Source organism: Streptomyces sp. WAC 01529, from assembly GCF_003945545.1.
GTDB lineage: Bacteria > Actinomycetota > Actinomycetes > Streptomycetales > Streptomycetaceae > Streptomyces > Streptomyces anatolicus.
Window position 1 is genome coordinate 1,685,001 of sequence record NZ_CP029617.1, and the last position, 222,532, is coordinate 1,907,532.

Sequence of the window (222,532 nt, forward strand, 5' to 3'; positions counted from 1 at the left end):
ACTACGTTAGCGGATTCCCTCCGCAACTCATAATCGAGTTCCGCGGGTTCGAATTCCGGCATGCGAGCATGCGGAACAAGCCCCCGCCGAGGGGAAGTCGTAGGTAGTGGTTGGCCGCTTCCAGCTCCCGGCAGATTGCCGTGACCGGTTCAAGCGGCTCGGACTACATTACGGAGGTCCCCAGGCCGCGTCAAGTTCGGCGGCGACGGGGCACATGGGCCCGATAGGGGCTGACCGTAGGGTCGTTGGCCGTCCAGAAGCGCCAGGGGTGGACGGAGCCCTCCCCTCCTACTCCAGTGCGGGGACCCTCGCTGACCTGGTCGGCTTCGACGGGGGTTCCCGCAAGGAGCCTGAAGGGGCTGGCCGGGTCTCCGCAGAGGTCCGCGCCGTCGAGGGTGCGGTCCACGGCAAGGGCCGTGGCGAGACGGGCCGGGCCTTTGGCCAGTTCCTTGTCATTACGGGCCGAGAGTCGACGCGTGCGGGCCAGCTCGGCGCCCACCGTGATCTCGCCCGCCCGCAGCAGGACGGCGCTCGCCTCGCCCTCGGGGCCGGTCACCAGGTTCATGCAGTGCCACATGCCGTAGGTGAAGTAGACGTACATGTGTCCGGGCGGGCCGAACATCACGTCGTTCCGGGGCGTGCGGCCCCGGTACGCGTGTGAGCCGGGGTCGGCTTCGCCCGCGTACGCCTCCACCTCCGTCAGGCGGACTTCGATCGGCCCGTCGTCCGAGTCGCGCACCAGGACGCGGCCGAGGAGGTCGGGTGCGACCTCCAGGACGGGGCGGTCGAAGAAGTCTCGGGTCAGGGGCGTACGGTCAGGGGCCAAGATCATGCCTTACGAGCGTAGTACACGCGCTCCGTTTATACGGATGGCCTTTGGGGTGCTCGGTTGCCAGGGTGGGACGCGGAACCGGGTGGAGTGCCCTCGCGTATGTACCGATCAAGGATTCAAGTCGAGACGAGCCACAGGCGGCGGCCTGGGGAGGAGTGTCATGGGGTTCAAGAAGCTGCTCGCGAGTCTGGGGGCCGGCGGTGCCTCGGTCGAGACCGTGCTGACCGAGGTCAACGTGGTCCCGGGCGGTGTGGTCCAGGGTGAGGTGCGGATCCAGGGCGGGTCGGTGGACCAGCAGATCGAGGGGCTCTCCGTCGGTCTCCAGGCCCGCGTCGAGGTCGAAGGTGCCGACCAGGAGACCAAGCAGGACATCGAGTTCACCAAGGTGCGGCTCGGCGGTGCCTTCACGCTGCTCGCCAACGAGGTGCACGCGGTGCCGTTCGGTCTTGAGATCCCCTGGGAGACGCCGGTCACGAGCATCGACGGGCAGCAGCTGCGCGGCATGAACATCGGGGTGACCACCGAGCTGGAGATCGCGCGCGCCGTGGACTCCGGTGACCTCGACCCGATCAACGTGCACCCGCTTCCGGCGCAACAGGCCATCCTGGACGCCTTCATCCAGCTGGGCTTCCGCTTCAAGAGCGCCGACATGGAGCGCGGCCACATCCGCGGTACGCGGCAGAAGCTGCCGTTCTACCAGGAGATCGAGTTCTACCCGCCGCAGCAGTACCGCGGGCTCAACCAGGTCGAGTTGAGCTTCGTCGCGGACGACCACGAGATGGACGTCGTCCTGGAGATGGACAAGAAGCCGGGGATGTTCAGCGAGGGCAGTGACTCGTTCCGGTCCTTCAAGGTGGGTCTGAACGACTTCCAGGGCACGGACTGGGCCGCGTACCTGAACGAGTGGCTGTCCCAGGTCGGCAGCAAGCGCAACTGGTTCTAGGCTCGGACGCACAGCAATCAACCAGGAGGTGCTCGCGTGACCGAGCCGAAGAGGCCGCCGCTTCCCCATGACTTCCACCCGCCCGTGCCGTCGTTCACGATCGTGAGTGAGGACGTCGAGCCGGGTGCGGTCCTCAAGGACGCTCAGGTCCAGTCGGGCGGGAACACCTCGCCGCAGCTGCGGTGGGAGGGCTTTCCGCCCGAGACCAAGAGCTTCGCCGTGACGTGCTTCGACCCGGACGCCCCTACGGGGAGCGGGTTCTGGCACTGGACCGTCTTCGACATCCCGGCCTCGGTCACCGAGCTGCCGGCCGGTGCGGGCAGCGGCAAGTTCGAGGGGCTTCCCGAGGGCGCGGTGCAGGTGCGCAACGACTACGGGGCGAAGGAGTTCGGCGGGGCCGCGCCGCCGCCCGGTGATCCGGCGCACCGCTATGTGTTCACCGTGTACGCGGTGGACCAGGAGCGGCTGGGGCCGGACTCGGACGCCTCGCCGGCGGTCGTGGGCTTCAATCTGCGGTTCCACACGCTCGCGCGTGCGCAGGTCATCGCCGAGTACGGCGCTCCCGCGGAGAACTGAGCGTTCATCGATTGTTTGCCCGTCTCTGGTCATGGAAGTGATCAGAGACGGGCATTTTTTATTGCGTTGTCCATCTCGGCGTGCCCGGCCAAAGTTGATCCCAGCCCGCCAGGCGGTGGGCCGGTGCATACGGGAGGTGGGCAGGTTGATGCGGGACACGCTGGTGCTGAACGCGAGCTTCGAGCCGCTCTCGACGGTGACGCTCAACCGGGCCGTCGTTCTGGTGCTCCAGGACAAGGCCGTGGTCGAGCAGGCCCACCCCGGACTCCGTGTGCGCGCGGCGGCGGTCGAGATGCCGGTGCCGCGGGTGATCAGGCTCTGCAGATACGTACGGGTGCCGTTCCGAAGACAGGCTCCGTGGTCGAGGCGGGGGGTGCTCGTCCGGGACCAGCACCGGTGCGCGTACTGCGGCAGGCGTGCGACGACGGTGGACCATGTGGTGCCGCGGTCGCAGGGCGGGGCCGACTCCTGGCTGAACACGGTGGCTTCGTGTGCGCTGGACAATCACCGGAAGGCGAATCGGACGCCGGAGGAGGCGGGAATGCCGTTGTTGCGGCAGCCCTTTGAGCCGACTCCTGCGGGGGCGATGCTCTTGTCGCTTGGGCGGGACGAGCTGGCCTCGCTGCCTGATTGGCTGGCTCAGCCCGCGGCCTAGCGCCGAGTCGGCACCGGTTGGTCTCTGGCCGCGGGTCGCGAGTGGCTGGGCGCGCAGTTCCCCGCGCCCCTTCGGGGCGCTCTAGTCGATCGGGGGCTGTTCGCGGCGGGTGGGGGCGGCGCCGCCTGAACCGCCGCCCAGGGGGCCGAAGTTGCCGAGGGCGCCGCCGAGGCCCTTGAGGGCGTCGCCGATCTCGCTGGGGACGATCCAGAGCTTGTTCGCGTCGCCTTCGGCGATCTTGGGGAGCATCTGGAGGTACTGGTAGGAGAGGAGCTTCTGGTCCGGGTCGCCGGCGTGGATGGACTCGAAGACCGTACGGATCGCCTGGGCCTCGCCCTCCGCGCGCAGGGCCGCGGCCTTGGCCTCACCTTCGGCGCGCAGGATCGCGGACTGCTTCTCACCCTCGGCGCGCAGGATCTCCGACTGCCGTACACCTTCGGCCTGGAGGATCGCGGCGCGCTTGTCGCGGTCGGCGCGCATCTGCTTCTCCATCGAGTCCTGGATGGAGGTCGGCGGCTCGATCGCCTTCAGCTCGACGCGGTTGACGCGGATGCCCCACTTGCCGGTGGCCTCGTCGAGGACGCCGCGCAGGGCCGCGTTGATCTCCTCGCGGGAGGTCAGGGTCCGCTCCAGGTCCATGCCACCGATGATGTTGCGCAGGGTGGTGACGGTGAGCTGCTCGATCGCCTGGATGTAGCTGGCCACCTCGTAGGTCGCGGCCCTGGCGTCGGTCACCTGGTAGTAGATGACCGTGTCGATGTTGACCACCAGGTTGTCCTGGGTGATCACCGGCTGAGGCGGGAAGGGGACGACCTGTTCACGGAGGTCGATGCGGTTGCGGATCGAGTCGATGAACGGGACGACGATGTTCAGGCCTGCGTTGAGCGTGCGGGTGTAGCGGCCGAAGCGCTCGACGATGGCGGCGCTGGCCTGTGGGATGACCTGGATGGTCTTGATCAGGGCGATGAATACCAGCACCACCAGAATGATCAGGACGATGATGATTGGTTGCATCGTGGCTCCCCGTACCCTTCATGCCTCGGCGTCTGTCCGCGGGATCTCGAAAATCCGCGAGACCTCAAAGATCTTGCTGGTCGAGTCTGTCAGACCGCCGCACGGCCCGTGGGGCATTCACAGGACGATGGCCGTCGCTCCGTCGATCTCGACCACGTCCACCTCCTGGCCCGCCTCGTAGGCGCGGTCCGGGTCGAGTGCGCGCGCCGACCAGATCTCCCCCGCCAGCTTGATGCGGCCGCCGGAGGCGTCGACCCGTTCGAGGACCAGTGCCGACCTGCCCTTCAACGCGTCGACTCCGGTGGCCAGTTCGGGCCGCTGTGCCCGGTGCCGGCTCGCGATGGGGCGTACGACCGCGATGAGCGCGACCGAGACCGCGGCGAAGACGACGACCTGAAGGACCGTGTCACCGCCGAGGCCCGCGGTCACGGCGGCCGCGACGGCGCCCACGGCGAGCATGCCCAGCTCCGGCATCGCGGTCAGTACGAGCGGGATTCCGAGCGCGGCGGCGCCGATCAGCCACCACACCCATGCGTCGATGTCCACGTGGTCATCGTAGGACCGGGGGTCCCTTCCGGGACAGGGCGCGATCAGTCGGGCCGGGGCGCGCCCCTCAGGAGAGGGGAAGGCCGGTGGCGGTCCAGCGGTCGTTCCGCTGCTCGACGACGAGCGGGAGGCCGAAGCAGAGGGAGAGGTTGCGGGAGGTGAGTTCGAGCTCCAGCGGGCCCGCGGCGAGGATCTTGCCCTGACGGATCATCAGGACGTGTGTGAAGCCGGGGGCGATCTCCTCGACGTGGTGCGTGACCATGATCATCGACGGGGCGATGGGGTCGCGGGCGAGGCGGCCGAGGCGGCGTACGAGGTCTTCGCGGCCGCCGAGGTCGAGGCCCGCGGCCGGCTCGTCGAGGAGCAGCAGCTCGGGGTCGGTCATCAGGGCGCGGGCGATCAGGGTGCGCTTGCGCTCGCCCTCGGAGAGGGTGCCGAATCTGCGGTCCAGGTAGTCGCTCATGCCGAGGCGGTCGAGGAAGGCGCGGGCGCGCAGCTCGTCGACGTCCTCGTAGTTCTCGTGCCAGCCCGCGGTCATGCCGTACGCGGCGGTGAGCACCGTCTGGAGGACGGTCTGGCGCTTGGGCAGCTTGTCCGCCATGGCGATGCCCGCGACGCCGATGCGGGGGCGCAGCTCGAAGACGTCGGTGCCCGGCTTGCCGAGGGTCTCGCCGAGGATGGTGGCGGTGCCGGTGCTCGGGAAGAGGTAGCTGGACGCGACGTTGAGGAGGGTGGTCTTGCCCGCGCCGTTCGGTCCGAGGATGACCCAGCGCTCCCCCTCCTTGACCGACCAGGAGACCTGGTCCACCAGAGCCCGGCCCTCGCGGACCACAGATACGTCCTCAAGCTCCAGTACATCGCTCATGAGCGCGCTGTCTCCCATTGCAGTCTCGGTCGTCGCTCGCGTCGGTGGACGCGGCCCCCGGATAAAACCTACGCCACCGGCCGGGCGTTCCTGTCGTGAGGCCGGTCCTTAGGCTGTGCGCATGCTCTCGGAACCACGCTCAGGACGTCTGGCCGCATGGGGAAACGCCCTATTGGCCGGACTTGTTTCTCCGGATGACGCGGTGCTCGCGATGGTCGGCGACGACGCGGTGCACCGGGTCGAAGGCCTGCCCGGCGAGTCGGGCCCGGTCGGTCTGACGCTCGCGATGGGGCGCCTGCGGGCGCTCGGGGTGCGGGGTCTGCGGGTGGCGTTGCCTGCGCCCGGGCATCCGCTCGGGCTGAGCGGGCCGCCCGAGTTCAACGCGCGCGCCCTGGAGGCGGAGGAGGCGGTCGTCGCGTTCGGGGCGCCGTACGGTCTCGTGCCCGAGGTGTACGAGGCGGGGCCCGAGGGCGACGTACACGTGGAGGTCCTCTGGCACTGTCTGGCGGTCCGTGAGGCGCCGCCCGCCGATGTGCCCTCGCTGGGCGAGGCGGAGCGCGAGCTCGCGGAGGCGCTGCGGGAGGCGACGCAGGTGCTGTCCCGGCTGGACGTCGCGGGGTCGGGGCCGGTCGCGGAGGCCGCGCTCGAGGCGTACCGGGCGCGTGCGGAGGCGGGGCGCGAGGTGCTCGCTCCCGGGTATCCGCCGCGTGCGGTACGGGTGTTGGAGCTGGCGCAGCGGGTGGGTCTGCTGATCTCCCTGGCGTACGAGAACGGCCACGGCGGCGCGGTGAGTGCCTCGGAGATGGCCGCGCGGGGTCTGGCGCTGCGGCCGGTGGAGCGGACGGCCAGGCGGGCGCAGGTGGCCGCCTACAACGCGTACGTGGAGGAGCGGGAGAGGAGCTGAGGGGTGCGGCGCCCGGCACGGGAAGGCCCCGCGGGCCGGTTGGTCCGCGGGGCCTGCTGTGCCCTGGGGGCGGTGTGTCAGCGGTTCACCGAGGCGTTGCCGAAGACGGGGTTGAGCACGCCGACCACGTTGACGCTGTTGCCCGTGGCGTTGACGGGGACGTGGACCGGCGCCTCGACGAGGTTGCCCGAGCCGACGCCCGGGGAGTTCGCCGCGGTGCCCTGGGCCTGGGCGTCCGAGGTGGCGGACGCGACTCCGGCGGAGGCACCCGCGGCGAGTCCGGCGGTGACGACGGCCAGGGCGGCCTTCTTGGCGATGCTGTTCATGGGGAGTGCTCCTCCTGCTGACGTGGGCGACCCCGGCTGCGGGGTCAGGGGGCGTGCGGCGCGGCGGGGATCGCGGAGAACGGGGGCCGGCCCTTGCGACGGATGCGTCGCGGGCCGGCCGCCGCGGGACCGGCCGCTCGGGTGCGGCCGGTGGATCGCGTGGGTGCGATCAGACGTTCTTGCAGACATTCCCGAACGTCGGGTTCAGGGCGCCGATGACGGTGACGCTGTTGCCGCAGGCGTTCACCGGGATGTGGACCGGGGCCTGAACCAGGTTGCCGGAGACGACGCCCGGGGAGTTCTTGGCGACGCCCTGGGCGGCCGCGCCGCCGTGGGCGGAGGCCATGCCGGCGCCGGCCGCGACCAGACCACCGGCCATCATCGTGACGGCAGCGGTCTTCTTCAGGTTCTTCACTTCTGGACCCTCCTAGCGGTCGCCGCGACCAGCCGTCGCAGCGTGCCCTGGAGAACGCCGCGGCGGCGCCCAGGATGCGCCATCCGGGTGACACTCACACGACGGTATGAATCTCATCCCGGAACGAGACGGTCCGCTATCAGCCGGCCATGCCGTGGCGTACGGCCCAGAGCGCGGCCTGGGTGCGGTCGGCCAGGTCCAGTTTCATCAGGATGTTCGAGACGTGTGTCTTGACGGTCTTCTCGGAGAGGACGAGGGCGCGGGCGATCTCGCGGTTGGAACGGCCGTCGGCGATGAGGCCGAGGACCTCCCGCTCGCGCTCGGTCAGCGAGCCGCCTCTGCCCTGGCCGCCGTGGGCCTCCTCCTGGGAGAGGAGCGCGCCCGCCACCTCGGGCTGGAGCAGGACGTGTCCCGCGTGCACCGAGCGGATGGCACCGGCGAGGGCGTCCGGGTCGATGTCCTTGTAGACGTACCCCGCGGCGCCCGCGCGCAGGGCCGGGACGACCGTGCGCTGCTCGGTGAAGCTGGTGACGATGAGCACGCGCGCGGGGTTGGCCAGCTCGCGGAGCTTGCGCAGCGCCTCGACGCCGTCCATGCCGGGCATCTTGACGTCCATCAGGACGACGTCCGGCCGCAGCTCCTCGGCGAGCGCGACTCCTTCGGCGCCGTCGGAGGCCTCGCCGACGACCTCGATGTCGTCCTGTACCTCCAGGAACGTCCGCAGGCCGCGGCGGACCACCTGGTGGTCGTCGACCAGCAGCACCCGGATCCCGGTCTTCGCGTTGAGCACGGCGTCAGCCACCGGGGACCTCCATCTCGATCGTCGTGCCCTTGCCGGGCTCCGATTCCACGGTCAGCTGTCCGCCGACCCCGCTCGCCCGGTCCCGCATGGAGACCAGACCCAGGTGCCGTCCGGCGCGGCGTATCGCCTTCGGGTCGAAGCCCACGCCGTCGTCGATGACACGCAGGACGGCTCCGGCGCCCCGCTTGTCCAGGAGCACGGTGACCCGCTCGGCCCCGGAGTGGCGCAGGGCGTTGTGCAGGGCCTCCTGGGCGACCCGGAGCATGGCCTCCTCCTGGGAGGCGGGCAGCGCGCGTACGCCGTTGCTCTCGAAGGTGACCTGGGCGGAGTGCGCGCGGTGCAGCACCTGGGTGTGCGTGCGCAGGGTGGCGACCAGGCCGTCCTCGTCCAGGGCCGCGGGGCGCAGCTCGACGACGGCGGCGCGCAGCTCGTCCGCCGCCTCGGCCGCGAGGGCGGCGACCTGGTGCAGTTCGCCCTTGGCGCGGGAGGGGTCACGGTCCACCAGGGCGGCGGCGGCCTGGGCCGTCAGGCGCAGCGAGAAGAGCTTCTGGCTGACGGCGTCGTGCAGTTCGTGGGCGAGGCGCGAGCGCTCCTCGGCGATGGTCAGCTCGCGGCTCCGCTCGTACAGGCGGGCGTTGGTGAGGGCGATCGCGGCGTGCTGGGCGAGGAGGGCGAGCAGCTCCTCGTCGTCCGCGGTGAAACCGCAGCCGCCCTCGGGCTTGGGGCACTTCTTGTTGGCGAGGAAGAGCGCGCCGAGGGTCTCGTCGCCGTAGCGGATCGGGAGGCCCAGGAAGTCGGACATGTCGGGGTGGGCGGCGGGCCAGCCTTCGAAGCGGGGGTCCTCGCGCACGTCCCCCAGGCGCTCGGGCTCGGCCTTCTGGAGCATCGAGGCGAGGATGCCGTGCTGGCGGGGCAGGGGGCCGATGGCCTTCCACTGCTCCTCGCTGACGCCGTCGACGACGAACTGGGCGAAGCCGCCGTGGTCGTCGGGGACCCCGAGCGCGGCGTACTCGGCGTCGAGCAGCTCGCGGGCGGAGGCGACGATCGTCTTGAGGACGTCGCGCACCTCCAGGTGCCTGCTCATGGCGAGGAGCGCGGCGCTCACCGCGTCCAGGCCTGATCGGGGTCCTTGGCTCATGGGCGTCACCGTACCGGCGGGGTGTGACAGTACGTATCCGCCCTGTGGAGGCCCCTGTCTGGGCCCCGAGGCCTAGGTCCAGCGCCCGACTCTCACCCAGCGCATTGCTGGGGCAACTGTTGGTGAGTCTGTTACCTGACCGATGTGAGCCCGCGCATAGGACGCACATCACGTACGAAGGTCCCTAGTGGATAAGTAAACCCTTATGGGGACGGGGATGCGGGGCCATATGGATCCGGTGCGTACCCCCTGATCCACTATGCCGGGTCGTACGTCACTGCTTTGCCACAGATTTTTGCGCCCGCTAAGAATTGCTCCCGTCGCTCGGCACCGCGGTTATCCCACCGCGGCGCTTGTGCCGGAGCAGCTACTGTCCCCCACCGGACGAGAGCGACCTTTCCGCTTATTCGAAGAGGTCCGTTTCGCATGTCCAAGCACAGCACCCCTGGCCATAGTCGCGCCGAGCTGACCAAGACCCAGAAGTTCTCGATCGCCGGAGTCGCCACGCTCGGCGCCGCCGCCCTCGCCTTCTCCCTCGTGCCGGGCAGCTCCGAGGCCACGGCCCAGGCCACCGACGTCTCCCCCGTCGCCTTCGCCGTCTCCGCCGGTGCGCAGCAGGCGGTCCACGCCGGTGTCTCCAAGCAGCACTCGAACGCCGACAAGCAGGCCAAGGACGCCGCCGCGAAGGCCGCCGCCGACAAGAGGGCCGCCGACGAGGCCGCCGCGAAGAAGAAGGCCGAGGACGAGCGCAAGGCGAAGGAGACGGCGAGCCGCGCCGCCGCCCGCAAGCCCGTCTACGCCAACAACCTCGACGGCTGGATCCGCCAGTCCCTGGACATCATGAAGGCCAAGGGCATCCCCGGTTCCTACGAGGGCCTGCACCGCAACATCATCCGTGAGTCCTCGGGCAACCCGAACGCCGTCAACGGCTGGGACATCAACGCGATCAACGGCACCCCGTCGATCGGCCTGCTCCAGGTCATCAAGCCGACGTTCGACGCGTACCACGTGGAGGGCACCTCCACGAACATCTACGACCCCGTCGCCAACATCACGGCCGCCGCCAACTACGCGGCCGACCGGTACGGCTCGATGGACAACGTGAACGGCGCCTACTGAGCCTTGATCGCCTGATCACTGGACCTCTTCAGCCGAAGACGAGGTTCGCAGACGCCGAAGGGCGGCACCCCGCGCGGGGTGCCGCCCTTCTCGTACGTCATGGCGCGCTTACTTGCGCATGACCTCCGGCTCGTGCCGGCGCAGCAGGCGCGCGACCGCGAAGCCGCAGATGACGCCGAGCGCGAGCAGAACCGTGATGTTGATGCCCCACTGTCCGGCCGAGTGCTCCCAGAGCGGGTCCAGGTCGGTGGGGTTCTTCGCGTCCCACGGCGGCATGAGGTGCGCGAGGTCGAGCGTGGAGCCCGCGCCCGCGATGGCCCAGCGGGACGGCATGAGCCAGGCGAACTGCTCCAGGCCGGGCGAGCCGTAGACCTGGAAGAGGACGCCGGTGAAGACGACCTGGACGATGGCGAACATGACCAGGAGCGGCATGGTCTTCTCGGCGGTCTTCACCAGCGAGGAGATGACCAGGCCGAACATCATCGAGGTGAAGCCGAGCGCGATGATCGTCAGGCAGATCTCCACGGCCGGGGGCATGATCAGGCCCTCTTCCGGCAGCTCGCGCGGGGCGAAGCCGATGGCGCAGATGATGACGCCCTGGAAGGCCGTGATGACGCCGAGGACGATGACCTTCGACATCAGGTACGCCGAGCGGGAGAGGCCGGTGGCGCGCTCCCGTTCGTAGATGACCCGTTCCTTGATCAGCTCACGTACGGAGTTGGCCGCGCCGGAGAAGCACATGCCGACCGCGAGGATCAGCATGATCGTGCCGGCGTCGCCGTTGAACTTGGACGGCGGCTTGGGCGGGGCGAGCCCGAAGTCGGCGGGGATGACGACGCTGACGATGCCGAGCACCGCGGGCAGGATCACCATCAGGCCCAGGAAGCCCTTGTCGGAGGCGATCACCGAGGTGTAGCGGCGGATCAGGGTCCACAGCTGCGAGCCCCAGCCCTGCGGCTTGGGCGGCTTGACCGCCTGCGGGGGCGGCATCGGTACGGACTGCGCGGCGACGGCGTCGATGTCCGCGGCGTACATCTGGTAGTGCTGCGAGCCCTTCCAGCGGCCGGCCCAGTCGTAGTCGCGGTAGTTCTCGAAGGCGGAGAAGACGTCGGCCCAGGTGCTGTAGCCGAAGAAGTTGAGGGCTTCCTCCGGCGGGCCGAAGTACGCCACCGAACCGCCCGGCGCCATGACGAGGAGCTTGTCGCAGATCGCCAGCTCGGCGACCGAGTGCGTGACGACGAGGACCGTACGGCCGTCGTCGGCGAGGCCGCGCAGCAGCTGCATGACGTCGCGGTCCATGCCCGGGTCGAGGCCGGAGGTCGGCTCGTCCAGGAAGATCAGCGACGGCTTGGTCAGCAGCTCAAGGGCGACCGACACGCGCTTGCGCTGGCCACCGGAGAGGGAGGTGACCTTCTTCTCCTTGTGGATGTCCAGCTTCAGCTCGCGCAGCACCTCGCCTATGCGGGCGTCGCGCTCGGCCTCCGTGGTGTCGGCCGGGAAGCGCAGCTTGGCCGCGTACTTCAGGGCCTTCTTGACGGTCAGCTCCTTGTGCAGGATGTCGTCCTGCGGGACCAGACCGATGCGCTGGCGCAGCTCGGCGAACTGCTTGTAGAGGTTGCGGTTGTCGTAGAGGACGTCGCCCTGGTTGGCGGGCCGGTAGCCGGTGAGCGCCTTGAGCAGGGTGGACTTTCCGGAACCGGAGGGGCCGATGACCGCGATGAGCGACTTCTCCGGGACGCCGAAGGAGACGTCCTTGAGGATCTGCTTGCCGCCGTCGACGGTGACCGTGAGGTGGCGGGCCGAGAAGGAGACGTCACCGGTGTCGACGAACTCCTCGAGCTGCCCGCCGACCAGGCGGAACGTCGAGTGGCCGACGCCGACGATGTCGTTCGGGCCGATCAGGACGGTCGAGGACTTCGCGATCGGCTGGCCGTTGACGTACGTGCCGTTGTGCGAGCCGAGGTCGTGGATCTCGAAGCGGCCGTCGGGCGTCGCCGTGAACTCGGCGTGGTGGCGCGAGACCTGGAGGTCGGAGACGACCAGCTCGTTCTCCAGGGCGCGGCCGATGCGCATCTTGCGGCCGAGCGCGAGCTGGTGGAACGTCGTCGGGCTGCGGTCGCCGTAGACCGGCGGGGCCCCCGCGGCGCCGCCGGTACCGGGCGTCTTCTGTACGTACTGCTCGGCGGGGCCGCCCTGCTGCTGCGGCACGTGGGGCTGCTGGTGGTGCTGTTGCTGGGGCGGCACGTGCGGTTGCTGCTGCTGGGGCGGCTGCTGTTGCTGCCAGCCCTGCTGCTGCGGCTGCGGCTGCTGGTACGGGGCCTGCTGCTGGGCCCAGCCCGGAGCCTCCTGCCGCGGCGTGTGCTGGGGCGCGGCGGCCTGCTGCTGCGGTGCGGCGGCCTGCTGCGGCGCCGATACGGCCGCGGCGGCCGCACCGCTCAGATTCAGCCGCGGGCCGTCGGTCGCGTTGCCGAGATGGACGGCCGAGCCCGGGCCGATCTCCATCTGGTGGATCCGCTGGCCCTGCACGAAAGTGCCATTGGTACTGCCGTGGTCCTCAATGACCCAACTGCGCCCGCTCCAGCTGATCGTGGCGTGCCGCCAGGAGACCCTGGCGTCGTCGAGCGCGATATCTCCCTGCGGATCACGTCCGAGGGTGTATGGCCTGGAGGCATCGAGCGTCCAGGTCCTTCCATTCAATTCCAGTACGAGTTCCGGCACTCCATGCCCCACTGAGTTGTCCCCCGAGCTAGCCCCCATGTGGGGAGTCTAGGGATGTCGAACATCGGGAGGAACTATTTCAGGCGGAGGCCTCTGACCGAAAGTCGGGCCTTGTGAAGACTGCGTTCGGGCCCTGATGGTTGCCCCGTTGACGGGGCAGAAATCGCCCCGGAGAGTAGTAAGCACCCATCACGGCCATTACGCGCATGAGATGTGTGAATGGATATGTATCGCGTGAAACGTGAGCACCGTGGTGAGAGGGCGACGCACCGCGGTTCGGGGGTCCTGATGCAGGCCTGCGCAGACGTACGTGAAGGCCGGGGCGTGGGGTGGGGTGACGTGCGGTGGGGTGACGTACTGCTCTGCGCCGTCGCCGCCGTGAGCTGGTCGCTGGTCGGCATGGCGGGGACGGCCGCGCTCGGGCTGCATCTGCTCGGCGCGGACGCGGTGGGCTCGCTGGGGCCGATGGCGGCCGCGACGGTGGCGCTCGGCGCGGGGGGTTCGGTCACGCCGTCCGGTGACGTCTCGGCGTTCGGTCTCGACGAGGCCGAGGCGACCACGGCCATCGATATCGCGCCACTCGGTGTGGGGCTGGTGGGGGCGCTGCTGCTCGCCCACTTCTTTCTGCGTTCCCTGCGCGGGGCCGGGGTCGTCCTCGCGCCCGCCGACCTTGTCGCGCGCGCGGGCTCGGTGCTCGCTCTCTTTGCGGCGATGCTCGCGGGGCTCGCCTGGGTGGGTCACGACGTCGTCACGATCGACGGGGAGCAGCTCGGCATCGACGAAGAAATCGACAAGGGGGTCGAGGAAGGGCTCGATGGGCTGCCGGGTGATCTCGGGGACCTCGGCGATATCGGTGACATCGAGGGGCTGCTGCCCGACCGGCTCGGGGACCTCGCGCAGGCGAAGGCCTCGGTCGGCTTCACCGTCGACACCGTGCCGACGCTGCTCGGCGGGACGCTCTGGGCGGCCGGCGTCCTGCTGATCGCGCTGCTCGCGTCGCGCCGCACGCCGCTGCCGCGCGGCCTCTCCGTTCTGCACCGGGTGGTGCGGCCCGCGGCTTCCGCGCTGGTCACGGTGGTCCTGGTCGCGGTCGCCGCGGGGTTCGCCGCGGCGGCGTACGCGATGGTCGGCGACGCCCATCCGAGGCGTATCGCCGGTGCCGCGCTGCTCGGGGCGCCGAACGGTGTCTGGCTCGGCATTCCCGTGGGGCTCCTCGTCCCGTGGGACGGCAGGGCGACGGGCGTGCTCACCCGCTTTCTGCCGGATCCGGTGGACGATCTCCTGTCCGGGCCCTCCGACAAGGCGCTCACGCTGGGGCGGCTCGCCGAACTCGACGGCAGGGTCTGGCTGTTGGGGGTCGCGGCGGTGCTGATGATGCTGTTCGCGGGGGTGCTCACGGCGGTACGGACCCCTCGGGCGGGGGGCGCTGTGGGGTTCGCGGGCCGGTGCGGGGTGCGGCTCGGGTGCGTGACCGCGGCGGGGCTTCCGCTGCTGGTGTGGCTGACCGGGGTCTCCGCGGATGCCTCGCTGTCGGTGTTCGGCTTCGACGCGTTCGGGGCGGGGGTCGAGCTGCGTGGCCGGCTGGGGGCGGCGGGGTTGCTCGGGGCGGGGTGGGGGTTCGCGGCGGGGGTGGTGGGGGCGCTGATGGCGTGTGCGACGGGGGTGGCGGCCGGCGCTTCGGCGGGGGTGGAGCCGGACGGGCCTGGCGGCGCTTCGGCGGGGGTGGAGCCGTACGCGCCCGGCGGCGCTTCCACGGCGGTGGGGCCGCACCGGCCCGGGGCTCCGCATCGGCCGCCGAACCCTGATACGAACCCCTATCTGCGGCCGCCGGAGGATGTCTCCAGCGCGCCGACCGTGGCGGGACCGATCGTGCCGCCGCCCCGGCACCGCCCCCATCCCAACCGGCCCCGCCCGCGCTCGGACGGCTGGCCCCCTCCGCCACCGCCTCCTCCACCACCCCCGAAGCCTCCGCCCCGCGAACCCCACTGACCTGCGCCTCTTCCCTCGAAACCCGGCACCGTGGGTTGTGCCCACCCGTCCCGCCGTGCGGAACGCCTGCCCACAACGGGAACGGCCTCCCGCATGGCTCGGGCGGTGACGGCTCCGGCCCGCGCCCCCATTTCGGGAGGCGGGGTCTGCTCCTGGCTAGCTGGGTGGTGCGGGGTGAACGGGTGGGTGGGAGGGAGGGATCCGCCGCGAAGCGGGCGGAATAGGGACCGGCGACGCACCCGCGGCAAGCGGCAAGCGGCACGCGGCAAACAGGACCGGCCCGGAACGGGTACACGAACGTTCCGTGTCCGGGAAGCGGACCACCAGGCACCCCCAAGAGGCGGACGGATACCGTAGGGATCACCATGAGTGCTCCGCAGCCCCCTCAGCCCGCCGACATCCCGACACTCCTCGTCAAGATCTTCGGCAAGGACCGCCCCGGCCTCACCGCCGGCCTCTTCGACACCCTCGCCGCCTACTCCGTCGACGTCGTCGACATCGAGCAGGTCGTCACCCGCGGCCGTATGGTGCTGTGCGCGCTCGTGACCGCGCCGCCCGCCGGTCTCGAGGGTGACCTGCGCGCCACCGTCCACAGCTGGGCGGAGTCCGTGCGAATGCAGGCCGAGATCATCTCCGGCATCGGCGACAACCGGCCGCGCGGCCTCGGGCGTTCCCACGTGACCGTCCTCGGCCACCCCCTGACCTCGGAGTCGACGGCGGCGATCGCCGCCAGCATCACCGCGACCGGCGGCAACATCGACCGTATCTTCCGGCTCGCCAAGTACCCCGTCACCGCCGTCGAGTTCGCGGTGTCCGGCACCGAGACCGAGCCGCTGCGCACCGCCCTCGCCATAGAGGCCGCGAAGCTCGGCGTGGACGTGGCGGTCGTCGCGGCGGGGCTGCACCGCCGGGCGCAGCGCCTGGTCGTGATGGACGTCGACTCGACGCTCATCCAGGACGAGGTCATCGAGCTGTTCGCCGCGCACGCCGGGTGCGAGGAGAAGGTCGCCGAGGTGACGTCCGCCGCGATGCGCGGTGAGCTGGACTTCGAGCAGTCGCTGCACGCGCGCGTGGCGCTGCTCGCGGGGCTCGACGCGTCGGTCGTCGACAAGGTCCGCTCCGAGGTCCGGCTGACCCCCGGCGCCCGCACCCTCATCCGCACCCTCAAGCGCCTGGGCTATCAAGTGGGCGTCGTCTCGGGCGGTTTCACCCAGGTCACCGATGATCTGAAGGAGCGCCTCGGTCTCGACTTCGCCCAGGCCAACACCCTGGAGATCGTCGACGGAAAGCTCACCGGCAAGGTGACCGGCGAGATCGTCGACCGGGCGGGCAAGGCGCGGCTGCTGCGCCGTTTCGCCAAGGAGGCCGGGGTCCCGCTGGAGCAGACCGTCGCGATCGGCGACGGCGCGAACGATCTCGACATGCTGAACGCGGCGGGGCTCGGTGTCGCCTTCAACGCAAAGCCGCTCGTCCGCGAGGCCGCGCACACCGCGGTGAACGTGCCGTTCCTGGACACGGTCCTCTACCTCCTCGGCATCACCCGTGAAGAGGTCGAGGCGGCGGAGACGCACACCGATTCCGACTGACGGCCGCGCAGGCCGCCGGCCCACGTCGACGGGCCCCGCACCTCGGTGGTGCGGGGCCCGTCGTCGTAGCGATCGGAGGGTCGTGGCGGCGGGAAGTGGGGCCTGGCGGCGGGGCGGCTTACGGGTTACGGGTTACGGGTTACTCGGACGGCGCCCAGTAGTCGACGAGGGTGGCCACGCCCGGTTCGAGTGCCTTCCACGAACCGGAGTACGTCAGGACGGAGTACGTCGCGGTCGGGAAGCCCCGGCGGGCCAGCCGCTCGCGGGCATCACCCTCGCTGTCCCCGGCGAGGATGTCGGTCAGGCCCTGCACTCCGGGGTTGTGACCGATCAGGACGACGTTCCGCACGTCGTCCGGGGTTTCGTTGAGCACGGCGATCAGCTCGCCGGGAGAGGCTTCGTACAGCCGCTCCTCGTAGACGGTCTTCGGCCGCTGCGGCAGCTCCTGGACCGCGAGCTTCCAGGTCTCGCGGGTCCGGACCGCCGTGGAGCAGAGGGCCAGGTCGAAGGGGATGCCGCTGTCGGCCAGCTTGCGTCCGGCGACGGGGGCGTCCCTGCGGCCTCGATCGGCGAGCGGCCGCTCGTGGTCGGACACCTGCGGCCAGTCGGCCTTCGCATGCCGGAAGAGGACAATCCTGCGGGGTTCTGCGACGCTCATGCGTCCCAGCTTCGCATGAAACGCGCCACAGGGCGCGGGTAGTTGACGCGGTCGCCCGAGGCGGGTGACGGGCCCGGCGGGGCGGGGCTCACGGGGTCATGCGCGAGATCAGGGCCTGTATGTGCTCCAGCAGGCCGGTGGCGGCGGGGGCGCCGCTCGCGGCGTGGGCGTCCGCCGGGTTCAGGATCAGCAGGAGCAGGGCGGCGAAGGCGAGGGCGGGCAGGGCGATCGCCCACCAGGGGAGCTGGATCTCGACGCCGCCCGACTCCGCGGGGTCGCGCCGGGGGTGCGTACGGACCGACATGCCGCCTCCGTGATCTTCGAGTGCTCCGTGCCGCGTCGTCGCGGCCACATCTCGAAATTAGGCGATCGCGGGTCCTTGGCCCATCCGGAGATCCACCCACTTGACCCTGATACTCACCCCCTAGGGGATGGGGGTGCTAACCCCACCATCCGCCGTGCCGGGGCCGTCCGTTCACGGTCGGGCGTGCCTTCTGTTCACGGTGAGGCGAGGGAGGCGACGATGCCGATGATCACGGTGATGGCCAGCATCGCGCCGAGCACGACGAGCAGTTTCTTCTGGCCGTTCTGGGGGTTCGGGTCGAGGACGGGCATGCGGTCAGTCTCGCACCCTTTGCCCGTCCCCTCTCCGCCGGGGTCAGGCCGCCTTGGCCCTGGCCGCCACCTCGTCCTCGACCGTGCGGTCGCGGCCCGCGAGGGTGCCGACGACGATCTGGGGCACCATCAGGCCCGCCATCAGCGCGATCGGCAGGCCCCAGCCGCCGCTGTGCTGGTAGAGGACGCCGACAAGGAGCGGTCCGGGGATCGAGATGAGGTAGCCGGTGCTCTGCGCGAAGGCGGACAGCTTGGCGACGCCCACACTGCTCTTGGCCCGCATGCCGACCATCGTGAGGGCGAGCGGGAAGGCGCAGTTGGAGACGCCGAGCAGCAGCGCCCAGGCCCAGGCGCCGTCCGCCGGGGCGAGGTACAGGCCCGCGTACCCGGCGAGGCCGCAGGCGCCGAGGACGGCCACGACGGGGCCCTGGTGGGGCAGGCGCGTGGCGACCCTGGGGATGACGAACGCGAGCGGCACGCCCATGGCCATCGTGACGGCGAGCAGCACGCCTGCCTGACCGGCGGGAACGCCCGCGTCACGGAAGATCTGCGGCATCCAGCCCATCGTGATGTAGGCGGCGGTGGCCTGGAGGCCGAAGAAGACGGCGAGGGCCCAGGCGGTGCGGCTGTGGGTGATGCGCAGCCCCGAGTCCTCCTGGCGCACGGTGGGGCTGATGTGCTCCGGGGCCGCGGAGGCCGCGCTCCGGTCGCGGACGAGCGGGATCCACGGCACCACGGCGACGACGGCGAGAGCGGCCCAGACGGCGAGCCCGGTCTGCCAGCGGCCGCCGAGCGCGTCGGTCATCGGCACGGTGAGGGCGGCGGCGAGGGCCGTGCCGAGCGCGAGTGCCATCGAGTACAGACCGGTCATGGAGCCGACCCGGTCGGGGAACCAGCGCTTGACGATGACGGGCATCAGGACGTTGCTGACCGCGATGCCCATGAGGGCGAGCGCGGTGCCGGCGAGGAAACCGGCCGTGCCGCCGATGAAGGGGCGTATCACCAGGCCCGCGGCGATGGCGGCCATGCCGACGCAGACCACCGCGCTGGGGCCGAAGCGCCGGGCGAACCGCGGCGCCATGACTCCGAAGAAGGCGAAGCAGAGCGGGGGCACGGAGGTGAGCAGTCCGGCGAGGGTGCCGCTCATGCCGAGGCCGTCGCGCACCTCTTCGAGGAGGGCGCCGAGGCTGGTGATGGCCGGGCGGAGGTTGAGGGCCGCGAGGACGATGCCGACGATGACCAGACGCGTCGCCCACGCGCGCGTGGGGGCCTGTTTCTCCGCCCCTCCGGTACGCGTGGAGGGTGTCGCCGCAGGGGTCATCGTCGTGGTTTCCTCACTAGCCATGAGTCCATCATAGAATCATGGGATGATTGACTGTCCACTCGAATAGATCCCATAGACCGCATAGATCGCATAGATCGATTCCGGTACCGCACGAAGGAACGTCATGCCGCTGACCACTCCTCGCCGTTCGGCCCTCTCCGAACAGGTCATCTCCGAGCTGCGCAATCAGATCTCCTCGGGCGAGTGGCCGGTCGGCTCCCGCATCCCCACCGAGCCCGAGCTGGTCGAACAGCTCGGCGTGGCCAGGAACACCGTCAGGGAGGCCGTGCGCGCCCTCGCGCACAACGGCCTGCTCGACATCCGCCAGGGCTCGGGCACCTTCGTGATCGCCACCAGCGAGCTGGCGGGCGTGATGCACCGCAGGTTCGCCGACGCGGACCCGCGGCACATCGCCGAGCTGCGCAGCACGCTGGAGTCGAGCGCCGCGAAGCTCGCCGCCGAGCGCCGCACCGAACGCGACCTCAAGCAGCTGGACGCCCTCCTGGCACGCCGCGAGGAGGTGTGGGCCTCGGGGGACGCGGAGGCCTTCGTCACGGCGGACGCGACCTTCCACATGGCCGTCGTCGCCGCCTCGCACAACGACGTCATGACCGCGCTCTACGCGGACCTCGGCGAGGTCCTGCGCGACTGGCTGCGCGAGGACATCGGCACGGAGCTGACCCCGGAGACGCACATGGACCACGGCCGGCTCGTCGACGCGATCCGCGCGCGGGACGCGGAGGCCGCCGCGACCGAGGCGGCGAGCTACCCCTTCATGTGCCGCCCGGTCACTTCTGGTGGCTGACCCAGGCCGAGCGGACCTCTTCCCAGCACCGCCCGGTCAACCGCACGGTCTGGGCGGGCCCCGCCTCGACCGGCGCGCTGTCGACGTCGATGTCCCACCACCGGTCGCACTCCACGTGCAGGCGGACCCGGTCGGTCTCGGGGTAGGGGTTGTGGCAGTACGCGACGACGGCGGAGCCGACGACGCCGGTGCGGCACGCCGCCCCGAAGGGCCGCGGCTTCGGCGCGGCCTCGCCGAGGGACGCGGCACCGGGCTGCGGCACAGCGACCAACAGGGCGAGAGCGGCGAGCACCGCACCGGAGAGACGCACACTCCAGGGTGCGCGGCACTCCCCCGCCGCCGCCCGGCACGGGGGCCGAACGGGTGACGCCCCGCCTCCCGCGCGCTGCGGGGGACGGGGCGTCATTCACGTACGGAATACCTGATCAGGCACGTTCCGACACTGTCAGGCACCCATCATGTGGACGCCGCCGTCGACGTGGATGATCTCGCCGGTGGTCTTCGGGAAGAAGTCGGAGAGCAGGGCGACGATGCCGCGGCCCGCGGGCTCGGGGTCGGCCATGTCCCAGTTCAGCGGGGAGCGGGTGTTCCAGATGTCCGCGAGGTCGGCGAAGCCCGGGATGGACTTGGCCGCCATGGAGCCGAGCGGGCCCGCGGAGATGAGGTTGCAGCGGATGTTCTCCTTGCCCAGGTCGCGGGCGAGGTAGCGGCTCGTGGCCTCCAGGGCGGCCTTGGCCGGGCCCATCCAGTCGTACTTCGGCCACGCGTACTGCGCGTCGAAGGTGAGGCCGACCACCGAGGCGCTGTCGCCGAACAGCGGGCGGCAGGCCATCGTGAGCGACTTCAGGGAGTACGCCGAGACGTGCATCGCCGTGGAGACGTCCTCGAAGGTGGCCTCGAGGAAGTTGAAGGCACCCGGCGGGGCGAAGCCGATGGAGTGGACGACGCCGTCCAGACCGCCCAGCTCCTCGCGGACGACGCCCTCGAGGCGGTCCAGGTGCTCCTGGTCGGTCACGTCCAGCTCGATGACCTTGGCGGGCTTGGGGAGCTTCTTGGCGATGCGCTCGGTGAGCGTGGGCCGCGGGAAGGCGGTCAGGATGACCTCGGCGCCCTGCTCCTGGGCGACCTTGGCCGCGTGGAAGGCGATGGAGGACTCCAGCAGCACACCCGTGATGAGGATGCGCTTGCCGTCGAGAATTCCGCTCATGTGATCAGTGACCCATGCCCAATCCGCCGTCAACGGGGATGACGGCTCCAGTGATGTACGAAGCGTCGTCGGACGCGAGGAACTTGACCGCGGCCGCGATCTCCTCGGGCTGCGCGTAACGGCCGAGCGGCACCTGGGCGACGATGCCCGCGCGCTGCTCGTCCGTCAGTACCTTGGTCATGTCGGTGTCGACAAAACCGGGCGCGACGACGTTGAAGGTGAGGTTGCGCGACCCGAGTTCGCGGGCGAGCGAGCGCGCGAAGCCGACGAGGCCCGCCTTGGAGGCGGCGTAGTTGGCCTGCCCCGGGCCGCCGTACAGACCCACGACGGAGGAGATCAGGACGACGCGGCCCTTCCTGGCGCGCAGCATGCCGCGGTTGGCGCGCTTGACGACGCGGAAGGTGCCCGTGAGGTTGGTGTCGAGGACGGACGTGAAGTCCTCCTCGGTCATGCGCATCAGGAGCTGGTCCTTGGTGATGCCGGCGTTGGCGACCAGGACCTCGACGTTCCCGTGCTTGTCCTCGATCTCCTTGTAGGCCTGCTCCACCTGTTCGGCGTCGGTGATGTCGCACTTGACGGCGAGGACCCCGGCGTCGGTGAGGGCCTGCGGCGGCTCGCCCGAGCGGTAGGTGATCGCGACCTTGTCGCCGGCGTCGGCGAAGGCGCGGGCGATGGCGAGGCCGATGCCCCGGTTTCCTCCGGTGACGAGAACCGAGCGGCTCAACGGATCACCCTTTCGATAGCGGTCTGGTACGTCGAAAACCTATCGGTACCTTCCGCGATACGGAGAATCGGCGATCGACAGTGGCGCGGAGTACTCCCTGTCGGGTCCCTACAGAAGGGACTGGCCGCGGGGCCGTCGCGCGCGACATGATCGGAGCTGACCGGTGCCGACAGCAGGGAGACATCCGTGCCTCATTCCATCGATGAAGCCTTCACGGCGCTGCCGCTGCGGGCTCTCGCCGACGCCGCGCTCGCCCGCGCGCGGGCGCTCGGCGCCGACCACGCGGACTTCCGCCTGGAGCGGGTGCGCAGCGCGTCCTGGCGGCTGCGCGACGCCAAACCGTCGGGCTCCTCGGACACCACGGACCTGGGGTACGCGGTCCGGGTGGTGCACGGCGGGAGCTGGGGGTTCGCCTCCGGGGTCGATCTGACGATGGACGCGGCGGCGAAGGTCGCCTCGCGGGCCGTGGCGATGGCGAAGCTGTCCGCCCAGGTGATCAAGGCGGCCGGGTCCGACGAGCGCGTCGAACTGGCGGACGAGCCGGTACACGCGGACCGGACGTGGGTCTCCGCGTACGAGATCGATCCGTTCTCCGTGCCGGACGAGGAGAAGGCGGGGCTGCTCGCCGAGTGGAGCGCGCGTCTGCTCGCCGCCGACGGGGTCGCGCACGTCGACGCCTCGCTGCTCACCGTGCACGAGAACAAGTTCTACGCGGACACGGCGGGCACGGTGACCACGCAGCAGCGGGTCAGGCTGCACCCGCAGCTCACCGCGGTCGCCGTCGACGAGTCGAGCGGTGAGTTCGACTCGATGCGCACGCTGGCGCCGCCGGCCGGGCGGGGCTGGGAGTACCTCACCGGGACCGGCTGGGACTGGGAGGGCGAGCTGGAGCGCATCCCCGGGCAATTGGCGGAGAAGATGCGGGCGCCGAGCGTGCGGGCGGGTTCGTACGACCTCGTCGTCGATCCGTCGAACCTCTGGCTGACCATTCACGAGTCCATCGGCCACGCCACCGAGCTGGACCGCGCGCTCGGCTACGAGGCGGCGTACGCGGGCACGTCGTTCGCCACCTTCGACCAGCTGGGCAAGCTCGCCTACGGCTCCTCGCTGATGAACGTGACGGGTGACAGGACCGCCGAGCACGGTCTCGCCACCATCGGATACGACGACGAGGGCGTGGCCGCGCAGTCCTGGGACCTGGTCAAGGACGGCACCCTCGTCGGCTACCAGCTGGACCGGCGCATCGCCAGGCTCACCGGCTTCGCGCGCTCGAACGGCTGCGCGTACGCGGACTCCCCCGGCCATGTGCCGGTGCAGCGCATGGCGAACGTCTCGCTCCAGCCGGACCCCGGCGGGCTCTCCACCGAGGATCTGATCGCGGGCGTCGACCGCGGGATCTATGTGGTCGGGGACCGGTCGTGGTCGATCGACATGCAGCGGTACAACTTCCAGTTCACGGGGCAGCGCTTCTACAGGATCGAGAACGGGCGGCTCGCCGGGCAGCTGCGCGATGTCGCCTACCAGGCGACGACCACCGACTTCTGGGGCTCCATGGCCGCGGTCGGCGGCCCGCAGACGTACGTACTCGGGGGCGCCTTCAACTGCGGGAAGGCCCAGCCGGGCCAGGTCGCCGCGGTCTCGCACGGCTGCCCGTCCGCCCTGTTCCGGGGCGTGAACATTCTGAACACCACGCAGGAGGCCGGTCGATGAGCCGCAGCGCCACCAAGCCGCACGAGATCGTCGAGCGCGCCCTCGCACTCTCCCGAGCCGACGGCTGCGTCGTGATCGCCGACGAGGAGTCCTCGGCCAACCTGCGCTGGGCGGGCAACGCCCTGACCACCAACGGCGTCACCCGGGGCCGCACCCTCACCGTGATCGCCACCGTCGACGGCAAGGAAGGCACCGCCTCCGGTGTCGTCTCCCGCTCGGCGGTCACCGCCGCCGACCTGGAGCCGCTGGTGCGGGCCGCCGAGGAGGCCGCGCGCGGGGCGGCCCCCGCCGAGGACGCGCAGCCGCTGGTGACCGGCACCGCCGCCTCCGCCGATTTCACGGAGGCCCCGGTCGAGACCTCCTCCGCCGTCTTCGCGGACTTCGCCCCCGCCCTCGGCGAGGCCTTCGCACGGGCCCGCGCGGGCGGGCGGGAGCTGTACGGCTTCGCGAACCACGAGTTCGTGTCGAGTTACCTCGGTACGTCGACGGGGCTGCGCCTGCGGCACGACCAGCCCAACGGCACCCTCGAACTGAACGCCAAGTCGCCGGACCGCACGAAGTCGGCGTGGGCGGGGCGGGCCACCCGTGACTTCAAGGACGTCGACCCCCAGGCACTCGACGCCGAGCTGGCGCAGCGCCTCGGATGGGCCCGGCGGCGGATCGACCTGCCGGCCGGGCGGTACGAGACGCTGCTGCCGCCGACCGCGGTGGCGGATCTGCTGATCTACCAGATGTGGTCGTCATCGGCACGGGACGCCGCCGAGGGCCGTACGGTCTTCTCCAAGCCGGGCGGCGCCACGCGCCTCGGCGAACGGCTGGCCGAGCTGCCGCTGACGCTGCGCAGCGATCCGCACGAGCCCGGCCTGGAGTCGGCGGCGTTCGTCCTCGCGCACGCCTCGGGCGGTGACATGTCGGTCTTCGACAACGGTCTGCCGCTGGCCGCCACCGAGTGGATCCGCGGGGGTGAGCTGGCCCACCTCGCCACCAGCAGGCACAGCGCGGGCCTGACCGGGCTCCCGGTGACGCCCGCCATCGACAACCTCGTCCTCGACGGCGGCGGCGACCGCACCCTGGACGAGATGGTCGCCGCCACCGAGCGCGGGCTGCTGCTCACCTGCCTCTGGTACATCCGCGAGGTCGACCCGGCGACGCTGCTGCTCACGGGCCTGACCAGGGACGGCGTCTACCTCGTCGAGAACGGCGAGGTCGTGGGCGAGGCGAACAACTTCCGGTTCAACGAGTCGCCGGTCGACCTGCTCGGCCGGGCCTCGGAGGCGGGCCGTACGGAGAGGACGCTGCCGCGCGAGTGGGGCGACTACTTCACCCGGGCCGCCATGCCCGCGCTGCGCGTCCCCGATTTCAATATGAGTTCGGTCAGCCAGGGCGTATAACCTCGGTCCTTGCACATCCGTGCACCCTGTAAGCACTCCCGAGGAGACGCGAGACCCGTGACGGACATCGTCGACGAGCTGAAGTGGCGGGGGCTTTTCTCCCTGTCCACCGATGAGGACGCACTGCGCAAGGCGCTCGCGGACGGTCCCGTCACGTTCTATTGCGGCTTCGACCCCACCGCGGCGAGCCTGCACGTCGGGCACCTCGTGCAGGTCCTCACCGTGCGCAGGCTCCAGCAGGCGGGGCACCGCCCGCTGGCGCTCGTCGGTGGCGCCACGGGCCAGATCGGCGACCCGCGGCCGACCGCCGAGCGCACCCTGAACGACCCGGAGACGGTCGCGAACTGGGTGGCGCGGCTGCGCTCGCAGATCGAGCCGTTCCTGTCCTTCGAGGGCGAGAACGCCGCGACGATGGTCAACAACCTCGACTGGACCGCGGGCATGTCCGCGATCGAGTTCCTGCGCGACATCGGCAAGCACTTCCGGGTGAACAAGATGCTCACCAAGGACTCCGTGGCCCGCCGTCTGGAGTCGCAGGAGGGCATCTCCTACACGGAGTTCAGCTACCAGCTCCTCCAGGGCATGGACTTCCTGGAGCTGTACCGGCGGTACGGCTGCACGCTCCAGACCGGCGGCAGCGACCAGTGGGGCAACCTCACGGCGGGCATCGACCTCATCCACCGCCTGGAGCCGGACGCCGCGGTCCACGCGATGGGCACGCCGCTGATGCTCAAGTCGGACGGCACCAAGTTCGGCAAGTCCGAGGGCGGCGCCGTCTGGCTCGACCCGACGATGACGACGCCGTACGCGTTCTACCAGTTCTGGCTGAACACGGACGACCGGGACATCTCCACGTACATGCGGATCCTCTCCTTCAAGTCCCGCGAGGAGCTGGAGGAGATCGAGAAGCAGACCGAGGAGCGTCCGCAGGCGCGCGCCGCGCAGCGCGCCCTCGCCGAGGAGCTGACGACGCTGGTGCACGGCGCCGACCAGTGCGCCGCGGTCATCGCCGCGTCCAAGGCGCTCTTCGGTCAGGGCGATCTTGCCGACCTGGACGAGGCGACGCTGGCCGCCGCCCTCTCCGAGCTGCCGCGTGTCGAGGTCGCCGAGCTGGGACCGGTCGTGGACCTGCTCGCCGAGGTGGGTCTGGTGGCGAGCAAGTCGGCCGCGCGGCGCACGGTGAAGGAGGGCGGTGCCTACGTGAACAACGTGAAGGTCGCCGCCGAGGACGCCGTGCCCGCCCGCGAGGATCTGCTGCACGGGCGCTGGCTGGTGCTGCGGCGCGGCAAGAAGAACCTGGCGGCGGTCGAGGTCACGGCGGGCTGATCCGCCTACGGTCGCACACGCGTACGCCTCACGCCCGGCTCCCGGCGCGGCGAAGGCCCGGCCCCCTGGGTGGGGGCCGGGCCTTCGTCATGGGGCGTGCGTACGGCTAGGCCGTCCGTCTGTTGCCCTTGATCATCTTGTAGGCCGCGTCGCCCAGGCCGACGACGACGACCGCCGCGGCCAGTTGCAGGGCGTGGCGGCCCCAGTCGATGCCCTTGGTCTCGTTGATGCCGAACTGCGTCGCGAGCCAGTTGCCCAGGACGGCTCCGATGATGCCGAACACCGTGGTGAGCCAGATCGGACTGTGCTGCTTACCGGGCAGGATCGCCTTGGCAATCAGCCCCAGCACGAATCCCACGATGATCGCCCACAACCAGCCCATAGCTGCCTCCTTGTACGGCTCTACGTGAGCATTACCGCCAGTGTCGGCCCGTGCGCCGTACGGCGCATGTCGGGCGCCCCCATACGTGGCCGGACGCAGCGACCGCACCGGGGTGAGGCCTGACCCGGTCTCGTGGACTGCGCAGACCAGGCGTAACGTGGAAGCGCCGGACCGGGGTGGATTCCGAGGAGAGTCCGGCACAGCGGACAGGGTGGTGGAACGTGATGCGGAAGCAGAGCGGTGGCCAGGTCTTCCGGATCACGGGGGCCCGGCAGGGACTCGCGGAGGACGTGCGCGGCCGGCAGCGCCGGTACGTGATCTCGATGTCGGTCCGGACCGTCTCCGTCGTCGCGGCGGCCGTGCTGTGGAACGTCGAACGGCACGTGGCCATCGTCGCCCTGGTGCTCGGCGTCCTCCTTCCGTACATCTCCGTGGTCATCGCCAACGCGGGCCGCGAGAGCAACCCTTCGCTCCCGTCGACGTTCGTACCCACCCCTTCTCGGCCAATGCTCGCGCCGCCCGCCGCGGCCGGATCCGCGGAATCCGTCCCGGAAGATCCGGTGGGCGCCGCGCACGACCAGCGGCGCGGCCATTCACGCGCTCAGAACTGACCGTCGACGTTCCGCCAAGCTCAGGAAAAGCTCAGATCAATCATGTAGTTCCGGTGCCAGTCACCGGGTCCCCCGTGACATACTTCGTACGCGCTCCGCATCCCCCGTCGGAGCGACAGACCGACGCCGGGCAGCTCCCCCCGTGGCTGCTCGGCGTCGCCTTGTTCGGAACGTTTTTGGACGCGACTGTGAGTGACGAAACGCCGATTTGTTCCGCCAAGGGCTGCCGCGTGGCCGCGGTCTGGGTGCTCGCCTGGAACAACCCGAAGATCCACACGCCGGAGCGGCGCAAGACGTGGCTCGCGTGCGAGGAGCACCGCGAACACCTCTCCCAATTCCTCGGCGTACGCGGGATGTTGAAGGACGTCGTGCCGCTGACGGAGTGGGAAGCCCCGGAGGGCCAGGGCTAGCCGCCGATCGCCGACATCGGGCGGTCCGGCTGGAGGAACGAGGGGTCGTCCAGGCCGGAACCGGCCTTCTTGCCCCACATGGCGCGCTTCCATATGCGGGCGATCGCCTCGTCCGAGCCGTCCGCCGTGCCCGTGCCGTCCTCGGGTGCCGCGCGCAGCGCCCCGCGCAGGTCGGTCTCCTCGGTGGCGAACAGGCAGGTGCGCACCTGGCCGTCGGCGGTCAGCCTCGTACGGTCGCAGGCCGAGCAGAAGGGGCGGGTCACCGAGGCGATGACGCCGACGCGGTGCGGGCCGCCGTCGACGATCCAGCGCTCGGCGGGCGCGGAGCCGCGCTCCCCGGTGCCCTCTTCCGTCAGCTCGAAGCGGGTGCGCAGGGAGTGCAGGATGTCACCCGCGGTGATCATGCCGTCGCGCTTCCAGCCGTGCTGGGCGTCGAGGGGCATCTGCTCGATGAAGCGCAGCTCGTAGTCGTTCTCGACGGCCCAGGCGAGGAGGTCGGGGGCCTCGTCGTCGTTGAGCCCCGGCATCAGGACGGTGTTGACCTTGACCGGGGTGAGGCCCGCGTCGCGGGCCGCTTCGAGGCCTTCGAGGACGTCCTTGTGGCGGTCGCGGCGGGTGAGCGTCTTGAAGACGTCGGGGCGCAGGGTGTCCAGCGAGACGTTGACCCGGTCGAGGCCGGCGGCCTTGAGGGCCTGCGCGGTGCGCTTGAGGCCGATGCCGTTCGTCGTCAGGGACATCTTGGGGCGGGGTTCCAGCTGGGCGCAGCGCTCGACGATCCCGACGAGGCCGGGGCGCAGCAGGGGCTCGCCGCCGGTGAAGCGGACCTCGGTGATCCCGAGCTGGGTGACGGCGATGCGCACGAGGCGCACGATCTCGTCGTCGGTGAGCAGGTCGGGCTTGGCGAGCCACTGCAGGCCTTCTTCGGGCATGCAGTAGGTACAGCGGAGATTGCAGCGATCGGTCAGTGATACGCGCAGGTCAGTGGCTACGCGGCCATATGTGTCGATGAGCACTGCGGCCCCCTCCCCGGCGGTCGGATGCTGCTGGGTCCCCTCGGTAGGGGTCCCACTGCTTTCGACCTTACGCGACACCTCTGACAACACCATGGGCCATTTGCCACGAGGAACGGTGCGGCCGCGTCGTAGGACTCTACGACGCGGCCGCTACGGGCGTGTGAACAACTCCTGTCAGTGGGCGCCGACGCCGGTGAGGGACTTGACCTCCAGCTCGGCGTACTTGCCCTTGTCCGGCTCCTCCTTGGAGAGGATCGAGCCGAGCCAGCCGAGCAGGAAGCCCAGCGGGATGGAGATCAGGCCCGGGTTCTCCAGCGGGAAGAGGTCGAAGTTCGCGTCGGGGAACATCGAGGTGGGCTTGCCGGAGACGACCGGCGAGAACAGCACCAGACCGACGGCCGCGGCCAGGCCGCCGTAGATGGACCAGAGCGCGCCCTGGGTGGTGAACCTCTTCCAGAACAGGCTGTAGAGGATCGTCGGGAGGTTGGCGGAGGCGGCGACCGCGAAGGCGAGGGCGACGAGGCCGGCCACGTTCAGGTCGCGGGCCAGGGCGCCGAGGGCGATGGAGACGACACCGATGAGGACGGTCGCCCAGCGGGCGGCCCTCATCTCCTCCTTCTCGGTGGCCTTGCCCTTGCGGATGACGTTGGCGTAGATGTCGTGCGCGAAGGACGACGACGAGGCGAGCGTCAGTCCCGCGACGACCGCGAGGATCGTGGCGAAGGCGACCGCGGAGATCACCGCGAGCAGGATCGCGCCGCCGGTGGAGTCGCCACCGCCGCCGATCTCCAGGGCGGCGAGCGGCGCGGCCGTGTTGCCCGCCTTGTTGGAGGCGATGATGTCGCCGGGCTTGAGCAGGGCCGCGGCGCCGAAGCCGAGCACGATGGTCATCAGGTAGAAGGCGCCGATGATGCCGATCGCCCAGTTCACGGACTTACGGGCGGCCTTGGCCGTGGGCACGGTGTAGAAGCGGATCAGGATGTGCGGCAGGCCGGCGGTGCCGAGGACCAGGGCGATGCCGAGCGAGAGGAAGTCCAGCTTGGAGGTGGCGCTCGCGCCGTACTTGAGACCGGGCTCCAGGAACGCCGAGCCCTTGCCGCTGTTGGAGGCGGCGGAGCCGAGCAGGTCCGAGACGTTGAAGTTGAACTTCAGCAGGATCAGGAAGGTGATGAGCACGGTGCCCGTGATGAGCAGGACGGCCTTGACCATCTGCACCCAGGTGGTGCCCTTCATGCCGCCGATGGTGACGTAGACGATCATCAGAACGCCGACGAGGGCGACGATGAGGATCTTGCCCGCGTCGGAGGTGATGCCGAGCAGCAGGGAGACCAGGACGCCCGCGCCCGCCATCTGCGCCAGCAGGTAGAAGATCGAGACGACGATGGTGGAGGTGCCCGCGGCCGTACGCACCGGGCGCTGGCGCATGCGGTAGGCGAGGACGTCGCCCATGGTGTAGCGCCCGGAGTTGCGCAGCGGCTCGGCGACCAGGAGCAGCGCCACCAGCCAGGCGACCAGGAAGCCGATGGAGTACAGGAATCCGTCGTAGCCGAAGAGGGCGATGGCGCCCGCGATGCCGAGGAAGGACGCGGCGGACATGTAGTCGCCGGAGATCGCCAGACCGTTCTGGAAGCCGGTGAACTGGCGGCCGCCCGCGTAGAAGTCGGCGGCGCTCTTGGTCTGCCGGCCCGCCCAGACGGTGATGCAGAGGGTGGCGACGACGAAGGCGGCGAAGAGGCTGATGATCAGCGGCCGGTGCTGGGAGGCGTCGGACGCGGCCGCGAGGTCGATGACGGCGGGGTGCGCGGGGCTCATGCGTCGCCCTCCATGCGGGACTCCATGCGGGACTTGATCGCCTCGGACTTGGGGTCGAGCTTCGCCGCGGCGTGCCGCGAGTAGAACCAGGCGATGAGGAAGGTGGTCAGGAACTGCCCGAGGCCGAGCACCAGGGCGACGTTGATGTTGCCGAACAGCTTGGTGCCCATGAGGTCGCCCGCGTAGTTGGAGAGCAGGACGTACACGAGGTACCAGGTGATGAAGGCGACGGTGAGCGGGAAGGCGAACGAGCGGTGGGCGCGGCGCAGTTCACCGAATTCCGCGCTCTCCTGCACCTCGGTGAACTCCTCCGTGGAGGGCGCGTGGGGAGCGGGTTCGTTTCCTGCGCCACCCTTCGAAGGGGGCGGTGCGGCGGTGGCCACGGAGTCTCCTCGTGGTGCGGGTGGGGTGGGGACGGACAGTTGTTCCATGGGAGGGTGCGCTCTCACATTCCGGCGTGACGCGGATCACGTGAGCCACGGATGGCGATGCTAAGGCCACAGGACGTGATCCGACAGGGGTTGATGTTGCTTCCGTTGTCTGCTCAACGTCATGGCGGCGCGCACGACGCGCCCCAACTCCCCGTTTTCTTCCGGAAGGCATTGCTGGCCTCGGAGTCCGGGGGATAGCTTCACCCTGCACCCCGTCATGTACCTGCCCGAGCACCAGCTGTGTTCGGGCAGTTCCGTATCCGGATGATGTGGAGATCCCATGGCTCATCTGCCTTCCAGACGCCGTACGGCGCTGACCGTGCCGCTCGGTATCGCGCTCGCCGCCTCGGTCGGCTTCGCGCCCGGCGCCGCCACCGCGGCCCCGGACGAGTCACCGGCCCCGGCCTCGGTGGCGTCGGCCGCGAAGGACGCCCCCGTCTTCGCGTACGTCGTCAACACCCGCGCGGACCACAGGACGATCGCGTACGTGAAGAAGGCGATAGCCAAGGCAGGCGGGTCCGTCGTCGTCGCGCACGACAAGATAGGCGTCATCGTCGTGCACTCGTCGAACCCCCTGTTCGCCGAGCGAATACGCGACGTGCGCGGCGTGCGGTCCGCGGGCGCGACCCACACCGCCCCGCTGCGGGCGGCGGGCACCACGGACGACGGCAAGGCGAAGTTGCTCTCCGAGGCCGACGCCAAGTCCCTGAAGCGGAGCGCCGCCCCGGGCGCCGAGCCGATGGAGGCGGACCAGTGGGATCTGCGGGCGATCGGCGCCGACAAGGCGGCGAAGATCAACCCCGGCAGCAAGAAGGTCACCGTCGCCGTGATCGACACCGGCGTCGACGACACCCACCCGGACCTGGCCCCGAACTTCTCGGCGTCGCAGTCCGCGAGCTGTGTCGGCGGCAAGGCGGACACCTCGCCCGGCGCCTGGCGCCCGGCGAACAAGGACCACTACCACGGCACGCACGTGGCGGGTGAGATAGGCGCGGCCCGCAACGGCGTCGGCGTCGCGGGCGTGGCGCCCGGCGTGAAGATAGCGGGCATCAAGGTCGCCGACCCGGTCGACGAGCTGTTCTACCCGGAGAACGTGGTCTGTGCCTTCGTGTTCGCCGCCGAGCACAGCGTCGAGATCACCAACAACAGCTACTACGTGGACCCGTGGCTGTACAACTGCAAGGACGACCCGGACCAGAGGGCCATCCTCGACGCGGTCAACCGCGCCCAGCTGTACGCCCAGCGCAAGGGCATCCTCAACGTCGCCTCGGCGGGCAACTCCAACCACGACCTGGACTCCGACGCGATCGTCGACAAGACGAGCCCGGACGACTCCACTCCGGTGACCCGCACCATCGACCCGCACGAGTGCCTGGACGTGCCCACCCAGCTGCCGGGCGTCGTCACCACCAGCGCGACGGGCGTGAAGAACCTCAAGTCGTCGTACTCCACCTACGGCAAGGGCGTCATCGACGTCACGGCGCCGGGCGGCGACAGGTACCAACTGCCGACCGACACCCCGTCGAAGAACGGCAACATCCTCTCCACCATGCCGAACGGCGAGTACGGCTGGCTGCGCGGTACGTCGATGGCCGCGCCGCACGCCGCGGGCGTCGCCGCGCTGCTGAAGTCCACGCACCCCAAGGCAGGCCCCGCCGAGTTGCAGCGCCTGCTGAAGGCGCAGGCCGACCGCATGGAGTGCCCGACCGCACCGTACGACCCGGACGGCGACGGTGATGTCGACGCGGTCTGCGAGAGCGGCGGCAAGGGCGAGAACGGTTTCTACGGCAGCGGGCTCGTCGACGCGCTCGACGCCGTGAAGAAGAAGTGACGGGGGTTCGGACATGACCAGGTTCCACAGCAGCAGGACCACCGGCCTCTCTCGCTCGCGCCGTGCGTCGGTCTCGCGCCGCGCGCTGGCCCTTCCGCTCGGGGTGGCGGTGGTGTCCGCCGTCGCCTTCCTGCCGGGCTCGGCGTCGGCGCGGCCCGCCTCGATGCCGGACGCGCCGGCGTCGGCGTCCGTCTCCTCGGCGTCCGCCTCTTCCGCGGACGCCGCCTCGATGAGTTACGTGGTGAACGTCCGCCCCGGGAAGGGGAGTTCGGCCCGCGTCAAGAAGGCCATCGTCAAGGCCGGCGGTGACGTCGTCATCGCGTACGACAAGATCGGCGTCATCGTCGTCCACTCGGCGAACCCGGACTTCGCCAAGGTGATCCGTCAGGTGAAGGGCGTCGACTCCGCGGGCGCGACCCGGACGGCCCCGCTGTCCGCGCAGTCCGACAACGCCCTCGGCTCCGAGCGCACGCTCACCGCCGAGGAGGTGAAGGCCGCCGCGGGGAAGGCCGTGGCGGGCCAGGACGAGCTGGAGCCGCTCCAGTGGGACCTGCCCGCCATGAAGGCGGACAAGGCGCACGAGATCTCGCTCGGCAGCCGCAAGGTCACGGTCGGCGTGCTCGACTCCGGGGTCGACGACACGCACCCCGACATAGCGCCGAACTTCGACCGCCGGGCGTCCGCGAGCTGCCTGAACGGCGTGCCCGTGCAGAAGGACAACGCGTGGCGTCCGGTGGCCAAGGAGAGCGACCACGGCATGCACGTGGCGGGCTCGATAGCCGCCGCGAAGAACGGCACCGGCGTCACGGGCGTCGCGCCCGGCGTGAAGGTGGCGAGCCTGAAGGTGGCGGAGCCCGCGACCGGCCTGTACTACACGGAGGCCGTGGTCTGCGGCTTCGTATGGGCGGCCGACCATGGCGTCGATGTCACCAACAACAGCTATTACACGGACCCCTGGCTGTTCAACTGCACGACGGACGACGACCAGAAGGCGCTGGTCGACGCGGTGAGCCGGGCCGCGAGGTACGCGGAGCGCAAGGGCGCGGTGAACGTCGCGGCCGCGGGCAACGCGAAGACCGACCTCGCCCAGGAGGAGATCGTCGACAAGACGAGCCCCAACGACACCACTCCGGTGACCCGCACCATCAAGACCAAGGAGTGCTTCGACCTGCCGTCGCAGCTTCCGGGTGTCGTGACGGTGTCGGCCACCGGCGCCAAGAACATCAAGGCGTCGTACTCGAACTACGGCAAGGGCGTCATCGACATCACCGCCCCGGGCGGCGACGCCACGCGCTACCAGGCGCCGAACCCGCCGGCGGTCGACGGCAGGATCCTCTCCACGCTGCCGGGCGGCAAGTTCGGCTACAAGGGCGGTACGTCGATGGCGTCCCCGCACGCGGCGGGCGTGGCCGCGCTCCTGAAGTCCACGCACCCGCACGCGTCACCGGAGCGGATCAAGGCGCTCCTGTACCGCCAGGCGGACGCGATGGCGTGCACCGATCCGTACGACTACGACGGTGACGGCAAGGTCGACGCGGTCTGCGAGGGCGGCAAGAACAAGAACGGCTTCTACGGCGTGGGCATGGCCGACGCGTTGGACGCCGTGCGGAAGTAGCGTGACCGTGTGACGAGTGGGGCCGGGCGGCTCGGGGCCGCCCGGCCCTTTCGCGTCGGTCCGCGAGAGGATCCCAGGCGGCGGCGAAGCCCGGGCCGGGGGCGGGCACGGGGGTGTGAACGCGGGGCCTTCGGGGTGAGGGCGGTCGGAAGGGGATTGCCCCACTTGTCCCTCAGGAGTTGCCCGGCGCGGTCGCACCCGGTGACGATTTTGCGGTGAGTTCCATACGACCGTCCGTCGAGCCCGCGGGCGACGCGACGAACGGCATACCGCGCACCACCGCGGCCGCCTCCGCCGCCTCCATCGCCCCGAGCGCGCCGCGCCGCCGCCCCTCCGCGGGGCCTGCCGTGGCCGTGCTCGTCCTGGTGGCCGTCGCCGCGCTGATCCCGCTGCTCGGCCCCTCGGTCGCCCTGCGCGGCACCGGCGAGGCGCGGGCGCCCGGCACGGGCGGCGTCACGCTCCTGCGGGCGGTCGTCTTCGGCGCCCTGTGCGTGCAGTTGGGCGAGGTCTTCGTGGCGCGGCTCGCCCGCCGTGTCCCGGGGGCGCCGCTGGACCGGGCGCCGCGCGGCTGGGGCGCGTACGCGGCGTGGGCGGGGTGTGCCGCGGCCCTCGGGCTCGCCGCGGTCGTGGCGAACGGCAACGTCGTCCCGCAGCAGCTCGCGGACCTGGACATCGGGCGCCTCCACGACTCCCGGGACGGCTGGCTCGCCCTCGTGGAGGTCAACGCCTTCCTCGCGGCGGCGGTGTGCGCCCGCTCGCGGCGCCCTTCGGCGGCGGCGCTCCCCCTGGCGGCGGTGATCGTCGCCGAGGCGCTGCGGGCCCACCCCCCGACGGAGGACTTTCCGCTGGCCGGCAGCGGTCTCACCCTCGTGCACCTGACGTGCGGGGCGCTCTGGGCGGGCGGGCTGCTGTACGTCCTGCGGATACTGCGCCGGTGGCGGATAACCGCTCCGGAGGAGAGCGTCGCCGTTCTCGGGCTCTACGCGCGCGGGGCGGCCGTTCTCTTCGCGGCGATCACCGTGACCGGCGTCTTCAGCACGCTGCGCCGGATGCCGCCGGGCACGGTCATGGAGCAGCTCACCGAGACGGCGTACGGCCGTACGCTGCTCGCCAAGCTGCTGCTCGTGGCCGTCGTCGCCGTGCTCGCGCTGCTGGCCCGCCGACGATTGCGCGGTACGGCCGGGCGCCTCGGCGCCTACGCGCCCGCGCGCGGGGAGGTGGCCGCGCTGGGCGTCGTCGTGGTCCTGTCGGCGCTGCTGACCGCGGTGCCGGTACCGATCCGCTGGTGACTCGCCCGCAGGAGGGCGCCGGCCAGCAGGTACTGGGCCGCGAGGTAGGTGAGCATGATCGCGAAGTCGGGCCGGGGCGGCTGCGGCCACTCGGCGACACCGGTGGCGATGAGCGTGTCCGAAAGCAGGAAGAGCGCCCCTCCGGCGGCCGCCGTGAACCCCAGCGCGGTGGCGCGGAACGCCATGGCGGTGAGCAGCACGCTGTAGCCCGCGACGGGACCCCGCATGCCGGCCGGCAGGTCGGGCCAGAGCAGCGCCACGGTGACGACGAGCGCGAGGGCGTACGCGGCCACGAGCGCCGCGCCCCGCGCGCGGTACCGCGTGCCCTCGCCGTACCGCTTGAAGAGCACGAGGTAGCAGACGTGCCCGGCCGCGAAGGAGCCCATTCCGGCGAGGAAGGCGGGCTCGGCGTCGAAGAGCAGGAGCGTGTCGCCGCCCCAGCCGAAGAGGAGGGCGACGATCAGCAGTCGCGGACCCCGCCGTACGGCGACGTACGCCGCGAGCAGCGGCATGAGCAGCGGCTTGCAGACGGCGTGGCCGGGGTCGGAGTCCGCGAGGAGCGCCACGAGGTCCCCTAGCGCGGCGAGGGCGAAGGCGCCGAGGAGCAGCCGGGGCGCCGGGCGTCCCGTCACGCCGCCGGCTCCGCGACCGTCGGCTCTGGCGCGGTTGCGGCGGGCCGCCCGGTGGGCGTGGCGGGCCCGGTGGGCGTGGGCACGTCGGGCGTTCCGGGGGCCTCGGGCGTCCCGGAGGCCTTCGGCTGCCATCCGGGCCCGCCGAAGACCCGTCCGGCCCGCTCGCGCCAACTGGTGGCCGCCCGCAGGTCCTTGGCGATGGCGGCGTACTCGTGCGTGGCGACGCGCAGGGGGTTGTACGTGTTGATGTTCTTCGTCAGGCCGTACACGGGACGCTCGGTCTCGGCGACCCAGGAGCCGAACATACGGTCCCAGATGATGAGGATGCCGCCGAAGTTGCGGTCCAGGTAGCCGCCCTGGGAGGCGTGGTGGACGCGGTGGTGCGAGGGCGTGTTCAGGACGTACTCGAAGGGGCGGGGGAGCTTCCCGACGCGTTCTGTGTGGATCCAGAACTGGTAGACCAGGTTGGCCGACGAGCAGAAGGCGAGCGCCGCGGGGTGGACGCCGCAGGCGATGAGCGGCAGGTAGAACGGCCACACCGTCAGGCTCGTCCAGGGCTGGCGCAGGGCCGTGGTGAGGTTGAACTTGCGGCTGGAGTGGTGCACGACGTGGCAGGCCCACAGGATGCGGATGACGTGGTGGCCCCGGTGCGACCAGTAGTAGAAGAAGTCCTGCGCGAGGAGCATCAGCGGGATCGTCCACCACAGGACGGGCACGCGCAGGGGCGTGAGCGCGTAGACGCCCGAGTAGATCGCGACGATCGGGATCTTCCACAGGAAGTCGAAGGCGAGGCTGCCGAGGCCCATGGTGACGCTGGTGGCGGCGTCCTTGGTCTCGTACCCCGCGGCGTCGTCATCGGGATGGATCCGGTGGCTCACGATCTCGACGACGGTGAGCAGCACGAAGGCCGGTATGGACCACAGCACGACATCGGGCAGGTTCGGGGACATGCGTGCACGGTAGAACGGCTCTTCGCCCACGACTAGGGGTTGTTACCGACAAGTATTACCGACGGTACGGGAGGAGTTGTTGGTGATCCTCACCAAAGCCGGGGTGGTGGGCCACCGGTCCTGTCTCACACCCCGACCGCCCCGAGCAGCGCCCCCGCTCCATACGTCACCGCCATCGCGAGGGCCCCGCCCGCCACGTTGCGCAGGATCGCCGGGCGCGCGGCCGCCGCGCCGAGACGCGCGCTGCTCCAGCCCGTCAGCGCGAGGGCGCCGAGGACCGATACGACGGTGACGCCGAGGCGCCAGTCGGCCGGCGGCAGCACGATCGCGAGGAGCGGCAGCAGCGCGCCCACGGTGAACGCGATGAAGCTGGCCCAGGCCGCGTGCCACGGGTTGGTGAGGTCGTCGGGGTCGATACCCAACTCCACGCGCGCGTGGGCGCGCAGCGCGTCCCGCTCGGTCAGTTGCTCGGCGGCCTCGCGTGCCACGTCACGGCTGAGCCCGCGCTCCGCCAGCAGGTCGGTCAGCTCGGCCAGTTCCGCCTCGGGCTGCTCGCGCAGTTCCCGCTTCTCCATGGCGAGGGCGGCCTTCTCCGAGTCGCGCTGCGTGGAGACGGAGACGTACTCGCCCGCGGCCATGGACATGGATCCGGCGAGCAGCCCGGCCAGGCCCGCCGTGAGCAGGGTGCCGCGCTCGTCCGTGGCGCCCGCGACGCCGACGACGAGGCCCGCGGTGGACACGATGCCGTCGTTGGCGCCCAGCACGGCGGCCCGCAGCCAGTTGAGCCGGGAGCCGAGGGCGCCGCCGTGCGCTTCCTCGTGCGTTGCTTCAGTCACGCAGGGAGCATCGCACCACCCGCGTCACCAGACCCGTACCGACCCTCCCGGCGCGAAGACCGGGCTCGTGGCGCCGGCGGGGGCCTCCTTGAGGGGTTCGTCCAGTTCCTGGACCGTGGGTCCCACGCGCGCGGCGATGCGTCCGAGCCGCTCCAGGTCGAAGCCGTAGACGCGGGCGGCGTTGCCGCCGGCCATGGCCGCGATCTCCTCCCTCGGCAGGCCCGCGTAGGCGCGACGGAGGCCTTCGCGCGAGTGCGGGTAAGTGCCCTCGTCGTGGGGGTAGTCGCTGCCCCACATGATCTTGTCGAGGCCGATGCGGTCGCGCAGGGCCGCCTCGTGCGGGCGCATGAAGCTGGCGCCGACGAAGCAGTTCTCGCGCCACACCTCGGAGGGGCCCTTGCCCATCGCCTCGGCGAGACCCGCGCCGAACTTCGACTCGGCCGTGTCGGCCGCGCCTGTCCTGGTCGCCGCCGCGACCAGGCGCGCGTGGTAGTAGTCCAGCATGTCCAGGACGCCCGGGATCCAGCCGGAGCCCTGCTCGGTGAGGACGAGCCGCAGCCCCGGGTGGCGGCGGAAGGCGCCGCCGAAGACGAGGTGCCACAGCGCCCGGTGCGAGAACCACGTCGTCTCGACCATGAACACCGCGCGCGCCGCGGGCTCCTCCCCCAGCGGCGGCGACGCCGAGCCCGCGTGGTGGTTGACCGGCACGCCCAGTTCGGCACAGGCCGCCCAGATCGGGTCGTACGCCGAGGAGTACAGCTCCGGCAGGCCCGAGCCCGGCGGGGTGCCGGGCAGCATGAGCCCGCCCGTCAGGCCCGCCTTCACCGACCGGTGGATCTCCTCGACGGCGCGGTCGACGTCGTTCAGGAGGATCTGGAAGACGCCCGCCCTGCGGCCGGGCGCCGCGGCGCAGAAGTCCGCGAGCCAGCGGTTGTGGGCGCGCAGGCCCGCCCAGCGCAGCTCGAACTCCTCGCGGGTCGGGGCCGGGGCCATCAGCGAGGCCGAGGGGAAGAACGGCGGGATGGTGTTCGGGAAGACGACCTCGGCGACGATGCCGTCCTCTTCGAGTTCGGCGAGGCGGCGGGCGGAGTTCCAGTTGCGGTCGGCGGTGTCCGCGAGCAGGTCCTCGTACGGATTGACGTACGTGGCCGCCCAGGCGTCGAACGCCTCGTGGTGGCGGGAGTCCAAGTAGGGCCTGTAGTCCAGGAGATCGGCGCCCGCGTGGCAGTCGGCGGAGATGACGGTGTAGCGGTCCTCCGTCACGAGGTCACCCCCAGTACCGGGAAGTCGTGGTCGGTCAGCCAGTGGCGGCCCACCTCGCGCGAGCGCGCCCAGGAGGCCTCCACCGCCGACTGGTCGCTGTCCTGGCCCAGTTCGGCCGGGGTGGGGCCGATGCGGCGGGCCAGCGGCGCGAGTGCGGCGGTGTCGAAGCCGAAGACCTCGGCGGCGGCGAGACCCAGCATGCGCCGGGTCTCCGCCACGGGGATGTCGTGGAACGTTCTCGTCAGCCACGCGCGCGTGTCGGGCCAAGTGCCCTCGGGGTGCGGGAAGTCGCTGCCCCAGAGGATGTTGTCGACGCCGATCTCGTAGCGCTGGGCCAGTTCGCGACGCTTGGTGTTGGTGGCGCAGACGAAGATCTGCCGGTCGAGGTACTCGTGCGGCGGGCGCTTCAGCTCCGCGAACGGGGAGAGCTTCTTGCCGCCGTGCGCGCCCAGGTAGAGGCGGTCCATGAACCACAGGAGGTTCGGCAGCCACCAGCAGCCGGACTCCGCGACGCCGAACCTCAAGTGCGGGTGGCGCTCGAAGACGCCGGACCAGAGCAGGAACCACAGCGGCCGCGCCGGCCACCACGTCACTTCGGAGACGTAGATCCCGAGGTGATCGCCGTACTCGTGGCGGGGAGCGGCCCCCGAGTGCGTGACGACGGGCATGGCGCACTCGGCGGCCGCCGCCCACACGGGGTCGTAACGCCGGTCGTGGTAGGGCGCCTTGTCGACCCACATGGAGGGGATCATCAGCGCGCCGAGCCCCGACTCCTTGGCGCGGTGGATCTCGGCGACGACCCGGTCCACCTCTCCGGTGACGGGCAGCAGGGCGACGCCGCAGTGCCGTTCGGGGTGCTCGGAGACGAAGTCGGCGAGCCAGCGGTTGTGCGCCTGCGCGCCGGCCATGCCCAGCTCCGGGTCCTGGTCGCCGGAGAGGCCGAGGCCCACTCCGAAGGGCGCGGCGGTCCGGCTGTCCACGGCGTCCGCGTCGGGGAAGACGACCTCCGCGGCCACGCCGTCACCGTCCAGTTCCTTGAGGCGCTGTGCGGTGTCCCAGCCCCCGCGCAGGCCTTCCTCGTGGTCGTGGAACCACTTGGCGGCGAACGCGTCGTTGCGGATGCCGAGCCGGGTCGCCTCCTCGCGGCGGGCTTCGCGCTCGCCGAGGAAGCCGTCGAAGGCGCGGTGGAAGCGGCTGTCCAGGTAGGGGCGGTACTCCTCGGTGGGGAGCCCGGCGTGGCAGTCGGAGGAGATGATCAGGTATGGGTCCTGCGGATTGCGGTGCTCCTGGTCGCTCATCGGTGGCACTCCCGTCAGTCCAGGATGAAGTGTTCGAGGTACGCCGGGTCGGAGCGGTCGAGCATCGACCGCGCCCTCGCCCTGATCTGCCGGTCGCTGTGCTCGCTCTCCGGAAGCAGCCAGAAGCGGCCCGCCGCGATGCCGTCCGCCACGAAGTCCGCGACCTGTTCGACGGGACTGAACTCCACCTCCCGCCCCGCCTCTTTCATCGCGGCCTCCCACTGGCCGAGGCTGCGGTAAGGGGTCCTGCGGGGGCGGGACTTGGCGTACCGCTCGGGGCGGTTGCGGTGCGACTCCCACAGACCGGTGCGCAGCATGTGGGGGCCGGGGAAGAGCACGGAGGCGCCCACGCGCGCGTGCTCCGCCTTCAGATGGGCGTACAGGGACTCGGTCATCGTGACCACGGCCGCCTTGGTGACGGCGTAGACGGACGCGGTGGGCAGCGGCGCGATGCCGCCGTCGCCCGAGGAGGTGTTGACGACGTGGCCGGGCTCGCCGCCTGCGATCATCCGGGGCACGAAGGCCTGGATGCCGTGGAAGACGCCCCATACGTTGACCTCGAAGGCCCACTTCCAGTCGTTCGGCTCGTGCTCCCACATGCGGCCCTCGGCGCCCGATCCGACGCCCGCGTTGTTGCACAGCACATGGACGGCGCCGAACCTGTCGTACGCCTCGTCGGCGAGGGCGAAGACCTGCTCGCGGTCGCCGACGTCGACCACGCGCGCGTGCACGGTGGCCCCCTCCGCGCGCAGGCCCTCGGCGGCCTTCTCCAGGGCGCCCTCCTCGACGTCCGCGAGGACCACCCGCAGGCCGTCCGCCGCGAACCGCCGCGCCAGGGCGAGCCCGATGCCGCTCGCCGCGCCGGTGACCACGGCGACCTGCCCTTCGCGCAGTTCCATCTCAGACGCTCCCGTCGGGCGGGCCGTCGAGGATCTGCGCGGGGTCGTCGTAGCGCTGGTGGATGTAGGGCAGCAGCGCCTGCGCGCTGACGCGCTCCACTACGCGGCCCTGCTGGTCGGTGGTCTTCTCACCGATGGTGATCTCCACGACCGCGCGCACCGGCAGGTCGGCCACGGGGTCGTACATCGACTCCCGCAGGACGACGTCGCCGGTGACGCTCTCCAGCTTGCGGACCTTCTCGTTGCGTACGCAGTGCACGAGCACCGGGTCCGCGTCGAAGCCCGAACCGTCCACGGCGGGCAGAAACTTGAAGTAGAAGTCCGTCCTGCGGGCCGGCTCCGGAAGCGGCAGGGCGCCGCCGACCGCGCCGCGCACCTCCACGAACGCGATGCCGTGCCGGGCCAGCGAGGCGCGGATGACCAGGCCGTCGCGGTCCACCTCGACCTCGCCGAGCTTCTTCGGTTCGCCGAACACCTCGCGCCCGCCGATCAGGGCCCGCTCATGGGTCATCGGCATCACCAGCGGATACCAGCCGGCCACTCCCCCGTGCTCGGCGGCGACGGCCACCGAGCCCGCGCCCAGCGGATAGCCGGGCAGGTCGACCTTGCTGATGTTGGCCCGCACCAGGGGGCGGCCGGTGGGCTTCAGCGGCGGCGGCAGGACCGCCGCGACCGCGTCGGGATCGCTCTCCCAGACGGCGGCCACGCCCGTGGACCAGATTTCGGGAAGCCGGGAACTCGCGGTGCGCGCGGCGGCGATCTCCGCCTCGGTGCGCGCCCCGTACCGTACGCGTGCCATGTCGTACCACCCTTCGTCAGCGCGGACTCGGGCCCGCGACCGGGACTTGCGGGGGTCAGGCTTGCGAGGGGCAGGCCTGCCCCCGGGAGGGGTCAGGCTTGCGGGGGTCAGGCTTGCGGGAGTTCTGTAACACAGTTACAACAGGAGCCGTGAAGGGTAAAGAGACGCGTGGGCATCTCGTCCGGGAGGACGTCCTGGCCGCCGCCGAGCGCCTCGTGAAGCGGCACGGCCCCGAGACCCTGACGATGCGCGGGCTCGCCGCCGAGCTGGGCACCGCTGTCACCTCGATCTACTGGCACGTCGGCAACCGCGAGTCGCTCCTGGACGCCCTCGTCGAGCGCACCCTCGCCGACCTCGGCGAGATCCACCCGGCCGGCCGCACCCCCGCCCGGCGCGTCGTCTCCGTGGCCCGCGCCCTGCGCCGCCAACTGCTCGACCACCCGCACCTCGTCGCGATGGTCCACGAACGCGGCCTCACCGAACGGATGTTCCTGCCCGCCCAGCGCTCCCTCGTCCACGAGGTGCACGAGGCGGGCCTGCGCGGCGCCCGCGCCGCCGACGCCGTGCGTGCCGTCCAGGTCCACGTCGTCGGCCACGTCCTGGTCGAGCGCAACCGTGAACGCGCCCCCGCGCAGCGCCCCGCCGAACAGGAGCCGTGGACGCGGGAGACGGCGGAGCAGGACGGCGCCCTCGCCCGCGCGCTGGCCGGACCCCTCGATCCGGAGGCCCTGTTCACCACCTCCGTCAAGGCTCTGGTGACGGGGCTTCTCGGACCGGGGACCTGACTGTCGGTGGCGGCCCGTATCCTCATGGACCATGCTCGAAGACCGCACGACCGCAGCGTCCGCCGCCACCTGGCCGGCCGCGTATCCAACGGGGTACGCGGTCGTCGACGTGGAGACCACCGGCCTGGCCCGCGACGACCGCATAGTGTCGGCCGCGGTCTACCGCGTGGGCGCCCAGGGCGAGATCGAGGACCACTGGTACACGCTGGTGAACCCCCAGCGCGACCCGGGCCCCGTCTGGATCCACGGCCTCACCAGCGAGATGCTCGCGGACGCGCCGCTCTTCAAGGACGTCGCCGAGGAGTTCGCGAGCCGCCTCGACGGCCGCGTCCTCGTCGCGCACAACGCGGTCTTCGACTGGTCGATGATCGCCAGGGAGTACGCGCGCGCGGAGCGCACCGCCCCCGTGCGCCAGCGGCTGTGCACCATCGCGCTCTCCAAGGAGCTGGCGCTCCCGCTGCCCAACCACAAGCTGGAGTCCCTGGCCGCCCACTTCGGCGTCGAGCAGCGCCACGCGCACAACGCGCTGGACGACGCGCGCGTGCTCGCCGAGGCGTTCCGCCCGAGTCTGCACGCGGCGGCCGGCGGCAATGTGCGCCTGCCGCTCCTGGAGTGCCGCCCGCTCACCGAGTGGTCCGACGGCGCGCCCCGCATCGTCCGGCAGTCGACGGGCCCCGCGCCCTCCTCGTCCTACCGGCCCGTCAGTTGGCGGCCCTCGCGCAAGCGGCCGCCGTGCCCGTACCCGAACCCGGGACGTTACGAATCGGGCAAACCGCTCAAGCAGGGCATGCGGGTGGCGTTCTCCGGAGACACCTCCGTGGAGCGCGACCTCCTTGAGGACCGGGCGGTCGAGGCGGGCCTGCACATCGCGACGAGCGTGTCGCGCCTCACCAGCCTGCTCGTCACGAACGACCCGGACTCGGGCACCTCCAAGACCGTCAAGGCGCGCCAGTTCGGCACGCCGGTGATCGACGAGGCCGCCTTCGGCCAGCTCCTCCAGGATGTGGCGCCCGCGGCGGAGTCCTAACCGCACAGACGTTCAACGCCTTCCCCGACCAGCCGCGCGCCCGGCGTCAGACGGGTGATTGCGGGCGACTCGCCCGCCGACCGCTCGCCCCGCGCCGCCGCGGCGCCGCACCCTGTGGCGCATGGCACGTTGCGAGGTCTGCGGAAACGACTACGGCATGTCCTTTGAAGTGCACGCGCAAGGCTCGGTGCACGTCTTCGACTGCTTCTCCTGCGCCATCCACCGCATGGCGCCCATCTGCGAGCACTGCCGGTGCCGCATCATCGGCCAGGGCGTCGAGGTGGAAGGCCACTGGTACTGCGGCGCCCACTGCTCACGCGCGGAGGGGCGGGTGGGCATCGTCGACAAGGTCTGAGCGACCCCACGTCCCGGCACCCCACGACCGAGTTGTACCGTCGTGGGGTGTACCGCTTCCTCCTGACCCGGCAGTGGGTGATCCTCACCCTCATCGGCCTCGTTCTCATCCCCGTGATGGTCGAGCTGGGTTTCTGGCAGCTGCACCGGCACGAGCACCGCGTCGCGCAGAACGAGCGGATCTCCAAGGCGCTGGCCGCCGACCCGGTCCCGGCCGAGCGGCTGACCTCCCCCGGCCACGAGGTGCCGAGGACGGATCTGTACCGCCGGGTGAGCGCCAAGGGGACGTTCGACACGGAGCACGAGGTCGTCGTGCGGCGCCGCACCAACTCCGACGACGAGGTCGGCTTCCACGTCCTGACCCCGTTCGTCCTGGACGACGGCAAGGTCCTGCTCGTCAACCGCGGCTGGATCCCCGCCGACGGCCCGCAGACCGCCTTCCCTAAGATCCCCGGCGCCCCCAAGGGCGAGGTCACCGTCACCGGCCGTCTGATGGCCGACGAGACCTCCGCGGCCAGCGGCATCAAGGACGTCCGCGGCCTGCCGGACCGTCAGATCATGCTGATCAGCAGCGGGCAGCAGGCCGACAGCCTCGGCAAGCAGGTCCTCGGCGGCTACATCGAGCAGACCTCGCCCGAGCCCCGCGACGGCTCCCCCGAGCTGATCGGCGAGCCCGACCACAGCGGCATCGGCGCGCACATGGCGTACGCGGTCCAGTGGTGGCTGTTCGCCGCGGGCGTCCCGGTCGGCTGGGTGGTCCTGGTCCGCAGGGAGCGCCGCGACCGCGCCGCCGCCGCACAGGCGCCCGCTGCCGAAGCGGAAACGGCACCCGCGAGCGCCTAGGGCCCCTCCGGCGGTGCGCCCTCGCCGCCCTTCCGATTGACAAGGGCCTTGCCCGGGAACCCGTTCTGCGTGTCCCGTCCAATCGAAGATTACGCGCTCATCGGCGACCACCAGACCGCCGCCCTCATCGCCAGGGACGGCTCCCTGGACTGGCTCTGCCTGCCCCGATTCGACTCCGCCGCCTGTTTCGCCGCGCTGCTCGGCGACGAGGAGAACGGCCACTGGCGCATCGCCCCCAAGGGCGCGGACTCCTGCTCCCGCCGCGCCTACCGCCGTGACTCCCTCGTTCTCGACACCGAGTGGGAGACCGAGGAAGGCTCCGTCCGCGTCACCGACTTCATGCCGCAGCGTGACCGCTCCCCCGATGTCGTACGCATCGTCGAAGGTCTCAAGGGCAGCGTCACCCTTCAGAGCACGCTGCGGCTCCGCTTCGACTACGGCTCGGTCGTGCCGTGGATGCGCAAGGTGGACGGCCACCGCGTCGCCGTCGCCGGGCCCGACTCCGTCTGGCTGCGCAGCGAACCGCCCGTGCGCACCTGGGGCCGCGACTTCGGCACCCACTCCGAGTTCACCGTCGAGGAGGGGGAGAAGGTGGCGTTCGTCCTCACCTGGCACCCCTCGCACGAGCCGCGCCCGCCCCTCGTCGACCCGCACGAGTCGCTGCGCGAGAGCCTTCACGACTGGCGCGCCTGGGCCTCCCGCTGTCAGTACGACGGCCCGCACCGCGACGCGGTCATACGCTCCCTGATCACCCTCAAGGCGCTCACCTACGCCCCGACCGGCGGTGTCGTGGCCGCCCCCACCACCTCCCTGCCCGAGGAGCTCGGCGGTGTACGCAACTGGGACTACCGCTTCTGCTGGCTGCGCGACTCCACCCTCACCCTCGGCGCCCTGCTCCTCGCCGGCTATCTGGAGGAGGCCGAGGCGTGGCGCGACTGGCTGCTGCGGGCGGTCGCGGGCAACGCCGCCGACCTCCAGATCGTGTACGGCCTCGCGGGTGAACGGCGCCTTCCGGAGTACGAGATCCCGTGGCTGCCGGGCTATGAGGGCTCGGCCCCCGTGCGCATCGGCAACGAAGCCGTGGAGCAGCTTCAGCTCGATGTGTACGGCGAGGTCGTCGACTCCCTCGCCCTCGCGCACCGCTCGGGCCTCGCCCGCCGCCCGCAGGCCTGGAACCTCCAGCTGTGCCTCCTGGAGTTCCTGCGCGACAAGTGGCGCGAGCCCGACCAGGGGCTGTGGGAGGTGCGCGGCCCGCGCCGCCACTTCGTGTACTCGAAGGTCATGGTGTGGGTCGCCGCCGACCGCGCGGTGCGCGCCCTGGAGGAGGACCCGGAGCTGCCCGGCGACGCGGACCGCTGGCGCGAGCTGCGCGACGAGGTCCACCGCGAGGTGTGCGAGAAGGGCTACGACCCGGAGCGCAACACCTTCACGCAGTCCTACGGCTCCACCGAACTGGACGCCTCACTGCTGCTCATCCCGCACACCGGCTTCCTGCCGCCCGACGACCCGCGCGTCATCGGCACGATCGACGCGGTCCGCGCGGACCTCACCCACCACGGTCTGCTGCGCCGCTACACCTCCGACCAGGAGGAGATCGACGGTCTGCCGGGGACGGAGGGCACCTTCATCGTCTGCTCGTTCTGGCTGGTGGACGCCCTGCACATGACGGGGCGCAAGAAGGAGGCGCACGAACTGTTCGAGCACCTGGTGTCACTCACCAACGACGTGGGGCTGCTCGCGGAGGAGTACGACCCGGTCTCCGGCCGCCAGCTGGGCAACTTCCCGCAGGCGTTCAGCCACATCGGCCTGGTGAACACCGCTCTCGCGCTCTTCTCCGAGGACACGGAAGGATAGGGGCCATGGATCTTGGACTGAAAGACCGTGTCTACGTGGTCACCGGCGCCACCCGCGGCCTCGGCAACGCCACCGCGCGCGAGCTGGTCGCCGACGGCGCGAAGGTCGTCGTCACCGGCCGCGACGAGAAGACCGTCGCCGAGGCGGCCGCCGAACTCGGCCCGAACGCGGTGGGCGTCGCCGCCGACAACGCCGACCCGGCCGTCGCGGAGCAACTGATCGCGGCGGCCCGCGAACACTTCGGCGGCTTCGACGGCGTACTGATCAGCGTCGGCGGGCCCGCGCCCGGCTTCGCCGCGGACAACACCGACGAGCAGTGGCAGGCCGCCTTCGACTCGGTCTTCCTCGGCGCGGTGCGGCTCGCCCGCACCGCCGCCGCGGAGCTGCGCGAGGGCGGCGTCATCGCGTTCGTGCTGTCCGGTTCGGTGTACGAGCCGATCGCGGGCCTGACGATCTCGAACGGCCTGCGCCCGGGGCTCGCCGGGTTCGCCAAGTCCCTCGCGAGTGAGGTCGGCCCGCGCGGCATCCGCGTCCTCGGGGTGCTGCCCGGCCGCATCGCCACCGACCGCATGCGCCAGCTCGACGGGCTCTCCCCCGACCCGGAGGGGACCCGCGCCGCCAACGAGGCGGGCATCCCGCTGCGCCGCTACGGCACGCCGGAGGAGTTCGGCCGCACGGCGGCGTTCCTGCTCTCGCCCGCCGCCTCGTATCTGACGGGGATCATGGTGCCGGTGGACGGCGGCGCGCGCAGGGGCTTCTGACAGCGGAGGCGCGCAGGCCCGCGGGGCCGGCGGGGGTTCGTGCGAGGGTCAACTCACGCGCTCGGCGCGGTGCTTGACCCCGCGCAGCCGCACCGTGGCGGGCAGGCTCGCCAGGCCCGCCGAATCGCGGGCGGGCGCGAGGACCTCCGCGGAGAACCGGTGCAGCGCCTCGGACGGCGTGGCGTCCGGGGCGAGCACGAGGTCCACGCGCGCCCGCGGTGTGCCGCGCCGTCCGGTCAGGGCGGTGCGGGCCCGCTCGACGCCGTCCAGCGCCTCGGCCTCCCCGGCCAGTACGTCCTCCATGGCACGCCCGCGCACCAGCGCGCCCTCGCCGTCCCCGGTCGCCACCAGGACCTCCGCGAGGCGGCGCCTGCGCAGCTGCGCCGAGAGCCACCACAGGGCGAGCAGGACGATCACGGCGAGAGCGGCGATGACCGCGGGCCAGAACCATCCCTCGTCCCGCCAGCGCGTCCGCTCGGCGGTGCTGAGCAGGACGTCGTGCCGCCCGTCGTGGAGCCACCACGAGGGCGGCGAGGCGCCGAGTCCGATGGCGAGGACCGAGCCGCCGAGGACGAGCAGGACGAGTCCGGCCAGGGCCAGGAGCACGCGGTTGACCGTGCGCGGCATCGCGCTCACCCCTTCCTTCCCGGCCGGGCGACATGGACCGAGAGCCTGGGGGCGCGCTCCAGGCCGAGGTCACGGATGCCCTCGGCCAGCGTGGCGTCCAGGTCGCCGCGTACGTCGTCGAGTTCACGGAAGTGCGAGACCGCCCGCACGTCCACCTTGGAGCGCGTCATGCGGACCCGCGCGGACTGCACGCCGGACACGTCAGCGGCGCGGTCGCGCAGCACGGTGGCGGCGGCGTCGCGGTACAGCCCGGCGCGTACGCCGGAGTCGGTGCGCCGCATCGGCAGCAGCGCGCGCTGGCCCGGGGTCGCGGCGAGCACGAGGAGCCAGAGTCCGGCGAGGGCGGCGACGGCGGCCCCGGCGAGCACCGCCGTGTCGTCGAGGGGCCGGTCGGCGAGGCGGTGGGCGAGTTCGCGCCGCCACCACATCGCGGGGTGGTCGGCCCGCACGGCGACGACGTCGTACAGGAGGAGCCCCGCGCCGCCCAGGACCAGCAGGGCGAGGAGGGCTGCGGGGCCCCGGCGCGGCGACCAGAACCGGGAGGCCTTGGTGGCGGACTCGTCGCCCGAGAGCGTGGGCAGCGGGTGGGGGGTGGCGCCGCTCCGCGGAGGTTCGGTCATCGTGTCCTCCCCTGTGCCGCGGCGCGGACCCGCGCCGAGTGCAGCCGCTCCACCTGGACCACCACCTCGGGCACGTCCATTCCCGCCAACGTCCTCACCCGCTCGGTGACTTGATGGCGCACGGCACCGCACTGGCGGCCGATGTCGCACGGGTAGTCCAGTTCGAGGCTGACGCGGACGCGGGCGCTGTCGTGGCGTACCGAGACCGTGGCGTGCGGCGGGGAGCCGTCGGCGGGCACGGTCCCCACCGCCTCGCGCGCCGCCCGTGCGGCGATCTTCGCGACGACCCGGTCCGCGATCCGGGTGGCGCCGCGTTCCCCGGGCGCGACCTGTGGCGCCACCGCTCACCGCCGCCGGTCGCCGCGGCCGCGGAAGAACTCGCCGGGCTCCAGGTCCCCCTCCAGGAACCGGCCGGCCACGAAACCGATGGCGCCCAGGGCGGCCACCAGCAGGAACGCCCCGAATCCGCCGAAGTATCCGGCGAAGCCGAGCGCCATTCCCGCCACCATGCCGATCACGGCCATGTTCATCGTGCGCTCCTTAGCGAGAATCGTGCGCTCCTCAACGAGGCGCGACTGGGGGTGGAGGTCTACTGGAGGCGGCCCTGGGATTCTTCGTCGTCGTCCTCGTCGGGCAGCTTCACATCGCTCACCGCGATGTTGACCTCGACGACTTCGAGCCCGGTCATGCGCTCGACGGCCGCGATCACGTTCTCCCGTACGTCCTGCGTGACATCGGCGATCGGCACGCCGTACTCGACGACGATCTCCAGGTCGAGGGCGGTCTGCACCTCGCCGACCTCGGCCTTCACCCCGCGCGACACGGATTTCGAGCCGCCGGGCACCCGGTCACGCACGGCACCGAAGGTCCGCGCGAGGCCGCCGCCCATCGCGTGCACGCCCTCGACGTCGCGCGCGGCGAGCCCGGCGATCTTCTCCACGACTCCGTCCGCGATGGTGGTGCGGCCCCGGCTCCCGGGGTCACCGCCGCCGCGCCTGGCCGCGCCGCCGGTCAGGCCTTGGTTCGGGGAGTCCTTCTCCAGCGTCTGAGCCGTCTTCCGCTCTCCGGTGTCGGTCATCGCCGTGCCGTCCGTTCCGCGAGGGGATCTGCTTTCTTTGCCCACATTAAGACGGGTTGCGCTGCGGCGCTCCGGGGATGCGGCAGGGTGGAGTCATGACGGGTGACGGTTGGACCGAGGCGGTACGCCGACAGCTGGGCCTCGGGCGGGTGCTGCCGCTGGGTGGCGCGCGGGACGGCACATGGGTGACGGAATCGGCGTCGGGCGGCGCACTGCGCCATACGGCGCAACGGGTCGCCGGAGTACGCCTCGGCTCGGTCCGGATCGCCCCGGCCGATCCGCACGGCTCGTACGTCGCGGCCGTGCCGCCACCGCCGAGCGCGCTGCCGCCGGGGCCGCTGCGGATCACGGCGGAGTTCGCGGCCGCCACCGGCGAGCCGCTGCCCGCCGCGGCGGACCGGCTGCGCGCCGCGCTCTCCGAGGCGGCGGACCGGCTCGGCCTCGTGGTCGCCGAGGTGGATCTGCGGGTGACGGCCCTCCTCGACGAGGGCGACGACCCCGGTGGCGTACGCCCTGAAGAACCCCGGACCGGCGAGGCCCGGGCGCCCGAGGGCGACGGCGACGAGGCGCGTGCCGGACGGGCCGCCCTGGCGGTGCCCGGGGTGACCCGGCTGACCGGCGCGCTCGGCCCGGCCGTGCACATCGAGGAGCGCCCGGCGACGGACGCGCTGCCGCGTCGCCACGCGCGCGTGGAACTCGCGACGGCCCGGGAGCACCGCGCCCTGGACGTGGCGCTCGCGGTCCGCGCGACGGTCGCCGACGTCCTGCCGGACCAGCCTTCGGTGGCCGTACTGGTCACCGCGGTGGAGTAGGCCGTACGGAAACGCTCGACGAGCGCGGCCCCTCGTGGTGCGGCGGTTCTCCGCCGCTGTCGGCTGCCGGACCGTGACGCCGGCAGCCGACTGTGTCTTGTTATGGCTCGCGGTCTCCGGGCGGGAATTGGCCGAGTGGGGCGGGCGGTGCCCGTGGTGAGTGTGTGGTCGGGCCGTGATGCGGATCGGGACTGTCCTGTTCGGCGGCCAACCGGATGCGGCGCCCTGGGGTGAGGGACCGGAGCGCTGGTAGACCGTCGGTGCGCGTTCTCGGTTCACAGCTTTTCCCTCGCGACCAAGGGAGACATCGTGCACAAACACACAAGGATGCTGTCCGCGCTCGCGGCGAGCGTGCTGGCGGCGGGCCTCTCCGTCGGCGCCACCGCCCAGGCCGCTCCCGCGCCCTCCACGGCGAAAGCGACCGGCACCGCCACCTCCGACGGCGGCGAACTGGCCGCGAAGCGCGCCCTGACAGCGACCGGCTCGGCGCCGGACTCCGTCTCCGTCGTCACGCTCGGCGGGGTGGGCGCGGCCGACTGGCGCGCGACCCGGTACGGCTACACCGGCACCTTCCGCGACGGTTCGAGCATTCTGGACGTCGCCTGGACCTCTTCGCGCCTGGAGAGTTTCGGGATCGCGCCGGGCCGCACCATCTGGCACGCCTGGCCGGGGTCGGGCGGATGGAAGCAGATGCCGCACAACGGCCGGGCCGATGACGTCGGCGCGGCGGCGAAGGACGGCGCCCGGCGTGCCGTCTCGGTGTGGGTCAACAACAGCGGTTACTGGTGCAGCGTCGACCCGGGCAACGGCCGCTGGGGCGCCTGGAGCCGCTGCTGAGCCCACGTGAGCGGTCGCGGCCAGGACCCCGCGCCCGGCGGCGGGTCCTGGCCGGGACGTGGGACCGGCGTCAGTCGCCGAGGCCCGCGAGGTCGCGCAGGCGGCGGCCCTGTGCGGCGCGCTCGGCGACGCGCTGGTCCTCGTAGGAACGGCCCGTGGCGCCCTGGAGCAGTGCCTTGGTCTCGATGACGGCGTCACGGGGCGCGGAGATCAGCGCCGCCGCCAAGTCCTTGGCGGCGGCGTCGAGTTGGTCCGCGGGGACGACGAGGTTGGCGAGGCCCACGCGCTCGGCCTCGTCCGCGTGGACGAAGCGTCCGGTGGCGCAGATCTCCAGGGCGCGGGCATAGCCGACGAGCCCCACGAGCGGGTGCGTGCCGGTGAGGTCGGGAACCAGGCCCAGGCTGGTCTCGCGCATGGCGAACTGCACGTCGTCCGCGGCGATCCGCAGATCGCAGGCGAGCGCGAGCTGGAAGCCGGCGCCGATGGCGTGGCCCTGGACGGCGGCGATGGACACGATGTCGCTCCGTCGCCACCAGGTGAACGCTTCCTGGTACTCGGCGATCGTGGCGTCGAGCACACCGTCCTCGCCGCGTGCCAGATCGAGGAAGGACGGCTCGCCGTCGAAGCCCTCGGGCGTGAACGCCTGCCGGTCGAGGCCCGCGGAGAAGGACTTGCCCTCGCCGCGGAGCACCACGACGCGGACGCTGCCCGGCAGCAGCTGACCAGCCTCGGCCAACGCCCTCCACAGCGCGGGAGATTGGGCGTTTCGTTTGGCCGGATTGGTCAGCGTCACCGTGGCGACGGCCTCGTCGATGGTGAGGCGTACGCCGTCCTTGTCGAGAACCGGTGCGAGCTCGCTTTCGGACGAAGCCATGGGTGCCTCCGATGGGGTGCGGTCGGGCCGGGTGCTCGGGAGCGCCCGTAAGTGACTGCACAGTAACCACCCGGCCGCTCACACGATCGACCGGGTGGCCACCATCGGACCATGGGTACAGCGGGTCGCCTGCCGTCAGCCGGCGGCGGCCTTCTTGCCTCGCGTCGCCCCGCCGCGTCCCCGCAGCGTGACGCCGGACTCACTGAGCATCCGGTGCACGAACCCGTAGCTACGGCCGGTCTCTTCGGCCAACGCCCGGATGCTCGCACCACCGTCGTACTTCTTCTTCAGGTCTGCCGCGAGCTTGTCGCGCGCGGCGCCGGTAACCCGGCTGCCCTTCTTCAGAGTCTCGGCCACCCGTGCCTCCTCATGGGAAGTGCGCTCTGGACTTCTCATGATCACCCCTCGCGGGCTTCCTGGCCACCCATTCGGCAAGGTCGGTACGACGAGGTTTGCCGCGAAGGCGGGCCCCACCACGAGTGGAATCCGTCATTCCGCGTCCGAGATTCCGTACGCCGGACCGAACCACGCGACGAATTGCCAGGTCAGCGGGGTGCCGGGCGGGATGCCCGGCATCATGCCCCGACGGCCGCGACATCCGTGTATGACACACCTCGGTACGAGGACGGCTCACACAGATGAGGGATCACCGCTCGGCCGAATGATCCATACTCAGTGGATCAGTGGTTCGATCACGCTGAGTGGACGGCTCAGGCGAGCGCCACCAGGTCCGCGTAGTCCTGGCCCCACAGGTCCTCGACGCCGTCCGGCAGCAGGATGATCCGCTCCGGCTGAAGCGCCTCGACCGCGCCCTCGTCGTGCGTGACGAGGACGACCGCGCCCTTGTAGGTGCGCAGGGCGCCGAGGATCTCCTCGCGGCTCGCCGGGTCGAGGTTGTTGGTGGGCTCGTCGAGGAGCAGGACGTTGGCCGAGGAGACGACGAGGGTCGCGAGCGCGAGCCGGGTCTTCTCACCACCGGAGAGCACTCCGGCGGGCTTGTCGACGTCGTCCCCGGAGAAGAGGAACGAGCCGAGCGTCTTGCGCACCTCCACCAGGTCGAGGTCGGGGGCGGCCGAGCGCATGTTCTCCAGGACCGTGCGCTCGGGGTCCAGGGTCTCGTGCTCCTGGGCGTAGTACCCGAGCTTGAGGCCGTGGCCCTCGATGACCTGGCCGGTGTCGGGCTTCTCGGCGCCGCCGAGCAGTCGCAGGAGCGTGGTCTTGCCCGCGCCGTTGAGGCCGAGGATGACGACGCGCGAACCCTTGTCGATGGCGAGGTCGACGTCGGTGAAGATCTCCAGCGAGCCGTACGACTTCGACAGGCCCTCGGCCATCAGCGGCGTCTTGCCGCACGGCGAGGGCTCGGGGAAGCGCAGCTTGGCGACCTTGTCGGACCTCCGCTCGGCCTCCAGACCGGCGAGCAGCTTGTCCGCGCGGCGTGCCATGTTCTGGGCGGCGACGGTCTTGGTGGCCTTCGCGCGCATCTTGTCGGCCTGCGAGTGCAGGGCGGACGCCTTCTTCTCGGCGTTCTGGCGCTCGCGCTTGCGGCGCTTCTCGTCGGACTCGCGCTGCTGCTGGTAGAGCTTCCAGCCCATGTTGTAGACGTCGATCGCGGAGCGGTTGGCGTCCAGGTAGAAGACCTTGTTGACGACCGTCTCGACGAGGTCGACGTCGTGGGAGATCACGATGAAGCCGCCGCGGTACGTCTTCAGGTAGTCCCGCAGCCAGACGATGGAGTCGGCGTCGAGGTGGTTGGTCGGCTCGTCCAGGAGGAGCGTGTCGGCGTCCGAGAAGAGGATGCGGGCCAGCTCGATGCGGCGGCGCTGACCACCGGAGAGCGTGTGCAGGGGCTGGCCGAGCACGCGGTCGGGGAGGTTCAGCGCGGCGGCGATGGTGGCGGCCTCGGCCTCGGCGGCGTACCCGCCCTTGGTGAGGAACTCCGTCTCCTGGCGCTCGTACTGCTTCATGGCCTTGTCGCGCGTCGAGCCCTGGCCGTTGGCGATGCGCTGTTCGTTCTCGCGCATCTTGCGGATCAGGGTGTCGAGGCCGCGCGCGGAGAGGATGCGGTCGCGGGCGAGCACGTCAAGGTCGCCGGTGCGGGGGTCCTGGGGGAGGTAGCCGACCTCTCCGGAACGGGAGATCGTGCCGCCCGCGGGGATGCCCTCGCCCGCCAGGCACTTGGTGAGGGTGGTCTTGCCCGCTCCGTTGCGGCCGACGAGGCCGATGCGGTCGCCCTTCGCGATACGGAAGGAGGCGTTCTCGATGAGGATGCGGGCGCCGGCGCGCAGCTCGATGCCGGAAGCGGTGATCACGGGGGTACTCCTGAACAAGGTGGACGGCGAGAAGGACGACTGGTTGCTCGGGGCCGGTGTCTACGCCGTCCAACTGAGGAGAGGAGCTGCCATGGCAGCCATTCTAACGGGCGAACGCAACTAGTTTTCTGGGCTCCGGCCGCCGCTGCCGCCCCGCTCCAGGTCTCCGTTGCCCAGCGGGGTGCGGCCGGGAACGATCCTTCCGTAGTCGTCCACCGCGATGACCTGCGAGGTCCAGGCCGCGGTGGTACCCGCGCAGGGCTGGGCGACCAGGAGGGCGCCGTCGCGGCGCAGCGAGCGGGCCGGTTCGAAGGCGCAGCCGCGGCGGGCGGGCAGGATCCAGCGCAGGTCGCCGTCCGCGGTGCGGTAGGCGGCGATGCGGTGCGGGGTGACGACCGCGAGCATCCGGGTGTCCGCGGTGAGGGGCTGGAGGACTCCGGCGCCGTCGCGTGCGGCCGGGGTGCGCAGCCAGGGGGCGCTCTCGGGGATGGCGCGGTGCCAGCGCACGGAGCGGCCCCCTGCGCGCTCGGTGTCGGTCACCAGGCCGTCGCTCCAGAGCGCGAAGGCGTGCCCGGGCGCGGCCAGGACCGTGACGGGGCGGCGCCCTTCCCGGGTGTACGTCCAGCGGTGCTCGCCGCTCCTCGTGTCGTACGCCTCGACGGCCCGCCCCCTGACCTTCAGCCCGGGATCGACGCGGGGGTTCTCGCCGTCCACGCGCGCGTGGACGGTGAGGTGGTCTCCGTAGGGGGCGGGCCGCGAGTGGTGGGCGGCGGTGACGAGCGGCAGGGCGAGCAGCGCGAGGGCGACGGGGAGGGCGATGCGGGTGCCGGTGTGGGTGGGGGGCGCTTCGACGCCGGGCGGTGCGGTGTCGGGGGCGGCCGACGGCGCGGGCGATGCGGGCGGTGCCGACGGTGCCCTCTGGGGGGTGGGTCGGTCGGTGGTCGGTGCGAGTGGCGTGGCCGGCATGACGCCCCCCTTCGGTACCACGGGCCCACGGATCAGGCGCAGAGCGTAGCGGCGGGGGCGCGGGCTGCCGCGGTGGTGTCGGTGCGACACGGCGCGGGAAGTGGTGCGCGTCCCCCGTTCGGACCTCCGTCCGGCGCCCGGCGGGGGCGGGCGTACCAGGATGAGGTGGCCGGAGCTCTCGGTGCGGGGCGGCGCGTGCCGCCCCCGGTGCGACGCAGAGGGGTGCGCCCATGCAGTTCGACGACGACGCCAATCTGGACACCTCCGAGGTGCGGGACGTGCGCGGGAGTCGGATCCCCGGCGGCCGGGCGACCGTGGGCGGCGGCATCGCCGGTCTCATCGCGCTGGTGCTCGGCCTCGTCTTCGGAGTCGGCCCCGACCAGCTGGGCCTCTCCTCCGGCGACGAGGAGCCCGAGGCCTCGTCCTCGTCCCTCGCACAGGTGCAGCAGAACTGCCGCACGGGCCGGGACGCGAACACCAAGGACGACTGCCGCATCGTGGCGGTGGTCAACAGCGTCCAGGACTTCTGGCGCCCGGAGTTCCAGCGCAGGCAGGCCTCGTACTCCCCCGCGCAGACCGTCCTGTTCACCGGCCGCGTGGGCACCGCCTGCGGCGCGGCGACCTCGGCGGTCGGCCCCTTCTACTGCCCGGGGGACCGGAAGGTCTATCTGGACCTGGGCTTCTTCGACGAGCTGCGCACGAAGTTCGGCTCCACCGGCGGCCCCTTCGCGCAGGCGTACGTCGTGGCCCATGAGTACGGACACCACGTGCAGAACCTGACGGGGATCCTGCGGCGCGCCCAGGACGGGCGCACGGGCCGCGAGAGCAACGCGGTCAAGGTCGAGCTGCAGGCCGACTGCTACGCCGGTGTCTGGGCGCGGCACGCGACCCGCAGCCCGGACGAGCGCACGGGCAAGCCGCTGATCAGCAGCCTCGACGAGGCGGACATCCGGGACGGCCTGGACGCGGCGGCCGCGGTGGGCGACGACCGGATCCAGGAGAGGTTCCAGGGCCGGGTCACCCCCGAGTCCTGGACCCACGGCTCGGCCGAGCAGCGCCAGCGGTGGTTCTACCAGGGGTATCGCACCGGTGACATGGGGCAGTGCGACACCTTCCGGTGAGCGCGGGTCGCGTTCCCGTGCGTACGGATCCCACCAGTGAGTACGGATCTCATCTGATCGGAGTGATCGGCATGGCAGGCGGCGACAGTGGACGGCCGAGCGTCTTTCCCACGCTGCTGTACGCGGACGCGAGGGCCGCGATCCGGCAGCTGACGGAGGCCTTCGGCTTCACCGAGGTGAACGTGTACGAGGGCGAGGGCGGCCGGATCGCGCACGCAGAGCTGGCCCAGGGGAACGGCATGGTGATGCTCGGCTCCAAGGGCACGGGCGGCGTCTTCGACCAGGTGATGAAGGACGCGGGGCCCAGCGGCGTGTACATCGTCGTGGACGACGTCGACGCCCACCACCAGCGGGCCAAGGAGCACGGCGCGGAGATCCTGATGCCCCCGACCGACCAGGACTACGGCTCGCGGGACTACATGGCCAGGGACGCCGAGGGCAACGTATGGAGTTTTGGGACCTACGCCCCCCGGCCGAAGCCCTGAGGGTCACTCGCCGCCGGTGTGCACCTGGAAGGCGGCGCGGCGCACGGCCTTGGCGAGCGCCGGGTCGGGGTGGGCCGCGGCGAGGGCGACAAGGACCTGGACGGTGCGGGGGTGCCCGGCGCGGCGGACCTCGTCGATGAGGGCGGGGACGGTGGGCTGGACCGCCGACTCCAGGTGCCGGACGAGGAGTTGGGCCTCGCCGTGGTCGGCGACGGCCGCCGCGGTGTCGATCCACAGCCAGGTGGCCTCCTCGCGGGTCAGCACGAGGTGGACGTCCTCGGGGTCGGCGCCCTCCTGCTCGGCGAGCCAGAGCAGGGCGTAGGGGCGCAGGGACGCCTCGTCGACGACGGCCCTGACCTCCGCCTCGGCCGGGGCGCCGACCACCCGCAGCGCCTCGAAGGCGAGTCCGCGCAGCAGGGCGTCCTCGCCGCGGGCGGCGGTGAGCAGGTCGGTGACGGCGCTGCCGACGGGGCGGGCGGCGAGCCAGGCGCGGTACTCGGCGCGGGCCGCGTTGGGGCGCAGGCGGGCGCAGCCGCGCAGCATCTCCTCGGCGGACTGCTCGATGTGACCCGCGGGGCTCTGCGCGGCGACGCAGATCTGCTCCAGCTTGACCCAGACCGCCCAGCTGCCGAGCGGGGTGAGCGTGGCCTGGCCGTCGGCGTAGGTGAGCGCGCCGACGGCGGCGAGGCCGTGCAGCGCCCAGTCGAGGAGGGCCGGGAGCGGTACCGCCTCCTCCGGGCGGTCGGCCGGGGCGGCGTCGGGCTCGGGCCGGGCCTCGATCCGGGTGTCGGGCTGGGTGTCGAGCTGGGGGCCGTACGCGATCTCGCAGCGCTCGGTGCGCAGTTCCGTGACGCGCTGGTCGAGCAGGTCGAGCAGTTGCGGCACGGGGACGGGGCCTGCCGAGAGCTGGAGGAAGGACAGGAGCTGCGGCATGGCCTCGACGACCTCGGCGACCGCGGCGGGGGCGAGGTCGTCCGGCGCCGGATGGGCCAGTGACCAGGCGTCGAAGAGGGCGACCCAGCCGCGCAGCACGGCGGTGTCGTCGCGGTCCCAGGCGCGCAGGCGCCAGCCGGGGCGGGCGCTGTCGCCGTGTACCTCGACGAGGCCCGCGAGGCGCGCGGTGTCCCAGTCGGCGCGGACCTGAGCGGGGGTCAGCCCCAGCTCGGCGGCGGCCCGTTCGGCGGTGGCGTCGGAGAGGGTGCCGTTCCCGTCGGGCTTGGCGCCGGTGCGGCCGGGGCCGGGGCGCAGGGCGGCGTCGGCCCAGCGGGCGACCCGCACGGCGTCGGCGAGGCCGGCGCGCGCCCTCCTGGCCAGCTCGGGGCGCGCGGGCGTGCCCTCCGGCGGGCGGGGCGCGGGACGGCGCGTGCGGCGGTTGCTCACCGCGCCGGGGGCGGCGGAGAGGGGTCGCGCTGGGTCGCGCCGGTCCTCTCCTCGCTTCTCGGCCCTCGGGTAGGGGGCGCGGACAAGTCGGAGCCTGGAGTCGCGCGGGGTACGGGACGTCACGGGAGCAGTCTTCCTGTTGACGGTCCGAAAACCCAAACGGAAGGGCGGCGGTGGCCTTCGGGAGGCCGCGCCGGCCGCATGGGAGAGAGCGGGCGAACCGTCACATCAGGGGGGTGAGAAAGCGGCGCAGCGCCTCTTCGTAGCCCCCCGGGTCGGCGTTCCACATGGCGCCGTGGGGGGCGCCGGGGACGACGCGGAGTGTGACCAGTTCCGGGCGCCGCCTGGCCAGTTGGCGGGAGAGGGCCCAGGGGGCGATGGCGTCGTCGGGGCCGTGCAGGAGGAGGGTCGGCACCTTCAGCGCGCCGGGGTCCGCGGCGGCGAGGACGCGGTCGCCGCGCAGGCCAGTGCGGCCCTGGGCGGCGCGGACCGCGAGCGGAAGGAGCGGTCCGGGGGTGCGGCGGGCCGCGGCGAGGGCGCGCAGGGTGGTCTCCCAGTCGAGGACCGGGGAGTCGAGGACGAGGCCGCTGACGCGGTCGCGCAGCGCGGAGTGGGCGGCGGCGTGCAGGCACATGGTGGCGCCGGTGGACCAGCCGTGCAGGATGACGTTGCGGGCGCCGTACCGCACGGCGTAGCGGATCGCGGCGTCCAGGTCGCGCCACTCCGTCTCGCCGAGATGGCCGAGGCCGTCCGCGGAGCGGGGCGCGCCCGGGTCGCCCCGGTAGGCGATGTCGAGCACGGGGAGCCGCATGCCGCGCAGGAAGTCCATGACGACCATGGGGTGTTCGCGGGTGGTGCCGAGGCCGTGCACGGTGATGACCCAGGTGTCGCGGACGCCGGGTACGAACCAGGCGGGCAGCCCGCCGAGTTCGCCGGGGATGTCGATGTCGGCGTGGTCGATGCCGAGCGCGGCGTGCGGGTCGCCGATGTGGACCTGCGGGGTGAGCCAGACCCTCGCGCCCGGTTCCAGGGTGCCGTGGGTGACGGCTTCGAGGCGGCGTACGACCGTGTCGGCCTCGTGCGGGGCCGACTCCAGGACGGGGCCGACGACGGCGTGGGTGCCGTTGCCGCTCAGGCCGTAGGTGCCGGGGCGCAGGCTCGCGAGGGCGCGGGTCAGGGAGACCTGGCCGGCGGCCGTGGCGTGCACGGTCAGGCGGGGCTCCGTCGGCAGCGGGCGGCCCGCCGGGGCCTTGAGGGCGGCGTCGCTGGCGAACCGCCCCGCCGCGATGGCGGCCGCGGCTGTCCCCAGGGCTGCTGTGACTGCGGTGACGGCCGCTGCCGTCGCTTTGGCTGGGCGCACGGTCCCAGTGTCCGGGGCGGGGGGCCCTGGGGCCAGTGGGCGGCACTCCCCGAGTGACGCCGAGTCCCCCCTGAGTGCCCCCGAGTGCCCCCGCGCGTCTCAAGGGGACGGCTTCTGGCCGTAGCCCCTCAGCTTCTCCTCCGCCTCCCTCAGCCGCTCGGGAGAGAGCAGCGTGGGTGTGTGGCCCGGTACCGATGAGGCCGTGAGCCAGAGGCGGGACATCCATTCCAGTTGCGCCGTGCGGTCGTACGCCTGGGACACGGAGTCTCCGTAGGTGACCGTGCCGTGGTTCTGGAGGAGGCAGCCCGTGCGGTCGCGCAGGGCCCGGAGCATGTTCTCGGCCAGCTCCCGCGTGCCGTAGAGCGCGTAGGGGGCCACGCGGACCGGGCCGCCGAGGACGCCCGTCATGTAGTGGACCCCCGGCAGCTCGGGGACCAGCATCGAGACGGCCGTGGCGTGCACGGCGTGGGTGTGGACGACGGCCCTCGCGTCGGTGGCACGGTAGATCGCGAGGTGCATGGGCAGCTCACTGGTGGGCGCGAGGTCGCCGAGGACCCGCCGCCCCGCGAGGTCGACGCCGAGCGCGTCCTCGGGCCGCAGCCGGTCGTAGGGCACCCCGCTCGGCGTGACGAGAACCGTGTCGCCGACGCGTACGGAGACATTGCCCGAGGTGCCGACCACCAGGCCGTCCGCCACCGTCCTGCGGGCCGTCTCCACCAGCTCGCCCCACGCCCGCCCGACGGCGTCCCGCTCCGCGCCCTGCCGCTGCTCAGTCATGGGGCGATCCTGCCAGCCGCTCCCGCGGCCCTCTCGCGGGGTGACAAGGATCTCTTCGAGGGCGCGGCGAACCGGCCGGAGCGGGGCGCGGCAAGGGCGCCCACGAGGGTGGTGGAAGGCGACACTCCGCCTGAATTGGCGGCCTCGGCGCACCTCTCCGTACGATCGTGATCAGTTACCTGATGGAGACGGAGCGGCGGCGCTCCACTTTGGGTCACCGCGCCGCCCGACCCAGTTCACTTTCCGTTCACCCAGGTTGCCTACGTTCCTCGTGCCACTGACGTCCAACAGAAGCCTGGGTAAATGGAACACATCACGCTTCTCCTCGGGATCGTGATCGTCACCGCTCTCGTGTTCGATTTCACGAACGGTTTCCACGACACTGCCAACGCGATGGCGACGACCATCTCGACCGGCGCTCTCAAGCCCAAGACGGCGGTGGCCATGTCCGCCGTGCTGAACCTCGTCGGAGCCTTCCTCTCCGTCGAAGTCGCCAAGACGATCTCAGGCGGCATCGTCAACGAGGACGGCCTCAAGACAGAGGTCATCTTCGCCGCGCTCGTCGGCGCGATCCTCTGGAACCTGCTGACCTGGCTGGTGGGCCTGCCCTCCAGCTCCTCCCACGCGCTCTTCGGCGGCCTCATCGGCGCCGCGGTCATGTCGATGGGCTGGTCGTCGATCAACGGCGGCACCGTCGTCACCAAGGTCCTGATCCCGGCACTCGCCGCGCCGCTCGTGGCGGGTCTCGCCGCGACGCTGGCGACGCGTCTGACGTACCGCATCGGCCGCAACACCGACACCAAGGCGACCGCCAAGGGCTACCGCTCCGGCCAGATCGCCTCCGCGGGCCTCGTCTCGCTGGCCCACGGCACGAACGACGCGCAGAAGACCATGGGCATCATCACGCTCGCCCTGGTCACCGGCGGTGTCCTCAACCCCGGCGCGAACCCCCCGATGTGGGTCATCGTCTCGGCCGGTGTCGCCATCGCCCTCGGCACCTACCTCGGCGGCTGGCGCATCATCCGCACGATGGGCAAGGGCCTCACCGACCTCCAGCCGCAGCAGGGCTTCGCCGCCCAGACCAGCGCCGCGACGGTCATCCTGGCCTCCTCGCACCTGGGCTTCTCGCTCTCCACCACCCAGTCCTGCTCCGGCGCCGTGATGGGCGCGGGCCTCGGCCGCAAGGGCGGCGTGGTCCGCTGGTCCACGGCGACCCGCATGTTCGTCGCCTGGGGCCTGACCCTGCCGGCCGCCGGCCTCGTCGGCGCGGGCGCCGAGTTCCTCACCCAGCAGGGCCCCTGGGGCATCGCGGCCACCGCCACGCTCCTGGTCGCCGGCTCGGCCGTCATCTGGACGCTCTCCCGGCGCAACGCCGTCGACCACACCAACGTCACCGACGACGACGTCCGCCACGACGACGACACCACGGGCGCCGAGCCCGTGGGCGTCGTGACCACCGCGATCGCCGCCGTCCAGCCGCCTCCGGCGGGCCCGCTGGCCTCCGTCGGCGCCTCCGCCGACGAGCCGGTCAGGGCCACCATCGCCGCCCCGACCTCGACCACGACCGGCGCCATGGCGGACCCCGCCCGGCCCGCGACGGTATAAGGACACATCAGCATGAACATCGACTGGGCAGCTCTCGGCTCCGTCTTCGGAGTCAGCCTCGCCGTGACGGTGGGTCTCGTGGGCCTCTTCACCCTCGGCATCATCGGTCTCTCCAAGCAGGAGACGGCGTCCGCGTCGGGCGCCGGAACCGGCTCCGTGGCGCTGGCGCGCACCGGCGCGTACGCCTGCTTCGCGCTGTGCGCGGCGGCCGTGACGTACGGGATCTATCTGATCGTCGCCTGACGGCACGACATCGTCGCCTGACGGCAGCGGTTTCCGGTGGGGTGCGGGACGTGGTTTCACGTCCCGCACCCCGCTGTCGTCTGTGGGGCTCCGCACACTCTCCCGCCGCAGGTCAACGGCGAGTTGACGGGCGTTCGCGGGGCGTGGTGGACTGCCGGGGCCAACTACGGCGGCAGAAGAGGAAGCCGGTGCGAATCCGGCGCGGTCCCGCCACTGTCACCGGGAAGCCACGACGCTCCCCGGAAGCCAGGAACTCTCGCCGCCGATCACGTCGAACCAGGGCGCGGACACCCTGAGTGAGGACAGATCGCCATGCGCGGCCGCCCGTTGCCGGACCAGTTCCCGAGCCTCAGCGCTCCTCTCCGCACAACGACGGGCTGAGCCCATGAGTGCCGATCGCGACTTCGCGTACGGCGCCGCCGCCGGACTCCTCGGTGACCTGCTGCTCGGCGATCCCCGCCGGGGCCACCCGGTCGCCGCGTTCGGGCGTGCGGCGGGTGCCGTCGAACGGAAGCTGTGGCGGGACCACCGCGGGTGGGGCGCCCTGCACGCCGTCGTCTGCGCCGGGGGCGCCGCGGGCGCCGCCGCGCTCGCCGCCCGGCTGGCACGCCGCTCCCCCGCCGCGTCCGTCGCGCTGACCGCCGCCGCGACCTGGGCCGTGGTCGGCGGGACCTCGCTCGGCCGGGAGGCGCGGGCCATCGGCGGCGCGCTTGCCGCCGGTGACATCGAGGTGGCCCGTGAGCGGCTGCCGCACCTGTGCGGACGCGATCCGCAGGCGCTGGACGCCGACGGCATCGCGCGCGCCGTCGTCGAGTCCGTCGCCGAGAACACCTCCGACGCGGTGGTCGGGGCGCTGGTGTGGGGCGCCGTCGGCGGGGTGCCGGGGCTCGTCGCGTTCCGTGCCGTGAACACCCTCGACGCCATGGTCGGCCACAAGTCACCCAGGTACCGCCGCTACGGCTGGGCCTCCGCCCGGCTCGACGACGTCCTCGGGTGGCCGGGGGCGCGGCTCACCGCCGGGCTCGCGGCGCTGGCCGGGGACTCCCCCTCAGGGGCGGTACGGGCATGGCGCGCGGACGCCGCACAGCACCCCAGCCCCAACGCCGGTCCCGTCGAGGCCTCCTTCGCGGGAGCGCTCGGCGTGCGGCTCGGCGGGACCCTCTCGTACGGCGGACGGGTCGAGCACCGGCCGGTCCTGAACGGGGACGGGCGGGACGTGCGCGTGGCCGACATCGAGCGGGCGGTGCGGCTCTCCCGACGGGTGAGCTGGCTGGCGCTGGGAGCCGCGGTGGCGGCCCGCCAGGTGCTGCGCTCGGCGAAGACCTCACGGTCGGCGAAGTCAGGGAGAGACTCATGAGTGGCGGACTGCTGGTCGCCGGGACCACCTCGGACGCCGGGAAGAGTGTCGTCACCGCCGGGATCTGCCGGTGGCTGACCCGCAAGGGCGTGGCCGTCGCGCCGTTCAAGGCGCAGAACATGTCCCTCAACTCGTTCGTCACCCGCGAGGGGGCCGAGATCGGACGGGCGCAGGCCATGCAGGCGCAGGCCGCCCGTGTCGAGCCGAGCGCCCTGATGAACCCCGTACTGCTCAAGCCGGGCAGCGACCGCTCCAGTCAGGTCGTGCTCATGGGCAAGCCGGTGGGCGAGATGAGTGCGCGCGGCTACCACGGGGGGCGTCAGGCCGCGCTGCTCGACACCGTCGTGGGATGCCTTGAGGAGTTGCGGGGCAGCTATGACGCCGTGATCTGTGAAGGGGCGGGCAGTCCCGCCGAGATCAATCTGCGGCGCACCGACATCGTGAACATGGGGATCGCGCGCGCCGCCCGCTTCCCCGTCCTGGTGGTCGGTGACATCGACCGGGGCGGGGTCTTCGCGTCCTTCTTCGGGACGACGGCGCTGCTGAGCGCGGCCGACCAGGAGCTGGTCGCCGGGTATCTCGTCAACAAGTTCCGGGGCGATGTCTCGCTCCTCGAACCCGGCCTCGACATGCTGCACGGACTCACCGGGCGGCGCACGTTCGGTGTGCTGCCGTTCCGGCACGGGCTCGGCATCGACGAGGAGGACGGTCTGCGGGTCTCCCTGCGGGGTGCCGTGCGGGAGTCCGTGGTGGCGCCGCCGGTCGGCGAGGACGTGCTGCGGGTCGCGGTCTGCGCGGTGCCGCTGATGTCCAACTTCACGGACGTGGACGCGCTCGCCGCCGAGCCGGGGGTCGTCGTGCGGTTCGTGGACCGCGCCGAGGAACTCGTCGACGCCGACCTCGTGGTCGTACCGGGCACGCGCGGGACCGTGCGGGCCCTTGAGTGGCTGCGCGAGCGCGGCCTCGCGGACGCCCTGGCGCGCCGCGCCGCCGAGGGGCGGCCGGTGCTCGGGATCTGCGGTGGCTTCCAGCTCCTCGGCGAGCACATCGAGGACGAGGTCGAGTCGCGCGCGGGCTCGGTGGACGGGCTCGGGCTGCTGCCGGTGCGGGTGCGGTTCGCCCGCGAGAAGACCCTGGCGAGACCGGTGGGCGAGGCCCTCGGCGAGCGGGTCGAGGGGTACGAGATCCATCATGGCGTCGCCGACGTCAGGGGCGGGGAGCCCTTCCTCGACGGCTGCCGGGTCGGCGAGGTGTGGGGCACGCACTGGCACGGGTCGCTGGAGAGCGACGCGTTCCGGCGCCGGTTCCTCACCGAGGTGGCGCGTGCGGCGGGGCGCCGTTTCGTGCCCGCGCCCGACACCTGCTTCGGCGCGCTGCGCGAGGAACAGCTCGACCTGCTCGGCGACCTGATCGAAGAACACGCGGACACGGACGCGCTGCTTGGCCTGATCGAGAACGGGGCGCCGGCCGGGCTGCCGTTCATCGCGCCCGGAGCGCCGTCGTGAGCGCCCTCGTGGGCGCCGTACTCGCGGGCGCTCTCGTGAGCGCCGCACCGCACCACCGCTTCAAGGAGGCTCTGTGAGTACCCCGTACCCGTTCACCGCTCTCGTCGGGCAGGACGACCTGCGGCTCGCGCTCTTGCTGAACGCCGTCTCGCCCGCCGTCGGCGGCGTACTCGTACGGGGTGAGAAGGGCACCGCCAAGTCCACCGCCGTACGCGCCCTCTCGGCGCTGCTGCCCGAGGTGCCTGTCGTCGCCGGGTGCCGCTTCTCGTGCGACCCCGCCGCGCCTGACCCGAAGTGCCCCGACGGTCCGCACGAGGCGGGCGGCGGCACGGCGCGGCCCGCGCGGATGGTGGAGCTGCCGGTCGGCGCGTCCGAGGACCGCCTCGTCGGCGCCCTCGACATCGAGCGGGCGCTCGCGGAGGGCGTCAAGGCCTTCGAGCCCGGACTGCTCGCCGACGCGCACCGGGGCATCCTCTACGTCGACGAGGTCAACCTCCTCCACGACCACCTGGTCGACCTCCTCCTGGACGCCGCCGCGATGGGCGCCTCGTACGTCGAGCGCGAGGGCGTGTCCGTGCGGCACGCCGCCCGCTTCCTGCTCGTCGGCACGATGAACCCCGAAGAGGGCGAGCTGCGGCCGCAGTTGCTCGACCGGTTCGGCCTCACCGTCGAGGTGGCGGCGTCCCGCGAGACGGACCAGCGCGTCGAGGTCGTGCGGCGGCGGCTGGCGTACGACGACGACCCCGAGGGGTTCGCCGAGCGCTGGGCCGAGGACGAGACCGCGCTGCGGGAGCGGGTCGTGGCGGCCCGCGCGCTCCTGCCCCAAGTCACCCTCGGCGACGGGGCGTTGCGGCAGATCGCGGCGACCTGCGCGGCCTTCGAGGTCGACGGGATGCGCGCGGACATCGTGATGGCGCGCACGGCGACGGCGCTGGCCGCCTGGGCGGGGCGTACGGACGTGGAGAGCGAGGACGTGCGGCAGGCCGCGCTGCTCGCGCTGCCGCACCGCAGGCGCCGCAACCCCTTCGACGCGCCGGGACTCGACGAGGACAAGCTCGACGAGACGCTGGAGGAGGCACGGGAAAACGAGGCGCCCGAGCCGCCTGAGGACGATCCCGACGGGGGCGGCCCCGACGGGAGTGGTCCCGGTGACGGTGGCGGGCAGCCCCCGGAGGGCGGCGGCCCCGACGCCCCGGAACTCCCCTCCCAGCAGCAGGGCCCCGACTCCGACGAGGCACCGGCGGCCCCTCAGGAACCGGCCCCGACCGCCGGCCCCGGAGCCGGCGAGCAGCAGCCCGTACGCGCCGCCGAGCCCTTCCGCACGAAGATGCTGAGCGTGCCCGGCATCGGCGAGGGCGCGGCGGGGCGGCGCTCCCGCGCCCGTACCGAGCACGGCCGTACGACGGGTTCGCGGCGGCCGAAGGGCACGCTGACCAAGCTGCACCTGGCGGCGACGGTGCAGGCGGCCGCGCCGCACCAGAAGGCCAGGGGCCGTTCCGGTACCGGCCTTGTCGTACGCCGTGACGATCTGCGGCAGGCGACGCGGGAGGGCCGCGAGGGCAACCTCGTGCTCTTCGTCGTGGACGCCTCCGGGTCGATGGCGGCGCGGCAGCGGATGAGCGCCGTCAAGGGCGCCGTGCTCTCCCTCCTCCTCGACGCCTACCAGCGGCGCGACAAGGTGGGGCTCGTGACGTTCCGGGGCAAGGACGCCGAGGTCGCGCTGCCGCCGACGTCGTCGGTGGACGCGGCGGCGGCCCGGCTGGAATCGCTGCCGACGGGCGGGCGCACCCCGCTGGCGGCGGGCCTGCTGAAGGCGCACGACGTGCTGCGCGTCGAGCGGCTGCGGGACGCGGCGCGGCGGCCGCTGGTGGTCGTGGTGACGGACGGGCGCGCCACGGGCGGCGTGGAGCCGGTGGCGCAGGCGGGGCGCGCGGCGCGGCTGTTCGCCGCCGAGGGTGTCGCCTCGGTGGTCGTGGACTGCGAGTCGGGTTACGTACGGCTGGGTCTGGCCGGGCAGTTGGCGGGCGAGCTCGGCGGGACGGCCGTGACGCTGGACGAGCTGCGGGCGGATTCGATCGCCGGTCTCGTCAAGAACGTACAGGGAATGAACTCGCCTTCCAGGAGGGCCGCTTAATGCCGCAGGGACAGCCGAGCGTCGTGCCGGACGACGGACTCACGACGCGCCAGCGCCGCAACCGCCCGCTCGTCTTCGTCCACACGGGCGTCGGCAAGGGCAAGTCGACCGCCGCGTTCGGACTCGCGCTGCGGGCCTGGAATCAGGGGTGGCCGATCGGTGTCTTCCAGTTCGTGAAGTCGGCGAAGTGGAAGGTCGGCGAGGAGAACGCGCTGAAGGTGCTCGGCGCCTCCGGTGAGGGCGGGAGCGTCGCCTGGCACAAGATGGGCGAGGGCTGGTCGTGGATCCAGCGCGCCCCCGCCGAGGGCGAGCTGACCAACGAGGACAAGGCCCGCGAGGGCTGGGAGCAGGTCAAGCGGGACCTCGCCGAGGAGACGTACAAGCTGTACGTCCTCGATGAGTTCGCCTATCCGATGCACTGGGGCTGGATCGACACGGACGAGGTCGTGGAGGTGCTGCGCGACCGGCCCGGCACGCAGCATGTCGTCATCACCGGGCGCAACGCCCCGCAGAAGCTGATCGACTTCGCGGATCTCGTCACCGACATGTCGAAGGTCAAGCACCCGATGGACGCCGGGCAGAAGGGGCAGAGGGGCATCGAGTGGTAGCTCGTCTCGTCATCGCGGCGCCGTCGTCGGGCAGCGGCAAGACGACCGTCGCGACGGGCCTGATGGCCGCCTTCGCGGCGGCCGGGCTCGCCGTCTCCCCGCACAAGGTCGGGCCGGACTACATCGACCCCGGCTACCACGCGCTGGCGACCGGCCGCCCCGGCCGCAACCTCGACGCGTATCTGTGCGGCCCCGAGCTGATAGAGCCGCTGTTCGCGCACGGCTCCGCCGGGTGCGATCTCGCCGTGATCGAGGGCGTGATGGGGATGTACGACGGGGCCGCGGGCCAGGGCGAACTAGCATCCACGGCGCATGTCGCCAAGTTGTTGCGGGCGCCGGTGGTGCTGGTCGTCGACGCGTCGTCGCAGTCGCGTTCGGTGGCGGCGCTGGTGCACGGCTTCGCCTCGTGGGACCCGGAGGTGCGGGTCGCGGGCGTCATCCTCAACAAGGTCGGCTCGGATCGGCACGAGGCGCTTCTGCGGGAGGCGTTGGAGGAGTCCGGGGTGCCGGTGCTCGGGGCGTTGCGCCGCGCGCCTCAAGTGCGGGCTCCCTCGCGGCATTTGGGGCTGGTGCCGGTCGCCGAGCGGCGGGCGGAGGCGGTGGAGTCCGTGGCGGCGCTCGCCTCGCAGGTGCGGGAGGGGTGTGACCTGGGCGCCCTGCTGGCACTGGCACGCAGCGCGCCGTCCCTGCGGGGGGCGGCGTGGGACCCCGCGTCGGGGCTCGGGTCATCACCGGCTTCGCCGGGTTCGTCCTCAAACGCCGGACGGGCTGGATTCTCCCCGGCCGGGCCCGGGAGGCGGCGACCCGTTGTCGCCGTCGCCGGTGGGGCCGCCTTCACGTTCTCGTATGCCGAGCACGCCGAACTGCTGGCCGCCGCCGGGGCCGAGGTCGTACCGTTCGACCCGCTCCACGACGAGGAGCTGCCGGAGGGGACCGCCGGGCTGGTCATCGGGGGCGGGTTCCCCGAGGTGTACGCGCCCGAGCTGTCCGCCAACGAGCCGCTGCGCAAGGCCGTGGCGCAGCTCGCGGAGTCCGGGGCGCCCGTCGCCGCCGAGTGCGCGGGGCTGCTGTATCTGGCCCGGGAGCTGGACGGGAAGCCGATGTGCGGGGTCCTCGACGCGCAGGCGCGCATGTCGCAGCGGCTGACGCTGGGCTACCGCGAGGCGGTCGCCGTCTCGGACAGTGTGCTCGCGGCGGCGGGGACGCGGATGCGGGGCCACGAGTTCCACCGCACGGTCGTCGAGCCCGGCGCCGGGGCGGCCGCCGCGTGGGGCCTGCACGCCCCCGAGCGGCGCGTCGAAGGCTTCGTGCAGGGGAACGTCCACGCCAGCTATCTGCACACGCACTGGGCCGCGCGGCCGGACGTGGCACGCCGCTTCGTCGACCGGTGTACGCCGTGACCGCCCGGGGCGGCTCGCGCCGCCGCTCATTCGGCGACGCCCACCACCGCCCAGATGAACGCCACGCCCGCCACCGTGCACAGCAGCGTCGAGCGGGCGGGGTGGTCGTGGTGTGCCTCGGGCAGGATCTCGGCGGCCGCGAGGTACAGCAGCGCGCCGCCGAAGAAGCCGAGGTAGCCGCCGAGCAGGCCCTCCGGGATGGTGAGGAGCAGCGTCGACGCGGCGCCCACCACCGGGGCGACCGCGTCCGCGAAGAGCATCGCGAGGGCCTTGCGGCGGGCGTTCCCGTACAGACTGGTGAGCGTGTACGTGTTGAAGCCGTCCGCGAAGTCATGGGCGATGACCGCGAGCGCCACGGCCACGCCCATGCCGCCGCCCACCTGGAAGGCGGCGCCGATCGCGACGCCGTCCATGACGCTGTGCCCGACCATCGCCGCGGCCGCCGTGAGGCCCACCTGGGGGACCCGGCCGTTCCCGTGCCCGGCGGCGCCGTGCGCGGCCTGCCGGACCGCGAGGAGGCGTTCCACCAGATGGGCGACGAGGAAACCGGCGACGAACAGGAGCAGCGCCGCCGGTACCCCGAAGACCGGCTCACCGGCGGCGTCCAGCGCCTCGGGCAGCAGGTCGAGGCCGACCACGCCGAGCATCAGGCCGCCCGCGAGCCCCAGCACGAGGTGGCGCCGGTCGGTGACCCGCTGGGCCGTCCAGCCGCCCACCAGGGTCATGAGGAAGGCGCCGAGCGCCACGAACACCGCCATGGGCCCTTGCTAGCCGATTGACCCCGCTTCGCGCACATCCCTCACCCCGTGTCCCCTCACCTCCTAGGAAAGGACCCCTCCATGGCTGACGCCCAGGTTCTCGTCGTGGGCGTCGGCGCCTGCGAGGGCGCCTCCCTGGAGGAGGTGCTCGGGCTCGTACGGGACGCGGTCGGCGAGGCCGGCTTCCCCGAAGGGGCGGTCGCCGAGCTGGCGACGGTCGACGTGAAGGCCGAGGAGCCGGGGATCGTCGGGACGGCGGCGCGGCTCGGGGTGCCGCTCGTGGCGTACTCGGCGGCCGAGCTGGCGGAGGTGACGGTTCCGAACCCCTCGGCGCGGTCCAGTGCGGCCGTGGGGACGCCGTCGGTGGCGGAGGCGGCGGCGCTGCGGGGCGGCGGCGAACTCCTCGTCCCCAAGCGCAAGTCGGCGCCGGTGGGGCGCCCGCCGATGGCGACGTGCGCGGTGGCGCGCCGCGACGGCGCCTCCGGGGGGCCCGGCACCGGCCACGACCTGCGCCACCACGGCGACGCGGAGGTACGTGACGACGGCGCGGACCTCACCGACCTGGCGGTGAACGTACGGGCCGACACTCCCCCGGCGTGGCTGAAGGAGGTCATCGCCGCGTCACTGGACGGCTTGGCGGCGTATCCGGACGGGCGCGCGGCACGGGAGGCGGTGGCGGCGCGGCACGGCCTGACCCCGGACCGGGTGCTGCTCACCTCGGGCGCGGCGGAGGCGTTCGTCCTCCTCGCGCGGGCCCTGAAGGTCCGTCACCCCGTCGTCGTGCACCCGCAGTTCACCGAGCCCGAGGCGGCTTTGCGGGACGCGGGGCACGAGGTGGGGCGGGTGCTGCTGCGGGAGGAGAACGGGTTCCGTCTGGAGGGACCGGCGGTGATCCCCGAGGAGGCCGACCTCGTGGTCATCGGCAACCCGACGAACCCGACGTCCGTCCTCCACCCGGCGGCGTCGATCGCCGCGCTGGCCCGGCCCGGACGGATCCTGGTGGTGGACGAGGCGTTCATGGACGCGGTGCCCGGTGAGCGGGAGGCGCTGGCGGGCCGTACGGACGTGCCCGGTCTCGTCGTGCTGCGCAGTCTGACGAAGACGTGGGGCCTGGCCGGGCTCCGGATCGGTTACGTCCTCGCCTCCCCCGACGTGATCTCCGCGCTCGCGCAGGCGCAGCCGCTGTGGCCGGTCTCCACTCCGGCGCTGGTGGCGGCGCGGGCGTGTGTGGCCCCGCGGGCGCTGGCGGAGGCCGGCCACGCCGCGCACCGCGTCGCGGCGGACCGGGCGCATCTCCTCGCGGGCCTCGCGGAGTTGGCCCCCTTCGGGGTCTGTGCGGTGGGGCCCGCGGAGGGTCCTTTCGTACTCGTCCGCGTGCCCGGCGCGCTGGGAGTACGGGCGCGGCTGCGGGGCCGGGGCTTCGCCGTGCGGCGGGGCGATACGTTCCCCGGCCTGGGGCCCGACTGGATCCGCCTCGCGGTCAGGGACCGCGCCACGTCGGACCGCTTCCTCGCGACGCTGGCGGCGGCGCTGGGCGGGGCGCCGGGCGCGCCGTCGGGCGCGGCGCCGGTCTCTTAGCGGCCGTCTCCTCCGGTGTGGATCTCCAGGGCCGTCCGCACGGCGGACTCCACGGCTCCTTCGATCCACGCGGGTTTGACGGACGTGTGGTCCCCGGCGAAGTGCAGGGGACCTTCGGCCTCGGGGATGGCGGGCAGTAGCTCGGTGTGCTGGCCGGGCAGGAGCACGGACGCCTCCCCGTAGGCGTAGGGGTCGCGCAGCCAGCTCTGTGTGCGGCCCGCGCCCGTGTAGAAGACCTCGACGCGCTGGCCGTAGACCTGCTGGAGGCCGCAGAGAGCGTGCGGGTAGCGCGCCTCGTCGTCCAGTGAGTCCCAGCGCAGCGCGTCGTCCGCCCAGCTGTAGGAGGCCAGGACCACGCCTCCGGCGCTGCCCGGGATCCGGTGGGAGGGGTGGAACATGAACCGGTTGGCGTTGTCCGACACCGAGCCGCCCCCCGTGACGTCGACCGCCTCCGGCTGTTCGCGTGCGAGCGCGCGGTTGGCGGCGTAGTGGGTGCGCTGGCCCGCCGTGATGTGTCCGGTGGGCACGGAGGGGTGGGCGCCGAGGAGGCTGCCGTCCGCCGCCGCCCGGCCGGTGCGGTAGGCGTCGTACAGACCGGGGTCGATGGCGCGCAGCTCCCGCTTCCAGTCGGCCTCGTCCCACTCCCACCAGCGTCGGCTGAACTCCAGCAGCACCTTGGTCGCGCTGTCGTAGTGCAGTTCGGCGACCGCCCGGCGCTTGCCGTACGACAGGGGCGGGGTCAGCTGCACATGGCGCAGCCCGGAGAACGGCACGGTGACCAGGGCGACGTCCGCGGTGAACTGCTCGCGTACGACGGGGCGGCCGCGCCCCTCCGACACGGTGTCCACCCATACGTGCGGGCCCTTGCCGCGGACGTGCTCGGCGTCCGGCGAAGGGCGATCGGGGTGGTGGTACTGGATGCGCGTGACCCGTCGGTCGAAGCGCACGTTCTCGCGGACGCGTGCCAGCAGGGCGTCCGGCAGTACGGCGGTGCCGCCCTCCAGCTCGTAGAAGGGCGTGCTGGGGCTGATGAGGGAGGAGCCGGTGAAGCTGTGGATGAAGGACAGCGGGAGGCGGGAGGTGAGGTTCTCCAAGGTGCCGATCAGGTCGATGGTCCGTTCGTCGAGCCCGGCGTGCTCGGTGAGGAAGCGGAACATCGACCAGTCACCGAACCGCCGCACCACCCGGGTCCAGCCCCGCAGCCGCTCCGGCAGCGGCTTGTCGACCCGTTGGCCGTGGTGGTCGAGGTAGCTGAACTCGTCGCGCACCGGGTCGAGTACGGAGCGCAGGATGGCGGCGGCGGGGGTGTCCCAGCGGGCGCGGGGGACGCCGAAGGAGCGGTTCACGCGCCGGGGCGCGCGTGCGTAGTCGGCACGCCGTACACGGATGCCGTTGACGTGGATCCAGGTGCGGTGGGCGGGGCGTCCCTCGCTGTCGACGTCGACGTAGTGGAAACGCCGCTTCTTCAGGGCGAACTGGTCGATCAGTTCCATCACCAAGGGATGGCTGCCGGGGATGCGCATCGCGCCCGCTTCGGCGTACTGGCGGGGGTCGGCGAAGGGCTGCTCGGCGTTCTCGTGGCCGCCGCGCCGGAAGGTCTTGATCCGTCCGCCCGCCCGGTTGCCGTTGGCCTCCAGGACCGTCACGCGGTGACCGGCCTCCTTCAGCAGCCAGGCGGCCACGAGACCGGCCGGGCCTGCGCCGATGACCAGGACGTTCTTCGGCCGTGCCCCTCGCCGGGCCGGCAGTCCCTTCTGGAGGACGCTCTGATAGCGCGGGACGAGGGGGCGGTCGTCGGAGTCCAGTACGAGGAGTGCGCGGGCGACGGCCAGGCACCGGTCGTAGTCGGCGCCACGGCTGTCCTCCCTGACGGCCGGTGCGGGGCGGGCCGCGGCGGGGCCGACGGACAGGGCGGTGGCCACGGAGGCCGTGCCGGCCGCCGCCGCGAAGCTCCGCCGGGAGAGGCCGCCGTCTGGACGCACCACCAGGTGATCTTCAGTCATGGCGGTCTTTGTACAGGTTCGCCGACGTGAAGAGCTCGGTGAAGGGCCGGGGGAACCCGAAGGGATGAACGCCGCGTGATCTCCGTCTGCCGCGCCGATCAAGCCGCCGACAGTGCGATAGGAGAGGCGGGAGGGAAGGGGAAACATGGTCCAGCGGCGCACACTGTTCGGTGGCAGGATCCGGTACTGGTTCGACAGCACGCTGGCCCGTGGCGCCGCCGTGCTCGTCGTCTGGATGGCGCTGCTGTGCCTGGCCGTCGTCCTGCCGGCCAGCGCGGTGCTCGCCTGGACCGACCCCGACGTGCCGGCGTCCCTGGGGGACCGGCTGGTGCAGGTGTGGCGCCACACCGGGAAGACGCTGCGACTGGGCGGCGCGACGGGCCCTCCGCTGCGGGTGGCGTTGTCGGTGCTGCTCGCGCTGGTCACCCTGCTGTACGTCTCGGCCCTGGTCGGCCTGATCACGGCGGCGCTGACGGAGCGGCTCACCGCGTTGCGCCGGGGCCGTTCCACCGTGCTCGAAGAAGGGCACGCCGTGGTCCTCGGCTGGTCGGAGCAGGTGTTCACCGTGGTGAGCGAGCTGGTGGCCGCCAACGCCAACCAGCGGCGGGCGGCGGTGGTCGTGCTGGCCGACCGGGACAAGACCGTGATGGAGGAGGCGCTGAGCACGAAGGTGGGCCACTTCGGCCGTACGCGGCTGATCTGCCGGAGCGGTCCCACCACCGACCCCGCCGTGTTACCCCTGGCGAACCCGGGCGAGGCCGGTGTCGTACTGGTCATGCCCCGCGACGAGCCCGCCGCCGACGCCGAGGTGGTCAAGACACTCCTTGCCCTCAGGGCGGCCCTGCCCGAGGCGGCCACCCGCCCGGCCGTGGTCGCCGCCGTCCGGGACGACGGCTACCACCTGGCCGCCCAACTCGCCGCCGGGCCGGACAGCGTCATCCTGGAGAGCGACACCGTCACCGCCCGGTTGATCGTCCAGGCCGCGCGCCATCCCGGGCTCTCCCTCGTCCACCAGGAGCTCCTCGACTTCGCGGGCGACGAGTTCTACCTGGTCACCGAGCAGGACCTGGTCGGCCGCCCGTTCGGTGACGCGCTGCTGTCCTACGCCACGTCAAGCGCCGTCGGGCTGATGCGGGGCGACACGCCCCTGCTCAACCCGCCGCCGGAGACGCTCATCGCTCCGGACGACCTGCTCATCGTCATCTCCCGTGACGACGACACGGTCTGGCTGGACGACTGCGCGGAGCTGGCCGAGGAGGCGGCGATGGCAGCCGGCCCTCCGACGCCCGTACGAGCGGAGCGGGTGCTTCTGCTGGGCTGGAACCGCCGGGCGCCGCTCATGGTCGACCAGTTGCGACGCCGCTCCCGGCCGGGATCCGTCGTCGACGTGGTGACGGACCACGGTGAGGCGACGGTCCGGGAGGTGGCCGAGGCCGAGGCGGGCAGCGGTGCCGAGCTGAGCCTGACACTGCACCACGGTGACGTGACCCGCCCCGAGACCCTGCGACGTCTGGACGTCCACTCCTACGACAGCGTGATCGTGCTCGGCCGGGACCCCGTTCCCGGGCAGTCGCCGGACGACCCCGACAACCGCACGCTCGTCACCCTCCTGCTGCTGCGCCGGCTGGAGGAGACGACCGGGCGCGAACTGCCGGTCGTCACCGAGCTGATCGACGACCGCAACCGGGCGCTGGCCCCCCTCGGTCCCGGGGCCGATGTGATCATCAGCGGCAAGTTCATCGGCCTGCTCATGGCGCAGATCTCCCAGAACCGGCACCTGGCAGCGGTGTTCGAGGAACTGTTCTCCGCCGACGGCACCGGGGTCCGCCTGCGGCCGGCCACGGACTACGTACTGCCCGGGAGCGAGACGTCCTTCGCCACGGTCGTCGCCGCGGCGCGTCGGCGCCACGAATGCGCCATCGGTTACCGGATGCACGACGACACGTCGACGAGTCCCGGCTACGGCGTGCGGATCAACCCGCCCAAGGCCGAGCGGCGATGCTGGAGGGCCGGGGACGAAGTCGTGGTGATCGGCAGGGACTGGACGAGCGGGTCAGCCGAATGAGATGACTTCCAGGTACCCGGCCGGTCGTCCGGGCGCGCCCCGCTTCGACCAGTCCCTGCGAAGGAGTCCCATGTCCGACGTCGTGCGCCTCGCGAGCGCTGCCGACCATCTCATATTGGAGCGGCTGTGGCTGATGTTCCGTCATGACATGTCCGAGGTCGACGGCAGGCTGCCCAACCCGGACGGGAGCTTTCGCGACGAATGGCTTCGGGCGGCCCTGGCCGACGCCGACTGGGCGCCGTACCTGCTGATGAGCGGCGACCGCCCCGCGGGGCTCGCGCTGGTCCGCGGCGTGAGCGGTCCGACGCGCGTCCTGAACAGCTTCTTCGTCGTCCGCGGGGCGCGCAGGAGAGGCATCGGGCTACAGGCGGCCCAGGAGGTCCTGGCCAAGCACCCGGGGCGGTGGGAGATCGCGTTCCAGGACGCCAACACGGCCGCGGCCCGCTTCTGGCGCCGCGTCGCCGCGAAGGCCGCGTGCGGGGAGTGGACCGAGGAGCACAGGCCGGTGCCGCAGCGGCCGGATCTGCCGCCGGACGCCTGGATCTCTTTCAGCACGCTCGCTTGAACAGGTATCGGAGAGCGTGATCCCGGGGGTGTGACCGGCCCCGCCTACTGGATGCAGGCGGGGCACAGCCCTCCCCCTCCCCCGCCGAAGGCGGTCAGCCCCGGCTACGGCGGGCCATCGCCACCGCGCCACCGCCCGCGATCAGCAGCACCACCGCCCCGCCCGTGACATACGGCGTCATCGAACTCCCCCCGGTCTCCGCGAGGTTCGCCTCCGTGCCCTTGGAGCCGACCGGCTTCGCCGGTTTCCCCTGGGGCTTCGTGCCGCCACCCTCCCGCTCACGCTCGCGCTCCGCCCTCGGCGACTGGCAGCCGGCCCCCGCCAACGTCACCGTCCCCTCCACCTCGGCGACGTTCAGCTTCAAGGGGTTCACCGAGACCTTCAGCTCCAGCGCCGTCGCCGCAGCCGTACGCGAGGTCGTACTCCTCTTCGACAGGTCGAGCCGCACCTCCCCGACGCCCGGCACCTTCACCTCGGACGTCCCCCCGGCCGTCAGCGTCACCTTCTTGCCTAGGACGGTCACCGTGCCCAGCACGTTCGCCTCGGCGACAGGCCGCTTCCCGGCCTCGCAGACCGCCCTCGACGTGACCTTCTCGACCTCGACGAGGGAGAGCAACGGCAGCCCGGGGACGTGCATCTTGGCCCGCGCCACGTTGCTGTACCCCTCCGCCCTGCCGCCCTTCACCGTCGCCCTGGCGCTCGCCACGTCCGCGCGCAGCACGCTGAACGGCTGCCCGCCGTTGACCCCGTCCAGCCGGGCGGTCAGCGCGGTCTTCTCGGCGCTCGCGGGCGCCTGCACCTCGTTGAGGGAGACCTTGAGCGGGACGTTCACGGTCTTGTTGAGCAGGGAGACGTCGAGCCCGGTCCGCAGTACGACGGCGTCCGCGCGGCCGCCGCGGTCGTTCTCGCCGCCCGTGGCCTGCGCGGACCCCGCACCCGCGAGCGCCGTGGGACCTGCGGCGAGGGCGGTGGCGGTCGCCACGACGGCGAGACGGCGGCGGCGGGCGGGCATGCGGAAGGTGTTGCTGTTCAAGGTGGTGGAACCCCCACAGGAGAAACGGGCCGTCGGCAGGCGCACGCCACATGGGGACATCGCGTACGCGCCGAGGGCGTCGCCCTCCATCGGCGGAGGACGACGCGGGAATCTTTACGCACTTAGAGTGAACAGTCAGCAGCGAGGCGTGAGTTCACTCGTAAGGGAGGTTTTCGACCTTGCTTTCGAATCTCCTGGCACGCGCGTTCCCTCACTTCACCCGAACAACTGCCGTCTCCGGCACAGTGGTTGACCCCGAAGCGCTACCCCACCACCCTCCCCGCCAGCACCACCCGCCGCGGCGCGGCAAGTACCCGTACGTCCTGGCGGGGGTCCGCCTCGTACACCACGAGGTCCGCCGGGGCGCCCTCCGTCAGGCCGGGGCGGCCGAGCCACTCGCGCGCTCCCCAGGTCGTCGCGGAGAGCGCGGCCACCGGCGGGATGCCCGCGCGGGTCAGCTCGGCGACCTCGGCGGCGACCAGGCCGTGCGGCAGGGAGCCGCCCGCGTCGGTGCCCGCGAAGACCGGGACGCCCGCGTCGTAGGCGGCCCGCACCGTGTCGTAGCGGCGGTCGTAGAGCCTGCGCATATGCGCCGACCAGCGGGGGAACTTCTTCTCGCCGCCCGCCGCGAGGTCCGGGAACGTGGCGATGTTGACCAGCGTCGGGACGATGGCGACCCCCCGCTCGGCGAAGAGCGGGATGGTGTCCTCGGTGAGGCCCGTGGCGTGTTCGATGCAGTCGATGCCCGCCTCGACCAGGTCCCGCAGGGAGTCCTCGGCGAAGCAGTGGGCGGTGACGCGGGCGCCCAGGCGGTGCGCCTCGGCGATCGCCGCCTCCACCGCGTCCCGTGGCCAGCAGGCGGTCAGGTCACCGGCCTCGCGGTCGATCCAGTCGCCGACGAGCTTGACCCAGCCGTCGCCGCGCCGGGCCTCCTGTGCCACGTACGCGACGAGGTCCTCGGGTTCGATCTCATGGGCGTAGTTGCGGATGTAGCGGCGCGTGCGCGCGATGTGGCGGCCCGCCCGGATGATCTTCGGCAAGTCCTCGCGGTCGTCGATCCAGCGGGTGTCGGACGGCGAGCCCGCGTCACGGATGAGGAGGGCGCCGATCTCACGGTCGGTCAGGGCCTGCTTCTCGGCCGTGTCGGCGTCCACGGGCCCGTGGGCGTCGAGACCGACGTGACAGTGCGCGTCGACCAGGCCGGGCAGCGCCCAGCCCGCGACGGCGACGGTCTCCGTCGCGGGCGTCACCGGGCGGTCGTACGTCACCCTCCCCCCGACGACCCACAGTTCGTCCCGTACGTCATCGGGCCCGACGAGCACCCGCCCCTTCACGTGCAGCACCGCGTGATCGCTCATGGCAGCAGCTTAGGAGGCGCTCCGGGCGGGCGGTACGGGGCGCCGGGAACGGCCCGTGAAGGCGCGGGAGACGGCCGGTGAGGGCACTGGGCAGGCCCGTCACCGGGTGCTCGGTACGCTCGTACCCGCAGCCCGGACGAACTCGTGAGCGAAGTGAGCAGTGACGTGAGCAGTACTGTGACGCACCCCTTTCTGGACCTGGCGCCGCTGAGCGCCCAGCACTTCGCCGCCATTGAGGCGCGGGTGGCCCGTCTGCTCGACACCGAGCAGGACGTCGTGATCATGCAGGGTGAGGCCCTGCTGCCCCTGGAGGGGTGCATCCGGGGCGCCGCGCGGCCCGGTACGACCGCGCTGAACGTGATCACCGGGCCGTACGGGCAGACCTTCGGCGACTGGCTGCGGGACTGCGGCGCCGACGTCGTCGACCTCGCCGTGCCCTTCCACACGGCCGTCACCGCCGACCAGGTGCGCCAGGCCTTCGCCGAGCACCCGGAGATCGACTTCGTCTCGCTTGTGCACGCCGAGGCCGCCACCGGCAACACCAATCCGGTCGCGGAGATCGGCGAGGTCGTGCGGGAGCACGGCGCCCTGTTCATGCTGGACGCGGTCGCCTCGGTGGGCGCCGAGCCGCTGCTGCCCGACGCGTGGGGCGTGGACCTGTGCGTGATCGGCGCGCAGAAGGCGATGGGCGGTCCGGCGGGCGTCTCCGCGGTGTCGGTGAGCGAGCGGGCGTGGCAGCGGATCGCCGCCAACCCGCAGGCGCCCCGCCGCTCCTATCTCTCCCTCCTCGACTGGAAGGAGCGCTGGATCGACGGCGGCCGCAAGGCCCTGCTGCACGCGCCTGCCCAGCTGGAGATGCTGGCCCTGGAGGCGTGCGTGGAGCGCATCGAGACGGAGGGCCTGGACGCCCTGATGGCCCGCCACGCCACGGCCGCCGCCGCCACGCGCGCGGGGGCGCTCGCGCTCGGCGGGGGCCTGGAGCCGTACGTGTACGAGGCCCGGGACGCGGCCCCCGTCGCCACCACCCTGCGCGTGCCCTCGGGCGCGGACGCCTCGGAGCTCGTCGCCAGGGCGCTCGCCGCGGACCCGGTGCTTCCGCTGGTCGCCGGGGGCGGGGCGCTGGCCAAGGAGATGATCCGGGTCAACCACTACGGCCCGGACGCCACCCGGGGTGTCGTCCACGCCTGCCTCGCGGCCCTCGGCGCCGCGCTGACCGAGTCGGGCCTGACGGTCGACCTGGAGGCGGCCCGCCGCGCGGTGACGGCCACCTGGAGCTAGCGGCCGCTCGGACGCCCGGAGCTAGCGGCCGCTCGGACGCCTGGAGTCGGCGGACAATCGGCGCCCGGAGTCGGCGGGCGATCGGGGCGGGGCGGCCCGGGGCCGAAAGTCCACCCTTTCGCCGAGGCGCCCCGCCATGGCAACGTGCCCCTCATGAGCACTCTCCCCGACGGCCGCCGCATCCCGCCCCTGACCGCCGACGAGCCCACCATGCTGGCCAGTTGGCTGGACATGCACCGGGCCACGCTCGCCCTCAAGTGCTCGGGGCTCGACGACGAGCAGGCGCTGCGCACGTCCGTGGAGCCGTCCTCGCTCTCCCTGTTCGGTCTTGTGCAGCACCTCGCCGAGGTGGAACGGAACTGGATCCAGCGGATCTTCGACCAGCGGGACGTGCCCCCGATCTTCGAGAAGTCGCCGGACGGCGGGTTCACTCCGGACCGCGACCGGACGTTCGCCGAGGTGCGCGGTGTGGGAGGGCGAGGTCGCCGTCAACCGGAAGATATGCGAGGGGCGCGCGCCGGACGAGACGGGCCGGCTCGGGTCCGGGGAGGCGGCCGTCGTGGGCGGCGAGGCCGAGGTCAGCCTCCGCTGGGTCCTGATCCACCTCATCGAGGAGTACGCACGCCACAACGGCCACGCGGATCTCCTGCGCGAACGCATCGACGGCGTGACGGGAAAGTGAGAGGAACATGAATCGGGCGCGCCTTTCCGGCACCGGTCACGCATCTTCCGTCTATCCGTCCGCCTATTCATCCGCGCATTCTCACGAATTCTTTATCAGCACAGCTTCCCGTATTCTTCTGCCCGCTTTCCGGCATCCTAAACACTAAGGTTTCGTCAGCGCCAATCGGCGTAATTCGGACGCGTCTCATGCAGGTTACATCGGTGTGACACACTCCACATCGCGCCCTTTTCGCGGGCATATGACCCGGTCAAATCGCCACAAATCGCGGAGATCTCACGCGTGCGCACACCCACGCGCGATAACACATGAAGCGCACTTGCGGAACCCCTTCCCTCGATGCAATTCCAGAAATTGCTCGGTAAATTCAATCCGCATGACCGCTGCACAAGCCGATCTACCGACCGACCTGCAAGCGAAATTCCCGAAAATGCCCGAGGGACTGCGACTCGACAGTCCCGCTGTCGCCGACGGCGCCGCCATCTGGCGGATCGCCCGCGACTCCAAGGTGCTGGACCTCAACTCCTCCTACAGCTACCTGCTGTGGTGCCGCGACTTCGCGGCCACGTCCGTCGTGGCCCGGGACGCCGCCGGCGAGGCGGTCGGGTTCATCACCGGCTACATCCGGCCCGAGCGCCCCGACACCCTGATGGTCTGGCAGGTCGCCGTCGACCACGATCAGCGCGGCCGCGGTCTGGCCGGCGCCCTGCTCGACGGGCTGACCGCGAAGGTCGCCGCGGGCCGCGCGCTGAGCACGATCGAGACGACGATCGCGCCCTCGAACACGGCGTCCGAGCGGCTCTTCCTCTCCTACGCGCGTCGACACGGCGCGTCGGTGGAGCGCAGGGTCCTGTTCGACGCCGGGCTCTTCCCCGACGACGGCCACGAGCCCGAGGTGCTGTACCGCATCGGTCCACTCGGCCCCTGAGCCGCCCTCGCTTCCCCCAGCCACACCCGTAACTCCCCTACACCTCCCACGACTTTCCATCTCCCAGGAGATCCGCTGTGACCATCACCCAGCCCGACCTGAGCGTCTTCGAGACCCTGGAGTCGGAGGTGCGCAGCTACTGCCGCGGTTGGCCTACGGTCTTCGACCGCGCGCAGGGCAGCCGCATGTTCGACGAGGACGGCCACGAGTACCTCGACTTCTTCGCCGGGGCCGGCTCACTCAACTACGGCCACAACAACCCGGTCCTCAAACGCGCGCTCATCGACTACCTGGAGCGCGACGGCGTCGTGCACGGTCTCGACATGTCGACGACCGCCAAGCGCGCCTTCCTGGAGTCGTTCCAGAACATCATCCTGCGCCCGCGCGACCTGCCGTACAAGGTCATGTTCCCGGGCCCGACGGGCACCAACGCCGTGGAGTCGGCGCTGAAGCTGGCCCGCAAGGTCAAGGGCCGCGAGTCGATCGTGTCGTTCACCAACGCCTTCCACGGCATGTCGCTCGGCTCGCTCGCCGTGACCGGCAACGCCTTCAAGCGGGCGGGCGCCGGTATACCGCTGGTGCACGGCACGCCGATGCCGTTCGACAACTACCTGGACGGTCAGACGCCCGACTTCATCTGGTTCGAGCGGCTCCTGGAGGACCAGGGCTCCGGCCTCAACCAGCCCGCCGCCGTGATCGTCGAGACGGTGCAGGGCGAGGGCGGCATCAACGTCGCCCGCACCGAGTGGCTGCGCAAGCTCGCCGACGTGTGCGAGCGCTGGGACATGCTCCTGATCGTCGACGACATCCAGATGGGCTGCGGCCGCACCGGCGCCTTCTTCTCCTTCGAGGAGGCGGGCATCACGCCGGACATCGTGACGGTGTCGAAGTCCATCAGCGGCTACGGCATGCCCATGTCGCTCTGCCTGTTCAAGCCGGAGCTGGACGTGTGGGAGCCGGGCGAGCACAACGGCACCTTCCGCGGCAACAACCCGGCGTTCGTCACGGCCGCCGCCGCCCTGGAGACGTACTGGACCGACGGTTCGGCGATGGAGAAGCAGACCCGCGCCCGCGGCGAGCAGGTCGAGCAGGCGCTGAGCGCGATCGTCGACGAGAACCGCGCCGAGATCAAGGAGTTCCGCGGCCGCGGTCTGGTCTGGGGCATCGAGTTCCTCGACAAGGACCGCGCGAGCGCCGTGGCGAAGCGGGCCTTCGAACTGGGCCTGCTGATCGAGACCTCCGGCCCCGAGGGCGAGGTCGTCAAGCTCCTCCCGGCGCTGACGATCACCCCCGACGAGCTGGACGAGGGGCTGCGCACGCTGGCCCGCGCGGTACGCGAGACCGCCTGAGCGAGCGACTGTCCGAGCCCCGGCAACGTAAGAGAAAAGGAACCACCACACCGTGATCGTCCGTTCGTTCAAGGACATTGAAGGCACCGACCGGCATGTGAAGGCCGCTTCGGGTACCTGGGAGAGCAAGCGCATCGTCCTCGCCAAGGAGCGCGTGGGGTTCTCCCTGCACGAGACCATCCTGTACGCGGGGACGGAGACGTCGATGTGGTACGCGAACCACATCGAGGCCGTCGTCTGCACCAAGGGCGAGGCCGAGCTGACCGACGACACGACCGGCGAGAAGTACACGATCACCCCGGGCACCATGTACCTGCTCGACGGGCACGAGAAGCACACCATGCGGATCAAGGAGGACTTCCACTGCCTGTGTGTCTTCAACCCGCCCGTCACCGGTCGTGAGGACCACGACGAGAACGGCGTGTACCCGCTGCTCACGGAGCCGGACCCGGTCTGAACGGCTGACATCCCGCACAGGGCCGTACGAGAGGAGAGGCAGGCAACACCATGACCACCGCACCCGAACGCACCACTGACCTGTACCCGACCCGAGGCGCCGAGGAGGTGCTCATCGAACGCAAGGACCCGGTGGTGTGGTCCGAGCCGGGTGCCGAGGGGCCCATCGCGGCCGGGGATCTGGCGGGGTTCGAGCGGGACGGTTTCCTGGCCATCGACCAGTTGATCACCCCGGACGAAGTCAGCGTGTACCACGCCGAGTTGGAACGGCTCATGAACGACCCGGTGATGCGGGCCGACGAGCGTGCCATCGTCGAGCCGCGCTCACAGGAGATCCGCTCCCTCTTCGAGGTGCACAAGATCAGTGAGCTGTTCGGCAGGCTCGCCGCCGATCCGCGCGTGGTGGGCCGTGCCCGGCAGATCCTCGGCTCCGACGTGTACGTCCACCAGTCCCGGATCAACGTGAAGCCGGGCTTCGGGGCCTCGGGGTTCTACTGGCACTCGGACTTCGAGACCTGGCACGCGGAGGACGGCCTGCCGAACATGCGCACCGTCTCGGTGTCGATCGCGCTGACGAAGAACCACGACACCAACGGCGGCCTCATGATCATGCCGGGGTCGCACAAGACGTTCCTCGGGTGTGCGGGCGCCACTCCGAAGGACAACTACAAGCGGTCGCTGCAGATGCAGGACGCGGGCATCCCGTCGAACGAGACGCTGACCCATCTCGCGGCCGACCACGGGATCCGCCTCTTCACCGGCGAGGCGGGCTCGGCCACCTGGTTCGACTGCAACGCCATGCACGGCTCCGGGGACAACATCACCCCGTATCCGCGCTCTAACGTCTTCATCGTCTTCAACAGCGTGGAGAACAAGGCGGTCGAGCCGTTCGCGGCGCCGGTGCGCAGGCCCGAGTTCATCGGGGCGCGGGACTTCACCCCGGTGAGGTGACCTGACGTACACGGCGGTCGGCCCGGCACCCCCCGTGGGCGCCGGGCCGACCGCCGTTCTGCCGTGCTACAGCGCGGGGTAGTCCGTGTAGCCCTTCTCGGTGCCGCCGTAGAAGGTCGTCGGGTCGGGGGTGTTGTACGGGCCCCCGGCCTTCAGGCGGGCCGGCAGGTCGGGGTTGGCGAGGAAGAGCGCGCCGAACGCGATGATGTCCGCGGTGCCGTCCTCGACGAGGGCGAGCGCGTCCTGGCCGGTGGGGCCCTCGGTCTGCGGGTTCAGGATGAAGGTGCCGCCGAAGTCCTGGCGCAGCCGGGTGACCAGCTCGCGGATCTCGCCCACCTCCAGCACGTGCAGATACGCGAGGTCCAGCGCGGCCAGCTCCTTCACCAGGGCGGTGTAGGTGGGCTCCGGGTCGGGCTCGGCGATGTCGTTGAAGGGGTTGCCGGGCGAGAGGCGGAAGCCGGTGCGGGCGGCGCCGATCTCCGCGGCGACGGCCTTGGCCACCTCGACGGCGAAGCGGAGGCGGTTCTCGACCGAGCCGCCCCACTCGTCGGTGCGCCGGTTGGTGCCGGGCGCGAGGAACTGGTGGATCAGATAGCCGTTGGCGCCGTGCAGCTCGACGCCGTCGAAGCCCGCGTCGATCGCGTGCCGCGCGGCGGTGGCGAAGTCGGCGATGGTGGCGCGGACCTCGGCATCGGTCAGCTCATGCGGGGTGACGAAGTCCTTGGGGCCCTCGGCCGTGTAGACCTGCCCCTGGGCGGTGACCGCCGAGGGGGCGACGTTGACCAGGCCGTCGGGGAGCAGGACGGGGTGGCCGATGCGCCCGGCGTGCATGATCTGGGCGAAGATCTTGCCGCCCGCCGCGTGCACGGCGTCGGTGACCTTGCGCCAGGAGGCGACCTGCTCGGCGCTGTGCAGGCCCGGCGTGTCCGGGTATCCCTGGCCGACCACAGAAGGCTGGATGCCCTCGGTGATGATCAGGCCCGCGGAAGCGCGCTGGGCGTAGTACGCCACGGTCAGATCAGTGGCCACACCGCCCTGACCAGCGCGACTACGGGTCATGGGGGCCATGGCGATGCGGTTGGCGAGCGTGGTGCCGGACAGGTCGATCGGATCGAACGCGGTGGTCATCAGAACTCCTGGGCAAGTTTTATGTGGTCGGCCAAGTAACGCGCCGGGTCTTACTGTAACCCATTTCTTGGCCGACCAAGGTAATCTTTTCGGAAGACGTCCAGTGACCAGCAGGAGCACGCGATGAAGGCCGACCCCGCACCGACCGACCCGGCCGGCCCCGCCTGTCCTCCCGGGCTGCCCGCGGTGGCCATGGCGGGCCCCGCGAGCCACGCGGTCAGCCGGGTGGCGCGGTTGCACCGCATCGCCGCGGGAAAGGTCCTGAAGGGGGTCGGCCTCTACCCCGGCCAGGAGTTCGTGATGATGCACCTGTGGGAGGCGGGCCCGGTGCGGCAGTCCGAGCTGATCAAGGCGGTGGAGCTGGACCCCTCGACGGTCACGAAGATGCTCCAGCGGCTGGAGCAGGCGGGCCATGTGCGCCGCCGCCCCGACCCCGCCGACCGCCGGGCCGTCCTCGTCGAGGCCAGCGACGCGAGCTGCGGGCTGCTCGCCCAAGTGGAGCGCGCCTGGGGCGAGTTGGAGCGGCATACGCTCGCCGGGCTCGACGAGGACGAGCGTGCGGAACTGCTGCGGCTGCTCGCCAAGGTGGAGGAGAACCTCTGCACGGAGACGGCGGAGTGCCCGGAGCGGCGGGCCGCGCAAGGGTAGGCGTGCCGGCTCAGCCGGCCAGTACGTCGAGGAGGCGGTCCACGTCGGCCTCGGTGTTGTACAGGTGGAAGGTGGCGCGCAGATGGCCCGCCCGCGCCGCCGCGATGATGCCCGCGCGGGTCAGTTCCGGCTCGCGGTCGGCGAGCCCGGGGACCGAGACGATGGGCGAGGTTCCCGGCACCGGGGAGTGGCCGAGTGCGGCGAGCCCCGCGCGGTAGCGCTCGGCGAGCGCCACGTCGTGGGCGTGGATCGCGTCGACGCCCACCTCCTCGATCAGGGAGAGCGCCGCGGCCGCCCCGTGGTAGGCGAGGAAGGCGGGCGGCTCGTCGAACCTCCGCGCGCCCGGGGCGAGTTCACCGATCGGGCCGTACGTCGAATGCCAGGAGTCGGCCGCCGCGAGCCAGCCGCCGTGCAGTGGCAGCAGGGACTCCTGCGCCGCCTCGCCCACCGTCAGGAAAGACGTGCCGCGCGGGCAGAGCAGCCACTTGAAGGCGCCGGTGACGGAGTAGTCGTACGCCCCCGCGTCGAACGGCAGCCAGCCCGCCGACTGTGTGGCGTCGGCGAGGGTGCGTGCGCCGTGCGCGGCCGCGGCCCCGCGGATCGCGGCGCAGTCCGCCTCGCGGCCGTCGGCGGATTGAATGGTGGAGAACGCGACCAGCGCGGTCTCGGGCCGGACCGCCTCCGCGAGCCCCTCCAGCGGCGCGTACCGCGGCTTCAGGTCGCCCCGCAGCACGAAGGGGTTGATCAGGGACGAGAAGTCCCCTTCGGGGAAGAGCACTTCGGCGCCCGACGGGAGGGAGGCGGCGATCAGGCCGACGTGCACGGCGACCGAGCCGCCGGTCGCCACCCGCGAGGGCGCCACACCCGCCAGCCGCGCGAAGGACTCGCGGGCCGCTTCGACCTTGCCGAAGTCGCCCGAGCCGCCGCGCTCGCCCGCGCCGACCTCCGCCGCCAGGGCCTGGACGGCCGCGACGGCCCGGCGCGGCAGCAGACCGCAGCTCGCCGTGTTGAGGTAGGTCGTCGTCGGGGCGAACTCGCCCGCGTGGTCAGTGCCGTCGCCGATCCCCATGAGCGTCATGGGGATCAACCTATGCGGCCGCTCAGCCCCGCGGAACCGCGCATCCGTCGGGCCCGCACGCCTCGCCCCCGTCGGCGTCCGCGAGGGCGGTCAGCGGTGAACGGCTGCCCCACGCCTGCTCGAGCGCCTGCGTGAAGACCTCGGCGGGCTGGGCGCCGGAGATGCCGTACTTGCGGTCGAGGACGAAGAACGGCACGCCGTTCGCGCCCAGCTCGGCGGCCTCGCGCTCGTCGGCGCGGACCTCGTCGGCGTACTTCTCGGCGTCGGCGAGTACGGCACGCACCTCGTCGCCGTCCAGGCCCGCCTCGACGGCCAGCTCCACGACGCGCTCGTCGTCCTCGAAGACGGACCGCTCCTCGGCGAAGTTCGCGCGGTAGAGCAGGCCGATCAGCTCGTCCTGCCGGCCCCGCTCCTTGGCGAGGTGCAGGAGGCGGTGCATGTCGAAGGTGTTGCCGTGGTCGCGGCCCTCGGTGAGGTAGTCGAGGCCCTCGGCGGCGGCGTTCTCCCCGAGCCGCCGCTCGCCCTCGCGGGCCTGCTCCTCGGTCATGCCGTACTTGCGCATGAGCATCGGGATGACGGGGCCGCTGTCGCCCTTGGCGCGGCCCGGGTCCAGTTCGAAGGAGCGGTGCACGACCTCGACGCCGTCGCGGTGCGGGAAGGCGGCGAGGGCCTTCTCGAAGCGGGCCTTGCCCACGTAGCACCAGGGGCAGGCGATGTCGCTCCAGATCTCGACGCGCATGTGTGTGGCTCTCTTCAGGTCGTACGTCAGGTCGGTGCGGAGGGAGCCTCCGCTCAGGGCGTCAACACACGGGCAAAGCGGCTCATTCCCCCGCCGCGAACTTCCCCGTGTTGGCCCTGACCCAGGTGCGCAGGTGCGCCAGTGGCTCCAGGGCGCCCCGGCCGAGGCCGGTCAGTTCGTACTCGACGCGGGGCGGGACCTCCGCGTAGACCGTCCGTTTCACGAGGCCGTGTTCCTCCAGGCGGCGCAGGGTCTGCGTGAGCGCCTTGGGGCTGACGCCCTCCAGCTTGCGGCGCAGCTCGCCGAAGCGGCGCGGGCCGTCCTCCAGGGCGGTGATGGCGAGGCCCGTCCACTTGTGGACGAGGAGTTCGTAGACCGCGCGGCCGGGGCAGAGCAGGCCGTAGATGTCGTGGGGCCGAGCAGCGGTGCCGGAGGTCCTGTCGCGGGGCTGACCAGTCATGGTTCCCAAAATATAGTTGGGCTCCTTGCGGGTGACCGGGCGGTCCGTCCTACGGTCCCGATCATGACTTCGCGCCTCGCTTCCCTCCCCTCCCCCGTCTCCCCCGTCCGTGTCGGGATCGTCGGCCTGTCCGCCCGCGGCGGCTGGGCGCCCCGCTCCCACCTGCCCGCGCTGGCCCGCCTCCAGGGGTACGAACTGCGTGCCCTGTCCGCGTCGAGCGAGGAGTCGGCGCGGGCCGCGGGCGAGAAGTACGGGGTGCCGCTGGCCTTCGGCTCGGCCGAGGAGCTGGTCCGCAGCGACCAGGTCGACCTCGTCGTGGTGAGCGTGCGCGTGCCGCTGCACCGCGAGGTGGTCCTGGCCGCGCTCGGCGCGGGCAAGGCGGTGCTCAGCGAGTGGCCGCTCGGCAACGGTCTCGCCGAGGCCGAGGAGCTGGCGGCGGCCGCGGACCGGGCGGGTGTCCGGACCTTCGTGGGCCTCCAGGCCAGGTCGGCGCCCGCGGTCCGGCACGTCCGGGAGCTGGTCGCCGACGGCTATGTGGGCGAGGTCCTCTCGACGAGTCTGGTCGCCTCGGGGCGCGGGTGGGGCCCGGTGTTCGAGCCGAGCGGCGCCTATCTCCTGGACGAGCGGAACGGCGCCACGATGCTGACGATCCCCTTCGGGCACACCGTCGACGCGCTCACCATGGTGCTCGGGGAGTTCACGGAGGTCTCCGCGACCCTGGCGACGCGGCGCCCTGCCGTGCGCGAGGCGGGCACGGGACGCACCGCGCCGATGACGGCCGCCGACCAGATCGCCGTGTCGGGGCGCCTGGAGTCGGGGGCCGTCGTCTCGGCGCACTTCCGCTCGGGTCTGTCCCGGGGCACGGACTTCCACTGGGAGATCAACGGCACGGAAGGGGACCTCGTCGTCACCGGCGACTCCGGGCACCTCCAGCAGGCCGCGGTGACCGTGCGCGGCGGACGCGGCGCGGACAAGGGGCTCACCGAACTCCCCGTGCCCGTACGCCACTTCGACGTGCCCTCGCTGGAGGAGCTGCGGGGGCTGCCCTCGTACGAAGTGGCGTACAACGTGGGAGCGCAGTACGCGCGGATCCTCGCCGACCTCACCGAGGGCACCGCCCACGCCCCGGACTTCGCGCACGCGGTCCGGCGCCAGCGGCTGCTGGACGCGATCGGGCGGTCGGCGGCCACGGGGCGGCGCGTGGAGGTGTGAGCGAACGCCCGCGTCCGCGGTGGGTCAGTGCTCGTACCGGCCGTCGATCCGCCGTGGCAGGCCCAGCGGGTTGGCGTCGCGCAGCTCGGGCGGGAGCAGGGCCTCGGGGGTGTTCTGGTACGCGACCGGGCGCAGCCAGCGTTCGATGGCCGTGCCGCCCACCGACGTCGACGTGGAGGTGGTGGCGGGGTAGGGACCGCCGTGGTGCTGGGCGGGTGCGACGGCGACGCCGGTGGGCCAGCCGTCGACGAGCACGCGCCCGGCGAGCGGGGTGACCTCGGCGATCAGCTCGGCTCCCCGGGGGCTGGCGCCCGCCGCCTCGTCGGCGGAGAGCTGCACGGTCGCGGTGAGGTTGCCGGGCAGGCGGGAGAGGACGGCGGTGATCTCCGCGTCGTCGGCGTAGCGGGCGACGACGGTGACCGGGCCGAAGCACTCCTCCAGGAGCAGGTCGTACGCCCCTTCGCTCGCGAGGCGCGCCGCCGGGACCGTGAGGAAGCCCGCGCTGACGGTGTGCTCGCCGCCCGCGCCCGGGGTCACCGGGGCCGCCACGTCCGGCAGTTCGGCGCGTTCGCGCACCCCGGCGACGAAGTTCTCCCGCATCCGGTGGTCCAGGAGCACCCCGGCCTCGGTGTCGCTGACGGCCTCGGTCAGGGACTTCACGAGCCGGTCGCCGCCCGCGCCCTCGGGGGCGAGGACCAGGCCGGGCTTGACGCAGAACTGGCCGACGCCGAGCGTCATCGAGCCCGCGAGGCCGGTGCCGATCTGCTCGCCGCGCTCGGCGGCGGCGGCCTCGGTGACGACGACGGGGTTGAGGGAGCCGAGTTCGCCGTGGAAGGGGATCGGCACGGGCCGTGCGGCGGCCGCGTCGAAGAGGGCGCGTCCGCCGCGGATGGAGCCGGTGAACCCGGCGCCGGACACCAGCGGGTGCTCGACAAGGGCGACGCCCGCGTCGAAGCCGTGCACCAGGCCGATGACGCCCTCGGGGATGTCGTGCCGCGCCGCCGCCCTGCGCAGTACGGAGGCGACCAGCTCGGAGGTGCCCGGGTGGTCGGGGTGGGCCTTGACGACGACGGGGCAGCCCGCGGCGAGCGCGCTCGCGGTGTCGCCGCCGGGCACGGAGAAGGCGAAGGGGAAGTTGGACGCGGAGTAGACGGCGACGACGCCGAGCGGGATCTTGTAGCGGCGCAGGTCGGGGATGGGCGGGGTCGCCGAGGCGTCGGGGTGGTCGATGACGACGTCGAGGAAGGCGCCTTCGTCGACGATGTCCGCGAACGCCCTCAATTGGTAGCAGGTGCGGGCGAGTTCGCCGGTGAGCCGGACCGGGCCGAGCGCGGTCTCCGCGTCCGCGGCCTCCACGAGGTGGTCCTTGGCCTCCTCGAGCAGGCCGGCGGCGGTGCGCAGGAAGGCGGCGCGGACCGTGCGGTCGGCGAGGGCGGGCGCCGCGGCACGGGCGGCGCGGACCGCCTGGTCCACCTCCTCGGCTGCGGCTTCCACCGCAACCTGCTCGCGCTGCTTCCCGGTTCGGGGGTCGACACTCCAGACTGGTGCTGCTGCCACCGCGGATTCCCTTTCCAGAGGTATGCCACTCACCAGGGCTGTTCGATATGCTGAACGCCGTCTCTGTTGATGAATGAGCGGGGACTCGGAGGGTATTTCTCGGCGATCTAAGGGGTCAAGGGCGATGTCGGCTGGCGAGACCGGAGGCGGTGCGCAGGTCAAGTCCGCGGTGCGGACAGTGGAGCTGCTCGAATACTTCGCCGGCCGTCCCGGAATGCACTCCCTCGCCGCGGTCCAGGAAGCGGTCGGCTATCCCAAGTCGAGCCTCTACATGCTCCTTCGCACCCTGGTCGAGCTGGGCTGGGTCGAGACGGACGCGACCGGCACGCGGTACGGCATCGGCGTGCGCGCCCTGCTCGTCGGCACCTCGTACATCGACGGTGACGAGGTGGTGGCCGCCGCCCGGCCGACCCTCGACCGGCTCTCGGACGACACCACGGAGACCATCCACCTCGCGCGGCTCGACGGCACGAACGTCGTCTACCTCGCCACCCGCCAGTCCCAGCACTATCTGCGGCCGTTCACGCGGGTGGGCCGCAGGCTGCCCGCGCACTCCACCTCGCTCGGCAAGGCGCTGCTCGCCACCTTCACCGACGAGCAGGTCCGCAAGATGCTCCCGGAGGCGCTGCCCGCGCTGACCGAGAACACCATCACCGACCGCGAGAAGCTCATCGAGGAGCTGCACGGGGTGCGCGAGCAGGGTTTCGCGGTGGACCGCGAGGAGAACACGCTCGGTCTGCGCTGCTTCGGTGTCGCCATCCCCTACCGCACTCCGGCGCGGGACGCGATCAGCTGCTCGGTGCCGGTGGCGCGGCTCACGCCCGCGCACGAACAGATGGTCAAGGACGCCCTGTTCGACGCGCGCGACCGGCTGACCTTGGCGACTCGCAGGCTCTGACGCCCGGCAGGCCTGACGTCTCGCGGCTCCGACGCCGCACAGGCCCCGGCGCCTCGTAGGCTCTGCGCATGGATGTCAGTCTGCGCGAAGTCCACGACAGTGATCTGCCCGTCTTCTTCCGGCAGTTGAACGACCCCGAGTCCTGTCACATGGCCGCCTTCACCCCCGAGGACCCGGGCGACCGGAACCGCTTCGACGCGCACTGGGCGAAGCTGCGCGCCTCGCCCGGCATCGACGTGCGCACGGTCCTCGCCGACGGTGACGTGGTGGGCAACGCGGCGGTGTACGGCGAGCCGGGCGAGCGGGAGGTCACGTACTGGATCGACCGCGCGTACTGGGGGCGCGGCCTGGCCACCGCCGCCCTGCGCGAGCTGCTCGCGCTGATCCCGGAGCGCCCGCTGTACGCCCGCGCGGCGGCGGACAACGCGGGCTCGCTGCGGGTCCTGGAGAAGTGCGGGTTCCGCGAGTCGGCGCGGGAGCGGGGGTACGCGGCGGCGCGGGAGGCGGAGATCGACGAGGTGGTCCTCGTCCTGCACGGCGGCTGAGGCTCCCCCGGGAGGGGGAGGGCGGTTCGTCGCCGCGCAGGAGGCGCGGCGGCGCCGCTGACGGGAGCGTGGAGGCATGACCCAGCCCCTGCCCGCCTCCCCGGCGGCCGCGCCCTCGCCCCTACCGGCCGCACCCTCCTCTCCCCCGGATCCCCCGGACGCCCCCTTCGCCCTCAGCCGCTCCCGGCGTGCGCTGCGGCTGGTCGCTCTGGTGGCCTGCGTGCCGTATCTCGCCCTCAAGGTCGCCTGGATCTGCGGGAGCCGGCTCGGGATCCCCGAAGGCAGCTCCCTGCTCGACCACCGGGCGCTCATGGTCTTCGCCAACGGCCTCACCGTCCTCATGGACGCGGGCGTCATCGTGCTGGTGCTGCTCCTGACCCGGCCCTGGGGGCTGCGGACGCCCCCGTGGCTGCTGGCGTTCCCCATGTGGGCCGCCACCGGACTGCTCGTGCCGATCATGGCCGGGTTCCCGCTGCAACTGCTGGTCAGGGCGGTCGGCGGGAGCGTGCGCGGCTCCTCGGGGAGTGGCAGCGAGGGGGGTGAGCCGTTCCTCGCCGAGTGGGTCTTCGGCGTCGTCTATACGGGCTTCATCCTCCAGGGCGCCGCGCTCGGCGCCCTGTTCGTCCTGTACGCGCGGGACCGCTGGGGGCACCTGTGGCGGGGGCGCGTGGGGGACCTGCCGCACCCCGGCGCCGGGGTGCGGGGCGGGCGGGCCGCCGCCGTCGCCGCCGCGCTGCTCGCGACGGTCCCCCTCACCATGCATCTGCTCTGGGCCACCGGCTCCACCGCCGGACTCAGCGCGGCCCTGGCGGGGGAACGCACCGCCGACTTCCACGTCCTGGAGTTCCTGGACGTGCTGTACCTCGCCGCCGCCGTGGTGGGCGCCCTGACGCTCACCTTCCGACGGCTCCCGACGCGCCGAGCGCTCCCGGTACCCCCCGTACTCCCCGTGCTCCAGAGGCTTCCGGTGAAGGTGCCGCTCGCCCTGGTCTGGGCGGGATCGGGCGCGGCCGGCTGCTGGGGCGCCTGGCTGCTGCTCGCCTCGCTCATCGGCCCCGCCGACGACCTCTCCCGACAGCCCACCGGCCTGATGCTCCTGACCTACTCTGTGCAGATGATCACCGGAATACTCGTGGCGGCCCTCGGCGCCCGCTTCCTCCAGGAGCGTGCGGGGTCCACGGCGTGAAGGCCTTCGCCACCGCCCTGTTCGGGCGTTCGGCACGCCGCCGGTGGATCCATCTGATCCTCGGCGGCGCGCTCTCCATGCCGTACGTCTTCGTCGGCGCCGTGATCATGGGGCCGCTCTTCGACGACGACCAGATCCTCGGGACGCTGCCCGCCCAACTCGCCGCCTTCGCGGCCGGGTTGCCGCTGGCCGCGATCAGCGCGCTGTTCCCGCTGACCCGGCCCATCTCGGTGGCCGCCGTACGGACGCTGTGCGGGGTGCCGGACGGCTCACTCGCCGAGGGCCCCGCGCGGGGGCGGGTGGCGCGCGGGCGGGCCGCCGCGTGGTTCACGCTGCACCTCGGTCTCGGCGGGATCATCAGCGGCATGTCGCTCGCGCTGCCGCCGTTCGCGGGCGTGCTGATCACGCTGCCGTTCTTCGTCGCCTTCCGGGACAGCCGCATCGGGCTGCCCGAGGTCTTCGGCGAACCCTGGATGGTGGCACTCTCCCCGGCCATCGGCTGCGTCTCCCTGGTGGCGCTCGCGGCGTGCGCGGCCCTGGCCGGCGGGCTCCTGGCACGCTGGGCGCCCGACCTGCTCGGGCCGACCCCCGCCGACCGGCTGGCCGCCGCCGAGCAGCGCGCCGCCGACCTCGCCGTGCGCAACCGCCTGGCGCGCGAACTGCACGACTCCGTGGGGCACGCGCTGAGCGCGGTCACGCTCCAGGCGAGCGCGGCCCGCCGCGTCCTCGACCACGACCCGGAGTTCGTCCGCGAGGCGCTGGCCGCCATCGAGGACACCACGCGCCGCACGGTCGGCGAACTCGACGCCGTGCTCGGCGTGTTGCGGGAGGCCGACGACGCCCGCTCCACCGCCCCCGCGCCCACGCTCGCCGCCGACCTGGACGGTCTGCTGCGCCGCACCCGGGCGGGCGGCCTGCGGGTGAGCGCCGCCGTCGACATGGAGCCCGAGGCGCTGCCCCCGCTGGTCTCCCGCGAGGCCTACCGCATCGTGCAGGAGGCGTTGAGCAACGCCCTGCGGCACGGCGGCGACGGCACATCCGTGACCCTGCGCCTCGCCCTGGACGGCCCCGACCTGGCCGTCACGGCCGAGAACCCCCTGCCGGAGCGCTCCCCCGCCACCCGCCCCGGCGGCGGCCACGGCCTGCGCGGCATCGCTGACCGGGCACGGCTGCTCGGCGGCACCGCCGAGGCGGGCCCGGCGGACGGCGCCTGGCGACTCGACGTACGACTTCCGCTGAAGGGACACGCACACGCATGACGACCACACCCTCCCCCGCCGGGTCCGGCACACCTTCCGGCTCCGGTGGCGCGGCCATCCGGATCGTCCTCGCCGACGACGAGCGCATGGTGCGTACCGCACTGCGCGCGATCCTCTCCGCCGAGCCGGGCATCGAGATCATCGGCGAGGCGGCGACCGGCGCCGAGGCCGTGTCGGTCGTACGGGAGCTGAAGCCCGACATCGTCCTGATGGACGTCCGCATGCCGGAGATCGACGGCATCCGCGCCACCGAGCAGATCCTCCAGACGATGCCGGAGCCGCCGCGCATCGTGGTCGTGACGACCTTCGAGAACGACGCGTACGTGTACGAGGCGCTGCGCGCGGGCGCCGCCGGTTTCCTGCTCAAGCGGGCGGACGCGGACGCGCTCGTGCAGGCCGTGCGCGTCGTCGCGCACAGCGACTCGCTGCTCTTCCCCGCCGCCGTGCGCGCCCTGGCCGCCGAGCACGGGCGCGCCAAGCCCGCGCCGCCCGCCTGGGTGGCGCGGCTCACCGCCCGGGAGAGCGAGGTGCTGCGGCTGATGGCCGGGGGGCTGACCAACGCGGAGATCGCCGGGCGGATCGGCGTGGGCGCGGCGACGGTGAAGACGCATGTGGCGGCCGTGCTCGCCAAGACGGGCGCGCGGGACCGCACGCAGGCGGTGATCGCGGCGTACGAGGCGGGCTTCATGAACACGGACTGAGCGTTCATGAGGAGTCTCTGAGAAAACGGTCACAAGCGGATCAGAAGGGAACGAAACCCTCCCCTTCGCTCGTCCTCCCGTGGGATGAACAAGACGATCAGGCACGCCTCGGTCTTCGCACTGCTGCTCGTGCTCGCCCTCCTGGTGCGGGCGACGTGGGTGCAGTTCCACGACTCGAAGGCGCTCGCGGACGAGAAGCTGAACCGGCGGAACGCGATCCAGCAGTACGCGCACCCGCTGGGCGACATCATCGTGGGCGGTGAGGCCATCACCGGCTCCGAGCGGACGACGGGAGGAGACCTCGCGTACAAGCGGACGTACAAGAACGGCGCGCTCTACTCACCCGTGACGGGTTACAGCTCGCAGGTGTACGGCGCCACCCAGCTGGAGGGCATCTACAAGGACCTCCTGGACGGCACGGACAACCGCCTGAAGAACCCGCTCGACACGGTCACCAACAAGCGCGCCGACCCCGGCGACGTCGTGACGACCATCGACCCGGCGGTGCAGAAGGCCGGGTACAAGGCGCTCGGTGACACCAAGGGCGCGGCGGTCGCCATCGACCCGGAGACCGGCGAGATCCTCGGCATGGTCTCGACGCCGTCGTACGACCCGTCGAAGATCAGCGGCTCCACGGACTCGGAGGCGTGGAAGGCGCTGACGAGCGACAAGCAGAAGCCGATGGTGAACCGCGCGATGCGCCAGCCGCTGCCGCCCGGTTCCACGTTCAAGCTGGTCGTCGCGGCGGCGGCCCTGGAGGACGGCCTCTACTCCTCGGTGGACGTCAGGACGGACAGCCCGAAGCCCTACACGCTGCCGGGCACGGTGACGGTCCTGAAGAACGAGAACGAGTCGGCCCCCTGCGAGAACGCGACGATCCGCACCGGCCTGCAGTACTCCTGCAACAACGTCTTCGCGAAGATGGCCGTCGACCTGGGCCAGGGCAAGGTCAAGGCGATGGCGGAGAAGCTGGGCTTCAACGCGGACAAGCTGGATGTGCCGGTGCGCGCGGGCAAGAGCGTGTACCCCTCCGGCATGGACAAGGCGCAGACGGCTCTCTCGGGCATCGGTCAGTTCGACGTGACGGCGACGCCGTTGCAGATCTCGATGGTGTCGGCGGCCATCGCCAACGGCGGCGAGCTGGCCGCGCCGCACATGGTCTCGCAGATCACCGACTCCGACGGCAACGTCCTGGAGAAGTACGGTGACGGGAACCGGCAGCGCGTGATGAGCCAGTCCACCGCCGAGAGCCTGCAGTCCGCGATGCGGACGGTCGTCGAGAAGGGCACCGGCTCGAACGCGCAGATCAGCGGCGCGACGGTGGGCGGCAAGACGGGCACGGCCCAGCACGGCGAGAACAACAGCAAGACGCCGTACGCGTGGTTCACGTCGTACGCCAAGGGCGCGGACGGCAAGCAGGTGGCGGTCGCGGTGATGATCGAGTCGTCGAGCGCGGCCCGCGACGAGGTCAGCGGCAACGGCCTGGCGGCGCCGATCGCCAAGGCGATGATGGCGGCGGCCCTGAAGAGCTGACCGCCGCCGGGCGCCGCCCCGCGCTTTCAGCGGATGGCGCACCGCGCTCTCAGCGGGCCCGGTTCCGGTCGCGCCACAGCCGGAAGCCGAGGATCAGCCCGAGCGGCGCGCACGCGCCGACGAGCAGTCCCCCGGCGAAGCCGAGCCCGGTGCTCGCCTCGCCGTCCTCGAGCGCGGCTCCGCCGCCCGCCACGGCCACGGCCGTCACGAGGAGGGCGAGCAGCCCGTAGAACTTCCGGCTGAGGAAGTTCTTCCGCTCCGGCACCGGCGGCGGCGAGGCGATCTCCGCCGCCGGGCCGAGGCTCGCCGCCTTGGGGCGCTTGAACCAGGCGTAGACGACCCAGGTCCCGCAGGCCTCCCAGCCGTCAGGGGCGAGGCGTTCGTCGAGGCCTTCGCGGCCGCGCGTGACCAACTCCCTGCGGTACTCCCACCGCTGGGGCCGCGCCACGTCACGGTGGCTGACGAAGCGGCCGAGCGCGTCGACCCGCTCCACCTCCCAGCCCTCGTCGCCGAAGCGGTTCAGCAGCTCTTCGTCGACGTAGGTGTCGGCGGTCCAGCGCCAGGTCTCGACGTGGCCCTCCGGAGGCCCGCCGGAGGCGCCCGCCCCGGGGGCACTCGTCTCCGGGGCCAGCTGCCGGGCGAACTCCTCGGCCGGACCGAACTCGGCCTCCGCGTCCTCGGCGCCGGACTCCTCCAGGTGGGCGGCCAGGTCCGAGACGGTCGCCTCGACGCGGTCGGCGGGCAGACCGAGCGCACGCAGCCGCTCGGCGAGGCCGACGAGGTACCCGTCCTGCCCGTACCGCCCGTGCCGCGCGTCCATCGGGGCGTTCATCGTGTCTCCACTCCCGCCTTGGCGAGGACTTCGCGTACGGACTTGTCGAAGGCGAGCCAGAGCCCGCCCTGCTCGCCGAGGGTCTCGCGCCCGGCGTCGGTGAGCCGGTAGTAGCGCCGTCCCGGCCCCTTCTCGGTGGCGCGGAACTCGGCGGCGACCAGGCCCGCTTCCTCCAGGCGGTTCAGTACGGGGTAGAGCGTGCCGCCCTTGATCTGGCCGAAGCCGGCGGCGCCGAGGAGCTTGGCGATCTCGTAGCCGTAGCTCTCGCCGTCGGTGAGGCTCGCGAGGACGAGGAGGTCGAGTACGCCCTTGAACCAGCTGGCGCGGCGGTCTGTCACTTGGCTCCCTTTCGAGGGCTGACGGAGGTCACGCGGCGGCCGGGGCGCGCGGCTTGTCCGGCGCGGGAAGCGTCAGGTCGCGTACGGCGAGGACGGTGTGCACGGCGACGGGGAGCAACAGGCTGCCCGTCCCGAGATAGAGGCCGGTGGCCACCGCGCCGAAGAGGGCGAAGACGAGGACGCCCTTGCGGCCCTGGTAGAAACCGGCGAGCGCGTACACGAGCACCGAGAGGGCCGCCGCGGCGTACAGGGGCAGGCCGAGCGCGCCGACGCCGAAGGCGATGAGCAGGCCGCGGTAGACGAGTTCGGCGCAGACGCCGTCCGTGACCGCGACGGCGATCGCGAGCCTGCGCTCCTCGGCGGTGCGGGGCAGCATCGCCTCGATGGCGGCGAGGCCCGGCACGTGCTTGCCGCGCTCGGCGAGGTCGTAGAGGTTCCGCCCGGAGGCCGCGGCGATCGCCGTGAGGATCAGGATCCCGGCGACGGCGTAGATGGGCCGTTCGGGCAGGGCGATACCGAGGTCGGCGGGGTCGACGCCGGGCGAGAGCAGCAGGGCGGCGACGGCGACCGCGGCGAAGGACCACCACAGGGCGAGCGTGAGGGTGAAGTAGCGGACGAGGGCGCGGGGTTCGCCGTCCCTGCGCCGGGCCAGCGAGGCGTACATCCGGCGGCCCGCCCACGGCTCACCGAGGAGCAGATAGGCGGCGAGCGCGGCGGTGGCGGCCGTCGCGGCGACCGAGAAGTCCGGCGATATGGACATGGGATCCCCCTTCCCGAAGGGGCCGCGCGGCAGCGTGCGTCGTGACGGACGACGTGCCGCGCGGACCCTGGAGCGTCTGAGCTACCTAGACCGTATGGCGACCTAGTCAGGAATGCAACCTATCTCGCATGGCTTACGCCGCGCGCCACCCGGGATCGCGGCCGCTCAGCCCGATCACGCGGTCCAGGAGCGGCGCCTCTTCCGGTACCGGGACCGGCTTGCCGAACAAGCCTTCCGGCGACTCGCCCTCGTCTCCGGTGGGCGTCAGCAGGGCCCGCGCGCTCTCCAGGCTCGCCTCGTCCGGTCCGTACTCCTGGCCGGTGGCCCGCGCCAGGTCCCAGCCGTGGACGACCAGTTCGTCGAGGGCGACGAGGCCTGCCACCTCGCCGGGCAGGTCGACGCCGCCCGCCCGGGTCATGCCCTGCCAGGCGGCCGGGTCGCGCCAGGCGCCGGCGAGGGCGTCGAGGGCCTTGGGCAGCTCGTCGCGCCAGCCGGGCCCGACGTCCGGCAGGAAGCTGTCGGGGGCGGTGTCCAGCGACGGCCCGAACTCCTTGCGGGCCGCCTGCTCGAAGGCCTGGGCGAGGCCGGTCAGATGGCCGAGGAGGTGCCGTACCGCGTAGTCGGGGCAGGGGGTGGGCGCCGCGAGCTGTTCGTCCGTGACGTGTTCGGCGAGGCGCGCCACCAGGCGGGCCTGCGGGCCGAGGTCGGGGATGTCGCCGGACGGGATGTCACTGGACGGGATGTCGCCGGTCATGAAGGCCTCCGCTAAGGCAGCTGTCTCGGTATGTCTCCCCTGGTGACCGGCGGCGCGGCCCGAACTCATCGGTCGGCGTTAGGGAAGGCACCCGATACCGCCCCGGGGGCCTTAGAAACCAGCATCACCTGGCATGACATCGACGATCGGGCGCGTCCTGCGGGACCGCAACGCGGGCCTCTATCTGGGCGCGGTGGTGGTCTCCGGCTTCGGGACCTCCGCGCTGTGGCTGGTCTCCGGAATCTGGGTGAAGGAGCTGACCGGCTCCGACGGGCTCGCCGCGCTCTGCCAGTTCGCCCTGTGGGCGCCCACCCTCGTCGGCCCGCTGCTCGGCACGCTCGCCGACCGCACGCGCCGCAAACCGCTCCTGGTCGGCGCCAACCTCGCGCTCGGCGCGCTGCTCCTGTCCCTCTTCGCCGTGGACGGCACGGGACAGCTGTGGATCCTCTTCGCCGTCCTCGTGGTGTACGGGGCGTGCGGCGTCGTCACCGACGCGGCGGAGGCCGCCCTGGTGCCGACGGCCGTCGGCAAGGAGCTGCTCGGCGACTTCAACGGCCTGCGGATGTCCGCCAACGAGGGCATGAAGCTGGTGGCGCCGCTCGCCGGGGCGGGCCTGTTCGCCGCCTACGGGGGCGCCCGCGTGGCGCTTCTGGACGCCGTCACGTTCGTACTCGCCGCGGGCATGTACGGGCTGCTGCGGGTGCGGGAGACCGTCCCGGTGCGCGAGCGGGCCTCCTTGCGGGAGCGGACCGCGGAGGGCGCCCGCTATCTGTGGGGGCACGAGCGGCTGCGGCCCCTCGTGGTGGCGGGCGGTCTGACGATGCTGTCTTCGGGGATCAGCGGCGCGCTGGTGTACGCGATCGTGGAGGGGCTCGGCCGCTCTCCCGCGTACACGGGTGTGCTGTACGTCGTGCAGGGCGCCGGATCCGTCGCGGTGGGCGTGGCGTCGGGGGCGCTGCTGCGGCGGTTCGGGGCGCGGCGGTTCGGCGGCGCGGGCATCGCGCTGACCGCTGTGGCGGCGGCCCTGAGCGCGCTGCCGAGCGACGCGGCGGTCCTCGCGGGGAGCCTCGCGAACGGCGTCGGGCTGCCCTGCGTGCTCATCGCGGGGCTTACGGCGGTGCAGCGCGAGACGCCCGACGCGCTGCTCGGCCGGGTGGCGGCGACCGCCAACACGCTGATGTTCACGCCGACGGCGGTCGGCATCGCGGCGGGCGCGGCCCTCGTGGAGTCCGTGGACGTCCGCGTGCTGCTGCCGGTGCTGGCGGGGGCGCGGCTGCTGATCGCCGCGCCCCTGCTCCTCCGGCGCCGGGCTACTTCACGTTCGCCCAGCGCTTGATGGTGGCGACGGCCTTCGTCCGCTCGGCCTCGGGGAGCTTGGCGATCGACGCGCCGTGGTTGGCGCCGGGCACCACATAGCGGTAGGAGTCGCGGCGGCTCGGGGTGAAGCGCTCCGCGCTCCACGGGTCGTTCTGGCCGTAGACGAACATCATCCGCTCACCGCGGCTCTTCACCCAGCGGTCCACGTCGGCGACGGTCCTGTTGCCGTACGTGCCGCGCATGGCGGCGGGCAGCACCGAGTTGGGCTGGTAGAGGTCCGGGTAGTGGCGCACACCCTTGAGGTGCTTGAACTTCAGGTCGGCCCAGCCGAGTTGGGTGGCGGCCTGGCGGTAGTAGGGGCCGGAGCCGTTGGTGCCGAGGTCCTCGTCGCGGTAGACGCTCAGGCCGTGCTCCTTCGACCAGCCGTAGAGCTGGTCGTCGGTGGCCTTCTTCGCGTCGGGGACGGTCGGGCAGTCGGCGGCGGTGCCGGACTGCCAGAAGTTCCACACCTGGTCCAGGACCGCGAACTCGTAGGCCCGGTCGGTGGTGCCGAGGGTCTCCTCGAACGTGTCGCCGTTGGCCTTCGCGTCCGCCTCGAACTTGGGGAGCAGCGTGGCGCGGCGCACGAGCATCTCGCGCTGTACGGCGTTCAGCGCGTCCCGGCACTCCTTGGTGCCGACCGTCTCGAAGAAGCGCTCGTAGCCGCTGTCGTCACGGTTATTGGCGTCGTTGGGCGCGACGAACGCGACGACCGCGTCGAGGTCGTCGGGGTAGAAGCGTTCGTGGTACGTCGCCGTCATGCCGCCCTTGCTGGCGCCGGTGCCGAGCCACTTGCCCTTCTCGATGGTGCGCAGGGCCCGGGTCAGGCGGTGCTCGTCGGCGGCCTCCTGCTGGACGGTCAGCTTGGACCAGTCGTCGCCCGCGGCGCCGGAGGGCCGGGACTGGCCGAAGTAGCGGTGCTCGACGCTGACCTGGTTGGCGTCGATCAGTTTGGTGAGGGAGGCGGTGCCGCCGGGGAGGGTGTAGCCGCTGGTGTAGAGGACGGTCGGCTTGTCCGTCGACTTGTGCCAGAGCGTGGCGCGCTGGGTGAAGGTGGCGCCGCCGGGCTTACGGTGGTCCACGGGCTGGACGTACGTGAGCGTGTAGAGGGGGTGGCCCTCCTTCTCGGCAACGGAGACGACCTTCATGCCGGGTATCTTCTCCAGCCGTTCGCGGACGGCGTCGGCCGTGTCGCTCTGGTCGGCCTTCGCGCCGGGCGCCTTGGCCTTCGCGCCGGCCTCCCCGCTCGCCGCGCCGGTCTCCCCGGTCGCCGCCGTGGCCCGCGCGGCGGCGGGTGCCGCCCCGCCGAACACCGCGGCACCCGTTATCAGCGCGGCGCAGGCCAGCGCGGATATCCCCTTGTTGCGCACCTTGTCTCCCTCGGTCCTTAGGAGCGGACGGTTGTGGTGCGCGGATCGTAGCGGCGATCACTCCGGGGGCGACAGGACCTTCGCGACGTGGGCGAGATCGGCGTCCGAGGCCAACCCCGCGTGGTAGAGCCGCAGTTCCGTGGCGCCCAGCTGCGCGGCGCGGGCCGCGTCGGCGGCGAGCGTGGCGGGGCTGCCGCCCATGCCGCGCACGACGGTGAGGTTGGCGGCGAGGACGGTCCCGGCCCCGGCGTGCTCGGCGAACGGCGTCAGGGCCTCCGCGCCGCCCGTGCAGGGCACGACCACGCCGTCGGCCACGGTGAGGATGTGCGCCGGGTCGACGCCCGCGTTCGCCCCGCAGTGGTACGGCACCGGGTCCGCGTGCAGCAGGACCTGGAAGCCCGGCGGGGCCGCCGCGCGGACCGCGCCGATCGCGGCCTCCTGGAGCGTGCGGGCCGTTTCCCGCCGCCACGCGCGCGTGGCCCGTGCGGTGTCGGCGCCGATGAGCTTCTCGACGGAGGCCCAGCCCGCGTCCTCGGCCTCGCCGCGCCAGACGGGCTCCAGGGCGCGCCGGACCAGGGCCGCCGCCTCGTCGGGGTCGAGGCCCTGGCCCGCGTACCCCACCCGGCAGGAGGAGCAGAAGCAGAGGGACATCAGATACTGCCCCGCCTCGCCGAGGCCGACGCCCGCGGTCTTGTCGTGGGCGTGCAGATGCGCGAGGCCGTACCAGCCGCACGACTCCAGTTCGGTGCCGCGCGTGCCGGTTCCCGGGCGTACGGCGGCTTCCGCGGCGAGATCGACCAGGTACGCGCGCGTGGCGGGCCGCGCGATGCAGGGCGCCCAGGGGTAGCGGTCTCCGTAGGCGTTGACGACGGAGGTGGCCGGGTGCTCCTCGCCCATACGGGAGTTGTGGGCGAGGACGGCCCAGCTGTGCACGTGGATCCCGGCGGCGGCCAGCGCTTCGGCGGCCTCTCCGTAGGCGTCGCCGGGCGCCCAGTCCCCGGCCGCGTACGGCCGCAGCTCGCGCCCCCGCCACCGCTCGCCGGGCGGGTAGAGCACGGCGGCGTGCGTGGCCGTGACGACGCGGTGGCGCGGGTGGCGCGGGGTCAGCGCGCGTGTGGAGTGGTAGGCGGAGGCGAGGGTGACCTGCCGGATACCGAGGGCGGCGAGGCGGGCGGGCGCGTCGGGGTCGCCGACGACGTCCCAGGGGTAGAGGAACGCGGCGGCCCTCACACGCCCTCCCCCGCGCCACGGGCAGCCTCGCCGCCCAGCAACTCCCGCCCCCGCTCGACGAGTTCCGCGAGCCGCTTGACGTGGTCGTCGGCGGGCTCGTGCAGCGGCGGGCGTACGGGGCCGACGTCGAGGCCGCCGAGCCGCACGCCCGCCTTGACGAGCGAGACGGCGTAGCCGCGGCCCAGGGCGCGCAGCTCCACGAAGGGCCGGTAGAAGCCGTCGATGAGGCGGTTGGCGGTGGCGTCGCCCTCCGGAGTGCCCGCGTTGAGCGCCCGGTGGAAGGCGAGCGCGATGTCGGGCGCGAAGCAGAAGACGGCCGAGGAGTACAGGCCCACGCCGATGCCCCGGTAGGCGAGGGCGGTCAGCTCGGCGGTCGGCAGGCCGTTGAAGTACAGGAAGTCGCCCGGCGCTTGACCGCGTACGGCGCTGACGGTCCGCTGCATCAGGTCCAGGTCGCCGAGGCCGTCCTTGAAGCCGATGACACCTTCGGCGCGGGCGAGCGCGGCGACCGTCTCGGGGGCGAGGACGGCGTTGTCGCGCTGGTAGACGATGACGTCCAGGGAGGTGGCGCCGGCCAGTTCGGTGTAGTGCCGGGCCAGGCCCTCCTGTGCGGCGACGACGAGGTAGGGCGGCATGGCGAGCAGCCCGTCTGCGCCCGCCTCCTCGGCCAGGCGCGCGTACCGCACGGCGAGCGCGGTGCCGTAACCGGTGCCCGCGACGACCGGCACCCGCCCCGCCGCCTCCTCGACGGCGGCGGCCACGCACACCTGGAACTCCTCGGGCGTCAGGGCGTGGAACTCGCCCGTGCCGCAGCAGGCGAACACCGCCGCGGCCCCCGCCTCGATGCCGCCGCGCACATGGGCGCGGAAGGTCTCCAGGTCCACGGAGCCGTCGGGTCCGTACGCGGTGACCGGGAAGAACAACGGCCCGCTGGGGACCCGGAGCCGGGAAGCGAGAGGGGCTGACGTCACGGGCTCTCCCTAGCGTGCACGTTTCTGACCTATGTCCATATCCCTGAACTCGACCACGCTAAGGCGCCTTCTCGGGCCCGGTCAAGCGACGGAACTCCGCACCATGGAGCGGATTTCGCGCCTCCGCAGGACACTTGACGCGGCACGAAAGCGATCTCTAGCGTGTCCACGGTTGTGAATTCTGTACGCGGATACATACGGCCGCACGAGGAGACCCCCATGCCCGCTCCCCGCACCGTCCTGCTCACCGGCGCCGCGGGCGGTCTCGGCACGCTGATGCGCGGGCTCCTGCCGGCGTACGGCTACGACCTGCGCCTGCTCGACATGCGCGGCATCGAGGGCGAGCCCGGGGCGATCACCGCCGACCTCGCCGACAGGGAGGCGCTGCGGGAGGCCGTACGCGGGGTCGACGCGGTCCTGCACCTCGCGGGCATCTCCCTGGAGTCCGGCTTCGACAAGATCCTGAAGGCCAACATCGAAGGCACGTACCACCTCTACGAGGCGGCGCGCGAGGAAGGCGTGCGGCGGATCGTCTTCGCCTCCTCCAACCACGCGGTGGGCTTCACCCCGCGCCCCCGGGGCGACGACCCGCTGATCCCGGTCGACACCCCCCACCGGCCCGACACGTTCTACGGCCTGTCGAAGGCGTTCGGCGAGGATCTCGCCCAGCTCTACTGGGACAAGCACGGCATCGAGACCGTCTCGGTCCGCATCGGTTCCTGCTTCCCCGAGCCGACGAACGTACGGATGCTGTCGGTGTGGATGAGCCCCGCGGACGGCGCGCGGCTCTTCCACGCGGCGCTCACCGCCGAGGACGTCGGGCACACCGTCGTCCACGGCTCGTCCGCCAACACCCGCCTGTGGTGGGACCTCTCCTCGGCACGGGCACTCGGCTACGAGCCGCGGGACGACTCCGAGCGGTACGCGCGAAGGCTCGTCGCCGAGCAGGGCGAGCTGGACCCCGCCAACCCCGACCACGCGCACCTGGGCGGCCACTTCTGCACCGACCCTCCGGTGTGGCCGTACTGAAGGTGTGCCCTTGCCGTACTGAACCGTTCGGGCACCGAACGGGCAAGGCGGACCCCCGAAACGGGCACGCCCGGGGCCCGCCGCAGAGGCCGTCGCTTCGCCAAGCGGGCACACACGGGCATCATCGCGCCCGCTGCCACCCTGGTCACCCCCTTGTCCGCGCTGTAGAACTTCCCCACAGGGCCCGAACGGGCACCGCGAGACCCAGGGGAAGAAGGTGGCGCCGATGACCGCGGAGGAACGTCAGCGGCGGATCGTCAGCGCGGCCCGCCACTCCGGCTCCGTCGACGTGACGGCGCTCGCCGCCCAGCTCGGCGTCGCGAAGGAGACCGTCCGCCGCGACCTGCGCGCCCTGGAGGACCACGGCCTCGTCCGCCGCACCCACGGCGGCGCCTATCCCGTGGAGAGCGCCGGTTTCGAGACCACCCTCGCCTTCCGCACGACCATGCACGTCCCGGAGAAGCGGCGCATCGCCACCGCCGCCGCCGAACTCCTCGGCGACGCCGAGACGGTCTTCGTCGACGAGGGGTTCACGCCCCAACTGGTCGCCGGGGCGCTGCCCGAGGCGTCGGGCGGGCGCCCGCTGACCGTGGTCACCGCCTCGCTGGCCACCGCGGGCGCCCTCGCGGAGGCCGAGAACATCACCGTGCTGCTGCTCGGCGGGCGGGTCCGCCCGGGCACGCTCGCCACCGTCGACCACTGGACGACCAAGATGCTGGCCGGGTTCGTCATCGACCTGGCGTACATCGGCGCCAACGGCATCTCCCGCGAGCACGGCCTGACGACGCCCGACCCGGCGGTCAGCGAAGTGAAGGCGCAGGCGATCAGGGCGTCGCGGCGCACCGTATTCCTGGGCGTGCACACCAAGTTCGGGGCGACGAGCTTCTGCCGGTTCGCGGGGATCGGCGACCTGGACGCGATCGTCACGAGCAGCCGCCTGCCCGCCTCCGAGGCCCACCGCTACTCCCTCCTCGGCCCACAGGTCGTCCGCGCCTGACCGCCCGCCCCCACCGCGCGGCAGACGGTGCCTCCGCACGCCCTGGCATGCCCGGAACATCCGCAATCCTCCCTCTACGTCCAGGAGCACTCATGCGAACCCGGAGCCGACCAAGGCCGCGCACGCTCGCCGCGGCCGCCGCAGGGGCGCTGCTCGCCCCGCTGCTCGCCGGCTGCTGGACCGGCGCGGGCGGGACCGGTTCAGGTGACTCCCTGAATGTCCTCATGGTGAACAACCCGCAGATGGTGCAATTGCGCAAGCTCACCGCCGCCCACTTCACCAAGGAGACGGGCATCAAGGTGAACTTCACCGTCCTGCCGGAGAACGACGTCCGCGACAAGATCAGCCAGGACTTCGCCAACCAGGCCGGGCAGTACGACATCGCCACCCTGAGCAACTACGAGATACCGATCTACGCCAGGAACGGCTGGCTGCACGAGGTCGGTTCGTACGCGCGGAAGGACGTGGCGTACGACGAGAAGGACATCCTGCCGTCCATGCGCCAGTCCCTCACCGGCGACGACGGCAAGCTCTACGGACAGCCCTTCTACGGAGAGTCGTCCTTTCTGATGTACCGCAAGGACGTCTTCAAGAAGGCGGGCCTGACCATGCCTGCGCACCCCACCTGGCGGCAGGTGGCGAAACTCGCCGCCGAGGTGGACGGCGAGGAGCCGGGCATGAAGGGCATCTGTCTGCGTGGCCTGCCCGGCTGGGGCGAGCTGATGGCGCCGCTGACGACCGTGGTGAACACCTTCGGAGGCACCTGGTTCGACAAGGACTGGAAGGCCCGCCTGGACTCCCCCGAGTTCGAGGAGGCGACCCGCTTCTACGTGGACCTCGTCCGCGAGCACGGCCAGTCCGGGGCCGCGCAGTCCGGCTACGCCGAGTGCCTCAACAACCTCACCCAGGGCAAGACCGCCATGTGGTACGACGCGACGGCCGCCGCCGGTTCGCTGGAGTCCGCCAGGTCCCCGGTCAAGGGCAAGATCGGCTATGTCCCCGCCCCCGTGGAACGGACCGACAGCTCCGGGTGGCTCTACACCTGGGCCTGGGGCATGCAGAAGGCTTCGCGGAACCCCGACAAGGCCTGGAAGTTCATCTCCTGGGCGTCCGGCAAGGAGTACGAGCGGCTGGTCGGCGAGAAGGCCGGCTGGTCCGACGTGCCCGCCGGGAAGCGCGCCTCCACGTACGAGAACCCCGCCTACCGCAAGGAAGCCGCCGCCTTCCAGGCCGTCACCCGCGCCGCCGTCGAAGGAGCCAGGCCCCGCGACCCGGGCGTGCAGCCACGCCCCGCGCCCGGCATCCAGTTCGTCGGCATCCCCGAGTTCACCGACCTCGGCACCAAGGTCTCCCAGGAGATCAGCGCGGCCATCGCCGGACGCCAGTCCGTGGCAGCGGCCCTCGGCAAGTCCCAGCGGCTCGCCGAGACGATCTCCAAGGAGTACGAGGGACGATGACCGCCACCGCGACAAGCACCGCCCCCGTCACCCACGCGCGCGTGCCCGCCCCCGGCGCTCCCGGAAGGCTGCGCGCCTGGGCCACCAGGGCGCCCCTGCTCCCCGCCCTCGTCTTCATGGTCGCCGTGACCCAGCTGCCGTTCGTGGCGACCCTGGTGATCTCCTTCTTCGACTGGAACGCCCTCTATCCGGACGCCCGCGGCTTCGCCGGGTTCGCCAACTACTCCGAGGTCCTCACCGACCCCGACCTGCGCAAGTCGGTCCTGACCACGATCCTGCTCACGGCGTCCGTGGTCCTCGCGAGCCTGGTCATCGGGCTCGGTCTCGCGCTGCTCCTCGACCGGAGGTTCAAGGGGCGCGGGTTCGTGCGCACCCTGCTCATCGCGCCGTTCCTGCTGGTGCCGGTGGCCGCCGCGCTGCTGTGGAAGCACGTGCTCTACAACCCCGAGTACGGCCTCTTCAACGGCCTCCTGCACTGGGCGGGCGGGGACTCCGCCCCGCAGCCCGACTGGATCTCCCACACCCCTCTCCTTGCCATCGAGGCCTCCCTGGTGTGGCAGTGGACGCCCTTCATGATGCTGATCCTGCTCGCGGGGCTCCAGAGCCGTGACACCGAGCTGATCGAGGCGGCCCGCATGGACGGCGCGAGCGACTGGCAGGTCTTCCGCCATCTGACACTGCCGCACCTGCGCCGCTACCTCGAACTGGGCGCCCTGCTCGGCTCGATCTACATCGTGCAGAACTTCGACGCCGTCTTCACCCTCACCTCGGGCGGCCTCGGCACCGCGAACCTCCCCTACACCGTCTACCAGAGCTTCTACCAGGCGCACGAGAACGGCCTGGCCTCCGCGGCCGGTGTCCTCGTCGTCATCGGCTCGCTCATCATCGCGACCTTCGCGCTGCGGGTCGTCTCGTCCCTGTTCCGTGAGGAGGCGTCCCGCGCATGAGGAACGTACGCGTCAAGGGTGCGGGGCTCGGGCTGGCCGCGTGGCTCGCCGGGATCGTGTTCTTCCTGCCCCTCGCCTGGATGGCGCTGACCTCCTTCCACTCGGAGGAGGACGCCGCCACCAATCCGCCCTCGCTCGCCGCCTCGCTCACCCTGGACGGCTACCGCGACTTCTTCGGGGCGGGCGGCGGCGCGAGCCCCTGGCCGTCGCTCGTCAACTCCACGGTGGCCTCGGTCGTCTCGACGCTGTGCGTGCTCGTGCTGGCCCTGCCCGCCGCGTACGCCCTGTCCATCAGGCCCGTGAAAAAGTGGACGGACGTGCTCTTCTTCTTCCTGTCGACGAAGATGCTGCCGGTCGTGGCGGGCCTGCTGCCGCTCTACCTCTTCGCCAGGAACACCGGCCTGCTGGACAACATCTGGCTGCTCGTCATCCTCTACACCTCGATGAACCTGCCGATCGCGGTGTGGATGATGCAGTCCTTCCTCGCCGAGGTGCCCAAGGCGGTCATCGAGGCCGCGCAGATCGACGGAGCGCGGCTGCCGACCATCCTCGCGCGCGTGGTGGCGCCCATCGCCCTGCCCGGCATCGCCGCGACCTCGCTGATCTGCTTCATCTTCAGCTGGAACGAACTGCTCTTCGCACGGGTGCTCACCGGTGTCGTCGCCCAGACCGCGCCCGTCTTCCTGACCGGCTTCATCACCAGCCAGGGCCTGTTCCTCGCGAAGGTGTGCGCCGCGTCGCTCGTGATCTCCCTGCCGGTGCTCGCCGCGGGGTTCGCCGCCCAGGACAAACTGGTCCAGGGCCTGTCGTTGGGAGCCGTGAAATGAAGGCCGCGATCGTCGAGTCCGTGGGCAAGGTCGTCGTCGGCGAGGTGCCCGACCCGGCGCCCGGGCCCCGCGAGGTCGTCGTGGAGGTCGCCGCGTGCGGGCTGTGCGGCACCGATCTGCACATCCGACAGGGGGAGTTCGCGCCGACGCTGCCGGTGGTGCCCGGCCACGAGTTCGCCGGCACCGTCGTCGCACGCGGCCGCGAGGTCACCGGGCTCGCCCTCGGCGACCGGGTCGCCGTCGACCCCTCGCTGCACTGCCACGAGTGCCGCCAGTGCCGGGCCGGGCGGGGCAACCTGTGCGAGCGGTGGGCCGCGATCGGCGTGACCACGGCGGGCGGCGCCGCCCAGTACGCGCTCGCGCCCGCCGCCAACTGCGTACGGCTGCCCGAACACGTACGCACCCAGGACGCCGCCCTCATCGAGCCGCTCTCCTGCGCGGTGCGCGGCTACGACGTGCTCCGGTCGCGGCTCGGGGCGCACGTGCTGATCTACGGCTCGGGGACGATGGGCCTGATGATGCTGGAGCTGGCCAAGCGGACCGGCGCGGCCAGCGTCGACGTGGTCGACCTCAACCCGGGGCGGCTCGCGACGGCGGCGCGGCTCGGGGTGTCGGCGTCGGCGGCCGGGGCCGACGAGCTGGACCGCCCCGAGGGGTGGGACGTGGTGATCGACGCGACGGGCAACGCGGCCGCCATCCAAGACGGCCTGGACCGGGTCGCCAAGGCCGGCACGTTCCTCCAGTTCGGCGTCGCCGACTACGCCACGCGCGTCACCATCGACCCGTACCGGATCTACAACCAGGAGATCACCATCACCGGGTCGATGGCGGTCCTGCACAGCTACGAACGGGCGGCCGAGCTGTTCGCCTCGGGGGTCCTCGATCCGGAGGTGTTCATCAGCGACCGGCTGCCGCTCGAGGACTACCCGCGGGCGCTCGACCAGTTCGCCGCCGGTCTGGGCCGCAAGATCGTCGTCGTGCCGTGATCCGGTACCGGGAAAAACCTTCCGCGGGTAAGGGAACGGCAAAGCGGGGTCGTTCGTTACCCCTGGCATGACAGCTATGACCCCCGGCTCGAACATCCCGCTGACCGTCGCCCGCGTGGCGGTGGACGTCGCCGCCCCCGTGCGGCTCGACGTATCGGGCCTGCTGCTCACCGCCGACGGCAAGGTGCGCTCCGACGACGACTTCATCTTCTTCAACCAGCCCTCGGGGCCCGGTGTGACCTACCAGTCGGGCGGTGGCACCACCCCCGACAAGATCACCGTGGACACGGCGGCCGTGCCGCCCGGCATCGAGAAGATCGTCGTCACCGCGAGCCCGGACGCGGCGGGCCAGAGCTTCCAGGGCATCGAGCCCACCGCCACCATCCGCAACGCGGACGACGGCTCCGTGCTCGCCACCTTCACCCCGCCGCAGCTCGGCGCCGAGACGGCGCTGGTGATCGTCGAAATCTATCTGCGCAACGGCGCGTGGAAGGCCCGCGCGGTCGGCCAGGGGTATGCGAACGGCCTCGCGGGCATCGCGACGGACTTCGGCGTCTCGGTTGAGGAGCCCGCCCCGGCCGCCCCCGCGGCCGCCCCCGCCGCCCCGATGGCTCCCCCGGTGGGCCAGCCGGTCCAGGGCCCGCCCCCGCCGGCCGCCGACCCGCGCCAGGCCGCCCCGGCCGCGCCCGCCGCTCCCCCGGCGCCCGCGGCTCCCGCGCCAGGCGCCGGGAAGATCAACCTGGACAAGGGCCGGGTCAGCCTCCAGAAGAACCAGACGGTCTCCCTGGTCAAGGGCGGCAAGCCGCTGCTCTCCCAGGTCAAGATGGGCCTCGGCTGGGAGCCCGCGTTCCGCGGCAAGGACATCGACCTGGACGCCTCCGTCATCGCGTACGGCCCCCAGCGCAACCACATCGACAGCTGCTACTTCGGCAAGCTCTCGATCGTGAACGGCGCGATCAAGCACTCCGGTGACAACCTCACGGGCGAGGGCGGCGGGGACGACGAGGTGATCGTCGTCGACCTCGGGCGGCTCCCCCAGGACGTCACGGGCCTGGTCTTCACGGTGAACTCGTTCTCCGGCCAGAAGTTCACCGAGGTCGCGAAGGCCTACTGCCGTCTGATCGACGCGGCTTCCGGCGAGGAGTTGGTCCGCTTCGACCTGACCAACGCGGAGGCGCAGACGGGCGTGATGATGGCCAAGCTCATCAAGCAGTTCACCGGTGAGTGGGAGATGACCGGCATGGGGCAGTTCGTGAAGTCCCGCACGGTGCGCGGCATGGTGAAGCCGGCGGCGCAGGCGCTGTAGGGCGAGCGCGCGCGGCAGGGCGCGCATGCGTGAGGGGCGGCGGACCGGGTGTGCGGTCCGCCGCCCCTCACGTGCGTGTCAGGTCAGAAGGTCGGATGTCAGAGCTTGGCCAGCTTCGAGTAGGGACTCAGGAACCGTCCCTGACGGCCCGCGAAGTCGATGACGACCGCGTCCTCTCCCTCGACGCCGACGATCCTCCCGAGACCGTACTGGTCGTGGGAGACACGATCACCCACGGCGAACTGCTCTACGGGTGGGGCGGGCGGAGCGGGCACGTTGAAGGGACTGTTCGGCAGGTGGCGGCGCGAGCCGGCGGGCCTCGTCATATTCGAAGTATGCGCCCCCGGACACCCCCCGCACCATGCTCCGAGCTCACACCGCCCTCACATCGGTATGGAACAGACACACAAACCCCAGCCGCGGCAGCGTATCCGGCGCCTCGGGCAACCCGAAAGGGGTACGGGAAATACGTACCGTACCCTTTCGGCCACTCACCGCGACGGAAGGTTCAGTCGGTCCAGGGCCAGTCGGCGTCCCGGCCCGCCTCCAGGAGCCCCACCATGCGGAACGCCGCGTCCGAGAGGCCGCCGAAGACATGGCGGTTCCCGGTGCCGGAAGGGCCGTGGCCTGCCCGGTAGCCCGCCAGGTTCCAGGTGTAGACGGGCACCTCGGCCGGGATCTGCTCGGTCGGGCCGCCGCGGTGGTCGTAGGCCGCCTGCTCGTCGGTGACGATCAGCACCCGGTCGTGCTCGCGGTAGAACCGGCGCACCGCCTCGGTGGTGTTCGTGCCGCCGAGGCTGCCGAAGCGGTCGAGCACCTTCAGGACGGACTCCCCTGTGCTGTATTTCACCTGCGCGCTGCCCGTACCGAACTGCACGAGGTCCGCGTCGGCGGCCCGCAGCGCCAGCGCGGTGCCGAAGATCGCGGCGGCGTCGGCGCGGTTGAGCTGCGAGCGGTCCGAGAGGCGCGACCACATCGAACCGGAGCGGTCGATGAGGATGAGCGTGCGCCCGGGCAGCGACGGCACGTTCGCCAGCGAATGGCCGAGCGCCTTCTCCAGCGGGTAGGACCAGCGCAGCGACGGGGCGTGCTGGTGGGCGGCGAGGAAGCGGAAGGGGAACTGCCGCGACTTCGCGATGGTCTCGGGGTCAGCGAGCCTGGCCGCGACTCCCGCCGCGACCTCGTCGCCGACCCCCGCCTCGTCGAAGTTCCGCAGATTGCGGACGAGCGCCATGGCGCCCATCGACGGGATGACGGCCTCCCACGCGGCCTTGTCCATCGGGCCCTGGAGCCAGCCCGCGAGCGCCTCCCAGGTGATGCCCGCGGCGGCGAGCCGCTCGGCACCGCCCTCCGCGGTGACCACCGCGCGCCGCTCGGCGACGGGCAGCGCCATCAGCTCCCGGTGCGCGGTGAGCACGCGCGCGCCCGCGGGCGGCACGGCCCTCTCCGGGTGGTGGCGCCGGTCGAGCGCGTACTGGAACAGGTCGCCCTGCCACGGCTTGGCAGGGTCGGGCGCCGCGTGCACGAGGTTGAGGATGTCGCCGAAGCGGTAGCCCTTGGACGCCGTGTCGTACTTCAGCAGCGACTTCTCGCTGTAGAGGCGGCGTACGGCGTCGGCGATGCCGCGCTTGACGGGCTTGGGGATGTTCCGGCCATAGGTGGCCGTCCAGTAGCCGAGGAACTCGCCGGGCTCGTCGGGGCGGCGCAGCACGGAGGCGACGACCTGGCGGTTGGCCGGGCCCTCGGTGGCCCCCGCGTCGAGGCGCGCCTTGACGTACTCGGCGGCGCCGACGAGGGAGGCGGTGCGCATGTTGCCGTCGCCGCGCAGCCAGCCCAGCAGGCCCGCGGTCCACCCCGGGTCCTCGACCGCGAGGCGGCGCACCAGCGCGGCGAAGCGGTCGTCGCGAGGGCCGCCGTCCTCGTAGAAGGTCTGCTGGGAGACGAAGTTGGCGACGGCGAGCAGGAAGAGTTCGGAGCGCGGGTCGCGCAGGTGTCCCGTGCCGCCCTCGTGGGTGCGTGTGGTGCGGCCGGTCGAGGTGACCGGCGAGGAGACGCGCGCCTTGGCGGACCTGGTGTTGAAGCGTGCCATGAGAATTCCCCCGAATTCGTGTCACATAGCGGTACGGGGGGAGGCAGGCGGCAGGAGCGTGCCCGAGTTCAGAAGCGACGACGGACTTGTGTCGGATGCTCTACCCATTGAGCTACACCGACCCGAAGTCGATGACGGGACTTGAACCCGCAACCCTCTGAGCCGTGAAGTAACCGTTGTCTGCGCACCGGGCACACACCTGCTGCTGCCTCCCGAGATCAAAGGGGCGGCGGCGTGATTTCTTGGAAGGAAGTAGCCGCAGCCGGCGCACCGGGAGGTACGGAGGGAACTCTAGAAGGGTGAACTGCCCGAGCACCAAGGGTTTTTCCGCTCCCCCCTGGCATCGTCCCTGGACTCGCCCCTCAGCTCCCGGCGGCCGCAACCGTACGATGCCTCACAGACGTCGCACAGACCGTCAGTTCGTCCTGTCGCAGGAAGGGCCCGCCCGGGGCCCGCCGGAAGGAGCGCCCGTGGAGTTGGGCGGGTACCGGATCGTTTCGCTGCTCGGCGAGGGCGACAGAGGCTGTGTCCACCTGGCGCGGTCCGCGTCGGGGCGGCCGGTCGCCCTCAGGACGGTCCACGCGCGCCTCGCGGAAGCTCCGGGGTTCCGTGCGTGCTTCCGGCGCGAGGCCGCCGCCGCCCGGGCCGTGACCGGGCCGTACTCCGCCGCCGTGCTCGACGCGGATCCGGACGCCGAACAGCCGTGGCTGGCGGTCGAGTTCTGTGCGGGGCCGGGTCTGCCGGAGGCGGTGGCCGCGTACGGGCCCCTGGGCGACGCCGACCTGGCCGCGCTGGGCGCGGCGCTGGCCCATGCCCTGTCGGGGGTGCACGCGGCCGGGGTGGTGCACCGGGGCGTGAAGCCGTCCCACGTCATCATCACCCGTGCCGGGCCGAAGCTCCTCGACTTCGGCGTCGCCAGGTACGCGGCCGGCGAGAGTCCGGTCGCCGTCGGCTCGCCCGGCTTCCTCGCCCCCGAGCAGCTGGTGCGGGACGGCTGCCCGGGGTCCGCGACCGATGTCTTCGCGCTCGGCGCGGTCCTCGCGGTGGCGGCGACCGGGCGCGGCCCGTTCGGCTCGGGCCGTACGCCCGGGGTCCTGCACCGCACGCTGCACGAGGACCCGGACCTGCTGGGCGTGCCGGGCGCGGCCTGGAGCGGCTTCCTCGGCCGCTGCCTGGCCCGCACCCCCGCGGCCCGCCCCACGGTCGCGGAGGTGATGGCCTGGTGCGGGGAGCGGGCGGCGCGGTCCCCCTGGTGGGGGCGGGAACCGGTCCGCGACCTGATCCACCAGGAGGAGGAAGAGGTCACGGAGCTGCTGAGGTGGGGGTGAGACGGGGCTGAGGTCCAGCCCCGCGCCGCCCAGCCCCCGCGGCCGCCCAGCCGTCCCCTACAGCCCCTGCTGCGACCTCGCCTTGAAGGCCGCCTTGCGGGCCTCCTTCGCCACCTTCTTGTCGGGGTGGAGGCGGCCCATCGCCTCCAGGACGTCCGCCGTCGCGGGGTGCTCCACCCGCCACGCCTGGGCGAAGAACCCGCTGTGCTGCTGCGCGAGGCCCTCGACCAGGCCCTGAAGCTCGTCCGAGTTGCCCTCGGCGGCGAGCTGGGCCGCGAGCGTGTCGATGGTCAGCCAGAAGATGAGCGCCTCGGAGGGCGCGGGCACGTCCGTGGCGCCGTGCTCGGCGAGCCACACGCGGGCGAGGCCTCCCAGCTCCGGGTCGTCGAGGACCTCCCGCAGCGCGGGCTCCGCCTCCGCGCCGACCAGGGAGAGCGCCTGCTGACAGCGGAGCCTGCGCAGCGGCGCGCCCTCGTCGCCGCCGCGGGCCGCGGCCAGCAGCTCCCGTGCGGCGCCCAGCGGTTCGTGCCGGGCGAGCCACTGCTCGATCTCCGCCTGCGCGGCGGCCTGCGGGAAGCCGGAGGTGCCTTCCAGGAGCACGTCCGCGCCCTTGTCGGCGAGGTCGCCGACGGCGGGCGCGTCGACACCGGCCTCCAGCATCCGGGCGCGGACGCCGTACAGACCGAGGGGGGTGAGCCGGACCATGCCGTACCGGGTGACGTCCTCGTCGTCGATCGGCGCGGGCTCCGCCGTGTCGTCGACCTCGGCCATGAGGGCCTCGTCCACCGGCTGGTACTCGACGAGGCCGAGCGGTTCGAAGAGCCGGAACTGGTCGTCGAGCTTCATCATCGCGTCCGACACCTGCTCCAGGACGTCGTCCGTGGGCTCGCCCATGTCGTCGGGGACGATCATCGAGGCGGCGAGCGCGGGCAGCGGCACGGGGCCCTCACCGGCGGCGGCGTCGCCCACGGTGAGCAGGTAGAGGTTGCCGAGCACGCCGTCGAGGAAGTCGGCCTCGGCCTGCGGGTCCCAGCCCAGCTCGGCGAAGTCGACCTCGCCCTTCTCCTCCAGGACGTCGAGGAGGTTCTCCATGTCCGGCACGGTGGCGTCCGCGTACACGGTGTCCAGGGCGCCGAGCCAGACGCCGAGGACGTCCTGCGGGCTGCCGGAGGCCAGGAGCGCCAGGTCCTCGCCCGGGGTGACGGTGCCCTCCGCGCCCTCTTCCTCGCCGTCCGTGACCTCGACGAGGCCTGTGTCGACGGCGACCCGCCAGGCCTCGCTGGCGAGCGCGGCCGCGTCCGGGTCATCCGCCGCGAGGCCCAGCTCGGCGGCGGCCGCCGGAAGCTGGGCGTCGACCAGCTCGCCGCCCGCGCCGACCCGGGTGCCGGGTCCCGCCCAGCGGGCGAGCCGCACCGCGCGGGAGAGCAGCGGGGTGGCGAGCGCGGCCCGCGCGAGCTCCGCTTCGGGGTGCAGCAGCACCGGCGGCAGGGTGGCGGGGCTTACGGACATCGGCTGGTTCTCCTCCGGGGGGTGGGGCTCTCCCCTGCTCGACGGAGTCAAGAGCGCGGGGAAGGGTCGGCAGGGCGCAAGCCTAGACGGATTTGGCACCATGCCGCCCGGTTCATGTCCCTGTCAGAAAACGTACAGGTCAAGAACACCGGCACCACCTTGACAACTCCCCTGGTCACGCAAGAGATTGACGCGCGTAGAGCGCCCGCACGGCCCTGCACCGCCGCACCGTTCCGTCACCCTCATCCGGAGTCCCCTCATGCCTCAGATACCGACGCCCCGTATGCCGAGACCGGCCGCCGTCAGCACGGTCCTCGCGACCGCCCTCGCGGCGGGTCTGCTCGCCGCCTCCACCTCCCCGGCCTCGGCCGACGAGATCCGCGTCCACGACATCCAGGGCCCCACCAGGATCTCCCCGCTGGCCGGACAGCAGGTCACCGATGTCTTCGGCGTCGTGACCGGCGTCCGCGGCCACGGCTCCAAGGGCTTCTGGATCCAGGACACCAAGGCCGACGGTGACCCGGCGACCAGCGAGGGCGTCTTCGTCTACACCGGCTCGGCGGCGCTCACCGTCAAGCCGGGCGACGCGGTGCGGGTCTCGGGGACGGTCGGGGAGTACGTCCCCGGGGGTGCCGCGTCCGGGAACCAGTCCCTCACCCAGATCACCAAGCCGACGGTGACCGTGGAGTCCTCCGGCAACGCGCTGCCCGCGCCGGTCCGGGTCGGCGCCAAGTCGGTGCCCGCGCGCTACGCGCCCGCCGGCGACCCCGCGCAGGGCAACAGCGTCAACGCGCTCCCGCTGAAGCCGCGTACGTACGCGCTGGACCTGTACGAGTCCCTTGAGGGCATGAATGTGAGCGTCGGCAGCTCGCGGGTGGTCGGGGCGACCGACGCGTACCACGAGCTGTGGGTGACGGTGAAGCCCCACGAGAACCGCAACCGGCGCGGCGGCACGGTCTACGGCTCCTACGACGCGCAGAACGGCGGGCGGCTCCAGATCCAGCAGCTCGCCCCCGTCTCCGAGCGCCCCTTCCCGAAGGCGAACGTGGGCGACGTCCTGAAGGGCGGCGCCGAAGGCCCCCTGGACTTCAACCAGTTCGGCGGCTACACCCTGGTCGCCCGCGAGCTGGGCGACGTACGCGACAAGGGTCTCGTACGCGAGAAGACGCGGCGCCAGGCCAAGGGCGAGCTGGCCGTGGCCACGTACAACGTGGAGAACCTCGACCCGACCGACCCGCAGACGAAGTTCGACGCGCTCGCCGGCGCGGTCGTGAACAACCTCGCCTCGCCCGACATCGTCGCCCTGGAGGAGATCCAGGACGACAACGGCGCGAAGAACGACGGTACGGTCGCCGCGGGCGCGACCCTGAAGAAGTTCACGGACGCGATCGCCGCCGCGGGCGGGCCGCGCTACGAGTGGCGGTCCATCGACCCGGTGAACAACAAGGACGGCGGCGAGCCCGGCGGCAACATCCGCCAGGTGTTCCTCTTCAACCCGGAGCGCGTCTCGTTCACCGAGCGCGCGGGCGGCGACGCGACGACGCCCACCGAGGTCGTCCGCGCGGGCAAGCGGGCGGCGCTCAGCCACTCGCCGGGCCGGATCGACCCGCAGAACGCGGCGTGGACCAACAGCCGCAAGCCGCTGGCGGGCGAGTTCGTCTTCCGCGGCCGTACGGTCTTCGTGATCGCCAACCACTTCGGGTCCAAGGGCGGCGACGAGGGCCTCACCTCGCACCACCAGCCGCCGGTGCGCTCCTCCGAGGTCCAGCGGCTCAAGCAGGCGCAGGGCGTGAACGGCTTCGTGAAGGACATCCGCGCGGTCCAGCGCGACGCGGACGTCGTCGTGCTCGGCGACATCAACGACTTCGAGTTCTCGGCGACCACCAAGGCCCTCCAGGACGGCGGCGCCCTGTACGCGGCCGTCAAGTCGCTGCCCAGGAGCGAGCGTTACTCGTACGTCTACCAGGGCAACTCGCAGGTCCTCGACCAGATCCTGACCAGCCCGGGGGTCGGCGACGACTTCTCCTACGACAGCGTGCACATCAACGCGGAGTTCTCGGACCAGAACAGCGATCACGACCCGCAGGTGCTGCGCTTCAAGCCGTAGTGCCGGGCGCCGTCATGGCGGGGCCACGGCGGGGGCGGCGGCTCACCCGTAGAGGTGGTGCAGCCAGTCCCGCCAGGCCAGTTCGGCGCGTTTGGCGTCCGCGTGCGGGGCGAAATCGTGCACGCGGACACCGACCGGCGCGCCGGAGTCGTCGCGGCGGAAGAAGCGGTGCAGGGCGTCGTCCGAGCGCAGGCCGATGAAGTACCGGCTGCGGAAGTCGATGACGGCGTCCAGTTCCTCGCCGGGGGCCTCCACGCGGATGCGGGCGCCCTCACCGGCGTCGTCGGGCAGACCGAGGGCGCGGGCGAGGCGGACGAGGGCGTCCGGGGCCCTCGAAGCGGGCGGGCCGTCGAGGGCGGTGAAGACCGCGGGGCGGCCCGCGAAGTAGGCCAGGTACTGGCGCAGGGTGTGCAGGTGGAAGTCGGTGCGCCGGACGGCCTTGGCGTACTGGCCGTCCTGGTCCTCGGTGAAGACGCCGCTGTGCACGTGGCGCAGCCAGGAGCGGCGGCCGCCGTCGCGGGGCTCGATGAACTGGTCGAGCTGGTCGAGGCTCTGGCCGGGCACGCCGTCCGGGTCCTCGACGCGGGCGGTGAGGCGGCGCGGCGGGTCCCAGCGGGTGACGGTGCCGCCGAAGGGGGCGGCGCCGCCCTCGCGCGGCTCGTACTTCAGGGGGCGCAGCCAGCCGCCGGTGCCGGTGGTGAGGGCGGCCCAGACCTGCCCCGGGGAGCCCTCCACCTCGAACTCCCGGGCTATCTCGAACTCCTTGCCGCCGCCCATGCCGACTCCCTCCGGTCGCGGTGAGGTCCGGCATGTCTGCGACCGCGGTGACGTCCGGCCCGCGTCCACCGTCCCGCCCACGTCCACCGCTGTCCAGGCGGGTGCGGCCGTCGGCGGGAGGGGGCCCGGAATCTACGCTCAGCTCGGTACGAAGCCGTACGCGAAGCGGTACCGGGCGACCGTGCCGCCGGGCGCGACCCCGGGGAACGCGCGCACCCGCCGCCACTGCGGGGTCGGCGAACCCACCCCGTCCCCCGCCGCGGCGAGCGCGTCGATGTGGGCCTGCTCGCTCTCCCACTCCGCGTAGTTGACGACCTCCCTGCCGTCCGTGCCGACGTGGAAGTGCGCGGAGATCAGCCCCTTGCCCTCGACCGGGTCACTGTCCAGGGCCTCCAGCACCCCGTCCACCCAGGCACGCTGGCGGTCGGCGTCCGGGCCCTCGAAGGGGACCTTCACGATCACGATCGCGCCGGGCTCGCGCCGCTCCCCGCCCGAGGCCGCGTGCCAGCTGCGGTACAGCCGCGTCCTGGACAGGCCCAGGCGCTCGATGCCCGGCACGGCCGCGTCGATGTCGGCGTTGCGGGCGTCCCTGCCGTTGCGCGCACCGGCGGAGAATTCCCGGTGGGCCTCCTCGTCCCGCCAGTGCGAGTGGTGCAGGACCGTCGAGCCGTCGGAGCCCGCGTACACCGTGTACGACAGGAGCCCCTCGTGCGGCCAGGGGCGGCTCTCCCAGGCCCGCGCGATGGCGTCCAGGGTGGCCCGCTGCCGCTCGGGCGAGCCGGTGCTCCAGGTGCTGATGAAGGCGAGGCCGGCGTCGGGGCGGGCCGGGTCGGGGTGGGTGCGGGTGCTCAGGGTCTTGCTCGGGGTCTTGCTCGGGGTCTTGCTCGCGGCCGGGTCCGTGGCCTTGTCGGCGGTCGTGTCCGTGGCCTTGTTGGCGGTCGTGTTCGTGTTCGTGTTCGTGGTCGCAGACATGGCTGCCGTCCCGTCCGTCTCGGTGTGTGTCGGTACGCACGCCCCACGATCCGACCTCAACCCAGGTTCAGGTCAAGCCCGTTCGTGATCCGGCGCGGACACCGCGCGAAGGACCGGTCGCTTGGCCTCCCGGCCGTCCCCCGAGGAACGTCCTCGCATACGCCGCCACAGCCACGGCCCCATGAACCCCGCGAGCCAGCGCGCCTCCGCCGCCACCTCGCCGAGCACCGAGACCGGGGGGAGCGGCGGCAGCGTCGTCAGCCAGTCCTCGTGGCCGGGCAGGCCGAGCGCGTCCGCCATGCCGTCGGCGATCCGCGCGTGGCCCAGCGGGCTCGCGTGCAGGCGGTCGCCGCTCCACAGCCGCGGATCGGTGGTGATCCGGTGCGGGAAGGTGTCGAGCACGGTCACCCCGTGCCGGTCGGCGGCCGCCCTGATCCGGGCGTTCAGGTCCAGGACGCGGGGCAGCGCGCGCCGGGCGAGCGGGACGATCCGCCCGATGTCCGGGAAGGTCACGGTGGCCACGTGCGCGCCCGCCGCGGTGAGCGCGGTGAACATCTCCTCTATGTCGGCGGCGACGCGCGCGGCGTCGAAGCCCGGCCGCACCAGGTCGTTCATGCCCGCCATGACGGTCACCAGGTCCGGCTTCAGCGCGAGGGCGGGGCCCAGCTGCTCCGCCTTGATCCCCGCCGTCAGCCGGCCGCGCACGGCGAGATTGGCGTAGGTGAGACCGGGGTTGTCCGCGGCGAGGATCTCGGCGAGGCGGTCGGCCCAGCCGCGGTAGCCGTGCGCCTCGTCGCCGTCCCCGACGCCCTCCGTCTGGCTGTCGCCGATCGCGACGTAACGTGCGTAGGAATGGTGTCGCCTGGTGGTCATGGGCCGAGCTTCCTCCGGGCGCCCGGCGCCGTCAACGCGGTCCCACGGGCGCGGACCCGGCACCGCCGAGCAGTCGCCCGGGCGGCGGCCCGGGCGCCTGTGTGAGACTCCCCGCCATGTCCACACCCATGATCCTGCGCCCCGCCACCCGCTCCGACCTGCCCGCCGTCCTCGCCCTCCTCGCCGACGAGGAGCACTACGTGGACCCGGCGACGGTGATCGTCGACGAGGCGTACGCACGTGCCTTCGCGGCGATCGAGGAGGACGCGCGCAACGAGGTGCTGGTCCTCGTCGACGAGGCGGAGGGCGTCGTCCTGGGCTGCCTACAGGCCACGTACATCCCGGGGCTGGGCAGGCACGGCGCCGAGCGCGCGCTGATCGAGGCGGTCCGGGTGCGGGCCGACCGGCGCGGCGGCGGGCTCGGGCGGCTGCTCATGGAGCGTGCCGTGGAGCGGGCACGCGCGCGTGGCTGCGCGCTCGTCCAGCTGACCAGCAACAAACGGCGCACGGACGCGCACCGCTTCTATGCCTCGCTGGGCTTCGCGCGCAGCCACGACGGTTTCAAGCTGCCGCTGTGAACACGGTCTGCGGCTCAGTCGGGCCAGCGGCCCGTGACGCGGCGGACGCCGACCGCGCCGCCGCGCTCCACCGCCGCCCTGACCACGGCGAAGATCGCACCCTGGAGCGCGGCCGCGGCGAGGATCTCGCGCAGGCCGCGCTCCTCGTCGTGGGCGTCCGGGGCGTCGTCCTCGCCCGCGACCGCCTTCCACGTGCGGTTGAACAAGGAGCTGGCGACCATGCCGCCGAGCATGCCGAAGGCCATCCCGAGCGGCTTGTAGAGCATCGTGGCCTTGCTCATCGGCGACCACCCTTCCGCCCGCGCAGCACCATGTACGCGAGCAGCGCGCCCGCTCCCGCGACGACGAACGCCCCGGGGCGCCTGCGGCCGGCCCGTACGACGCCGGTCGCGACCTCCCGTACCGGCTCCGGGGTGTTCTCCTGCACGCGCCGCGCGGTCTCGGCGACCTTCTCCTCGGCCCGCACGACGGCCTGGTGCTCCTCCGCGCGCGCCTTGGCGCCGAGCACGGCCCCCTTCACCTGCGCGGCACCCTCGACGGCCTTGCCCTTGGCCAGGGCCGCACCCTCGATGGCCTTGCCCTTCACCTGGGCGGCGCCCTCGATCGCCTTGCCCTTCACCTGCGCCGCGCCCTCGATGGCCTTGCCCTTGGCCTGGGCGGTGCCCTCGGCGGTCACGCCCTTCGCGTGGCCCGCCTCCTGTGCCGCCTTGCCCGTCACACGCGCCGCCTGCTCCGTCATCTTGTCCTTCACCTGTGCCGCCGTTCCTCGTACTTGGCCCTTGACCGCCTCGGCGCGCTGCCGGGCGCGGGTCTTCACATCCGCCTTCGCGGCCAGTTCCTCGACGGTCTCGCCGAGTCGGCCGCGGGTCTCCTCGATCTGCCGGCGCAGTTCGTCCGGCCCCTTCACGCCCGTGTTCCCGGAATCCTTCGGGTTCGTGGAGTTCTGGGGGCTCTTGGAGTGCTGGTGGTTCTGGGGGTTGTCAGGGTTCTTCGGGTTCTTCGGTGCGCTCGTCATCGGTGCGCCCTTCCCTTGATCTCCTCGACGTCCGCCTTGACGCTGTCGATGGCCTCCTGCGGCACCGGCGGTGCCGCGCGCTTCAGCTGGGCGCGCCCCGCGGCCGCGAGTACCCCGGCCACGACGAAGAGAACACCGGTGACGATCAGAGCGGCGCCCCAGACGGGCAGGGCCAGTGAGAGCGCCGCGATCGCGGTGGCCGCCAGCGCCATGATCCCGACGTACGAGATCGCGCCGGCCGCTCCGAGGAGCCCGCCACCCCGCCCCGCGCGCTTGCCCTTCTCGGCCATCTCCTGGCCTGCGAGCCGCATTTCCTGGCGTACGAGTTCCGAAAGCTGTGCGGTGGCCTGCTCGACGAGCTGTCCCACCGAGTGCTGCGCCTGGTCGCGCGTCGGCCGCTCGTCCATGGTCCCGGTCACGGGTGCCGCCTCCCTTCTGGCTGGGAGGTCCGGGTACCCGGGCCGGGCCGCGCTATCCCCGCTGATCCCCGGTCAGCCGTGCCAGTTCGGCCTGGAACCAGTCCAGACGCGCCTGAAGCAGTGCGGCCTCGGCCATCAGTTCGGGCATTCCGAGGCCCTGCAGCCCGCCCGGGGAGACCGGCGGGGCGGCCGCGTCGACCCTCAGCCCCTCCCCCGCGAGCCGCGCGAACTCCGCGACGGAGACGGCCCGGCGCCCGCCCCCGCACCGCCCGCACGCCGCCTCGAGCACCAGCCACCCCGGCCTGCCCCACCCGGCGTCGGCGAGCAACGAGGCGGCGGCGCCGCAGTCGCACGGCGGCACGGTCGCGCGGCGCACCCGCTGACGCGCGTACCGGAAACCGCGCTCGAAGCGAATGTAGACCCCGAGCACGGTCACTTCGAGGAGCACCGCCTTACGGTGCTCGGCGGTGCACAGCAGCCCCTCGGCGGTGGCGCGGTCGTGCACACAGTGGAAGCCGCAGTCGCAGCGGCGTTGGGGCGCGCTGTGCCGTCTGCCGTAGACGCAGCGCGCCTCGTCGAGCACCCCGTACGGCTGGCCCGCGCCGAGGGAGACGCCGGTGAAGGCGGCCCGGGTGCCGTCGTGGGACAGCACCGGGCGGGCGATCTTGTATCCGGTCGGCGGCTCCGTCGGGCGTTCCTCGGGGAGCCGCCGCCTCATCGGGCGACCGCGGCCTCGACCGGCCGGGGCTCCGGCACCGACTCGGGGGTCTTCAGGCCGGTGTCGGGCACGGAGGTCTCGTCCATGCGCGCCGATTCCTCCTCCCGCGGCTGCTCTTCGGCGATTCCGGTGGCGAGTGCCTTGCCGAGCCTCATGACGCCTCCTAGGGAACAGCTGTTCCACCGTTGGGGACCCACTGTCCCGCCATGGTGACCCATACGAGGGGGAGTTGGCACTAGTGCCTGCCATGGCCGACCGGAAATCGAGCCGGTCTTCGCCGGCCCCCGTCCGGCGAAGACCTGGGCTTCGCCGCCTACCGTTCGGCGAAGACCGGCTGCCAGCGTCCGGTCGAGTCCGCCTTGGACGAGCGGTAGCCGCTGAGCGGGACCGTCTTCCGGCTCCCGAGGGTGACGAGGACGAGCCGGTTGCGGTACTCGCTCGTGCCGGGCGCGATGTCCCAGGCGATGAGCCGCTTGTTGTCGGCCCAGGCGAGCAGTTGCTGCCCCGGCACCTTGGCGACACGCTTGCCGGTGAGGGGGTCGATGATCTCGGACGCGGTCGTCTTGCCGTCGCCCGCGAATTCGCCCGCGACGAGCTTGCCGTCCGGCGAGAGCCCGGCCCCGTTGAACCAGCGCACGTGCTTCTCCCTCGCGGGGGTGCGCTTCTCGCGGCCCTTGAAGTCGTAGTACTGCTGGTGCGGCGCCGAGGTGAGGCTTGAGTAGACGAGGGTGCCGTCCTGGCTGAAGGCGAAGTCCTCCCGGGTGTTGATCGTGTCGGGCCCGAACTCGCTCTCCGCCGTCTTGACCTTGCTCCAGCCGCCGGAGTCGCCCGTCGCCACGTCGACGACGTAGAAGCCGGTCCTGCTCGGCACGGCGGGGCCGGGCCGCTCACGCTTGCCGTCGTGCATCGGCCGGCTCATGTCGCGCAGGTCCGGACTCTTCGCATAGGTCGTGGCGACGAGCTTCCTGCCGTCCGGCGAGAACGCCACGCCCCCGACCTTGTGGTCCACGGGAATCCAGCGCTCGACCTTGCCGGTGAGCAGGTTGAGCAGCCCGATCCGCCGCACGGGCAGCTTCTGTTCGAGGACGGCGGCGGTACGCATGCCGGGCGCGACGGCCACCCACGACCATCGGGCGTCCTTGCGGTAGGTGCCGGTCTTCTGGTCGAGCAGCCGGTAGGTACGGGTGACGATCTCGTCGCCGTTCGACTGCTTGACGGGGACGCTCGTGCTGAACGCGGCGAGCGCCTTGTCCCCCGCGGCGATCAGGTCCCGGGGCGGTGTCTGGCCGGGGTGCGCGACGACGTCACCGCTCCTCAGCTCGCTCGCCGGACGCGTCTCCTGCCGCCCGGTGTCCTCCGCGAGCACCGGCACCGCCACCGCCACGACGACGGCCGTCACCGCGGCGAGCGAGGTGCCCGCGATCGTCCGGGTCCTGCGGCGCCGCCGCGCGGCAAGCACCCGGTCGACGAAGTCCCCCGGCAGGGGCGCGCCTTGGCCGGCCTGCTCTCGCAGTGACTCGCGCACCAGTTCTTCCACATTCACGGTCATACCTCCATGGGCGAGAAGTCGCGGGACATCGACCTGGATCCGCCGTCCGGCCGGTCCAGCCGTGCCAGTTCGGGGGCGAGACTCCGCAGCCGGGCGAGGGAGCGGTGCGTCGTGCTGCGCACGGTGCCCACGGAGCAGCCCAGGAGCTGGGCGACCTCCGCCTCGGGGAGGTCCTCGAAGTAGCGCAGGACCAGGACGGTCCGCTGGCGCGCGGTGAGCTTGGCGAGCGCCCCGCGCAGCACGATCCGCAGCTCGGCGGCGGAGGTGGCGTCCCCGGTCGCGGCGCTCTCCGGCGGTTCGGCGACGGCCAGTTCGCGCCGGGGCCACTTCAGCCGCCACCGGCTCACCTGCTGGCGGTAGAGGATCCGCCGTACGTACGCCTCCGGCTCGTCGATCCGCCGCCACCGGCCCGCGGCCTTGACGAGCGCGTTCTGCAACAGGTCCTCGCCCGCGTGCCGGTCACCGCCGCTGAGCAGCACGGCGGTCTTCAGCAGCGCCGGCGATCTGGCCGCCACGAACTCCCGGAAACTGTCCTGCTCTTGGGCATCCATCGTCACCTTCACTCCCTGGGGGGCCTGCTGCCCCCACATGGAGGAGGACGGGTCCGGACGCCCCCCGCTATGCCTGCCGGCCGGAGAAACCGAAAAACGGCCACCCCGAAGGGTGGCCGTTCTGGGTGGAGCGGGTCAGCGGGCGGCGGGGAAGCCCGCCGCCTTGGTCCAGCGCAGCGTCTTGCCGCCCCGGCTGAACGTGACCTTCTTGCCGCCGGGCGCGACGGCGATCTTCTCCCAGCCGTCGAAGTTCCTCGTGAGGTGCTTGTCCCACTTGGTCAGCGATCCCGTGGCCACGGCGGCGACGGACTCCATGGGCGGTTCGCCGTCCGCGCACCACGGGGCGAAGTCCCCGAAGGCCGCGACCGTGCCGTCCTTGGCCTTGAGCCCGATGCCCTGGCAGGCGTCGGTCCTCGTCTTGTAGATCACGACGGGCTTGGACCAGCCCCTGGCCCGGGGGCTGTAGTCCTGCACGAAGAGCCCCTTGCCGCTCATGTAGTGCATGGCGACGCGCCGCCCGTCGGCGAGCTTGATCTGCGCGTTGAACGGGTTGGGGCCGTGGCCGCTCCAGGGGATGTCGCTCTTGCGCAGCCGGTGACTGTGGTCACCGGCCGCGGCGTGGCTCATCTCCCGCGCCGCCGCCTGCCCTTCCCCGCGGGCCTGGCCCACGCTCTGACCGCACCCGGCGACCAGTCCGATCACTGTCGCGGCCCCCAGGGCCACGGCCCGGATTCCCGTTCTCCGCATGACGCTTCCGCGCATGACGCTCCCCCTATTTGTCGTTTCCCGGCGATGGTCAGTTGTGGGCGATGCTCAGTTGTGGCTGTGCAGGATCTCGTTGAGGCCGCCCCAGACCGCGTTGTTCGGGCGGGCCTCGACGGTGCCCGTGACCGAGTTGCGGCGGAAGAGGATGTTCGAGGCGCCGGAGAGCTCGCGGGCCTTGACGATCTGTCCGTCGGGCATGGTCACGCGGGTGCCCGCCGTGACGTACAGGCCCGCCTCGACGACGCACTCGTCGCCGAGCGCGATGCCGACGCCCGCCTCGGCGCCGACCAGGCAGCGCTCGCCGATGACGATGCGGACGTTGCCGCCGCCCGACAGGGTGCCCATCGTGGAGGCGCCGCCGCCGATGTCCGAGCCGTCACCGACGACGACACCGGCGGAGATGCGGCCCTCGACCATGGAGGTGCCGAGCGTGCCCGCGTTGAAGTTGACGAAGCCCTCGTGCATGACCGTGGTGCCCTCGGCGAGGTGCGCGCCGAGGCGGACGCGGTCGGCGTCGGCGATGCGGACGCCCTTCGGCACGACGTAGTCGGTCATGCGCGGGAACTTGTCGACGGACGTCACGGCGAGGTGCAGCCCCTCGGCGCGGGCGTTGAGCCGCACCTTCTCGACGTCGTCGACGGCGACCGGGCCGAGCGAGGTCCAGGCGACGTTGGCGAGGAAGCCGAACTGGCCGTCCAGGTTCACGCCGTGCGGCTTGACCAGGCGGTGCGAGAGCAGGTGCAGGCGCAGGTAGACGTCGTGGGCGTCCAGCGGCTTGTCGTCGAGGGACGCGATGACCGTACGTACGGCGATGATCTCCACGCCACGGCGGGCATCGGGGCCGATCGCCTTGGCGGCGCCCTCGCCCAGCAGCTCCACGGCACGCTCGGCGGACAGCCGCTCGCTGCCGGCGGGGCCCGGCTCAGTGGTCAGCTCGGGCGCGGGGAACCAGGTGTCGAGGACGGTGCCGTCGGCGGTGACGGTGGCGAGGCCTGCGGCGATGGCGCCGGTGGTGCGGGGTGCGTTCGTGTCGGTCATGGGTGAAACCTAACCGGAGCGGCCTCGCGCGAGCGAACCGGTCTCACGCTCCGGGCCGCTCCCGCGCGGGCGCGAGGAGCCGGCCGAGCATCTCGCGCGCGTACGCCTCGTCGTACGTCCCGCCGGTGAGCAGCACCTGGAGGCAGATCCCGTCCATGAGGGCGACCAGGGCGCGCGCGGTGACGGGGTCGGTGCGGGGCACCAGGAGGTCGGTGACGCCCCGGCACCACTCGGCGGCGACGGGGCGTAGGGCGGGTCTGCGCAGGGCGGCGAGGTACAGCTCGTACTCCAGCTCGACGCCGGTGCGTTCCCCCGCGAGCCAGTCGCCGAGGAGCCGGGCCAGCTCCGCGGCGAGGTCGGCGCGCGGATCCTCGAAGGCGCCGCTCGCGGCCACCGCCTTGGCGAAGCCCTCGTTCGCCTGCCGCAACGCGGCGACCAGCAGCTCGTCGAGCGTCTTGAAGTGGTACGTCGTCGAGCCGAGCGGCACGTCGGCCTCGGCGGCGGCCGAGCGGTGGCTGAGCCCGGCGATCCCCTTCGCGCCGACCACCCGGATAGCGGCGTCGATGATCCGCTGGCGGCGCTCGGGGTCGTGGCGGCGGGGCATCAGTGGGCCCCGCCGAGGTTGAGCACGACGACGCCGACGATGACGAGGGCGAGCCCGGCGAGCTTGAGCGGGCCGGCCGACTCCCCGAGGAAGAGCATGCCGATGGCGGCGACGGCCGCGGTGCCGACACCGGCCCAGATCGCGTAGGCGGTGCCCACGGAGAGCGTCTTGAGGGTCTGCGCGAGGAGGGTGAAGGCGATCAGATACCCGGCGAGCGTGATCAGCGAGGGCCACAGCCTGCTGAACCCCTCGCTGTACTTCATGGCCGTGGTGGCGGCCACCTCCGCGGCGATGGCCCCGGCGAGCAGTGCGTATCCCATGCGTACGAGTGTACATATCGATACGTACGCCCGTACGCAACGCAGCATCGCGGGAGATCCTCACGCACCCGGAGGCCGCCGGGAAGAGCGTCGAACCGGCCCGGCTAAGGTGACGCGATCGCTGTGGGGGGCCACAGGGACGCACGGAACGATGGAGCGCAAGGGCGATGACGGGCACGTCGGGGTGGGGGCCGCAGGGGCCGGGGCCGGGACACACCCCGTACGACTGGCGGCAGCACCCCTGGAGCCCGCCGCCTCCTCCGCCGAAGCCCGGCGTCATCCCCCTCGGCCCGCTTGGCGTCGACCAGATTTTCGGCGGCGCCTTCGCCACGATGCGGCGCTACGCCAAGCCGCTCTTCGGTACGGCCGCCGCCGCGTACGGCCTGCTGGCCGTGGTGATGGCGGGCGCCCTCCTCCTCGCGTACGGCGCCACCCGCGACGACTTCCGGGCCATGTACGAGCCGGGCGCCACCTTCCCCTGGGAGCCGCTGCTCGTGGCCTTCGGCGCCGTCTGGGCCACGGGCCTGCTGGCGAGCCTCGCCGTCAGCTCCTTCATCCAGGCGGCCTGCGCGACGACCCTGCACGAGGCGGTCATCGGCCGCCCCACGACGTTCCGGGCGGTATGGCGCGGGGCCTGGTCGCGTACCCCGTCGGTGGCGGCCGTGACGGTACTGCTCGCCTTCATCCTGCTGCTGCCGGTCGCGGCGTTCGTCCTGCTCGTCGTCTCCTTCTTCGTGACAGTCCTGACCGATTCGACGGCCCCCTTCGGCCTGGTCTTCCTCCTCTTCCTCCTCGTGATCCCCCTGTCGGCCTGGCTGTACGTCCTGTTCGCCTTCGCCCCGGCCGCGGCGGCCCTGGAGAGGGCGGGCCCCCTGACGGCACTGCGCCGCTCGGTGCGCCTCGTACGCGGCGCCTGGTGGCGCACGTTCGGCATCTCACTGCTCGCCGGGGTGATCGTGGTGATCGTGTCCCTGGCGTTCCGCCTCCCGCTCCAGTTCGCCGCCCCGGCACCGCCCGCGGTCAACCCGGACAGCAACATCTCGGAGATCCTCTCCGACCAACTCCGCTCCCAGTTCGGCCTCTACGCCCTCCTGGCCCTGGCAGGCACCCTGCTCACCCAACTCCTGGCCACGGTCTTCCTCCCCCTGGTGACGGCCCTGCTCTACCTGGACCGCCGCATCCGCAAGGAGGGCCTGGCACACGCCTTGCACTCGGCAGTGTGAACACGACGAAGCCCCCCGGAGAATCCTCCAGGGGGCTTCGTGCACGGCAGAGCCTGCGGTCAGACGTTGAACCCCAACGCCCGCAGCTGCTCCCGTCCATCGTCCGTGATCTTGTCCGGGCCCCACGGCGGCATCCAGACCCAGTTGATCCGCAGCTCGTTGACGATGCCCTCCGTCGCGGACTTCGCCTGGTCCTCGATGACGTCCGTCAGCGGGCAGGCCGCCGAGGTCAGCGTCATGTCGATCGTCGCGATGTTCGCGTCGTCGACGTGGATGCCGTAGATCAGGCCGAGGTTGACGACGTCGATGCCCAGCTCGGGGTCGACGACGTCGTACAGCGCCTCGCGGACCTCTTCCTCGGAAGCCGGCTTCGTGGTCAGGGTCTCGTTCTCGCTCATGCGGTCTTCCTCTCGGCGACGGCGTCGGCACCGAGTGCCTGGGCCGTCGCGTCCTTCCACGCCATCCAGCTCAGCAGAGCACACTTGACGCGCGCGGGGTACTTGGAGACCCCGGCGAACGCGACCGCGTCCTCCAGGACCTCTTCCATGGCGTCGTCGGGCTCCAGCTTGCCCTTGGACTGCATCAGCTCCAGGAAGACTTCCTGGATCTTCTGCGCCTCGGCCAGCTCCTTGCCGACCAGCAGGTCGTTCAGGACGGACGCGCTGGCCTGGCTGATGGAGCAGCCCTGGCCCTCGTACGACACGTCGGCGATCGTCGACCCGTCGTACTTGACGCGCAGGGTGATCTCGTCCCCGCACGTCGGGTTGACGTGGTGCACCTCGGCGTCGCCATCTCGCAGACCACGACCGTGCGGGTGCTTGTAGTGGTCCAGGATGACTTCCTGGTACATCGAATCCAGCTTCACGTTCCCAGCCAGCCCCTCAGCCGAAGAAGTTCCGTACGTGCTCCAGGCCGTCGACGAGCGCGTCGATCTCGCCGGGCGTGGAGTACAGATAGAACGACGCTCGCGTGGTCGCAGGAATTCCGTAGCGGAGGCAGACGGGCCGCGCGCAGTGGTGGCCCACGCGGACCGCGATGCCCTGCTCGTCGAGGACCTGGCCCACGTCGTGCGGGTGGATGTCGCCGAGCGTGAAGGAGATCGCGGCGCCGCGCTCCTCGGCCGTGGCCGGGCCGATGATCCGCAGGTCGGCGACCTCGCCGAGGCGCTTGACCGCGTACTCGGTGATCGCGTGCTCATGCGCGGCGATCTTGTCCATGCCGATGGCCGAGAGGTAGTCCACGGCGGCGCCCAGACCCACGGCCTGGGAGACCGGCGGAGTGCCCGCCTCGAACTTGTGCGGCGCCGGGGCGTACGTCGACGAGTTCATCGACACCGTCTCGATCATCTCGCCGCCGCCGAGGAACGGCGGGAGGTCCTCCAGGAGCTCCTGGCGGCCCCACAGCACGCCGATGCCCGTCGGACCGCACATCTTGTGGCCGGTGAAGGCCACGAAGTCGGCCTGGAGCGCCTGCACGTCAAGCGGCATGTGCGGCGCGGCCTGCGAGGCGTCGATCAGGACGAGCGCGCCGACCTCCTGGGCGCGGCGCACGATCGCCTCGACCGGGTTGTGCGTGCCCAGGATGTTCGAGACCAGCACGAAGGAGACGATCTTCGTCTTCTCCGTGATGATCTCGTCCATGTTGGACAGGTCGAGGCGGCCGTCGTCGGTGAGGCCGAACCACTTCAGCTTCGCGCCCGTGCGCTGCGAGAGCAGCTGCCACGGCACGATGTTGGAGTGGTGCTCCATCTCCGTGATGACGATCTCGGTCTCGTGGTCCACGCGGTAGGGCTCGTCGGCCCAGCCCAGCATGTTGGCGACGAGGTTCAGCGACTCCGAGGCGTTCTTGGTGAAGATCACCTCGTTGCGGCTGGGCGCGTTGATGAACGCCGCGACCTTGTCACGCGCGCCCTCGTACAGCGCGGTGGCCTCCTCGGCGAGGACGTGCACGCCGCGGTGAACGTTGGCGTTGTGCTGCTCGTAGTACTCGTTCAGTACGTCGAGGACCTGGCGCGGCGTCTGGGAGGTCGCCGCGTTGTCCAGGTACACGAGCTTCTTGCCGTCGTGGATCCGACGATCCAGGATCGGGAAGTCCTTGCGGATCGCCTCGGTGTCGAGGAGGCCGGAAAGCCCCTGGTGGGCCACTGTCACGCTGATGCGCCGCCCTTCGTGTAAGCCTCGTAGCCCTCGGCCTCGAGCTTGTCGGCCAGCTCCGCGCCGCCCGACTCGGCGATGCGGCCGTTGGCGAAGACGTGCACGAAGTCGGGCTTGATGTAGCGCAGGATGCGCGTGTAGTGCGTGATCAGGAGCGTGCCGACCTCGCCGGTCTCACGGACGCGGTTGACGCCGTCCGAGACCTGGCGCAGGGCGTCGACGTCCAGACCGGAGTCCGTCTCGTCGAGGATCGCGATCTTCGGCTTGAGCAGCTCCATCTGGAGGATCTCGTGGCGCTTCTTCTCACCGCCGGAGAAGCCCTCGTTCACGTTGCGCTCGGCGAAGGCCGGGTCCATCTGGAGCTGCTCCATCGCGGACTTGACCTCCTTCACCCAGGTGCGCAGCTTGGGGGCCTCGCCGCGGATCGCCGTCGCCGACGTACGCAGGAAGTTGGAGACCGAGACGCCGGGGACCTCGACGGGGTACTGCATGGCGAGGAACATGCCGGCGCGGGCGCGCTCGTCGACGGACATCTCCAGGACGTCCTCGCCGTCGAGGGTCACGCTGCCCTGGGTGATCGTGTACTTGGGGTGGCCCGCGATGGAGTAGGCGAGCGTCGACTTGCCGGAGCCGTTGGGGCCCATGATGGCGTGGGTCTCGCCCTGCTTCACGGTCAGGTCGACGCCCTTGAGGATCTCCTTGGTGGAGTTGTCGGCCTCGACGGTGACGTGCAGGTCCTTGATTTCAAGCGTTGCCATGGGTGCCTCAGGACTCCTGGGAAAGGGAGGCGTGTACGTCAACGAGCACATCGCCCCCTTCGATCTTTACGGGGTATACGGGGACGGGGCGCGTCGCGGGAAGGCCGGACGGCTTACCGGTACGGAGGTCGAACGCGGAGCCGTGCAGCCAGCACTCGATCTGGCAGTCCTCCACCTCGCCCTCGGAGAGGGAGACGTTCGCGTGCGAGCAGATGTCGTGGATCGCGTACACCTCGCCCTCGGTGTGCACGACGGAGACCGGCGTGCCGTCGAGTTCCACCCGCTTGGGGGTGTCCTCCTCCAGCTCGCCCAGTCCACAGACGCGTACGAAGGTCATGCGACCGTCGCCTCCAGCTCCTCTTCGATCTTCGCGAGGAGGCGCTCCTCGACGTCCGGCAGACCGATCTGCTGGACCAGCTCGGCGAAGAAGCCGCGGACGACCAGGCGCCGCGCGTCCTCCTCGGAGATGCCGCGCGACTGGAGGTAGAAGAGCTGCTCGTCGTCGAAGCGGCCGGTCGCCGAGGCGTGGCCCGCGCCGACGATCTCGCCGGTCTCGATCTCCAGGTTCGGGACCGAGTCCACGCGGGCGCCGTCGGTCAGCACGAGGTTGCGGTTCATCTCGTACGTGTCCGTGCCCTCGGCGGCGGCCTCGATGAGGACGTCGCCGATCCACACCGCGTGGGCGTTGTCGCCCTGGAGCGCGCCCTTGTAGACGACGTTCGACTTGCAGTGCGGGGTGTTGTGGTCGACCAGGAGGCGGTGCTCCTGGTGCTGGCCCGCGTCGGTGACGTAGAGGCCGAACAGCTCGGCCTCGCCGCCGGTGCCCGCGTAGGTGACACGCGGGTGCAGGCGGACCAGGTCGCCGCCGAAGGTGACGACGACGGACTTGAAGGAGGCGTCGCGGCCGATCAGCGCGTTGTGCTGGGCGACGTGCACCGCCTTGTCGTCCCAGTCCTGGACGGAGACGACGGTGAGCTTGGCACCGTCGCCGACGACGAAGTCGACGTTGGCGGCGAGCACGGCGTCACCGGTGTGGTCGATGACGACCAGGGCCTCGGCGAACGCGCCCACCTCGATCACCTGGTGCGCGAAGGCGGTGCCGCCCTCGCCGTGCACACCGATGCGGATGGGCTCGGTCAGGACCGTCTCCTTGGGGACGGTGACGACCGAGGCCTTCTCGAAGGACGAGTACGCCTGCGCGGCGACGCGGTCGACGGGCTTGCCCGCCTTGCCGACGCGCGCGTCGTCCCGGCCGACGGTCTCCTGGGTGACACCCTCGGGGGCGCTCACCTCGACGCGGATACCGCCGTCCGCCACCGCCGTGCCGTCGTGCAGCCCGCGAAGGCGCTCCAGCGGCGTGAACCGCCACTCCTCCTCGCGGCCGTGGGGGACGGGGAAGTCCGCCACGTCGAAGGACGGGGGCGCGCTCATGCGGGTGGCGACGGTGGACTCGGCGGCCACCGCGATGGATCCGGCGGTCGTCGACCCGACCGGGATGTTCTGGGCCTCAGCCATGGCTGTCGTCGTGCTCTCTCTCTGCGCTCTGCGTAAGAAGTCTGCTCGCTGCGGGAACGGTTGCCGGACTCAGCCGACCGAACCCTCCATCTGCAGCTCGATCAGCCGGTTCAGCTCCAGGGCGTACTCCATCGGCAGCTCCTTGGCGATCGGCTCGACGAAGCCGCGCACGATCATCGCCATGGCCTCGAACTCGGTCAGGCCGCGGCTCATCAGGTAGAAGAGCTGGTCGTCGGAGACCTTGGAGACGGTCGCCTCGTGGCCCATGGAGACGTCGTCCTCGCGGACGTCGACGTAGGGGTAGGTGTCCGAGCGGGAGATCGTGTCGACGAGCAGCGCGTCGCAGAGCACGTTCGACTTCGATCCGGCGGCGCCCTCACCGATCTCGACGAGGCCGCGGTACGACGTACGACCGCCGCCACGCGCCACCGACTTGGAGACGATGTTCGAGGAGGTGTTCGGCGCCATGTGGACCATCTTGGAACCGGCGTCCTGGTGCTGGCCCTCGCCCGCGAAGGCGATGGAGAGCGTCTCGCCCTTGGCGTGCTCGCCCATGAGGTAGACGGCGGGGTACTTCATCGTGACCTTGGAGCCGATGTTGCCGTCGATCCACTCCATGGTCGCGCCCTCGTACGCCACGGCGCGCTTGGTGACCAGGTTGTAGACGTTGTTCGACCAGTTCTGGATCGTCGTGTAGCGGCAGCGGCCGCCCTTCTTCACGATGATCTCGACGACGGCGGAGTGCAGCGAGTCCGACTTGTAGATCGGCGCGGTGCAGCCCTCGACGTAGTGGACGTAGGCGTCCTCGTCGACGATGATCAGCGTCCGCTCGAACTGGCCCATGTTCTCCGTGTTGATGCGGAAGTAGGCCTGGAGCGGGATGTCGACGTGCACACCCTTGGGCACGTAGATGAACGAGCCACCGGACCACACGGCGGTGTTCAGCGACGCGAACTTGTTGTCGCCGACGGGGATGACCGTGCCGAAGTACTCCTTGAACAGCTCCGGGTGCTCCTTGAGCGCCGTGTCGGTGTCCAGGAAGATGACGCCCTGCTCCTCCAGGTCCTCGCGGATCTGGTGGTAGACGACCTCGGACTCGTACTGGGCCGCGACACCGGAGACGAGGCGCTGCTTCTCCGCCTCGGGGATGCCGAGCTTGTCGTACGTGTTCTTGATGTCCTCGGGCAGGTCCTCCCAGGACTCCGCCTGCTTCTCCGTGGAGCGCACGAAGTACTTGATGTTGTCGAAGTCGATGCCCGAGAGGTCCGAGCCCCAGTTCGGCATGGGCTTCTTGTCGAACAGGCGCAGGCCCTTGAGGCGGAGCTTGGTCATCCACTCCGGCTCGGACTTCTTGGCCGAGATGTCCCGGACGACGTCCTCGCTGATGCCGCGCCTGGCGGAGGCACCGGCGACGTCGGAGTCGGCCCAGCCGTATTCATACGTGCCCAGACCCTCGAGTTCGGGGTGGGCAGTCTCCGTGGGGAGCGTCATGCGGGGTTCCTCCCGGCCGTACTTGCTGATGCTGATGTGGTGGTCTGTGTGCTGCCGCCGCCGCTGCCACTGCGTGGGATGAACGTCGTACAGACGCCGTCTCCGTGGGCGATGGTGGCGAGGCGCTGCACGTGCGTGCCGAGCAGCGTGGAGAACATCTCCGTCTCCGCCTCGCACAGCTGCGGGAACTGCTCGGCGACGTGGGCGACCGGGCAGTGGTGCTGGCAGAGCTGCTCGCCGACCGGTGCGCTGCGCGCCGTGGCAGCGTACCCGTCGGTCGTCAGGGCCTTGGCAAGAGCCTCGGTGCGCTGTTCGGGTGGTGCGGCTTCGATCGCCGCCTTGTACGACTCGGCCTGTGCGGTGATCCGCGCGCGCGCGAATGCGACGACCGCGTCCTCGCCGTGCTGTTCGGTGATCCAGCGCAGGGCCTCGGCGGCGAGCTTGTCGTAGGACTGGTCGAAGGCGTCGCGACCGCAGTCGGTCAGGGCGAAGACCTTGGCCGGACGGCCGCGGGTCCGCGCGCCGTAGACGCGCTGCTCGCGGGGCTCGACGACGTTCTCATGGGCGAGGGCGTCGAGGTGCCTGCGGACGGCCGCCTGGGTGAGGCCGAGGCGCTTCGCGAGGTCGGCGACGGTGGAGGGGCCGTGGTCCAGGATGGAGCGCGCGACCCGGTTGCGCGTAGACCGCTCACCGGTCGCGAGTTCCTCCTGCGGAGCCTCGCCAACGTTTTTCACAACGCCATTGTTGCGTAATTCCTCAGAGCCTGACAACCCGCGCCGTGATCACCGCGTGGTGCGCTGCATCACTTAGGCATACCTAAGCTGACCTGCGGAAACGATCTTTGATCGATCAAATCCGCGCAGCTGGGAAGCGCTGCCGAACGGTCTCCGGAAGGCCGCCGGACCCCCTCCGACCGGCGCTTTGTCCCCTCGCGGAGCCACCCGCCGCGGCCCCGCCCGCCCGGCTCCCGCGATCCGTCCCTAGACTGGCTCACCATGCGAAACGAGCCCGTCGTCCAGATCGAGAGTCTGGTCAAGCGGTACGGAACCAAGACCGCGGTCGACGGTCTCGACCTGGTCGCCGGGGCGGGCATCACCGCCGTCCTCGGCCCCAACGGCGCCGGCAAGACCACCACGATCGAGACCTGCGAGGGCTACCGGAAACCGGACTCCGGCACCGTCCGCGTCCTCGGCCTCGATCCGCTGCGCCAAGCCGACGCGCTGCGGCCCCGCGTCGGCGTGATGCTCCAGTCCGGCGGCGTCTACTCCGGCGCCCGCGCGGACGAGATGCTGCGCCATGTCGCCAAGCTGCACGCGGACCCGCTGGACGTGGACGCCCTCATCGAGCGCTTGGGCCTCGGCAGCTGCGGCCGCACCACCTACCGGCGGCTCTCCGGCGGCCAGCAGCAGCGCCTCGCGCTCGCGATGGCCGTGGTCGGCAGGCCCGAACTGGTCTTCCTTGACGAGCCGACGGCGGGCCTGGACCCGCAGGCGCGCCGGGCCACCTGGGATCTCGTACGCGATCTGCGCCGCGACGGCGTCCACGCCATCCTCACCACGCACCACATGGACGAGGCCGAGCAGCTCGCCGACGACGTCGCGATCATCGACGCGGGCAAGGTGATCGCCCAGGGCTCCCCCGACGCGCTGTGCCGCGGCGGCGCCGAGAACACCCTGCGCTTCACCGGCCGCCCCGGGCTCGACGTCGGCTCGCTCCTCAAGGCGCTGCCCCCGGACTCGGCGGCGGCCGAACTCACCCCGGGCGCCTACCGCGTCAGCGGCACGGTCGACCCGCAGCTGCTCGCCACCGTCACCTCCTGGTGCGCCCAGCACGGGGTGATGCCGGAGAAGATCTCGGTCGAACGCCACACTCTGGAAGACGTCTTCCTGGAGCTCACGGGTAAGGAGCTGCGCGGATGAGCGCCGCCGGTACGTACACGCCGAAGCCGGGCGCCGCCCCGCTCCCCCGCATGATCGCCGCGCAGGCCGCGCTGGAGACCAGGATGCTGCTGCGCAACGGCGAGCAGCTGCTCCTCACGGTGGTGATCCCGACCCTGCTGCTCGTGCTGTTCAGCGCGGTCGACATCGTGGACACGGGTGACGGCGAGGCCGTCGACTTCCTCGCGCCCGGCATCCTCGCGCTCGCCGTGATGTCCACCGCCTTCACCGGCCAGGCCATCGCGACCGGCTTCGAGCGCCGCTACGGCGTGCTGAAGCGGCTCGGCGCCTCGCCGCTCCCCCGCTGGGGCCTGATGGCCGCCAAGACCCTCTCGGTGCTGGTCACCGAGGTCCTCCAGATCGTGCTGCTCACGGTCATCGCCTTCGCCCTCGGCTGGTCCCCGCACGGCAACCCCGTCTCCGTGCTCCTGCTCCTGGTGCTCGGCACGGCGGCCTTCTCCGGGCTCGGCCTGCTGATGGCGGGCACCCTGAAGGCCGAGGCGACACTGGCCGCCGCGAACCTCGTCTTCCTGCTGCTGCTCATGGGCGGCGGGGTGATCGTGCCGCTGGACAAGTTCCCTGATGCGGTGCAGACGGTGCTCGGTCTGCTGCCCATCTCGGCGCTCTCGGACGGGCTGCGCGACGTGCTCCATCACGGGGCGGGCATGCCGTGGGCGGACCTCGGGATCCTCGCCGTGTGGGCGGTCCTCGGGCTCGGCGCGGCGGCGAGGTTCTTCCGCTGGGAGTAGCGGCGCCGCGCGCTCCTTCCGCCGGGAGCGGCGCGCCGCGCGGCGGGAACGCCGGATACGTCCCCCTCGTGAAGCCGTGCACAAGCGGCCCCCTACGATGGTGCGCGTGCCAAACGTGACCCGAGCCGACCTCGCTCAAGCCGCGCGGAACCCGCTCGCCTTCATCGCCGAGCGCTGGACGCCCACTCAGCGGACCGTCCAGCGGGCGGCCTTCCTCTCCCTGGCCATGACCGTCGTCATCGTGGTGACGGGCGGCGCCGTCCGGCTGACCGGCTCGGGCCTCGGCTGTCCGACCTGGCCCAAGTGCACGGAGGACTCCCTCACCGCGACCAGCGAGATGGGCTTCCACGGCGTCGTCGAGTTCGGCAACCGCATGCTCACGTACGTGCTGTGCGCGGCCGTCGGCTGGGCGATCATCGCGGCCCGCTCCCAGAAGCCGATGCGGCGCAGCCTGACCCTGCTCGGCTGGACCCAGTTCTGGCTGGTCATGGGCAACGCCGTGCTCGGTGGCATCGTCGTGCTCGTCGGCCTGAACCCGTACACGGTCGCCGCGCACTTCCTGCTCTCCTCCGCCCTGATCGCGGTCGCCGCCGTCATGTGGCACCGCTCCCGCGAGGGCGACGGTGAGCCGCGCCCGCTGGTCGGCAAGGCCGTGGCGCAGCTCGTCTGGTTCCTGGTGGCGGCCTCGGCGCTGCTGATCGCGGTCGGCACGGTCGTGACCGGCGCGGGCCCGCACGCGGGCGACTCCAGTGACGTCCCGCGGATGAACCTCGCCCCGGTCGGCCTGGACTGGGAGGGCGTCACCAAGCTGCACGCGGTCCTCGCCTGGATCGTGGTGACGCTGACCTTCGCGCTCTGGTTCGTCCTCAAGGCGGTCGACGCGCCGCGCGGCCCGCTGGCCCGCACCCGCGACCTGTTCCTGATCCTGCTCACCCAGGGCGCCATCGGCTACGTCCAGTACTTCACGGACCTGCCGGAGATCCTGGTCGGGCTGCACATGTTCGGCTCGTGCCTGGTGTGGATCGCCGTGCTGCGCGTCCTGCTGTCGCTGCGGGAGCGGCCGCACGCCACGACCGAGCTGCCCGCGCAGGCGGACGACTCACAGCTCTCGGCCGTCTGACAGTCCGTAGACGCGGCGGGCGTTGCCCGCCGCGATCAGACCCGCCACGCGCTGCGCGTCGGTGAGCGACCAGGCCCCCTCCGCGACCCAGGTGCCGAGCACCCGCCCGAGGGCCTCCCTGAACAGATGTGCCCCCACGACGTGCAGTTCGGGCAGCCCGTGCGCGCCGCTGGAGAAGAGCAGCTTGCCGAAGGGCGCGAGTTCCAGGATCTCGGCGAGTACGGCCGCCGCGCGCGCCCCGGTCCGTACGAGGGCGGGGCCGAGGTCGGCGTACACATGCGGGAAGACGGCCGCGAGGTGGGCGGCGCTGCGGTGGTAGGGGTAGCCGTGCAGCAGCACCAGGTCGGTGCCGAGGCCCGCGGTGGCCCGCGCGAAGTCCCCGAAGTACGTCTGCGGGTCCCCCGCCCCCGCGTGCAGTTGCAGCGGCCGGCCCGAGGCCACCGCGATCCACAGCAGGTGCCGCAGCAGCACGGGGTCGGTGAGCGCCCCGCCCACCTGCCGCCCGGCGAGCCAGCGCCCCACCGCGCCGCGCACCTCACCGGGGCCCGGCGGCTGCGCCGCGAGGGCGAGCGGATGGCGCACCCCCGCGACCGAGGTGAAGGCGACGGCTCCCGCGGCGGCGGCGTGCACGGACTCGGCGAGGTTGGCGAGGAAGGAGTCGGCGGTGCCCGAGGTGTCCGCGACCTGTTCGGCGAGGAGTTCGAGGCGGACGATCTCGCGGGCGTCGGCGTCGCCGGTGGACGCCATCTCGTCCGGTCCCGTCAGGTCCCCCGGCAGCCCCGTGTCGACGAGGTACGTGGTGATGCCGCTGCCCCGCAGCAGCCGCCGCCCGGACTCCAGGACGCCCAGCTCGCGGCGGCGGGCCAGATAGCGGGCCGGCGGGCAGTGCGGCTCGACGCCGAGCAGGGGCGGGCACCAGCGGCGCACCGCGAAGCCGGTCTGGGTGTCGAAGAAGGTGGTGCCGGGGGCGGGCGGTCCCTCGCCCCGGCCGAGGTGGGCCTCGAAGGTGCCGAGGCCCAGCTCCGTGCGGAGGACGCCATGGCAGTACTGGTCCACCAGGGACGGCGTTTCGATCATGCGGGCTCCCGCTGAATGGACCTTGCTCCTACGGTCCTAACGGGTGACCCGGGTGTCAGGTGTTGCCTCCGGCGTCGTTCTTCGGTCCGCCGATCTGGATCCCCGCCATGCGCGTCCACTCGTAGGGCCCGGTCCGCACCTTCGCGGCGAAGTCCCCGTCGAACTCCTCGTGGACGGTGATCCCGGCCTTCTCGACGGCGCTGACCGCGACGGCGTGGTCGGGCGCGACCAGGTCGCCCCAGCCGCCGTCCGCGCCGACGAGCACGATGCGGGCGCCCTTCTGGCCGAGGTAGGCGATCTGCCCCTCGGCACCGCCGTGCTCGCGGGCGAAGGCGCCGATCTCCTTGGCGAGCCGAGCCACCTTCCGCTCCGAGCGAGCGGCCTTCTTGCTGTCGTCCACCTGCTGAGTCTCTGCCATGCCCAGGATGCTACCGACGAGTAGCCCGTCGGGCCAGGGGGACCTAGCGCAGGAAGGGGTCCACCGCCACGGCGACGAAGAGCAGCGAGACGTACGTGATCGACCAGTGGAAGAGCCGCATCTCCTTGAGCTTGCCGCCCGTCGCCTCCGCCTTGGCGCGGTTCTGGAGGCCGTGCGCCTCCCAGAGCCACCAGCCGCCGGTCACCAGCGCCACCGCGGTGTAGAACCAGCCGGTGTAGCCGAGCGGCTGGAGGAGCAGCGAGACGGCGACCATGACCCAGCTGTAGAGGACGATCTGACGGGCGACCACCTTGTTGGAGGCGATGACCGGCAGCATCGGCACGCCCACGCGCGCGTAGTCCTCCTTGACCTTCATGGAGAGCGGCCAGTAGTGCGGCGGCGTCCAGAAGAACATGACGAGGAAGAGGATGACCGGCGCCCACGACAGGGAGTTCGTCACCGAGGACCAGCCGATGAGGACCGGCATGCAGCCCGCGATGCCGCCCCAGACGATGTTCTGCGAGGTCCGCCGCTTCAGGATCATCGTGTAGACGACCACATAGAAGAGGAGCGCGCCGAGCGCGAGCCACGCGGAGAGCCAGTTGACGGCGAGGCCGAAGAGCAGCGTGGAGACGACCGCGAGGCCGATGCCGAAGACGAGGCACTCGCGGGGGCTCACCATCCCGGTGACCAGCGGCCGCTGCGACGTGCGGTCCATCAGCGCGTCGATGTCGCGGTCGATGTACATGTTGAGCGCGTTTGCGCCGCCGGCGGAGAGGTAGCCGCCCAGGCAGGTCACGAAGACCAGCCACAGGTCGGGCACCCCCTGCTCGGCGAGGAACATCACCGGAACGGTGGTGATGAGGAGGAGTTCGATGATTCGCGGCTTCGTCAGCGCCACGAACGCCTTGACACGGGCCCCGAACGGCCGATGGCTCGGGCTAAGGTCCGTCCCGGAAACCCCCGCTGGACGGGATTCAACGGCCGTCACGCACACCCCTGACAGAGACATCCCAGCGAGCCGACCAGCACCGTCGGACATGAAGATCCGGTAAAGGCTCGCGCGTACCACGCCACTGTAGACGTTGCCCATACCTCGCCCTTCGCGGGGGTCCGCTCGTGTTGAGCGTCCGTAAGAGGGGTACCGCGTACCGGCCGGGCCGTCACGTGAGCGGTATGGAGTGTTCTTTGAGCGGACAAATGAGCGGTTCCTTATTCACATGGCGAATCGCCGCGCATTCCTTTCCGGAGGCGGATCCCGGCTTGTCCCGGCAGTCTGGAATGACTCGAAAAAATGCACGTTCCGGCAGCGGTAGGCTCGACAACGGCCGGTGGGATTCACATCGCCGGCATTCGACATGTGGAGAGGAGCCCTGACTCAGGGTGAGCACCAAGCCGACCACCACAGACCTCGAGTGGACCGAACTGGACCAGCGAGCCGTTGACACCGCCCGCGTCCTGGCCATGGATTCCGTACAGAAGGTCGGCAACGGCCATCCCGGTACGGCCATGAGCCTCGCGCCCGCCGCGTACACCCTTTTCCAGAAGGTGATGCGCCACGATCCGGCGGACGCGGACTGGACCGGGCGTGACCGCTTCGTTCTCTCCGCGGGCCACTCGTCCCTGACCCTCTACATCCAGCTCTACCTCGCCGGTTTCGGCCTGGAGCTGGACGATCTGAAGGCCTTCCGCACCTGGGGCTCGAAGACCCCGGGCCACCCGGAGTACGGGCACACGACGGGCGTGGAGACGACGACGGGCCCGCTGGGCCAGGGTGTCGCCAACGCCGTGGGCATGGCGATGGCCGCCCGCTACGAGCGCGGCCTGTTCGACCCGCGGACCCCGGCCGGCGAGTCGCCGTTCGACCACCACATCTTCGTCATCGCCGGTGACGGCTGCCTGGAGGAGGGCATCTCCGCGGAGGCGTCCTCGATGGCCGGGCACCAGCAGCTCGGCAACCTCGTGATGCTGTGGGACGACAACCACATCTCGATCGAGGGCGACACCGCCACCGCGATCTCCGAGGACACCCTCAAGCGGTACGAGGCCTACGGCTGGCACGTCCAGCGCGTGGAGCCGAAGGAGAACGGCGACCTCGACCCCGCCGCCCTGTACGCCGCGATCCAGGCCGCCAAGGCCGTGACGGACAAGCCGTCCTTCATCGCGATGCGCTCGATCATCGCCTGGCCCGCCCCGAACGCGCAGAACACCGAGGCCGCGCACGGCTCGGCGCTCGGCGACGAGGAAGTGGCCGCCACCAAGCGCGTCCTCGGCTTCGACCCCGAGCAGACCTTCGAGGTCTCCGACGAGGTCATCGCGCACACCCGCAAGGCCCTCGACCGCGGCCGCGAGGCCAAGGCCGAGTGGGAGAAGGGCTTCGCCGCCTGGCGCACCGCCAACGCCGAGCACGCCGCCACCTTCGACCGCGTCGCCGCGGGCGAGCTGCCCGAGGGCTGGGAGGAGAAGCTCCCCGTCTTCGAGACCGGCAAGGGCGTCGCCACCCGCGCCGCGTCCGGCAAGGTCCTGCAGGCGCTCGGCGCGGTCATCCCCGAGCTGTGGGGCGGCTCCGCCGACCTCGCGGGTTCGAACAACACGACGATCGACAAGACGTCGTCGTTCCTCCCCGCGGACAACCCGCTGCCGGAGGCCGACCCGTACGGCCGCACGATCCACTTCGGCATCCGCGAGCACTCCATGGCCGCGGAGATGAACGGCATCGCGCTGCACGGCAACACCCGTATCTACGGCGGCACCTTCCTGGTCTTCTCCGACTACATGCGCAACGCCGTGCGCCTCTCCGCGCTGATGCACCTGCCGGTGACGTACGTGTGGACGCACGACTCGGTCGGTCTGGGCGAGGACGGCCCGACGCACCAGCCGGTCGAGCACCTCGCCTCGCTGCGCGCCATCCCGGGCCTGAACGTGGTCCGCCCGGCCGACGCGAACGAGACCGCCATCGCCTGGCGCGAGATCCTCAAGCGTTACACCAAGGAGTTCGGCAAGGGCGCCCCGCACGGCCTCGCGCTGACCCGCCAGGGCGTGCCGACGTACGAGCGGAACGAGGACGCGGCCAAGGGCGGCTACGTCCTGTTCGAGGCCGACGGCGGCGCTCCGGAGGTCATCCTCATCGGCACCGGCTCCGAGGTGCAGCTCGCCGTCGAGGCGCGCGAGCAGCTCCAGGCCGCCGGCGTTCCGACGCGGGTCGTGTCGATGCCCTCGGTCGAGTGGTTCGAGGAGCAGGAGCAGGGGTACCGCGACAGCGTGCTGCCGCCGTCCGTGAAGGCGCGCGTGGCGGTGGAGGCGGGCATCGGCCTGACCTGGCACCGTTTCGTGGGCGACGCCGGACGCATCGTCTCGCTGGAGCACTTCGGCGCCTCGGCCGACGGCAAGGTGCTTTTCCGCGAGTTCGGGTTCACCGCCGACGCGGTGGCCCAGGCGGCGCGGGAATCGATCGCCGCAGCCCAGCGCTGACGCCCATATACGACCAAGTAGGAGATGTATTCCATGACAGACGCACTCAAGCGCCTCTCCGAAGAAGGCGTCGCGATCTGGCTGGACGACCTGTCGCGCAAGCGGATCACGTCCGGCAACCTCGCCGAACTGATCGACCAGCAGCACGTCGTGGGCGTCACGACCAACCCGTCGATCTTCCAGAAGGCCATCTCGCAGGGCGACGGTTACGACCAGCAGCTCTCCGACCTCGCCGCCCGTGAGGTCACGGTCGAAGAGGCCATCCGCATGATCACGACGGCGGACGTCCGTGACGCCGCCGACATCCTGCGCCCGGTCTTCGACGCGACGGGCGGCCAGGACGGCCGCGTGTCCATCGAGGTCGACCCGCGCCTGGCGCACAACACCAAGGCCACGGTCGCCGAGGCCAAGCAGCTCGCCTGGCTGGTGGACCGCCCGAACACGCTCATCAAGATCCCGGCCACCGAGGCGGGCCTCCCGGCGATCACCGAGGTCATCGGCCTCGGCATCAGCGTCAACGTCACGCTGATCTTCTCGCTGGAGCGCTACCGCCTGGTCATGGAGGCGTACCTGGCGGGCCTGGAGAAGGCCAAGGAGCGCGGCCTGGACCTCTCCAAGATCCACTCGGTGGCGTCCTTCTTCGTGTCCCGCGTGGACACCGAGATCGACAAGCGCCTGGACGGCATCGGCACGGACGAGGCCAAGTCCCTCAAGGGCAAGGCCGCGCTCGCCAACGCCCGTCTCGCCTACGAGGCGTACGAGGCGGTGTTCGGCTCCGCCGACAAGTCGACGCAGGCCTCGGAGCGCTGGGCCGCGCTCGACAAGGCGCAGGCCAACAAGCAGCGTCCGCTGTGGGCCTCGACCGGCGTCAAGGACCCGGCGTACAAGGACACGCTGTACGTCGACGAGCTGGTCGCGCCCAACACGGTGAACACGATGCCCGAGGCGACCCTGGAAGCCACCGGCGACCACGGTTCGATCACCGGCGACACCATCGCGGGCACCTACGACCAGGCGCGCGCCGAGATCGCCGCCGTGGAGAAGCTCGGCATCTCGTACGACGAGGTCGTGCGGCTCCTGGAAGACGAGGGCGTCGAGAAGTTCGAGGCCTCCTGGAACGACCTGCTCAAGTCGACCGAGGCCGAACTGAAGCGCCTCGCTCCTTCGAAGGGCTGACCACTTTGTCAAGCAGCAATCCGCTGCGTGACGCCGCAGACCGACGGCTCCCGCGTATCGCGGGGCCGTCGGGCCTGGTCATTTTTGGCGTCACGGGCGATTTGTCCCGTAAAAAGCTGATGCCCGCCGTGTACGACCTCGCGAACCGAGGTCTGTTGCCGCCGGGCTTTTCCCTTATTGGTTTCGCCCGCCGCGACTGGGAGGACGAGGACTTCGCCCAGGTCGTCCATGACGCAGTCAAGCAGCACTCGCGCACGCCGTTCCGCGAGGAGGTCTGGCAGCAGCTCATCCAGGGGATGCGCTTCGTCCAGGGCAACTTCGACGACGACGCCGCGTTCGAGCAGCTCAAGGCCACCATCCAGGAGCTGGACAAGGCGCAGGGCACGGGCGGCAACTTCGCCTTCTACCTCTCGGTGCCCCCCAAGTTCTTCCCGCAGGTCGTCCAGCAGCTCAAGAAGCACGAGCTGGCGGACGCTCCCAAGGGCTCCTGGCGCCGCGCGGTCATCGAGAAGCCGTTCGGCCACGACCTGGCGTCCGCCCAGGAACTGAACGCGATCGTCCACGAGGTGTTCGCCCCCGACCAGGTCTTCCGGATCGACCACTACCTCGGCAAGGAGACCGTCCAGAACATCCTGGCGCTCCGCTTCGCCAACCAGATGTTCGAGCCGATCTGGAACCGGTCGTATGTGGACCACATCCAGATCACGATGGCCGAGGACATCGGCATCGGCGGCCGCGCCGGCTACTACGACGGCATCGGCGCCGCCCGTGACGTCATCCAGAACCACCTGCTCCAGCTGATGGCGCTGACCGCGATGGAGGAGCCCGCCTCCTTCGACGCGGACGCGCTGGTCGCCGAGAAGGCGAAGGTGCTCGGCGCGGTCAGGCTGCCGAAGGACCTCGGCAAGAGCACGGTCCGCGGCCAGTACTCCGCGGGGTGGCAGGGCGGCGAGAAGGCCGTCGGCTACCTCCAGGAAGAGGGCATCGACCCCAAGTCGAAGACCGACACCTACGCCGCCATCAAGCTGGGCGTCGACAACCGCCGCTGGGCGGGCGTCCCCTTCTACCTGCGCACCGGCAAGCGTCTGGGCCGACGGGTGACGGAGATCGCGGTGGTCTTCCAGCGCGCCCCGCACTCCCCCTTCGACCACACCGCCACCGAAGAGCTGGGGCAGAACGCGATCGTCATCCGCGTCCAGCCGGACGAGGGCATCACGGTCCGGTTCGGCTCGAAGGTGCCCGGCACCTCGATGGAGATCCGGGACGTCTCGATGGACTTCGCGTACGGCGAGTCCTTCACCGAGTCCAGCCCGGAGGCGTACGAGCGTCTGATCCTCGACGTCCTGCTGGGCGACGCCAACCTCTTCCCGCGCACGGAGGAGGTCGAGCTGTCCTGGAACATCCTCGACCCGATCGAGGAGTACTGGGACAAGCACGGCAAGCCCGCGCAGTACCCGGCGGGCACCTGGGGCCCGACCGAGGCGGACGAGATGCTCGCACGAGACGGACGGAGCTGGCGTCGGCCATGAAGATCGACCTTACGGACACCACGTCCAGCAAGATCAACAAGGCGCTCGTGCAGGGCCGCCGCGCGATCGGCACCCCGGCCGTCGGCATGGTCCTGACCCTCGTCATCGTCACCGACGAGGAGAACGCCTACGACTCACTGAAGGCGGCCAACGACGCGTCGCGCGAGCACCCCTCGCGCACCCTCGTGGTCATCAAGCGCGCCGCCCGCTCGCCCCGCGACCGCACCACCTCGCGCCTGGACGCCGAGGTGCGGGTGGGCGTCGAGGCGGGCACCGGCGAGACGGTGGTCCTGCGGCTCTACGGCGAGGTCATCAACCACGCCCAGTCGGTCGTCCTGCCGCTGCTGCTGCCGGACGCCCCCGTGGTCGTCTGGTGGCCGGTGAACGCCCCGCTCGACCCGTCCAACGACCCGCTGGGCGCGCTGGCCCAGCGCCGCGTCACGGACACCTACGCGGCCGAGCAGCCGATCCACGAGCTGGCCGCCCGCGCCGAGGCCTACCACCCCGGTGACACGGACCTGTCCTGGACCCGCATCACCCCGTGGCGCTCCATGCTCGCCGCTGCCCTGGACCAGGTCACGTGCAAGGTCACCTCGGTGCAGGTCGAGGGCGAGGAGTTCAACCCGAGCTGCGAGCTGCTCGGCATGTGGCTGGCGGACCGGCTCGACGTCCCGGTGAAGCGGTCGCTGTCGGCGGGCCCCGGCCTGACCGGCGTACGCATGGAGACCGACTGCGGTCCCATCGTGCTCGACCGCCCCGACGGCTCGCTTGCCACGCTCTCCATCCAGGGGCAGCCCGACCGCGCGGTGGCCCTCAAGCGCCGCGAGACGGCCGAGCTGATCGCGGAGGAGCTGCGCCGCCTCGACCCGGACGACACCTACGCGTCCGCGCTGCGGTACGGCGTGGAGCGGCTCGGCGAGCCCTCGTCGGAGCCGATGCAGGGCGCCGGGGAGGGTGCCGGAGGCGCGGCCACCGAGGACGCCGCGGAAGCTCCCGAGCCGAAGGAAGCCCCCGAGGCCAAGAAGGCTGCCGAGGCGAAGAAGGTGCCGGAGCCCGCGAAGGCCCCGGCGAAGAAGGCCGCGGCGAAGAAGGCCCCAGCGAAGAAGGCGGCCGCCAAGTGAGCGCGGCACCGCAGCTCGTCGTGCACCGCGACAAGGAGCTGATGGCGCAGGCCGCGGCGGCCCGGCTGATCACGAAGGTCGTCGACGCGCAGGCCGCCCGCGGTTACGCCTCGGTGGTCCTCACCGGCGGCCGCAACGGCAACGGCCTGCTGGCGGCGCTCAGTTCGTCCCCCGCGAAGGACGCGATCGACTGGTCGCGCCTCGACCTGTGGTGGGGCGACGAGCGCTTCCTGCCGGACGGCGACCCGGAGCGCAACTACACCCAGGCCAGGGAGGCGCTGCTCGACGCGGTGCCGCTCAACCCGGCCCGGGTGCACCCGATGCCTCCCTCGGACGGTCCCTACGAGGTGGACGCCGCGGCCGAGGCCTACGCCGCCGAACTCGCCGCCGCGGCGGGCCCGGAGGACCACGGCCCGGTGCCGACCTTCGACGTCCTGATGCTCGGCGTCGGCCCGGACACGCACGTCGCCTCGCTCTTCCCGGAGCTGCCCGCGGTGCGCGAGACGGAGCGCACGGTGGTCGGCGTGCACGGCGCGCCGAAGCCCCCGCCGACCCGCGTCACGCTCACGCTCCCGGCGATCCGGGCGGCGCGCGAGGTGTGGCTGCTCGCGGCGGGCGAGGACAAGGCGGGGGCCGCGGCCATCGCCCTGTCCGGCGCGGGCGAGGTGCAGGCCCCCGCGGCCGGCGCCTACGGCCGCTCGCGCACGCTGTGGCTGCTCGACGCGGCGGCGGCCTCACAGCTCCCGGCGCAGCTGTACCGGCCGGCCGTGGCGTAGCCGTACGCGCGACAAGGGCCCCGCACCGACCGGTGCGGGGCCCTCACGCGTGGACGGCGGCGCGCCGGTAACTGCTGCCGTCCGAGTCGCGCTCCAGGAGGCCGTCGATGACGCAGTACCGCCGCAGCGCCGCTGTGTCGTCGTGCACGGTGCGGAACGCCTCGTTGACCTCGCGCTCGCTGTAGGCGCGGTCGGCGTCGAAGAGGGTGTCCGTGAGGTGGACGAGGAGTTCGTGGCGTACGACGGGGCGCACGGGGATGGCGGTGAGGCGGCCGTGCGCGAAAAAGCCGGTGAGGCGGCGCGGCACGGTGGGGTGGGCGTCCGCGAGACCGGGTGCCCGCCGGAAGACGGCCGGGTCGGCGCGGAGCGACCCGCCGGGCAGCCGCTCCACGAGCCCGGCGGCAAGGAGCCGTCCGAGGTGCTTGCGGGCCGCGGGCGAGTCGGCTTCGCGCGGCGGCAGGTCGTCGAGGACGATGCGCGCGTACAGCCGCAGTCTCTCGGGGTCGGCGAGCGCGGCGAGCAGCTGGTCCATGACGGGGTCCCTCCCGGGGGTGACAGAGCCGAAGCAGTGTCGCCCGCCGGGTGGGGCGCCCGCATCCGATTAACGTGGCGTGTCGCTCAACGGCCGCGCAGGTCGCGGTACTTGGCGACCAGCGCCGTGGTCGAACCGTCCAGGTCGGGCACCTCGGCGCCCTCGGTGAGGGCGGGCTCGACGCGCTTGGCGAGGACCTTGCCCAGCTCGACGCCCCACTGGTCGAAGGAGTCGATGTTCCAGAGGGCGCCCTGGACGAACACCTTGTGTTCGTAGAGCGCGATGAGCTGGCCGAGGACCGAGGGGGTCAGCTCCTTGGCGAGGATCGTGGTCGTCGGGTGGTTGCCCTTGAACGTCTTGTGCGGGACCAGCTCCTCCGGCACGCCCTCGGCGCGCACCTCGTCGGGCGTCTTGCCGAACGCCAACGCCTGGGTCTGCGCGAAGAAGTTGGCCATCAGCAGGTCGTGCTGGGCGACGAGGCCGGGGGCCAGATCGGCGACCGGTTCGGCGAAGCCGATGAAGTCCGCCGGGATCAACTTCGTGCCCTGGTGGATGAGTTGGTAGTAGGCGTGCTGGCCGTTGGTGCCGGGCGTGCCCCACACCACCGGGCCGGTCTGCCAGTCGACCTCCTGGCCGTCCCGGTCGACGTACTTGCCGTTGGACTCCATGTCGAGCTGCTGGAGGTAGGCGGTGAACTTGGAGAGGTAGTGCGAGTACGGCAGGACCGCGTGCGACTGCGCGTCGTGGAAGTTGCCGTACCAGACGCCCAACAGGCCCAGCAGGAGCGGGACGTTGGACTCGGGCGGCGCGGCGCGGAAGTGCTTGTCGACGAGGTGGAAGCCGTCCAGCATCTCGCGGAAGCGGTCGGGGCCGATGGCGATCATCAGGGAGAGGCCGATGGCGGAGTCGAAGGAGTAGCGGCCGCCGACCCAGTCCCAGAACTCGAACATGTTCGCCGTGTCGATGCCGAACTCCGACACCTTCTCGGCGTTGGTCGACAGGGCCACGAAGTGCTGGGCGACGGCGTCCTGACCGGCTTTCAGCTCGGTGAGCAGCCAGTCGCGCGCGGAGGTGGCGTTGGTGATCGTCTCGATCGTCGTGAACGTCTTCGAGGCGATGACGAAGAGCGTCTCGGCGGCGTCCAGGTCCCGCAGGGCCTCGTGCAGGTCGGCGCCGTCCACGTTCGACACGAAGCGGACGGTGAGGTCGCGGTCGGTGAAGGAGCGCAGCGCCTCGTAGGCCATGGCGGGGCCGAGGTCGGAGCCGCCGATGCCGACGTTGACGATGTTCTTGATGCGCTTGCCGGTGTGGCCGGTCCACTCGCCGGAGCGGATCTTCTCGGAGAAGGCGCTCATCCTGTCGAGTACGGCGTGCACCGCCGGCACCACGTTCTGACCGTCGACCATGATCACGGCGTCGCGCGGGGCGCGCAGCGCGGTGTGCAGGACGGCGCGGTCCTCGGTGGTGTTGATCTTCTCGCCGCGGAACATGGCGTCCCGCAGCCCGAAGACGTCGGTGGCGGCGGCAAGCTCGCGCAGCAGCCTCAGCGTCTCCTCGGTGACGAGGTGCTTGGAGTAGTCGATGTGCAGGTCACCGACGTGGAGGGTGTACGCCGTGCCGCGCGCCGGGTCCGCGGCGAACAGGTCACGCAGCCGCACCTCCCCGAGCTGCTCGCGGTGGGCGGCGAGCGCCGTCCACTCGGGCGTCTGATTGAGCCTGGCGCGGCTTTCTGCGTTCATCTCGGACTTCAGCCTTCTCTCGTACCCGCGTACGTACCTTGCCCCGCTGCCCCCGCTAAATGGTGCAGCCCAACCTAATCGATCAGAGGGCGGTATGAGATATCTGGAGCCGTCTGTCCGTACGCGTACCGGAACAAGAAACCGGCCGGACACCTTCTCGGTGCCCGGCCGTTTTCCAATTCCTAGATCTCGCCCCGCAGTTTGGCGAGCGCCTCCGCGAGAATCGCCTCGCCGTCCGCGTCGCTGCGCCGCTCACGCACGTACGCCAGATGCGTTTTGTACGGCTCGGTGCGGGGCGGGTCCGGCGGGTTCTCCCGGTCCTGACCGGCCGGGAAGCCGCAGCGGGGACAGTCCCACGTATCGGGGACCTGCGCGTCGCTGGCGAAGCTCGGCTGCGTCTCGTGCCCGTTGGAGCACCAGAAGGAGATGCGCAGTCGCGGCGCGGACTCACCGCGCTCGGCCTCGCCCATCGGCCCCGCCCCGACCCGACTTCCTCGGATCGCGTTGCCACTTGCCACGGTCGTAACTCCCTGCGTGATGGTGCTGCTGCGGGCGCCTCAGTTTACGTAAGGCCCAACGCGCGTCCAGTGTCGGGAGTTACACCCCTCCCCCGGACGCAAGCCCCATGATAAGCCGCGCAGGCGGACTCGCACCGGACAAGCGACCAGTGCCTGACGCTAGTTGTTCGCCTTCATCAACAGGCCCAGCGCGACAATGCACGCGAACCACAGCAGACCGACCACGACCGTGATGCGGTCGAGGTTGCGCTCGGCGACGGAGGAGCCGCCGACCGACGACTGCATGCCGCCACCGAACATGTCGGAGAGGCCGCCGCCCTTGCCCTTGTGCATCAGCACCAGCAGCATCATCAGAGCGCTGAAGACGATCAGGGCGATCGAGAACCCCATAACCACGGCTGGACCAACTTCCTCGGATCTGAATCGACTCTGTATCGACGACGGGGGCCGGAGCCTCGGTGTCCGAGACCGCCCGGCCCCCGCAAGGGTACGACGTATTGCCGCTAGCGCATACTCACTGGTCGCGGAAGCGGACGATCTTGACGAACTCCTCCGCGTCGAGCGCGGCGCCGCCCACGAGGGCGCCGTCGACGTCCGGCTGGGCCATGATCGCGGCGACGTTCCCGGACTTCACCGAGCCGCCGTACTGGATGCGCACCTTGTCGGCCAGCTCCTGGGAGTACAGCTCGGCGAGGCGGCCGCGGATCGCGCCGCAGACCTCCTGCGCGTCCTCGGGCGTGGCGACCTCGCCGGTGCCGATCGCCCAGACGGGCTCGTAGGCGATCACGATGGACTCGGCCTGCTCGGCCGGGATGTCCTTGAGGCCGCCGTCGACCTGGTTGAGCGTGTACTGGACCTGCTGGCCCGCCTTGCGGATCTCCAGGCCCTCGCCGACGCAGAGGATCGGGGTCAGGCCGTGCTTGTAGGCGGCCTTCACCTTGGCGTTGCAGATCTGGTCGGTCTCGTTGTGGTACTGGCGGCGCTCGGAGTGGCCCACGGCGACGTAGGAGCACTTCAGCTTGGCCAGCATCGGGCCCGAGATCTCGCCGGTGTAGGCGCCGGAGTCCTGCGCCGAGATGTCCTGGGCGCCGTACTTGATCTTGAGCTTGTCGCCGTCGACCAGGGTCTGCACGGAGCGCAGGTCGGTGAAGGGCGGCAGGACCGCGACCTCGCAGGCCTCGTAGTCCTTGTCGGCCAGGGCGAAGGCCAGCTTCTGGACGTGGGCGATGGCCTCAAGGTGGTTGAGGTTCATCTTCCAGTTGCCCGCCATCAGCGGGGTGCGCGTAGTCATCAGGTGTCAGTTCTCCAGTGCCGCGAGGCCGGGGAGCGTCTTGCCCTCGAGGTATTCGAGGGAGGCGCCGCCACCGGTGGAAATGTGGCCGAATGCGTTCTCGTCGAAGCCCAGGGTCCGCACGGCCGCGGCGCTGTCGCCACCGCCGACGACCGTGAAGGCCGGGGAGTCGAGAAGCGCCTGGGCGACCGCCTTGGTGCCCTCGGCGTAGTCGGGGTGCTCGAAGACGCCCAGCGGGCCGTTCCAGAAGATGGTGGCCGCGTCGGCGAGCTTCGAGGCGTAGAGCTTACGGGTCTCGGGACCGATGTCGAGACCCTCCTGGTCGGCGGGGATGGCGTCCGCCGCGACCGTGGTCGGGTTGGCCGGGGCCTTGGTCTTCAGGTCCGGGAAGTCCGGGGAGACCAGCACGTCGACGGGGAGGACGAATTCGACGCCCTTCTCCTTGGCGCGCTCCATGTACTCCCGCACCGCCGGGATCTGGTCCTCCTGGAGGAGGGAGATGCCGACCTCGTGGCCCTGCGCCTTGAGGAAGGTGTAGGCCATGCCGCCGCCGATGAGGATGCGGTCGGCCTTCTCCAGGAGGTGGTCGATCACACCGAGCTTGTCGGAGACCTTGGCGCCGCCGAGGACCACCGCGTACGGCCGCTTCACGTCGTCGGTGAGCTTCTTCAGGACGCCGACCTCGGTGGCGATGAGGTACCCGGCGTAGTGCGGCAGCTTGGCCGGCAGGTCGAAGACCGAGGCGTGCTTGCGGTGCACGGCGCCGAAGCCGTCGCCCACGTAGACGTCCGCGAGGGCGGCGAGCTTGTCGGCGAACTCGCCGCGCTCGGCGTCGTCCTTGCTGGTCTCGCCCGCGTTGAAGCGGAGGTTCTCGATGACGGCGACCTGGCCGGGTTCCAGGCCGTCCACCACCTCGTGCGCCGCGGGACCGACGGTGTCCTGGGCGAACGCGACGGGCGCGCCGAGGAGTTCACCGAGCCGCTCGGCGGCGGGCAGCAGCGAGAAGTCCGGGTCCGGGGCACCCTTGGGGCGGCCCAGGTGCGAGGCCACGACGACCTTGGCGCCCGCGTCGGCGAGGGCCTTGACCGTCGGCAGGACGGCCCGGATGCGGCCGTCGTCGGTGATGGTGCCGTCGGCGAGCGGCACGTTGAGGTCGGCGCGGACGAACACCCGCTTGCCGTTGACCCCTTCGGCGAGAAGTGCGTCGATCGTCTTCACTACTGGACTCCTTGGGAGGGCTGTGACGTGACGTGCAACAGGGCCCGTCCGGCGCGGCGGTGCGCGGGACAGGCCCTGTGCTCACATCGAGATGCCTGCTCTGGATATTAGAGCTGACCGCCGACGAAGACCGTGAGGTCGACCAGACGGTTGGAGTAACCCCACTCGTTGTCGTACCAGCCGAGGATCTTCACCGACTTGCCGTCCTGGACCATCGTCATGGACGAGTCGAAGGTGCAGGAGGCCGCGTCGCCGACGATGTCCGAGGACACGATCGGGTCTTCGGTGTAGAAGAGGAAGCCCTTCAGGTCGCCGTCGTCGGCGGCCTTCTTGAACGCGGCGTTGACCTCGTCCTTGGTGACCTCGCGGGAGACCTCGACGACCAGGTCGGTGGCCGAGCCCGTCGGGACCGGGACGCGCATCGCGATGCCGTCGAGCTTGCCCTTGAGCTGCGGCAGGACCAGGGCGGTGGCCTTGGCGGCGCCGGTGGTCGTCGGGATGATGTTCTCCGCGGCGGCGCGGGCGCGGCGCAGGTCGCTGTGCGGGAAGTCCAGGATGCGCTGGTCGTTGGTGTACGCGTGGACCGTCGTCATCAGGCCCTTGACGATGCCGAAGTTCTCGTCGAGCACCTTGGCCATCGGCGCCACGCAGTTGGTGGTGCAGGAGGCGTTGGAGATGACGTGGTGGTTGGCCGCGTCGTACTTGTCCTGGTTGACGCCCATCACGATGGTGATGTCCTCGTCCTTGGCCGGAGCCGAGATGAGGACCTTCTTGGCGCCACCGGCGATGTGCTTCTCGGCGTCGGCCTTCTTCGTGAAGATGCCCGTGGACTCGATCACGATGTCGACGCCGAGGTCGCCCCACGGGATGTCCGCGGGGTTGCGCTCGGACAGCACCTTGATGGTGCGGCCGTCGACGGTGATGGTGTCCTCGGTGTGCGACACCTCGGCCTTGAGGCGGCCCAGGATGGTGTCGTACTTCAGAAGGTGTGCGGTGGTCGCGGTGTCACCCAGGTCGTTGACAGCCACGATCTCGATGTCCGCGCCCTGCTCCAGCAGTGCGCGGAAGTAGTTGCGACCGATGCGGCCAAAGCCGTTGATGCCTACGCGGATCGTCACGAAACCGATCTCCTCGTTGGTACGCCGGTTTTAGACGCCGGCGAGTTGTATGGGATGTCCCCGACCGCCTCCGACCCTACCTCTCCAAAGGCCCCGGGGTGACATTGAGAGGGGCCGGAGGCGACACAAAGGCCCGTACCCCGCAGTAGGGGTACGGGCCACCGGGACCTTGGTCCCGATTACCCAGTGTCAGCTGCGCAAATGTGCCAGGGAGGCGCCCATAAGAGCGGCCCTTGCGGCGCTTCCGGGGACATGCTCGAAGCCGAAGCCGAGGAGCACGCTGTCACGCGCTGTAACCGCCGCGTAGGGCTTGTACAGCTCCCCGGTGCTGCTCCAGTCGCCTGTGATATTGGGGCTTCCGGCCGGGGCCGGCGCGGCCTTCCAGGAGCCCAGCGAGGTCTCGAATCCCTCGGTCTCCTTGACATCGCCGCCGACGACCAGTAGGGCGCTGTCGGCGAAGAGGCCGCGCCCGCCGCTGGAGGGGTCGGTGACGGAGCTGAGGGAGACCTCGACCTTCTTGCCCGCGTACGCGCTCAGGTCGAAGGCGACCGGCTTCCAGCCGCCGGAGGAGCCCGTGAAGCTGTTCCAGGAGCCGCTGGTGCCGGTCGCCGTGCAGCCGCCCGCCCCGAGCGTCAGGTAGTGGCGCAGGAAGGGGTGACCGTTGAGGAGGAACCCGGCGGCGCACTCGGCGGGCACGGTGGCCCGGGAGTTGCCGTTGAGGTCGGGCAGGGTCGTCCAGTCGTCGGCGCCCGGGGTGTGGGCTTCGAGCAGCCCGTGGTCGTAGCCGGGCTCCAGGCTCCAGTTGAGGGCGAGCCGCAGCTCGGGCTTGTCGGCGGCCGATACGCCGGTCAGGTCGAGGGTGCGGGTGAGGCGCTTGTAGTCGCGGTCGGCGTGGGTGGCCGAGGCCATGCCCTGGCCCTCATGGGGCGCGTACGGGTTGGTGAGGCCGGGGTAGGAGCCCGCGGCGGCGCTCTTGAACTGCGGGAACCGCTGGACGGGCAGGTTGTCGGAGGTGACGGTGAAGCGGCCCGCCTTGTCGAGCGGGTTGGCGTCGGCGGCGGCGAGCGGGGTGTTCATTCCGCCGAGTGCGCCGCTGCCCTTGAAGCTCTTGACGTCGGGCGCGGGCAGGCGTTCGTAGGCGCCCAGGTAGTACTGCGCGAAGTCGTCGGTGAGGGCATCGCCCAGGTCGACGTCCCCGCCGGTGCGCTCGCCGGATTCGATGAGCTTGCCGCCTTCGTTGAGGTAGGCGCGCAGGGCGAGTTGGGTGGGGGCGCCGGGCACGGGGTCACCCGTGTGGTGCACGACCACGGAGAAGTGCGACAGGACGCCGAGCGGGTGCGGTGTGCCCTGCTTGGCGACGTCCCAGACGGCGGCGGAGCGGCCGTTGGCCTTCAGGGCGTCGACGTACTTCCGGGTCTGGGTGGCCGGTGCGCCTTCCTCGGCGACGACGAGGGTGTTCGCCCGGGGGCGTTCGGCGACGGTGTACGTGAAGTGCTCGCTCTGGGTGCGGCCCTTCTTGGTGCGGCCGGTGAACCACACCTCGACCTTGTCACCGGCGCGGGCGTCCTCGACCTCGGCGCGGTACTGGTCGAAGTGGAGGTTGTCCTCACCGCCGTACGTCTCGCCGCCCTTCCACGCCTTGAGCTTCTCGTGGTGCGTACGGCCGCCGTTGATCCGGTACTTCAGCTCCTTGGCGCGCACCGACTTGCGGGCGGTGACGGCGACTTCCTGGTCGCCCCCGCGCGCGTACGACGTGGAGAAGGAGTCGGGGGTGAAGTCCGGGGCCTCGATGCCGGTGAGGGAGACCGGCTTGTCCGGGTGGAGTGCGGTCTCGGCGACGGCGAGCGCGAAGGGGACGTTCTTCGCGAACTCCTGCTGGATCAGCTTCTCGTCGTCGGGGAAGGTGAAGATGGAGGCGCAGTCCTCGGGCTTCCAGGCGTCGCCGGGGTCGACGTTCGACGCGGTCTGGCAGGTGGACATCTCGGGGGTGAACATCGAGATGCCGTTGATGTTGCCCGCGTGGCCGTCGGCCTCGCCGTTGGTGGTGTACAGCTCGGAGGCGACCTGCGGGTGGTAACCGGGGATCGCGGGCTTCTCCGGGGTGCCGGCGAGTGCCTTGTAGAGCACGTCGTCCGGGGTGGGGGTGGCGACCTGCCAGCCCACTCCGTAGAGGATCAGTTCGGCCGCCGAGTGGTAGTTGATGCCGTACTCGAAGCCGATGCGCTTCTGGAAGCGGTCGAGCGCCTTGGTCTCGGGCTCGGACATCGGTCCTGTGCCGCGGTAGGTCTCCGATGAGGGGTGGGGGGACGAACCCTCGTTGTCGTAGCCCCACTTGTAGGCGAAGTTGCGGTTGAGGTCTACGCCGTCACCGGGGGCGATCGTGCCGTCACCGTCGATGTCGCGGAGGTTCTTGCGCCACTGGCGCTCGCCGTCGGCGGCGTGGCTGAAGTCGTAGCCGTCGGGGTTGGCGGAGAGCACGAACCACAGCTCGGTGGAGTTGACGAGCTTGGTGACGCGCTTGTCCTTGCCGTAGTTGTCCAGGTAGTGGTGCATCAGGCGGCGGGTCATCTCGGGGGTGATCCACTCGCGCGCGTGCTGGTTGGACAGGTAGAGCGTGGCGGGCTTGGAGCCGTCCTTGGTCTTCTTGGCGTTCTTGGAGAGCTTCAGGGCGAGGATGTCCTTGCCCTGGACGGTCTTGCCGATGGAGACGACCTTGGTGAGGCCGGGGTGCGCCTGCCCGGTCCTGACGATCTCCTCCTTGAGGCCGCCCTTTCCGCTGTACGGGCGGTAGACGCCGTCCCCGGCGGCCTCGACCCTCTTCCGGGCTGCCGCGGAGACCTTGTGCTCGCGCAGCTCGATGCCCTGGCGCTCGACCGCCTTGGCCTGGCCCTCGGTCAGATACAGCTCGACGCGGCCGGTGCCGCGCTCGGGCGCCTGTCCGGCCAGCTCGTGGGCGTCCTGGCCCGCCTTGATCAGGATCGGTATCTGCTTCTTGGTGACGTCGGCCTGGTAGACCTTCACGGCCGCCGGGTCGTCGGCGGCCAATGGCTTCGCGGGTCCGCTCGCCTGGGCGTGCGGTGCGGCGGCGAGACCGCCGATGAGCAGTGCGCTCGCGGCGAGGATCGATCTCGCGCTCGCTCTTCGTCTCATGAGCCCCCCTTGCGGTTGTCCGGCACAGATGTGCCGGATGCCAGGCTCGTGACTGTGCATGATCATGTCAATACGACGGGTGAGGGTGGGCGGGGTGGGCACGCGAAAGCCGCCGGTGCCTCGGGAGGCGCCGGCGGCTCGGGTGGGCCGCGGGGCGGTCAGACCGCCATGTTGTCGGCCAGCTCCTCGGTCAGGTTGGACTCCGTGCCGGGGATGCCCAGGTCCTGGGCCCGCTTGTCGGCCATGGCGAGCAGTCGGCGGATGCGGCCCGCGACGGCGTCCTTGGTCAGCGGCGGGTCGGCGAGCGCGCCCAGCTCCTCCAGGGAGGCCTGCTTGTGCTCCATGCGCAGCCGTCCGGCGGCCGCGAGGTGCTCGGGGACCTCGTCGCCGAGGATCTCCAGGGCGCGCTGCACTCGGGCACCGGCGGCGACCGCCGCGCGGGCCGAGCGGCGCAGGTTCGCGTCGTCGAAGTTGGCCAGGCGGTTGGCGGTGGCGCGCACCTCGCGGCGCATCCGCCGCTCCTCCCAGGCGAGCACCGACTCGTGCGCCCCGAGGCGGGTGAGCAGCGCGCCGATCGCGTCTCCGTCGCGTACGACGACCCGGTCCACGCCCCGCACCTCGCGCGCCTTGCTGGCGATCTGGAGCCTGCGCGCGGCGCCGACGAGCGCGAGCGCGGCCTCCGGGCCGGGGCAGGTCACCTCCAGGGACGACGAGCGGCCGGGCTCGGTGAGCGAGCCGTGCGCGAGGAACGCCCCGCGCCAGGCCGCCTCGGCGTCGCAGGTGGCCCCCGAGACCACCTGCGGCGGCAGGCCCCTGATGGGGCGGCCGCGGCCGTCCACGAGACCCGTCTGGCGGGCCAGCTGATCGCCGCCCGCGACCACCCGTACGACGTAACGCGAACCGCGCCGCAGGCCGCCGGGGGCCATCACGATCAGCTCCGAGCTGTGCCCGAAGATCTCCAGGATGTCCCGCTTCAGGCGTCGTGCCGCCATCGCGGTGTCCAGCTCCGCCTCGATCACGATGCGGCCGCTCACCAGGTGAAGGCCGCCCGCGAACCGCAGGATCGCCGAGACCTCTGCCTTCCTGCAGCAGGTCCGGGTGACGGGAAGCCGGGAGATCTCGTCCTTCACCGCTGCCGTCATCGCCATGGGCCGATCCTTCCATGCATCCGAAAAATACGGTCGTACGCGGCTGCCAGGAGCTCCGGGTCGTGCCTCGGAGTCCCGTCGGGCCGGGCCACCGGCGCCAGCTCGACCGTCGCGCCGAGCCGCTTCGCGGCATCGGTCAGCGACTCTCGGTCGGGCACGGCGGCCTCGTCGGCCAGCACCACGTCCAGGGCGAGTTTAGGGGCGTGTCGGGCCAAAACCTCCAAATGACGCTGCGGAGAGAAGCCATCGGTTTCTCCCGGTTGCGGCGCGAGGTTGAGCGAGAGCACTTTGCGGGCCTTCGTCTCGGTGAGCGCGTCGAGCAGGTCGGGGACGAGCAGGTGCGGGATCACGGAGGAGAACCAGGAGCCCGGGCCGAGCACCACCCAGTCCGCGTCCAGGACGGCGGCGACCGCCTCGGGGACGGCCGGCGGGTCGTGCGGGACGACGTGCACGGACTGGACCTCGCCCGGGGTGAGGGCGACCGTGGCCTGGCCCCGGACGGTCTCCACGTCGTCGGGGCGGCCCGGGTCGTGGCCCTTGACCAGGGCCTGGAGCTCCAGGGGCACGGCCGACATGGGAAGGACCCGGCCCTGCGCGCCGAGCAGGCGGCCGACCAGGTCCAGGGCCTGGACGTGGTCGCCGAGCTGCTCCCACAGGGCGACGATCAGGAGATTGCCGACCGCGTGCTCGTGCAGGTCGCCGCGGGACTGGAAGCGGTGCTGGATGACGCGGGCCCAGGTCTGGCCCCACTCGTCGTCGCCGCAGAGCGCGGCGAGCGCCTTGCGCAGGTCGCCGGGTGGCAGCACGCCCAGCTCGTCGCGGAGGCGGCCGCTGGAGCCGCCGTCGTCGGCGACGGTGACGACGGCGGTGAGGTCACCGGCTCCGGTGATGCGGCGCAGCGCGGCGAGCGAGGCGGACAGGCCCATGCCCCCGCCGAGCGCGACCACCTTCGGCTGGGTGCCCCGCTTGCGGCCCAGACGGGTCAGGCGGACGGTCCGGCGGGTCGGCTTCACTCGCGCCCCATGTCCCGGTGGACGATGACGGTCTCCACGCCCTCGGACGCCAGGCGCGCCGCGAGCTTCTCCGACATGGCCACCGAGCGGTGCTTGCCGCCCGTGCAGCCGACCGCGATCGTCACGTACCGCTTGCCCTCGCGGCGGTAGCCCGCGGCGATGAGCTGGAGCAGTTCGGCGTAGCGGTCGAGGAACTCCTTGGCGCCGGGCTGGTTGAAGACGTACGCGGCGACCTCCTCGTTCAGGCCCGTGTACTGGCGCAGCTCGGGGACCCAGTGGGGGTTGGGCAGGAAGCGCATGTCGACGACGAGGTCGGCGTCGACCGGCAGGCCGTACTTGAAGCCGAAGGACATGACGGTGGCCCGCAGCTCGGGCTCCTCCTCGCCCGCGAACGAGGCGTCCATCTTGGCGCGCAGCTCGTGCACGTTCAGGCTGGAGGTGTCGATGACCAGGTCGGCGTCGCCGCGCAGCTCGCGCAGCAGGTCGCGCTCGGCGGCGATGCCGTCGACGATGCGGCCGTCGCCCTGGAGCGGGTGGGGGCGGCGGACCGACTCGAAGCGGCGGACCAGGGCCTCGTCGGAGGACTCCAGGAAGACGATGCGCCGCGTGACGTTCTTGGACTCCAGCTCGGCGAGGGACTCGCGGAGGTTGTCGAAGAAGCGCCGGCCGCGGACGTCGACGACGACCGCGATGCGGGCCACGTTCCCCTGCGAGCGGGCGCCCAGCTCCACCATGGTGGGGATCAGCGCGGGCGGCAGGTTGTCGACGACGAACCAGCCGAGGTCCTCCAGGCACTTGGCGGCCGTACTGCGTCCGGCGCCGGACATGCCGGAGATGATCACCAGCTCGGGAATGGCCGCTTCGGGCACCCCCGGCGTCTCGATGGGCGTGCCCGCACTCACTTGCTCTCCACCTTCGTCGTGCTCGCTCATGTGTCCTGCCCCCGTCGTTCTTCTGCGGCGCCCGCGGTCACGGGCTCCTCGTCTTCCATGATCTCTCCGGTCGCCATGTTCACGGCGGGGGCGGCGGGTGCCGCCCGGGCGAAGGCGGCCACGATGGCCTCGGCCGTCTTGCGGCCTATGCCCGGAACCTCGCAGATCTGGTCGATTGTCGCGGACCGGAGCCGCTTCACCGAACCGAAGTGCTTGATCAGTGTCCGCTTGCGGGCGTCGCCGAGGCCCGGCACCTCGTCCAGCGGCCCCGCCTTGAAGCGCTTGGCCCGCTTGGCGCGCTGGTAGGTGATGGCGAAGCGGTGCGCCTCGTCACGTACGCGCTGGAGGAGGTAGAGGCCCTCGCTGGTGCGCGGCAGGATGACCGGGTCCTCCTCGGTGGGGACCCAGACCTCCTCCAGGCGCTTGGCCAGGCCGCAGACCGCGATGTCGTCGATGCCCAGCTCGTCCAGGGCCCGCTGGGCCGCCGCCACCTGCGGTTGGCCGCCGTCCACGACGACGAGCTGCGGGGGGTAGGCGAACCGCTTGGGCCGCCCGTCCTCCTCGGTCAGGCCGCTCGCGGGGACCTCGCCGCTCTCCGGGTCGGCTCCCTCCTCGGACCACTCCCCCGTCCGCTCCTTGTCGGAGATGTAGCGCTTGAAGCGGCGCGTGATCACCTCGTGCATGGAGCGGACGTCGTCCTGGCCCTCGAAGCCCTTGATCTGGAAGCGGCGGTACTCGCTCTTCCGGGCGAGGCCGTCCTCGAAGACGACCATCGACGCCACCACGTCGTCGCCCTGGAGGTGCGAGATGTCGTAGCACTCGATGCGCAGGGGCGCGCTGTCCAGCTCCAGGGCGGCGGCGATCTCCTCCAGGGCGCGGGAGCGGGTGGTGAGGTCGGACGCTCGCTTGGTCTTGTGCAGGACGAGGGACTGCTGGGCGTTGCGCGCGACGGTCTCCATCAGGGCCTTCTTGTCGCCGCGCTGCGGGATGCGCAGCGAGACGCCGGCCCCGCGGCGCTCGGTCAGCCACTGCTGGACCGGCTCCAGGGGGTCGGGCAGCGCGGGCACAAGGACCTCCTTGGGCACGGCGTCGCCGCTCTCCTCTCCGTAGAGCTGCTGGAGCGCGTGCTCGACGAGGTCGCCGCTGGTGACCGCCTCCACCTTGTCGGTGACCCAGCCGCGCTGGCCGCGCACGCGGCCGCCGCGGACGTGGAAGATCTGGACGGCGGCCTCCAGCTCGTCCTCGGCGAGGGCGATGAGGTCCGCGTCGGTGGCGTCGGCGAGGACGACGGCGCTCTTCTCCATCGCCTTCTTGAGGGCGTCGATGTCGTCGCGCAGGCGCGCCGCGCGCTCGTACTCCATCTCCTCGGCCGCGTCCGCCATCTGCCGCTCCAGGCGGCGGATGTACGTCCCGGTGCGGCCGGCCATGAAGTCGCAGAAGTCCTCGGCCAGTTCGCGGTGGTCCTCGGGGGTGACGCGCTCCACGCAGGGCGCCGAGCACTTGCCGATGTAGCCGAGCAGGCAGGGGCGGCCGGTGCGGGTGGCGTTCTTGAACACGCCCGCGGAGCACGTGCGTACGGGAAAGGCGCGCAGGAGGAGGTCGACGGTGTCGCGGATCGCCCAGGCGTGGCCGTAGGGGCCGAAGTAGCGCACGCCCTTCTTCTTGTGGCCGCGCATCACCTGCACGCGCGGGAACTTCTCGTTCATCGTCACCGCGAGGTACGGATAGCTCTTGTCGTCGCGGTACTTGACGTTGAACCGGGGGTCGAACTCCTTGATCCAGGAGTACTCCAGCTGGAGCGCCTCGACCTCGTTGTTCACCACCGTCCACTCGACGGAGGCGGCCGTCGTCACCATGGAGCGGGTGCGGGGGTGCAGATTCGCCAGGTCCTGGAAGTAGCTGGCCAGGCGCTGGCGCAGGCTCTTGGCCTTCCCGACGTAGATCACCCGGCGGTGCTCGTCGCGGAATTTGTAGACCCCCGGGGCGTCGGGGATCTGTCCCGGCTTGGGGCGGTAGCTGGAAGGGTCGGCCATGTCGGACAGCCTACTGGCGTGCGCTGACAGTCCGGGTCGGTGCCGGGGAGGGCCGCCGCACCCCGCGGGGAACAGCGGCCGCACCCCCGTGGGGGGACGGCGGCCGGCGTCCCGGCCGCAGTCCCCGGCTCGCTCAGCCCTGCTGCCGCGCCCTGCGGCGCCGCACGAGGGCCGTCCCGGAGAGGCCGAGGGCGACCAGGGCGCCCGCGCCCGCCAGCGAGGAGGCGACCGTCACGGGGCCTTCGACCGGGCTCCCGGCCGGGTCTTCGGCGGAGGCCTGCTCGGGCTTCGGGGCGTCGTAGCCGCCCGCCTTGCCCGACTTCTCGTACGCGGAGCCCGGCAGCTTGTCGCCGTACGCCTTCTGTACGCGCTTGCGGTAGGCGGCCAGCGTGGTGCCGTCGGCGCCCACGGCACGTACCGCGTCCTTGTCGAGGGGCAGCACGCGCGCGTGGCCCTGCACGTACCAGGCGTTGATCTGCGGCTCGTGGAAGACGGTGCCTCCGGGGAGCTTCTCGGCGCCCACGCGCGCGTAGTGGCTCTCGTCGTCGCCTGTGGCGATGTTCACGACCTGCCACGAGCCGCCCCTGCGGACGGTCCAGAGGGAGGCCTCCTGGCCGTCGGAGGAGACCGCCTTGCTGGCGAGGAACTCCAGGCGGGCGACCGGGGCGCCCTTCTCGCCCGCGACGAACTCCGGGGAGAGGTAGTACACGGGCACGGCCTTGCCCTCGACCCGCGGGTCGGCGGCGGCCTTGGTGACGGCTCCCTCCCGGGAGAAGAAGCGGGAGAGCGTCTCCAGGGCCTTCGGCGCCTTCGCCGCCTTGTGCGCGGCGTCACGGGAGGCGGCTGAGGGGGCAGGGGGTCCGGAGTCCGCGGAGGCGGCCGGGGCCGCGAGCCCCAGGGAGAGGGCGAGGGCGGAACCGGCGAGCGCGGCTCTGACCAGGGGGCGGGGAAGGTGACGGGTCATCGCTCTCACGCCCCGATCCGGTAGAGCGAGTGGGTCCAGGAGAAGGTGCTGTTGTCGACGTACCAGGCGTGCGAGGCCCAGTTGTAGCGGTCGCTGGAGGGCCAGGGGTCGCCCCAGTAGACCCAGCTGCTGGCGTCGTCGTAGCCGTAGATGACGTGCATGTGGCCGCCGCCGTTGGACCACTGGATGCGGGTCTCGACCGGGCGGTTCGCGTTGATCTCGGACTGCACGGTGGCGTAGCGCAGCCAGCCGGTGACGTACGAGCCGGGGTTGATGCCCGCCCAGCGCAGGCCGTTCTGCACATTGCCGAGGGTGGCCTGGTTGTTGGGGCACTCGGTGTTCTGGTTGCGCCCGAAGGAGGCGTTGCAGAACTGGTTCTGGCTGTAGTTGCGGCCCATGAAGGTCGCGATGGTGTTGCCGCCCGCGGCCCAGCACCAGTTGGTCTTCTGCTGCGCCTGCATGGTGATGTTCAGGCGCTTGGCGGCGAGGACGGACGGGTCGGCGGCCGCCGTGCCGCTCGCCTCGGAGGCGGCGGGCGCGGTGGACGTGAGGGGGGCGGGGGCCGCCGCGGCCGTGGCCGTGGGTGCGGTCAGGAGCGCCGCGGCGACGACGGCGAGCGCGCAGAGACGTCTGCGTCTGCCTGTGCTGCTGCTCCTGCTGATCGGTGGGCGCATCGCGTTCCTCCCGAGGGATGTGGGGTGTGGAGGAGCGCGTCCGGACGCTGCGATTGAGCATCGAGTGTTGTCGGGTGCAGGTCAACACGCTTCAATGCGGAATTACTTGGGCCGTGAACGGCGGCGTACGGATGTGAACGCATGCCGTACGCCGACCTGGCGACCCGCTCCGACCGGCGCGAACGCCGGGCGGCCGAAGTGAACGTTCACAGGAAGGGGCCCGCATGCGGCACGGCACACGGTTCGCACAGGGCGCGCCCGCGGACGCGGCATGGATGGCGGACGACGAGCCGGCGGAGCTGACGGCCGCCCTGCGCACCGGCCCCTTCCACCTCGCGCTGCGCACCGCGATCGCCGTCCGGCGGCTGCCGCTGCAACGGGTGCGCCACCATCTGGCACAGCACGGCATCAACGTCGGCGTCACCAGCCTCAGTTACTGGCAGCAGGGCGCCCGGCGCCCCCAGCGCGCCGAGTCACTGCGCGCCGTACGCGCCCTGGAGGAGATCCTTCAGCTGCCCGAGGAGTCGCTGATCCGGCTGCTCGCCCACCCCGGCGAGCGCGCCGACACCGAACGGCCCGCCGCGCGTTCGTACCGCTCCCTGGTGGAGGCCTCCGACGTGCTGCGCGCGCTCCTGGCCGAGCTGGGTTCGCCGGTCGACGGCGGGCTGCACACCATCGGCCACCACGAGCGGGTGCGGATCGGCGCGCGCCGCGAGCTGGTCGGCCGCGAGTCACAGCACGTCGTACGCGCCCACCGCGACGGCGTCGACCACTACGTCGCCATCTACCACGGCGACCCCGGCTGCGCCCCCGACCGCGTGCGCGTGCGGGCGCTGGAGAACTGCCGTACGGGACGCGTGCGCTGGCACGAGGGGACGGGGGTGCTCGTCGCCGAACTGCTCTTCGACACCCGGCTGCGGGCGGGCGACACGCATCTGTTCGCGTACGGCTTCGAGGACGGCACGGCGGGGACGGCCACCGAGTACGTACGTGGCTTCACCTACGCGGGCGGGCAGTACGCGCTCCAGATCCGCTTCGACGAGCAGGCCCTGCCCGTACGCTGCCACCGCTTCACCCAGCAGTCGGCCGCCGGCCCGCGCGGTGGCCGCCAGGAGCTGACGCTGAGCGGCAGCCACCGCTCGGTGCACCTGGTGGAGCCGCAGGTGCGGGCGGGGCTGCTGGGGATCGCGTGGGACTGGGAGTGAGGCCTTCCGGAGGCAAGCGCCGGGCCCTCTCCTCCGGCCCGGGGCCGCGAAGGGGCTAGGCCTTCTCCTCCGGGCCGGGGCCGCGAAGGGGCTAGGCCTTCTTCTCCGGGCCCGCGATGATCTTGCCGTTCTCCACCTTGACCGGCAGCTCGGCCAGCGGCTTGAAAGCCGGTTCCTTCAGCACCTTGCCGTTCGTGGCATCGAACTGGCTGCCGTGGCACTGGCAGATGAGCTTGCGCCCCTCCAGCGTCTTGATCGGACACCGCGCGTGGGTGCAGATCGTGCTGTACGCCTTGTACTCGTCGTCGGAGATCCGGCTGACGACCACGTTCTCGTCCGTGTACAGCTTCGAGGCGCCCACCTTCACGTCGTCGGACTTCCCGAGGTCCACCGGCGCGGTCGGCGCCGAGCGGTTCGAGCCGCCGTCGCCCGATGAGCAGGCGGTGAGGCCGAGCCCGACGGCCGGGGCGAGAGCGGCGGCCCGCAGCACGGTGCGGCGGGCGTGGGGCGTGCCGGACATGGTGTCTCCACAGGTCAGGGGCGTCGGTGGTGGATCAGACCCCACCGGCGCGAGCCACTGGGACCGGGTTCGGCACGGGCGTGCCCGAGTGCCGCCCGCTTCCGGCCGAGGGGCACCGCACGGCCTAGCCTGAGCGGGACGCCGGGCGCGTGCCGCGCGGCCCGAGCCGAGCCCAGGCAGCGCCCGAGAGGAACCGCCCGTGATAGTCGTCGCAGGAGAGGCCCTGATCGACCTCGTGCCGCAGGAGGCGGACCGGGGAGCGGACCGGCAAGCCGACCGGGGAGCCGGACTGCCCGCGCTCGCGCCGCGCCTCGGCGGCGGCCCGTACAACACCGCCGTGGCGCTCGGCCGCCTCGGCTCGCCCGTCGCCTTCTGCTCGCGGGTGTCGCGGGACGCGTTCGGCGAGGCGCTCCTTGACGGGCTGCGGGCCGCCGGTGTCGAACTCTCGTACGTCCAGCGTGGCCCCGAGCCGACGACGCTGGCGGTCGCGTCGATCGGCGCGGACGGCTCGGCCGGGTACTCCTTCTACGTCGAGGGCACGGCCGACCGGCTCTTCAGCGCTCCGGACCGGCTGCCCGACGGCGTACGGGCGATGTCGTTCGGCACCTGCTCGCTGGTCCTCGAACCGGGCGCGAGCGCGTATGAGGAGCTGCTGCGCCGCGCGGCGGCGGGCGGGGTGTTCACGGCGCTCGATCCGAACGTACGAGCTGTGCTGATCCCCGACGCGGACGCGTACCGCGCGCGGTTCAAGAGCTGGCTGCCGTCGGTCTCGCTGCTCAAGCTGTCGCAGGAGGACGCCGACTGGCTCGGCGGCACCCCGCGGGAGTGGCTGGCGTCCGGGCCGCCGGCCGTGGTCGTCACGCGCGGCGGTGACGGTCTGTGGCTGTACACGCGAGACGGCATCGAGCTGCGCGTGCCGGGCGAACCGGTCGACGTGGTGGACACCATCGGCGCGGGCGACACCGTCAACGCGGCACTGCTGCACGGGCTCGCGGCACGGGACGCGCTCTCGGCGGACGCGGTGGCCGGGCTGGGCACCGAGGCCTGGACCGAGGTGCTGCGGTTCGCGGCGCGCGCGGCGGCGGTCACCTGCTCGCGGGCGGGCGCGGAGCCTCCGTACGCGGCGGAGCTGGGGTAGCGGGCGGTCGGAGTTGGCGGGCGTGGCGGCCGGGGCTCACCGCTGCGTGAACGACCCGTGCCGTCCCGCGCCCGCCGCGAAACGGGCGGCGCCCTCGGCGGCTTCGGCCAGGGAGTGCAGGCCGTGCCGCAACTCCCCCGCCATCGCGTCCTGTTCGGACAGGCCGCCCTGTTCGAGGAGGGAGAGCCGGTCGCGGCGCAGGCAGGTCTGCGGGAACGCGGCGATCTCGGCGGCGAGGCTTTCGGCGGCGGCGCGCGCGGTGCCGGTGGGGACCGTGCGGTTGACCAGGCCCATGGCGAGCGCTTCGGCCGCGCCCACCGGGCGGCCCGTCAGGATGAGGTCCATGGCTCGGCTCTCGCCGATCAGCCGCGGCAGCCGCACCGTCCCGCCGTCGATGAGCGGGACGCCCCAGCGGCGGCAGAAGACCCCGAGGACGGCGTCCTCGTCGGCGACCCGCAGGTCGCACCAGAGGGCGAGTTCGAGTCCGCCCGCGACGGCGTGACCGGAGATCGCCGCGATCACCGGCTTGGACAGGCGCATGCGGGTGGGTCCCATGGGGCCGTCGCCGTCCTCCGTCACGTGGTTTCCGTCGGGGGTGCCGATGGCCTTGAGGTCCGCGCCCGCGCAGAAGGTGCCGCCCTCGCCCCACAGGACGGCGACGGAGGCGTCCGGATCGGCGTCGAAGGCACGGAAGGCGTCGGCGAGCGCGCGGGCGGTGGGCCCGTCGACGGCGTTCCGCGCGGCGGGCCGGGAGAGCACGAGGGTGGTGACGGGGCCTTGGCGTTCGGTGCGTACGGACATGGGGGCCAGCCGACCACGGCGGCGGGGCGCCGGACAAGGCGTCCTCGGGCATACGCGTGCGTACGGAGACGACGAAGGCGCCCCGCCCCTGGTGAGGGAGGGGGCGCCTTCGGCGTACGCCCGGTCAGGCCTTGCGGGCCCGAGTCGCCTTCTTGGCGGCGGCCTTCTTGGGCGCGGCGGACTTCACCGGGGCGGCCGCCTTGCTCGAAGAAGCCGCCTTCTTCGTGGCAGCCGCCTTCTTGGTCGCGGTCCCAGCCTTCGGGGCGGCCGCCTTCGTGGCAGCCACCTTCTTGCCGACCGCCTTCTTGGCGGAGGCGCCCGCCTTGACCGTGGCCGTCGCCGTCGCCTTCGTGGCCGTGGCGCTCGCCGCCACCGCCCGCTTGGCGGCGGACTTCTTCGCCGGGGCCTTCTTGGCCGGCTTGCGCCCCTGCGAGGGCATCGCGTCGCTGATCCGCTCCGCCGAGATGATCTCCCGCAGGAACTTGCCGGTGTGGCTGGTCGACACCCCGGCGACCGCCTCGGGCGTGCCCTCGGCGACGACGAGACCGCCGCCGTTACCGCCTTCGGGGCCCATGTCGACGACCCAGTCCGCGGTCTTGATGACGTCGAGGTTGTGCTCGATGACGATGACCGTGTTGCCCTTGTCGACCAGGCCGGAAAGGACCGTGATCAGCTTGCTGATGTCCTCGAAGTGCAGACCGGTGGTCGGCTCGTCCAGGACGTAGACGGTCCGGCCCGTGGAGCGCTTCTGCAGCTCGGAGGCGAGCTTCACACGCTGGGCCTCGCCTCCGGAGAGCGTGGGCGCGGACTGGCCGAGGCGCACGTACCCGAGGCCGACGTCGTTGAGCGTCCGCAGGTGCCGGGCGATGGCGGGCACGGCCTCGAAGAAGGCGAGCGCCTCCTCGATGGGCATGTCGAGGACCTCGGCGATGGACTTGCCCTTGTAGTGCACGTCCAGCGTCTCGCGGTTGTAGCGCGCGCCGTGGCAGACCTCGCACGGGACGTACACGTCCGGCAGGAAGTTCATCTCGATCTTGATCGTGCCGTCACCGGAGCAGTTCTCGCACCGGCCGCCCTTGACGTTGAAGGAGAAGCGCCCGGGGAGGTACCCCCGCACCTTCGCCTCCGTGGTCTCCGCGAAGAGCTTGCGGACGTGGTCGAAGACTCCGGTGTACGTCGCGGGGTTCGACCGCGGGGTGCGGCCGATGGGCGACTGGTCGACGTGCACGACCTTGTCGACGAGGTCGTCGCCGTCCACGCGCGTGTGGCGGCCCGGGACGGAACGGGCGCCGTTCAGCTCCCTCGCCAGGTGCGTGTAGAGGATGTCGTTGACCAGCGTCGACTTGCCGGAACCCGAGACGCCCGTGACGGCCGTGAGGACGCCGAGCGGGAAGGAGACGTCGATGTCCTGGAGGTTGTTCTCCCGGGCGCCGTGCACCGTGAGCCGGCGCGAGGGGTCGACGGGGCGGCGCACGTCCGGGACCGGGATGGACCGCTTGCCCGAGAGGTACTGCCCGGTGATCGACTTGTCGTTGGCGAGCAGCTCCTTCATGGAGCCGCTGTGCACGACCTTGCCGCCGTGCTCGCCCGCGCCGGGGCCGATGTCGACGACCCAGTCGGCGACCTTGATGGTGTCCTCGTCGTGCTCGACGACGATGAGCGTGTTGCCCATGTCCCGCAGGCGTACGAGGGTCTCGATCAGGCGGTGGTTGTCGCGCTGGTGGAGACCGATGGACGGCTCGTCCAGGACGTAGAGCACGCCGACGAGGCCGGAGCCGATCTGCGTGGCCAGGCGGATGCGCTGGGCCTCGCCTCCGGAGAGGGTGCCCGCGGCGCGGTTCAGCGACAGGTAGTCCAGGCCGACGTCGACCAGGAAGCGCAGCCGTTCGTTGACCTCCTTGAGGACGCGCTCGGCGATCTTCTTGTCGCGGGCGCCGAGCCTCAGCTCGGCGAGGAAGTCCGCGCAGTCGCTGATGGACATCGCGGAGACCTCGGCGATGGACTTCCCCATGACCGTGACGGCAAGGACGATGGGCTTGAGACGCGTGCCCTCACAGGTGGGGCAGGGCACCTCGCGCATATAGCCCTCGAAGCGCTCGCGGCTCGCGTCGCTCTCGGCCTCGCTGTGGCGGCGCTTGACGAAGGGGACGGCGCCCTCGAAGGCGGTGGTGTAGACCCGCTCGCGGCCGTACCTGTTCCGGTAGCGCACCTCGATCTGCGTCTTGTGGCCGTACAGGAGGGCCTTCTTGGCGCGCTGCGGCAGGCCCGCCCAGGGCATGTCGGTGGAGAAGCCGAGGGCGTCGGAGAGGGCTCCCACGAGCCGGCCGAAGTACTCCTTGGTGTGCCCGTGCGACCAGGGGTGGATGGCGCCCTCGTCGAGCGACTTGTCCTCGTCCGGGATGATCAGCTCGGGGTCGACCTCCATGCGCGTACCGATACCCGTGCAGTCCGGGCAGGCGCCGAAGGGCGAGTTGAAGGAGAAGGAGCGGGGCTCAAGCTCCTCGAAGGAGAGGTCGTCGTACGGGCAGTAGAGGTGCTCCGAGTACATGCGCTCGCGCTCGGGGTCGTCCTCGGGGAGGTCGACGAAGTCGAGGACGACCATGCCCGAGGAGAGGCCGAGGGCGGTCTCCACGGAGTCGGTCAGGCGGCGCTTGGCGGAGTCCTTCACGGTGAGGCGGTCGATGACCACCTCGATGGTGTGCTTCTCCTGCTTCTTGAGCGTGGGCGGCTCGCTCAGCTGGATGGTCTGGCCGTCGACCCGCGCGCGGGAGTACCCCTTGGTCTGGAGGTCGGCGAAGAGGTCGACGAACTCGCCCTTGCGCTCGCGCACCAGCGGGGACAGGACCTGGAAGCGGCTGCCCTCGGGCAGCTCGAGGACCTTGTCGACGATGGCCTGCGGCGACTGCCGGGAGATGGGACGGCCGCACTCGGGGCAGTGCGGCTTGCCGATGCGCGCGAAGAGCAGGCGCAGATAGTCATAGACCTCGGTGATGGTGCCGACCGTCGAGCGGGGGTTGCGCGAGGTCGACTTCTGGTCGATGGAGACGGCCGGGGAGAGGCCTTCGATGAAGTCGACGTCGGGCTTGTCCATCTGGCCGAGGAACTGCCGGGCGTACGAGGAGAGCGACTCGACGTACCGCCGCTGGCCCTCGGCGAAGATCGTGTCGAACGCGAGCGAGGACTTGCCCGAGCCGGAGAGACCGGTGAACACGATGAGGGAGTCACGCGGGAGGTCGAGCGAGACGTTCTTGAGATTGTGCTCGCGCGCGCCACGGACGATGAGACGGTCGGCCACGCCGGTCCGCACCTTTCTAGAGAGAAGTGACAGGGACGAAACCCCGTCTTTCACAGACTAGGGCGAGCCACTGACAACGCCGGGCTGGTTCCCCGGTTCACCTGTGGAACACATCCGGACCGTCAAGAATGCCCGATGCCACTCCCGACCATATAGCACGCACATTCGATTTACGGGGTGACCTGGACTCCTTCACCCGAACGTGTGACGCAGCTATCGTCGGCCCCATGATTGATCATGTGCGCGACCTGGCGTCTGTACGTGACGCGACCGAGCGGCTGCTCAGCGCTGCCGCGAAACTGAACAACGATTCGACCGCCGAGCCGTCACGGCTGCCGGGCTGGACCCGCGGCCATGTCCTCGCCCACCTCGCGCGGAACGCGGACGCGCTGGTGAACGTCCTCGCCGGGCGCCCGATGTACGCGAGCGCCGAGGCGCGGGACGCGGACATCGAGCGGGACGCCCCGCGCCCGCTCACCGAGCAGCTGGCGGACGTGGCGGAGAGCGCGGCCCGCTTCCGGGACGAGGCGGCGAAGCCCGCGGACTGGTCCCGCACGGTCGAGCTGCGCAACGGCGTCACCGACTCCGCGTCGCGCGTGCCCTTCCGGCGCTGGGTCGAGGTCGAGCTGCACCACGTCGACCTCGGCATCGGGTATGAACTCGAAGACCTGCCGGAGGAGTTCGTACAGCGGGAGATCTCGTTCTTGACCGCACGCTTCTCGGGGAACGCCGGCGTGCCGCCCACGCTGATCACGGACGGCACGCACGCGTGGCGCACCGGCCGTGAGGGCGCCCCCGACGACGCCACCGTCAAGGTGTCCGGCCCCGCGCCGGAGGTGGTCGGCTGGCTCTCCGGCCGCCGCGACGGCTCCGCGCTGACGGCCGAAGGAGGCCTCCTGCCGGCCCTGCCCCCGCTATAGGCTGACGGCATGACGTACAGCGGAGCGGTGAAGGTCGGCGGGGGCGCGGATGTGCACGAGCTGCCGGACCTCATGATTTCGAAGGTCGCGGTCGGGCCGATGAACAACAACGCGTATCTGCTGCGCTGCCGGGCCACCGGCGAGCAGCTCCTGATCGACGCGGCCAACGACGCCGAGACACTGCTGACGCTGATCGGTGACGACGGCATCGCGTCCGTCGTCACCACCCACCAGCACGGTGACCACTGGCAGGCGCTCGCCGCCGTCGTCTCGGCGACCCGCGCGCGGACGTACGCGGGCCGCGAGGACGCCGAGGGCATCCCGGTGCCGACGGACGTGCTGGTCGACGACGGCGACACGATCCGCGTCGGCCGCGTCGAGCTGACCGCCCGTCATCTGGTGGGCCACACGCCGGGCTCGATCGCGCTCGTCTACGACGACCCGCACGGCCATCCGCACGTGTTCACCGGCGACTGCCTCTTCCCGGGCGGTGTCGGCAACACCTGGAAGGACCCGAAGGCGTTCGCGAGCCTCATCGACGACGTGGAGACCAAGATCTTCGGGACGCTTCCGGACGAGACCTGGGTCTACCCCGGCCACGGCGACGACACGACGCTGGGCGCCGAGCGGCCGCACCTCCCGGAGTGGCGCGCCCGCGGCTGGTGAGCACGGGCGGCGCCGACGGGCCGGTGACGGGCGTCACGCCCCGGCGGCCACCAGCGCCGCCACCCGCTCCACCGCGAAGACGTACCCCTGGACGCCGCAGCCCGCGATGACGCCGTCGGCGCGCTGCGAGACGTAGCTGTGGTGCCGGAACGCCTCGCGCTGGTGGACGTTGGAGATGTGCACCTCCACCACCGGCATCCCGTCGCAGGCGTTGAGGGCGTCCAGGATCGCGATGGACGTGTGGGAGTAGGCGGCGGGGTTGATGACGATGCCCGCGTGGTGCTCGCGCGCCTCGTGGATCCAGTCGACCAGCTCGCCCTCGTGGTTGCTCTGCCGCAGATCCACCGTGCCGCCGTGCGCGGCCGCCGCCTTGGCGCACAGGGCCTCGACGTCGGCCAGGGTGTCCGAGCCGTAGATCTCGGGCTGGCGCTGCCCGAGGAGGTTCAGGTTCGGGCCGTTCAGGATCATGATCGGGGCGGTGGCGAGGCTGCGGGTACCGAGGGTCATGAAGGAGGTCTATCACGCCTCCCGCGCGCGGGAACTCCGGTGCGCCTTCGATGAGTACGGCCCTACGCTGCGCCCCATGATGATCGAACCGCTGTACCCGCCCAAGCCCTCCCCCGGCGACCGCGTCGCCGTGATCTCGCCGTCCAGCGGCCTGCCGGAGCTTTTCCCGCTCCCTTACGAGCTGGGCCTCGAACGGCTCCGCAAGGACTTCGGCCTCGAACCGGTGGAGTATCCCTCGACGCGGAAGATGGGGGCAACGCCCCAGGAGCGGGCGGACGACATCCACGCGGCGTTCGCCGACCCGACCGTCAAGGCCCTCATCGCGAGCATCGGTGGCGACGACCAGATCACCGTACTGCCCTACCTGGACCGCGAGTTGATCCGCGCCCACCCGAAGCCGTTCTTCGGTTACAGCGACAACACCAATCTGCTCGCCTACCTCTGGCAGTGCGGCATCGTCGGCTACCACGGCGCGTCCGTGATGTGCGAGCTGGGCAGGCCCGGCGCGATGGCACCCCTGACCGAGCGTTCGCTGCGTGCCGCGCTCTTCACCTCCGGGAGCCATGAGCTGCACCCGGCCGACCGCTACCGCGATGTCGACGTGCCCTGGGAGGACCCCGCGAGCTTCGCGCAGGAGCCGCCGACCGAGCCGGGCGGCGGCTGGTTCTGGCACCGGCCCGAGCGGGTCGTGGAGGGCCGCTCCTGGGGCGGCGAGCTGGAGATCCTCTCGTGGCTCCTGATGGCGGACCGTGAGATCGCGCGGGATCTGTCGGCGTACGACGGGTGCGTGCTGTTCCTGGAGACCTCGGAGGAGCTGCTCGGTGCCGAGCAGGTCTTCCGCATCCTGCGCAACATGGGCGAGCGCGGGCTGCTGCGGCGCTTCCCCGCCCTCCTGATGGGACGCGCCAAGGCGTGGTCCTTCGCCCGCCCCCAGGAGGCGGAAGCGAAGGCCGCGCACGCGCGTGAGCAGCGGGAAGCCGTGCTGCGGGCGCTCGGCACGTATGCCCCGGACACCATGGCGGTCTTCGACGTCGACCTCGGGCACACCGATCCCCAGCTGGTCATCCCCTACGGAGGCACGGTGCGGGTCGACGGACCGGGCCGGCGCGTCACGGTGACGTACTGAGCGACCCGATCACCACCGCGCGCCCCCCGTAACCGCCCGTCACTCTGGGTAGTTGACGCAGCATGCGCACCACGGAACAACCTTCGCTGCCGCGGCTCGCGGCGGCCTCGCTGGCCGGGACCGCCATCGAGTTCTACGACTTCTTCATCTACGGGACGGCCGCGGCGCTGGTCCTCGGGCCGCTGTTCTTCCCGACGTTCTCCCCGCTGGCGGGAACTCTCGCGGCCTTCGCGACATTCGGAGTGGGCTTCGTGGCGCGCCCCCTGGGGTCGGTCCTCTTCGGGCACGTCGGGGACCGGCGCGGGCGGCGGCCCGTGCTCATCGGGTCACTGCTCCTCACCGGCCTCGCCACGGTCGCCGTGGGCTGCGTACCCACGTACGAATCGATCGGGATCGCCGCTCCCCTGCTCCTCCTCGTGCTGCGGTTCGTGCAGGGTCTGGGGCTCGGCGGGGAGTGGGGCGGCGCCGTGCTGCTGACGGCGGAGCACGCGCCGGCCGAGCGGCGGGGGCTGTGGTCGAGCTTTCCGCAGATCGGGCCGCCGATCGGGTTCCTGCTGGCCAACGGCATCATGCTGGCGCTCTCGGCGACGCTCACCGACGCGCAGTTCGCGGCCTGGGGGTGGCGCGTGCCGTTCTGGGCCGCGGGGGTCCTGGCGGCGGCCGGGCTGGCGCTGCGCGGCTCGCTCGCGGAGAGCCCCGACTTCCTGCGGGTGCGCGAGCACGCGCGCGTGCCGCTCGCCGAGGTGGTCCGCGACCACTGGCGCCTGGTGCTCCTGACGGCGGGCGCCCTCGCGGTCGGGTACGCCGTCTTCTACGCGGTGACGACCTGGTCGCTCGCCTACGGAGTGGAGCGGCTCGGTGTGAGCCGCACGGTCATGCTGGCCTGCATCATGGCGGCCGTGGTGGTGAAGGGCGCCCTGACACCGGTGGTGGCCGTCCTGGGCGACCGCTACGGACGGCGGCCACTGTGTCTGCTCGGCTGCGCCGCGTCCGCGCTGTGGATGTTCCCGATGATCGCGCTGCTCTCCACCGGGCAGCCGCTGCTGATGTTCCTGGGCTTCCTGGTGGCGATGATCGCGTTCATCACGATGTTCGCGGTGATCGCCGCGTATCTGCCCGAGTTGTACGAGCCGCGCGTGCGCTGCACGGGCGCCGCGGTCGGCTACAACGTCGGCGGGGTGCTCGGCGGCGCGCTCACGCCCATCGTGGCGACGGCGGTGGCGCACGGGGACGGGACGCCGTGGGGCGTGGCCGCGTATCTGACGGGAATCGCCGTGGTGAGCCTCGGATGCTTCGCGCTGCTTCCGGAGACGCGGCCGGTGCGGGAGGCGGTGCCGGCCACGGGTTGATCCGGGCAGGGGCCTCGGGATGAGCCGGGCAGGGCCTACGGCGTGACCGCCAGCTCCAGGTACGCCGCGAACAGCACGAGATGGACGCCGCCCTGGAGCGGGGTGGCGCGCCCCGGTACGACCGTGAGCGTGCCGACGATCACCGTGAGGGCGAGCAGCACCATGTGGGTCGCGCTCAGGCCGAGCACGAGCGGCCCGGCCAGCCACACGGAGGCGACCGCGACGGCCGGGATGGTCAGACCGATGCTGGCCATCGCCGAGCCGAGAGCGAGGTTAAGGCTGGTCTGTACGCGGTCGCGGCGGGTGGCGCGTACGGCCGCGATGGTCTCCGGGAGCAGCACGAGCAGCGCGATGATCACGCCGACCACGGCGTGCGGCATGCCCGCGCTCTCCACGCCCGACTCGATCGTCGGCGATACCCCCTTGGCGAGCCCCACCACGCCGATCAGGGCCAGCGCGAGCAGTCCCAGGCTGGTCAGCGCCTGCCGGGAGGAGGGCCCTTCGGCGTGGCTGTCGGCGTCGATGACCTCGCCCTGCTTGGTGAGGGGCAGGAAGTAGTCGCGGTGGCGCACGGTCTGCGTGGTGACGAACAGGCCGTAGAGGGTGAGTGAGGCGACGGCGGCGAAGGTCAGCTGGCTCGTGGAGAACTCCGGGCCTTGCTTGGTCGTGGTGAACGTCGGCAGGACCAGGCAGAGAGTGGCCAGGGTGGCGACGGTCGCGAGGGCGGCGCCGGTGCCCTCGGGGTTGAAGACGGCGACGCGGTGGCGCAGCGCGCCGACCAGGAGGCAGAGCCCCACGATGCCGTTGCAGGTGATCATCACGGCGGCGAAGACGGTGTCGCGCGCGAGCGTGGAGCTCTTGTCGCCGCCGTCGGCCATGAGGGTGACGATCAGCGCGACTTCGATGATGGTCACCGCGACCGCGAGGACGAGCGAGCCGAAGGGTTCGCCGACGCGGTGGGCGATCACCTCGGCGTGGTGGACGGCGGCGAGCACCGCTCCGGCGAGGACCAGTGTCACCAGGGCGACGACCGCACCGGGCAGATCGCGGCCCCAGGTGAGCGCGAGGAGGACGATCGCGAGGAGCGGGACCACGGTCGTCCACCGCATGCCGAGCGCCCGGAGCCGAGTGACCATGACTCGATGCTGCCCCGGGCGCTCGGGTGCCGCTACTCGGTGCCGCCCCCTGCCGGGGGCGGCGTCCGGTGGGACCGTCAGGCCTCGATGCTGTCCTTCTCGGTCTCCCCCGCGGCGGCGGCCTCGGCCGTCGCCTGCTTCTCCTGCTTCTTGGAGGCGATGAGGCTGGTGATCGTGGTGATCACCAGGACGCCGCAGATGACGCCGAGCGAGACCGGGATGGAGATCTCGGGGACGTGCACCCCGTTCTCGTGGAGGGCGTGGAGGACGAGCTTCACGCCGATGAAGCCGAGGATCACCGACAGGCCGTAGCTGAGGTGGACCAGCTTCCTGAGCAGTCCGCCGATGAGGAAGTACAGCTGGCGCAGACCCATCAGCGCGAAGGCGTTGGCGGTGAAGACGATGTACGGGTCCTGGGTGAGGCCGAAGATCGCGGGGATGGAGTCCATCGCGAAGAGCACGTCGGTGGTGCCGATGGCGAGCATGACGACCATCAGCGGCGTCATGATCTTCTTGCCGTTCTTCCGGATGAAGAGCTTCGTGCCCTCATACCGGTCGGAGACGCCGAACTTCTTCTCGATGGACTTCAGGAGGCGGTTCTCCTCCCAGTCCTCTTCCTCCTCGTCGGCACGCGCCTCCTGGATGAGCTTCCAGGCGGTGTAGATCAGGAACGCGCCGAAGATGTAGAAGACCCACGAGAAGTTGGCGATGACCGCGGCGCCGGCGGCGATGAAGATCGCACGCAGGACGAGGGCGATCAGCACGCCGAACAGCAGTACGCGCTGCTGGAGGTGGGACGGGACCGAGAACTTCGCCATGATCAGGATGAAGACGAAGAGGTTGTCGACGGAGAGCGACTTCTCGGTGATGAATCCCGCGAAGAACTCGCCGGACGCCTGGCTCTCACCGGCGACCAGCAGGCCGACGCCGAAGAGCGCCGCGAGGACGATCCAGACGACCGTCCATGTTCCGGCTTCCTTGATCGACACGTCATGGGGCTTGCGCCCGATGAAGAAGTCGACCGCGATCAGGGCACACAGACCTAGAACGGTCGTTACCCACAGGGTCATTGAAACGTCCACTGCGCCTCCGGCTTCGTACGGCTACTGATCAGCGTCGTCGCTGCCGGAGGTCTCTTCCACCCGAGGCGGTCACCGCCATGAATCGGGCCGACGCCCCGGGACCGATGGCGGTCCGTATTGACGGGTACGTCGCAGCCGGGAGTACTCCCCTCCGCTGGTAGAAGAGTACGTGAAACACCAAGGGTTGGTAAAGGCGATGGCAAACAAAAGCCAAAACCCCAGTTCAGGGCCGCCGCTTAGCCAAGCCCGACTCAGGTTGGCTCAGGCCGGCTCAGCGGCCGCCATTGCGGCGGGCCGTGGCGACCCGGTCGAGGACCTGCCGCAGGATGCGGCTGCCCGGCGGGAAGACCGGCGGGTCGTACGTCCAGGTGTGTCCGACCCACGGGTCGGCGAGGTGGTCGTCGGGGACCGGGGTCAGCCGCAGGAGCGCGCGCCACAGGGGGTCGAGCAGCGGGCCGTACTCCGCGGCGTCCTCCCGGTCGGCGACCATCATGAGGTGGACGCCGACGGCCGGGCCCTCGTCCGCGAGGTAGCGCAGCTGGGTCACGGCGCGGTCGTCGAAGCCGTGCGGGAAGTCGTTGACGATCAGGAGCTGCTCGGCGGTGTCGAGGTCCGGGGGCAGCGCGTCGGCGGCGCCGCCGCGGACCGCCATCTGGACCAGGTCGACGCGCTGGGTGAGCTTGGCCAGGACCGCGGCGACGCCGGCCGCGCCGGAGGCCGGGGGCCCGGCGAGGACACCGGCCGACACGAGCGGGGCCAGGGCGCCCGTCGCGGAGCCCGCCGGGTCGATGACGTGCACCTGGAACTCGCCCGCCGGGTAGGCCGCGAGCAGCCGCGCGGCGTGCGCGACCGCCGTGTCCATGGCGAGGCGGCGCAGCTGAGCGGAGTCGGTGACGTGGTTGGTCAGTGCCTTGCCGCTGTCGATCCACAGACCGCGCTCCAGCGGCAACCGTACGAGCATGGGGATCCGCAGCCCGGTGCGCTCGGGGAGGTGGAGGTCGCCGAGGCGCACGGCCATCGGGATCTCCATGGGCGCGCGATAGGCGTGCCACACGGGGCTGCTCCAGGCCGCGAACGCCGGGGGCAGGGCGGGCTCGACGACGTCGGCCTCGGCGGCAAGCTGGGCGAGGTCCCGGTCGAGTGCCGCCCTGGCCTGGCCGACGAGGTCGGTGTGCTTGGCCCGGGCTCGCTCGCGGGCGGCGTCACCGGCGCCGCCGATGCGGCTGCGCGGGTCGTCGAGGACCTTGTCGAGCTCCTGCTCCCTGCGGGAGTCGGCGAAGTCGACGGCGCTGCGGTAGGCGGCCGTGGTGCGGGCCAGGTCTTCGAACATGCCCCACACCTGGTTGTAGAGCCGCTCCTCCAGGGACCAGCCGGTGGCGTCGCCCGCGACGGGCCGCGCGGGCTCTCCCGGCCGGGCCTGGGGCACGGCCGGTGCCGGGGGCGGGGGCGCGGTGGTCTGGCGTCCCGGGTGGGTGTAGTCGACGGGGCCGCCGGTGGCCGGGGGGTCGGCAGGCGCGGGCCCTGGCGGTGGGGCGGGCTGTGTCCGCGCGGGGCCCGCGTGGTCCTGGGTGGCTGTGCGCACGCGGGCGTCGTCGGCGGGGCGGGGCGGGGGCGCGGACACGGAGCGGGCCAGGCCGCCGGCGACCGCGTCGTCGATGGCGGCGGCGAGCGCGCGGGCCTCGGGCAGGCCCTGGTCGGTCAGCATCTCGGCGAGACCGCCCGCGTACCCCTGGCCGACGGCGCGGACCTTCCAGGCGCCCTGGCGGCGGTAGAGCTCCAGGGCGACGACGGCGGACTCGGCGTCGAGGTCGGTGATGGTGTACCCGGCGATCTCGGTGCCGTCGAGGCCGGTGACCGCGACGAAGGGCGCGGCGAGGGCGCGGAAGCTGACCGGACCCGCGCCGCCGGTGGGCAGGGCGAGCAGGACGCTGACCCGGTGGACGGTGCCCGGCAGCGCGCCGAGGTCCACGGCGAGGCGGTGGTCGGCCGCCGCCTGCCTGGACACCTCCAGGCCGGGCAGGGTGGGGGCGCCCGGGTGGGCCACCCATTCCACGCCGCGGACCCTGCCCCGGTCGTCGCCGAGCGTGGCCCCCGCCACGATCGGCTTGCCGGCCGAGATCCGGATCTCCAGGCGGGTCCCGGGCAGCGGATGGTTCTGCCCCCGCACCAGCTCGGCCGTCATCGCTCGTCCCCCTCCTACGTACGGATGTGGCTCAGTACGGATGTGGCTTACAGGTGCGGCAGGATCGACGGCATCAGGTCCTGGAAGGTGCGGCCGTTGGCGGGGTTGCCGATGGCCGTCATCTGCCAGCCGGTGCCCGCGCGGTGGACCTTCGCCATGATCTGGGCGGTGTACTGGCCGCCGCCGTCGAGGGTGTAGCGGGCCAGCTCCTGGCCGTTGGTCTCGTCGACCAGGCGGCAGAACGCGTTCTGCACCTCCTGGAAGGTCTGGCCGGTGAAGGAGTTCACCGTGAAGACGATCTGGTCGATGTGGACGGGGATCCGCTGGAGGTCGACGAGGATCGCCTCGTCGTCCCCGCCCTGGCCGACGCCGCCGACGACGTTGTCGCCGGTGTGGCGCACCGAGCCGTCGTCGCTGACGAGGTGGCGGAAGAAGACGACGTCGACGGGCTGCTTGTCGGCGAAGAGGACCGCCGAGGCGTCCAGGTCGACCTCGCGGGTGCGGGAGCCGAACAGACCGCGGCGCGGGGCGGCCTGCCAGCCGAGTCCCATGCGCACCGCGGACAGGGCGCCCCCGTCGTCCTTCTGCAGGCTGATGGCCTGACCCTTGGTCATGTTGACCGTCACGCGCTGTCCCCTCTCGAACTGCCTGGGCAGCCGCCTCTTGCGGCTGCCCAGCACCCTATGCAGTGCGGCCCTCGGCGCCGCACCGCGGGCCGCACTTTGTGGCGGTCCTGCAACAGACCGGCCAGTACGCCGTTTCCCCTCCCCCAGGCGTGCTTCCGCAGGCCTTTAGGCCTGGCCCGCCTCCCTCATCTGGCGCAGCTCCTTCTTCATCTCCGACACCTCGTCGCGCAGCCGCGCGGCGATCTCGAACTGGAGGTCGGCGGCGGCCGCGCGCATGCGCGCGGTCATCTCCTCGATCTGCTCGGCCAGTTCGGCGGCGGGGCGGTTGGTCGGGACGGTCTCGCCCTTCTTGCCCTTGGCCTTGGCGGCGGTGCCCGCCTTGCCCGCCTTGGCCGCGTCGCCGCCGAGCGCGGGCACCGGGGCCTTGGCGCCCTTGCCCGCCTTCGGCTTGCGGTAGTCGGAGCCGAGGAGCTGTTCGGTGTCGACCTCTTCGCGCGCGATCGCCGACACGATGTCGTTGATCTTCTTGCGCAGCGGCTGCGGGTCGATCCCCCGCTCCTTGTTGTACGCGATCTGCTTCTCGCGGCGGCGGTTGGTCTCGTCGATGGCCTTCTCCATCGCCGGGGTGATCTTGTCGGCGTACATATGGACCTGGCCGGAGACGTTGCGCGCCGCGCGGCCGATGGTCTGGATCAAGGAGGTCCCCGAACGCAGGAAGCCCTCCTTGTCGGCGTCGAGGATCGCCACCAGGGAGACCTCGGGCAGGTCGAGGCCCTCGCGCAGGAGGTTGATGCCGACCAGGACGTCGTACTCACCGGCGCGCAGCTCGCGCAGCAGCTCCACGCGGCGCAGAGTGTCGACGTCGCTGTGCAGATAGCGGACCTGGATGCCCAGCTCAAGGAAGTAGTCGGTGAGGTCCTCGGCCATCTTCTTGGTGAGCGTGGTGACCAGGACGCGCTCGTCCTTCTCGGTGCGGGTGCGGATCTCGTGCACCAGGTCGTCGATCTGCCCCTCGGTCGGCTTGACGACGACCTCGGGGTCGACGAGGCCGGTGGGGCGGATGATCTGCTCGACGAAGCCGTCGCCGCGCGACAGCTCGTACTTCCCCGGGGTCGCCGAGAGATAGACCGTCTGGCCGATGCGGCCGAGGAACTCCTCCCACTTCAGGGGGCGGTTGTCCAGCGCGGACGGCAGGCGGAAGCCGTGGTCGACGAGGGTGCGCTTGCGGGAGGCGTCGCCCTCGTACATCGCGCCGATCTGCGGGACCGTGACGTGCGACTCGTCGAGGACGAGGAGGAAGTCCTCGGGGAAGTAGTCCAGGAGGGTGTTGGGGGCCGTGCCGGGGGCTCGGTCGTCGAAGTGCATCGAGTAGTTCTCGACGCCGGAGCAGGAGCCGATCTGGCGGAGCATCTCCAGGTCATACGTGGTGCGCATGCGCAGGCGCTGGGCCTCCAGCATCTTGCCCTGCTTCTCCAGCTCGGCGAGGCGCTCGGTCAGCTCCTTCTCGATGCCGGTGACCGCCTTCTCCAGGCGCTCGGGGCCCGCCACGTAGTGCGACGCCGGGAAGACGTACAGGTGGTCGTCGTCGCTGATGACCTCGCCGGTGAGCGGGTGGAGGGTGGAGAGCGCCTCGATCTCGTCGCCGAACATCTCGATGCGGACGGCCAGTTCCTCGTAGACCGGGAAGATCTCGATCGTGTCGCCGCGGACGCGGAAGGTGCCGCGGGTGAACGCCAGGTCGTTGCGCGTGTACTGGATGTCGACGAAGCGGCGCAGCAGCTGGTCGCGGTCGATCTCGTCGCCGACCTTGAGCGGGACCATGCGGTCCACGTACTCCTGCGGGGTGCCGAGGCCGTAGATGCAGGAGACGGAGGCGACCACGATCACGTCGCGGCGGGTCAGCAGGGAGTTCGTCGCGGAGTGGCGCAGGCGCTCCACTTCCTCGTTGATCGAGGAGTCCTTCTCGATGTACGTGTCCGACTGCGGGACGTATGCCTCGGGCTGGTAGTAGTCGTAGTACGAGACGAAGTACTCGACCGCGTTGTTCGGCAGGAGCTCGCGGAATTCGTTCGCCAGCTGGGCGGCCAGTGTCTTGTTCGGCGCCATCACTAGGGTGGGGCGCTGGAGCTTCTCGATCATCCACGCGGTGGTGGCCGACTTGCCGGTGCCGGTCGCGCCGAGGAGGACGACATCCTTCTCACCGGCGAGGATGCGCCGCTCCAGCTCGGCGATGGCCGCCGGCTGGTCGCCGCTGGGCTGGTAGGGACTGACGACCTCGAAAGGTGCCACCGTGCGTTCGATCTTGGATACGGGCCGCATGGAATCCACCGTACGACCCAGCACTGACAACCGGGCGTGATCAGCCGCTCAGCAGGGCTCCGCCACCGGTTCCGCGGCGGGTGAGAGCCGGGTTCCGAGGCGGGTGAGCGCACCGGGTCCGCGCGGGCGTCACCAGTTCTGCGGGGTGCGCGAGCCCGGTCGCCGGCGGGTCCCGCGGCGGGGCACGGCGTGCCGGTCGCCCGAGCGGGGGACGGGGTAGGGGCGGCGGGGCCCCGCGCCCTTCGCGGCGCTCCGGGGGTCCGGATGGCGGCCGCCCATCAGGATCAGCGGGTCGAACATGACGATCACGCCCGCGAGGAGCAGGAAGGCGAGCGGCCCGATCATCATCGGCGCGAGGATCTCGGCGGGCGAGTCGCCGGGCGGGGCCGCTCCCGAGCCGTGCAGGTGGACGCTGAGTGCCGCCATTCCGGTGTAGTGCATGCCGCTCACGGCCAGGCCCATGACGAGGCTCGCGCCGAGGCTCCACAGGAAGCCTCTGACCTGCGCGGCCGCCCAGAGCGCGGCGGTGGCGGCGGCCATGGCGATCGCGACGGACGCGGCGACGGTGAGCGTGTTGTACTCCAGCGTCCCGCGAAGGCGCATACCGGCCATGCCCAGGTAGTGCATGGACGCCACGCCGAGGCCGGTGATGGTGCCGCCGGTGAACAGGGCGGTCCCGGTCGCGCCGCGGTAGCCGACGATGAAGATGCCGATGCCCACCATGACGATGGCGACGGCGAGGCTCGCGAAGGTCAGCGCCTTGTCGTAGTGGATGGGCGCCTCCTTGACGGTGAAGCCCATCATCGCCACGAAGTGCATGGTCCAGATCCCGGAGCCGATCGCGGCCGAGCCGAGCGCGAGCCAGCCGGGCCGCCAGGAGTGGGCGACGAGCAGCGATCTGGTCGTGCAGCGCAGCCCGAGCGCTCCCCCGAGGCAGGCCATGACGTAGGCCACCACCGGGGTGACGACTCCGTAGCTGAACCCGTCGACCGTGCCCTGCATGCGCGGTAGCCCTCCCGCCTGTTGTGCCCAAATGCCCCGAAACGTCCCATACACCCCCTACCGTCGGCCATCTGAAAGACCGTCGGCTGACGCAGAGAGTAAAGCTCACGCCGGGACGCCAGAACGATTTTCCGGCAAAGAATCGCGCTACCCGCGCGCGGGGTCCTCGACTTTGGTGACTCCGTTCAATCTGTGGCCATCCTGCACCTGTTTCCCGTTGGCCGTGGACTGTCACTCTCGACCGGTCCGCGATCTCACGACGCGAGGAGTACCCGTGTTCGCACGCGCTGCCGCTGCCACCACCGCCGCCGCCCTCCTGGGGGCCTGTGCACTCGTCCTCCCCTCCGCCCCCGCTTCCGCGCAGGCGCCCGCGGCGCCGCAGGCCGCCCACCACGGCAGGCCGCTGGTCGTCGCCCACCGCGGCGCCTCCGCGTACGCCCCGGAGAACACCCTGGCCGCCATCGACAAGGCGCGCGACATGGGCTTCCGCTGGGTCGAGAACGACGTCCAGCGGACCAAGGACGGCGAACTCGTGATCATGCACGACGACAACCTGAAGCGGACGACCAACGTCGAGGAGGTCTTCCCCGACCGTGCCCCGTGGAAGGTCGCGGACTTCACGGCGGCGGAGATCGCGCGGCTCGACGCGGGCAGCTGGTTCAGCCCGAAGTACGCGGGTGAGCGCGTGCCGACCCTCAGGCAGTACATGAACCGTGTCTCGCGCAACCACCAGAGCCTCGTCTTCGAGTTCAAGAAGCCCGAGCTGTACCCGGGCATCGAGTACCAGGGCCTGCGCGTGCTGCGCGAGACGGGCTGGCTCGACAAGAGCCACGTACGCAACAGACTGGTCATCCAGAGCTTCAGCGCCAACAGCGTGCGGACCGTGCACGCGCTGCGGCCGGATGTGAAGACCGGCTTCCTCGGCACGCCCGCGGTCGCCGACCTGCCCGCGTACGCGCGCTTCTCCGACCAGATCAACTCGACGCACACGTCCATCTCGGCCGACTACGTCTCCGCGATCCACGCGCTCAGGGGCCCGCACGGCAAGCCCCTCGAGATCTTCACGTGGACGGTGAACGACGCCCCGAACGCGGTGCGCGCCGCGAAATTCGGCGTGGACGGGATCATCACCAACACCCCGGACGTCGTACGCAGGGCACTGCGCGGCTTCTGAGGCCGGGCTCGGCTCGGCGCGTTGTCAGGGTTGTCAGTGGGCCGCCGTACGGTGGTCGGCATGAACGAGGACCAGCGCCAGGAGGGCCGGCGCCAGGCCGTGTGGGCCGTCGTGGGCAGCGACATCGGCCCACTGCTGCTCGCCGCGACCGGCGAGGGGCTCGTCACGGTGGCCTTCCACGCCACGGACGAGGTGCGGGACAGGACGCTGGACCGGCTCGGCTCCCGGCTGGGTACCGAGCCGGCCCACGCCCCGCAGTCGCCCCCGCTCGCCGAGGCGACGGGGCAGCTCGCGGAGTACTTCGCGGGCGAGCGGCGCGGCTTCGAGCTGCCGCTCGACTGGTCGCTGATATCCGGCTTCAACCGGCAGGTGCTGCGCGAGCTGGCCTCCGGCGTGCCGTACGGCTCGGTGGTGGGCTACGGCGACCTGGCGCGCCGCGTCGGCCAGCCGCGCGCCGCCCAGGCCGTCGGCATCGCGATGGGCGCCAATCCCCTGCCGGTCGTGGTGCCGTGCCACCGCGTGGTGGAGAGCGACGGGGGCATCGGCGGTTTCGGCGGCGGCCTGGAGACCAAGCGGCGGCTGCTCGCGCTGGAGGGGGTGCTTCCGCAGCCGCTGTTCTGAGGTCCCGCACCTCCGGGCACCCGCAGGTGAGGTGCCGGACCCCGCGGCTCTGTTCCCCGCCCGTGCCGCCCCTGGCACACTGCGTCAGTGACCAACACCGTCGACGCCCCTGACATACCCGCGCCGGAGGCGCTGCCCGCCCTGCGCCGCCGTACGACCGCGGTGCTGATCGCCAGTCAGATCCTGGGCGGACTCGGCATTCCGATCGGCATCGCGCTGGCTCCCGTGCTCGCGACCGAGATCAGCGGGACGGAGGCGCTGTCCGGTCTCGCGCCCACCGCTTCCGTGGCCGGTACGGCACTGCTCTCGCTACCGCTCGCCGCGCTGATGACGTCCCGCGGACGGCGCCCGGGGCTCGTCCTCGCGTATGTGATCGGCGCGCTCGGCGCGGGGCTCGTGGTGCTGGCCGCGGTCGTCGAGAGCTTCCCCCTGCTGCTGCTCGGCATGGCGGCCTTCGGCGCGGGTTCGCTGGCCACTCTGCAGGCCCGGTTCGCGGCGGCCGATCTCGCCGAGCCCGAGCGGCGGGGCCGCGCCATCTCCCATGTCATCTGGGCCACCACCATCGGCTCGGTCCTCGGCCCGAACATCGCCGCGCCCACGAGCCGCGCCTTCTCCGGCACGTCCATTCCCGAGGAGGCCGGGCCGTTCCTCTTCGCGGCCGGGATCTTCGCGGTCGCCGCGCTGGTGGTGGCGGTGCTGCTGCGCCCGGACCCGCTGCTCACCGCCCGTGCGATGGCCCCGCACGAGGAAGGGACCGCGCAGAGCCGTTCGCTGCGGGCCGGGATCGCGGCGGTGGCCGCCTCGCCGATGGCCCGCCTCGCGCTGGTGACGGTGGCCGTCTCGCACACGGTGATGGTCTCCATCATGGTGATGACCCCGGTCGACCTGGGGCACCACGGGGCGAGCCTGCAGTTGGTCGGGCTGGTCATCAGCGGCCACATCGCGGGCATGTACGCGTTCTCGCCGGTGATGGGCTGGCTCGCCGACCGGTTCGGGCGCCTCTCCGTGATCGGCCTGGCGGTGGGGCTGCTGTGCGGCGCCGCGCTGCTCGCCGGGACGGCCGGGCCGAGCCACGGCCGGACCGCCGCCGGGCTCTTCCTGCTCGGCCTCGGCTGGTCCGCGGGCCTGGTGGCCGGCTCCGCGCTGCTCACCGACTCGGTGGCGCAGCCGGCCCGGGCCGCCGTGCAGGGCCTCTCGGACCTGACCATGAACGCGGCGGCGGGCATCGGCGGGGCGCTCGCGGGCCTGATCGTCGCGCGGGCGAGCTACGGCTGGCTCAACGTCGTCGGGGTCTGCGTGGTGCTGCCCCTGGCCGCACTCACTCTGCGCAGGGCGGTGGCGGTCAAGAAGGCGTGACACCCGCGGGTGGGCCACCCGGGGCGGGGCCGAGGATCAGGGCAGCGTGATGTGGTACGCCTTGCGGAGCGTCTCGTGCACCGTCCAGGTCGTACGGTCGCCCTCGCGCAGTACGGCCGCGTCGCCGGGGCCGAGCCGCAGGGTGTCGCCGCCCTCGACCTCGACGGTGGCACGGCCGCTGACGACCACGAAGAGTTCGTTGGCCTCGGTGTCGGTGACCACGCCGGGCGTGATCTGCCAGATGCCGCGCAGCTGCTTGCCGTCGGCGGACTCCCACAGCACCTTGCCGGTCACCACGGGCTCACCGGAGACGATCTGCTCCGGGTCGAGGGGCTCGGCCTCCAGCTCGACATCCGGAATGTGCACGGCAAAAGACGCAGCGGTTTGATCATTCGTGGTCATGGCCGGTCACCCTAGCCGGGGGCCGCGCGGGCTCCGTGCCTGGGTCGGTCTTCTCCGTGACGGCCCGGCGGGGGTTTGACGGGGTGCGCCGCCCGCCAGGGATGAGGGGAGACCCGACAGGCAGGAGGCAGGCCCGTGCTGGTGGTGTCCGACGAGGTGGAGGCGGCTGTCGCGCGGCGGCGGCCCGTGGTGGCCCTGGAGTCCACGATCATCGCGCACGGCCTGCCGAGGCCGCGCAATCTCCAGGTGGCGAAGGAGCTCGAAGCGGTCGTACGCGATGAGGGCGCCGTCCCCGCGACGATCGCCGTCCTCGATGGGCGCCCCCATGTCGGCCTGGACAAGGAGCAGTTGGAGCGGGTCGCGCACGACGACTCCCTCCGCAAACTGGGCCACCGCGATCTGCCGCTGGCCGTCGCGACCGGCGCGAGCGGGGCGACCACGGTGTCGGCGACGGCGCTGCTGGCCGCGCGCGCCGGTGTGCGGGTCTTCGCCACGGGCGGGCTCGGCGGCGTGCATCGGGGGTGGGCGGTGACGCAGGACGAGTCGGCCGACCTGGGGCTGCTCGCCCGTACCCGGATCACGGTGGTGTGCGCGGGCGTGAAGTCGATCCTGGACGTGGGGGCGACCCTGGAGCGGCTGGAGACGCTGGGGGTGGCGGTCGCGGGATACCGGACGAACCGTTTCCCCGGCTTCTACCTCACCGACTCCGGGCACGGCGTGGACTGGGCGCTGCGCTCCCCCGGGGAGGTCGCCGAGGTGATGCGGGCTCAGGACGCGCTCGGCGGGCCCGGGACGGCGCTGATCGTGGCGAATCCGGTGCCGACGGGCGAGCAGCTCGATCCCGTGCTCCACGCGCGCGTGCTCGACGAGGCGCTGCTGGCGTGCGAGGAGCGGGGCATCACGGGGCAGGCGATCACACCTTTCCTGCTCGGCGAGTTGGTGCGGCGTACCGAGGGGGCGTCACTGGAGGCGAACCTCGCGGCGGTGCGCGGCAACGCGCGGCTCGCGGGGCGGGTCGCGGCGGCCTGGGCCGGGCGCTGAGGGTGCGGGCGATACCGCACCCCGGCGGGGGGCTGCTGGTCGTGGGGGACGTCGTCACGGACATCGTCGCCCGGCACCGTACGCCGCTCGCGCCGGGCACCGACACGGCGGCCGCCATCCGTGCCGTGCCGGGGGGCGCGGGGGCCAACGTGGCGTGCTGGGCCGCGTATGGGGGGTGCCCCGACGTACGTCTCCTGGGGCGGGTCGGCGCCGACTCCGCGGCGTGGCACGAGGCGGCGCTCACGCGCGCGGGGGTGCGGTCCCGGCTCGTCGTCGATCCGGAGGCGCCGACGGGGACGGTGATCTGCCTGGTGGACGTCGGCGCGGGCGCGGAGCGGACGTTCCTCACGGACAGCGGGGCCGCGCTGCGGCTCTCCCCCGCCGACTGGTCGCCCGCGCTGCTCGACGGGGTGGCCTGGCTGCACCTGTCCGGCTATCTCTTCTTCGCCGAGCCGAGCCGGGCGGCGGCCGGGGACGCGCTGGCGGCGGCACGCGCGGGTGGGGTGCCGGTGAGTGTGGATCCCGCGTCGGTGGGGTTCCTCGGGGAGTGGGGAGTGGAGTGGTTTCTGGCGGCGGTGGAGGGGGTGGCGGTGCTGTTGCCCAGCAGGGATGAGGCGGAGCTGCTCACGGGGCTGCCGGATCCCGCGGACGCGGCGGCGAAGCTCAGTCGGCGGTTTCCCTTGGTGGTCGTGACCGCGGGCGCGGGCGGGGCGGTGGCGGCTCGGGGTGGTGAGGTGCTCGGGTGGGCCTCCGCGGGGGTGGGGGCCTCGGGGGTGCGGGATACGACGGGGGCGGGGGACGCCTTTACCGGGGGGTTTCTCGCGGCGTGGCTGACGGGGGCGGGGGTTTTGGGCGCGGTGGAGGCGGGGTGCCGGGCGGGGGCGGTGGCTGTGGGGCGGGTGGGGGGTCGTCCTTGCGGATAGCTGGCGGGGCGCCTTAGGGGTGGGGTTCGCTTTGGCTCGGTGGTCTTTTGTGTGCGGGTTCTCTTGGGCTGAGCGCGCCGTTCCCCGCACCCCCTTCGGGGCCCGGATCTGCGTCCCTTGCCTGCGGGTCCTTTGGGGCTGGGCGCGCCGTTCCCCGCGCCCCTTTGGGGCGCGGATCTCCGTTCCTCGCCTGCGGGTCTTCTTGGGCTGAGCGCGCCGTTCCTCGCGCCCCTTTGGGGCGCTGTTGTGGCCCGAGCCCTGGGGGCTCGGGCGGTTGTTGGGGGGAGGGTTACGGTTTTCTGCCCCAGGTGGAGATCAAGGGGGCCGTTGCCACGTCCATCGTGGGGGTGGCGATGTTGGACAGGTGGTGGTCGATCTCGTCGGCTGTGGTCAGGCCCTCGGTGATCAGGTCCTGGCGGAGTCCCTGGAGTGTCGTCGTCTCCAGCGCCGCGCACGCCGGTGACGCCAGCGGAAAGTACGCGTCGGACTCCACATTGCGCAGGCCCGCCTCGCGCAGCAGCCGCGGCAGCCGGCGGCCGTACGCGAGATCCGCCCCGCGCCCCGCGAGCAGCGTGCGCACGGCGTGGCGCAGCCGGTTGGCCAGCTCCTGCGCGGGACCGTGCTCGTCGGGGCAGGCCAGCGGCTGGAGCGTGAGGTCAGCCTCCTCGATCAGGAGCCTGCCGCCGGGCCGCAGCGCCCTGAGCATGGACGCCAAGGCCCGCTCCCGGTCCGCGACATCGACCAGGACCAGCCGCGCGTGCACGAGGTCGAACGCCTCGACGGGCGGCGGATCGGCGGCGACATCGTGCGTACGTACGACGAGGGGCGAGCGCGCGGCCCTGGTCTGCCAGGACGTGTCGATGTCCGTCGCCAGGACCCGGCCCGTGGGGCCGACCCGCTTGGCGAGCCAGGAGATCACGGAGGTGCCGCCCGCCCCCACCTCCCAGCAGCGCCAGCCGGGGCCGATGCCGAGGCGTTCGATGTGCCCGAAGGTCGTCGGGTCGAAGAGGGCGGCATAGGCGGCGAAGTGCTGCTTCGACTCGGCCTGCCGCGCGTCGGAGAGCTGACGGGGGTCGGGGAGCTGCCGGGGATCCAGAAGGTGACCGTCGATTCGCGTCATGCCGCGATCATCCCATTTGCCCGGCTTGCTCCCGGGAGGCAGAACCGGCCATTCCGGAACGGAGTACTCCGTTCCCACAGGCCTCCGCGGAGTGCGCGGCCGTGCTGGCAGACTGGCACGTCACGTCGTCAGCGCGAGGAGCCCCACATGTCGATGGCAGGCAACCTGCGGAAAGTCGGGAGTCTGGGCAAGGTCGGAAGCCTGGGAAAGGTCCCGGGTCTGCGGAAGGTCGGAGGCCTCCGCAGAGTGGCACGCCTCGGCCGCCGCGGCGCACGTGTCGACCTGAGCCACCCGGCCCGCTCCCCGCTGGGCTCGTCGGTGGTGAACTGCGTGACGTACCACAAGGGGGTGCGCCAGCCGCCCGGCCGCGATCTGGTCGAGTCGGTGGAGCGCGTCCGCAAGGCCAGCGACGGCTTCGTCTGGCTGGGGCTGCACGAGCCGACGGAGCAGGAGTTCGCGAGCATCGCCGATCTGTTCGACCTGCACCCACTCGCCGTGGAGGACGCGGTGCACGCGCACCAGCGCCCGAAGGTCGAGCGGTACGACCAGACGCTCTTCGCCGTCTTCAAGACCGTCTGCTATGTGGAGCACACCGAGCTGACCGCGACCAGCGAGGTGGTGGACACCGGCGAGATCATGGTCTTCGTCGGCCATGACTTCGTCATCACGGTCCGGCACGGCAGGCACGGCTCACTCGGCCCGCTCCGCGAGGAGCTGGAGGCGACGCCCGATCAGCTGGCGAAGGGCCCGGCCACCGTCCTGCACGCGATCGCGGACCAGGTCGTGGACGACTACCTCGCGGCGACGGACGCGGTGCAGTCGGACATAGACCAGGTCGAGACGGCCGTCTTCGCCCCGGACGGCCAGCGGGTCGACCCCGGCCGCATCTACCAGCTCAAGCGCGAACTGCTGGAGCTGAAGCGCGCGGTGGTGCCGCTCGGCCGCCCGCTCCAGGTGCTCGCCACCCAGCCGATGCGGGTCATCGCCCCGGAGATACAGGCGTACTTCCGGGACGTCGACGACCACTTGAAGCGGGCCACCGAGCAGATCGCCGCCTTCGACGAGTTGCTGAACTCCATCCTCCAGGCGCACCTCGCCCAGGTGACCGTCGCGCAGAACGAGGACATGCGGAAGATCACCGCCTGGGCCGCGGTCATCGCCGTACCGACCATGGTCTGCGGCATGTACGGCATGAACTTCGACCACATGCCCGAACTGCACTGGCGGTTCGGTTACCCACTGATCATGAGCCTGGTCGTGACGGTCTGTTTCACGCTGTATCGCGGGTTCCGCAGGAGCGGCTGGCTGTGACCGCCACGGCGGGCGGAGGGGCGCCCTAGTTCTTGGCGTAGACGCTCTCGACCCAGCCCGCGAGCTGGTCGTCGTCGAGGTGCGTGGCCAGATCGGCCTCGCTGATCATGCCGACGAGCCGCTTGTTCTCGATCACCGGCAGGCGGCGGATCTGGTGGCCCTGCATCTCCCGCAGGACCTCGTCGACGTCGGCGCCCGAGTCGATCCAGCGCGGCGTGCCCTTGGCCATGTCACCCGCGGTGACCTTGGACGGATCGTGCCCCATCGCCACGCAGTCGACCACGATGTCGCGGTCGGTGAGGATGCCGCAGAGCCGTTCGCTCTCGTCGCCGATGGGCAGGGCGCCCACGTCGAGCTGGCGCATCAGCTGGGCGGCGCGGTCCAGGGTCTCGTGCTTGGGGATCCACTGGGCACCCCGGTGCATGATGTCTCCGGCGGTGGTCATCGGTACCTCCCGTTGCCGGGCAGTGTCCGGAGCGGCGCGAGCGCGCCGCTGGTCCCGGCGCCCCTCATTCTCGCGGCGCTCCCGGTGCCACGCATCCGGAGCGGGCGGCCACCTCAGGGCGCGAAGGTGATGATCTTGTGCGGGGTCACGCGGACGATGAGCCGGACCTCGTCGTCCTTCTCCGCCGGGGGGTCGATGCCGAGGTACTTGTGCGAGAGCTCGTGCGGGAGCCGCTTGCCCTCGTCCGGCAGGATCTCCGCGACACCCCGGATCTCGGCCGAGGAGTAGGGATTGGCGAGGTCGTAGACCGAGATGCTGATGCGCGGGTCGCGTTCGAGGTTGCGGACCTTCTGGCGGCCCGCGGTGACGGAGAACAGGACGGCGTCGCCGTCGCGTTTGATCCACACCACCGAGTTCTGCGGGGCGCCGCTCGGGCCCAGGGTGGCGACGCTGGCGAAGTTCTTGCCGTCGAGGAGGGTACGGACGGATTCGCCGATGGCGACAGGGTTCGTGCTCGTGTTCGAGGTCATGGCCGCAGCCTATCTATATGCACGTGCATATAGATAGGCTTTCGAGGAACTTCCCCGCACCGGCCGGAACCCTCGGCTCGGCCCGCCTCGCGCTCAGCCGCTCCACGCCGGATGGCGCGGGTCGTCCGCCCGCACCACCACGTCGGCCGTGGCGGCGGGGTCCGTCTCCGTCTCGTACCGCTCGAAGGCCGGCAGCGTCCACCGCTCCCCCTCCGGCGTACGCCGGAGCAAGGCACCCGGTGAGAGGCGCACGTGGACCGTGAGGTCGAACGGGAACCAGTGACCGAGCAGCAGCGGCCCGTGCAGCAACAGCACCCCTCCGGGCGGGAGCGGGACGTAGGGGCTGCGAGTCGCCCGGTCGGCGGCCGGGTCCCAGAGGTCGGGCAGGACACGGCCCGTGCCGCCCGGGTCCAGCGGGCCGAAGACCTCGCGCCAGAGCGCGCCGGTGTCGAACCACCCGCTGTAGTACGCCTCCACGTCCTGGTGCCCGTACTCCAGCCGCAGCGAGGCGGGCCGCAGGAACCCTTCCGCGGCGACGACGAGCGGGGTGCGCCCGCGCAGGCGCAGCGCGTCAGCGATCCGCCGCGCCAGTTCGCCGGTGCCGCTCGCGGGCGCCCCGTCCACGGCGACGCGGGGCCACGGGCCTCCGTCGGCCGCCTTCAGGTCGAGCAGCCGCTCGGCGAGGGTGTCGGCCAGGCGTTCCCAGGTGATCGGTTCGAGTCGCACAGGCCCATGATGCCGCCAGGGTTCCACGGAACGCGCCCGGCCCAACGGCACACCCCCGCCACACACATCCGCACACCCACCCGCCCCACCGCAATTGACTTGTGGCGATACCGTCCGCCGTGCAGGATCACTCGCGTCCCGCCCAGCTCAGTTGTCACCGCCAACCGCCCCACTCACCGCGGGAGTTGCCATGATCGACGGACCGTACTTCGTCCTCACCCTGCTCGGGGCGCTCGCCTGCGGGCTCACCGCCGGGGCCTTCGCCGCGTTCTCCACCTTCGTCATGCGGGGCCTGGCCGCGCTGCCCCCGGCCCAGGGCATCGCCGCGATGAACTCGGTCAACGTCACCGCGGTCGGCCCGGCGTTCATGGCGGTGTTCCTGGGAGCGACAGGGCTCTGCGCGGTGCTCGCCGTCGTGACCTTCGTGCTCTGGCCCGACGAGGGCACCACCGAACTGCTGCTCGGCTGCGCGCTGCACCTCGTCGGCTCGTTCGGGGTGACCGTCGCCGCGAACGTCCCGCGCAACAACGCCCTCGCCGAGGTCGACCCGGAGAGTGCGGAGGGTGCCGCGTACTGGCGTACGTACGTACGGGAATGGACCGCCTGGAACCACGTCCGCGGGGCGGCATCGCTCGCCGCGTCCGCGTGCTTCATCATCGCCCTGACCTGAGCCGGAGGGCTGCCCGCGGGGCCTGGCGCCCCGTCCGCGCGCCGCGGTCGGCGGACGGACGTATGGTGACAAAAACCCTGCGCGAGGGAGAGGCCATGGCCGACCCCAAGGGCTTCCTCACCACCGCACGCCAGGAATGGCCGCGCCGCCCGGTCGGGGAGCGGGTGAAGGACTGGGACGAGGTGTACGTCCCCGGAGCCCTGCTGCCCCTGATCGAGCGGCAGGCGGACCGCTGCATGGACTGCGGCGTCCCCTTCTGCCACCAGGCGTGCCCGCTCGGCAATCTCGTCCCCGACTGGAACGACCTGGTCTCGCGTGCCGACTGGCACGCGGCGGCGGAACGGCTGCACGCCACCAACAACTTCCCCGAGTTCACGGGCCGCCTCTGCCCCGCCCCCTGCGAGGCGGGCTGCGTCCTGGCGATCAACCAGCCCGCGGTGACGATCAAGAACGTCGAGGTGGCCATCGCCGACCGCCTCTGGGCCGACGGCCTCGCCCCGCCGCGGGCGCCCGCCCGGCACTCCGGGCGGACGGTGGCCGTCGTCGGCTCGGGCCCGGCCGGGCTCGCGGCGGCACAGCAGCTGACGCGCGCCGGACACACCGTCGCGGTGTACGAGCGCGACGACCGGGCGGGCGGCCTGCTCCGCTACGGCATCCCCGCGTTCAAGCTGGAGAAGCGCCACCTGGAGCGCAGGCTCGGGCAGCTGACCGCCGAGGGCGTGCGGTTCCGTACGTCGACGGAGGTCGGGCGCGATGTGGGCGCGGCGGAGCTGCGGTCCCGACACGACGCGGTGGTACTGGCCGTCGGCGCGACCGCCTGGCGCGGACTCGACGTGCCGGGGCGGGAGTTGAGGGGCGTGGAGCAGGCCATGGCGTATCTGCCGCTGGCCAATCGCGTGTGCGAGGGCGACCTGGAGGCCTCGCCGCTCTCCGCCGTGGGAAAGCACGTCGTGATCGTCGGCGGGGGTGACACGGGGGCCGACTGCCTGGGGACGGCGGTGCGCGAAGGGGCCGCGTCCGTGACGCAGTTGGACATCTACGCCCGACCCGGTGAGGCCCGCGACGAGCTGACGGAGCCCTGGCCGACGTATCCGCGGCTCTACCGGCTCTCCGCCGCGCACGAGGAGGCGGGAGAGTTGCGCACCGCGCCTCTCGCGGACGCCGACGCGCGGCTCTTCGCGGCGTCCACGCTCCGCTTCGGCGGCGACGCGGCGGGCCGGGTCCGGGCGGTGCACCTCACCGAGGTCGACGCGGAGCGCCGCCCGCTGCCGGGTACGGAACGCGAGCTTCCGGCCGATCTGGTGCTGCTCGCCCTCGGCTTCTCCGGGCCCGAGCGCGCGCCGGGCGGGCTGCTCGACCAGCTCGGCGTGGACCTCGACGCGCGGGGCGCGCTCGCCCGCGACGCGCGCTTCGCGACGAACGTCCCCGGTGTCTTCGCGGCCGGGGACGCCGGACGCGGGCAGTCACTGGTGGTCTGGGCGATCGCGGAGGGCCGCGCGGTCGCCGCCGCGGTGGACCACTGGCTGACGGGCGCGACGGCTCTTCCGGCCCCGATCACCCCGTACGACCGCCCGCTGACGGCGTGAGCGGACGCCGCACGCCGAGCGCCCTCGGCGTGCGCGCCCCAGCGCCCCGTACCTCAGCGCCCGCGCCCCGTACCTCAGCGCTTGCGCCCCACCGCCCCGTACCCCGGCGTGGGCCCCTCCCCCATGTCCGGCATCCGTGCGCCCAGTTCCGGCTTCCAGTGGTCGATGACCGCCACTCCGGGGTCCACCATCTCGTACCCCTCGAAGAAGCGTTCCACCTCGGCGCGCGTACGCAGCGCCAGGGTCATGCCGCGCGCCTCGTACAGCTCCGCGGCCTGCTTCGCCGTCTCTGGGGTGAACTCCCCCGTGCCGTGCGACAGCATCAGGTGGCTGCCGGACGGCAGCGCCCGCATCAACCGGTCCACCAGGTCGTACGCGCCGTCCTCGTCCGCGATGAAGTGCAGCAGCGCGACGAGCGACAGGGCGATCGGCCGGTCGAAGTCCAGGACCCGCGCGGCCTCTTCGAGGATCCTCTCCGGTTCGCGGAAGTCCGCCTGGATGTACTCGGTGGCGCCCTGCGGCGTCGAGCGGAGCAGCGCCTCGGCGTGGGCGAGGACGATGGGGTCGTTGTCGCAGTAGACGACGCGCGCGTCAGGGGCGATCCCCTGGGCGATCTGGTGGAGGTTCGGCTCGGTCGGGATGCCCGTGCCGATGTCGAGGAACTGCCGTACGCCCTCGTGCGTGAGCCAGCGCGTGGCGCGCTGCATGAACGCGCGGTTGGCCCGCGCCGTCGTCAGGACCCGCCCGTCCATGGCGACGAGCTGGCGGCCCATCTCCTCGTCCACCGGGTAGTTGTCCTTGCCGCCGAGGAACCAGTCGTACATCCGTGCGGGGTGCGGCTTGCTCGTGTCGATGTACGACGGGTCGGTCATGGCAGCTCCATGGATAAGCGGCGGTCGGCGAGGGCGGTCACGACAGCAGGAAGTCCGCTTCGCCCGCCTTCGCGCCCTGGATGAACGCGTTGATCTCCCCGTGCGTGTAGATGAGCGCGGGGCCGTCGGGGTCGGCGGACTGGCGCACCGCGACCCTGCCGTCGGCCAGCTTCATGGCCTCCAGGCAGTTGCCGCCGTTGCCGCCGCTCCACGGCTTGTGCCAGCCGTCGGTGCCGAGGTCCCGGGCGGGCATGCCGTTGTAGATGCGGGACTCCCCGCGTGACTCGGCGCGCGAGTCGTCGCGGGCCCCGGGTGAACGCGGACCGGCGGGGCGCGTTCCGGCTCGATGTCGGTCCATGTCACAGCTCCTTGCGGACATCGCGGAGGATGTCCTTCGTGCGTTGTGCCGTGGCGGCCTGCGCCGCCATGCGGTCCATGACCTCCAGGTGGGTGGCCACCTCTTTGCGCGCGTCCAGGTAGACGGCGCCGGTCAGGTACTCGCTGTAGACCATGTCGGGCAGCTCCGCCATGGCGAAGCGGAAGAGCACGAACGGTCCGTACGTCCCGGGGTGCGGGCCCGCCGCGAACGGCGCGACCTGGAGCGTGACATGGGGCATCTCGGTGGCTTCGAGCAGCCGGTCGAGCTGCTCGCGCATCACCTCGGGGCCGCCGACGGGTCTGCGCAGCGCGGTCTCGTCCATCACCACCCACAGCCGGGGCGCGTCCTCGCGGGTGAGCAGCGTCTGGCGCTCCATGCGCAGCGCCACGTACCGCTCGATGTCCGCGGGGCGGGTCTGGCCGATGGCGCCGGAGCGCATCACCCCGCGCGCGTACTCCTCGGTCTGGAGCAGGCCGGGCACGAAGTGCGGTTCGTAGGACCTGATGAGGCTGGCCGCGCCCTCCAGGCTGACGTACATGCTGAACCAGCCCGGCAGGATGTCGTGGAACCGCTGCCACCAGCCCGGCTTGTTCGCCTCCTCGGCGAGGGTCACGAAGGCGTCGGCCTCGTCGTCGGCGACGCCGTACGCCTTGAGGAGCAGCTGGAGGTACGGGATCTTCAGCGCGACCTCGGCCGTCTCCATGCGGCGGACGGTGGCGGGGGCGACGCGCAGGATCTTCGCCGCCTCCTCGCGCTTGAGGCCGGCGCTCTCGCGCAGATCCTGAAGGCGACGACCGAGAACGACCTGGCCGACGGTCGGCGCGGACCGCGGTTCGCTCACGTCTCCTACCTCCACCTGGCTGCGCGTTGCCGCAACTCGCACCGGACGCGTTGGGGACTCATACGACTCATACGGAACTCATGGCGCGACGCGAGCTGTTGCGAGCAGTGTGCCATGAGCTGTCTCGAAGGAATACGCCACTGTGCACATTTCAGAGTGGGTCTTGCCAAGGTGTTCGGGGCGGGGCGATAGTGGAGAGCGTGACTCCGCCCGCGCCGTTAGGAACCGAAGCCGCCGAAGGCCGTCTTGGTGATCCCGCCGAGGAACGTCCTGTGAGCGTTGCCGAGGTCTGCGTCAGTTTCGCCCTCGCCCCGCGACCGGGCTCCGTAGCGCAAGCCAGACGGCTGATGCGTGTGCGGCTCGGCGAGTGGGCGGTGCGGGACGACGACGCCTGCGACGCGGCGGCCCTCATACTCTCCGAACTGGTCACGAATGCCGTGGTGCACACCGCGAGCCAACGGATCATCTGCGAGCTCTGCGCGGATCCGGAGAAACTGCGAATAGCCGTGCGTGACGAAGGCTGCGGCTCAGGGGTACCGCGCCCGGTGCACAGGGGAGCCGACGAGGAGCACGGGAGGGGATTGCTTCTCGTCGACGCGGTGAGCAGTGCGTGGGGCGTCCACGACGCGGGGCCCGGTATCGGGCGGACGGTGTGGGCGGAGTTGCGGCGGACGGCGGCGGGAGCGCCGGGGTTCGCGTAGACCGGAGTACCTGAGTACCGAACACCGAAGTACCGAGTACGGATTGCCGAGTACGGAGTACCGAGTACCGAAGTACCGCCAGTGACGGCGTGGACCGGAACGACAGCGTCGGCACGTGCGGAGAACGGGTGAGTCGAGCGTGGCAGTGACGCGGGCGGGGGGCATGTGAACGCGGGAATGGTGCGGCCGTTGGATCTGAACACCTTGGTCCGGCTCTCCCGGCGGCGACAGCGCGCCGGGGTCCCGCCACCCCCGCCCCTGCGGCTCGATCTGCCCGAGGGCATGACCGAGCCGCTCGGCCGCGACGCGGTGGCGGTGCCGGCGGCGCTCGGGCCCCGGCTGATGGCGCGGCTGCCCCGTGTGGGGTGCGTGTACGAGGACGGGCCGCGCTGGTGGTGGATCGTTCCGGCGGACTCCGACGTCGCCATGGAGTGGCCCTCGCCGGTCGCCTACTCGGCGGGCGCGGTCGTGCGGGACGGCGGCCGCCGGGCGCCTGTGCTGATCAATCGGCCCGAGGGCGATGTGCCCTACACCCCGCCGATTCCGCTGTATCTGGCGCTGTGCCGGGCGACGGGGACGACACCCGGGTGGTCCCGGGTGGGGGCGGGGGCTCCGCTGGGTTGAGGGGCTCTTGGCCGAGCGGCCCTTACGGGACTGGTTCGGGCTCGCGCACGATCACCTGGAAGGTGTCCGACGCGAGGTCCATCACGACCTCCGCGGGCTGCCCCTCCTGGCGGCGGGCCCGCGCGAACTCCTCCGCGGGCCACGACCCGCGGGGCCCGCCCGCGGGAAACCTCTCAAGCACCAGTCGGCCGTTCGTCATGTTCCTGTCCCCCGTACGGTTCGGTCCGGTTCTACTGGTGAGAACGCGTCCGGGACCCTTAAGGGCTCGCGACGTAACCGAACCGACACGCAGTCGAGGCATTTCCCAGGGTTCTCCCGGGGTCTTCCGGGGCCTCCCCGGGTTCTCCCGAGGTCCTCCTGAGGGGCCTCAGTCCTCGTACTCGTCGTGGTACCGCACCCGCGCGCTCCCCGCCGGGGCCCCCAGCGCCGACGCACGTCCCGCCGGTCGCTCCCACTCCTCCTGGCGGCCGAGCGCGGTGAGGTCGAGGAGGCTGGTCGTGGAGCCGATGCCGTCCAGGCCTCGGGCGAACGTCCCGTACGTGTGGTAGACGCGGTCACCGTCCCGCAGGAAGCAGTTGATCGCGGGCACATCGCGCGGCTCCTCGGTGGAGGACGCCCCGAAGTCGTGGTTGAAGTCGCCGCCATTCGTCGAGAACCAGGGCACGGTCCAGCCCATGCGGGCCTTGAAGGCGAGCAGCGCGGTGTACGGGGCGCGGGATACGGCGACGAAGTTCGTGCCGCGCGCCCGCAGATGCGCGAGGTGCCCGATCTGGTCGAGGAAGGCGGAGCAGCTGCGGCAGCCCGCGTCCCACTCGGGGGCGAACATGAAGTGGTAGACGATCAGCTGGTCACGCCCGTCGAAGAGGTCGAGCAGCGTCGCCTTCCCGTCGGAGCCGTCGAAGTAGTACTCCTTGTCGACCTCCACCATCGGCAGGCGGCGCCGCGCGGCGTTGAGTGCGTCGCGCGCGCGGGTGGCGGCCTTCTCCTCGGCCAGCAACTCCTCACGCGCGACGAGCCACTCCTCGCGTGTGACGATGTCCGGAAGTCCCATGATGTGTCTCCTCCACCCTTCGGGCGCGTAGTTCTGCGAAGGGTGGACCGGCGGGGTGTGCGGAACTCATCGCTCAGGGGCGGGAAAAGCCGAAAAAAGTTGAGAATTCCCCTGCGCCGCAGGTCAGAGGCGTGCCGCGGTCAGCCCTCGTACTCCTGGACGCGCCTGCCATGGCTCCGGTCGACGAGTTCGGGCAACAGTTCACCCAACTCCCGTACGGTTTCCGGGACATCGAGGGTCAGCAGCGCGCGGTCGCGCATCAAAACCCTGCCGTCCACGATCGTGGTGCGCACATCGGCGGAGCGGGCGCTGTGCACGAGGGTGGCGGCCAGGTCGTGTACGGGCTGCGTGTGCGGACCGGTCAGATCCACGAGGATGATGTCGGCCCGCAGCCCTTCGGCGAGGCTGCCGATCTCCTCCCCGAGACCGACGGCTCGCGCGCTCTGCAATGTGGCGTGGTCCAGGGCCTGGCGTGCGGTGAGCCAGGTCGGGTCGTGCTCCGCGTGCTTCTGCAGGAGGGCGGTGAGCGTCATGGACTCCCACACGTCGAGGGTGTTGTTCGACGCGGCGCCGTCCGTGGCGAGCCCGACGGGGATGCCGGCCTCGCGCAGCGCCCGCACGGGCGTGGTGTCCCAGGCGAACTTCAGATAGCCGCGGGGCGCGGAGGCGACGGCGACGTCCCCGCCCGCGCGGCGCAGTGCGGGCAGGTCGCGGGCGGGGTCGAGGCCGGTGGCGTGGGCGATGAGGAGGTGCACGTCGAGAAGCCCGGCGCGTTCCAGGATCTCGATGGGTGTGCGGCCGTGCCGGGCCAGGCTGTGGTCGGTCTGCTCCCGGCTCTCGGCGGCGTGGAGGTGGACCAACAGGCGGTGTTCGCGGGCGAGTTCGGCGGTGGCGGCGAGGTCGGCGTCGTCGACGGTGTAGGGGGCGTGCGGGGCGAGGCAGGTGGTGAGGCGTCCGCCCGCGGTGCCGCGCCGTCGCAGGGCGAAGTCGAGGGAGGCGGCCCGGCCCTCGGGTCCCTGGGAGCTGAAATAGGCCTGGCCGAGGACGGCGCGCAGGCCGCTCTCCTCGGTGACGTCGGCCACCGTGTCCATGGCGAAGTAGTGGTCGGCGAAGGTGGTGACGCCGCCGCGGATCATCTCGGCGCAGGCGAGCCGCGCGCCGAGGGCGACCACGCGCTCGGTCAGGTTCGACTCGATGGGCCAGATCCAGTCGTTGAACCACGCGTGGGCGGGCAGGTCCTCGGCGAGGCCGCGCAGGGCCACCATCGGGGTGTGCGTATGGCAATTGATCAGGCCGGGGAGGGCGATCGTGCCCCGCCCGTCGATGTGCTCGACGGCGGCGCCCGGCCCGGCGGGATCCTGGTCACTCCCGGCGCCGGGGGCGGTGACGGAGGCGATGACTCCCTCGCGTACGACGATCGTGGCGTCGTCGACGAAGAGGATCTCCCCGTCGGGCCCGTGGGTCAGGGCCGTGCAGCCGGTGATGACGAGGTCGGCGGGGCCCGGGGCGCGAGGCGGCGTCATCTGTTCACGGTAGCGCTCAGCCTCGCGCGTCCACGGTAGCGCTCAGCCTCGCGCGTCCACGGTAGTGCTCACCCTCGCGGCAGGACCGTCGAGAGGACCGTCGGCAGCGGATACCAGTCGGACGACACGATGCTGGCGTGCCGGCGCGCGAGCAGGGCGACCCGCTCCTTGGCCTGCGCCTCGGTGGGGCGCGTCCCGTCGATGGCGGGAGCGACGTTGTGGGCGTCGGTCATGATGACGAGATAGCGCCGGTCGGCGTACCACCCCGTGTCGATGCCGCCGCCCGCGTACGCGGAGGCGTCCCCGTCGAACAGCACGAACCACGGCCGGATCGAGGGGTCCGCGTACCGCCCGCGCGGATCCCCCGCCTCGGCGCCGAGCACGGCGGGGAAGGCGGCGGCCTCCCCGAGGCGGCCCGCCGCGGCGAGGTCGCGCAGATGGGTGGCGTACTCGCGGTCGGTCCACAGGGTGTCGGCGGGGTTGCCCTGCTCGACGGTGCCGGGTATCAGCTCGACCACGAACTTCCCCGCCAGCTCGTCGCGGTCCGGCCAGCCCTTGGCCCGTACGGCGTCGTCGAGGGTGGCGTGCCCCGCGGCCAGTTGGCCGGGCCGGTACACGGCGTCGCCGAGCACGTTCGTGAGGAGCGCGTCGAGGTCGGCGGGCCCGCGCCCGCGTCTGCCCTGGAACCCGTCCTTCAGTTCGACCTTGACCAGGATCGGCCGGTGGCCGGGGTGGGCGTCGTGCCAGGTGCGCATGTCTCGCAGGCACCCGGCCAGGCTCTGGTTGCGCGGCTTGGTGCGCAGTTCGGCGGGGCTCTGGGCGTTCTCGCAGTTGTTGTCGTTGCCGAGGGGGTTGCTGTGGGAGACCCGCCAGCCGCTGCCGAACACGTTGGTCCATACGTCGAGTTCGAGCATCCCCGCGCCGGAGTCGAGAGCGTCGGCGAAGTACGGGTACTTCGCCTTCTCGTACGCGTTGTGCAGGCCGACGCCGGTCGTGGCCGAGTAGGCGGAGCCCGGCGCGGGATCGTCGGCGGCGACGGCGGCCCCGCTCCCGCCGCCCAGCGCGCCCCACGCGACGAGGGCCCCCGCCACCAGCCCCACCACGCCCCTCTTCGGCACCGTCACGCCCACCGCCCCCTCGCACACCGCTTCGGCCAAGTCAGGTGCAAGGTAAGGGAGTCGAGTGACGTGGGGGAAGACGGTGGCTTACGGCTTTGGGGGCGAGGGGGGCGGGGTGGCACGATCTGGGGCTGGGGCTGAGGGTGGAGGGGTACGGGGGGCGGTGGGGGCGGTTGGGATGGCGGGGGCGGCTGGGGTAGTCAGGGCGCTTGGGGCGGTTGGGTGACAGTGGCGAGGGCGGTGATGAGGGTGGCTGGCGGTGATGCGGTGGACGCGTGCGGTGTGAGGGGCGCCTTTGGCACGGGTGGCGCTTCTGGCACGGGTGGCGCTTCTGGCACGGGTGGCGCTTCTGGCACGGGTGGCGCTTCTGGCACGGGTGGCGCTTCTGGCGCGGGTGGCGCTTCTGGCGCGGGTGGCGCTTGCCATGCTGTGGGCGCCTCCAACGCGGTCGGCGCGTTCGGCGCTTCCCCTGCTGTGAAGGCCTCCCGCACGGCAGCCGAGCCCGGCGCGACGGACACCTCCGACACAGCAGCCGACCCCGACACCGCCAACGACACCGAGACCGACCCCAACACGACAAGCGACGCCGACCCATCGGCCGACGGCTGGGCCGACCTCCCCGGCGACACGGCCCTCACCATCCGTATCCCCGAGGCGAACCCCCTGGTGAGCGCGGACTTCCCGGCCCACGTGACCGTCCTCTACCCGTTCCTCAACACCTCCCGCTTCTCCGCCTCCACGCACACCGACCTGACGAACCTCTTCGCGGCCCACGCGCCCTTCACCCTGACGTTCGCCGAATTCCGCCGCTACCCGGGCGTCCTCTACCTCCCCCCGGCCCCCGACGCCCCGGTACGCGCCCTCACCGCGTCCCTCACCGCCCGCTGGCCCGAGGCGGTCCCCTACCGAGGCATCTTCACCCCGCCCCTCGCACCCCACTTGACGCTCGCGAACCACGAGGGCCCCGACACCTGCGAAGCCGCCTACGACGCCCTGGAGTCCGAACTCGCCCCGCACCTGCCGATCGTCAGCATGGTGAGCACCGTTCACCTGATCGTGACGGACGGAGCGGGCGGCGACTGGCGGGACCTCGCGACGTACCGCCTGGGAGGGGCGGACGCCGCGTACCTTGACCGTTGACGCCCACACCCTCCGCCGAACCCTCCGCCGAAAGGGACCGTCCCGTGGCTCGCAACCTCTCCCGCATCACCCGCACCCGACTCGCCGTGGCGGGCGCCGCGACCGCGGTCCTCGCGGTCGGCGCACCCGCGGCGTACGCCTCGCTGGCCGACGAGACACGGCCGACGTCCTCGGCGGTGTCGTCCTCGGCGGCGCCCTCCGCGTCGACGGCCGCCCGGGGCGAGCCGTTCACCGAGACCCGCCTCCTCTTCGGCACGGAACGCCCCGACGGCGGGCCCACCGTCACCGACAAGCAGTTCATGGCCTTCATCGACAAGGAGGTGACGCCAAGCTTCCCCGACGGGCTGACCATCCAGGACGGACGCGGGCAGTGGCGCGACTCCAACGGCAGGATCGAGCGGGAGCGTTCGTACGAACTGATCCTGCTGTACCCGACGGGTGAGGCGCGCAAGAAGGACGTCCTGATCGAGGAGATCCGCAGCGACTACGAGAAGGCGTTCGCGCAGGACTCGGTGGCACGGCTCGACGACCGCACGCGAGTCGACTTCTGACCCCTTCCGAAGCCGCGGCGCCCCAAGGGGCCCCGGCCGCTCACGGCTGAGCCCCCTGCGTCACCCCCCGAACACCGCCGTCAGCGCCCCCACCACATCCGCGTCCGCTTCGCCCTCGGGCCACCAGTCCGCCGCGCCCGGCTCGCTGCGGTAGGGGTACCAGCGGCCGTCGCGGCCGTAGCGGAGCTGGAGGGAGGCTGTCGGGTTCGTGAGGGTGTTGCGGTGGATCGTCATGCGGGGGAGGTCGGCTGCCGCGAGGGCGCCGCGGGCGCGGTCGAAGGGGCCCGCCGGGGGGTCCCAGGGGGTTTCCAGGGTTGCCAGGCCCTCCTCGCCGCCCTGGCGCCAGGCCGCCGCCGCGCGGGAGAGGTCGGCGGGGGTGCTGCCCACCGAGCGGGCCAGCTCGGCGAATTGGCGGCTGAAGGTGCGGCGGCCCGTGAGGCCCGGGTGGGAGGCCGCGAGGCGGACCGCGTCGTGCCAGGGAGACGTGGCGGTGAAGGGGTCCGTGCCCGTGGTGAGGAAGGCGTGCGCCCTCGCCGCCGCGTCCGTGACCAGGAACTCCAGGGACGTCGGATCCGGGGCGCCCGGGAGGGAAGGGAGCACGGGGGGCTCGCCCGGGTGGGCCGGAGGCGGCAGCGGGGGCGGGAGCGCGGGGCGGTACTCCGTGGCCAGGGCGTTCCTGGCCGGGGTGCCGGGGAGGACGGGCTCGCGGGAGGTGTCGGGCGCGGGCGGGGGCGGCTGCTGCTCGGCCGCCGCCTTGTGCGCGTTGCGGCGGGAGAGTTCGTCCAGGAGGTCCTGCTCCTCACCGCCGCGCAGCAGCAGGAGGACGAAGGGGTCGGCGTCCAGGAGGCGGGCCGTCTGGTAGGCGAGGGCCGCCGCGTGCTTGCAGGGGTGGCCCCGGTCCGGGCAGGTGCAGGAGGGCGCGAGCTCGCGTGCGCCCGGCAGGAGGGGGACGTCCGCTCGGATCGCCGCTTCGGCCAGCGCGTGCGGCATGTCCTTGTCGAGCAGCGCCGCGATGTGCGCGGGGTCCGTGGCCACCGCGTCCAGGAAGCGGTCCCAGTGGTCGGGGAGCATCGTGCGCAGACGGATCTCCGCGCGGTAGGGGCGGGGGCGGCTGCCGTGGACGTACGCGACGATGCGGCCCGGCGCGACGGTGATCGTGTCGACCGCGCCTTCACGGGCGTACGTACGGCCGCGGGCCAGGCGCGCCTGGTCCAGGGCGCTCTCCTCCAGCGCGTCGATCCACGCGTTGCCCCACCAGGACGCGGCGAAGGGCGCGTCGGGGTCGGGGTGCGCCGGCAGGGCGGGGAAGACGCGGCCGCTGCCCATGCGGCTCGTCTCGCTCATCCCGCTGACCCGGCCGAGGCCGCCGCCCCTCGCGGCGCCGCGCGGGCTCACGTCGTCCTCCGCAGCGCCACCAGGTCCGCGAGCTGGGCGTCGGACAGCTCGGTGAACGCGGATTCGCCGCCCTCGCCGAGCACCGCGTCCGCCAACGCCTGCTTCGCCGCGAGGAGTTCGGCGATGCGGTCCTCGACGGTGCCCTCCGTGACCAGGCGGTGGACCTGGACCGGCTGGGTCTGGCCGATGCGGTACGCGCGGTCGGTGGCCTGCTCCTCGACGGCGGGGTTCCACCAGCGGTCGTAGTGGATGACGTGGCCCGCCCGGGTGAGGTTCAGGCCCGTACCCGCCGCCTTCAGGGAGAGGAGGAAGACGGGGACCTCGCCCGACTGGAAACGGTCCACCATCTCCTCGCGGCGGGCGACCGGCGTGCCGCCGTGCAGGAGTTGGGAGGGGATGCCCCTCGACGACAGATGCGTCTCCAGGAGCCGGGCCATCTCCACGTACTGCGTGAAGATCAGGACCGCGCCCGCGCTCTCCGACTCCGTGAGGATCGTGTCGAGGAGTTCGTCGAGCAGCTCCAGCTTGCCCGAGCGGGAGCGGCCCGACCGCGTGCTGAGCATCCCGTCCTTCAAGTACTGCGCGGGGTGGTTGCAGATCTGTTTCAGGGCCATCAGCAGCTTCATCACCAGGCCGCGCCGGGCGATGCCGTCCGAGGCCTCGATGCGGGCCAGCGTCTCGCGCACCACCGCCTCATAGAGCGAGGTCTGTTCGCGGGTGAGCGTGACGGGGTGGTCGGTCTCCGTCTTCGGCGGGAGCTCCGGCGCGATTCCGGGGTCGGACTTCTTGCGGCGCAGCAGGAAGGGCCGTACGAGAAGGGAGAGGCGGGCCAGTGCCTCGTCGTTCGCGCCGGTTCCGGCGGGGTCGCCGCCCTCCACCAGGCGGGCGTGCCGGGCGCGGAACGCCTTCAGGGGGCCGAGCAGGCCGGGGGTCGTCCAGTCGAGCAGGGCCCACAGCTCGGAGAGGTTGTTCTCCACGGGGGTGCCGGTGAGGGCGACGCGGGCCGGGGAGGGGATCGTGCGCAGCGCCCTCGCCGTCGCCGCGTGCGGGTTCTTGACGTGCTGCGCCTCGTCCGCGACGACCAACCCCCAGGCCTGCTCGGCCAGTTCGGGAGCGCTCGTACGCATCGTGGCGTACGTGGTGAGGACGAAGCCGCCGGTCAGGCCGGACAGGCTGCGGGCGGGGCCGTGGAAGCGGCGCACCGGCACGCCCGGCGCGAACCGCTCGATCTCCCGCTGCCAGTTGCCGAGCAGGGACGCCGGGCAGACCACGAGCGTCGGCGCGGGGTGCGCCCGGTGGAGGTGGAGGGCGATCAGCGTGATCGTCTTGCCGAGGCCCATGTCGTCGGCGAGGCAGCCGCCGAGGCCGAGCGAGGTCATGCGGTCCAGCCAGGCCAGGCCCCGCAGTTGGTAGTCGCGCAGGGTCGCGTGGAGTCCCGGCGGCTGTTCGATCGTGCCGAGGTCACCCATCACGCGCTCGCGCAGGCGTGCGAGCGCGCCGATGGGCACGGCGGGCACCTGCTCGCCGTCGACCTCCGCCGTGCCGGTGAGCGCGACCGAGAGGGCGTCCACCGGGTCGAGCAGGCCGAGATCGCGCTTGCGTGCCTTGCGTACGAGTTCGGGGTCGACCAGGACCCACTGGTCGCGGAGGCGGACCACCGGGCGGTGGGCCTCCGCGAGCAGGTCGAGCTCCGCCTCGGTCAGCGGGTCGTCCGGCTGGTCGCCTAGCGCCAGCTGCCAGCGGAATTCGAGGAGTTCCTCGGTCTTGAAGAAGTCGAAGTTGTCGGCGGCGGTGCCGGGCGCGGGGCGGACGACCGCCGTCGCGGTGAGGCCGCGGGTCAGCTCCCGGGGCCAGTGGACGGCCACCCCTGCCGCGCCGAGCCGGGCGGCCGCCGCGCCCAGCAGGTCGTACAGCTCCTCCTCGCTCAGCGGCAGCACGTCCGGGCGGGGACGCTCCAGGAGCCGGGCGAGCGGGGGCCACACGCGGGCGGCGCGGCGCACCGCGAGCAGGGTGTCGATCCTGGCGCGGGGGCCGAAGTGGTCGGCGCCCGCCCAGAGGCCGGGTACGTCGGTCACGAGGGAGGGATCGGCGAGGCTGTGCACCTGGACGACGGCGGCGGCGGGACTGGCGACGGCAGCGTGGGGCACCCCTCCGGGGGCCTCACGCTCGCCTTCCGGGGGCGGGCCTTCCCTGCCGGGGCCCAGCCCTTCTCCGCCGGGATCCGGGCCTTCCCCGCAGGGGCCCGGCCCCTTTGCGCTGCGGCCCGCCCCTTCCTCGCCGGAGGCCAGCCCTTCTGCACTGCGGCCTGCTCCTTCTCCGCTGGGGTCCAGCCCTTCCCCGCCGGGGATCAGCCCCTCCGCACTGCGGCCCGCCCCTTTGCCGCCGGGGACCAACCCCTCCGCACTGCGGCCCGCCCCTTCCCCGCCGGAGTCCAGCCCTCCCCCGCCGGAGACCAGCCTCCCCGCACCAGAGTCTGGCCTCTCCCCAAGGGACCCCGGCGTATCGTCCGCCGCGTCGAACGCCTCGTGCGGCCGCAGGTCCAGCCGCAGGGAGACCCGCACCCCCGCGTCCATCCCCGCCGCGACCTCCGCCGCCCACTCCCGCGCGCCCGGCAGCCGCTGCGGCTCGCGCGCCGCGAAGGGGGCGCCGACGGCGTGCGCGGCGGCGGGGGTGCGGGGCAGGGCGTCCACCACCGCGTCCACGAACGCCCTGACCAGGGCGAATGGCTCGGGGAGCAGCAAGGATCCGCTCCCCGGCAGCGGTACGGCGTGCGCCTCGGCGGGCAGGGCGGCGGCGATGGCCCGCAGCTGGGCGACGTCCGCCTCGTCGAGCGGGCCCGCGCGCCACGCGTCGTGATCGTCCGCGGTGAGCCCGGGCAGCAGCCTCCCCCGCGCGGCCAGGTGGAGGGCGTGCCGGGCGGCCGCGGCCCAGCACGCGACGGCGGGGTGCGGGCGCACGGCACGCAACAGGAGCGGCACGGCGTCGGCGACCGGCAGAAACAGCGCGGGAACGGTACGGGAGCGGGCGCCCTCGCCGTGCCTACGGACGACGACCAGGTCCCCCCGCACCTCGCCACGGCTGCCCGCGGCGAGGTCGCCTCGTACACCCTGAGGGACACCCGGCTCACCCGGAACGCCCGCCCCCGGAAGCTCGCCCCCATCGGCCCGCCAGAAAGCGATCCGCCCCTCCCTCGGCACCTCCGCCGGAAGAAAGACGGCCGCGCAGGAGCGCACGAAGAGGGCACGCTCGGCCGCCGCGGACCCCGCGGCCACCGTCTCCGCCGCCTCCGCCGTCATCGCCCTCACCTCGCTCAGCCCCTGCTCACGCCACTCGTCCCCCACCTTCGCCACCCTAGGCGAGACCACTGACAACGCGGCCCGCACGGCCCGCCCCCTCCCCCGGCAAGGCGGCCCACCACTACTCACCACCCACTAGAAGGAAAGTTTCCTAACAATAATCAGCCCAAGTTATTGACGCGCACATGTCGCCTCGCCAGGATTCCCCGAGACGGCCAGGCACCCCCCGCCAACCGAGGAGACGGACATGCCGCCCACCCCCCGCGCCATGAGCCCCCGTACGCCCGAAAACCGTTCCCGCAAGGCCCGTTACGGCCTCCCCCTCGCCACCGGAACCGCGCTCGCCCTGGTCGGCGGCGTCCTCCTCTGGTCGCCCGCCGGGGAGGCGGACGCCTCCCCCCACACCGAATCCGCCGCCGGGCCCAGGGCCGGCTTCACCGCGGTCGCCGCCGGAGACATCGCCGAGCAGTGCACCGCGAGCAGCAGCAGCTGCAAGCACCCCAAGACCGCGGCCCTGGTCAAGCAGATCAACCCGTCCTTCGTGATGACCATGGGCGACAACCAGTACGACGACGCCCGTCTGAAGGACTTCAAGAACTACTACGACAAGAGCTGGGGCGCCTTCAAGAGCAAGACCCGCCCCGTCCCCGGCAACCACGAGACCTATGACCCCGCCGGCTCCCTCGCGGGCTACAAGTCCTACTTCGGGTCCGTCGCCTACCCCAAGGGCGAGAGCTACTACAGCTACGACCAGGGCAACTGGCACTTCATCGCGCTCGACTCCAACAGCTTCGACGACGACGAGCAGATCGACTGGCTCAAGGCCGACCTCGCCGCCAACTCCAAGAAGTGCGTGGCCGCGTACTGGCACCACCCGCTCTTCTCCTCCGGCGGGCACGGCAACGACCCGGTCAGCCGCCCCGTCTGGAAACTGCTGTACGACAAGAAGGCCGAGCTGGTCCTCAACGGCCACGACCACCACTACGAGCGGTTCGCGCCCCAGAACCCGGACGGCAAGGCGGACGCCAACGGCATCGTCGAGATCCTCGGCGGCATGGGCGGCGCGAGCCCGTACGACATCGAGGAAGTGCAGCCCAACAGCCAGAAGCGGATCACCAAGAGCTTCGGCGTCGTCAAGCTGAACTTCACCGACACCGGGTTCTCCTGGAACCTCGTCGCCACGGACGGCTCGACGAAGGACACCAGCCCGTCGTACAGCTGCCGCTGAGACGAGCGGGCATGTATCTGGCCACCACCGACGCGGTCGCCAAGACCTCGGAGAAGTCCGGGGCCCGACGCGGCCGCGTCGCCGGACCCGTCCTCGCGCTCGGCGCGGTCAGCCTGGTCACCGACATCTCCTCCGAGATGGTCACCGCGGTCCTGCCGCTCTACTTCGTACTCCAACTGGGCCTCTCCCCCCTCCAGTTCGGCTTCCTCGACGGGCTCTACAACGGCGTGACCGCGCTGGTGCGGCTGGCAGGCGGTTACGCGGCCGACCGCGGCGGGCGGCACAAGCTCGTCGCCGGAAGCGGCTACGCCCTCTCCGCGCTCTCCCGGCTCGGCCTGCTCCTCGCGGGCGGCGCCACCGCCGGGATCGGCGCGGCACTCGCCGCCGACCGCGTCGGAAAGGGCGTGCGGACCGCGCCGCGCGACGCGCTGATCTCGCTGAGCAGTACGCCCGACACGCTGGGCCGCTCCTTCGGGGTGCACCGGGCGATGGACACCACGGGCGCGCTCCTCGGGCCGCTCGCCGCGTTCGCGCTGCTGTGGGCGACCGCGGACGCCTACGACGCCGTGTTCGTGGTGAGCTTCTGCTTCGGGCTGCTCGGGGTGCTGCTGCTCGTCCTGTTCGTGCCCGGCCGTCGGGAGCCCTCCGTGCCCGGCCGCCGGGAGCAGCCGGTCCCGCGGCCCGCGGCCCCCACGGCACCCCGCCCCACCGCGCCCCGCCCCAGGGCACTCGCCCTGCTCCGCGTCCCCGCCTTCCGGCGCGTCCTGCTCGCCGCCTCACTGCTCGGCGCGGCCACCATCGGCGACGCCTTCCTCTACCTCCTCCTCCAGCGGCGGCTCGACTTCGCCGTGTCGTGGTTCCCGCTCCTGCCGCTGGGGGCCGCCGCCGTCTATCTGCTGCTCGCCGTCCCCGCCGGGCGGCTCGCCGACCGCGTCGGGCGCCGCACCCCATTCCTCGCCGGACACGTGGCGCTCCTCGGCGGTTACGTCCTTCTGCTCGCGCCCACCGACGGCCTGCCGCTGCTGATCGGCGTCCTGCTCCTCCTCGGCGTCTTCTACGCCACCACCGACGGCGTCCTGATGGCCCTCGCCACACCCGTGGTGCCCCGCGAACGCCGGGCCGGCGGCATGGCCGTGCTCCAGACCGGACAGGCCCTCGCCCGGCTCGTCGCCGCCGCGGGGTTCGGCGCCGCCTGGACGCTGTGGGGCGTCGGTACGGCGCTGACCTGCGCGGTCATCGCGCTGACGCTGGCACTCGCGGGGGCGGCGGCACTGCTGTCCCGTATCGAAAGGTCCCCATGACGGCCACCACTCCCACGACATCAGGCTCCCTGCGTTCCCGGATCGTCACGGTCGCCCTCGCCACCGCCGTCCTCGCGGGCGTCGCCGTCGCCTACACGCTGCACGCGGCCCAGCGCGCCCAATCCGCCGACACGGCATCGGAGTTCGGGCTCGACCGGGGGCAGCTGTACTTCCGCAGCACCGAGGCGGGCGCGGGCCGCGTCGCCCGCCTCCCCGCCGCCAAGGGCACGCAAGCCGCCAAGGGTGCGCTCAAGGCCCGCCGCACCACGGGCGGCCCGTCCTGCGAACGCTTCTACGCCGCCGCGGACACCGGCCTGTGCCTGCAACGCCGTGCCGGGATCCCGCCCAAGGCGTACGCCGTCGTCCTCGACGACCGGCTCCGCGAGAAGCGCCGCATCGCCCTGACCGGCATCCCCAACCGGGCCCGCGTCTCCGCGTCGGGCCGGATGCTCTCCTGGACGATGTTCGCCACCGGCGACTCCTACGCGGGCTCCTCCTTCTCGACCCGCACCTCGATCCTCGACACCCGCACCGGCTACCTCATCAAGAACATGGAGGAGATCCCCCTCACCCTCGACGGCCGCCGCTACCACTCCCCCGACGTCAACTACTGGGGCGTGACCTTCGCCAAGGACGACAACCGCTTCTACGCGACCGTCTCGACCAAGGGCAGGACGTATCTCGTGCGCGGCGACATGAGGAAGTGGGCGGCGACCGCCCTGCGCGAGAACGTCGAATGCCCCTCCCTCTCCCCCGACAACACCCGCCTCGCCTTCAAGAAGCGCGTACGGAAGGGGAGTCGGGACCCGTGGCGGCTGTACGTCCTCGATCTGCGGACGATGCGTGAGCGGCCGGTCGCCGAGCGGCGGAACGTCGACGACCAGGCCGCCTGGCTGGACGACGGCACCCTCGCGTACGCCCTGCCGGGCGCGGACGGCCGGAAGTCGGACATCTGGTCGACGCCCGCCGACGGCTCGGGGAAGCCCGTCTTGCGGGTGCGGGGCGGGAGTTCACCGGCGGCGGTGCGCTGAGCCGACGCCCGCCCAGGTGTGCCGAGCCGAGAACCGCCCAGGTGTGCCGAGCCGCCGGTCGCGTACGAAATTCGGATGCGTACGCGACCGGGACCCCGCATGATCCCCCCATGACCGCTCCGGTACGCACCGTCGTCCCCACCCTCTTCCCGCCTCCCGGATATGCCCACGCCGCCGTCGTGGAAGCGGGCACCCGCCTCGCCTTCATGGCGGGCTCCGTCCCGCTCGACCCTGAGGGGAGGCTGATCGGCGAGGGTGACGTCGCCCGCCAGACCGAGCAGGTCATCGTCAACCTCGACGAGGCCCTGCGGGCGGTGGGCAGCGACCTGACGCAGGTGGTGGCCAGCACGGTGTACGTCGTCGCCGACGCGCGGGCCGCGCTCAGTGAGGCCTGGGAGGTCGTCGACGCCTCGGGTCTGCACGCGGGCCCGCACACCTCGACGCTGCTCGGCGTGGCCTGTCTCGGCTACCCGGGCCAGCTCGTGGAGATCACCGCCACCGCGGTCGTCCCCGCCCGTCCCGTGGAGAACCCGTGACCCCTGCCCCGGCCGGCCCGCCCCCGATCGACCTGCGTCCGGCGGCCGAGCCCGACGGAGCCGCCGTCGCCGACGTCTATCTGCGCGCGTACGACGCCGCGCTGCCGACCGTGCGGCGGGCCCACTCCGACGCCGAGGTGCGGGAGTTCTTCCAGTACGTCGTCGTGCCGCGCGGCGGCACCTGGATCGCGGAGGCGGCCGGTAAGACGGTCGGCATGATGGTGCTGGACGGCGACGAGCTGAGCCAGCTCTACCTCGACCCGGCGTGGCGGGGGCGCGGCATCGGCGACCGGTTCGTGGCGCTGGCCAAGGAGCGCAGCCCCGAGGGGCTCTGGCTCCGGACGTTCCAGGTCAACGCCCCGGCCCAGCGGTTCTACGCACGCCACGGCTTCACGGAGGCCGAGCGGACGGACGGCTCGGGCAACGAGGAGCGCGAGCCCGACATCCGCTACGTCTGGCAGCCTGCCTAACCGGCGGTCCCGGCAGGCTTGGTGGTCTCGGCGGCCGCGCCGGTCTCGGCGACCGCCCCGCCGTCCCGCGCGCGCTCCGCGAGTCCCAGCGCGTACTCCGGCCACCACTGCCCGGCCTTCGGCCCGCCCCGGCACGTTCCGTCCGACTCGCCGGGCCGCTTGATCCACAGGTAGGCGTCGATCGCGGGATCACCCGTGTCGGTGGTGGGCGGGGTGCCGAGCGCGCGGCCCGGCGGGTTGCACCACGCCTCGCCCTCGGTGCCCGCGTAGGGGCCGTTGCCGTTGCGGCTGCTGTCGATGACGAAGTGCTTGCCGCCGCCGAGCGCGCCGGCGAGCCGATGCCCGTACTTCGCGCTCTCCTCGTTCGTATGGAAGTTGGAGACGTTCAGGGCGAAACCGTCGGCTTCGGCGATCCCGGCGCTGCGCAGCGGGGTGACCAGGCGCTGCTCGTCGGGGATCCACCCGGCGTTGCCCGCGTCGAGGTACACCTTGGTGTTCGGGCGGCTCTTGAGGCGCTGGACGGCGTGGGCGAGCAGTTCGTAGCGCTCGGCGGCGACCGCTCCCTCACAGCCCGCCACCATGTGCGCGACGGCGTCCGGTTCCACGATGACGTACGCGGCCGAGGCACCGAGCCCCGAGGCGAAGTCGTCGATCCACTGGCGGTAGTGGGCGGCGTCGCGGGCGCCGCCGGACGAGTACGAGCCGCAGTCGCGCCGCGGGATGAAGTAGGCGACGAAGACCGGGGTGCGCCCCGCCATCGCCGCCGCCCCCAGCCGGGACCGGACGGTGGCGCCGGGCCCGTCGTCGCTGAACCACACGGCCTGGGGCCGGTCGGCGATGCGGTCGATGAGCCGGGCGTCGTCGAGGCGCCCCGCCGCCCGCCACTCCGCGGCCTGCCTGGCGGCGGCGGTGTCCGGGTCGACCCAGAAGAGGGGGGCGTCCTCGGCCGGGGCGCCTGCCGCGGCCGTACCGCCGGTGGCGGCGCCGAGGAGGAGGACAGCGGTGACGACCACCCGGAGCAGCGGGAACCGGGACCGGGGGCGGGCACGGAGAGAGGGTGGCTGGGACACCAGGCGGCTCCAGGTACTCGGCGCCGGTCCTGTCCGGCGCGTTCCCCGGAGTCTGCGGCGGCGCCGCTCCCGGCGGCGGCTCGTATCCCGCCAGAGCCCGGGAAAACCACCCTCCTGGCGGCGTGTCCCGGCAGAACGCCGGCGAGCCCGGCGTCAGGCCGCCTTCGCTACCCGCATCCGCCCGTACGCGTACACACAGCCCGCGAGCGCCAGGTCCGAGAGCAGCATGAAGCCGATCGAGTACGAGTCCTTGGCGCTGTAGATCGCGCCCATGACCAGGGGCGGGACGAAACCGCCGAGGCCGCCCACCGCGCCCACGATGCCCGTGACCGAGCCGACCTGCGGCTGCGGGGTGACCTGGGAGACGAGGGCGAAGACGCTGCCGCTCGCGGTGCCGAGGCCCGCCGCCATGGCGAGGAAGCAGATCGTGCCCATCGGATCCAGCGTCGGGTCGAAGGCCTGGATGACGGCGAAGAGAGCGACGACGGCGAGGGCGTACGAGGTGACCGTGGCCGGGTGGATCCGGTCGGAGAGCCAGCCGCCGATGGGCCGGAAGACGACGGTGACGAGCGCGAATCCGGCCGCCTTGGTCCCGGCGTCGGTGGGTGAGAGGTCGTACCAGGTCTTGAGGTAGGTGGGCAGGTAGACGCCGAAGGCGACGATCCCGCCGAAGCCGATCGCGTAAAGCGCCGACAGTTCCCAGGTGACCCGCAGCCGCCCGGCCTGCCCGAGCCGGGTGGTGAGCGCGCTGGTGGGCACGGGCCGGTCCGGGCGGTCGGTGATCAGCAGCGCGGCGAGCACCGCGAAGGCGGCAAGCGCGATCGCCACGACGACGAAGGGCAGGTTGTCGCCGTGCTCGGCGATGCGGGGCGTGAAGTATCCGGAGAGGGCCACTCCGCCCATGCCCATGCCGAAGACGCCGAGCGCGAAGCCTCTGCGGGCGGGCGGGAACCAGGAGTTGACGAGCGGGATGCCGATGGCGAACGTGGTGCCGCCGAGGCCCAGCAGGAAGCCGACGGCGAGCATCGCGAGGTAGCTGTTCCTGGCGGGGATGATCAGCAGCACCGGGACGATGGTGAGCGCGGAGACCAGGGGGAACATCAGCCGGGCGCCGTAGCGGTCGGTGAGCGCGCCGACCGGGACGCGGCCGAGCGAGCCGACGATCACCGGCACGGCGACCAGGAGCGACTGTTCGAAGGAGCTGAGTCCGAGCCGGTCCTTGAAGTCGCTGCCGAGCGGCGCCACCAGGTCCCAGGCCCAGAAGGTGAGCGTGAAGCCGACCGTGGCGACGGCCAGGTTGCGGTAGGCGGCTGCGGAGGGCTTGGCTGCGCGAGTGTCGTCCACGTCCTCACGCTAGGAATCACCGTGCGGCGCGGCTCACTGTGCTGGGCCATCCGGGTGCAGTCCCGCCTCCGTGGCGGCCGTGCGCAGCACGTCCCGCAGCATCGTGGGCGTCAGCCTGCCGGTGAACGTGTTGCGCTGGCTGACGTGGAAGCAGCCGAAGAGGTCGATGCCCTTCCCCTCGGGGCCGCCCGGCAGGACCACGTGCGCCCCGTGCCCGAACGCGGGGCGCGGCTTCGGCACCTGCCAGCCCGCCGCGGTGAAGGCGGGCAGCGCGGCCTGCCAGCCGAAGCCACCGAGGACGACGACCGCCTTGAGCGTCGGCGCGAGCAGTTTCAGCTCGCTCACCAGCCAGGGGCGGCAGGTGTCGCGCTCCTGTGTGGTGGGCTTGTTGGCGGGCGGGGCGCAGTGCACGGGTGAGGTGATGCGGGTGCCGTACAGGGTCAGCCCGTCGTCGGCGCTCTCGGCGGTGGGGCGCGAGGCCAGGCCGACGTCGTAGAGCGCCGGGTAGAGGAATTCGCCGGAGCGGTCGCCGGTGAACATCCGCCCCGTGCGGTTCGCGCCGTGTGCGGCGGGCGCGAGGCCGATGATCAGGAGCGAGGCGTCGTGCGGGCCGAAGCCGGGCACCGGGCGTCCCCAGTACGTCCAGTCCTCGAAGGCGGCGCGCTTGGTGCGCGCGACCTCCTCGCGCCAGTCGACGAGGCGGGGGCAGGCGCGGCAGCCGGTGATCCGCTCGTCCAGTTCGCTCAGGCCGTCCATGCCCTCCACCGTACGGAACGTACGTACGGTCAAGTCGCCGCGGCCCCCACCCGCTCGGCTCGGCGCCCCCGTCCGCCCGCTCAGGTCAGCACCGCCCCCAGCGCCACGAACCCGCAGATCAGCAGGAACAGCACGGCGAGCAGCGGCCACACGAACCGCAGGTACCTGTCGTAGCCGACCTTCGCCAGCGCCACGCCGCCGATGGTCACCGCGGTCGTCGGCACCCACAGGTTCATCCAGCCGCTGGCCGCCTGCCAGGCCGTCACGACGACCGCGCGCGGGACGCCGGCGAAGTCGGCGAGCGGGGCGAGGATCGGCATGGCGAGCGTGGCGTGGCCGGAGGTGGAGGGGATCAGGAAGGCGAGCGGGAGGTTCACGACGAAGACGATGACCGCGAAGAGCCCGGACGAGGTCCCCTTCACCACACCCTCGATGGAGTGCAGGACGGTGTCCGTGATCTTCGAGTTGTTCATGATCGTCGTGACGCCCCGGGCCAGCAGGATGACCAGCGCGGGCGAGACGAAGTCGGCCGCGCCCTGGATGATCGTCGAGCTGAGCCGCTGCTCCCCCATCCGCGCGACGAGCCCGACGAGGACGGCCGCGCAGAGGAAGAGGGCCGCCAACTGCGGGAAGGACCAGCCGAGTTCGAAGCCGTACGGGGTGGCGTCGGCGTCGCCGGTGAGCGCGCTCGACCAGGGCACCACCGAGAAGATCATGAACGCGAAGACGAGCGCCGTCGCGACGAGCACGGTCTTGTGCAGCCGGGTCAGCTCCGGCACCTCGCTCGCGCCCTCCGCGGCCCGCTCGCGGTCCCGGTCGCCCGGCAGGAACCCCGAGAGCGAGCGCTCCGGGTCGCGCCGCACGCGCGCGGCGTAGCGGATGACGTATGCCACCGTGACCGCGGTGAGCACGACCCACATGGCGAAGCGCAGCACGATGCCGTCGCCGAGGGAGATGTCGGCGGCGGAGGAGGCCACGCCCGTCGCGAAGGGGTTCACCGTCGAGCACAGCACGCCGACGCCCGCGCCGAGGATGATGACGCCGACGGCGGTCATGCGGTCGTAGCCGAGGGCGAGCATCAGCGGCACGATCAGCCCGTAGAAGCCGAGCGTCTCCTCGGCGAAGCCCTCGACGGTGCCGAGGACGGAGAAGACGACCATGACCCCGGCGATCAGCAGCGCCCCGCGCTCCCGCAGCCGGTGCGCGAGCCGCCCGATGCCCCGGTCGAGGGCGCCGGTGGCGAAGACGACGGTGATGAAGGCCCCGATGGCGAGCACGAACAGGAAGACGCCCGCGCTGCCGTACAGGGCGCCCACGTTGTCGGGCGCGACGAACCCGCTCTTCTCGTCCTGGATGCCGTAGAGGCCGTTGACGGGCGCGAGGAACAGGTCGTTGAGGCGGTCGACGAAGGACTGGCCGGAGTCGACGCGGTGGTAGGTGCCTTCGACGGGGGCGCCGGAGTCGTTCCGGTCGTACTGCCCGGAGGGGATGAGGAAGGCGAGCAGCCAGACGGCGACGGTGACGACGGCGAGTACCGTCAGCGCGCTGGGAAAGGTGAACTTCCGCTTACCCCGCTCCCCCGAGGGGCCTTCGGCCGGGTCACCGCCGACCGGCGTCTCGGTGGCGCTCACACCGCACCGCCTTCCGTCCGGAAGCCCGCCGCGTACTCCCGTACGAAGGCGCACAGGGCGACGACGGTGTTGCGCAGCTCGGAGAAGAGGACGCGCTCGTTCGGGGCATGCAGATTGCACATGCCGTCCTGGGCGCCGAAGAGCAGCACCTCCGCGTCGGGCACCGCCGCGGCGAGACCGTTGACCAGCGGAATCGAGCCGCCGCTCGCGACGTACGAGGCGTCCGTGCCCCAGGCCTCCTTGAGCGCGGCGCGCGCGGCGCGGTAGGCGGGCCCGCCGGTGGCGGCCTCGTAACCGGGCCCGGAGTCGCCGGGGGTGACGGTGAGCGGGACACCGAAGGGCTTGAGTGAACGCAGGTGGGCGACGAGCGCGGCCTGCGCCTCCTTCGGGTCCTGCCGGGGGTGGAACCGCAGGTTCAGCTTGGCGCGGGCATACGGCACGACAGCGGACGCCCCATGGTCGACGCTCGGCGCGTCCAGCCCGATCACGGTGATCGCGGGCCCGCTCCACAGCCGCTCGCCGAGACTGCCGCTGCCCATCAGCGGCATGCCCTCGCGCACACCCGCGAGCGCGCGGAACTCCTCTTCCGTGTATGTCGTCCCGCTCCAGTCCTCGCGTCGCAGCCCCGCGACCGCGACATCCCCGTGCACGTCGTGGAGGGTGGCGAGCGCCTTCAGGAGCACGAGCAGCGCGTCGGGCGCCGCGCCGCCGAAGCCGCCGCTGTGGCGCGGCTCGTCGAGGGTGCGGACC

At 71.8% G+C, this 222,532-nt stretch carries 218 protein-coding genes, 1 pseudogene and 1 riboswitch (1 of these 220 running past the window's edge); of the genes and pseudogenes, 93 read left to right on the top strand and 126 right to left on the bottom strand.

The features are described 5' to 3' along the window. Positions 1-190: 190 nt before the first annotated feature. Positions 191-832 (bottom strand): DNA-3-methyladenine glycosylase, encoded by a 642-nt coding sequence (locus tag DMA15_RS07570; RefSeq protein WP_125511882.1) that lies wholly within the window; start codon positions 830-832, stop codon positions 191-193. 160 nt (positions 833-992) lie between these two features. Between DMA15_RS07570 and DMA15_RS07575 the strand changes: the two genes are divergently transcribed. The 3 genes from DMA15_RS07575 to DMA15_RS07585 all read left to right on the top strand — a co-directional run bounded on the left by DMA15_RS07575 (position 993) and on the right by DMA15_RS07585 (position 3,006). Next, positions 993-1,775 carry a sporulation protein gene (locus tag DMA15_RS07575; RefSeq protein ID WP_125511883.1) on the top strand — a complete coding sequence of 261 codons (783 nt, stop codon included), beginning with the start codon at positions 993-995 and terminating at the stop codon, positions 1,773-1,775. Between the two features lie 36 nt (positions 1,776-1,811). After that, a complete protein-coding gene (locus tag DMA15_RS07580; protein ID WP_125511884.1) occupies positions 1,812-2,351 on the top strand; it encodes a YbhB/YbcL family Raf kinase inhibitor-like protein in 540 nt (179 codons plus the stop codon). Positions 2,352-2,499: 148 nt separating this feature from the next. Then, positions 2,500-3,006: an HNH endonuclease gene (locus tag DMA15_RS07585; RefSeq protein ID WP_125511885.1), complete on the top strand. Its 507-nt coding sequence runs from the start codon at positions 2,500-2,502 to the stop codon at positions 3,004-3,006. 81 nt (positions 3,007-3,087) lie between these two features. Here the strand turns inward: DMA15_RS07585 and DMA15_RS07590 are convergent, their stop codons facing one another. From DMA15_RS07590 to DMA15_RS07600, 3 genes are all read right to left on the bottom strand, one after another. Beyond that, on the bottom strand, positions 3,088-4,020 hold the full coding sequence (locus DMA15_RS07590; RefSeq protein ID WP_125511886.1) for an SPFH domain-containing protein: 933 nt from the start codon (positions 4,018-4,020) through the stop codon (positions 3,088-3,090). Between the two features lie 117 nt (positions 4,021-4,137). After that, complete coding sequence (locus DMA15_RS07595; protein WP_125511887.1) at positions 4,138-4,566, bottom strand: NfeD family protein; 429 nt, start codon at positions 4,564-4,566, stop codon at positions 4,138-4,140. A 67-nt stretch (positions 4,567-4,633) separates the two neighbouring features. Further along, a complete protein-coding gene (locus DMA15_RS07600) occupies positions 4,634-5,431 on the bottom strand; it encodes an ABC transporter ATP-binding protein (protein WP_125511888.1) in 798 nt (265 codons plus the stop codon). Positions 5,432-5,552: 121 nt separating this feature from the next. Here DMA15_RS07600 and DMA15_RS07605 point away from each other — a divergent pair, with 121 nt between their 5' ends. Beyond that, positions 5,553-6,335: a hypothetical protein gene (locus tag DMA15_RS07605; protein ID WP_125511889.1), complete on the top strand. Its 783-nt coding sequence runs from the start codon at positions 5,553-5,555 to the stop codon at positions 6,333-6,335. 77 nt (positions 6,336-6,412) lie between these two features. On the opposite strand, the gene DMA15_RS07610 is transcribed toward DMA15_RS07605, so the two are convergent. The 4 genes from DMA15_RS07610 to DMA15_RS07625 form a co-directional block, all read right to left on the bottom strand. After that, complete coding sequence (locus tag DMA15_RS07610) at positions 6,413-6,661, bottom strand: chaplin (protein ID WP_125511890.1); 249 nt, start codon at positions 6,659-6,661, stop codon at positions 6,413-6,415. 169 nt (positions 6,662-6,830) lie between these two features. Next, the gene (locus DMA15_RS07615) at positions 6,831-7,076 is read right to left on the bottom strand and encodes a chaplin (RefSeq protein WP_125511891.1); all 246 of its coding nucleotides are present in this window, start codon (positions 7,074-7,076) and stop codon (positions 6,831-6,833) included. 139 nt (positions 7,077-7,215) lie between these two features. Then, positions 7,216-7,878 carry a response regulator transcription factor gene (locus DMA15_RS07620; RefSeq protein ID WP_240659706.1) on the bottom strand — a complete coding sequence of 221 codons (663 nt, stop codon included), beginning with the start codon at positions 7,876-7,878 and terminating at the stop codon, positions 7,216-7,218. Then, positions 7,871-9,016 carry a GAF domain-containing sensor histidine kinase gene (locus DMA15_RS07625; protein WP_125511892.1) on the bottom strand — a complete coding sequence of 382 codons (1,146 nt, stop codon included), beginning with the start codon at positions 9,014-9,016 and terminating at the stop codon, positions 7,871-7,873. The genes DMA15_RS07620 and DMA15_RS07625 overlap by 8 nt, the downstream gene beginning before the upstream one ends. A gap of 426 nt (positions 9,017-9,442) precedes the next feature. Here DMA15_RS07625 and DMA15_RS07630 point away from each other — a divergent pair, with 426 nt between their 5' ends. Then, positions 9,443-10,135, top strand: a complete 693-nt coding sequence (locus DMA15_RS07630) for a transglycosylase SLT domain-containing protein (RefSeq protein WP_125511893.1) — start codon at positions 9,443-9,445, stop codon at positions 10,133-10,135. 108 nt (positions 10,136-10,243) lie between these two features. Here the strand turns inward: DMA15_RS07630 and DMA15_RS07635 are convergent, their stop codons facing one another. Next, complete coding sequence (locus tag DMA15_RS07635; RefSeq protein ID WP_125511894.1) at positions 10,244-12,853, bottom strand: FHA domain-containing protein; 2,610 nt, start codon at positions 12,851-12,853, stop codon at positions 10,244-10,246. A 288-nt stretch (positions 12,854-13,141) separates the two neighbouring features. Between DMA15_RS07635 and DMA15_RS07640 the strand changes: the two genes are divergently transcribed. Further along, entirely contained in the window at positions 13,142-14,842 is a 1,701-nt protein-coding gene (locus tag DMA15_RS07640) for a streptophobe family protein (protein ID WP_125517402.1), read from the top strand. 365 nt (positions 14,843-15,207) lie between these two features. Beyond that, entirely contained in the window at positions 15,208-16,428 is a 1,221-nt protein-coding gene (gene serB, locus DMA15_RS07645) for a phosphoserine phosphatase SerB (RefSeq protein ID WP_125511895.1), read from the top strand. Between the two features lie 139 nt (positions 16,429-16,567). Here serB and DMA15_RS07650 read toward each other — a convergent pair whose 3' ends face one another. From DMA15_RS07650 to DMA15_RS07665, 4 genes are all read right to left on the bottom strand, one after another. Then, positions 16,568-17,086 (bottom strand): histidine phosphatase family protein, encoded by a 519-nt coding sequence (locus DMA15_RS07650; RefSeq protein ID WP_125511896.1) that lies wholly within the window; start codon positions 17,084-17,086, stop codon positions 16,568-16,570. Between the two features lie 88 nt (positions 17,087-17,174). Beyond that, the gene (locus tag DMA15_RS07655) at positions 17,175-17,390 is read right to left on the bottom strand and encodes a hypothetical protein (RefSeq protein ID WP_125511897.1); all 216 of its coding nucleotides are present in this window, start codon (positions 17,388-17,390) and stop codon (positions 17,175-17,177) included. A 194-nt stretch (positions 17,391-17,584) separates the two neighbouring features. Then, positions 17,585-17,701, bottom strand: a complete 117-nt coding sequence (locus DMA15_RS37945) for an SGM_5486 family transporter-associated protein (RefSeq protein ID WP_125511898.1) — start codon at positions 17,699-17,701, stop codon at positions 17,585-17,587. 43 nt (positions 17,702-17,744) lie between these two features. Beyond that, a complete protein-coding gene (locus tag DMA15_RS07665) occupies positions 17,745-19,022 on the bottom strand; it encodes a CynX/NimT family MFS transporter (RefSeq protein ID WP_125517404.1) in 1,278 nt (425 codons plus the stop codon). 127 nt (positions 19,023-19,149) lie between these two features. Between DMA15_RS07665 and DMA15_RS07670 the strand changes: the two genes are divergently transcribed. Continuing rightward, positions 19,150-19,830 (top strand): FadR/GntR family transcriptional regulator, encoded by a 681-nt coding sequence (locus tag DMA15_RS07670; protein ID WP_125511899.1) that lies wholly within the window; start codon positions 19,150-19,152, stop codon positions 19,828-19,830. Here the strand turns inward: DMA15_RS07670 and DMA15_RS07675 are convergent. The 3 genes from DMA15_RS07675 to fabG all read right to left on the bottom strand — a co-directional run bounded on the left by DMA15_RS07675 (position 19,814) and on the right by fabG (position 21,761). Next, positions 19,814-20,140, bottom strand: a complete 327-nt coding sequence (locus DMA15_RS07675) for a hypothetical protein (protein ID WP_125511900.1) — start codon at positions 20,138-20,140, stop codon at positions 19,814-19,816. The two genes, DMA15_RS07670 and DMA15_RS07675, sit on opposite strands and share 17 nt — an antisense overlap. Before the next feature lie 135 nt (positions 20,141-20,275). Continuing rightward, entirely contained in the window at positions 20,276-21,037 is a 762-nt protein-coding gene (gene fabI / locus DMA15_RS07680) for an enoyl-ACP reductase FabI (RefSeq protein ID WP_125511901.1), read from the bottom strand. A 4-nt stretch (positions 21,038-21,041) separates the two neighbouring features. Further along, positions 21,042-21,761: a 3-oxoacyl-[acyl-carrier-protein] reductase gene (fabG, locus tag DMA15_RS07685; RefSeq protein WP_125511902.1), complete on the bottom strand. Its 720-nt coding sequence runs from the start codon at positions 21,759-21,761 to the stop codon at positions 21,042-21,044. 186 nt (positions 21,762-21,947) lie between these two features. Between fabG and DMA15_RS07690 the strand changes: the two genes are divergently transcribed. From DMA15_RS07690 to tyrS, 3 genes are read left to right on the top strand one after another with little or no spacing between them, the layout of a single operon-like run. Then, positions 21,948-23,471: a TldD/PmbA family protein gene (locus DMA15_RS07690; protein WP_125511903.1), complete on the top strand. Its 1,524-nt coding sequence runs from the start codon at positions 21,948-21,950 to the stop codon at positions 23,469-23,471. Further along, positions 23,468-24,862, top strand: a complete 1,395-nt coding sequence (locus DMA15_RS07695; RefSeq protein ID WP_125511904.1) for a metallopeptidase TldD-related protein — start codon at positions 23,468-23,470, stop codon at positions 24,860-24,862. The genes DMA15_RS07690 and DMA15_RS07695 overlap by 4 nt, the downstream gene beginning before the upstream one ends. Before the next feature lie 57 nt (positions 24,863-24,919). Next, positions 24,920-26,188 carry a tyrosine--tRNA ligase gene (gene tyrS, locus DMA15_RS07700; RefSeq protein ID WP_125511905.1) on the top strand — a complete coding sequence of 423 codons (1,269 nt, stop codon included), beginning with the start codon at positions 24,920-24,922 and terminating at the stop codon, positions 26,186-26,188. Between the two features lie 106 nt (positions 26,189-26,294). Here tyrS and DMA15_RS07705 read toward each other — a convergent pair whose 3' ends face one another. Then, positions 26,295-26,570 (bottom strand): GlsB/YeaQ/YmgE family stress response membrane protein, encoded by a 276-nt coding sequence (locus tag DMA15_RS07705; RefSeq protein WP_125511906.1) that lies wholly within the window; start codon positions 26,568-26,570, stop codon positions 26,295-26,297. 224 nt (positions 26,571-26,794) lie between these two features. Between DMA15_RS07705 and DMA15_RS07710 the strand changes: the two genes are divergently transcribed. After that, positions 26,795-27,181 carry a DUF3099 domain-containing protein gene (locus DMA15_RS07710; protein WP_125511907.1) on the top strand — a complete coding sequence of 129 codons (387 nt, stop codon included), beginning with the start codon at positions 26,795-26,797 and terminating at the stop codon, positions 27,179-27,181. Positions 27,182-27,369: 188 nt separating this feature from the next. Continuing rightward, positions 27,370-27,591 (top strand): hypothetical protein, encoded by a 222-nt coding sequence (locus tag DMA15_RS07715; RefSeq protein WP_125511908.1) that lies wholly within the window; start codon positions 27,370-27,372, stop codon positions 27,589-27,591. Here the strand turns inward: DMA15_RS07715 and moaA are convergent. From moaA to DMA15_RS07730, 3 genes are all read right to left on the bottom strand, one after another. After that, positions 27,588-28,604: a GTP 3',8-cyclase MoaA gene (moaA, locus tag DMA15_RS07720; RefSeq protein ID WP_125511909.1), complete on the bottom strand. Its 1,017-nt coding sequence runs from the start codon at positions 28,602-28,604 to the stop codon at positions 27,588-27,590. The genes DMA15_RS07715 and moaA overlap by 4 nt on opposite strands. 174 nt (positions 28,605-28,778) lie before the next feature. Continuing rightward, positions 28,779-30,416 (bottom strand): cation acetate symporter, encoded by a 1,638-nt coding sequence (locus DMA15_RS07725; RefSeq protein ID WP_125511910.1) that lies wholly within the window; start codon positions 30,414-30,416, stop codon positions 28,779-28,781. Further along, a complete protein-coding gene (locus DMA15_RS07730; protein WP_125511911.1) occupies positions 30,413-30,799 on the bottom strand; it encodes a DUF485 domain-containing protein in 387 nt (128 codons plus the stop codon). The genes DMA15_RS07725 and DMA15_RS07730 overlap by 4 nt, the downstream gene beginning before the upstream one ends. A gap of 328 nt (positions 30,800-31,127) precedes the next feature. Between DMA15_RS07730 and DMA15_RS07735 the strand changes: the two genes are divergently transcribed. The 3 genes from DMA15_RS07735 (at position 31,128) to DMA15_RS07745 (ending at position 35,582) form a co-directional block, all read left to right on the top strand. Further along, positions 31,128-32,678 (top strand): S8 family serine peptidase, encoded by a 1,551-nt coding sequence (locus DMA15_RS07735; RefSeq protein ID WP_125511912.1) that lies wholly within the window; start codon positions 31,128-31,130, stop codon positions 32,676-32,678. A gap of 13 nt (positions 32,679-32,691) precedes the next feature. Continuing rightward, positions 32,692-34,293, top strand: a complete 1,602-nt coding sequence (locus DMA15_RS07740; RefSeq protein WP_125511913.1) for a S8 family serine peptidase — start codon at positions 32,692-32,694, stop codon at positions 34,291-34,293. A gap of 302 nt (positions 34,294-34,595) precedes the next feature. Next, positions 34,596-35,582, top strand: a complete 987-nt coding sequence (locus DMA15_RS07745; protein WP_164551924.1) for a CopD family protein — start codon at positions 34,596-34,598, stop codon at positions 35,580-35,582. On the opposite strand, the gene DMA15_RS07750 is transcribed toward DMA15_RS07745, so the two are convergent. From DMA15_RS07750 to DMA15_RS07780, 7 genes are all read right to left on the bottom strand, one after another. Then, the gene (locus DMA15_RS07750; RefSeq protein WP_240659707.1) at positions 35,489-36,214 is read right to left on the bottom strand and encodes a lysoplasmalogenase; all 726 of its coding nucleotides are present in this window, start codon (positions 36,212-36,214) and stop codon (positions 35,489-35,491) included. The two genes, DMA15_RS07745 and DMA15_RS07750, sit on opposite strands and share 94 nt — an antisense overlap. Further along, positions 36,211-37,164, bottom strand: coding sequence for a sterol desaturase family protein (locus DMA15_RS07755; RefSeq protein WP_240659708.1), 954 nt, complete (start codon positions 37,162-37,164; stop codon positions 36,211-36,213). Before DMA15_RS07755 ends, DMA15_RS07750 begins: the two co-directional genes overlap by 4 nt. A 125-nt stretch (positions 37,165-37,289) precedes the next feature. Continuing rightward, complete coding sequence (locus tag DMA15_RS07760; protein ID WP_125511915.1) at positions 37,290-38,000, bottom strand: VIT family protein; 711 nt, start codon at positions 37,998-38,000, stop codon at positions 37,290-37,292. 24 nt (positions 38,001-38,024) lie between these two features. After that, entirely contained in the window at positions 38,025-39,263 is a 1,239-nt protein-coding gene (locus DMA15_RS07765; protein WP_125511916.1) for an amidohydrolase family protein, read from the bottom strand. Next, entirely contained in the window at positions 39,260-40,561 is a 1,302-nt protein-coding gene (locus DMA15_RS07770; RefSeq protein ID WP_125511917.1) for an amidohydrolase family protein, read from the bottom strand. Before DMA15_RS07770 ends, DMA15_RS07765 begins: the two co-directional genes overlap by 4 nt. A 14-nt stretch (positions 40,562-40,575) precedes the next feature. After that, entirely contained in the window at positions 40,576-41,460 is an 885-nt protein-coding gene (locus DMA15_RS07775) for an SDR family NAD(P)-dependent oxidoreductase (protein WP_125511918.1), read from the bottom strand. A 1-nt stretch (position 41,461) separates the two neighbouring features. Next, positions 41,462-42,259, bottom strand: coding sequence for an acetoacetate decarboxylase family protein (locus tag DMA15_RS07780; protein WP_125511919.1), 798 nt, complete (start codon positions 42,257-42,259; stop codon positions 41,462-41,464). 149 nt (positions 42,260-42,408) lie between these two features. Here DMA15_RS07780 and DMA15_RS07785 point away from each other — a divergent pair, with 149 nt between their 5' ends. The 6 genes from DMA15_RS07785 (at position 42,409) to DMA15_RS07810 (ending at position 47,883) form a co-directional block, all read left to right on the top strand. Next, positions 42,409-43,044 (top strand): TetR/AcrR family transcriptional regulator, encoded by a 636-nt coding sequence (locus DMA15_RS07785; RefSeq protein WP_125511920.1) that lies wholly within the window; start codon positions 42,409-42,411, stop codon positions 43,042-43,044. Positions 43,045-43,075: 31 nt separating this feature from the next. Beyond that, a complete protein-coding gene (locus tag DMA15_RS07790) occupies positions 43,076-44,071 on the top strand; it encodes a DEDDh family exonuclease (protein ID WP_125511921.1) in 996 nt (331 codons plus the stop codon). 121 nt (positions 44,072-44,192) lie between these two features. Beyond that, positions 44,193-44,426, top strand: coding sequence for a hypothetical protein (locus DMA15_RS07795; protein ID WP_078594554.1), 234 nt, complete (start codon positions 44,193-44,195; stop codon positions 44,424-44,426). Between the two features lie 47 nt (positions 44,427-44,473). Beyond that, complete coding sequence (locus tag DMA15_RS07800) at positions 44,474-45,268, top strand: SURF1 family protein (RefSeq protein WP_125511922.1); 795 nt, start codon at positions 44,474-44,476, stop codon at positions 45,266-45,268. 69 nt (positions 45,269-45,337) lie between these two features. After that, positions 45,338-47,122, top strand: a complete 1,785-nt coding sequence (locus tag DMA15_RS07805) for a glycoside hydrolase family 15 protein (protein ID WP_125511923.1) — start codon at positions 45,338-45,340, stop codon at positions 47,120-47,122. A 5-nt stretch (positions 47,123-47,127) separates the two neighbouring features. After that, complete coding sequence (locus tag DMA15_RS07810) at positions 47,128-47,883, top strand: SDR family oxidoreductase (protein WP_125511924.1); 756 nt, start codon at positions 47,128-47,130, stop codon at positions 47,881-47,883. Between the two features lie 48 nt (positions 47,884-47,931). Here DMA15_RS07810 and amaP read toward each other — a convergent pair whose 3' ends face one another. The 5 genes from amaP to DMA15_RS07835 are packed head-to-tail and all read right to left on the bottom strand — an operon-like array spanning position 47,932 to position 50,208. Further along, a complete protein-coding gene (amaP, locus tag DMA15_RS07815; RefSeq protein WP_164551706.1) occupies positions 47,932-48,519 on the bottom strand; it encodes an alkaline shock response membrane anchor protein AmaP in 588 nt (195 codons plus the stop codon). Next, positions 48,516-49,130: a DUF6286 domain-containing protein gene (locus DMA15_RS07820; RefSeq protein ID WP_240659709.1), complete on the bottom strand. Its 615-nt coding sequence runs from the start codon at positions 49,128-49,130 to the stop codon at positions 48,516-48,518. The genes amaP and DMA15_RS07820 overlap by 4 nt, the downstream gene beginning before the upstream one ends. Then, a complete protein-coding gene (locus DMA15_RS07825; protein ID WP_125511925.1) occupies positions 49,127-49,471 on the bottom strand; it encodes an Asp23/Gls24 family envelope stress response protein in 345 nt (114 codons plus the stop codon). Before DMA15_RS07825 ends, DMA15_RS07820 begins: the two co-directional genes overlap by 4 nt. A 3-nt stretch (positions 49,472-49,474) precedes the next feature. Next, on the bottom strand, positions 49,475-49,660 hold the full coding sequence (locus tag DMA15_RS07830; RefSeq protein WP_125511926.1) for a hypothetical protein: 186 nt from the start codon (positions 49,658-49,660) through the stop codon (positions 49,475-49,477). 59 nt (positions 49,661-49,719) lie between these two features. Continuing rightward, the gene (locus tag DMA15_RS07835; protein WP_125511927.1) at positions 49,720-50,208 is read right to left on the bottom strand and encodes an Asp23/Gls24 family envelope stress response protein; all 489 of its coding nucleotides are present in this window, start codon (positions 50,206-50,208) and stop codon (positions 49,720-49,722) included. Positions 50,209-50,303: 95 nt separating this feature from the next. Between DMA15_RS07835 and DMA15_RS07840 the strand changes: the two genes are divergently transcribed. Together DMA15_RS07840 and DMA15_RS07845 are read left to right on the top strand one after the other, a co-directional pair. Continuing rightward, on the top strand, positions 50,304-51,020 hold the full coding sequence (locus DMA15_RS07840; RefSeq protein ID WP_125511928.1) for a nucleopolyhedrovirus P10 family protein: 717 nt from the start codon (positions 50,304-50,306) through the stop codon (positions 51,018-51,020). Positions 51,021-51,329: 309 nt separating this feature from the next. Continuing rightward, a complete protein-coding gene (locus DMA15_RS07845; RefSeq protein ID WP_125511929.1) occupies positions 51,330-51,857 on the top strand; it encodes a hypothetical protein in 528 nt (175 codons plus the stop codon). A 70-nt stretch (positions 51,858-51,927) separates the two neighbouring features. Here the strand turns inward: DMA15_RS07845 and DMA15_RS07850 are convergent, their stop codons facing one another. The 4 genes from DMA15_RS07850 to DMA15_RS07865 form a co-directional block, all read right to left on the bottom strand. Further along, complete coding sequence (locus DMA15_RS07850; RefSeq protein WP_125511930.1) at positions 51,928-52,731, bottom strand: enoyl-CoA hydratase/isomerase family protein; 804 nt, start codon at positions 52,729-52,731, stop codon at positions 51,928-51,930. A 135-nt stretch (positions 52,732-52,866) separates the two neighbouring features. Next, the gene (locus tag DMA15_RS07855; RefSeq protein WP_055550175.1) at positions 52,867-53,088 is read right to left on the bottom strand and encodes a helix-turn-helix domain-containing protein; all 222 of its coding nucleotides are present in this window, start codon (positions 53,086-53,088) and stop codon (positions 52,867-52,869) included. 353 nt (positions 53,089-53,441) lie between these two features. After that, on the bottom strand, positions 53,442-55,040 hold the full coding sequence (gene abc-f / locus DMA15_RS07860) for a ribosomal protection-like ABC-F family protein (RefSeq protein ID WP_125511931.1): 1,599 nt from the start codon (positions 55,038-55,040) through the stop codon (positions 53,442-53,444). A 120-nt stretch (positions 55,041-55,160) separates the two neighbouring features. Continuing rightward, the gene (locus DMA15_RS07865; RefSeq protein ID WP_240659710.1) at positions 55,161-56,006 is read right to left on the bottom strand and encodes a PQQ-like beta-propeller repeat protein; all 846 of its coding nucleotides are present in this window, start codon (positions 56,004-56,006) and stop codon (positions 55,161-55,163) included. Between the two features lie 230 nt (positions 56,007-56,236). Between DMA15_RS07865 and DMA15_RS07870 the strand changes: the two genes are divergently transcribed. Together DMA15_RS07870 and DMA15_RS07875 are read left to right on the top strand one after the other, a co-directional pair. Further along, the gene (locus tag DMA15_RS07870; protein ID WP_125511932.1) at positions 56,237-57,127 is read left to right on the top strand and encodes a neutral zinc metallopeptidase; all 891 of its coding nucleotides are present in this window, start codon (positions 56,237-56,239) and stop codon (positions 57,125-57,127) included. 71 nt (positions 57,128-57,198) lie between these two features. After that, positions 57,199-57,612 carry a VOC family protein gene (locus tag DMA15_RS07875; protein WP_125517413.1) on the top strand — a complete coding sequence of 138 codons (414 nt, stop codon included), beginning with the start codon at positions 57,199-57,201 and terminating at the stop codon, positions 57,610-57,612. A 3-nt stretch (positions 57,613-57,615) separates the two neighbouring features. Here the strand turns inward: DMA15_RS07875 and DMA15_RS07880 are convergent, their stop codons facing one another. The 3 genes from DMA15_RS07880 to DMA15_RS07890 all read right to left on the bottom strand — a co-directional run bounded on the left by DMA15_RS07880 (position 57,616) and on the right by DMA15_RS07890 (position 61,129). After that, a complete protein-coding gene (locus DMA15_RS07880; RefSeq protein WP_164551707.1) occupies positions 57,616-59,115 on the bottom strand; it encodes a hypothetical protein in 1,500 nt (499 codons plus the stop codon). A 100-nt stretch (positions 59,116-59,215) separates the two neighbouring features. Beyond that, positions 59,216-60,352 (bottom strand): hypothetical protein, encoded by a 1,137-nt coding sequence (locus DMA15_RS07885; RefSeq protein ID WP_125511933.1) that lies wholly within the window; start codon positions 60,350-60,352, stop codon positions 59,216-59,218. A gap of 99 nt (positions 60,353-60,451) precedes the next feature. Continuing rightward, the gene (locus DMA15_RS07890; RefSeq protein WP_125511934.1) at positions 60,452-61,129 is read right to left on the bottom strand and encodes a class II aldolase/adducin family protein; all 678 of its coding nucleotides are present in this window, start codon (positions 61,127-61,129) and stop codon (positions 60,452-60,454) included. Positions 61,130-61,432: 303 nt separating this feature from the next. On the opposite strand from DMA15_RS07890, the gene DMA15_RS07895 reads away from it, so the two are divergent. From DMA15_RS07895 to DMA15_RS07925, 7 genes are all read left to right on the top strand, one after another. Further along, positions 61,433-62,734 carry an inorganic phosphate transporter gene (locus tag DMA15_RS07895; RefSeq protein ID WP_125511935.1) on the top strand — a complete coding sequence of 434 codons (1,302 nt, stop codon included), beginning with the start codon at positions 61,433-61,435 and terminating at the stop codon, positions 62,732-62,734. 12 nt (positions 62,735-62,746) lie between these two features. Next, complete coding sequence (locus DMA15_RS07900; RefSeq protein ID WP_125511936.1) at positions 62,747-62,977, top strand: hypothetical protein; 231 nt, start codon at positions 62,747-62,749, stop codon at positions 62,975-62,977. 138 nt (positions 62,978-63,115) lie between these two features. Continuing rightward, positions 63,116-63,253, top strand: a riboswitch (cobalamin riboswitch). A 109-nt stretch (positions 63,254-63,362) separates the two neighbouring features. After that, complete coding sequence (locus tag DMA15_RS07905; protein ID WP_125511937.1) at positions 63,363-64,334, top strand: cobalamin biosynthesis protein; 972 nt, start codon at positions 63,363-63,365, stop codon at positions 64,332-64,334. Then, a complete protein-coding gene (locus tag DMA15_RS07910) occupies positions 64,331-65,839 on the top strand; it encodes a cobyric acid synthase (RefSeq protein WP_125511938.1) in 1,509 nt (502 codons plus the stop codon). Before DMA15_RS07905 ends, DMA15_RS07910 begins: the two co-directional genes overlap by 4 nt. Positions 65,840-65,912: 73 nt before the next feature. Then, a complete protein-coding gene (locus DMA15_RS07915; RefSeq protein ID WP_125511939.1) occupies positions 65,913-67,973 on the top strand; it encodes a putative cobaltochelatase in 2,061 nt (686 codons plus the stop codon). Continuing rightward, positions 67,973-68,581 carry a cob(I)yrinic acid a,c-diamide adenosyltransferase gene (gene cobO, locus DMA15_RS07920; protein ID WP_125511940.1) on the top strand — a complete coding sequence of 203 codons (609 nt, stop codon included), beginning with the start codon at positions 67,973-67,975 and terminating at the stop codon, positions 68,579-68,581. The genes DMA15_RS07915 and cobO overlap by 1 nt, the downstream gene beginning before the upstream one ends. After that, the gene (locus DMA15_RS07925) at positions 68,575-69,981 is read left to right on the top strand and encodes a cobyrinate a,c-diamide synthase (RefSeq protein WP_125511942.1); all 1,407 of its coding nucleotides are present in this window, start codon (positions 68,575-68,577) and stop codon (positions 69,979-69,981) included. Before cobO ends, DMA15_RS07925 begins: the two co-directional genes overlap by 7 nt. 26 nt (positions 69,982-70,007) lie before the next feature. Here DMA15_RS07925 and DMA15_RS07930 read toward each other — a convergent pair whose 3' ends face one another. Further along, positions 70,008-70,739, bottom strand: coding sequence for a ZIP family metal transporter (locus tag DMA15_RS07930; RefSeq protein WP_125511943.1), 732 nt, complete (start codon positions 70,737-70,739; stop codon positions 70,008-70,010). An 81-nt stretch (positions 70,740-70,820) separates the two neighbouring features. Here DMA15_RS07930 and cobC point away from each other — a divergent pair, with 81 nt between their 5' ends. Next, a complete protein-coding gene (cobC, locus tag DMA15_RS07935; RefSeq protein WP_125511945.1) occupies positions 70,821-72,317 on the top strand; it encodes an Rv2231c family pyridoxal phosphate-dependent protein CobC in 1,497 nt (498 codons plus the stop codon). Here the strand turns inward: cobC and DMA15_RS07940 are convergent. Further along, positions 72,314-74,320 (bottom strand): NAD(P)/FAD-dependent oxidoreductase, encoded by a 2,007-nt coding sequence (locus DMA15_RS07940; protein ID WP_125511946.1) that lies wholly within the window; start codon positions 74,318-74,320, stop codon positions 72,314-72,316. The two genes, cobC and DMA15_RS07940, sit on opposite strands and share 4 nt — an antisense overlap. 145 nt (positions 74,321-74,465) lie before the next feature. Between DMA15_RS07940 and DMA15_RS07945 the strand changes: the two genes are divergently transcribed. Beyond that, positions 74,466-76,385 (top strand): NAD-binding protein, encoded by a 1,920-nt coding sequence (locus tag DMA15_RS07945; RefSeq protein ID WP_125511948.1) that lies wholly within the window; start codon positions 74,466-74,468, stop codon positions 76,383-76,385. A 70-nt stretch (positions 76,386-76,455) separates the two neighbouring features. After that, entirely contained in the window at positions 76,456-76,950 is a 495-nt protein-coding gene (locus tag DMA15_RS07950; protein WP_125511950.1) for a GNAT family N-acetyltransferase, read from the top strand. 94 nt (positions 76,951-77,044) lie between these two features. Here DMA15_RS07950 and DMA15_RS07955 read toward each other — a convergent pair whose 3' ends face one another. Beyond that, positions 77,045-77,983, bottom strand: a complete 939-nt coding sequence (locus DMA15_RS07955) for an SCO1860 family LAETG-anchored protein (RefSeq protein ID WP_125511952.1) — start codon at positions 77,981-77,983, stop codon at positions 77,045-77,047. A 263-nt stretch (positions 77,984-78,246) separates the two neighbouring features. Continuing rightward, positions 78,247-79,341 (bottom strand): amidohydrolase family protein, encoded by a 1,095-nt coding sequence (locus DMA15_RS07960; RefSeq protein ID WP_125511954.1) that lies wholly within the window; start codon positions 79,339-79,341, stop codon positions 78,247-78,249. A gap of 177 nt (positions 79,342-79,518) precedes the next feature. Here DMA15_RS07960 and DMA15_RS07965 point away from each other — a divergent pair, with 177 nt between their 5' ends. The 6 genes and pseudogenes from DMA15_RS07965 (at position 79,519) to thpD (ending at position 84,985) form a co-directional block, all read left to right on the top strand. Beyond that, entirely contained in the window at positions 79,519-80,619 is a 1,101-nt protein-coding gene (locus DMA15_RS07965; protein ID WP_240660173.1) for an aminotransferase class V-fold PLP-dependent enzyme, read from the top strand. A 231-nt stretch (positions 80,620-80,850) separates the two neighbouring features. Continuing rightward, positions 80,851-81,301, top strand: a pseudogene (locus DMA15_RS07970) (DinB family protein). A gap of 376 nt (positions 81,302-81,677) precedes the next feature. Further along, on the top strand, positions 81,678-82,229 hold the full coding sequence (gene ectA / locus DMA15_RS07975) for a diaminobutyrate acetyltransferase (protein ID WP_125511958.1): 552 nt from the start codon (positions 81,678-81,680) through the stop codon (positions 82,227-82,229). A 77-nt stretch (positions 82,230-82,306) separates the two neighbouring features. Beyond that, positions 82,307-83,578: a diaminobutyrate--2-oxoglutarate transaminase gene (ectB, locus tag DMA15_RS07980; RefSeq protein ID WP_125511960.1), complete on the top strand. Its 1,272-nt coding sequence runs from the start codon at positions 82,307-82,309 to the stop codon at positions 83,576-83,578. A 52-nt stretch (positions 83,579-83,630) separates the two neighbouring features. Further along, complete coding sequence (locus tag DMA15_RS07985) at positions 83,631-84,035, top strand: ectoine synthase (RefSeq protein WP_125511962.1); 405 nt, start codon at positions 83,631-83,633, stop codon at positions 84,033-84,035. Between the two features lie 50 nt (positions 84,036-84,085). Next, positions 84,086-84,985: an ectoine hydroxylase gene (thpD, locus tag DMA15_RS07990; protein WP_125511964.1), complete on the top strand. Its 900-nt coding sequence runs from the start codon at positions 84,086-84,088 to the stop codon at positions 84,983-84,985. Between the two features lie 66 nt (positions 84,986-85,051). Here the strand turns inward: thpD and DMA15_RS07995 are convergent, their stop codons facing one another. Beyond that, positions 85,052-86,113, bottom strand: a complete 1,062-nt coding sequence (locus DMA15_RS07995; RefSeq protein WP_125511965.1) for an alkene reductase — start codon at positions 86,111-86,113, stop codon at positions 85,052-85,054. Positions 86,114-86,236: 123 nt separating this feature from the next. Here DMA15_RS07995 and DMA15_RS08000 point away from each other — a divergent pair, with 123 nt between their 5' ends. Next, positions 86,237-86,761: a MarR family winged helix-turn-helix transcriptional regulator gene (locus DMA15_RS08000; RefSeq protein ID WP_125511966.1), complete on the top strand. Its 525-nt coding sequence runs from the start codon at positions 86,237-86,239 to the stop codon at positions 86,759-86,761. Between the two features lie 10 nt (positions 86,762-86,771). Here DMA15_RS08000 and DMA15_RS08005 read toward each other — a convergent pair whose 3' ends face one another. The 3 genes from DMA15_RS08005 to DMA15_RS08015 all read right to left on the bottom strand — a co-directional run bounded on the left by DMA15_RS08005 (position 86,772) and on the right by DMA15_RS08015 (position 89,038). After that, positions 86,772-87,830 (bottom strand): aminotransferase class V-fold PLP-dependent enzyme, encoded by a 1,059-nt coding sequence (locus DMA15_RS08005; RefSeq protein ID WP_125517417.1) that lies wholly within the window; start codon positions 87,828-87,830, stop codon positions 86,772-86,774. Positions 87,831-87,861: 31 nt separating this feature from the next. Beyond that, positions 87,862-88,578 (bottom strand): DsbA family oxidoreductase, encoded by a 717-nt coding sequence (locus DMA15_RS08010; protein WP_125511968.1) that lies wholly within the window; start codon positions 88,576-88,578, stop codon positions 87,862-87,864. An 82-nt stretch (positions 88,579-88,660) separates the two neighbouring features. Further along, positions 88,661-89,038, bottom strand: a complete 378-nt coding sequence (locus tag DMA15_RS08015; RefSeq protein WP_125511969.1) for a helix-turn-helix domain-containing protein — start codon at positions 89,036-89,038, stop codon at positions 88,661-88,663. A gap of 63 nt (positions 89,039-89,101) precedes the next feature. On the opposite strand from DMA15_RS08015, the gene DMA15_RS08020 reads away from it, so the two are divergent. Beyond that, on the top strand, positions 89,102-90,250 hold the full coding sequence (locus DMA15_RS08020) for a Gfo/Idh/MocA family oxidoreductase (RefSeq protein WP_125511971.1): 1,149 nt from the start codon (positions 89,102-89,104) through the stop codon (positions 90,248-90,250). 24 nt (positions 90,251-90,274) lie between these two features. Here the strand turns inward: DMA15_RS08020 and DMA15_RS08025 are convergent, their stop codons facing one another. After that, complete coding sequence (locus tag DMA15_RS08025; RefSeq protein WP_125511972.1) at positions 90,275-91,807, bottom strand: aldehyde dehydrogenase (NADP(+)); 1,533 nt, start codon at positions 91,805-91,807, stop codon at positions 90,275-90,277. A gap of 124 nt (positions 91,808-91,931) precedes the next feature. Between DMA15_RS08025 and DMA15_RS08030 the strand changes: the two genes are divergently transcribed. The 6 genes from DMA15_RS08030 to DMA15_RS08055 all read left to right on the top strand — a co-directional run bounded on the left by DMA15_RS08030 (position 91,932) and on the right by DMA15_RS08055 (position 97,929). Further along, on the top strand, positions 91,932-92,705 hold the full coding sequence (locus DMA15_RS08030) for an IclR family transcriptional regulator (protein ID WP_125511974.1): 774 nt from the start codon (positions 91,932-91,934) through the stop codon (positions 92,703-92,705). Between the two features lie 68 nt (positions 92,706-92,773). After that, on the top strand, positions 92,774-93,250 hold the full coding sequence (locus tag DMA15_RS08035) for a GNAT family N-acetyltransferase (protein WP_125511976.1): 477 nt from the start codon (positions 92,774-92,776) through the stop codon (positions 93,248-93,250). Between the two features lie 76 nt (positions 93,251-93,326). Then, complete coding sequence (locus tag DMA15_RS08040) at positions 93,327-94,436, top strand: hypothetical protein (RefSeq protein ID WP_240659711.1); 1,110 nt, start codon at positions 93,327-93,329, stop codon at positions 94,434-94,436. Next, positions 94,433-95,695, top strand: a complete 1,263-nt coding sequence (locus tag DMA15_RS08045) for a histidine kinase (RefSeq protein WP_240659712.1) — start codon at positions 94,433-94,435, stop codon at positions 95,693-95,695. The genes DMA15_RS08040 and DMA15_RS08045 overlap by 4 nt, the downstream gene beginning before the upstream one ends. Beyond that, the gene (locus DMA15_RS08050; protein WP_125511977.1) at positions 95,692-96,396 is read left to right on the top strand and encodes a response regulator transcription factor; all 705 of its coding nucleotides are present in this window, start codon (positions 95,692-95,694) and stop codon (positions 96,394-96,396) included. The genes DMA15_RS08045 and DMA15_RS08050 overlap by 4 nt, the downstream gene beginning before the upstream one ends. Positions 96,397-96,480: 84 nt before the next feature. After that, positions 96,481-97,929: a penicillin-binding transpeptidase domain-containing protein gene (locus DMA15_RS08055; protein WP_125511979.1), complete on the top strand. Its 1,449-nt coding sequence runs from the start codon at positions 96,481-96,483 to the stop codon at positions 97,927-97,929. A gap of 49 nt (positions 97,930-97,978) precedes the next feature. Here the strand turns inward: DMA15_RS08055 and DMA15_RS08060 are convergent, their stop codons facing one another. From DMA15_RS08060 to DMA15_RS08075, 4 genes are all read right to left on the bottom strand, one after another. After that, complete coding sequence (locus DMA15_RS08060; RefSeq protein WP_125511981.1) at positions 97,979-98,761, bottom strand: hypothetical protein; 783 nt, start codon at positions 98,759-98,761, stop codon at positions 97,979-97,981. Continuing rightward, entirely contained in the window at positions 98,758-99,099 is a 342-nt protein-coding gene (locus DMA15_RS08065) for a PadR family transcriptional regulator (RefSeq protein ID WP_125511982.1), read from the bottom strand. The genes DMA15_RS08060 and DMA15_RS08065 overlap by 4 nt, the downstream gene beginning before the upstream one ends. A gap of 28 nt (positions 99,100-99,127) precedes the next feature. Then, positions 99,128-99,859, bottom strand: coding sequence for a CPBP family intramembrane glutamic endopeptidase (locus DMA15_RS08070; RefSeq protein WP_125511984.1), 732 nt, complete (start codon positions 99,857-99,859; stop codon positions 99,128-99,130). Positions 99,860-99,992: 133 nt separating this feature from the next. Continuing rightward, positions 99,993-100,613, bottom strand: coding sequence for a TIGR03086 family metal-binding protein (locus DMA15_RS08075; RefSeq protein WP_125511985.1), 621 nt, complete (start codon positions 100,611-100,613; stop codon positions 99,993-99,995). A 133-nt stretch (positions 100,614-100,746) separates the two neighbouring features. Here DMA15_RS08075 and DMA15_RS08080 point away from each other — a divergent pair, with 133 nt between their 5' ends. Further along, positions 100,747-101,949, top strand: a complete 1,203-nt coding sequence (locus DMA15_RS08080) for an MFS transporter (protein WP_125511986.1) — start codon at positions 100,747-100,749, stop codon at positions 101,947-101,949. On the opposite strand, the gene DMA15_RS08085 is transcribed toward DMA15_RS08080, so the two are convergent. The 3 genes from DMA15_RS08085 to DMA15_RS08095 are packed head-to-tail and all read right to left on the bottom strand — an operon-like array spanning position 101,924 to position 105,540. Further along, complete coding sequence (locus tag DMA15_RS08085; protein ID WP_125511988.1) at positions 101,924-103,339, bottom strand: S28 family serine protease; 1,416 nt, start codon at positions 103,337-103,339, stop codon at positions 101,924-101,926. The genes DMA15_RS08080 and DMA15_RS08085 overlap by 26 nt on opposite strands. A 57-nt stretch (positions 103,340-103,396) precedes the next feature. Continuing rightward, positions 103,397-104,569, bottom strand: coding sequence for a hypothetical protein (locus DMA15_RS08090; protein ID WP_125511990.1), 1,173 nt, complete (start codon positions 104,567-104,569; stop codon positions 103,397-103,399). Continuing rightward, positions 104,566-105,540 (bottom strand): 5-dehydro-4-deoxyglucarate dehydratase, encoded by a 975-nt coding sequence (locus DMA15_RS08095; RefSeq protein ID WP_125511992.1) that lies wholly within the window; start codon positions 105,538-105,540, stop codon positions 104,566-104,568. Before DMA15_RS08095 ends, DMA15_RS08090 begins: the two co-directional genes overlap by 4 nt. Before the next feature lie 219 nt (positions 105,541-105,759). On the opposite strand from DMA15_RS08095, the gene DMA15_RS08100 reads away from it, so the two are divergent. From DMA15_RS08100 to DMA15_RS08130, 7 genes are all read left to right on the top strand, one after another. After that, on the top strand, positions 105,760-106,569 hold the full coding sequence (locus DMA15_RS08100) for an NAD(P)-dependent oxidoreductase (RefSeq protein ID WP_125511993.1): 810 nt from the start codon (positions 105,760-105,762) through the stop codon (positions 106,567-106,569). Between the two features lie 226 nt (positions 106,570-106,795). Then, on the top strand, positions 106,796-107,566 hold the full coding sequence (locus tag DMA15_RS08105) for a DeoR/GlpR family DNA-binding transcription regulator (RefSeq protein WP_206302687.1): 771 nt from the start codon (positions 106,796-106,798) through the stop codon (positions 107,564-107,566). A 92-nt stretch (positions 107,567-107,658) separates the two neighbouring features. Further along, positions 107,659-109,023: a sugar ABC transporter substrate-binding protein gene (locus tag DMA15_RS08110; protein ID WP_125511996.1), complete on the top strand. Its 1,365-nt coding sequence runs from the start codon at positions 107,659-107,661 to the stop codon at positions 109,021-109,023. Then, positions 109,020-109,970 carry a sugar ABC transporter permease gene (locus DMA15_RS08115; RefSeq protein ID WP_125511998.1) on the top strand — a complete coding sequence of 317 codons (951 nt, stop codon included), beginning with the start codon at positions 109,020-109,022 and terminating at the stop codon, positions 109,968-109,970. The genes DMA15_RS08110 and DMA15_RS08115 overlap by 4 nt, the downstream gene beginning before the upstream one ends. Further along, the gene (locus tag DMA15_RS08120) at positions 109,967-110,797 is read left to right on the top strand and encodes a carbohydrate ABC transporter permease (RefSeq protein WP_125511999.1); all 831 of its coding nucleotides are present in this window, start codon (positions 109,967-109,969) and stop codon (positions 110,795-110,797) included. The genes DMA15_RS08115 and DMA15_RS08120 overlap by 4 nt, the downstream gene beginning before the upstream one ends. Then, complete coding sequence (locus DMA15_RS08125; RefSeq protein WP_125512000.1) at positions 110,794-111,783, top strand: zinc-dependent alcohol dehydrogenase family protein; 990 nt, start codon at positions 110,794-110,796, stop codon at positions 111,781-111,783. The genes DMA15_RS08120 and DMA15_RS08125 overlap by 4 nt, the downstream gene beginning before the upstream one ends. 76 nt (positions 111,784-111,859) lie before the next feature. Further along, positions 111,860-113,089, top strand: coding sequence for a TerD family protein (locus DMA15_RS08130; RefSeq protein WP_206302919.1), 1,230 nt, complete (start codon positions 111,860-111,862; stop codon positions 113,087-113,089). A 98-nt stretch (positions 113,090-113,187) separates the two neighbouring features. Here the strand turns inward: DMA15_RS08130 and DMA15_RS08135 are convergent, their stop codons facing one another. Further along, complete coding sequence (locus DMA15_RS08135) at positions 113,188-113,415, bottom strand: CarD family transcriptional regulator (protein WP_125512004.1); 228 nt, start codon at positions 113,413-113,415, stop codon at positions 113,188-113,190. A gap of 182 nt (positions 113,416-113,597) precedes the next feature. Next, the gene (locus tag DMA15_RS08140; protein WP_125512006.1) at positions 113,598-115,178 is read right to left on the bottom strand and encodes a TROVE domain-containing protein; all 1,581 of its coding nucleotides are present in this window, start codon (positions 115,176-115,178) and stop codon (positions 113,598-113,600) included. Positions 115,179-115,648: 470 nt separating this feature from the next. Here DMA15_RS08140 and DMA15_RS08145 point away from each other — a divergent pair, with 470 nt between their 5' ends. Continuing rightward, positions 115,649-116,506 (top strand): protein kinase, encoded by an 858-nt coding sequence (locus DMA15_RS08145; RefSeq protein ID WP_240659713.1) that lies wholly within the window; start codon positions 115,649-115,651, stop codon positions 116,504-116,506. Between the two features lie 57 nt (positions 116,507-116,563). Here the strand turns inward: DMA15_RS08145 and DMA15_RS08150 are convergent, their stop codons facing one another. Then, complete coding sequence (locus tag DMA15_RS08150) at positions 116,564-118,015, bottom strand: hypothetical protein (protein ID WP_125512010.1); 1,452 nt, start codon at positions 118,013-118,015, stop codon at positions 116,564-116,566. Between the two features lie 259 nt (positions 118,016-118,274). On the opposite strand from DMA15_RS08150, the gene DMA15_RS08155 reads away from it, so the two are divergent. Then, on the top strand, positions 118,275-120,122 hold the full coding sequence (locus tag DMA15_RS08155) for an endonuclease/exonuclease/phosphatase family protein (protein WP_125512012.1): 1,848 nt from the start codon (positions 118,275-118,277) through the stop codon (positions 120,120-120,122). Between the two features lie 42 nt (positions 120,123-120,164). Here the strand turns inward: DMA15_RS08155 and DMA15_RS08160 are convergent, their stop codons facing one another. From DMA15_RS08160 to DMA15_RS08170, 3 genes are all read right to left on the bottom strand, one after another. Beyond that, a complete protein-coding gene (locus DMA15_RS08160; protein WP_125512014.1) occupies positions 120,165-120,899 on the bottom strand; it encodes an SRPBCC domain-containing protein in 735 nt (244 codons plus the stop codon). A gap of 138 nt (positions 120,900-121,037) precedes the next feature. Next, positions 121,038-121,871 (bottom strand): antibiotic biosynthesis monooxygenase, encoded by an 834-nt coding sequence (locus DMA15_RS08165; RefSeq protein WP_125512016.1) that lies wholly within the window; start codon positions 121,869-121,871, stop codon positions 121,038-121,040. A gap of 72 nt (positions 121,872-121,943) precedes the next feature. Continuing rightward, positions 121,944-122,744: an SGNH/GDSL hydrolase family protein gene (locus DMA15_RS08170; protein WP_125512018.1), complete on the bottom strand. Its 801-nt coding sequence runs from the start codon at positions 122,742-122,744 to the stop codon at positions 121,944-121,946. Between the two features lie 128 nt (positions 122,745-122,872). Between DMA15_RS08170 and DMA15_RS08175 the strand changes: the two genes are divergently transcribed. After that, positions 122,873-123,322 carry a GNAT family N-acetyltransferase gene (locus DMA15_RS08175; protein ID WP_125517423.1) on the top strand — a complete coding sequence of 150 codons (450 nt, stop codon included), beginning with the start codon at positions 122,873-122,875 and terminating at the stop codon, positions 123,320-123,322. Between the two features lie 14 nt (positions 123,323-123,336). Here the strand turns inward: DMA15_RS08175 and DMA15_RS08180 are convergent, their stop codons facing one another. The 11 genes from DMA15_RS08180 to DMA15_RS08225 form a co-directional block, all read right to left on the bottom strand. Continuing rightward, complete coding sequence (locus DMA15_RS08180) at positions 123,337-123,603, bottom strand: DUF4235 domain-containing protein (protein WP_125512021.1); 267 nt, start codon at positions 123,601-123,603, stop codon at positions 123,337-123,339. Continuing rightward, entirely contained in the window at positions 123,600-124,337 is a 738-nt protein-coding gene (locus DMA15_RS08185; protein ID WP_125512023.1) for a DUF3618 domain-containing protein, read from the bottom strand. Before DMA15_RS08185 ends, DMA15_RS08180 begins: the two co-directional genes overlap by 4 nt. Further along, entirely contained in the window at positions 124,334-124,756 is a 423-nt protein-coding gene (locus DMA15_RS08190) for a phage holin family protein (protein ID WP_164551708.1), read from the bottom strand. Before DMA15_RS08190 ends, DMA15_RS08185 begins: the two co-directional genes overlap by 4 nt. 52 nt (positions 124,757-124,808) lie before the next feature. Then, on the bottom strand, positions 124,809-125,474 hold the full coding sequence (locus DMA15_RS08195; protein ID WP_125512025.1) for a hypothetical protein: 666 nt from the start codon (positions 125,472-125,474) through the stop codon (positions 124,809-124,811). Continuing rightward, complete coding sequence (locus tag DMA15_RS36575) at positions 125,471-125,629, bottom strand: hypothetical protein (RefSeq protein ID WP_164551709.1); 159 nt, start codon at positions 125,627-125,629, stop codon at positions 125,471-125,473. Before DMA15_RS36575 ends, DMA15_RS08195 begins: the two co-directional genes overlap by 4 nt. Positions 125,630-125,787: 158 nt before the next feature. Next, positions 125,788-127,017: a WD40 repeat domain-containing protein gene (locus DMA15_RS08200; protein ID WP_125517427.1), complete on the bottom strand. Its 1,230-nt coding sequence runs from the start codon at positions 127,015-127,017 to the stop codon at positions 125,788-125,790. A gap of 2 nt (positions 127,018-127,019) precedes the next feature. Continuing rightward, the gene (locus tag DMA15_RS08205; protein ID WP_125517430.1) at positions 127,020-127,574 is read right to left on the bottom strand and encodes a SigE family RNA polymerase sigma factor; all 555 of its coding nucleotides are present in this window, start codon (positions 127,572-127,574) and stop codon (positions 127,020-127,022) included. 135 nt (positions 127,575-127,709) lie between these two features. Further along, positions 127,710-128,321, bottom strand: a complete 612-nt coding sequence (locus tag DMA15_RS08210; RefSeq protein ID WP_240659714.1) for a hypothetical protein — start codon at positions 128,319-128,321, stop codon at positions 127,710-127,712. Positions 128,322-128,387: 66 nt separating this feature from the next. Beyond that, entirely contained in the window at positions 128,388-129,377 is a 990-nt protein-coding gene (dapD, locus tag DMA15_RS08215; protein ID WP_125512027.1) for a 2,3,4,5-tetrahydropyridine-2,6-dicarboxylate N-succinyltransferase, read from the bottom strand. A gap of 43 nt (positions 129,378-129,420) precedes the next feature. Then, on the bottom strand, positions 129,421-129,981 hold the full coding sequence (locus DMA15_RS08220; RefSeq protein ID WP_125512028.1) for a TetR family transcriptional regulator: 561 nt from the start codon (positions 129,979-129,981) through the stop codon (positions 129,421-129,423). Further along, positions 129,981-130,301 (bottom strand): multidrug efflux SMR transporter, encoded by a 321-nt coding sequence (locus tag DMA15_RS08225; protein ID WP_125512030.1) that lies wholly within the window; start codon positions 130,299-130,301, stop codon positions 129,981-129,983. The genes DMA15_RS08220 and DMA15_RS08225 overlap by 1 nt, the downstream gene beginning before the upstream one ends. A 167-nt stretch (positions 130,302-130,468) precedes the next feature. Between DMA15_RS08225 and DMA15_RS08230 the strand changes: the two genes are divergently transcribed. Continuing rightward, positions 130,469-131,524: a hypothetical protein gene (locus tag DMA15_RS08230; protein WP_125512032.1), complete on the top strand. Its 1,056-nt coding sequence runs from the start codon at positions 130,469-130,471 to the stop codon at positions 131,522-131,524. A gap of 59 nt (positions 131,525-131,583) precedes the next feature. On the opposite strand, the gene DMA15_RS08235 is transcribed toward DMA15_RS08230, so the two are convergent. From DMA15_RS08235 to DMA15_RS37950, 8 genes are all read right to left on the bottom strand, one after another. Then, positions 131,584-131,922 (bottom strand): metal-sulfur cluster assembly factor, encoded by a 339-nt coding sequence (locus DMA15_RS08235; protein WP_030784222.1) that lies wholly within the window; start codon positions 131,920-131,922, stop codon positions 131,584-131,586. Continuing rightward, the gene (gene sufU / locus DMA15_RS08240) at positions 131,919-132,389 is read right to left on the bottom strand and encodes a Fe-S cluster assembly sulfur transfer protein SufU (protein ID WP_125512033.1); all 471 of its coding nucleotides are present in this window, start codon (positions 132,387-132,389) and stop codon (positions 131,919-131,921) included. Before sufU ends, DMA15_RS08235 begins: the two co-directional genes overlap by 4 nt. Positions 132,390-132,405: 16 nt before the next feature. Next, positions 132,406-133,674: a cysteine desulfurase gene (locus tag DMA15_RS08245; protein ID WP_125512035.1), complete on the bottom strand. Its 1,269-nt coding sequence runs from the start codon at positions 133,672-133,674 to the stop codon at positions 132,406-132,408. Next, positions 133,671-134,435 (bottom strand): Fe-S cluster assembly ATPase SufC, encoded by a 765-nt coding sequence (gene sufC / locus DMA15_RS08250; protein ID WP_125512037.1) that lies wholly within the window; start codon positions 134,433-134,435, stop codon positions 133,671-133,673. Before sufC ends, DMA15_RS08245 begins: the two co-directional genes overlap by 4 nt. A gap of 7 nt (positions 134,436-134,442) precedes the next feature. Next, positions 134,443-134,772, bottom strand: a complete 330-nt coding sequence (locus tag DMA15_RS08255) for a bifunctional 3-phenylpropionate/cinnamic acid dioxygenase ferredoxin subunit (RefSeq protein WP_125512039.1) — start codon at positions 134,770-134,772, stop codon at positions 134,443-134,445. Continuing rightward, on the bottom strand, positions 134,769-135,950 hold the full coding sequence (sufD, locus tag DMA15_RS08260; protein WP_125512041.1) for a Fe-S cluster assembly protein SufD: 1,182 nt from the start codon (positions 135,948-135,950) through the stop codon (positions 134,769-134,771). Before sufD ends, DMA15_RS08255 begins: the two co-directional genes overlap by 4 nt. A 69-nt stretch (positions 135,951-136,019) precedes the next feature. Further along, positions 136,020-137,441 (bottom strand): Fe-S cluster assembly protein SufB, encoded by a 1,422-nt coding sequence (gene sufB / locus DMA15_RS08265; protein WP_125512043.1) that lies wholly within the window; start codon positions 137,439-137,441, stop codon positions 136,020-136,022. Continuing rightward, on the bottom strand, positions 137,438-138,175 hold the full coding sequence (locus DMA15_RS37950) for a metalloregulator ArsR/SmtB family transcription factor (RefSeq protein ID WP_125512045.1): 738 nt from the start codon (positions 138,173-138,175) through the stop codon (positions 137,438-137,440). The genes sufB and DMA15_RS37950 overlap by 4 nt, the downstream gene beginning before the upstream one ends. A gap of 261 nt (positions 138,176-138,436) precedes the next feature. On the opposite strand from DMA15_RS37950, the gene DMA15_RS08275 reads away from it, so the two are divergent. The 3 genes from DMA15_RS08275 (at position 138,437) to DMA15_RS08285 (ending at position 141,247) form a co-directional block, all read left to right on the top strand. Then, positions 138,437-139,360: an ABC transporter ATP-binding protein gene (locus DMA15_RS08275; protein WP_125512047.1), complete on the top strand. Its 924-nt coding sequence runs from the start codon at positions 138,437-138,439 to the stop codon at positions 139,358-139,360. Then, a complete protein-coding gene (locus DMA15_RS08280) occupies positions 139,357-140,127 on the top strand; it encodes an ABC transporter permease (RefSeq protein WP_125512049.1) in 771 nt (256 codons plus the stop codon). Before DMA15_RS08275 ends, DMA15_RS08280 begins: the two co-directional genes overlap by 4 nt. Before the next feature lie 97 nt (positions 140,128-140,224). Next, entirely contained in the window at positions 140,225-141,247 is a 1,023-nt protein-coding gene (locus DMA15_RS08285) for a COX15/CtaA family protein (protein ID WP_125512051.1), read from the top strand. On the opposite strand, the gene DMA15_RS08290 is transcribed toward DMA15_RS08285, so the two are convergent. From DMA15_RS08290 to DMA15_RS08300, 3 genes are read right to left on the bottom strand one after another with little or no spacing between them, the layout of a single operon-like run. Further along, on the bottom strand, positions 141,227-142,324 hold the full coding sequence (locus DMA15_RS08290) for an amidohydrolase family protein (protein ID WP_125512053.1): 1,098 nt from the start codon (positions 142,322-142,324) through the stop codon (positions 141,227-141,229). The two genes, DMA15_RS08285 and DMA15_RS08290, sit on opposite strands and share 21 nt — an antisense overlap. A gap of 55 nt (positions 142,325-142,379) precedes the next feature. Next, positions 142,380-142,742 carry a hypothetical protein gene (locus DMA15_RS08295; protein WP_125512055.1) on the bottom strand — a complete coding sequence of 121 codons (363 nt, stop codon included), beginning with the start codon at positions 142,740-142,742 and terminating at the stop codon, positions 142,380-142,382. Positions 142,743-142,785: 43 nt separating this feature from the next. After that, positions 142,786-143,739 carry a heme o synthase gene (locus DMA15_RS08300; RefSeq protein WP_125517434.1) on the bottom strand — a complete coding sequence of 318 codons (954 nt, stop codon included), beginning with the start codon at positions 143,737-143,739 and terminating at the stop codon, positions 142,786-142,788. Between the two features lie 386 nt (positions 143,740-144,125). Between DMA15_RS08300 and tkt the strand changes: the two genes are divergently transcribed. Genes tkt through pgl form a run of 5 tightly spaced genes read left to right on the top strand, consistent with a single transcriptional unit; the run spans position 144,126 to position 150,815 of the window. Further along, positions 144,126-146,213, top strand: a complete 2,088-nt coding sequence (gene tkt / locus DMA15_RS08305) for a transketolase (protein ID WP_125512058.1) — start codon at positions 144,126-144,128, stop codon at positions 146,211-146,213. Positions 146,214-146,246: 33 nt separating this feature from the next. Beyond that, positions 146,247-147,389: a transaldolase gene (gene tal, locus DMA15_RS08310; protein WP_125512060.1), complete on the top strand. Its 1,143-nt coding sequence runs from the start codon at positions 146,247-146,249 to the stop codon at positions 147,387-147,389. Continuing rightward, entirely contained in the window at positions 147,386-148,918 is a 1,533-nt protein-coding gene (gene zwf, locus DMA15_RS08315) for a glucose-6-phosphate dehydrogenase (protein WP_164551926.1), read from the top strand. The genes tal and zwf overlap by 4 nt, the downstream gene beginning before the upstream one ends. After that, a complete protein-coding gene (opcA, locus tag DMA15_RS08320; protein WP_125512064.1) occupies positions 148,915-150,039 on the top strand; it encodes a glucose-6-phosphate dehydrogenase assembly protein OpcA in 1,125 nt (374 codons plus the stop codon). Before zwf ends, opcA begins: the two co-directional genes overlap by 4 nt. Continuing rightward, positions 150,036-150,815, top strand: a complete 780-nt coding sequence (gene pgl, locus DMA15_RS08325) for a 6-phosphogluconolactonase (RefSeq protein ID WP_125512066.1) — start codon at positions 150,036-150,038, stop codon at positions 150,813-150,815. The genes opcA and pgl overlap by 4 nt, the downstream gene beginning before the upstream one ends. 43 nt (positions 150,816-150,858) lie before the next feature. Here the strand turns inward: pgl and DMA15_RS37380 are convergent, their stop codons facing one another. The 14 genes from DMA15_RS37380 to DMA15_RS08395 all read right to left on the bottom strand — a co-directional run bounded on the left by DMA15_RS37380 (position 150,859) and on the right by DMA15_RS08395 (position 167,145). Next, positions 150,859-151,122 carry a DUF2087 domain-containing protein gene (locus DMA15_RS37380; protein WP_240660175.1) on the bottom strand — a complete coding sequence of 88 codons (264 nt, stop codon included), beginning with the start codon at positions 151,120-151,122 and terminating at the stop codon, positions 150,859-150,861. A 311-nt stretch (positions 151,123-151,433) separates the two neighbouring features. Further along, positions 151,434-153,086 carry a glucose-6-phosphate isomerase gene (gene pgi, locus DMA15_RS08335; RefSeq protein ID WP_125512071.1) on the bottom strand — a complete coding sequence of 551 codons (1,653 nt, stop codon included), beginning with the start codon at positions 153,084-153,086 and terminating at the stop codon, positions 151,434-151,436. A gap of 182 nt (positions 153,087-153,268) precedes the next feature. Then, positions 153,269-153,604, bottom strand: coding sequence for an RNA polymerase-binding protein RbpA (locus DMA15_RS08340; RefSeq protein ID WP_078649359.1), 336 nt, complete (start codon positions 153,602-153,604; stop codon positions 153,269-153,271). A 159-nt stretch (positions 153,605-153,763) separates the two neighbouring features. Further along, positions 153,764-153,994, bottom strand: a complete 231-nt coding sequence (gene secG, locus DMA15_RS08345) for a preprotein translocase subunit SecG (RefSeq protein ID WP_030784160.1) — start codon at positions 153,992-153,994, stop codon at positions 153,764-153,766. A 124-nt stretch (positions 153,995-154,118) separates the two neighbouring features. Further along, on the bottom strand, positions 154,119-154,895 hold the full coding sequence (tpiA, locus tag DMA15_RS08350) for a triose-phosphate isomerase (protein WP_125512073.1): 777 nt from the start codon (positions 154,893-154,895) through the stop codon (positions 154,119-154,121). 6 nt (positions 154,896-154,901) lie between these two features. Then, a complete protein-coding gene (locus tag DMA15_RS08355; RefSeq protein ID WP_125512075.1) occupies positions 154,902-156,113 on the bottom strand; it encodes a phosphoglycerate kinase in 1,212 nt (403 codons plus the stop codon). Between the two features lie 107 nt (positions 156,114-156,220). Then, the gene (gene gap, locus DMA15_RS08360; RefSeq protein WP_125512077.1) at positions 156,221-157,231 is read right to left on the bottom strand and encodes a type I glyceraldehyde-3-phosphate dehydrogenase; all 1,011 of its coding nucleotides are present in this window, start codon (positions 157,229-157,231) and stop codon (positions 156,221-156,223) included. A gap of 189 nt (positions 157,232-157,420) precedes the next feature. After that, entirely contained in the window at positions 157,421-160,381 is a 2,961-nt protein-coding gene (locus DMA15_RS08365; protein ID WP_125512079.1) for a M14 family metallopeptidase, read from the bottom strand. A gap of 158 nt (positions 160,382-160,539) precedes the next feature. Beyond that, entirely contained in the window at positions 160,540-161,529 is a 990-nt protein-coding gene (gene whiA / locus DMA15_RS08370) for a DNA-binding protein WhiA (protein ID WP_125512081.1), read from the bottom strand. Then, on the bottom strand, positions 161,520-162,542 hold the full coding sequence (yvcK, locus tag DMA15_RS08375; RefSeq protein WP_240659715.1) for a uridine diphosphate-N-acetylglucosamine-binding protein YvcK: 1,023 nt from the start codon (positions 162,540-162,542) through the stop codon (positions 161,520-161,522). The genes whiA and yvcK overlap by 10 nt, the downstream gene beginning before the upstream one ends. Continuing rightward, positions 162,539-163,474: an RNase adapter RapZ gene (gene rapZ, locus DMA15_RS08380; protein ID WP_125512083.1), complete on the bottom strand. Its 936-nt coding sequence runs from the start codon at positions 163,472-163,474 to the stop codon at positions 162,539-162,541. Before rapZ ends, yvcK begins: the two co-directional genes overlap by 4 nt. Next, positions 163,471-165,507 (bottom strand): excinuclease ABC subunit UvrC, encoded by a 2,037-nt coding sequence (uvrC, locus tag DMA15_RS08385; RefSeq protein ID WP_125512084.1) that lies wholly within the window; start codon positions 165,505-165,507, stop codon positions 163,471-163,473. Before uvrC ends, rapZ begins: the two co-directional genes overlap by 4 nt. Before the next feature lie 133 nt (positions 165,508-165,640). Beyond that, positions 165,641-166,471: a hypothetical protein gene (locus tag DMA15_RS08390; RefSeq protein ID WP_125512086.1), complete on the bottom strand. Its 831-nt coding sequence runs from the start codon at positions 166,469-166,471 to the stop codon at positions 165,641-165,643. Between the two features lie 5 nt (positions 166,472-166,476). Beyond that, positions 166,477-167,145, bottom strand: coding sequence for a papain-like cysteine protease family protein (locus DMA15_RS08395; protein WP_125512088.1), 669 nt, complete (start codon positions 167,143-167,145; stop codon positions 166,477-166,479). 275 nt (positions 167,146-167,420) lie between these two features. On the opposite strand from DMA15_RS08395, the gene DMA15_RS08400 reads away from it, so the two are divergent. Next, a complete protein-coding gene (locus tag DMA15_RS08400) occupies positions 167,421-168,350 on the top strand; it encodes a hypothetical protein (protein ID WP_125517440.1) in 930 nt (309 codons plus the stop codon). 91 nt (positions 168,351-168,441) lie between these two features. Here DMA15_RS08400 and DMA15_RS08405 read toward each other — a convergent pair whose 3' ends face one another. Continuing rightward, positions 168,442-168,870 (bottom strand): Rieske (2Fe-2S) protein, encoded by a 429-nt coding sequence (locus DMA15_RS08405; protein ID WP_125512090.1) that lies wholly within the window; start codon positions 168,868-168,870, stop codon positions 168,442-168,444. A 199-nt stretch (positions 168,871-169,069) separates the two neighbouring features. Between DMA15_RS08405 and DMA15_RS08410 the strand changes: the two genes are divergently transcribed. Further along, positions 169,070-170,008, top strand: a complete 939-nt coding sequence (locus DMA15_RS08410; RefSeq protein ID WP_125512092.1) for a carbohydrate kinase — start codon at positions 169,070-169,072, stop codon at positions 170,006-170,008. Positions 170,009-170,044: 36 nt separating this feature from the next. On the opposite strand, the gene DMA15_RS08415 is transcribed toward DMA15_RS08410, so the two are convergent. Together DMA15_RS08415 and uvrA are read right to left on the bottom strand one after the other, a co-directional pair. After that, positions 170,045-170,809 carry a crotonase/enoyl-CoA hydratase family protein gene (locus DMA15_RS08415; RefSeq protein WP_125512094.1) on the bottom strand — a complete coding sequence of 255 codons (765 nt, stop codon included), beginning with the start codon at positions 170,807-170,809 and terminating at the stop codon, positions 170,045-170,047. A 124-nt stretch (positions 170,810-170,933) separates the two neighbouring features. Further along, positions 170,934-174,104 (bottom strand): excinuclease ABC subunit UvrA, encoded by a 3,171-nt coding sequence (gene uvrA, locus DMA15_RS08420; RefSeq protein WP_125512096.1) that lies wholly within the window; start codon positions 174,102-174,104, stop codon positions 170,934-170,936. Positions 174,105-174,331: 227 nt separating this feature from the next. On the opposite strand from uvrA, the gene DMA15_RS08425 reads away from it, so the two are divergent. Continuing rightward, positions 174,332-175,024 (top strand): maleylpyruvate isomerase family mycothiol-dependent enzyme, encoded by a 693-nt coding sequence (locus tag DMA15_RS08425; RefSeq protein WP_125512098.1) that lies wholly within the window; start codon positions 174,332-174,334, stop codon positions 175,022-175,024. 9 nt (positions 175,025-175,033) lie between these two features. Next, the gene (locus tag DMA15_RS08430; protein ID WP_125512099.1) at positions 175,034-175,690 is read left to right on the top strand and encodes an MBL fold metallo-hydrolase; all 657 of its coding nucleotides are present in this window, start codon (positions 175,034-175,036) and stop codon (positions 175,688-175,690) included. Between the two features lie 33 nt (positions 175,691-175,723). On the opposite strand, the gene aroQ is transcribed toward DMA15_RS08430, so the two are convergent. Continuing rightward, complete coding sequence (gene aroQ, locus DMA15_RS08435; RefSeq protein WP_125512100.1) at positions 175,724-176,197, bottom strand: type II 3-dehydroquinate dehydratase; 474 nt, start codon at positions 176,195-176,197, stop codon at positions 175,724-175,726. Between the two features lie 79 nt (positions 176,198-176,276). Here aroQ and DMA15_RS08440 point away from each other — a divergent pair, with 79 nt between their 5' ends. Beyond that, the gene (locus DMA15_RS08440) at positions 176,277-177,323 is read left to right on the top strand and encodes a S66 peptidase family protein (protein WP_125517442.1); all 1,047 of its coding nucleotides are present in this window, start codon (positions 176,277-176,279) and stop codon (positions 177,321-177,323) included. A 62-nt stretch (positions 177,324-177,385) separates the two neighbouring features. Then, positions 177,386-178,672, top strand: a complete 1,287-nt coding sequence (locus DMA15_RS08445; protein WP_206302688.1) for an MFS transporter — start codon at positions 177,386-177,388, stop codon at positions 178,670-178,672. A gap of 35 nt (positions 178,673-178,707) precedes the next feature. Here the strand turns inward: DMA15_RS08445 and DMA15_RS08450 are convergent, their stop codons facing one another. From DMA15_RS08450 to DMA15_RS08475, 6 genes are all read right to left on the bottom strand, one after another. Beyond that, on the bottom strand, positions 178,708-179,808 hold the full coding sequence (locus DMA15_RS08450) for an ionic transporter y4hA (RefSeq protein WP_125512102.1): 1,101 nt from the start codon (positions 179,806-179,808) through the stop codon (positions 178,708-178,710). A 77-nt stretch (positions 179,809-179,885) separates the two neighbouring features. Next, positions 179,886-180,890, bottom strand: a complete 1,005-nt coding sequence (locus DMA15_RS08455; RefSeq protein WP_125512104.1) for a TerC family protein — start codon at positions 180,888-180,890, stop codon at positions 179,886-179,888. A 271-nt stretch (positions 180,891-181,161) separates the two neighbouring features. Continuing rightward, on the bottom strand, positions 181,162-183,072 hold the full coding sequence (locus DMA15_RS08460) for a TerD family protein (RefSeq protein WP_125512105.1): 1,911 nt from the start codon (positions 183,070-183,072) through the stop codon (positions 181,162-181,164). A gap of 47 nt (positions 183,073-183,119) precedes the next feature. Next, complete coding sequence (locus DMA15_RS08465) at positions 183,120-183,698, bottom strand: TerD family protein (RefSeq protein ID WP_125512107.1); 579 nt, start codon at positions 183,696-183,698, stop codon at positions 183,120-183,122. Between the two features lie 165 nt (positions 183,699-183,863). Further along, complete coding sequence (uvrB, locus tag DMA15_RS08470) at positions 183,864-186,017, bottom strand: excinuclease ABC subunit UvrB (RefSeq protein WP_125512109.1); 2,154 nt, start codon at positions 186,015-186,017, stop codon at positions 183,864-183,866. Positions 186,018-186,146: 129 nt separating this feature from the next. Beyond that, on the bottom strand, positions 186,147-187,019 hold the full coding sequence (locus DMA15_RS08475) for an MHYT domain-containing protein (RefSeq protein WP_125512111.1): 873 nt from the start codon (positions 187,017-187,019) through the stop codon (positions 186,147-186,149). A 274-nt stretch (positions 187,020-187,293) separates the two neighbouring features. Here DMA15_RS08475 and DMA15_RS08480 point away from each other — a divergent pair, with 274 nt between their 5' ends. The 3 genes from DMA15_RS08480 (at position 187,294) to DMA15_RS08490 (ending at position 190,170) form a co-directional block, all read left to right on the top strand. Continuing rightward, positions 187,294-188,193 (top strand): glycerophosphodiester phosphodiesterase family protein, encoded by a 900-nt coding sequence (locus DMA15_RS08480; RefSeq protein ID WP_125512112.1) that lies wholly within the window; start codon positions 187,294-187,296, stop codon positions 188,191-188,193. Positions 188,194-188,253: 60 nt separating this feature from the next. Beyond that, on the top strand, positions 188,254-188,814 hold the full coding sequence (locus DMA15_RS08485) for a methylated-DNA--[protein]-cysteine S-methyltransferase (RefSeq protein WP_125512113.1): 561 nt from the start codon (positions 188,254-188,256) through the stop codon (positions 188,812-188,814). Between the two features lie 87 nt (positions 188,815-188,901). Next, entirely contained in the window at positions 188,902-190,170 is a 1,269-nt protein-coding gene (locus DMA15_RS08490; protein ID WP_125512114.1) for an MFS transporter, read from the top strand. A gap of 36 nt (positions 190,171-190,206) precedes the next feature. On the opposite strand, the gene DMA15_RS08495 is transcribed toward DMA15_RS08490, so the two are convergent. Then, positions 190,207-190,572 (bottom strand): cupin domain-containing protein, encoded by a 366-nt coding sequence (locus tag DMA15_RS08495; RefSeq protein WP_125512115.1) that lies wholly within the window; start codon positions 190,570-190,572, stop codon positions 190,207-190,209. A gap of 135 nt (positions 190,573-190,707) precedes the next feature. On the opposite strand from DMA15_RS08495, the gene DMA15_RS08500 reads away from it, so the two are divergent. Both DMA15_RS08500 and DMA15_RS08505 read left to right on the top strand, forming a co-directional pair. Further along, positions 190,708-191,613 (top strand): pseudouridine-5'-phosphate glycosidase, encoded by a 906-nt coding sequence (locus DMA15_RS08500; RefSeq protein WP_125512116.1) that lies wholly within the window; start codon positions 190,708-190,710, stop codon positions 191,611-191,613. An 11-nt stretch (positions 191,614-191,624) separates the two neighbouring features. Next, positions 191,625-192,536 carry a PfkB family carbohydrate kinase gene (locus DMA15_RS08505; protein ID WP_164551927.1) on the top strand — a complete coding sequence of 304 codons (912 nt, stop codon included), beginning with the start codon at positions 191,625-191,627 and terminating at the stop codon, positions 192,534-192,536. Positions 192,537-192,825: 289 nt separating this feature from the next. Here DMA15_RS08505 and DMA15_RS08510 read toward each other — a convergent pair whose 3' ends face one another. After that, positions 192,826-193,656: a methyltransferase domain-containing protein gene (locus DMA15_RS08510; protein WP_125512117.1), complete on the bottom strand. Its 831-nt coding sequence runs from the start codon at positions 193,654-193,656 to the stop codon at positions 192,826-192,828. 147 nt (positions 193,657-193,803) lie between these two features. On the opposite strand from DMA15_RS08510, the gene DMA15_RS08515 reads away from it, so the two are divergent. Next, positions 193,804-194,967, top strand: coding sequence for a magnesium and cobalt transport protein CorA (locus DMA15_RS08515; protein ID WP_125512118.1), 1,164 nt, complete (start codon positions 193,804-193,806; stop codon positions 194,965-194,967). A 25-nt stretch (positions 194,968-194,992) separates the two neighbouring features. On the opposite strand, the gene DMA15_RS08520 is transcribed toward DMA15_RS08515, so the two are convergent. The 3 genes from DMA15_RS08520 to DMA15_RS08530 form a co-directional block, all read right to left on the bottom strand. Then, positions 194,993-195,412, bottom strand: a complete 420-nt coding sequence (locus tag DMA15_RS08520) for a CBS domain-containing protein (RefSeq protein ID WP_125512119.1) — start codon at positions 195,410-195,412, stop codon at positions 194,993-194,995. Between the two features lie 113 nt (positions 195,413-195,525). After that, positions 195,526-195,942, bottom strand: coding sequence for a PPOX class F420-dependent oxidoreductase (locus DMA15_RS08525; RefSeq protein ID WP_125512120.1), 417 nt, complete (start codon positions 195,940-195,942; stop codon positions 195,526-195,528). A gap of 93 nt (positions 195,943-196,035) precedes the next feature. After that, entirely contained in the window at positions 196,036-196,668 is a 633-nt protein-coding gene (locus DMA15_RS08530; protein ID WP_125512121.1) for a uridine kinase, read from the bottom strand. A gap of 190 nt (positions 196,669-196,858) precedes the next feature. On the opposite strand from DMA15_RS08530, the gene DMA15_RS08535 reads away from it, so the two are divergent. Both DMA15_RS08535 and DMA15_RS08540 read left to right on the top strand, forming a co-directional pair. Beyond that, positions 196,859-197,338 carry an anthrone oxygenase family protein gene (locus tag DMA15_RS08535; RefSeq protein WP_125512123.1) on the top strand — a complete coding sequence of 160 codons (480 nt, stop codon included), beginning with the start codon at positions 196,859-196,861 and terminating at the stop codon, positions 197,336-197,338. A 95-nt stretch (positions 197,339-197,433) separates the two neighbouring features. After that, positions 197,434-198,924: a glutamate synthase subunit beta gene (locus tag DMA15_RS08540; protein ID WP_125512125.1), complete on the top strand. Its 1,491-nt coding sequence runs from the start codon at positions 197,434-197,436 to the stop codon at positions 198,922-198,924. Between the two features lie 74 nt (positions 198,925-198,998). Here DMA15_RS08540 and DMA15_RS08545 read toward each other — a convergent pair whose 3' ends face one another. Genes DMA15_RS08545 through DMA15_RS08555 form a run of 3 tightly spaced genes read right to left on the bottom strand, consistent with a single transcriptional unit; the run spans position 198,999 to position 201,016 of the window. Continuing rightward, positions 198,999-199,796, bottom strand: coding sequence for an SAM-dependent methyltransferase (locus DMA15_RS08545; RefSeq protein ID WP_125512127.1), 798 nt, complete (start codon positions 199,794-199,796; stop codon positions 198,999-199,001). A 37-nt stretch (positions 199,797-199,833) separates the two neighbouring features. Further along, on the bottom strand, positions 199,834-200,154 hold the full coding sequence (locus DMA15_RS08550; protein WP_125512129.1) for a DUF397 domain-containing protein: 321 nt from the start codon (positions 200,152-200,154) through the stop codon (positions 199,834-199,836). Between the two features lies 1 nt (position 200,155). Continuing rightward, on the bottom strand, positions 200,156-201,016 hold the full coding sequence (locus DMA15_RS08555) for a helix-turn-helix transcriptional regulator (RefSeq protein ID WP_125512130.1): 861 nt from the start codon (positions 201,014-201,016) through the stop codon (positions 200,156-200,158). A 272-nt stretch (positions 201,017-201,288) separates the two neighbouring features. Between DMA15_RS08555 and DMA15_RS08560 the strand changes: the two genes are divergently transcribed. Continuing rightward, a complete protein-coding gene (locus DMA15_RS08560) occupies positions 201,289-201,717 on the top strand; it encodes an ATP-binding protein (RefSeq protein WP_240659716.1) in 429 nt (142 codons plus the stop codon). 177 nt (positions 201,718-201,894) lie between these two features. Then, entirely contained in the window at positions 201,895-202,341 is a 447-nt protein-coding gene (locus tag DMA15_RS08565; protein WP_125517450.1) for a hypothetical protein, read from the top strand. Between the two features lie 22 nt (positions 202,342-202,363). Here the strand turns inward: DMA15_RS08565 and DMA15_RS36580 are convergent, their stop codons facing one another. The 4 genes from DMA15_RS36580 to DMA15_RS08580 all read right to left on the bottom strand — a co-directional run bounded on the left by DMA15_RS36580 (position 202,364) and on the right by DMA15_RS08580 (position 205,976). Beyond that, entirely contained in the window at positions 202,364-202,540 is a 177-nt protein-coding gene (locus DMA15_RS36580) for a hypothetical protein (RefSeq protein ID WP_164551710.1), read from the bottom strand. A gap of 168 nt (positions 202,541-202,708) precedes the next feature. Then, a complete protein-coding gene (locus tag DMA15_RS08570) occupies positions 202,709-203,392 on the bottom strand; it encodes a DUF899 domain-containing protein (RefSeq protein WP_125512134.1) in 684 nt (227 codons plus the stop codon). Positions 203,393-203,532: 140 nt separating this feature from the next. After that, a complete protein-coding gene (locus DMA15_RS08575; RefSeq protein WP_125512136.1) occupies positions 203,533-204,915 on the bottom strand; it encodes an amidohydrolase in 1,383 nt (460 codons plus the stop codon). A 68-nt stretch (positions 204,916-204,983) separates the two neighbouring features. After that, complete coding sequence (locus tag DMA15_RS08580; protein ID WP_240660176.1) at positions 204,984-205,976, bottom strand: phosphatidylinositol-specific phospholipase C domain-containing protein; 993 nt, start codon at positions 205,974-205,976, stop codon at positions 204,984-204,986. Between the two features lie 486 nt (positions 205,977-206,462). Here DMA15_RS08580 and DMA15_RS08585 point away from each other — a divergent pair, with 486 nt between their 5' ends. Together DMA15_RS08585 and DMA15_RS08590 are read left to right on the top strand one after the other, a co-directional pair. Continuing rightward, positions 206,463-207,173 (top strand): 2'-5' RNA ligase family protein, encoded by a 711-nt coding sequence (locus DMA15_RS08585; protein WP_240660177.1) that lies wholly within the window; start codon positions 206,463-206,465, stop codon positions 207,171-207,173. A 44-nt stretch (positions 207,174-207,217) separates the two neighbouring features. Next, positions 207,218-207,724 carry a DUF3574 domain-containing protein gene (locus tag DMA15_RS08590; protein ID WP_125512138.1) on the top strand — a complete coding sequence of 169 codons (507 nt, stop codon included), beginning with the start codon at positions 207,218-207,220 and terminating at the stop codon, positions 207,722-207,724. A gap of 60 nt (positions 207,725-207,784) precedes the next feature. Here DMA15_RS08590 and DMA15_RS08595 read toward each other — a convergent pair whose 3' ends face one another. Both DMA15_RS08595 and DMA15_RS37385 read right to left on the bottom strand, forming a co-directional pair. Further along, entirely contained in the window at positions 207,785-209,119 is a 1,335-nt protein-coding gene (locus DMA15_RS08595; protein ID WP_346428906.1) for an SWIM zinc finger family protein, read from the bottom strand. After that, a complete protein-coding gene (locus DMA15_RS37385; protein ID WP_240660179.1) occupies positions 209,116-212,415 on the bottom strand; it encodes a DEAD/DEAH box helicase in 3,300 nt (1,099 codons plus the stop codon). Before DMA15_RS37385 ends, DMA15_RS08595 begins: the two co-directional genes overlap by 4 nt. Before the next feature lie 247 nt (positions 212,416-212,662). Between DMA15_RS37385 and DMA15_RS08610 the strand changes: the two genes are divergently transcribed. From DMA15_RS08610 to DMA15_RS08630, 5 genes are all read left to right on the top strand, one after another. Next, positions 212,663-213,643: a metallophosphoesterase gene (locus tag DMA15_RS08610; protein ID WP_125512140.1), complete on the top strand. Its 981-nt coding sequence runs from the start codon at positions 212,663-212,665 to the stop codon at positions 213,641-213,643. An 11-nt stretch (positions 213,644-213,654) separates the two neighbouring features. Next, on the top strand, positions 213,655-214,944 hold the full coding sequence (locus DMA15_RS08615) for an MFS transporter (RefSeq protein ID WP_125512142.1): 1,290 nt from the start codon (positions 213,655-213,657) through the stop codon (positions 214,942-214,944). Beyond that, entirely contained in the window at positions 214,941-215,975 is a 1,035-nt protein-coding gene (locus DMA15_RS08620; RefSeq protein ID WP_125512143.1) for a hypothetical protein, read from the top strand. The genes DMA15_RS08615 and DMA15_RS08620 overlap by 4 nt, the downstream gene beginning before the upstream one ends. Positions 215,976-216,085: 110 nt before the next feature. Next, positions 216,086-216,511, top strand: a complete 426-nt coding sequence (locus DMA15_RS08625; RefSeq protein ID WP_125512144.1) for a RidA family protein — start codon at positions 216,086-216,088, stop codon at positions 216,509-216,511. 26 nt (positions 216,512-216,537) lie between these two features. Next, positions 216,538-216,981, top strand: a complete 444-nt coding sequence (locus DMA15_RS08630) for a GNAT family N-acetyltransferase (protein WP_125517460.1) — start codon at positions 216,538-216,540, stop codon at positions 216,979-216,981. Here DMA15_RS08630 and DMA15_RS08635 read toward each other — a convergent pair. From DMA15_RS08635 to DMA15_RS08655, 5 genes are all read right to left on the bottom strand, one after another. Then, complete coding sequence (locus DMA15_RS08635; protein WP_206302689.1) at positions 216,978-218,051, bottom strand: glycoside hydrolase family 6 protein; 1,074 nt, start codon at positions 218,049-218,051, stop codon at positions 216,978-216,980. The two genes, DMA15_RS08630 and DMA15_RS08635, sit on opposite strands and share 4 nt — an antisense overlap. A gap of 153 nt (positions 218,052-218,204) precedes the next feature. After that, a complete protein-coding gene (locus tag DMA15_RS08640; RefSeq protein WP_125512145.1) occupies positions 218,205-219,395 on the bottom strand; it encodes an MFS transporter in 1,191 nt (396 codons plus the stop codon). A gap of 33 nt (positions 219,396-219,428) precedes the next feature. Next, on the bottom strand, positions 219,429-220,151 hold the full coding sequence (locus DMA15_RS08645) for a uracil-DNA glycosylase (protein WP_125517466.1): 723 nt from the start codon (positions 220,149-220,151) through the stop codon (positions 219,429-219,431). Positions 220,152-220,231: 80 nt separating this feature from the next. Continuing rightward, positions 220,232-221,692: a YfcC family protein gene (locus DMA15_RS08650; RefSeq protein WP_240660180.1), complete on the bottom strand. Its 1,461-nt coding sequence runs from the start codon at positions 221,690-221,692 to the stop codon at positions 220,232-220,234. Between the two features lie 86 nt (positions 221,693-221,778). Continuing rightward, positions 221,779-222,532 carry the 3' portion of a M20/M25/M40 family metallo-hydrolase gene (locus tag DMA15_RS08655; RefSeq protein WP_125512149.1) on the bottom strand. The gene runs 605 nt beyond the window's last position, so the window shows 754 of its 1,359 coding nt (coding positions 606-1,359); the start codon falls outside the window, past its right edge; the stop codon is at positions 221,779-221,781.

What these genes read in the sequence shown, in the direction of transcription:
- DMA15_RS07570 (WP_125511882.1), bottom strand. Translation starts at nt 832, where the DNA reads ATGATCTTGGCCCCTGACCGTACGCCCCTGACCCGAGACTTCTTCGAC.
- DMA15_RS07575 (WP_125511883.1), top strand. Translation starts at nt 993, where the DNA reads ATGGGGTTCAAGAAGCTGCTCGCGAGTCTGGGGGCCGGCGGTGCCTCG.
- DMA15_RS07585 (WP_125511885.1), top strand. Translation starts at nt 2,500, where the DNA reads ATGCGGGACACGCTGGTGCTGAACGCGAGCTTCGAGCCGCTCTCGACG.
- DMA15_RS07590 (WP_125511886.1), bottom strand. Translation starts at nt 4,020, where the DNA reads ATGCAACCAATCATCATCGTCCTGATCATTCTGGTGGTGCTGGTATTC.
- DMA15_RS07600 (WP_125511888.1), bottom strand. Translation starts at nt 5,431, where the DNA reads ATGAGCGATGTACTGGAGCTTGAGGACGTATCTGTGGTCCGCGAGGGC.
- DMA15_RS07605 (WP_125511889.1), top strand. Translation starts at nt 5,553, where the DNA reads ATGCTCTCGGAACCACGCTCAGGACGTCTGGCCGCATGGGGAAACGCC.
- DMA15_RS07610 (WP_125511890.1), bottom strand. Translation starts at nt 6,661, where the DNA reads ATGAACAGCATCGCCAAGAAGGCCGCCCTGGCCGTCGTCACCGCCGGA.
- DMA15_RS07625 (WP_125511892.1), bottom strand. Translation starts at nt 9,016, where the DNA reads ATGAGCCAAGGACCCCGATCAGGCCTGGACGCGGTGAGCGCCGCGCTC.
- DMA15_RS07630 (WP_125511893.1), top strand. Translation starts at nt 9,443, where the DNA reads ATGTCCAAGCACAGCACCCCTGGCCATAGTCGCGCCGAGCTGACCAAG.
- DMA15_RS07640 (WP_125517402.1), top strand. Translation starts at nt 13,142, where the DNA reads ATGCAGGCCTGCGCAGACGTACGTGAAGGCCGGGGCGTGGGGTGGGGT.
- serB (WP_125511895.1), top strand. Translation starts at nt 15,208, where the DNA reads ATGAGTGCTCCGCAGCCCCCTCAGCCCGCCGACATCCCGACACTCCTC.
- DMA15_RS07650 (WP_125511896.1), bottom strand. Translation starts at nt 17,086, where the DNA reads ATGAGCGTCGCAGAACCCCGCAGGATTGTCCTCTTCCGGCATGCGAAG.
- DMA15_RS07655 (WP_125511897.1), bottom strand. Translation starts at nt 17,390, where the DNA reads ATGTCGGTCCGTACGCACCCCCGGCGCGACCCCGCGGAGTCGGGCGGC.
- DMA15_RS37945 (WP_125511898.1), bottom strand. Translation starts at nt 17,701, where the DNA reads ATGCCCGTCCTCGACCCGAACCCCCAGAACGGCCAGAAGAAACTGCTC.
- DMA15_RS07665 (WP_125517404.1), bottom strand. Translation starts at nt 19,022, where the DNA reads ATGACCCCTGCGGCGACACCCTCCACGCGTACCGGAGGGGCGGAGAAA.
- DMA15_RS07670 (WP_125511899.1), top strand. Translation starts at nt 19,150, where the DNA reads ATGCCGCTGACCACTCCTCGCCGTTCGGCCCTCTCCGAACAGGTCATC.
- fabI (WP_125511901.1), bottom strand. Translation starts at nt 21,037, where the DNA reads ATGAGCGGAATTCTCGACGGCAAGCGCATCCTCATCACGGGTGTGCTG.
- DMA15_RS07695 (WP_125511904.1), top strand. Translation starts at nt 23,468, where the DNA reads ATGAGCCGCAGCGCCACCAAGCCGCACGAGATCGTCGAGCGCGCCCTC.
- DMA15_RS07705 (WP_125511906.1), bottom strand. Translation starts at nt 26,570, where the DNA reads ATGGGCTGGTTGTGGGCGATCATCGTGGGATTCGTGCTGGGGCTGATT.
- DMA15_RS07710 (WP_125511907.1), top strand. Translation starts at nt 26,795, where the DNA reads ATGCGGAAGCAGAGCGGTGGCCAGGTCTTCCGGATCACGGGGGCCCGG.
- DMA15_RS07725 (WP_125511910.1), bottom strand. Translation starts at nt 30,416, where the DNA reads ATGAGCCCCGCGCACCCCGCCGTCATCGACCTCGCGGCCGCGTCCGAC.
- DMA15_RS07735 (WP_125511912.1), top strand. Translation starts at nt 31,128, where the DNA reads ATGGCTCATCTGCCTTCCAGACGCCGTACGGCGCTGACCGTGCCGCTC.
- DMA15_RS07740 (WP_125511913.1), top strand. Translation starts at nt 32,692, where the DNA reads ATGACCAGGTTCCACAGCAGCAGGACCACCGGCCTCTCTCGCTCGCGC.
- DMA15_RS07755 (WP_240659708.1), bottom strand. Translation starts at nt 37,164, where the DNA reads ATGTCCCCGAACCTGCCCGATGTCGTGCTGTGGTCCATACCGGCCTTC.
- DMA15_RS07770 (WP_125511917.1), bottom strand. Translation starts at nt 40,561, where the DNA reads ATGAGCGACCAGGAGCACCGCAATCCGCAGGACCCATACCTGATCATC.
- DMA15_RS07775 (WP_125511918.1), bottom strand. Translation starts at nt 41,460, where the DNA reads ATGGAACTGCGCGAAGGGCAGGTCGCCGTGGTCACCGGCGCGGCGAGC.
- DMA15_RS07780 (WP_125511919.1), bottom strand. Translation starts at nt 42,259, where the DNA reads ATGGCACGCGTACGGTACGGGGCGCGCACCGAGGCGGAGATCGCCGCC.
- DMA15_RS07790 (WP_125511921.1), top strand. Translation starts at nt 43,076, where the DNA reads ATGCTCGAAGACCGCACGACCGCAGCGTCCGCCGCCACCTGGCCGGCC.
- DMA15_RS07795 (WP_078594554.1), top strand. Translation starts at nt 44,193, where the DNA reads ATGGCACGTTGCGAGGTCTGCGGAAACGACTACGGCATGTCCTTTGAA.
- DMA15_RS07810 (WP_125511924.1), top strand. Translation starts at nt 47,128, where the DNA reads ATGGATCTTGGACTGAAAGACCGTGTCTACGTGGTCACCGGCGCCACC.
- DMA15_RS07820 (WP_240659709.1), bottom strand. Translation starts at nt 49,130, where the DNA reads ATGACCGAACCTCCGCGGAGCGGCGCCACCCCCCACCCGCTGCCCACG.
- DMA15_RS07830 (WP_125511926.1), bottom strand. Translation starts at nt 49,660, where the DNA reads ATGAACATGGCCGTGATCGGCATGGTGGCGGGAATGGCGCTCGGCTTC.
- DMA15_RS07835 (WP_125511927.1), bottom strand. Translation starts at nt 50,208, where the DNA reads ATGACCGACACCGGAGAGCGGAAGACGGCTCAGACGCTGGAGAAGGAC.
- DMA15_RS07840 (WP_125511928.1), top strand. Translation starts at nt 50,304, where the DNA reads ATGACGGGTGACGGTTGGACCGAGGCGGTACGCCGACAGCTGGGCCTC.
- DMA15_RS07850 (WP_125511930.1), bottom strand. Translation starts at nt 52,731, where the DNA reads ATGGCTTCGTCCGAAAGCGAGCTCGCACCGGTTCTCGACAAGGACGGC.
- DMA15_RS07865 (WP_240659710.1), bottom strand. Translation starts at nt 56,006, where the DNA reads ATGCCGGCCACGCCACTCGCACCGACCACCGACCGACCCACCCCCCAG.
- DMA15_RS07870 (WP_125511932.1), top strand. Translation starts at nt 56,237, where the DNA reads ATGCAGTTCGACGACGACGCCAATCTGGACACCTCCGAGGTGCGGGAC.
- DMA15_RS07875 (WP_125517413.1), top strand. Translation starts at nt 57,199, where the DNA reads ATGGCAGGCGGCGACAGTGGACGGCCGAGCGTCTTTCCCACGCTGCTG.
- DMA15_RS07890 (WP_125511934.1), bottom strand. Translation starts at nt 61,129, where the DNA reads ATGACTGAGCAGCGGCAGGGCGCGGAGCGGGACGCCGTCGGGCGGGCG.
- DMA15_RS07895 (WP_125511935.1), top strand. Translation starts at nt 61,433, where the DNA reads ATGGAACACATCACGCTTCTCCTCGGGATCGTGATCGTCACCGCTCTC.
- DMA15_RS07900 (WP_125511936.1), top strand. Translation starts at nt 62,747, where the DNA reads ATGAACATCGACTGGGCAGCTCTCGGCTCCGTCTTCGGAGTCAGCCTC.
- DMA15_RS07905 (WP_125511937.1), top strand. Translation starts at nt 63,363, where the DNA reads ATGAGTGCCGATCGCGACTTCGCGTACGGCGCCGCCGCCGGACTCCTC.
- DMA15_RS07910 (WP_125511938.1), top strand. Translation starts at nt 64,331, where the DNA reads ATGAGTGGCGGACTGCTGGTCGCCGGGACCACCTCGGACGCCGGGAAG.
- cobO (WP_125511940.1), top strand. Translation starts at nt 67,973, where the DNA reads ATGCCGCAGGGACAGCCGAGCGTCGTGCCGGACGACGGACTCACGACG.
- DMA15_RS07930 (WP_125511943.1), bottom strand. Translation starts at nt 70,739, where the DNA reads ATGGCGGTGTTCGTGGCGCTCGGCGCCTTCCTCATGACCCTGGTGGGC.
- cobC (WP_125511945.1), top strand. Translation starts at nt 70,821, where the DNA reads ATGGCTGACGCCCAGGTTCTCGTCGTGGGCGTCGGCGCCTGCGAGGGC.
- DMA15_RS07940 (WP_125511946.1), bottom strand. Translation starts at nt 74,320, where the DNA reads ATGACTGAAGATCACCTGGTGGTGCGTCCAGACGGCGGCCTCTCCCGG.
- DMA15_RS07945 (WP_125511948.1), top strand. Translation starts at nt 74,466, where the DNA reads ATGGTCCAGCGGCGCACACTGTTCGGTGGCAGGATCCGGTACTGGTTC.
- DMA15_RS07950 (WP_125511950.1), top strand. Translation starts at nt 76,456, where the DNA reads ATGTCCGACGTCGTGCGCCTCGCGAGCGCTGCCGACCATCTCATATTG.
- DMA15_RS07960 (WP_125511954.1), bottom strand. Translation starts at nt 79,341, where the DNA reads ATGAGCGATCACGCGGTGCTGCACGTGAAGGGGCGGGTGCTCGTCGGG.
- ectA (WP_125511958.1), top strand. Translation starts at nt 81,678, where the DNA reads ATGACCGCTGCACAAGCCGATCTACCGACCGACCTGCAAGCGAAATTC.
- thpD (WP_125511964.1), top strand. Translation starts at nt 84,086, where the DNA reads ATGACCACCGCACCCGAACGCACCACTGACCTGTACCCGACCCGAGGC.
- DMA15_RS07995 (WP_125511965.1), bottom strand. Translation starts at nt 86,113, where the DNA reads ATGACCACCGCGTTCGATCCGATCGACCTGTCCGGCACCACGCTCGCC.
- DMA15_RS08000 (WP_125511966.1), top strand. Translation starts at nt 86,237, where the DNA reads ATGAAGGCCGACCCCGCACCGACCGACCCGGCCGGCCCCGCCTGTCCT.
- DMA15_RS08005 (WP_125517417.1), bottom strand. Translation starts at nt 87,830, where the DNA reads ATGGGGATCGGCGACGGCACTGACCACGCGGGCGAGTTCGCCCCGACG.
- DMA15_RS08010 (WP_125511968.1), bottom strand. Translation starts at nt 88,578, where the DNA reads ATGCGCGTCGAGATCTGGAGCGACATCGCCTGCCCCTGGTGCTACGTG.
- DMA15_RS08015 (WP_125511969.1), bottom strand. Translation starts at nt 89,038, where the DNA reads ATGACTGGTCAGCCCCGCGACAGGACCTCCGGCACCGCTGCTCGGCCC.
- DMA15_RS08020 (WP_125511971.1), top strand. Translation starts at nt 89,102, where the DNA reads ATGACTTCGCGCCTCGCTTCCCTCCCCTCCCCCGTCTCCCCCGTCCGT.
- DMA15_RS08030 (WP_125511974.1), top strand. Translation starts at nt 91,932, where the DNA reads ATGTCGGCTGGCGAGACCGGAGGCGGTGCGCAGGTCAAGTCCGCGGTG.
- DMA15_RS08035 (WP_125511976.1), top strand. Translation starts at nt 92,774, where the DNA reads ATGGATGTCAGTCTGCGCGAAGTCCACGACAGTGATCTGCCCGTCTTC.
- DMA15_RS08040 (WP_240659711.1), top strand. Translation starts at nt 93,327, where the DNA reads ATGACCCAGCCCCTGCCCGCCTCCCCGGCGGCCGCGCCCTCGCCCCTA.
- DMA15_RS08050 (WP_125511977.1), top strand. Translation starts at nt 95,692, where the DNA reads ATGACGACCACACCCTCCCCCGCCGGGTCCGGCACACCTTCCGGCTCC.
- DMA15_RS08055 (WP_125511979.1), top strand. Translation starts at nt 96,481, where the DNA reads ATGAACAAGACGATCAGGCACGCCTCGGTCTTCGCACTGCTGCTCGTG.
- DMA15_RS08060 (WP_125511981.1), bottom strand. Translation starts at nt 98,761, where the DNA reads ATGAACGCCCCGATGGACGCGCGGCACGGGCGGTACGGGCAGGACGGG.
- DMA15_RS08070 (WP_125511984.1), bottom strand. Translation starts at nt 99,859, where the DNA reads ATGTCCATATCGCCGGACTTCTCGGTCGCCGCGACGGCCGCCACCGCC.
- DMA15_RS08075 (WP_125511985.1), bottom strand. Translation starts at nt 100,613, where the DNA reads ATGACCGGCGACATCCCGTCCAGTGACATCCCGTCCGGCGACATCCCC.
- DMA15_RS08080 (WP_125511986.1), top strand. Translation starts at nt 100,747, where the DNA reads ATGACATCGACGATCGGGCGCGTCCTGCGGGACCGCAACGCGGGCCTC.
- DMA15_RS08100 (WP_125511993.1), top strand. Translation starts at nt 105,760, where the DNA reads ATGCCCGCTCCCCGCACCGTCCTGCTCACCGGCGCCGCGGGCGGTCTC.
- DMA15_RS08105 (WP_206302687.1), top strand. Translation starts at nt 106,796, where the DNA reads ATGACCGCGGAGGAACGTCAGCGGCGGATCGTCAGCGCGGCCCGCCAC.
- DMA15_RS08110 (WP_125511996.1), top strand. Translation starts at nt 107,659, where the DNA reads ATGCGAACCCGGAGCCGACCAAGGCCGCGCACGCTCGCCGCGGCCGCC.
- DMA15_RS08115 (WP_125511998.1), top strand. Translation starts at nt 109,020, where the DNA reads ATGACCGCCACCGCGACAAGCACCGCCCCCGTCACCCACGCGCGCGTG.
- DMA15_RS08120 (WP_125511999.1), top strand. Translation starts at nt 109,967, where the DNA reads ATGAGGAACGTACGCGTCAAGGGTGCGGGGCTCGGGCTGGCCGCGTGG.
- DMA15_RS08125 (WP_125512000.1), top strand. Translation starts at nt 110,794, where the DNA reads ATGAAGGCCGCGATCGTCGAGTCCGTGGGCAAGGTCGTCGTCGGCGAG.
- DMA15_RS08130 (WP_206302919.1), top strand. Translation starts at nt 111,860, where the DNA reads ATGACCCCCGGCTCGAACATCCCGCTGACCGTCGCCCGCGTGGCGGTG.
- DMA15_RS08135 (WP_125512004.1), bottom strand. Translation starts at nt 113,415, where the DNA reads ATGACGAGGCCCGCCGGCTCGCGCCGCCACCTGCCGAACAGTCCCTTC.
- DMA15_RS08140 (WP_125512006.1), bottom strand. Translation starts at nt 115,178, where the DNA reads ATGGCACGCTTCAACACCAGGTCCGCCAAGGCGCGCGTCTCCTCGCCG.
- DMA15_RS08150 (WP_125512010.1), bottom strand. Translation starts at nt 118,015, where the DNA reads ATGTCCGTAAGCCCCGCCACCCTGCCGCCGGTGCTGCTGCACCCCGAA.
- DMA15_RS08155 (WP_125512012.1), top strand. Translation starts at nt 118,275, where the DNA reads ATGCCTCAGATACCGACGCCCCGTATGCCGAGACCGGCCGCCGTCAGC.
- DMA15_RS08160 (WP_125512014.1), bottom strand. Translation starts at nt 120,899, where the DNA reads ATGGGCGGCGGCAAGGAGTTCGAGATAGCCCGGGAGTTCGAGGTGGAG.
- DMA15_RS08165 (WP_125512016.1), bottom strand. Translation starts at nt 121,871, where the DNA reads ATGTCTGCGACCACGAACACGAACACGAACACGACCGCCAACAAGGCC.
- DMA15_RS08170 (WP_125512018.1), bottom strand. Translation starts at nt 122,744, where the DNA reads ATGACCACCAGGCGACACCATTCCTACGCACGTTACGTCGCGATCGGC.
- DMA15_RS08175 (WP_125517423.1), top strand. Translation starts at nt 122,873, where the DNA reads ATGATCCTGCGCCCCGCCACCCGCTCCGACCTGCCCGCCGTCCTCGCC.
- DMA15_RS08180 (WP_125512021.1), bottom strand. Translation starts at nt 123,603, where the DNA reads ATGAGCAAGGCCACGATGCTCTACAAGCCGCTCGGGATGGCCTTCGGC.
- DMA15_RS08185 (WP_125512023.1), bottom strand. Translation starts at nt 124,337, where the DNA reads ATGACGAGCGCACCGAAGAACCCGAAGAACCCTGACAACCCCCAGAAC.
- DMA15_RS08195 (WP_125512025.1), bottom strand. Translation starts at nt 125,474, where the DNA reads ATGAGGCGGCGGCTCCCCGAGGAACGCCCGACGGAGCCGCCGACCGGA.
- DMA15_RS36575 (WP_164551709.1), bottom strand. Translation starts at nt 125,629, where the DNA reads ATGAGGCTCGGCAAGGCACTCGCCACCGGAATCGCCGAAGAGCAGCCG.
- DMA15_RS08205 (WP_125517430.1), bottom strand. Translation starts at nt 127,574, where the DNA reads ATGGATGCCCAAGAGCAGGACAGTTTCCGGGAGTTCGTGGCGGCCAGA.
- DMA15_RS08210 (WP_240659714.1), bottom strand. Translation starts at nt 128,321, where the DNA reads ATGCGGAGAACGGGAATCCGGGCCGTGGCCCTGGGGGCCGCGACAGTG.
- dapD (WP_125512027.1), bottom strand. Translation starts at nt 129,377, where the DNA reads ATGACCGACACGAACGCACCCCGCACCACCGGCGCCATCGCCGCAGGC.
- DMA15_RS08220 (WP_125512028.1), bottom strand. Translation starts at nt 129,981, where the DNA reads ATGCCCCGCCGCCACGACCCCGAGCGCCGCCAGCGGATCATCGACGCC.
- DMA15_RS08225 (WP_125512030.1), bottom strand. Translation starts at nt 130,301, where the DNA reads ATGGGATACGCACTGCTCGCCGGGGCCATCGCCGCGGAGGTGGCCGCC.
- DMA15_RS08230 (WP_125512032.1), top strand. Translation starts at nt 130,469, where the DNA reads ATGACGGGCACGTCGGGGTGGGGGCCGCAGGGGCCGGGGCCGGGACAC.
- DMA15_RS08235 (WP_030784222.1), bottom strand. Translation starts at nt 131,922, where the DNA reads ATGAGCGAGAACGAGACCCTGACCACGAAGCCGGCTTCCGAGGAAGAG.
- sufC (WP_125512037.1), bottom strand. Translation starts at nt 134,435, where the DNA reads ATGGCAACGCTTGAAATCAAGGACCTGCACGTCACCGTCGAGGCCGAC.
- DMA15_RS08255 (WP_125512039.1), bottom strand. Translation starts at nt 134,772, where the DNA reads ATGACCTTCGTACGCGTCTGTGGACTGGGCGAGCTGGAGGAGGACACC.
- sufD (WP_125512041.1), bottom strand. Translation starts at nt 135,950, where the DNA reads ATGGCTGAGGCCCAGAACATCCCGGTCGGGTCGACGACCGCCGGATCC.
- sufB (WP_125512043.1), bottom strand. Translation starts at nt 137,441, where the DNA reads ATGACGCTCCCCACGGAGACTGCCCACCCCGAACTCGAGGGTCTGGGC.
- DMA15_RS08275 (WP_125512047.1), top strand. Translation starts at nt 138,437, where the DNA reads ATGCGAAACGAGCCCGTCGTCCAGATCGAGAGTCTGGTCAAGCGGTAC.
- DMA15_RS08280 (WP_125512049.1), top strand. Translation starts at nt 139,357, where the DNA reads ATGAGCGCCGCCGGTACGTACACGCCGAAGCCGGGCGCCGCCCCGCTC.
- DMA15_RS08285 (WP_125512051.1), top strand. Translation starts at nt 140,225, where the DNA reads ATGGTGCGCGTGCCAAACGTGACCCGAGCCGACCTCGCTCAAGCCGCG.
- DMA15_RS08290 (WP_125512053.1), bottom strand. Translation starts at nt 142,324, where the DNA reads ATGATCGAAACGCCGTCCCTGGTGGACCAGTACTGCCATGGCGTCCTC.
- DMA15_RS08295 (WP_125512055.1), bottom strand. Translation starts at nt 142,742, where the DNA reads ATGGCAGAGACTCAGCAGGTGGACGACAGCAAGAAGGCCGCTCGCTCG.
- tal (WP_125512060.1), top strand. Translation starts at nt 146,247, where the DNA reads ATGACAGACGCACTCAAGCGCCTCTCCGAAGAAGGCGTCGCGATCTGG.
- opcA (WP_125512064.1), top strand. Translation starts at nt 148,915, where the DNA reads ATGAAGATCGACCTTACGGACACCACGTCCAGCAAGATCAACAAGGCG.
- pgi (WP_125512071.1), bottom strand. Translation starts at nt 153,086, where the DNA reads ATGAACGCAGAAAGCCGCGCCAGGCTCAATCAGACGCCCGAGTGGACG.
- secG (WP_030784160.1), bottom strand. Translation starts at nt 153,994, where the DNA reads ATGGGGTTCTCGATCGCCCTGATCGTCTTCAGCGCTCTGATGATGCTG.
- tpiA (WP_125512073.1), bottom strand. Translation starts at nt 154,895, where the DNA reads ATGACTACGCGCACCCCGCTGATGGCGGGCAACTGGAAGATGAACCTC.
- DMA15_RS08365 (WP_125512079.1), bottom strand. Translation starts at nt 160,381, where the DNA reads ATGAGACGAAGAGCGAGCGCGAGATCGATCCTCGCCGCGAGCGCACTG.
- whiA (WP_125512081.1), bottom strand. Translation starts at nt 161,529, where the DNA reads ATGGCGATGACGGCAGCGGTGAAGGACGAGATCTCCCGGCTTCCCGTC.
- rapZ (WP_125512083.1), bottom strand. Translation starts at nt 163,474, where the DNA reads ATGAGCGAGCACGACGAAGGTGGAGAGCAAGTGAGTGCGGGCACGCCC.
- uvrC (WP_125512084.1), bottom strand. Translation starts at nt 165,507, where the DNA reads ATGGCCGACCCTTCCAGCTACCGCCCCAAGCCGGGACAGATCCCCGAC.
- DMA15_RS08390 (WP_125512086.1), bottom strand. Translation starts at nt 166,471, where the DNA reads ATGACCCGTCACCTTCCCCGCCCCCTGGTCAGAGCCGCGCTCGCCGGT.
- DMA15_RS08395 (WP_125512088.1), bottom strand. Translation starts at nt 167,145, where the DNA reads ATGCGCCCACCGATCAGCAGGAGCAGCAGCACAGGCAGACGCAGACGT.
- DMA15_RS08400 (WP_125517440.1), top strand. Translation starts at nt 167,421, where the DNA reads ATGGCGGACGACGAGCCGGCGGAGCTGACGGCCGCCCTGCGCACCGGC.
- DMA15_RS08405 (WP_125512090.1), bottom strand. Translation starts at nt 168,870, where the DNA reads ATGTCCGGCACGCCCCACGCCCGCCGCACCGTGCTGCGGGCCGCCGCT.
- DMA15_RS08415 (WP_125512094.1), bottom strand. Translation starts at nt 170,809, where the DNA reads ATGTCCGTACGCACCGAACGCCAAGGCCCCGTCACCACCCTCGTGCTC.
- DMA15_RS08425 (WP_125512098.1), top strand. Translation starts at nt 174,332, where the DNA reads ATGATTGATCATGTGCGCGACCTGGCGTCTGTACGTGACGCGACCGAG.
- DMA15_RS08430 (WP_125512099.1), top strand. Translation starts at nt 175,034, where the DNA reads ATGACGTACAGCGGAGCGGTGAAGGTCGGCGGGGGCGCGGATGTGCAC.
- aroQ (WP_125512100.1), bottom strand. Translation starts at nt 176,197, where the DNA reads ATGACCCTCGGTACCCGCAGCCTCGCCACCGCCCCGATCATGATCCTG.
- DMA15_RS08440 (WP_125517442.1), top strand. Translation starts at nt 176,277, where the DNA reads ATGATCGAACCGCTGTACCCGCCCAAGCCCTCCCCCGGCGACCGCGTC.
- DMA15_RS08445 (WP_206302688.1), top strand. Translation starts at nt 177,386, where the DNA reads ATGCGCACCACGGAACAACCTTCGCTGCCGCGGCTCGCGGCGGCCTCG.
- DMA15_RS08450 (WP_125512102.1), bottom strand. Translation starts at nt 179,808, where the DNA reads ATGGTCACTCGGCTCCGGGCGCTCGGCATGCGGTGGACGACCGTGGTC.
- DMA15_RS08460 (WP_125512105.1), bottom strand. Translation starts at nt 183,072, where the DNA reads ATGACGGCCGAGCTGGTGCGGGGGCAGAACCATCCGCTGCCCGGGACC.
- uvrB (WP_125512109.1), bottom strand. Translation starts at nt 186,017, where the DNA reads ATGCGGCCCGTATCCAAGATCGAACGCACGGTGGCACCTTTCGAGGTC.
- DMA15_RS08475 (WP_125512111.1), bottom strand. Translation starts at nt 187,019, where the DNA reads ATGCAGGGCACGGTCGACGGGTTCAGCTACGGAGTCGTCACCCCGGTG.
- DMA15_RS08485 (WP_125512113.1), top strand. Translation starts at nt 188,254, where the DNA reads ATGAACGAGGACCAGCGCCAGGAGGGCCGGCGCCAGGCCGTGTGGGCC.
- DMA15_RS08495 (WP_125512115.1), bottom strand. Translation starts at nt 190,572, where the DNA reads ATGACCACGAATGATCAAACCGCTGCGTCTTTTGCCGTGCACATTCCG.
- DMA15_RS08510 (WP_125512117.1), bottom strand. Translation starts at nt 193,656, where the DNA reads ATGACGCGAATCGACGGTCACCTTCTGGATCCCCGGCAGCTCCCCGAC.
- DMA15_RS08515 (WP_125512118.1), top strand. Translation starts at nt 193,804, where the DNA reads ATGTCGATGGCAGGCAACCTGCGGAAAGTCGGGAGTCTGGGCAAGGTC.
- DMA15_RS08520 (WP_125512119.1), bottom strand. Translation starts at nt 195,412, where the DNA reads ATGACCACCGCCGGAGACATCATGCACCGGGGTGCCCAGTGGATCCCC.
- DMA15_RS08525 (WP_125512120.1), bottom strand. Translation starts at nt 195,942, where the DNA reads ATGACCTCGAACACGAGCACGAACCCTGTCGCCATCGGCGAATCCGTC.
- DMA15_RS08535 (WP_125512123.1), top strand. Translation starts at nt 196,859, where the DNA reads ATGATCGACGGACCGTACTTCGTCCTCACCCTGCTCGGGGCGCTCGCC.
- DMA15_RS08540 (WP_125512125.1), top strand. Translation starts at nt 197,434, where the DNA reads ATGGCCGACCCCAAGGGCTTCCTCACCACCGCACGCCAGGAATGGCCG.
- DMA15_RS08545 (WP_125512127.1), bottom strand. Translation starts at nt 199,796, where the DNA reads ATGACCGACCCGTCGTACATCGACACGAGCAAGCCGCACCCCGCACGG.
- DMA15_RS08550 (WP_125512129.1), bottom strand. Translation starts at nt 200,154, where the DNA reads ATGGACCGACATCGAGCCGGAACGCGCCCCGCCGGTCCGCGTTCACCC.
- DMA15_RS08565 (WP_125517450.1), top strand. Translation starts at nt 201,895, where the DNA reads ATGGTGCGGCCGTTGGATCTGAACACCTTGGTCCGGCTCTCCCGGCGG.
- DMA15_RS36580 (WP_164551710.1), bottom strand. Translation starts at nt 202,540, where the DNA reads ATGACGAACGGCCGACTGGTGCTTGAGAGGTTTCCCGCGGGCGGGCCC.
- DMA15_RS08570 (WP_125512134.1), bottom strand. Translation starts at nt 203,392, where the DNA reads ATGGGACTTCCGGACATCGTCACACGCGAGGAGTGGCTCGTCGCGCGT.
- DMA15_RS08575 (WP_125512136.1), bottom strand. Translation starts at nt 204,915, where the DNA reads ATGACGCCGCCTCGCGCCCCGGGCCCCGCCGACCTCGTCATCACCGGC.
- DMA15_RS37385 (WP_240660179.1), bottom strand. Translation starts at nt 212,415, where the DNA reads ATGACGGCGGAGGCGGCGGAGACGGTGGCCGCGGGGTCCGCGGCGGCC.
- DMA15_RS08610 (WP_125512140.1), top strand. Translation starts at nt 212,663, where the DNA reads ATGCCGCCCACCCCCCGCGCCATGAGCCCCCGTACGCCCGAAAACCGT.
- DMA15_RS08615 (WP_125512142.1), top strand. Translation starts at nt 213,655, where the DNA reads ATGTATCTGGCCACCACCGACGCGGTCGCCAAGACCTCGGAGAAGTCC.
- DMA15_RS08620 (WP_125512143.1), top strand. Translation starts at nt 214,941, where the DNA reads ATGACGGCCACCACTCCCACGACATCAGGCTCCCTGCGTTCCCGGATC.
- DMA15_RS08625 (WP_125512144.1), top strand. Translation starts at nt 216,086, where the DNA reads ATGACCGCTCCGGTACGCACCGTCGTCCCCACCCTCTTCCCGCCTCCC.
- DMA15_RS08645 (WP_125517466.1), bottom strand. Translation starts at nt 220,151, where the DNA reads ATGGACGGCCTGAGCGAACTGGACGAGCGGATCACCGGCTGCCGCGCC.